This is a genomic window from Sinorhizobium chiapasense (assembly GCF_045277575.1).
Classification (GTDB): domain Bacteria; phylum Pseudomonadota; class Alphaproteobacteria; order Rhizobiales; family Rhizobiaceae; genus Ensifer; species Ensifer chiapasense_A.
On the sequence record NZ_CP144206.1, the window covers coordinates 1680001 to 1910686 of the forward strand.

Genomic DNA, 230686 nt, shown 5'->3' on the forward strand with positions numbered 1-230686 from the left:
ATCGGTCGGTGACGAAGCGTTTGGCCATGGCGCAAAGTTTCGTCGCTTCCGCGTCGCCCGCATCCAGCGCCGAAGCGGCGCGCCACAGGAAGGTGCGGGCGATTTCGAGATCGGTTGCCATGTCGGCCAGACGGAACTGCAGCGCCTGGAACTCGCCGATCGCCTTGCCGAAGGCGCGGCGCTCCTGGACGTAAGCCAGCGTTTTCTCGAAGGCGGACTGGGCGCCGCCGAGGGACGCGGCGGCGATGTTGAGACGGCCGCCATCGAGTCCACCCATCGCGATCTTGAAACCATCGCCTTCCGCACCCAGACGGTTTTCCGCCGGCACGCGCACGCCATCGAGCATGACGGCGCGGGTGGGCTGGACGTGCCAGCCCATCTTCTTCTCATTGGCGCCGAACGTCAGGCCAGGGGCATCCTTCTCGACGACGAAGGTGGAAATGCCCTTGGGGCCATCCTCGCCGGTTCTGGCCATGATCACGTAGAGGCCCGAATCACCAGCGCCGGAGATGAACTGCTTCTGGCCGGTCAGCACATAGCTGTCGCCGTCCTTCACCGCCTTGGTCTTCAGCGCTGCCGCATCGGAGCCCGAGCCGGGCTCGGTCAGGCAGTAGCTTGCAAGAACTTCCATCGTCAAAAGCTTCGGCAGCAGCCGCTGCCGCTGCTCGTCCGTGCCGTAGCGGTCGATCATGCCGGCGCACATGTTGTGGATCGAGACGAAGGAGGCGACGGCCGGGCAGCCGGTCGCGAGCGCCTCGATGATGATCGCGGCATCGAGCCGCGTCAGCCCCGTCCCGCCGACATCGTCACGGACATAGATGCCGGCCATGCCGAGGGCCGCGGCACCGCGCAGCGTGTCGACCGGAAAGTGCTTCTGCTGGTCCCAGTCAATTGCGTGAGGGGCGAGTTCGTCGCGGGCGAAATCGAGCGCCATCTGACGAATGGCCTCTTGCTCCTCCGACAAGCGAAAATCCATATGCACGTCCTCCCTGACCGCATACCTGCTGCAGGTTTCTTTTAAACCTGCAGCAACTCAGAGTCCTACTGCGACTTTTGCGCGTCTCACAAGACGTGCGGCACTGTAGGCGTGGGGGCCTAGTTACACCAAACTTCGTACCGGCACAGATGCAACTTCTCACAGGTTCTGTTCAAAAATGAACAGACGCCCCAAATCAACTCTCGCTTAGACGATACGGCAGAGCGCCGCGTAAGTCATGATCCACGATCAGCCGGCGCTTCAAAGGCGGTACGGCGCGGCTCGCGCATTTCGTCCGCTCGCAGATGCGACAGGAAATGCCGATTGGATCGAAAGCGGCGCGGTTACCGAGATCCATGTCGTCCGCATAGACGAAGGCATCGGCGTAGGAAATCTCGCAGCCGAGCGCCAGCGCATAGCGCGGCTGCGCGGCGCGGAAACCGCCACCCCCCTTGGTAATCTGGGTGGCGAGACAGAGGTAGCGAACTCCGTCAGGCGTCTCGGCCAGTTGCCGGATGATCCGGCCGGGCGTCTCGAACGCCTGGTGCACGTTCCAGAGCGGACAGGCAGCACCGAAACGGGCAAATTGCAGCTTCGCGGCACTGTGGCGCTTGGTAATGTTGCCGGCCCGGTCGATGCGGGCAAAGAAGATCGGAATACCCTTCTGCCCCGGCCGTTGCAGGGTCGAGAGACGGTGGCAGACCTGTTCCAGCGACGCGCCAAAACGGGCGGCGAGCAGCTCGATGTCGTGCCTCAAGTCACGGGCGGCCTTTAAGAAGGCCTGATAGGGCAGGATCAGGGCGCCGGCGAAGTAGTTCTGCAGGCCGATGCGGCAGATCTCATAGGCCTCTTCGGTGCGAAAGCCGGCGCTGCCGGCCACCCGGTCGATCTCCTCGCGGGCATGAAGCTGAGCGATCTGCAACGCGATCTGGAAATCACGGGTCGCCGCCGGCGCATAAGGGTTGAGGGTGAGAAGCCGGGCACGCGGATCGAAGCGACGGATCGCCTCGTCGCCGGCGGCGCCGCGAACGACCCGGACGCCGTGGCGCTGCTCCAGATAGCTTGCAAGTGCGGCGTGATTGTCACCCTCACCGAGTCCAAGTTCCCCGGCAAGTCGCTCCGCAAGCATGTCGATCTCATGAATGTAATTGTCGACGAAATGGAAGAAGTCGCGCACTTCTTCATAGGGCGTCGTTTCGACGAAGGGCCCGCCGCGGCCGATCGTGTCGTCGATGCTTGCAAGCTGTTCGCTGTTGCGGCGATAGGCCTGGTGACAGGTGATCAGTGCATGCGCCAGCCCCGGCGCGTTCTGCGCGACGAGCTTCAACTCCTGCAGGCTTGCAGAATAGGTCTCGAACAAGGGATCGCTGAGAGCCTCCGAGAGCGCCGAGAGCAGGCGATCGCCCTCGCCGGTCGAAAGCTCGGCAATATCGATCTGGAACTTTTCGGCCAGTGCCAGAAGCACGGCAGCCGAGACCGGCCGTTGGTTGTTTTCGATCTGGTTGAGATAACTGGTGGAGATGCCGATGCGCTCGGCGAACTGACCTTGCGTCGCCCTATTCGCCTCCCGCAATTCCCTGACCTTGCGGCCGATATAGAGCTTGCCGATCGCCATGTTCGCAACTTTGCAATTTACGTTTTACAAATTTCTCTATTTCACATTTGCACATGAAGGGACGTTTTTCCATCCGACCTTCGACGCTATTGCGAAGCTCGAAGCGCCTCTGCACAATCGTTGAAAAAAGCCGGGCAGTGAAAAAATCGGGAGGGCACCATGCGCGCCATACTAGAACAGGTCGAAGCCCGCAGGGCCGAAGCGAGAGCCGGCGGCGGCCAGCGGCGGATCGACGCCCAGCATGGCAAAGGCAAGCTGACGGCACGCGAACGCATTGAAGTGCTGCTCGATGAGGGCTCCTTCGAAGAATACGACATGTATGTCACGCACCGCTGCGTCGATTTCGGCATGGAGAGCCAAAAGGTAGCCGGCGATGGCGTCGTCACCGGCTGGGGCACGATCAACGGCCGTCAGGTCTATGTCTTCTCCCAGGATTTCACCGTGCTCGGCGGTTCGCTCTCCGAAACCCATGCGCAGAAGATCTGCAAGATCATGGATATGGCGGTCCGAAATGGCGCACCGGTCATCGGCCTCAATGATTCAGGCGGCGCCCGTATCCAGGAAGGCGTTGCCTCGCTTGCCGGCTATGCCGAGGTCTTCCGCCGCAATGCCGAAGCCTCCGGCGTCATTCCGCAGATTTCGGTGATCATGGGCCCCTGTGCCGGCGGCGCGGTCTATTCGCCCGCCATGACCGACTTTATCTTCATGGTCCGTGACTCGTCCTACATGTTCGTGACCGGCCCCGATGTCGTGAAGACGGTGACGAACGAGATCGTCACGGCGGAAGAACTCGGCGGCGCACGGACGCACACCTCAAAATCTTCGGTCGCCGATGGCGCCTATGAAAATGACATCGAAGCGCTCGAAGCGACGCGCCTGCTCTTCGACTTCCTGCCGCTTAACAATCGCGAGAAACCGCCGGTCCGCCCCTTCCACGACGACCCGTCGCGGCTCGAAATGCGTCTCGACAGCCTGATCCCCGATAGCGCCAGCAAGCCTTACGACATGAAGGAACTGATCCTGGCCCTTGCCGACGAGGGTGATTTCTTCGAACTTCAGCAGAGCTTCGCCAGGAACATCATCACCGGCTTCATCCGCATGGAAGGCCAGACGGTCGGCGTCGTCGCAAACCAGCCGATGGTGCTCGCCGGCTGCCTCGATATCGACAGTTCACGCAAGGCGGCCCGCTTCGTGCGCTTTTGCGACGCCTTTTCGATCCCGATCCTGACGCTCGTCGACGTGCCCGGCTTCCTGCCCGGCACGAGCCAGGAATATGGCGGCGTGATCAAGCACGGCGCCAAGCTGCTCTTCGCCTATAGCCAGGCGACCGTGCCGATGGTGACGCTGATCACCCGCAAGGCCTATGGCGGCGCCTATGACGTTATGGCCTCGAAACATATCGGCGCCGACGTCAACTATGCCTGGCCAACCGCCGAGATCGCTGTGATGGGTGCCAAGGGCGCGACCGAGATCCTCTACCGTTCGGAACTCGGCGACGCCGAGAAGATCGCCGCGCGAACGAAGGGGTATGAAGAGCGCTTCGCCAACCCGTTCGTGGCGGCCGAGCGCGGTTTCATTGACGAGGTGATCATGCCGCATTCGTCGCGCCGCCGCATCGCCCGCGCCTTCGCATCGCTACGCAACAAGCAGGTCGATGTCCGTTGGCGTAAGCACGATACGATCCCGCTCTGATGGAGGCGACGATGGAATCGGAGCCGGAGCGCGTCATGACGCCGGAAGAGGCCCGGCGCGACCATTGGCAGATGCTGCGTTACATGAGCGTCAACGCGCTGCTAGGCGTGGCGATCGGGGCGTTGACGGCCGGCGTGCTGATCTGGCTCAACATCGGCGCCGTCGGTACCCATATCGCCCGCTCCACTAGCCCGGTTCTCGCGACCCTCATGGTCGTCGTGCCCTTCGCTTTGCTCTTCGGAGGTGCTGCCGCGGCATCGTCGATCGCGCTTTTGCCCTATCGCCGCAAATTCAAACGCTGACGCGCCATGAAGGCTTTGAAAGAGAAACAAATGTTCAAGAAAATCCTCATCGCCAACCGTGGTGAAATCGCCTGCCGCGTCATCAAGACCGCGAAGAAGCTCGGCATTGCGACGGTCGCAGTCTACTCCGACGCCGACCGCGACGCGATGCATGTGCGCGTGGCGGATGAGGCCGTGCATATCGGCCCCTCACCGTCGGCTCAGTCCTATATCGTCATCGACAAGATCATCGACGCGATCCGCAAGACCGGCGCCGATGCCGTCCATCCTGGCTACGGTTTTCTATCCGAGAACGCCATCTTTGCCGAAGCCTTGGAAAAGGAAGGGGTCGCCTTCATTGGTCCGCCGGTTGGCGCGATCCAGGCAATGGGCGACAAGATCACGTCCAAGAAGCTGGCGGCGGAAGCCGGCGTCTCGACGGTTCCGGGCCATATGGGCCTCATCGAGGATGCCGATGAGGCCGTTAGGATCGCCGCGTCGATCGGCTATCCCGTGATGATCAAGGCGTCCGCCGGCGGCGGCGGCAAGGGCATGCGCATCGCCTGGAACGACCAGGAGGCGCGCGAAGGCTTCCAGTCCTCCAAGAATGAGGCAAAGAACGCCTTCGGCGACGACCGCATCTTCATTGAAAAGTTCGTGACCGAGCCGCGTCATATCGAGATCCAGGTGCTCGGCGACAAGCACGGCAACACGCTCTACCTCGGCGAGCGCGAGTGCTCGATCCAGCGGCGCAACCAGAAAGTCATCGAGGAAGCCCCCTCGCCCTTCCTCGATGCCGAGACCCGCAAGGCCATGGGCGAACAGGCTGTCGCGCTTGCCAGGGCCGTCGGCTACCACTCGGCCGGCACCGTGGAATTCATCGTTGACGGCAAGCGCAACTTCTACTTCCTGGAGATGAACACCCGCCTGCAGGTCGAGCATCCGGTGACCGAACTCATCACCGGGCTCGATCTCGTCGAGCAGATGATCCGTGTCGCCGCCGGCGAAAAGCTCGCTTTCGGCCAGGACGAAGTGAAGCTCGACGGCTGGGCGATCGAAAGCCGGCTCTATGCCGAAGACCCCTATCGAAACTTCCTGCCGTCGATCGGCCGGCTGACGCGTTACCGTCCCCCGTTCGAGGGCACGCGCGACAATGGCACAGTGACGCGCAACGACACCGGCGTCTTCGAGGGCGGCGAGATCTCGATGTTCTACGACCCGATGATCGCCAAGCTCTGCACATGGGCACCGGACCGGCCTATGGCGGTCGAGGCAATGGCCGACGCGCTCGACCAGTTCGAGGTGGAAGGCATCGGTCATAACCTGCCGTTCCTTGCGGCTGTCATGCAGCAGCAGCGTTTCCGCGACGGTCGGCTGACGACCGCCTATATCGCCGAGGAATTTGCCGAGGGCTTCCATGGCGTTACGGCCGACGAGCAGTCGCTGCGCAAGCTTGCTGCCGTCGCCGTCTCGATCAACCAGGTGCTGCAGGAACGCGCCAGCCAGATCTCCGGCACGATCGGCAATCATCGCCGCGTCGTCGGCCATGACTGGGTGGTGAGCCTCGCCGATCGCGATCTCGCCGTGACTGCCGGCGCATCCGCCGACGGATCCTATGTAAGCTTCGCCGATGGCACGTCGGTGACCATCGCCGGCGACTGGACGCCCGGTCGTACGCTTGCCACCTTCAATATCGACAATGAGCCCCTGAGCGTCAAAGTCGATCTGGTCGGAACCGCCCTCCGGCTGCGCTGGCGCGGCATTGATGTCGTCACACATGTCAGGAGCCCGCGCGTTGCGGAACTCGCGCGGCTGATGCCAAAGAAATTGCCGCCGGACACCTCGCGCATGCTGCTCTGCCCGATGCCCGGCGTCATAACCTCGGTCTCGGTCAAGGCGGGGGATACCATCGAGGCGGGGCAGGCGCTCGCGGTCGTCGAGGCAATGAAGATGGAGAACATCCTGCGCGCCGAAAAACGGGCCGTGGTCAAGCGCGTGGCGGTCGCCGCCGGCGCCAGCCTCGCCGTCGACGAACTGATCATGGAATTTGAATGATGACGCTCTGGGTGATACCCCCCTCTGCCCTACCGGGCATCTCCCCCACAAGGGGGGAGATCGGCAAGCGGCACGCTCAGCAGTTCCTAAATTCGAGAGAGTCAGACGTACCTAAACGGCTGGATAAGCGGAAACGGCCGATGGTGGAACGAGGCCTCGCCTCCTCTATCTCCCCCCTTGTGGGGGAGATGTCCGGCAGGACAGAGGGGGGTGCCGCCGCCCACCACCTGACTACGCGCTGCGAACGGAGTAACGCCCATGACTGACAAGACAATCAAGGACTGGGAAACGCTCGCCGAGCGTGAACTCAAGGCAGCGCCGGAAAGCCTCACCTGGCAGACGCCAGAGGGCATCGCCGTGAAGCCGCTCTATACGGCTGACGACCTGCAAGCGATCGACCATCTCGGATCACTGCCGGGCTTCGAGCCATTCGTGCGCGGACCGCGCGCCACCATGTATGCCGGCCGCCCCTGGACGATCCGCCAATATGCGGGCTTCTCCACGGCCGAGGCCTCGAACGCTTTCTACCGCAAGAACCTCGCGGCCGGCCAGAAGGGTCTTTCGGTCGCCTTCGATCTCGCAACCCACCGCGGCTACGACAGCGATCACCCGCGCGTCGAGGGCGATGTCGGCAAGGCGGGCGTGGCGATCGACTCGGTCGAGGACATGAAGATCCTGTTCGACGGAATCCCACTCGACGAAATGTCGGTGTCGATGACCATGAACGGCGCGGTCATCCCGATCCTCGCCTCCTTCATCGTCGCCGGCGAAGAACAGGGCGTTTCGCGCGACAAGCTTTCGGGCACGATCCAGAACGATATCCTGAAGGAGTTCATGGTCCGCAACACCTATATCTATCCACCCGAACCCTCGATGCGCATTGTCGCCGACATCATCGAGTACACGGCCAAGGAGATGCCGAAGTTCAACTCGATCTCGATTTCCGGCTACCACATGCAGGAGGCCGGCGCGACACTGGTGCAAGAGCTCGCCTTCACGCTCGCGGACGGACGTGAATATGTGCGCGCGGCGCTGGCGAAGGGTCTGAATGTCGACGACTTCGCCGGCCGGCTCTCCTTCTTCTTCGCAATCGGCATGAATTTCTTCATGGAGGCGGCGAAACTCCGGGCCGCGCGTCTGCTCTGGACACGGATCATGAAGGAGTTCGAACCGAAGAAGCCGTCCTCGCTGATGCTGCGCACCCACTGCCAGACCTCCGGCGTCTCGCTGCAGGAGCAGGATCCCTACAACAACATCATCCGCACGGCCTTCGAGGCGATGTCGGCGGCCCTCGGCGGAACGCAATCGCTGCACACCAACTCCTTCGACGAGGCGATCGCGCTGCCGACGGAGTTTTCCGCCCGCATCGCCCGCAACACGCAGCTAATCCTGCAGCACGAGACCGGTGTCACCAAGGTGGTCGATCCGCTCGCCGGCTCCTATTACGTCGAAAGCCTGACCAACGAGCTCGCGGAAAAAGCTTGGTTACTGATCGAAGAGGTCGAGGCGATGGGCGGCATGACCCGCGCCGTCAATGCGGGCCTGCCGAAGCGGCTGATCGAAGAGGCGGCGACCCGTCGCCAGGCCGCCGTCGACAAGGGCGAGGAGATCATCGTCGGCGTCAACAAGTACCGGCTCGACAACGAGGAGCCGATCGACATCCTGGAAATCGACAACAGCGCCGTGCGGGCCGCGCAGATCCGCCGCATCGAGGAGACGAAGCGGCGACGCGACAGCATCAAGGTCGAGGAGACTCTGGGCGCCCTTTCCGAGGTGGCACGTACCGGCCAAGGCAATCTGCTTGCCGCCGCCGTCGAGGCGGCTCGGGCGCGCGCGACCGTCGGCGAGATTTCCGACGCGATGCGCAGAGCTTTCGGCGACCACGCGGCAACGCCCAAGGTCGTCAGCAAGATCTACGGCAAGGCCTATGAGGGCGAGCCGGAACTCGACGTCCTCTCCGGACGACTCGACGAGGTTTCGGCAAAACTTGGCCGCAAGCCAAAGATCATGGTCGCCAAGCTCGGCCAGGACGGGCATGACCGCGGCGCCAAGGTGATCGCGTCTGCCTTCGGCGACATCGGCTTCGACGTGCTTGCGGGCCCGCTGTTCCAGACGCCGGAAGAGGCCGCAGACATGGCGCTTGCCAGCAAGGTCGATGTCATCGGCGTCTCCTCGCTTGCCGCCGGCCACAAGACCCTGATGCCGCAACTCGCGGAAGCCCTGAAGAAGCGCGGCGGCGAAGATGTCATCGTCATCTGCGGCGGTGTAATCCCGCGCCAGGACTATGACTACCTGATGGACCATGGCGTTTCGGCCGTCTTCGGTCCGGGCACCAACGTGCTCGACGCCGCCCGCGCCGTGCTCGACCTGATCGAGGGCAAGCGCCGCAATATCTGACACGGAGGCGGAGGATCTCTGCTGTCTCGCGCGGTTGTCGGCGCCAGTCGGTGCTATGTTGTGTCGATGACGTCGATCGCCGAAGTGTTCGGACCCCCTACCCTGATAGGGCGTCTCATCGCTCGTTTCTGGCCGCAGCTCCTCTGGATCGGGATGCGGCTACATCGTGCATGATCTTCTGATGCGTGCGGCCGCGATACCGATACTTGCCGACGCATTCCGCGCAGCTTCCCCCTGCATTGGCGCTTGCCTTCTTCTCGCGACGGACGACAATCGAGTGCAGCGGAAAGGGTGAAACCAGATACCGTTTCGCCCCGGTCCTCCGCTTCCTCGGGAGGCCATTGATGCGAAAACTGCAATCGCAAGGGGTTCATCACATCACGCTCGTCGGCGCCGACCGGCAGACGTCGATCGATTTCTGGGAGGGGCTTCTCGGCATGCCCTTCATCTTCGAGCAGCCGAACCTCGACCGGGCAAGCGAAAGCCATCTCTATTTCGACCCGGGCGATGGCCGCCTGATCACCATCTTCACCGACGAGAATCGCAAGCCCGACCCAGAGCGAACACCGACAGATATCGGCTGCGTGCACCACATCGCCTTCGCCGTCTCACGCGCGACGTTCAACCAGGCGGTGGAGCGGCTCGACGAGCGAAACATCCAGCATAGTGGCGTCAAGGATCGCGGCTTCATGGACTCGATCTACTTCGAGGATCCTTTGGGGCTGCTGATCGAACTCGCCTCCTATCGCTTCGAGCCGCCGCCGGGCCACAGCCATGCCGAGGTGCTGATGGAGGCACACAGGGTCAGGGTCGCACGCGGCGACTACAATATCGCCGAGGTGCACTTGGCCGATGCGATCGAGGCACTGACCGCGCGCGCCCGGCCGACGCTGTCGTCCGACCGGCAGCCGAAGGATCCGTATCGGTCGCGATAGGTTCAGTCGCGCTCACCGCCTATCGTCCAACGCGCGCAACCGGCCGGCACGGCAGCAATTGCGGTATCGCGACCAAAAGGGAGGAGTGACATGTCTGCAATCAAGCTCAACGTGATCAAGCCCAGCGTAAACAACATGACGGCGCGCGTCTTCCTGCGGGCAGCCAAACTCGATTTCAGCGAGCAGGACGTCTTTGGCCAGACTCGGACGGCTGAATATCTGGCGAAGGCTCCGTCGCATCTGACACCGATGATGGAGACTGCGGAGCTGCCCAAGGGTGCCCTGTGGGAGAGCTGCGCGATCATGCAGTATCTTTGCAACAAGCACGGGCTTGACGACTTCTATCCCAAGGATCCCGAGACCCGCGCCATGATCGACAGCGCCATGTTCTACCTGATCGGCACCTTCTATCCCTATCTCGCGCGGGCCACCTACCCGGCCCTGAACTTCCCGCTCTATCCGGGGGAAGTCGGTTGCAGCGATGCCGACGCGGAGACGAAGGAGAAGGCGCGACGGGCAGCCGCAGAGGCGCTTGCCGAACCGCTCGACGTCTTTCGGGCGTTCTATATCGGCGACAAGCCCTTCATCGGCGGATCCAAGCCGTCGATCGCCGACATCCGACTCGCAGCAACCCTCGAGTTCCTGGCGGCAATCGACTACGCGCTTCCGGACTGGGCGAAGACCTACGTCGGCAACATGGAGAAGACGCTCGGTAATGCCTACACCGAACCGGCCACCGATGTGCGCGGTTACATCAGCTATGTGAAGGCCCAAGGTTAGGCGCATCCCCGCCTCGATCGGCGGTCATAGCACGGGTTCACTGGACGAGAAGCACGATACCGGTCGCGCTCAGCGCCACTGTCCAGAGGCGGTCAAAATTGATCCAGGCTGAACGAAGTGCCGCCAGGCCAAGCCATTCGAACACGGCAATCGCAATCGCCGCGACGACGGCCAGCATTGCCGCGCCATGAACGGCAACGGCGGCAAGCGCGACCGGCAGCGAGCCTGCGACTGCAAGGTCTCCGGCTCGATCCGCCACGCAGAGGCTGAGGACCGCCGGGACCAGCATCAGGCCCGCCCCGTGGCTCGTCGCCATCAGGAAGGACCAGAGGCCAAGTCCGGCCATGCCGGCACGCATGCCGACCCTGACCCGGTGGCGGTGTCCGTAAAGCGCGCCGTACGCGGCGACGCTGAGAATGAGCAGTGCCGCGACGAGCCTGAAATGATGCGGCTCCAACACCGCGCCGAACGCGACGACCACCGCCAGCGTGAGCGCAGCGGAGACGGCATGACCGACAGCAATCGGAGCAAGCGACAACCACACGATCCGGCGGCTCTGGCGGTGAAGCCCTAGCGCGACCGCAAAGAGCCAGCCCATCGCCGGATTGATGCCGTGAAAGGCGCCGAGACCGATAATCGAAAGCCACGGCCAGGCGGTCGTCATTCGCTCTGAGAGGACCGCATGGTCGCCCCCTCCCTATGGATAGCAATAGGAATCCGACGAGCAGTCGCCGCCTTCGAGGCGAACCTGATGCGGGCGGTGGCCTTTCGGCCAGTCGACGAAAAAGTTCTCGTCGAAGGCGATGCCGCCACCGTCGGCGACATCGAGTTTGACCATCCATCCGCCGATACCATCAGGGTAGAATTGCGGATCGATGGCGCCATAGAGCGAATTGGTGAAATAGACCCGCTTGCCGTCGCGGCTGATCTCCACCATCTGTGGCCCGCCGTTCAGCGCTCCGTTCGTCGCCTTCGGATGGGAGGCGCGCGAAACGATGCCGCCGATCCGCACCCGGCCCGTTTCCTTCGGCGCCAAGGGGTCGGAAACGTCGTATTGGATCATGTCGCCGGTGCCCCAGCAGGAGACGTATAGGAAGTGGTCGTCCATCGAGAGATCGATGTCGGTAACGAGTGGCGCGACCGCGCTGAAACCTTTCAGCACCGGCGGCAACAGATCCGGGTCCGCTGGTTCTGCCGGAATCTCGATCACCTTCTTCACGGCCCATCGGTCGCCGTCGCGATACCAGGTCCAGATCGAGGCCGAGAGGTCCTTGAGGCTGATGACGCAGCCAACGAAGCCATAGGCCTTGGTCGGATCATGGGCCGGGCGCAATTCGAAGACGAGCTGGTGCTCCTCGCCGAAGTCGATCTCCTGCAGGTGCTTGCGCTTGTGCAGGTCCCAGAAATGTAAGCGGCGGCCATATTTCGAGCCGAGCAGCACCTCCGGAACCAGCCCGTTCTCGAACGTTTCCGGCGTGCCCCATTCGCTGGTGATCATCGTGTCATGGCCGAGATGCCACCAGAAATCATAGGCGAGTTTCTGCGGACCTCGATCCATTTCCCATTGCCCGAGCACGTCGAAGCTCCGATGGTCGAGCAGGAAGATGCCGCCGGGCGCCTTGCCGTCGCGATCGGCGAGCGCATTGACGTAAATCCCCTCGGGTCCGCAGTGGGTCGTGTGCAACCGCGAATAATTCGCCTTCTCGGCGATCTCCGAAGGCTCGATCACCCGGACGATCTTCGGATTGCGCGGATCCGGCTTGGTGTCGATGATGTGCAGACGCGAGGATCGCAAACCCGGCACCACCAGATACCGCCGCTCGACATGCGGATGCGGCGCATTGGGGCACAGGCACGAGGAGCAGGCATTCCAGCCGAAATGGTGCAGTTCGTCGCCGACATTCGGCATCTCAACCTGGCCGACGATCTGCGAATAGCTTGAAGACGCCGGATCGACGTCAACGACTGCAATCGCATCCGGCCTTGTTCGCTCTGGATCGAACGCCGCCACATAGGCAAGCGTTTCCTTTGGAGCCTTGGCCGCCATGCGCGGTGATGGATAGAAGGAAGGATCGGGTCGCCACGTCGCCATTTCCATTCTCCCCTGCGAGAATTCCCAATGCGTGGATCCTGATGCAAGTATCGGTGATGCGGCAAAAACACGTCGGAAATGCGACCTATCCGCCTTATTTCCTCGATCGAACGCTTGAAACTGGGTGTGGCGTCGTCGCCGTGGGCCGTTGGCGGCGCTATCCTATGTCTCGATCCGCAGCTTCATCCGGTCTGCCGCAAAGCGGCTGCGGGAAAACTCCACCGGTTTGCCGCCGAGATCGGCGTTAAGCGATTGCGCCTCGAGCACGATCGCGCCCGGCGAAAGCTTCAGCATCGAAAGTTCCTCGGCGTCGGCATGGCGGGCGACAATCTCGGTCGAAGCGCGCACATAGTCATCCAGGCCATGGGCGGCGAAGGCCTTGGTGACGGAATGCAAGCGCTCGAACTCCTCGGCCATGCGCGGAAACCGCTGCGCCGGATAGTAGCTCGACGACACCGAGAGCGGGCGGCCGTCACCGCTGCTGACGGTCCTGAGTTCGATCACCGGATCACCGGGCCTGAGGCCAAGTGCTATTGCCACTTCGCCGGTTGCTGGCACTTCGGCGTGCGCGATCAGTCTGGTTCCGATCTCCTTCACCTGTTGGCCGAGGCCCTGTGAGAACCGCGTGCGCTTCGAGATCGGATAGCTCACCCTTTCCTTGCGCTCGATCATCGTGCCGCGTCCTTGGACGGCCCGCACCAGCCCCTCTTCGGCAAGGGCTGCCAGCGCGCTTCTGACCGTGTGCCGATTGACGCCGAACTCGCCGGCGAGCGCCGTTTCGGGCGGCACCATGCCGGTCGCGTCATAGTCGCCATTGCTGATGGCCAGGCGAATTCTGTCGGCGATCTGCCGCCAGAGAGCGACACCGGTTTGGCGCTCCACCACTTTTCGCATTGCCATGTCACAAGCCTGTCATTTGCCGACGTTATGGAAAAGTATAAGATGTACAGTTGTCTAGATCAATAGACATTTGAGGTGAAAATGATGGATGCGAAGCTGAAACAGGAAAGCCCGCCGGAGCCGACGCGCAAAAAGGCCATGGGGCTGCTCGCCCGCGCAACCCTCGACGAGCTCGATGCCGCCTGGGAAGCGCTGGCCGATAAACCGGAGGTTCATCCGGTCCGCGGCCCGGAAACAGGTCTCGTCATGGTGCGCGGCCGGATCGGCGGCGGCGGAGATCCCTTCAATCTTGGCGAGGCTACGGTCTCGCGCGCGACCATCCGGCTTTCGACCGGCGAGATCGGCCACGGGCAGATGCTTGGTACCGACAGGCAGCGCGCCCGCCTGGCGGCAATCTTCGACGCCCTTTCCCAGCGCGCTGGCAACAAGGCAGATGTCGAGTCCCTGCTTCGCCGCGTGGCCGAGCGGCTCGCGCAGGAAGAACGCCGCAATGCTGAAGAGACTGCGGCAACCCGCGTCGACTTTTTCACCATGGTCCGGGGAGACGACTGATGGCCAGCCAATCGCAGATCTACGCCGGCGCTTTCGCAGATCCGGTCTTTGCCGCCCAATCCGTCTTCCGCTGCCTGATGGACGGTTTCGCTCGTCCGGGCACGATCAAGCGCCTCGAGACGACGAGCGCCCCACCCGCTTCGCTCGGCGTAGCTGCCGGCGCGGTGGCGCTCACACTTTGCGATCATGACACGCCCATCTGGCTCACTTCGGCGCTCGGAAAATCGGCCGTTCCGCAATGGATCGCCTTCCACACGGGTGCCTCCGCCACCGTCAGCAAGACGGATGCCCGCTTCGCCTTCATCGAAAAAGGCGCCGCCTTCCCCGGTTTCGACCAGTTCTCGCTCGGCAGCCAGGAATATCCGGATCGTTCGACGACGCTCGTCATCGAAGTCGAGGCGCTGACCGGCGGCCAAGTGCTCACCGCCAAGGGTCCCGGGATCAAGGGCGAGACGGAAATTGCCGTGAACGGCCTGCCCGACGTCTTCCTCGAATTCTGGACTGCCAATCGTGCGATCTTCCCGCGCGGTGTCGATCTCGTACTGACGGCCGGAGACAGGCTCATCTGCCTGCCGCGCACAACCCGTCTTGCGCTCAAGGAGGCGTGACCCATGTATGTAGCCGTCAAGGGCGGGGAAGCCGCCATTGCCAATGCGCACCGCCTTCTCGCCGACCGCCGCCGCGGCGATCGCAATCTTCCCTCGATCACTATCGACCAGGTGGTCGAGCAGCTCGGCCTTGCCGTCGACCGCGTCATGGCGGAGGCCTCGCTCTATGACCGCGCGCTTGCGGCGCTCGCCGTGCGCCAGGCGCGTGGCGACATGATCGAGGCGATATTCATCCTGCGCGCCTATCGCACGACGTTGCCGCGCTTCGGCTATTCCGAACCGGTCGATACCGCCAACATGAAGGTCGAACGCCGCGTATCTGCGACGTACAAGGATCTGCCCGGGGGCCAGTTGCTCGGGCCGACCTTCGACTACACGCACCGCCTGCTCGACCCGTCGCTGATCTCCGACGAGACCGTCGAGGAGCCGGCAGTCAAGGAGCCAGGCGAACCTGTGATGCGCGTCTCCGATATTCTCGATGGTGAAGGCTTGATCGAAGGTGACGGCCAGATGCCCGAAGGCCATGTGATGGGCGACCTCACCCGAGAGCCGATGGAGTTTCCGATGGCCCGGGACCTGCGTCTGCAGGCGCTCGCCCGCGGCGACGAGGGTTTCCTGCTGGCGCTCGCCTACTCCACACAGCGCGGCTACGGCCGCACTCATCCCTTCGTCGGCGAAGTTCGCATCGGCGAAGTGGAGGTCGAACTCGATCTGCCTGAACTCGGTTTTGCCGTCTCGCTCGGGACGATCCGCGTAACCGAATGCCAGATGGTCAACCAGTTCAAGGGTTCGGCAAAGCAGCCGCCGCAGTTCACCCGCGGCTACGGCCTCGTCTTCGGCCAGAGCGAACGCAAGGCGATGTCGATGTCGCTGGTCGACCGGGCGCTGAGGACCGACGAGTTCAGCGAGGACATCGTCGCTCCGGCGCAAGACCAGGAATTCGTCATCTCGCACGCCGACAACGTCCAGGCGACTGGCTTCGTGGAGCACTTGAAGCTGCCGCACTATGTCGACTTCCAGGCGGAACTCGACCTCGTCCGCCGGATGCGCCGTGACTATGAGACCATGAATTCCGGCGAGACGCCGAAGGAACGACAGGAGGCCGCGGAATGATCGGGCAAACCGCGGTGACGTACGGTGGCCGCTCAGTCGCCGCCACCATCTCCACCGCCGCAATCGCCGCCACTGTCGCCGCCAAAGACGACGCCGGCATCGCCGGATCCATCGTTTTTGCGCCCTTTGCCATTCGGCTGACGCTGGGCGCTGCGAGCAATCCAGAACAAAGTCGCTACCGCCGCGACGCCAATCACAACAACCCAGAAAACTATCTCGCTCAAATCCTGGCCCCATCCGCGGTCGACACACTCAAGGGTAATCAGCGATGAACGACCTTGCCACCTATAATTTCGCCTATCTGGACGAACAGACGAAGCGCATGATCCGCCGCGCGATCCTCAAGGCGATCGCCATTCCCGGTTATCAGGTGCCCTTCGCCTCGCGCGAAATGCCGATGCCTTATGGTTGGGGTACCGGCGGCGTCCAGGTCACCGCCTCGATCCTCGGTCCGGAGGACGTGTTGAAGGTCATTGACCAGGGTGCCGATGACACCACCAATGCGGTTTCGATCCGCGCCTTCTTCCAGAAGGTCGCCAATGTCGCGGTGACCACCCGCACGAAAGAGGCGACGATCATCCAGACGCGTCACCGCATTCCGGAGGAGAAGCTAACCGAAGGCCAGACCCTCGTTTACCAGGTGCCGATCCCGGAGCCTCTGCGCTTCCTCGAGCCGCGCGAGACCGAGACGCGCAAGATGCATGCACTCGAAGAATATGGGCTGATGCATGTGAAGCTCTATGAGGACATCGCTCGCAACGGCCATATCGCCACGACCTATGCCTATCCGGTCAAAGTCGAGGGCCGCTATGTGATGGACCCGTCGCCGACGCCGAAGTTCGACAATCCGAAGATGCACATGTCGGAAGCGCTGCAGCTCTTCGGCGCCGGCCGCGAGAAGCGCATCTACGCCGTACCGCCCTATACCGACGTGGTCAGCCTCGACTTCGACGACCATCCCTTCGAGATTCAGAGCTTCGATAAGCCCTGCGCGCTCTGCGGCGCTGAGGACGTCTATCTCGACGAGGTAATCCTCGACGACAAGGGCGGACGCATGTTCGTCTGCTCCGACACCGACCATTGCGAAGACCGCCGCGCCTGCGGCCATGCTGGTCACATGCTCGCCCGCCAGGAGGCCGCAGAATGAGTACCCTCCCGCTTCTGAAAGTGAACGACGTCTCGAAGTTCTACGGGAGCCGCATCGGCTGCCGCAACGTCTCCTTCGAGCTTTATCCGGGTGAAGTCCTTGCCATCGTCGGCGAGTCCGGCTCGGGCAAGACGACGCTTCTGTCGTGCCTGTCGACCCGACTGATGCCGACGTCGGGTATCGTCGAATACCACATGCGCGATGGCCAGTACCGCGACCTCGCCCGCATGGGAGAAGCCGAGCGCCGCTTCCTGATGCGGACCGATTGGGGCTTCGTGCACCAGAACCCGGCTGAAGGTCTGCGCATGACGGTTTCGGCTGGTGCCAATGTCGGCGAGCGGCTGATGGCCGTCGGTGAGCGCCACTACGGCAACATCCGCGCCACCGCCAGCGACTGGCTGGAGCGGGTGGAAATCGGCGTCGACCGTATCGACGACCAGCCACGCGCCTTTTCCGGCGGCATGCGCCAGCGCCTGCAGATCGCCCGCAATCTCGTCACCTCTCCGCGCCTCGTCTTCATGGACGAGCCGACCGGCGGCCTCGACGTCTCGGTTCAGGCGCGCCTGCTCGATCTGGTGCGTGGCCTGGTGCACGACCTTGGCTTGGCGGCGATCATCGTCACCCACGACCTCGCCGTCGCCCGCCTTCTCTCCCACCGCATGATGGTGATGAAGGACGGCGCCGTCATCGAACAGGGCCTCACCGACCGTGTGCTCGACGATCCGCGCGAGCCCTATACCCAGCTCCTCGTTTCTTCCATCTTGCAGGTCTGACGCATGATCCCGAAAAGTGAAAATCGGTTTTCGGACAAGATCATGCGCAAAGGAAAGTAATGGCCATGGCAACCCCTCTCGTTGTTTCCGAAGTCGCGAAAAGCTTCACCATGCACTTACGTGACGGCGTCCGCCGGCCCGTGGTCGCCAACGTCTCCTTCTCGGTCAAGGCGGGCGAGTGCGTCGTTCTCGGCGGCCCGTCCGGCGTCGGCAAGAGCTCGATCCTGAAAATGCTCTATGGCAATTACGGCGTCGATGAAGGCCAGATCCTGATGGATCACGACGGCAAGCTCGTGAACCTCGCGACCGCCGAGCCGCGCACCGTGCTCGAAGTCCGGCGCACGACGCTCGGCTATGTCAGCCAGTTCCTGCGCGTCGTGCCGCGCGTCTCGGCGCTGGACATCGTCGCCGAACCGCTGCAGGCCCGTGGCACGGCGATCGAAGAGGCCCGCGCGCAGGCGGGCGAACTCTTGAGCAAGCTCAACCTGCCGCGTGAACTCTGGAGCCTGCCGCCGGCCACCTTCTCCGGCGGCGAGCAGCAGCGCGTCAACATCGCCCGCGGCTTCATCACCGACCACAGGATCCTGCTGCTCGACGAGCCGACAGCTTCGCTCGACGCGAAGAACCGGGCGGTCGTCGTCGAGCTGATTGCCGAGAAGAAGGCCAAGGGCACAGCGCTGATCGGCATCTTCCATGACGAGGAAGTGCGCGACGCGGTTGCCGACCGCATCCTCGACGTCTCGATGTTCTCGCCGAGAAAGGCTGCCGCATGAGCCAGAAGCTTGGGATCGAACCTTTCATCCATCCGACCGCGAGCGTCAGCAATTCGACGCTCGGCCGTTATACCGAGATTCAGGAACGCTCGCGGCTCGATGAGGTCGAGTTCGGTGACTATTCCTACATCATGCAGGACGGCTCGATCTGGTGCGCGACGATCGGCAAGTTCGTCAACATCGCTGCTGCCGCCCGCATCAATGCCACCAATCACCCGACCTGGCGGGCGACGCTGCACCACTTCACCTATCGCGCACCGAACTATTGGGACGATACCGAGCTCGACCACGACCTCTTCGCCTGGCGCAGATCCAACCGAGTAACGATCGGCCATGACGTGTGGATCGGCCATGGCGCCACCATCCTGCCCGGCGTCACCGTCGGTAACGGCGCGGTCATCGGCGCCGGCGCCGTCGTCTCGAAGGACGTCGCGCCCTACACCATCGTCGGTGGCGTGCCGGCGAAGCTCATCCGGGCCCGCTTCAACGAGGGCATCGGCGAACGGATGGACGCGCTTGCCTGGTGGGACTGGGACCACCAGCGCCTCCGCCGCGCTCTCGACGATTTCCGCGAACTGACGGCCGAGGAGTTCCTCGTGCGTTACGCGTGAATGACTGAGCGATCATAGGGCGCCGAGCGCAGGTTCGGTGCCCTTTCGGCCAGAGGGACCAGCGATCTACGGCCCGTTCACCAACCTCAGGATGAGCTGGTGGATATTGCCGCCGTCCGTCAGTTCGACCTGATCGAAGTCGCGGCTGCGCTGGCGTTGGGCTTGCGAAAGCGCACCAAGACGCGTGGTCATTTCGCCCCTGATCTTCCGGCACTTGGGATCGTCGGGGACGGTGAGGCCTAAGGTCGCGCCTTCTATCGCATGCACCATCTCCTTGATGAAATCGCCGTGCACGCGTTCGTGCTTGCGCACGCCGTCGATGAAGATGTCCCAGTTCTCGCGCGTGCCCGCAGGTAGCGGCTTTGCCGGCGTCGGTAGCGTATAGGTGATGATCAGCTTCGGCTTGGCGGTGGTCAGCACGCAGGCGCCGGCCTGTTCCTCATATTTCCGGGTCCAGGTCAGCTTAAAATTGGTATGGGCGATCGCCCGGCCGAGGCCGGCCTTCGGACCGCGTTCGCCGATGGAGGCGTAGAGTTCGGCACCCGTCTGCCCGTTGACGGTGTAGAGCGCTTCCTTCTCGACCGCCTGCCATTCGGCAGTGGCGGTCCGCGGCGCGGTCGCGAGACAAATGGCAACGACGCCCAGGCAAAGGCTTTTGTTCAATCCGAACCCTCGACATTCGCTTTTACGGCGAGAACGCCGGTCGGCCTTCCTTAAACGGGAATCGGCGGAGTTCAAATGAAAAGGCACCGCAACTCGATTCAAGTGCGATGCCCTTTCATTTGTCCGGTCATGTCGCACCTGTTGCGGGGGTGCAATCGCCCGACGATACCGACCTTAGTTGACCGCCGTCAGCGTCATCGAGGTGCCGGTGGCCGCAAGGTTGAGGCCGATCTGGCCGGTCACGCTCACCGTCTGCAGATGGATCGAGCCGGAGGTGCCGCCAACGAGGATGTTGGCACCGATGCCGGCGCCGACCGTCGCCTCGGCGGTTGCCCCCTGATAAAGACCACCGAGCGAACCGCGGTGGTAGCCGGCGGTCGGTGCAAACACCGCCCAGATCAGGCGGCTCTGCGTCGTGAAGCCGACATCGACGCCCATCTTGCGGATGGCACCCGAGTAATGGTCGGATGCTTCGGCACCCATCGCCGAGCGGAAGACGCAATCCACTTCCTTGGCAGAACCGAGCACATAGCCGACGCCGCCGGCGATATTGCAGTCGAGATAGCCGATCTTGACGCCGTTGCTGGCATCGGGCTCAGGCTCGGGTTGAACAGTCGCGAGATCGGCTGCGTTAGCGGCCATCGCGCCAGCGAGAACCAGAGACGCTGCAGATACCTTCACGGCAAAACTCTTTTTCATTCTTGTCTCCTTCTCGGAACGTCAGAAATGATTGGCAATGACCGGCGGCACACGAACTCGAGCACATAGCGCACGCTGCAGGAAATCAAAGCCATAGCCTGGCTTCGGGCAATTCCGTGGCAGGCTGTCGTCGGCCGAGAAAATTGATTGGGTTTCCCCAACAATGACCAGAGATTGTGTTGAAAAAGCCACGCCTCACGGCGCACCCGGCCTGGTTCGCATCCGCCAGAGCGGAGGGCGGAGCGTGTCCGGGGATGAAGATTCGACCCAAAAAGGCGGCCACCACGCGCCTGAGATTGCGATCGGACGGCATTGCCGCCGCCCGATCCCGGCATTTAAAGCGTCAGGCCCTTGCGGCTTGCGCCAGGAACCCGTCGGCAACACGCGCCGTCAGCGCCAGCGACACGGCGCCCGCATCCGGATGGCCGATGCTCTTTTCGGCAAGTGGGCGTGCGCGACCAAGCTTCGGCGTCAGGCCGGAGGTTGCCTCGGCCGCTTCGGTCGCGGCCCTGGCAGCAGCCTTCCACGCCTCGGTCAGACGCTTGCCACTGGCAAATTCACGCTCCAGGGTCTCGACAAACGGCACCAGCGCATCGACGAGCGTCTTGTCGCCAACGCGCGCACGGCCGAGACGGGTGACGCCATCGAGCGCACGGCAGGCACCATCGACGATGGCTGAGTCCGAAGGCGCCGTCTCGTCGTCGAAGGCATTGCTCCACGAACGCAACAACAGACCCCAGATCGCGCCCGAGGTGCCGCCGGCGCGATCCGCCCATGCATCACCGGCCACCGCCAGGACGCTTGCCGCTCCGGCGCCGGCCGCGACTGCCGTCTTTGCCGCCTCGTCGGCCGCCGCCGAACCACGGCGCATGCCCTGGCCATGGTCGCCATCGCCGGCGAAGGCGTCGATGCGGCCGAGTTCGTCTTCAGCCTGCTTCAACGCTTCGGCGATTTCACCAATCAGCCGGGCAATGCATTTTCCGCTTTCCCGGGATGCATCCGAGGCGGGTGCAAACGCAATCGCGCCGTCTTCGTCCTTGAGCTCGTCGGTCGCGGCCTCGGCGGCGATGATCGTGCCCTTGCGCAGCACCGGCGCATCGCAAGGAGCGCGCCAGTAGGTCTCAAGCTCGTCGTTCAGCCACATGAGCGTCAGCGAGCAGCCCTGCATGTCCAGGCTGGTGACGAACTCGCCGCATTCGGGATCGACGATTTCGAGGCCGGCCGCCTTCAGTTCCTTCTCGATCGCCGCCCAGAGGAGGAAGAGTTCTTCGTACTTCGTCGCACCGAGACCGTTCAGGAGCGGTGCGACCTTGCGGGCATCGGCCGGCCGCTCGGCCAAAAGCTTGCCGACGAGAAGCTTGGCGAATTCGCTCGCCGAAACCATCTTTTCTTCGCTGATGCCCGGCTCGCCGTGAATGCCAAGGCCAAGCGCCATTTCACCCTTCGGCACGGTGAAGAGCGGCGCCTTGGCGCCCGGAAGCGTGCAGCCGCCAAAGGCGACCCCGAAGGAAACGGTGCGGTCATTGGCAAGGCGGGTGATGCGCTCGACCTCGTCGAGAGCGAGGCCCGCCTCGGCGGCCGCGCCGGCGATCTTGAAGACGACGAGGTCACCGGCGATCCCGCGGCGCTTGGCAGGTGTTTCGGCGGATGCGCTGGCGACGTCGTCCGTCACCGGCACGATGCGCACGTCGATGCCTTCGGCGCGCAGGCGTTCGGCTGCAACGCCGAAGTTCAGCACATCGCCAGCATAGTTGCCGAAGCCGAGCAGGATACCACCGCCCTGATCGGCCCGGCGGCAGACACGGGCCACGGCCGCGGTCGAGGGAGAAGCGAATACGTCGCCCGCAACGGCCGCATCCGCCATGCCCGGACCGACATAGCCCGCAAAAGCGGGATAGTGCCCGGAGCCGCCGCCGACGACGACGGCGACCTTGCCCTTCGGGACCTTGGTCGAGCGAACGACGCCACCCTTCACGAGACGGACGTTGCGCGCATAGATCGAACTGAAGCCGGCAAGCGCGGTCGTGGCGAACTCTTCCGGTGCGTCAAAGATGGTGGTCATCGCGTCTCTTCCCTTAGTCGCGAGGCAGAATGCGCCTCAGATAGTCCCGATTGGCCGCACTGACGGAGAGGCCGTCGCCGCCGTAGTGCTCGCAGAGGAACGGGCTGTTGAAGCCGTGGGCGAGCGCCATGCGGATGGCAGCGCGGTAGTTGATCACACCGAACTCCAGCGGCGCCGGATGGGTGACGACCAGCCCCGATGTCTCGTCCTCGGTGCGGTAGTAGTTCTTGACGTGCCAGTATTTTGTGAATGGAGCGACCTTGGCCATCATCTGCTGCCAGTGCTCGACCGGACGATGCAGGCGCACAAGATTGCCGAGGTCGGCATTGATGCCGACATTGGCCATCCCGACATCGGTGATGAAGTGCACGGCACTGTCGGCCGAGCCGATATAGGTATCCTCGTACATCTCGAGCGCCAGCTCGATGCCGAGTTCCTCGGCATGTCGGCCGAGCTCGCGGATGCGCTGAACGGCCTTCTGCCAGACGGCCGGATCGTCGGGGTTCTTCACACCATCGACCGTCCAGAACCAGAGCGCCTTCCTCTGCGCCTCGGTCAACGGGCCGAAAAAGCCAAAGGATACGGAGTCCGCACCGATTGCCGCCGCGGTTTCGATGACGCGGTGGCCGTAGGCGAGATATTCGTCGCCATGCTCGGGGTCGATCACGCTGCGCCGCGAGGTCGAGATCGCCGGCATGGTAAGGCCGAGGTCGCGGGTGAGTTTGACGAAGCTATCGAGCCGTTCTGGCGAGAGATCGGCTAGGCGGATCCAGCTATCGGTCGGGTCGAGTTCGGTGAAGCCGGCGTCGACCACGTCGGCCAAGGTTTCGGCCCATTGCTCGACCGATTGCTCCTGCACCGAACTGCCGTTGGCGAGCACGTTCGGATACTGGATCATCGCGGCCGCGATCGGCCAGGTTTTACGGGTCCATTTGCGCGCGTCCGGCATGGCTCTCCTCACGGTTAGCTGGACTTTCTGGGATACGGCGGCTCTGTCAAGCCGCCGCGCTGCCGTCACCATGCGATGGCTCGGCATCGGCCTTGCGCTTACGAGCCAGGCCGATCAGTCCGAAGACGAGCGGCGACAGCAAAAGCGCAAGGCCGAGCGCCATCAGAGAGGAGACCAGCGGGTTCGACCAGAAGATGTTCAGGCTGCCACCGGAGAGCAGCATCGACTGGCGGAAGGCGTCTTCCGCCTTGTCGCCGAGCACCATGGCGAGAACCAGCGGCGCCAAGGGATAGTCGAGCTTCTTGAATACGTAGCCGAGCACGCCGAAGCCGATGACGAGGAAGATGTCGGAAACCGAGTTTGCCACCTGATAGGCGCCGGAGAAGATCACCGCGACGATGATCGGTCCGATGATCGCGAAGGGCACACGCAGGATCGAGGCGTAGAACGGCACGGTGGCAATCACCAGGAACACCGCAACGACGTTACCGAGATACATCGAGGCAATCAGGCCCCAGACGAAATCCGGCCGCTCGGTAAAGAGCATCGGACCCGGGGTCAGGCCCCAGATCATCAGGCCGCCCATCATCACCGCAGCCGTCGCCGAACCCGGTACGCCGAGCGCCAGCATCGGCAGGAGCGCCGAGGTACCGGCGGAATGATCGGCAGTTTCCGGGGCCACGACGCCACGCGGATCGCCCTTGCCGAACTTAGACTTGTCGCGGGCCGAACGGCGGGCAACGCCGTAGCTCATGAAGGAGGCGGCCGTCGGGCCGGCGGGCGTGATGCCCATCCAGATGCCGATGATCGTCGAACGCAGGATCGTGAACCAGTAGCGCGGGATCTCGACCAGCGTGCGGACGATCTCGACGAGCTTGACGCGCGCCTTGATACCCTCGAAGCGCAGTCCCTCCTCGGTCGTCAGCAAGAGCTCGCCGATGCCGAAGAGGCCCATGACGGCGATCAGGAAGCTGACGCCCTTGATCAGGGTCGGGATATCGAAGGTGAGCCTGAGATCGCCGGAAATCGTGTCCATGCCGACGGAAGCAAGCGCAAAGCCGAGCATCATCGAGACGAGCGTCTTGAAGGGCGATTGCGCGCCCATGGAGATGAAGCTTGCGAAGGCGAGGAAGTAGACGGCGAAATATTCGGGCGACGAGAAGCGCAACGCGAAGTTTGCGACCCAGCCGGAGAGCAACGTGATCATGACGACGCCGGCGAGTGCGCCGATACCGGCGGATACGAAGGCAAGCGTCAGAGCCCGGCTCGCCTGACCGGCTTTCGCCATCGGATAGCCATCGAAGGTCGTCGCCACCGACGAGGGCTCACCAGGAATGTTGAAGAGGATCGATGTGGTCGATCCGCCGAAGAGTGCGCCCCAATACATGCAGGAGAGCAGGATGATGGCGGAGATCGGGTCCATCGAGAAGGTCAGCGGCAGCAAGAGCGACACGCCGTTCGGCGCGCCGAGGCCCGGCAGCACGCCGACCAGAATGCCGAGCGTGACGCCGACCATCATCAGCAGGATGTGGTTCCAGCTGAGGATGTGGCCGAAGCCATCGATCAGAAGCCCGATATTTTCCATGTCATTCCTCCCGGGGCTTAAAGCGCGATCTTTCAGATTTGCTCTTTGCGCTTTAAGTCTTTGATTTTCTGCATGTCGTTATCGCAAAACCGCTGTGCACTTTTGCGCGACATGCCTTAGGCGTCGTGATCAGTAGATCCCGAACCAGGCCTCGACCGGTCCCTTGAGCAGCGGAACCTTGAAGCCGATCTCGAATACGACGAAGAAGAACAGTGAAACGGCAACGCCTGAAGGCAACGCGATCCACCATTTGTAACGCCCCTGGAAGAGCATCGTGCCGGCGATGTAGAGCGCCGTGCCGAGATAGAGGCCGAGCCAGGCGGAAACGCCGGCAAAGGCAATCAGCGGCAGCAGGAACGACGCGACCACCTTGGCGCGCTGACCCTCGATGAAGATCTCGCCAGTGCCGCGATGCTTGAAGAAAGCGTGGATGATGTTGGCGACGCTTCCGAGAAGGATCAGCAGGCCGACATAGAAGGGAAAATAACCGGCTTCCGGCCCGAATTCGGTCCATCCCGCACCGACATCGAGGGATCCGTAGCAGACCGCCGCGCCAAAGGCGCCGGTCAGCGCAGCAACGCCAAGCTCAACCGCAAAGCGGGAGACCCCATTCGCACCGTTCTCGCTCATGATCGTGACCTTTCAAAGCGGATGACGGGCGCCTCCGCATGATTCCTGAATCGGGATCGATCTAAGGAATTATGCTGCAATTTTAAGTGCTACAGCGTCCATGGCGCGTCAGGCGTAACGCACGGCGCTGTAGAAGCACCCGTCCCGATATCGCGCCTGTTAGTTGGCGAGCCAACCCTCGCGCTTCAGCACTTCGCCGACAGCCGCGCCATCCATCTCGATGGCGGCCTTGAAGTCGTCGCCGGCAATATAGGACGGCGACTGCGAGGTGTCGGCGAGGTACTTCGCCCATTCCGGCGTTTCGGAAACCTTGCGCATCAGGTCCGCATAGAACTTGACCACATCCTGGTCAACGCCGGCCGGCAGCCAGACGGTGCGCGGCATGGAGTAGTTGTCGATGGAGATGCCCGATTCCTTGCAGGTCGGGATATCGCTCCAGGCCTTGTCTCCGGCGACTTTGGCGTCGTTCGTAAGCTTGACGCTCTTGAAGACGCAGAGCGGCTTGACCATGCCGGCTTGCCACTGGCCGAGATTTTCGCTCGGATTGTTGACGTTGGCGTCGAGGTGCTCGCCGGCAAGCTGGACGGCCGCTTCACCGCCGCTCTTGAACGGGATGTAGTTGATCGTAGCACCAGTCGCCTCGTTGATCATCGAGGTCAGGATCTGGTCGACGTCCTTCGACTGGCTGCCGCCGATTTTCAGGCCGCCTTCCTTCGCCTTGGCGGCGAAGTCTGCTGCGGTGTTGTAGGAGGACTTGCCGTTGACCCAGAGAACGAACTCGTCAGAAGCAAGCGCCGCTACCGGCGTCAGGTCTTCCGTCTTGTAGGGAACCTTGGCGCGAACCGGCAGCAGGTAGGCGTTGTTGGTGCCGAATGCCAGCTTGTAGGCGTCGCCCTTGTTGGTGGCGGTATAGACGAAGCCTTCGGCGCCGCCAGCGCTGCCCTTGTTGGTGACGACGACCGGCGCCTTCATCATCTCGTACTTGCCGATGATCGCCTGGATCGTGCGGGCAAAGATGTCGGTACCGCCGCCCGGACCGGCGGTAACGACGAATTCAACCGGGCGATCGGGCTCGAAAGCGGCGGCCGGAGCGGCAACGCCGAAAGCGGCTGCCATGATGCATGCGATGGAAACGGATTTCTTCATGTCTGGTCCTCCCGTTATTTGAGTTGCGGCGCAAGACCTCCTCCTGCGCCGTTATTGCGTGAAAGCGCGCGAAATCAGGCAGCTGCCTTGAGAGCGGCCTTTTTCTTCGCCATGCGCACGGCAAGCAGCAGCGCTTCGCGGCTGGCGCCGACGTCGGCAATCCCCTTGCCGGCGATGTCATAGGCTGTGCCGTGAGCCGGCGTGCAGAGCGCGAAGGGCAGACCGCCCATCATGGTCACGCCCTTGTCGAAGCCCATCAGCTTCATCGCGATCTGGCCCTGGTCGTGATACATGGTGAGGACGGCGTTGTAGCCTTCCTTCAGCGCCCGACCGAAAACGGTATCCGCCGGGAACGGACCCTCGACGTTGAAACCGAGCGACTTCGCCTTCTCGACCGCGGGCTCGATGATGTCGATCTCTTCCATGCCGAAGCTGCCGCCATCGCCGGCATGCGGGTTGAGACCCGCGACGGCAATCCTCGCTTCGTCGTAACCCGCCTCCTTGAGGCAGGCCTGGGTCAGCTCGAGCTCGGCGATGATACCATCGATCGAGAGATTGTCGGCCACGTCCTTGAGCGGGATGTGCGAGGTGACGCGGGCGTTCCAGACCTTTTCGAGGACGTTGAACTCGCGAACCTTGCCGGTGAAGCCGAGAACATCGGCAACGAAGCGGATTTCATCGTCATAGCCCGGATAGGCGAAGCGCATGGCCTTCTTGTTGAAGGGCGTGAAGCAGACGGCATCGGCCTTTCCCGCATGCGCCAGCTCGAGCGCCGTGCGGAAGTTGCGGGTCGCAAAGGTGCCGCCGGCAAGCGTCGCCTCGCCGCGAACGACGTCGGAAGGATCGAGGTGAGCGAGATCGACGAATACGTGACGCGACGTTCCGGCCTTGTCGAGATCTGCGAGCGACGACTGATCGAGGTCGAGCGTCACGCCGGCAGCCTTGGCACCCTCATCGAGGATCCGGCGATCGCCGATGGTGATGATGTGCGCGGCTTCGCGGATGTCCGCAAGCGTCAGCAGCTTTGCGGTCAGTTCCGGGCTGATGCCCGCCGGATCGCCCATGGCGAGCGCAATGACAGGACGCGCGCCGTTACCGGCAGCACCGTTGGTCGTCATGTGAGATGTCCTCCGCTTCATTCTTTCGGCTGCCGTCATACGTTATTCAAAATTCTGCATCAAGTCTTTTGTATTCTGTATGCAGCATTTTCTGTTGACGATAGAAGAACCGGTCTCCATGCTTTAATGAGACAGCACCGATTCAATCGGCGCGAACGGGAACAGACGGCCGGCGCCCAGCCGCCAGACGCAGAAGCAAGACCATGAACGAAATCACATCTCTTGAGAGACGGCCGGATGGCGGCCCAGGCCCGATCCGACGCACGGCACTGCACGACACGCTGGTCAGCCATCTGCGCGACATGATCATCGAGGGCGACCTATCGCCCGGTACCCGCCTGCACGAAGGCCAACTCGGCGAGCAGCTCGGGGTGTCTCGCACGCCGCTGCGCGAAGCCATAAAATATCTTGCGAGCGAGGGCCTGGTAGAGCTCGTTCCGAGCCGCGGTGCCGTCGTCAAGCGCTTCAGCGCCAAGGACGTGCACGACATGCTGACGGTTCTGCAGACGCTGGAGGAGCTTGCCGGCAAGCTCGCCTGCGAGGCTGCAAGCGATGCCGGTATTGCCGAAGTGCGCGCGCTCCATGACGAGATGGTCCGGCGCTACAAGGCCGGCGACCGGCTGCTATATTACAAGCTCAACCAACAGATCCATTCGGCCATCGTCCAGCTTGCCGCAAACGCCGCTTTGGCGGACATGCATGGCATTCTGCAGACGCGGCTGAAGCGCATCCGCTTCATCGGCCACGAGGGACCGGAGAAATGGGCAGCGGCCGTTGCCGAGCACGAGGAAATGATCGTCGCACTCGAAGCTCGCGACAAGGCAAAGCTCTCCGAGGTCCTCGGCCGCCACCTCATGAACGCCTGGGAGCGCGTGCGCGACGCGGTGTAAGCATCGCAGCAGGCCCGGCGCAAGCGAGCCCTCTCTGCGCGGGGCCCGTCCAGTACGCGCCTTCCATCAAAACTTCGATTAGGCGTTGGCCGTCGCGTTTAGCCACGCGAAGGTTCCATTTTTGGCGAGTTCGCAGTGCTAAGTGGGCAGTCGCCGAGGAAAATGCGGAAATTAGGTAGCAAGTGCCACTGAGATACCGCGTCGGCCGCGCGGTCAGACATGGAGTTCGTCAAGACTGATCCGTAGCTCCGTCACCGCCAATTCTGGGCGCTTGGGTCTGGAGCCGACCAGACAGATTATGCCCACTTCTTCTAGCATACCCAAGCTTCTGGACACATTTGGTTGCGGACGATCAGCCAGACGCGATAGGCTGGCAACGCTCTCCGGTTTGTGGCGATGAATAAGTGCAAGAAGCCGACAATTCTCCGGCGTCAAAGCGCGAAGCACTTGTTCCGGTCTAGGCTTTTCCACGACTACGATCCACCGGACGTACCGCCGCCTGAGCCGTCGCCACCGCCGTTGTCATCGGGGGCTTCTTCAAGGAGCGCTTGTTCAAGAGAACTCACAGCTTCGATGAAAGCTGGAAGAGCCACAGTCACCCTATCAAGGTTTTCGCGCACCCTTTCCGGCTTTAGATCGAAACCATACCGATGGCGAACAAGATGCCGAAAGCTCTTCAACTCGCTTAGCGACTCATAGGGTTCACTATCCAGGACGGCGGGCCGTATCCCAGCGATTTCGGTAACCATCTGGTCGAGGAGGTCTTGATGCATTGTTGCACCCCCAGGCACCGCATCGTCGACATCCCTCGCCAGGCTCAACAGGATGTCCTCGATGCCATTGTAGATGTTGTGAACTCCGAGGGATATTGCAGAGGCGCCCCCCCAGTCACCCGCAAGAAATTCGTCATAATGGCTGTTAGAGTACTTCTTAAGGTCTGATAGCTCCGCTCTTGCCCTCTCCATCTTTGGACGGCCGTGCAAAGGCTGGATGCCTAAACAAGGTCGTGCAACATCTCCTTTAGCCGCTCTTCAGTGAGGTCGGCCTCAAAAATAAGATCATAGGGAAGGCCAGTCCCGCGCAAGTGCTCGGCTACCAGACGTTCAACCATGGCGCGGCGGTGCGGAGCGGCGCTTCCATGAACAAGAAGATCTATATCCGAGTGCGCCTTGAAGGAATTCTTTGCAAGAGACCCTACGATAGATACGTCGACACCGAGCCGTTGCGCGTCTTTGACGATACGACTGGCGCTTTCTATCGCAGACAGAAGCCGGCCTGTCGCTCTCTGTTTGGTCAGCGCGTCCAATTTATTCATCGCCTGTCATCCCTCGACTTGCAAGACTGAAGCCCGTATCGGTGCCAACTACCATGTATATATATCACCAAAAGATATACTCCACACGGGCAATCGAGGTTAAGCGTCCGGAAACGTTTGGATCGCCGCCCAGCCCTTTTCGAAATTACCAGTGAGCCAAACCAGGATAGAAATGGTGATTGCGGTTTCGAGTACAGCATTCTGCCTCGCGAGGGCGGTGCCTTCCTTCCGGATCGTGTATCACAGAGCATGGAACCTTGTAGCATTTGCTACATATGCCGCGAAAATGCGCACCCTGCTGGCTTGCACCTCTCCCGAACGTTACGCGCGGCATAACACAACCTGTTTCCGGAATAAGACACATAGCTTGGAAAACAACTTCGAATATTCGAACGCTATTGACTTTGACTCACTCGAAATTCACTGAATCCACAGTGGGGTGGAGACGGGAAATAAGATGGGGCGGCAAAGACTTCGGGTACTGCTTGCGACAGCAGCGATACTCTGTCCAAGCATAGTATTCGCGGAACCGGTCAAGCGAACGCCGCCCGTCGCTGGATCGGTAATCGCCCGCAAATCCGGCGAGGAAGTTCGTTTCGTCGACGTCTCGAACTGGCGCTTCGTCGACCTCGCCCAGGACCTGCTGTCTGGCGACGTGCTGCGCACCAATGCAACCGGGGCGCTCGCAGTTCTCTTCTCCGACCACACGCAAATCCGGCTCGGCCGCAATACGGCGCTGCGCGTCAAGCGCATGGGAGCGGGCGGCGACACGAGCCTCGAACTGCAGTCGGGCACGATCTGGGCGCGCGCGGAACGCGGCGGCCAGGGTCTCGAAATCGACACGCCTGCGGCAACGGCGGCCATTCGCGGCACCGACTGGACGTTGACCGTCGCTGGCGACACGACCTCACTGACCGTTCTCGAAGGTGTCGTGGAACTTAAGAACGCCTATGGTAGCGTGACGGTAAAGCAGGGCGAAGGTGCCGTGGCCGCGATAGGCAAAGCGCCGACCAAAATCGTGATCGTCACGCCGAAGGACCGCGAGCAGATGCTGTTCCATCTGTCGCTCCGTGACGCGTTCGCCTTGATGCCGCCGACGCCGCTCAAGGTACGTGACATGCGCCGCGAGCGCGAGCGGATCGAAGCGCAGCCAGAATCCTCTCGCTCGGCCGAAGACTGGCTGACGATCGCCGAAATCTACCTGCGGTTCGACGGACGGACGAAGGCGTCAGCGGCACTGGAACAGGCCCGGCGGCTCGGCCTCAATCGATCGCAAAACGCACGCGCAGACCTCATCGAAGCGCTCATTGCCGGTTCCGAGAACCGATATAGCGATGCGGCGCGGCTCTTTGAAAAGGCGGCCCCTGGGCTCGATGCCAAGCGCCGCTCAGTCGCCGCTTACGGCGGCTATTTTGCCCGTGCCCTGGCAGATCCGGATCGTATCGAGGAGCCGCCGTCTCAGGCAGCGGGGGCCTATGGGGCTTTTGCCGCCGCCTGGACCGCGGGGTTCCGCACCGACATTCGCGCGGCGATTGAAACGATCAAGAAAGCGGAACGGCAATATCCGGATGACCCGTTCCTTCCGGCGGCGCGCGCGCAATTTGCAATGTTGCTCGACGATCGCGACGAAATCCGCGACGGCATCGAAAGGGCTCTTGCGAACGATCCCGACGATCCAACCGCGCTTGAGTCTCGCGCCAAGTATCGTTTGCTCATTGAAAATGATCGACGCGGTGCGCTGGCGGATCTTGAGCGCGCGGTCGAAATCACGCCGGGCGACCCATCCATCTGGAACTGGATAGGCCTGGCCAAGAGCGATCGGGGCGACAATCGCGGCGCCGAAAGAGCGTTCAAGAAGGCAATCGAACTTGATCCGGCAGACCCGCTCTACCACGCCAATCTCTCGATCCTCTACCTCGATGAAAACCGGATGGAGGAGGCGAAGGCTGAGATCGACGCCGCGCTCGCCGCCGACCCGTCCTTCGACATCACCCTGGTCGCCCGCGGGCGCTACCACATGCAGACCGGCGAACTGGACAAGGCCCTGAACGACCTGCTCGCCGGCTCGACCGCCAATCCCGCCTATTCCAATGCCCAATTGCTGCTGGCAGGCGCCTACTACGAAAAAGGCGACCGCATCCCCGCCGCGCAAGCGCTCGACAATGCCGATCGCCTCGATCAGAACGATCCGGTCATCATGCAGATGCGAACCGCCATTGCGATCGACGAGTACGATTCCGATGCGGCAATCCGCTATGCGCAGGAACTGATGCGGCGAACCCGGGCGCGCGGCGGCGAAAGTGCGCCGCTTGGCGCCAATCAGGACGCCGGCTCGACGCTCAACGATGCCTTCCGCCTTCAGGGACTGAATGCCTGGGGCCAATATTACGGTGATGTTGTCTTCGATCCATTCACGGGATCGAGCTATGTCGACCAGGCGGTGCGCGGCAGCGTCAATCCGCTGTTCAATGACTACGATTTCGACGGCAGCCCGGTCGTCAACACCGCCAACCCGCAAAGCTTCTCCGCCTTCTTTCAAGGCTTGCTGATCGAACCTCATATGCTGGCGAGCCGCGAGCGCACGGCGAACATCGTCCAGCGACCGTTCTTCGAGGCAGCGCTCGGCGGCGGCATCATCGCCGACGACGATCACACGGGCTGGATCGGCGAAGCGGAGGTGCGCGGGCTCACCTTCTCTCCCTTCCCGATCAGCGTCTTTGGCAACCTCCATTGGGAGGAGCCACGCGATACGGTGGACCTTGGTCAGGGCCTGGCGATCGAGCGCGAGACACGCCTGCTCGGCGGCAACGGCTACCTGACGGCCTCTCCCACGCCGGACGACAGGGTTGTGGCCTACGCCAACTATGCCGATTTTGACGATGTCCGAAGCATTTTTGACATTCCGGATCCGCGCGCGGCACCTTTTGATCTCGACGGGATCAATGACGACAGCTCGTCACGGCTGCTATCGGGCGTGGCCTGGAGCCATACGTTCGGCTACCGCAACATAGCCAACGCCGCTTTCTTCTTCTCAGACCGAAACATCGTCGAAAACGAACGAGTTCGGTTCTCGGACGTGACTTTTCCCGACCTTGCCACCAGTCGAAGCGAGGACGAACAACGGACCTATGTCGCTGCCATCAATCACCTCTATGGTGATGGTGACTTCACCTGGCGGTACGGGATCGAAGGCGGTGTGGTCAGATCGTCGAGCACGCTCGATATCTTCGATCCGCTCGGGATGAGTAGCGGCAACATCAACAATCCCCTGATCGCATCCGCCTCGACATCCGCGACGCAGACGGTCGGCAAAGCCTATCTCGACACGATCTATGAAATCACGCCGGACTTAAAGGCGGAAGGCGCGCTGTTTGCCCGCTACATCGAGGATGTCAACGACGGCGATATCCGCCTGGAGCCAAAACTCGGCATCGCCTGGGCTCCAGCAGGAGGCCATTGGTTGAGAGCCGCCGCCATGCGCGATGGCTTGAATTTCGATGTCGCTACCCTTGCCCCGATCGGCGTCGTCGCCCTGCAGCCAAACCAGCTTCGCTTCGGCGCGGAAGGCTACGCCGACACACTGGCATTCCGCTGGGACGCGGAATGGAACAACTGGCTGTTCACGGCGCTCGATTACCAGCACCAGGAAGTACGCGAGCTCTCACTCAATGTCCCGCTCTCCACAATCGACCTGGACTACGCCAAGGTGGAGCTCGATCGGGTGGCTGCGACGGCAAACTTTGCGATCGGCCACGGCTTCGGCCTTTCCTTGACGGCGGCCCATACGGAGGCCGACGTCAAGGAGCACACCGCCAACCAATTGGACGAACTTCTGTTCGTTCCGGAAAACACCGGCCAGGTGGCGCTGACCTGGGTCAACACCGCCAACGTCAAGGCGACAATCGCTGCAAACTACATCGGCTCGCGGCCGGCAGGCGGCACGACGCTCGACGACTTCTGGACGCTCGACGCATCGCTGCAATGGGAACCGTTCGACAAGCAAATCGAAGTCGACCTCGCGGCATTCAATCTGCTTGACGAAGACTTTGAGCTCAGAAGCGGCATTCCCGGCTGGGGGCCGACGTTCAAGGGCACGGTCAAGGTGCGGTTCTGATCAAGGAGCACGTCGCCGTGCAGGCATCAGGCGGCCGATACGGACAGTTGGATGCTCGTGGCTTCGCACTGCGGCGGCTGAAGCTTCTGGGGCTTGCCGCCTTCGTCAGCATCGCGCTTTCGCTTGCGACCCTGACCAATGCCTGGCTGCTCAATGAATTGCGCAGCTTCGACTATTTGTCGACCGTCGGCACGCCGCCGCTGCCCGACAACAGCCCCATCGTCGTTGCCATCGACGAGCCATCGATGGCCGAGATCGGCCGGCAGTGGCCATGGCCACGTGCCCTCCACGCCCGTCTCATCGAAGCGCTGCGCAAGGCTGGTGCCCGCGCGATCGGAATGGACGTCATTTTTGCTGAGCCGTCTGCCGATCCGGCGCATGATGACGAGCTGGAAAATGCGCTTGGTACCGACGTCGTCCTCGCCGGCGACCAGACGCTGGTGGAAGCACCGCAGGCCGATCAGTTCGTGCGCACAGAGCCGCTCGCCCGCTTCACAGCCAAGGGTGCCAGAACCGGCATTGCCTCGGTCAATCTTGGTGGCGACGGCACGCTACGATCGATCCCCGATTATCCGGATGGTTTTGCCGCCGCTCTCGCCGGGATCGCCGGCACGCGGACGCAACCTCCCCCGACGGATGCGCTCATCCAGGTCTTCGGACCGGCGCGAACCTATCCGACCGTTTCCTATTACCAGGCGCTCGATCCCGACAATTTCCTGCCCGAGGGCACCTTTCGCGATCGCGTCGTGCTCGTCGGCCTCAGCTTGCAGAACGCACCTTCGATTGCCGATGGTGGCGCGGATGCTTTCGCCACATCCGATACCGTCCATTCGAACAAACTCGTTTCCGGCGTCGAGATGCAGGCGACGATTTACGACAACCTTGCGCACGACCTCTTCATCCAGCGGGGTCCACGACCCGTTGTAATCGCTGCGATCGCATTTGCGGCAATCCTGGCCGCTTTCGCCGTGCTCAGAACAACGGGGTGGCGCACGCTGGGTTACGCCATTGTCGCGCTGAGTCTCATTGTTCTCGCAAGCTACGTAGCGATGCGCCTCGGCCATGTCTTCCTCTCGCCGCTCGGCCCGGGGCTCGCCTTCCTTGCGGTGGCCGCCGGCCAGGCTGGGCTGGACTATGCCGACGAACGTCGACGGCGCCGAGAAATCACCCGGGCGTTTCAGCAGTACCTATCCCCTGCCCTTGTCGAACGACTGGCGAAGGACCCGTCGCATCTGAAGCTCGGCGGCGAGCGACGCACACTTTCGATTCTCTTCTGCGACATCCGCGGTTTCACCACCATTGCCGAAGAAATGAAGGACGATCCGGAACGATTGACGACGCTTGTCAACCGATTGCTGACGCCGCTGTCGGATGCGGTGCTGAAGCAGGGCGGTACCATCGATAAATATATCGGCGACTGTCTCATGGCCTTCTGGAATGCGCCGCTCGACGACCCCGACCATGCGGTTCATGCGGTGCGTGCAGCGCTCGACATGCTTGCGGCGCTCGCACGGGTCAACGAGGAACTGGAGGCCGAGGCGAAGCGGGAGCGCGGACCCGCACAGACTCTCCGGATCGGCATCGGCATCAACACCGGCGAATGCGTCGTCGGCAACATGGGCTCGCATCAGCGCTTCGACTATTCCGCCCTCGGCGACGCGGTCAATCTCGCCTCACGTCTCGAAGGAGCGTCCAAGGACTACGGCATCTCTCTGCTCCTCGGCGAGGAGACCGCGCGTCTCGTGGAAAAGGCCTTCCCGATCGCGGAGCTCGACCGCATCACCGTCAAGGGACGTAGCACCGTATCGCCTGTCTTCACCGTCGCCGTCGGCGCCAAGAAGGAAGCGCTCGAGCGCCACCGGTCTTTCGTGCAGGCCAAATATGACGGTGTGCTTCAGGCGCATGACGTGGTCTTCGACCAATTGCAAAAAGCCCTGCCGCCACTTGCGCGCTACTACGAGCGTGAGCGCAGCCGTCTCGATCCGCCCCGGCACGAACCGGGTTGACCCCCAGGCTCAATGCAAGCCGCCGACTCCCAGCAGCCGCTCGACCGCGCCATGGTCCTTGGTGAGCGCGTCAGGTGTTCCTGTCCAGGCGATGCGGCCGCGCTCGAGCACGATCACGTGATCGGCAAAGTCGACTGCACTCTGGATGCGTTGTTCGACCAGCAGGATGGTCATGTCGCCGGTCTTTGCCAGTTCGGCGAAGGCCTTCATCAGTTCCTCGCAGATAACCGGCGCCAGGCCCTCCAGCGGTTCGTCGAGAAGCAGGATCGAAGGTCGCCCGAGGATCGAGCGCGCCGTCGACAGCATCTGCTGCTCGCCGCCGGATAGCTGACTGCCGAGGTTGCGTCGCCGTTCATGGAGACGCGGGAACATGTCGTAGGCTTCCTGGATTGCGCTCTTGGGACGGTTCTTGAGCCCGACGAAAAGGTTCTCCTCGACGGTCAGTGTCGGAAAGACGCAACGCGCCTGCGGCACGAAACCAAGCCCCTGCATGGCCCGCGCGGCACTCGGCAGCGCCGTCACGTCCGTGCCACCCATGCGGATGCGCCCGTCATACCGCCGCGTCTGGCCGGCAAGAGTGGCAAGCAGTGTCGTCTTGCCCATGCCGTTGCGGCCAAGAACGGCGAGGCGGGCGCCTGCCGGAACGGCGAAAGACACACCTTCGAGCACGCGCGTCGGGCCATAACCCGCAGACAGGTTTTCGACCTCAAGCGGCGTGGCTGGCATTGGCATAGCTCCCCAGGTAGGCTTCCCGTACACGCGGATCCTTCGTCACCTCCGACGGCGACCCGTCGAAGATGATCGCTCCTGCGGCCAGCACGACGACACGCCTGGCGAAGCGGAAGACGAGGTCCATGTCGTGCTCGATCATCAGCACGGCGAGATCATCGGGCAGATCGGCCAGCGCCTGCTCGATGCGGCCGGTATCACTCTGCGGCACGCCGGCGGCGGGCTCATCAAGCAGCAACACCCTCGGTTTCAGCGCCAGTGCGACGGCAATCTCCAACAGGCGCTGCTGGCCATAGGCGATCTCGCTCACCTTGCGGTGCATCAACTCCTTGAGGCCGAGCTTGGCGAGAAGCTCCTGGACCTCGGTCATGACATCGGACATGCCCAGAAAATTGCCGAAGAGGCGGCCAGCGCGACCGCTTCGTTGCAGCACGGCCAGTGCAACATGCTCGGCGGGCGTCATGTCGGCAAAGAGGCGGGTCACCTGGAACGAGCGAACGAGCCCCCGCCGCACGCGGCCGATCGCATCGACGCCGGTCACGGCTTCGCCACCGATACGCACCTCGCCGGAGTCAGGCCGGAGGTTGCCGGTGACCAGGTTGACGAAGGTGGTCTTGCCGGCGCCGTTCGGGCCGATCAGCGCCACCCGGTCTCCCGGCGCCATGCTGAGGCTGACATCGTTGGTGACCGCAAGCCCGCCAAAGGCGCGCTTCAAGTTGCGGACTTCAAAGATCGGCTGCATCACTTCGCCTCCCGGCGGCGGATAACGAAACTGGCGACAGTACCGTAGATGCCCCTCGGCGCGAACAGCACGACGGCGATCAACAGCGCCCCGACCATCGTCAGCCAATGAAAGGGGTTTGCCGCCGACACGACGTCCTCGAAGAACATGAAGACGACCGTCCCCGTCAGCGCGCCGAAAAGAGAGCCCGTACCGCCGAGTACCAGCATGACAAGGCTTTCGGCCGACATCGTGAAGGAAAGGCTGTCGAGACCGACGACCTGGGTCGTGATCGCGTTCAGCGCGCCGCCGACGCCGGCAACGGCGCCGGATATGACATACATCTTCATCAGCGCGATCTTCGGCGAGGCCCCCATGGAGCGGATGCGGATCGGATCTTCCTTGATGCCCCGGCACAGCATACCGAAAGGCGAGCGCACGATCAGCCGCAACAAAACGAAGACGATCGCGAGCAACGCAACGCCGAACACGTAAGCCGTGCGTCCCCATAGGTCGAACTCGTAGAGACCGAGGAGCGCCGTCGGGGCGATCCCGGAAAGGCCGTCGCTGCCACCGGTCCAGGACGATGCCTTGTTGGCGAACTCATGAAAGAGATGGATGAGCGCGATCGACAGCACCAGTTGTGGCAGACCGTGGGCGCGCAGGATGACGACACCGCAGACGAGCCCGGCCACCGCGCCAGCCACAATACCGAACGCCAGCATGGCGAGCGGATCGTTGATGCCGTAATGCGCCGAGGCGATGCCGGCGGCATAGGCGCCGGCGCCGAACAGGGCGGCGTGACCGAGCGTCGCAACACCGCAATAGCCGGTGACGAGATCGAGCGACAGCACCAGAAGAGCTACCCCAATGATCCGGGTCAGAAGCGCCAGATTGTTGGGAAAGAGGAAATAGCCGATCACCGCGACCAGCAGGATGATGCCCAGGCCAATGAGGTCTCCACCGCTGAAGCGCCGGCGCTCGGGCGATGCCGCAATCATGTCGTTCGTCGTCGTCATGCTCATCCCTTGGCCCTCCCGGCAAGCCCGCGCGGAAAGACGCAGATGATCGCGATCACCGCCAGGTAGAAGAAGAACTCGCCGAATTCCGGCATGAGGTAGCGGCCGGTCGTATCAATCGCGCCGAGCAGCAGGCAGGCGATCAGAGCGCCGGGGATCGAGCCGGCACCGCCGACAGAGACGACGACGAGGAAGGTCACCATGTAGCGTAGCGCATAATAGGGTTCGACCGGAAGCAACTCGGCGCCGACGACGCCACCGAAAGCGGCGAGCCCAACGGCAACCGCAAAGCTCACGGCATAGACGATCTCCGTGCGCACCCCGAGGGCAGCGGCCATCGCCGCATTGTCGACCGAGGCGCGCAGCTTCACGCCAAAGGCAGTCTTTTCGATCGCGTACCAGAGACCGGCGGCGACCGCGAGGCCGCAAAGGATCGCGAAAATGCGGTGCGTGGCGATCGCCCGGAAGCCAAGGTCGACCGATCCCTGCAATTCGCTTGGCAGCGGCACGGTCTTCAGCGTCGGCCCGAAAACGTAGTTGGCGGTACCGATGATGCAGAAGGTGATGCCGATGGTCATCAGCACCTGGGTCAATTCCGGCGCGCCGTAAATCCGCCGGTAGAGCAGCCTTTCGATCGGAACTGCGATAGCGATGGTGCCAAAGATCGCAAGGAGGATGGCGAAGCCATAGGCAAGACCGAGATCGCGCGCCGCATAGGAGGCGATGTAGCCGCCGATCATGGCGAAGGCGCCATGCGCCAGGTTGACCACGCGCATGAGGCCCATGGTAACCGAAAGGCCGATGGAGATGACGAAGAGCACCATGCCATAGGCAAGGGCATCGATCGCAATGCTGAGGACGGTTTGCATGGGGCTATCCGTTGCCCTTTCTTCCAGGTTTTGCCGTGCCGGATTCGGGACGCATCATATGCGCGCAGCGCCATTCCTGCGCCAGCGCCTGTGGCGTCGCGGTGCACGCGGCTCCGCTCACCGGCGCAGCCGATCGGCGCATCATCGGTGTCGGCGGGCGCTGGGCGCCCGCCCCAACCTGTTTACTTCAGCGCAGCGAGACCGGGGTCGCCTTGCTTCTCGAAGGTCTGGATTTCCTTGTTGTAATAGGTGCCGTCATCGGCCTTGGCGACTTCGCGCAGATAGATGTTCTGGGTGATGTGGCGCGATTCCGGATCGATTGTGACCGGGCCGCGCGGGCTCGTCCAGGAGAGGCCCTTGACCGCCTCGACCGCCTTGGCCGCGTCCTGCTCGCCACCGGTCGCCTCGATCATCTTGTAGATCACGTGCATGCCGTCATAGGCACCTACCGCCGGAAAGGAGAGCTCGGCCGGGTTGCCGATCGCCTTGCCGGCCGCTTCGACGAAGGCCTTGTTCTCCGGGGAGTCATGCGAGACCGCGTAGTGGAAGGTCGTCTGGATGCCGAGTGCTGCCTCGCCGAGGGCCGGCAGGTCGGATTCTTGCGTCAGATCGCCTGGGGCAAAGAACTTGATGCCGCCGTCCTTCAGGCCGTTCTCCTTGAAGGCCTTGACGAAGCCGAGCGTCGTCGGGCCGGACGGCAGGAAGGCGAAAACGCCCTCGGCACCGGAATCCTTGATGCGCTGCATGATCGGTGAGAAATCATTGGTCGCGAGCGGCATGCGGATCGCCTCGACCACCTGGCCGCCCGCCGCCTCAAATCCTGCCTTGAATGCGTTCTCGGCATCGACGCCCGGGCCGTAATCGCTGACGACGGAGATCACCTTGGAAACACCGGCGTCCTTGGCGACCTTGGCGATCGGCGTGGAGGTCTGCCAGGTGGTGAACGAGGTGCGCACGACGAGTGGGCTCTTGGTGACGATCGCGGAGGTCGCCGCATTCATGATGACAAGCGGCACGTTCGCCTGGGTCAGGAGCGGCGTTACCGCCATGGCATCCGGCGTGAAGTAGAAGCCGGCAAGATATTGCACGCCTTCCTTCACCACCAGTTCCTGCGCCAGCGCCTTGGACTGGGCGGGATCGGCCTGCGGCACGTCGCGATAGATGATCTCGATATCGTCGTCGCCGACCTTGCTGCCGTTCAGCGCCATATAGGCGTCGATGCCGGCCTTGAAATTCTTGCCCTGAAGCGCGAACGGACCGGAGAATGGCCCGACGACGCCGATCTTGATCGTGTCGGCATAGGCCGCGCCGCTCATTGCCAAAGCCGCGACCGCAGCCTGAATCATCCGTTTCATGTTTCCTCCCTGAGATGCCGATCGCTCCCGAACCGGCATCGTCCTCGCAAACCCCGTTGATTTGATAGGCATCAACTTGCCATGCCAAACGGTGATGTAAAAATGAAATATGGGGCCAAAATCATAATCGGGAAGTTATGCATCCGGAAGAATCGGGTCCAGCCGCCACCCGAAGCGTATTTAACGGCGATGCGCGCCACGTCAACGACAACAGAATGACGGCCGCGTCCGTCAGCGGCGGGGCGATGCGAAAGACGCCCCCCATTCCCGGAAGCTTGACGATGTTTCATGCTGAGACCGCGCCGCATTGCCTCCTCCATGACTTTGGCACCCAGCTCGAAGCCCGGAGCCTTCGTCTGCCGATCGGCGATGACTTCTAGGCCGCGTCCCCTGATATCGCCGACAACATTCGAACCTCTGTTGTAGCGACAGGAGACCGTCGCGCAGCCGCGCGCCGTGCGCGAGCGCCTGTTCGACCAGGCCATCACGTTCGACCACGTCGAGCGCCGTCACGCCGACCACCGCCGGCAGCGCAGATGCGATCGCTCGCACGGTTGACTATCGCACGTCCAACCTCTCTGAATGCTTCCCGGCAAAGTGGAAATGACTGCATCGGATCGCCAGCATGAATGAGATACGTCACCCGAATGAAACGGCCGCGACGGTGCCCGCTCTCTCGGAACCGGAGAAGAACGTCATCATCGGGGGAGTGCTGCTTGCGATGCTTCTGGCCGCGCTCGACCAGACGATCGTGGCGCCGGCGATGCCGACAATTGGCAAAGCACTTGGACACAGCGACTATCTGCCATGGGTCGTGACGGCATATCTGTTGACTGCGACGGCCATGGCTCCCCTTTACGGCAAGATCTCCGATATCCACGGGCGACGTCCGACGATCTTCGCCGCCGTGATCATCTTCCTCGCGGGGTCTCTGGTCAGCGCGCTGGCGCCGGACATGCTGACGCTGATCATCGGCCGCGCGGTCCAGGGCCTCGGCGGCGGCGGTCTCTTTGCCCTCTCGCAAACGGTGATCGGCGACCTCGTTCCGCCACGCGAGCGCGCCCGCTACGCCGCCTGGATATCCGGAACATGGGCGGTCGCAAGTATCGCCGGGCCGCTGCTGGGCGGCACTTTCGCCGAGCATCTCCACTGGTCGCTGATTTTCTGGATCAACATTCCGCTCGGCCTTGCGGCCTTGGCGATCATCAACAATCCATTGAAGAAGCTGCCGCTCATAACCCGAGCGCACCGGATCGATGGGGCTGGCGCCACATTGCTCGTCGCGGCAACGGCGCTTTTGTTGCTGGCGCTGAATTGGGGCGGCAGCCGTTACGCATGGTTGTCGCCGGCCATAGTCGGCTTGCTTGGGTGTTCGGCGCTCCTTTGGGGCGCGTTCGCCTTGCGCCTTCGGCGCGTGACCGAGCCGCTGATCTCGCTGGAAGTGCTCGGCAATCCGATCGTGCGCTACGGAACTTTGGCGATGTTTCTGGCGCAGGGCGCCAATGTCGGCGTCTCGGTCTATCTCCCGGTTTATGCGCAGTCGTTCCATGGCCTCTCCGCCGATGGCTCGGGATTGATCATGCTCGGGCTCTTGCTGGGCACCGTGTTCGGAGCAACGACCAGCGCGCGGACGATACCGCGCCTTGCCCACTACAAGAGGATGGCACTCGTCGGCAGCGCCCTCAGCTTTCTCTGCCTGGCTGCGCTCGCGGCTCTGGCCGGGCGAACATCCTTGTCGCTGCTGGTCCTGCTGACCTCGGGCGCGGGCTTCGGCTCGGGCATGACCTTTCCGGTTGCGACCATTTCCGTGCAAAACGCCGTCGATCAGGCGCATCTCGGTGTCGCGACCGGGGTCCTGACCTTCCTGCGATCGCTTGGCGGCGCTCTTGGTGTCGCGATACTTGGCGCCATCGCCCTCGGCAATGGCCTGCCGCTCGGCGGTGAGGCCATACAAACGATCAGCGCCACGGCCACCTCGGCAATGCCGTTCGGCTATATTTTCGCCGCCTGCGCCGCGGCGATGGTGATCTCGCTCGTGATGTTCCATCTCATGCCGGAGAAGCCACTGCGGGGCCGTGCCGAAGCGGAGACGCCCGCCGCCATCGACTAGTAGTGCAGCACCCATGCGGATTGCCATGGAACCTTCGCGCATCCGATGTCGGTTCGGGCCATCGCATTCAAAGTCGATGCCGCCCATCGGGGCAGGACCCGTCGCGATCAGATCGCCCCGACGACAAGCGAATACGCCGCGGAAGTATCGCGGCGTATTCGTCGCTTGATCCTTGGCCGCTCTGCTTTCAGCCAAGGCCGCTGAGGAAGAGGCTCAGCGCAGCGGGAAAGCGACAGGGCGGATCGGTGCTGCATCGGCCCCGCGGAACTTGAGCGACGCGCCGACAAAGGCAAACTCGTAGATCCGGTCCTTCGACAGTTCTTCGAGATTGATGAGCTCGATGATCGGAGCGCCCTGTTGGGCCAGCAGATAGGTGTGAACCGGAATGTAGTTGTCTTCGGTTTCGGCCGGAAACGCTTCGAAGCTCAAATTGTCGGCACCGACGACCATGGCGCCACCGTCTTCGATCAGGAACTTCGCCGCGTCGATGCTCAGCCCGGGCGGATTGCTCATATAGGCGTGCTTGTCTTCATAGTGCTGCATGCGCCCCGTGCGGATCAGCGCCACGTCGCCTTCCTGGAGCTTGACGCCCTGGCTATCAAGCGCCTCCTGCAGATCCTCGCGGGTGATGCGGTAATTCTCCGGCAGCATCTGCATGCCGTTGGCCGCCGCGACATCGATCAAGACACCACGTGCAACGATCGGCGGCAATTTCTCCGCGCCGGTGACGGTCCAGCCCTGGTCTCCGAGGTGGTCGGCCGCCGCATAACCGTTCCAGATCTTGCCGTTCAGGCCGAAGTGATTCAGCGCATCGATATGCGTACCCATATGTGCGTACATCGAAACGGCCGAACCGGAGTAGCTGACGTGCTGGTTCATCTCCTTGCCGACCTTCATCGGGTCCGAAACCGTCGTGCCGTGCGGGGTGTGGGTCATCCACATCTGGTATGGCGGATCGCCGGCCGCCTCCCAGCTCGGCATGCCGATGAAATACTCCACGGCAAGATCGTAGGACTTGGCGCCCTCGATGCGCGACAGGATCGCAGCACGCGAGGCGGGCGTGATCAGATTGAGACGTCCGATCTCGTCCTTCGGCCCCCAGGGGCTTTTGCCGACGTCCTGCGCGAAGGCCGCACTCCCCAGCAATCCGGTAACCAGAGAGACCGCCACCGTGCGGCTGAGCGTTGCGATTTCGAACATGATGAACTCCTTCTTCTGCATTGCCTGAACATCAGGAAGCTGAGCTCACCTTATTGCTGGCCGCATTGCGAATAATCAGCGATAGGAAGAATTGATATTTTACGCTGGAGAAATTATGGATCTATTGGCGGCCATGCGCGCGTTTCGGCGCGTCGTCGAGCTTCAAAGCTTCAACAGGGCGGCCGAAGAGCTCGGACAGTCGAACGCGTCGATCAGCAAGCAGGTCCGGCAACTGGAGGAACGCCTCGGCACCGTGCTCATTCTGCGCACCACCCGGCGCATGAGTCTCTCGGAGACGGGGCGTGGCTACTTCGCCGAATGCTGTAGGCTTCTCGACGAACTCGACCATCTGGAGCGTTCGACGTCGGGCGAGGCCGGTGAGATCAATGGCCGGCTACGGATCAATGCGCCCCTTTCCTTCGGACTTACGGTGCTCGCGCCGATGCTGGCCCGCTTCATGGCGCTGTATCCGCAGTTGAAGGTCGACATGACGCTCGACGATCATGTGCTCGACGTCGTCTCGGAGGGGTTCGATGTCTCGATCCGCGTGCGCGCCGCGCTTGCGGATTCATCCCTGATTGCCAAGCGGCTCGGCGAGGTCGAACAGATCATCTGCGCCGCGCCTGCCTATCTGTCGGCGAGAGGCGCGCCAACAAGCACCAGCGATCTCAAGAACCACGATTGCCTCAGCTACCGACTCGCCGATCGGCCTGGAAGCTGGATCGTGGAAGGCCCCGACGGCGCGGCGAGCATCGAACTGTCGGCCCGTTTCGTCGTCGACAACAGCCTGATGCTGAGCGAGATGATCCAGGCCGGCGTCGGTATCGGCGCCTTACCGTCCTTCATCGCCAACCCGCTGCTTTCCCAAGGCAAGCTCATACGGATCCTGCCGCAGCACAGGCTCGCTGAGCGCGGCATCTATGTCGTCTATCCAACCAATCGATTGCTGCTGCCGAAGGTGAAGGCCTTCACCGATTTCTTCGCCAGCGAGATTCGGCAGGCCGGGCTCTAGGACGGAAAGATCGCCGGTTTACACGCCCCCATCGCGTCGCCCGATTTAATACCGTCACAGTTGTTACTCCCGACATTTGATCCGCGGTGCCAAACTACCCTCGATGACGCGCGATGACCTGCATCCCGGCGCTCTCGCCGCACGACGCAGGTTTCGTCTCAAACGAGGAGATTGAAAGCCATGATCAAGACAGTCGAGAATGGGCAGGGGGCCGACCAGCCGGCCATGCAAAAGCCGGAGGTAGTCTCTGCGCACGCCTGGGAAGCGGCACGCCAGAACCTGCTCGTAAAGGAAAAGGCCCATACACGCGCTCGCGACGCGCTCGCCGCCGAGCGCCGACGCATGCCGTGGACGGCGGTTACGAAGGAATATGTCTTCGAGGGCCCGGAAGGCAAGGCGAGCCTCCTCGATCTCTTCGCCGGTCGGCACCAGTTGATCGTCTACCGCGCCTTTTATGAGCCGGGTGTCTATGGCTGGCCCGAGCACGCCTGTCGTGGTTGCTCGATGGTCGCGGATCAGGTTGCCCACCTTTCCCATCTCAACGCCCGTGACACTACCCTGGTCTTCGTTTCGCGGGCGCCGCAGGCGGATATCGCCAGGCTGAAGGCGCGCATGGGCTGGACAATGCCCTGGTACACCATCACCGACAACTTCGACCTCGATTTCGGCGTCGACGAGTGGCACGGACACAACGTGTTCTTCCGCGACGGCGACCGGCTGTTCCGGACCTATTTCATCAACAACCGCGGCGACGAACAGATGGGCGGCACCTGGAACTATCTCGACATCACGCCGCTTGGCCGACAGGAGGTCTGGGAGGACTCCCCCGAAGGCTATCCCCAGACCCCGACCTACAAGTGGTGGAACTGGAACGACAGCTACGTCGAAGGCGCCGCGCCCGATCGGCGCTGGGTCGAGGTCTCGGACGCCGGCGAGGCAGCGATGCGAAACCAGGACGCGAGCTCGGTGCGATGAGTGCCAGCCTCCCTGCCGGCGCGCGAGAACTCCACCGGACCGCAGCGCGGAGGGCGGCCGATGGGCTCGCCCTCGCGGCGTCGCCGACCTTCGCGCTCATGGCGATTTCGACCGGCGCATGGGGCGCCGACGTCGGGCAGATGTTATGCGTCGGCGAGCCGGGGCTGCAGATCGGCGGGATGACCGTGATGTACCTCTTGATGAGCGTCTTTCACCTGGCCCCATGGCTGCGGCTCCTTCGCGCCACCAAGCCCGAAGCAGCCTAAAGCTGTCCGCATATCCGCCTGGCAATACTCTATACCGGCCCTACTTGAAGGCGAAGCGGGGCCGGTATTCGCGACACCCAAAAGGTGTGGAAACGACCGGAACCATATGTCGCTGATATCGGCGAATGGGCATGCTGTTGATTCTGGGAGGACGTCATCTTCTCGGATTGAAGCAGGGAACGGTTCCACGAAGCAGATCGGGCCATCTACCGAGCAGCGTTGTCTGTAATGGCTGTTCGAAGATGCCGTGTGCGAACGGTTCCGATGGAAGATTTTGATCGAATCGGGAAAACGAACTTGAGTGTTGTCATACCCCAGCCGACGCCAACACGTTTCAAGCTGCGCCTGGCGCCATCACTGGTCGGCGCCCTCCTCTGCGCCGCCGCCCTTGCGTCGTCGCTATACTATCTCGTTGGCCCGCAAAGCGTTCCCGCGGAAATCGCCGCGATCGATCCGTCGGGGGCGCCGACAGATGCAGGCGCTTCCCCGCACAAACCGCCAAGCTTCGAGATTCTCTACAGCAACGGTGATCAGGGGCTGATGGTTTACGAAGGCTACGTCTACGTCGTGCGACTCGGCGACAAGTTGCCGAACGGCCGGCGCATGATCGGTTTCCAAAAACGGGACGGAAACTGGAACGCAGTGACGCTTTGAGGGCTTCTTCCGGCCGGGCGTTGTGGATTTTAACCGTTTGTTAACGCTCGCAGACGAGGCAGGAAGAACCCCCATTTAGCCACGGTTGCCACCCAGGGCGAACTGGCGCAACTCTTTGTTAAAGAGTCGTGAATCAGTGCTTTGGATGGTGCAGAATGATTAACAAGAAGCTACAGAATGAGCTGGTCGAACTCGACGAGAGCCCTGCGCTTGAGAGCCGCTCGGTGATGAGCGAGCGTGCGGTCCAGGGCATTCCCCTGGCGATCGAAGCTGTCATCGGGCGCGCCAGGCTGACGGTTTCCCAGATTTCAAAACTCCATCCTGAAGACACGATCCATCTCGACCGCAATTTCGGCGAACCGGTCGAACTCAAGGTCAACGGTATGATCATCGGCCGAGGCGAGATCGTCTATGACGAATCCAGTAACGCCGTCGGCATCAAGATCATCGAGACAACACCGATCGCGCGACGCTAGAGTCCGCGTCAGGATGCGCCGCTGACCGGCGAGAGAGGTGGCCGTCAGGCGGCGCACATGGCGACGCCCGTCGTCCGGGAGATCATCAGTCGAGCCGGTTCCTTCCTCGGCGCCCAGCCCCGCTTGGGACCCGAACACGAACCGCATCTGGTGGCAGACTTCTAGACACGGCTTGCGGAAGGCGGGGAACATAAACCGGGAACGGGCACATCGCCGCACCAGCCGCCCTTGGCTTCATGCCGCCGCAAGGCTATGTCCATGTCCTATCGACACGATCCGGTACGGGAGGAGCCTCAGATGCTGATCGATGGAAAAGTCTTTATCGTGACCGGCGGCGGTTCGGGCCTTGGCGCAGCCGTCGCGCGGCGGCTGCATGGCGAAGGCGCCCGTGTGGTTCTTGCCGACGTCAACGCCGAGGCCGGTCAGCAAATGGCCGAAGAGCTCGGCAGCAACGCCCTCTTCCAGAAGACGGATGTCACCAACGAGACGGATGCCGCCGCCACCGTTGCAGCGGCCTTGGACCGCTTTGGTCATCTCCATGGGCTGGTAAACTGTGCCGGGATTGCGCCCGGCGAAAAGGTGCTCGGCCGCGACGGGCCGCACCGGCTGGAGAGCTTTTCGCGCGCGGTCGCGATCAACCTGATCGGCACCTTCAACATGCTGCGGCTTGCCTCCGAGGCGATCGAGCGGCAAGAGCCCGGCGACGACGGCGAGCGGGGCGTGATCGTCAACACCGCATCGGTCGCCGCCTTCGACGGCCAGATCGGCCAAGCGGCCTATGCCGCCTCCAAGGGCGGCGTCGTCTCGATGACGTTGCCGATCGCCCGCGAACTTGCGCGCCACGGCATTCGCGTCGTCGCCATCGCTCCTGGCATCTTTGAAACGCCGATGATGGCCGGCATGCCGCAGGAGGTACAGGATTCGCTCGGCAAGAGCGTGCCCTTCCCGCAGCGCCTCGGTAAACCCGACGAGTTTGCCGCGCTCGTGCAGCATATCTGCGAGAACCGCATGCTGAACGGCGAAGTCATCCGCCTCGACGGCGCGCTGCGCATGGGCGCGCGCTAATAGGATCAGCTTCTGGCGCCTCGCCTGCATTCAGCCGGCGCGGCGCCATGCTCTTACCACGGCCGATCAGGCGGCTTGATCCGCCATTTTAACGACGTAGGCGCAGCGCCGCGCGCCGGCGAGAATGTGCTCGGCGCGCTCGACCTCGACACCGGGGCCGAGCACCGCACGGAACACGCTCAATTCCGCCCGGCAGAAGCCCTGGCAGCTCGTTGCGGCAGCGCAAATCGGACAGTGGTTCTCGACGAAGAGCAGCGTGCCGTCGCCAGGATCCTCGCAAGCCGCCATATAGCCTTCCTGCGACCGCAGCCGCACCAGTTCGTCTACCCGCTCGCGCAGGCGCTTCTTGTCCGTCATCGCTGCGCCATAGCTCTGTCGGGTTTCGTCCTCCCGCGCCGCGATCAGCCGCTCGATCGCCGCCTCGCCGAGCGTCTGGCGGATCGTCCTCAAGAGCTGGACCGTAAGCTCCGCATGGGTATCGGGAAACTCAGCATGGCCGGCGGCGGTCAGCCCCCAGAACTGCGAAGGGCGGCCGACGCCTTTCGCTTCCGACCACGATAGAACCAAACCTTCCTCGGCAAGACGGACAAGCTGCTGGCGCACGGCCTCGCCCGTAATCGTCAGACGCTTTCCGAGAGCCGCCGCCGTCTGCGGGCCATGCAGCTTGAGCGCCAGCATGATGCGCTCGCCCGGCGTGCGGCCGCTGCTCCTCTCTGGATTTAACAAGGGATCGCTTGACATATTCCTGCGCACAGATTTACAAAGAACTCTCTTGCTAAATACACTCTCATCCAACCGCAAACAAGTGACCCATCGAGAGTGCCCCGCCCGCAAAGGATTTGATCATGGCCTTCGAACTTCCCGCCCTTCCCTATGCACCCGGTGCGCTCGCTGAAAACGGCATGAGCGCCGAGACGGTCGAGATCCACCACGGCAAGCATCACCAGGCCTATGTCACGGCGCTGAACGGTTTCGTCGAGAAGGATGCATCGCTCGCCGGCCTGTCGCTCGAGGAGATCATTCGCCACAGCCACGGCAAGGCGGAACTGGCGCCGGTCTTCAACAATGCCGGCCAGCATTGGAACCACATCCTGTTCTGGAAGAGCCTTTCGCCCAAGGGCGGGCAGATCCCCGGTGCGCTCGAAAAGAAGCTCATCGAAGACTTCGGCAGCGTTCAAGGCTTCAAGGACGCCTTCAAGGCGGCCGCCACCGGCCAGTTCGGCTCTGGCTGGGCCTGGCTCGTGCTCGGCCCGGACGGTAAGCTCAAGGTGACGAAGACCGCCAACGGCTCCAACCCTGTTGCCACCAACGAAGGCAAGGCTCTGCTCGGTCTCGATGTCTGGGAACACGCCTATTACATCGACTACCGCAACCGCCGGCCGGACTATGCGTCGAACTTCCTCGACAAGCTTGCCAACTACGAGTTTGCCGAAGCGGAATTGAAGTCCGCCTGACCGGCTGAGGATCGCCCGGAGCTGGAAGCAGCTCTACTGCATGTCTCCTTTGATCGTAGCCGGCTAAAGGACAAGGACATGCGGCAATTCAAAGTGCTACGGCGACCTTTGCGCGTCTGATAAGACGCGCGGCGCTGTAGGCAGCAAGTCAGAGAATTTGCGGCAGCCCTCTCGCCCCCGCCTGAGCCTGGGCTTCTGCGAAACCCGTGGCGTCTCCCCGCCGCCACGGGCTATCCTCAGTTGGAACAAGACCCATGCGCCAGACACCTCCGTTTTCCGTCGACATCGACGCCCACGCCGATCTGGCGGTGTCGAAAGCGGAGTTCGCCGACACCCTGTCGCATCTCGCTGCCACCGTCTGCGTGGCAAGCGCCGGCAAAGGCGCCGACAGTCTTGGCCGAACCGTGACCGCCACTTTTTCACTGTCCGCAAACCCGCCATCAATCGTCGTTTCGATCAAGGCTGACAGCCCGCTCGCCATGCGGATCGCCTCAGAGCAGGGTTTCTCGCTCGCCATGCTGGCTGAGGGACAGGAACTGATCGCGGATGCCTTTGCCGGGAAGATTGAAGCGTCCAAGCGTTACCTTGTCGGCATCTGGGCTGATTGGCCGAGCGGACGGCCGAGGCTTCTCGGAGCCGCCGCAGCTCTCGACTGCGTGCTGAGCACAGCGGTCGAGGTCGGCGACCACATGCTGTTCGTCGGAACAATTGTCGCAACCGAGACTTCCACCCATGCCGGCCCCTTGATCTGGAGCCGCCGGCGGTATCAGTCTCTCGACAGGACGAGAGCGTTGCCGGCGCAGCCGAGCAACGGGCACGCGACCTTCAACCCAGGCAAGCCTGCGCCCTGAACCGGCGATCGCGTAGGAGGAATGCCAGCAATGCGGCAAGCGCTCGAAAAGCTCTTAGAAGCCGGCAAGGACGACGCCCTGCTGCGCTTCACGCTCGGCAGCATCTGCCTTCAGGAAGCGGACCTCGATACCGCGCTTGCCCATGTCGAGCGCGCTATCGCCTTCGACCCGGACTATTCTGCTGCGTGGAAACTGCGTGGTGCCATTCTGCACAGGCTCGGCCGCTTCGAAGAGGCGATTGAGGTCTGGCGCGAAGGTCGCGCCGTCGCCGAGCGGAAGGGCGATCTGCAGGCGGCAAAGGAGATCGGCGTTTTCCTCAAGCGCCTGGAACGCCAGTGCATCGCCGCCAACAGGAACGCATAGCCCTCACCCCGAAACTCGACCGAGCCCGGCATAAATGCCGAGCCCGGAAACATCGCGAACGGTCAGTTCACTTGAAGACCGACGGCAACCAGAGCGACAGCGCCGGGATGTAGGTGACGGCCATCAGCACCGCGATGCTGGCGCCGAAGAACGGCCAGATCGTGCGCATCGCCTCGCGAATGGAAATTCCGCCGACGGCGCAGCCGACGAACAGCACCGTGCCCACCGGCGGCGTGTTGAGGCCGATACCGGCATTCAGGATCATCACCACCCCGAAATGCACCGGGTCGATGCCGAAGGCCTTGACGACCGGAAGCAGCACCGGCGTGCAGATGATCACCATCGGCGCCATGTCCATGAAGGTGCCGAGGAACAAGAGGATGATGTTGATGACGAGCAGCACGATGATCGGGTTCTCCGAAATCGCACCGATCGCGCCGATCATCAGCGCCTGCACCTGCAGGAAGGCCATCAGCCAGCCGAAGGATGCCGCCATTCCGATGACGAGCAACACCATGGCGGTGGTGCGCACCGCTCCCATGACCGCTTCGACGAAGCCTGTCCAATCCAGTTCGCGATAGACCAGCATCGCGACGAGGAAGGCATAGAGCACGGCGATGCAGGAGCTTTCGGTGGCGGTGAACACGCCGGAGCGCACGCCGCCGAAGATGATGCCGATCAGTACGATGCCCGGGAATGAGGCGAGCAGGTAGTAGAAGAGCCTGGAAAAACCCGGGAACGGCTCGGCCGGATAGCCTCTGCGCCTTGCGACGACATAGGCGGTCACCATCAGCGAAAGCGCAAGCAGCAGGCCGGGAATGATACCGGCGGTGAAGAGATCGGCGACCGAGACATTGCCGCCGGCGGCGATCGAATAAAGGATCATGTTGTGCGATGGCGGGACCATCAGGGCGATGATGGCTGCGTTGACGGTAACGTTGACGGCGTAGTCACGGTCATAGCCGCGCTTTGCCATCTGCGGGATCATAAGGCCTCCGACGGCCGAAGCATCCGCGACCGCCGAGCCGGAGATGCCGCCGAAGAGCGTCGAGGCCACGATGTTGACCTGGCCGAGGCCGCCACGCAGATGCCCGACGAGGCCGGCGGCAAACTGGATCAGCCTGTTGGCGATGCCGCCGCGCACCATCAGGTCGCCGGCAAAGATGAAAAACGGGATCGCCATCATGGCGAAGATGTTCATGCCGGAATTCAACTGCTGGAACACCACCACCGGCGGCAGGCCGAGATAGAGCACGGTGGCGAAGGAAGCGATACCGAGGCAAAACGCGATCGGCGTGCCGATGAACATCAGCAGGGTGAAGACCCCGAAGAGAATAGTGTAAGCCATTCAGGCCATCTCCTGCACGACGATATCGGCGGCGACGTCGACACCCAGAACCAGATCAAAGAAGCGCTCGGCAGCGAAGAGGGCAATCATCAAGCCGCCGACGATGAGCGGAAAAAAGTCGACCCCTCCCGGCCATCCGAGGACCGGAATGGTGGCGCTCCATGTGCCGATACAAAGAAGCAGTCCGTAATAGGCCATGGATGCCCCGAAGATGACGATCAGGCCGAGGCTCGTCAGATCCATGGCAAGCTGGACCGAAGGCTTCATCACGTGGCGGATGACATCGAGGCCGAGATGCACGCTCTCGCGCACGCCGACCGCCGCGCCAAGCATGATGAACCAGGCCATCAGGTGGAGAGACAAGGGCTCCGACCAGCTTGGCGAGTCGTTCAGAACATAGCGGGCAAACACCTGCCAGCCGACGATCAGTGTCATGGCGACCATGCCGGTGCCGGCGATATAGAGCGACGCGCGGCTTAGCGCCCCGAGAAGCGGGCGTATCGCCCGCATGAAACGACGCATCATTCTTCCTCCTCCGCGAAAGCGATCCTATGGACAGTTGCGAAGGCCGGTTCCATTCCCGGACCCGGCCTTTCATCTGCCGTCACTTGACCGCCTTCACCCGCTCGAGAAGGTCCTTGAGTTTCGGGTCGCTGACGAACTGGTCGTAGACCGGCGCCATCGCGGCGGCAAACTCCTCCTTGTTGACCTTGATGACGTTTGCGCCGGCGGCACGAACCTTCTCTTCCGAGACCTTCTCGCGCGCGCTCCAGAGTTCACGCATCTTGCCAACGGAGTCCTTGGCCGCCTGACGAACCAGGGCCTGATCCTCGGGGGAAAGCTTGTCCCAGGTCATCTTGGAAATAACCAGGATTTCCGGATTGAGGGAATGTTCGGTGAGCGAATAGTTCTTGGCGACCTCGAAATGACGGGCGGATTCGTAGGACGGCCAATTGTTCTCGGCGCCATCGACGACACCGGTCTCGAGCGACGAATAGACCTCGCCCATCGGCATCGGCGTCGGGTTGGCACCGAAGGCCTGCATCATGGCGATCCAGAGATCGGATTGTTGCACGCGGATTTTCAGGCCCTTGAGGTCCGCCAGTTTCTCGATCGGCTTTTTGGTGGTGTAGAAGGAACGCGCGCCGGAATCATAGAAGGCGAGACCGATCAGGCCGTGGGGCTCGAAGGCCGCCAGCACCTCGTCGCCAATCGAGCCGTCGACCGTCTTGTGCATGTGCTCGGTCGAGCGGAACAGGAACGGCATGCCAAGCACCATCGTCTCCTTGACGAGGTTGTTGAAGGGCGCCGCGTTGACGCGGTTCATGTCGATGACACCGAAGCGCGTCTGCTCGATCGTGTCCTTCTCGCCGCCGAGCACGCCATTGTTCATGACCTCGACCTTGATCCGCCCGTTGCTACGCTCGGAAAGCAATTGCCCCATGTATTTGACGGCCTCGACCGTCGGGTAGCCGTCCGGGTGGATATCCGCCGAACGCAGGGTGATTTCCTGCGCCTGCGCCGCTGTGCCGGCAAACGCCAGCCCCATGGCGACGCAAAGCATGCCTGCAATTTTCTTCATGTTTTCTCCTCCTCTGATCGTGCTTCGGCCTCTCCCAAGGCCGGTTTTCTGCCCGTCCGGGCCGGCATGCGAAATCCTCTTGTCGTTAGGCCCGGCAGGGAGCCTCCCAGTTCCCATTGCGGACTGGAGTCACGCCACGGCGAACGCCGGCAGCTTGAACAGGTGTTCCGGGTTCTCGACGAGGGCGAGATGCCGCGCCCGGTCGTCGGCAAGCCAGCTCAGCACCAGTTCCGCGAGCCGCGCGTCATCGGGATAGTCTTGCGTTTTCCGGATCATGTTGTGCGGCCAGTTCGAGCCCCAGACGATGCGTTCCGGAGCATGTTTGGCGATCCGGCGCGAAAAGGCGGCCACGTCCTCGTACGGCCATCCCTCCCGCGAACTTTCGTAGACGCCAGCAAATTTGAACCAGACATTGCCGCGGTCGATCAACTTCAGCAGCGCCGCGATCTCCGGTCCATCCGGATCGACGCCGGCGAAGAACTTGCCGTGGTGATCGAACACCCAGCGCGACCTGATGCGCTCAAGCCGCGGCAGATGGTCGAGCAGCCTGTTGCCGTCGAATTGCACGGCAATCATCCAATCTGCCGCATATGCCCGCGCGTCCACTGCTTCCAGCGCGTCGAGGCCTACCGCGCCACCCGGCAAGTCCATGATGCGTGCGCCGACAGCGCCGGTTTCGCTCAACGTGCGCATCTGCGCATCCGAAGTGTCCTCGTCGATGACGATGACGGCGCGCGCTGCGGCGCCCATTGCCGCAACACAGGCAAGCGTGTTGGCATTGTCCCGCTGATGGGCGTTGCCCTGGGTGATGATCACCCTGTCGATGCCGAGCCAGGCCATGACCTGGCGATAGGCCGCAGCATCCGGCAACGGTTCAACAGGCAAAGGCGGACCGCCGGGAAGCGACGGAAAGCCTGGCAGATACATGTGCATCTGCGAATCGATCGCGCCCTTCGGCAGACGCGGTTCAGGCGGGCGGCCGGTCAGGGTGCGCTCGATCATTTTGCAGTCTCGGGCATCTTGAATTCGGCGAGCGCATCGCGATTGATCTCGATGCCGAGCCCCGGAGCGTCCGGTATGGCAACGACGCCGTTGACGGCCTCGATCGGCGTCGTCAACACGGCCTGGCGGAACGGATTCTCCGTCCGGTCGAACTCCAGGATCGGCTCGATCGGCTTCACCCGCACCGGATCCGGCGTCATCGCCGCCATGAATTGCAGCGCCGCGGCAATGTGAACCCCCGTGCCCCAGACATGCGGCACGATGTGAACGCCATGCAACGTCGCGAGGCTGGCGATCTTCATCATTTCGGAAAAACCGCCGCAACCGCAGAGATCCGGCTGCAGGATGTCGACGGCGCGGCTCTCGATCGGCGGCCACATGCCATAGCGCGCATGCCAGGTCTCGCCGCCCGCGACCGGGATAGGCTGCCCTGCCCTGACCTCGCGATAGGCCGAGAGCTGCTCGGGCACGACCGGCTCCTCGAACCAATCGATGTCATAGTCCGCCGCAGCCTTGCCGAGGCGGATCGCTTCGGTGACGGTGTAGCCGTGGTTGGCGTCGATCATCAGCCGCATCCCGTCGCCGATCGCCTCGCGCACCGCGCGGATGAGGGAAAGGTCTTCCTCGATGCCGAAGCCGATCTTGATCTTGCAGGCGTGAAACCCCTGCGCCCGGCGCTCCGCCATCTCCATCGCGTTGTCGGACACACGGTCGACACCGTCACGCTTGAAGCTGCCGGTCGCATAGGCGCGAACGCTCTCGCGCCAGCGACCGCCAAGCAGCATCGAGACGGAGGCGCCATAATGCTTGCCCTTGATGTCCCAGAGCGCGATGTCGATGCCGGACAGCGCCGTGATCGCCAGACCGCGCTGCCCCTGGTCGCGAAGCGCGTTATAGAGGATCGCCCAGAGCTTCTCAGTCTGGCGCGGATCCTGGCCGATCAGCCAAGGGGAATAGGCCGCGACCACGGCCGCATTTGGCCGCGCCGGCCCAAGGCACTCGCCCCAGCCGATGGTGCCATCGTCGCATTCGATCTCCACCAGCACATGGGCGCGACGATCAAAGCGCATGGACGCGCTTTCGAAGGGCACGGCCAGCCGGTGCTCGAGGAGATGGGTGCGGACGGCGGTGATTTTCATCGGTTGCCCTCGCTGCGGTTCAATTCTTGCGCTTGTTCGCACCGATCAGGGCATCGAGCATCGCAACTTCGTCATCGGTGAGGTCTGTCAGCGGGGCGCGGACCGGGCCGGCATTGAAGCCCTGCAGGCGCACACCGGCCTTGATCGCCGAAACCGCATAGCCCTTGCCCCGGTTGCGGATCGCCATGAACGGATAGAAGAAGTCCTTGAGGATGCGCTCGCAGGTGGCGCGGTCGCCGCCGCGAAGGGCGGCGTAAAATTCGTTGGCAAGGCCTGGCACGAAGTTGAAGACGGCCGAAGAATAGGTGGTGAAACCGGCGCCGAGATAGGCCTCGGCAAAGAGCTCGGCGGTCGGCATCCCGCCGAGATACATCAGGCGGTCGCCTATCTTGGCCGTGACCTGACGCACAAGGCCGATGTCGCCGGTGCCATCCTTGAAGCCGATCAGGTTCGGGCACGCGTCACAGAGCCTGGCCAGCGTGTCGGCCTGCAGCACCGAGTTGTCGCGGTTATAGACCATGACGCCGATGCCAACCGACTGGCAGACCTTCTTCACATGGGCATAGAGCCCTTCCTGCGGGGCGTCGATCAGGTAGTGCGGCAGAAGCAGGATACCATCCGCGCCAACGCGCTCGACCGACCGGGCGATATCGATGGCCATCTCCGTACCGTAACCGCAACCGGAAACGATCGCCGTGTCGCCTGCAACCTCCTTAGCGGCCCGGACGATGCCGGGAATTTCATCGGGCTTCAGCGAGAAGAATTCGCCGGTGCCGCCGGCAGCAAACAGCACCGGCGCCTTGTAGCCGGCCAGCCACTCGACATGCGCCCGATAGCTGTCCGGCGCGAAACGGCCCTCGGCATCAAAATGCGTGACCGGGAAAGAAAGCAGGCCCGATCCAAGCGCGGCCTTGATCTGCTCGGGGGTCATTTCGTGCGGGTCCTCCTCAAAATGCGATGCATTCTACTAAGCAAGTCACGGCATTCATGTCAATAGGTCATAATACAAGTGATCATACACGCCAAATATGCCACAATCCGGATTGAAAGCAGGTCTTTTCATCGGATTTCGGGGCATACCCACCCCGACGCAGAGGCAACATTGACGCAGCTCATGCATGTTGCGTCGATCACATATTATGTGTTAGCCCCTATTGTATGACGGCACATGACAATGCCGCAACACCGGCTGGCCTTCTGGAGGAAAGAGGAAATGGAACGGCTTCTGATCACCGGCGCGGCGGGGCAGCTCGGCCGCGTCATGCGCAAGAAACTTGCGCCGCTGGCGACCTTGATCCGCCTTTCCGACCGGTCGCCGCTCGATCCGCCAGGTGAAAACGAAGAGTGCATTCAATGCGATCTCGCCGATGCCGCGGCCGTCCATGACCTGGTCGCCGGTTGCGACGCGATCCTGCATCTCGGCGGCATCTCGGTCGAGCGGCCGTTCTCGGAAATCCTCGACGGCAACATCCTCGGCCTCTACAATCTCTACGAGGCGGCCCGTGCGAACGGCAGACCACGCATTCTCTTCGCCAGCACCAACCACACGATCGGCTTTTATCCGCAAAACGAGCGGCTGGGTCCGAACGCGCCCTACCGGCCCGATGGGCTCTACGGCGTCTCGAAGTGTTTCGGTGAAGCGCTTGCCCGCATGTATTTCGAGAAGTTCGGGCAGGAGACGGCACTTGTCCGCATCGGCTCCTGCATGCCTGAACCGACCAACTACCGCATGCTCTCCACCTGGCTTTCGCATGACGACTTCGCTTCGATGATCGAAGCGGTGTTCCGCGTGCCGGTCCTTGGCTGCCCGGTCATCTGGGGCGCTTCCGCAAACGACGCCGGATGGTGGGACAACGCCCATGTTTCCTGGCTCGGCTGGCGACCGAAGGATAATGCGGAGGTCTTCCGCGAGAAGATTGCCGCAAACACGCCGAAACCGAAGCCGGAGGACTCCCTGGTGCGGTTTCAGGGCGGCGCCTTCGTCGATGATCCGATTTTCAAGGACTAAGCGGATGTGCTTTACCGCCCCACGGATTGCACTGCCGATCGGCAATGGCGTATCCAGAAGCCTTCGTTAAATTACGGAATTGGCCCCATGACCAATGCAACCGCATCCGAGACCGCCGCCCCACCAGGCAAGACACTGGTGGCGAAGGTGACGGATGCACTCAGCAGCCAGATCGCCGGCGGCCATTACAAGCCGGGAGACCGCCTGCCGTCCGAGGCACAACTGACCCAGGAATTCGGCGTCAGCCGCACCGTGGTGCGTGAGGCGATTGCGGCACTCCGCTCCGGCGGACTGGTCGAGGCGAGACACGGCATCGGCGTCTTCGTGCTGGAGCCGACTCCGGTCGCTCCCTTGCCTTTCCATGGCGTCGATCTCGCGCGCGTCTCCTCGTTGATCGAAATGCTGGAGCTCAGAACCGCAGTCGAAGGCGATGCCGCCGCCCTCGCCGCCCTTCGCCGCTCGCCGGCGCAGGAGGAGAAGATCGTCGAAGCCTTCGACAGCTTCTGTGCGAGCGCCGCCGAGGGACGTCCAACCGCCGAAGCCGATTTCAATTTCCATCTCGCGATCGCCCAGGCGACCAACAATCCGCGCTTCAGCGAGTTCCTGCAGATGCTGGGTCCGGCGCTTATTCCCCGCCGCGCGGTTTCCGAAAGTGGCGAGGAGACCGTGCTGGCGTCGGCAGAACTGAGCCGATTGATCTCCGAGCACGAGGCCATCCTCATCGCAATTCAGGATGGCGACGAGGAACAGGCGCGTAGCGCCATGCGCCAGCACCTCAAGAACAGCCAGGTGCGATACCGCTCGATGTTGCGCGCGGCCCGTTGAACGGCCGAGTGGCGGCCGCGCTCAGGCACGGCCAAGCCGGCGTATGTTGCTTGCAAGCTCGGCCGCCAGGCGAAGCGCTGCCGCCGTCGCACCGGCCATCTGCGGCATGATCAGCCATTCGAGCGTCCAGGCGGCACCGGAGCGTTCCTGCTCGTGGATCAGCGCCTGGTGCATGCCGGAGAGCTGGGTCGCGTTGAAACGCGCCAAGGACACCAGAACCTCCGCCGCCACGGGGTTCTGCTTGTGCGGCATCGCCGAGGAACCACCGCCACCGGCAAGTTCGATCTCGTCGCCCTGCTGCGCCATCAGCGCGATATCCTGGCCGAACTTGCCCAGGCTGCCGGTCATCAGCGATAGTGCATTGGCAAAATCCGCCACTTCCGAGCGCTGACTGTGCCATTGCGGAAAATCGGCGAGTCCCAGTTCTTCCGCAAGCGTGGCGCGCACGTCATCTGCCCGGTCATCGAGTTTTTCGAGCGTTCCTGCAGCGCCTCCAAACTGGACGGCGAAGAGGTCGCGGTCCATCGCTTCCAGCCGATCCTTGTGGTCGAGCAGCGGCTCGATCCAGCTGCGCAGCCGGTCGGATACGGTGATCGGGATCGCCGCCTGCATCCGGGTCCGCCCCATCAGCGAGCGCTCACCCCATTCGTTGTCGCACTCCTCGAGCACCGAAACGACATTGCCGAGGCGAACGGCGAAAAGCTCGGCGATCGCCTTCATGCGCAACATCAGGCTGGTATCGATGACATCCTGGCTGGTGGCGCCGTAATGCACATAGTCCGCAACCTCGCCACCGACGGCGGCGCGCAATTGTCGGACAAGTTCCGGCACGACCACCCCATCCACACCCATGGCGCGTTTGAGCGCGATGACATCGGGCGAGAAAGCGCGGCAGGCCCCGGTGATCCGGTCGGCGGCGCTTGCCGGGATGATGCCGTGCACGGCTTCCGCCCGTGCAAGCGCCGCCTCGAAGGCGAGCATCGCATGGATATCGGCGGAGGCCGAAAACTCGGCGGCAACCGCCTCATCACCCAGGAGACCGGAAAGATAAGGATGGTCGAAGGCGGAATAGGTCATGGTTTCCCCGTTTCTGCTTGCCGAACGAAATGCCACCTGCTGCATGGGGCGCACTACTCTTCGCCCCATGTCCAGGCGTGACATTCCTGTTCAGATGTCGAGGAACACCGTTTCCTTCTCACCTTGCAGGTGAATGTCAAAAACATAATTAGGCGCCGCTCCGGTCGCGACAAGCGTCGCGACGCGATGGCGATGTTCTATTCGCGCAAGCAACGGATCGACGGCGTTGGCCTCGGCTTCTTCGGGGAAATACATGCGCGTGTGCAGCCCGACATTGATGCCGCGCGCAACGATCCAGAAGGTGACGTGCGGCGCCATCGGCCGGCCGTCCTTGAAAGGCACGGGCCCCGGCTTCACGGTCTCGAAGGTGAAGACGCCGTCGTCCGCGGCGGTCGGACAGCGTCCCCAGCCGGAAAAATTCGGATCTGCCGAACCGCGCATCTCGGTTGGCGAGTTATAGAGACCCGCCGCATCCGCCTGCCAGATCTCGACGAGCGCGTCCTTCAGCGGCGTACCCGCGCCATCGATCACGCGGCCAGTAATGGTGATACGCTCGCCAAGCGTCTGCTCGTTCACCATCCGTGCGCCGAGATCCGTTTCATAGACGCCGCCGATGCCGCAGAAGTTCGGCGTCAGGCCGATATGCACATAGGGGCCGGCCGTCTGTGACGGCGTTTCCTTGAGATAGCCGAGTTGCTGAACCATCAGTTGCCCTCCAGCCGGTTCTCGAACAGCGTCGAGCGGCGTCCGCGCAGCACGATGTCGAACTTGTAGGCACGCGCGTCGAACGGGATCGTGTTCGCCCAGTCGAGCGGCGCGATCAATTGTTCGATCGCCTGGCGATCGGGGATCGTATTGACGATCGGACACTTCCAGATCATCGGGTCGCCCTCGAAGTACATCTGAGTGATCAAGCGCTGCGCGAAGCCGTGGCCGAAGACCGAGAAATGGATGTGGGCCGGGCGCCAGTCGTTGACGCCGTTCGGCCAGGGATAGGGGCCAGGCTTGATCGTGCGGAAGGAATAGAAGCCCTCGTCGTCGGTGATCGTGCGGCCGCAGCCGCCGAAATTCGGGTCGAGCGGCGCAAGGTAGCTTTCCTTCTTGTGGCGATAACGGCCACCGGCATTGGCCTGCCAGAATTCGAGCAGCGCCCCCGGCACTGCGTACCCGCGCTCGTCGAGCACGCGCCCATGCACGATGATGCGCTCGCCGATGGCGCTTTCGCCTGGCCTGGCGAAATTGTGGATCAAGTCGTTGTCGAGCTCGCCGATCATCGAATGGCCGAAGACCGGGCCGGTGATTTCAGAGATCGTACCGTCGAGCGACAGCAGTGCCTTTTGCGGCGAGCGCAAAACCGAGGTTTTGTAGCCCGGCGTCAGCGCCGGCGCGTGCCATTGCCGGTCACGCGGGAAAAAGGCGCCCGTCTCCGGCTTCCTGTTCGTTCTGTCGGACATCATCTTCTCCGTCAGGCCGCCTTACCGGCATCGATCTCGGCAAAGACCTGCTTGGCGATCTTGATTGCGTGATTGGCCGCCGGCACGCCGGCATAGATCGCCACATGCAGCAGCGCTTCGCAGATATCCTCGCGGCTTGCGCCCGTATTACTCGTCGCCCGCACATGCATCGCCACCTCGTCATCCTGGCCGAGCGCAGCGAGCAGCGCGATCGTTACGATCGAGCGCTCGCGCTTCGTCCAAGTCGGACGCGACCAGACATGCCCCCAGGCCGCTTCGGTGATCAGTTCCTGAAAGGGGCGATCGAACTCGGTGGAAACCGACTGCGTCCGATCCACGTGATTGTCGCCGAGCACGGCCCGGCGCGTGGCCATGCCCTGGCGATAGCGATCGGAGGGCGCAGAGGCGTCATTCATGGGGTCTTGTCTCCATGCATTGCGATTTCGAAGAAGGCGCGCAACACCGCGGTCAGCGCCTCCGGGTTTTCGACGCAGGGAATATGACCTGCATCGCGAATGACTTCGTATCGCGCACCGGGAATGAGGCGGGCGGTGGCGAGCACGACATCCGGCGGTGTCGAACCGTCCTGGTCGCCGACGACGCAGAGCGTCGGCACCGCGATGCGGGCGGCGGCCTCCGTGTAGTCGGCGTCGCGGATCGCGGCACATGTGGCCAAGTATCCGGCCACCGGCTGGCGCACCAGCATGTTGCGATAGCCGGCATAGGCGGTGTTTTCGGGCCGGCGGAAGGCCGGCGTGAACCAGCGCTCGAGCACACTGTCGGCGATCCCTTCGATACCATGTTCCTCGATGGCGGCGATGCGCGCCGCCCACATCTCGGCGGTACCGATCTTGTGCGCCGTATCGCAAAGAACCAGCGCACGCACGAGATCGGGTCGGCGCTGGTAGAGCGACTGCGCAATCAGGCCGCCGACGGAGAGGCCGCAGACGATCGCCTGCTTGACCGAAAGCATGTCGAGCAGGCCGGCAAGGTCGTTGGCATGATCCTCGATCGCATAGGGCGTCGGCCCGATATCCGAAAGGCCATGGCCGCGCTTGTCATAAAGAACAATGGCGTAGTCCCCCGCGAGCCGAACGACGACGTCGCGCCAGATGCGAAAATCCGTGCCGAGCGAATTGGCAAAAACCAGCACCGGCCGGTCGCCGGTCGCGCCGATCACCTGGTAGTGGATCGTGATGTCGTTGATGCGGGCAAACTGCACGGGCTCTCTCCTCCGTCACCAAATTGGATATTTAATCTGGTTAGGTAAAATGATATTTCATGGCCTTTCATTAACTTGAGGGTTATGAATTCCATGATCGACGCCCGGGTCAAGTTTCGCCATCTGCAGACTTTTGTCGAGGTCTCCCGGCAGAAGAGCGTGATGAAGGCGGCGGAACTGCTGCATGTCAGCCAGCCGGCCGTGACCAAGACGATCCGCGAGCTCGAAGAGGTGCTTGGCGTCGCAGTTTTCGAGCGTGATGGGCGCGGCATCAAGATAACACGTTACGGCGAGGTATTCCTGCGCCACGCCGGTGCGGCACTGACGGCGCTGCGGCAAGGGCTCGATTCCGTTTCGCAGGAGCGCGCTGGCGACGGGGTGCCGGTCCGGGTCGGGGCGTTACCGACGGTCTCGACACGGATCATGCCGCACGCCATGACGCTTTTCCTCAAAGAGGATACCGGTGCGCGCATCAAGATCGTTACCGGCGAAAATGCCGTGCTTCTCGAACAATTGCGCGTCGGCGATCTCGATCTGGTCGTCGGGCGACTTGCGGCACCGGAGAAGATGACCGGCTTCTCCTTCGAGCATCTCTATTCAGAACAGGTGGTTTTTGCCGTCCGAGCCAGGCATCCGTTGCTGTCTGGCACCCACTCCACATTTGCAGGGCTCGCGGATTTCCCGGTGCTGATGCCGACGCGCGCGTCGATCATCCGCCCCTTCGTCGAGCGCTTCCTGATCACCAACGGCATCGCCAGCCTGCCGAACCAGATAGAGACCGTGTCCGACGCCTTCGGCCGTGCTTTCGTGCGGGCGAGCGATGCGATCTGGATCATCTCCGCCGGCGTCGTCGCGGCCGATGTCGATGACGGCACAATCGCGATCCTTCCGATCGATACCAGCGAGACGAAGGGGCCGGTTGGCCTGACCATGCGTGCCGACGCGGCGCCGACGCTCGCCCTCTCGCTGCTGATGCAGACCATTCGCGAAGCGGCGACGGCGGTCTCGGCCAAGCTCTAGCGGTCCGGCGGCGGCCGCTGCATCACGGAGGCGACAGCAGCGAGCCGTTTCCTGATCCAAGCGACGGGCCGACAAGCACGCTTGCCACCATCTCGCACCTGCAACCGCTCCGACATTCATTATCCGGCTGCTGCTCAGCAACCCGGCAGCCTGCACCAGCGGATAGCCGGCGGCTGCGATATCGGAGTTGGTCCGGTGGAGATCGCGCACGAGATCAAGGAAGAGGGCGTTGTCTCTGGCGCCGGCCGCCGTGTCCGCATGCTCGCCGCCAAGACGCCGGCGCACAATCTCATCTTCAAGCTCGCGGAAACGGTCCTTTTGTGCCGCCAGCCCCGATGCGGCCGCAACATCCTTGGACGAGAGTGCCGCAGGCAGCAATCTCAACGAGGCCACGATCACCTCAGAGAGATGTGATCGTTGGCCGCCGCCAGGCGGGAATTGTCGCGGCGGTTCATCCGCCCCTCCCCCGGGGGGGACCACTGAAGCCAGAAAACTTCAGCTCCCCGGACGGGACCGGACGAATACCGCCTGAAAGCCCGCAAACAGACCCGGCACGGGTCGGGTGGGCTACTCCTCGATGTCGACCTTGTCGAAGCGATGCGAACCCAGAGGCTCCATCACGTAGTTCTTCACCTTCTTCGACATCGGCAGCACGACGGTGGAATGGGCGATCGGAACCCAGGGCGCCTGCTCGCTGATGATCGCCTGCGCCTCCTCGTAAAGCTTCGTCCGCTCACTCTGATCCGCGCTCATCCGTGCCTTCTGGAAGATCTCGTCGACCGGCTTGTAGCACCAGTTGGCATTGTTGCTGCCGCCGACGCCGGCGCAGCTGAAGAAGTAGCTGAGCAGGTTGTCCGGGTCGCCGTTGTCGCTCGTGCCGCCGAGGATGATGGCGCCATCGCGCGCCTTGTCGCGTGACTTCTTGAGGTATTCACCCCACTCGTAGGAGACAATTTCGACCTTGATGCCGACCTTGGCGAGATCCGCCTGCATCAGTTCCGCCGCACGGCGTGCGTTCGGCATGTACGGACGGCTGACCGGCATCGCCCAGATCTTCATGCTCAGATCTTTGACGCCTGCCTCGTCGAGGAGCTTCTTTGCCGCCTCCGGATCATAGCTGTATCCATCGATACTGCCGTTATAGCCCCACATCGTCGGCGGCAGCACGCTCTGAGCGATCTGACCCATTCCCTGATAAACGGAATCGACGATCGCCTTGCGGTCGATCGCCATGTTGATGGCGCGGCGGACCTCCAGCTTATCGAACGGCGCGACCAGGGTGTTCATCGCCAGATAGGAAACGTTGAGACCGGGCTGCTCCAGAACGTTGAGGTCCGGATTGGCCTTCAGCCCGGCGATATCGGCCGGTGCCGGATAGGGAGCGACATGGCATTCGCCTGCCTGAAGCTTCTGCATGCGGGTGGTCGGGTCGGTGGTGATCGCAAAAATGAGATTGTCGATCGTCGGCGCGCCATCCCAATAGTCGGCGTTGGCGGCAAAGCGGATCGCCGCGTCCTGCTGGTAGTCGATAAAGCGGAACGGCCCGGTGCCGACCGGCTTGCGGTCGAGGTTCTCGCGTCGGCCTTCCGTCGCCAGCTTGTCGGCATATTCCTTCGAAACGATCGAGCCGAAGTTCAGCGCGAGCTTCGACGGCAGCGACGCATCCGGCTGGTTCAGTACGAATTTGACGGTCCGGTCATCGACCTTGACGATCTCTTTGATCGCCGCCGGCATCTCCATCGCGTTGAACATTTCCCAGTTCGCGCCGGCAAAATAGCTGTGCCACGGATCATCCTTGTCCAGCTGGCGATTGAAGGTAAAGAGCACATCATCAGCGTTGAAATCGCGCGTCGGCGTGAAATCGTCCGTCGTCTGGAACTTCACACCCTCGCGCAGTTTCAGCGTGTATTCGAGATTGTCGTCGGAAATGGTCCAGCTTTCGGCAAGGCCGGGGACGACGTTGGTGGTGCCGGGTTCGAATTCTGTGAGCCGGTCGTAGACTGTCTCGGCCGAAGCATCCCAGGTGCTGTTGGCCGAATAAAGCGCTGCATCGAACCCCTCTGGCGCACCTTCCGAGCAATAGACGAGCGTCTTGGCCATGGCTGGTGACAGGGCAACACCTGAAAGCATGGTTGCTGCAAACAGTGAAACAAGGGTCTTGCGCGTCGGCGCGAATTTCAACTTCATTGGCGTCTCCTCCCTTAGGAATGGAATGCGTAAAGCCCGGCAAACGTCTCGCCGGCTGAGGTCAATCGGCTTTGCCGGCTGTCGTGCCGAGGCCGCGACCGGGCGTCCAGACCGGATCGGGGGCGGTCCAGAGCACGTCGTTGCGGATCAGCTTCACCAGTTCGCTCGCGTGCAGGTCGAGGAAACGCTCGCCCTTTTCGGCCGTTGCGCTGCGCGGATCGCCCCAGGTCCCGGTGACCGGCGCGCGCTCGGCGAAGGAATAGAACCGCGACACGTCCGCCGGCACGTCCACGGGGTGTTTCTGGTTGCCGAAGGCCTGGCCGAACATCTCGGTCTTTACCGCGTCTGCAACAATCGCCAGCATGACCGATGCCTCGCCTTCGCAGGCATGGTGGGCGCCGGTATCGACCTCGAAGATTGTCTTCGCTTCCTCCGGCGCCAGCATCCACGGCGTCGTGGCGACGATCGGCATGGCGAACTCGACCGCCAGTTCGCGCACGGCGACCGCAAGCGGATCCATGTTGCCGCCATGGCCGTTGACGATGAACAGTCGCGAGAAGCCGAGTGTCTTCAGTGAGCGGACGATGCAGCGGATGACACGGCTGAGGGTATCGTAATCGAGCGTGATGGTGCCGCCGAACGGCAGATGGTGCTCGCTCATGCCGAGCCACAGACCCGGGAGAACCGCGACCGGGATATCATCGGCCACCAGACGGGCGGCGCGAATGGCGGCGGCCGATGCGCTTGCCGTGTCGGTAATAACCGGCAGATGCGGCCCGTGCTGCTCCAGCGAACCGATCGGCAGGATGGCAAGCGCGCCTGGTTTCCCGGCAAGGTCGCGCAGGCTCGGCGCGGTCATGCGCGCCCATTCAACTTCCTTCGTCATGTCATGCCTCTTTCGTTGCATCAAACCAAGTTCTGTTCGCGGCGGCGCCGACTGCATATGCGCCCCTACGTCTGGCGACCTCGAGCATCGACGCGAAATGCCACTGCGCGCCCATCCGATTGCCGCAGGGTGACATTGTCGAATTGCGCAACGACGGCGCAGGAATGGTTGGGAAAGATGCGGACGCGGCTGCCGACGGCGGGTGGCGCGTCTGCAAAACGGACAAAGCCGTGTTCCTCGGAAAGCCGCTCGACCTCCCAGGACGCCTGCGCGTAATCGTCGGCACAGACCGCGATACCGAAGCCGCTGCCGCCGGAGCCATGCGCGCCGAGATCCGAAGACAGCGACTTGGAACCGGCATCGACGATGAAATGGTTGTCGTTGTGCGCCACGACGGTCGCGACCACCGAAAGCGAAATGTCATCCGGCGTCGCGATGCCGAGGCGAAGCGCGGTACGGTCGAGAAAGGCGTAGTTACCCGGGCGGATCTCGGTGATGCCTTCCGGGATGGGGGCACCGAGGCAGGTCGGCGTGGCGCCGACCGAAATTCGCGGCACGTCGATCCCGGCTTGCCGCAAACGCCCGGCCAGTTCGAGAAGATCGCCCGCCTCCGCCGACGCAATGTTTGCGAGTTCCTCCGCGCTCTTGCTGCCGTAGGCGTGACCGGCATGGGAGAGCAGGCCGGCAAAGGCCAGGTGGGGATGGCGGTCGATCCCCTCCGAGAGCACAAGGGCTGCCGGATCCTGCGGCTTGACGCCGACGCGGCCGAGACCGACGTCTATCTTGAGAAAAACGCCAAGGCGCACGCCATGCGCCGCGGCTGCGGCTGCGATGGCGTCAACGCCCGTTTCATGCGCCGCGATCAGCAGCAGTTCGGTTCCACGCGCCTTGGCGCTTGCCACCAGCCGGTCGATCCTTTCGCGCCGGACGATCGGGTAGGCAAGTGTGAGCGACGGGACCCCCGCCTCGACGAAAACCAGCGCTTCCTCAGGCTTGGAAGCGGTCACGCCCACCGCACCGAGATCGAGCTGGCGGCGGGCAATCGCAAGGCTCTTGTGGGTCTTGATGTGAGGGCGCAGCGTCACACCGGAGGCATCAGCCCGCGCCTGCATGCCGCGCAGATTGGACATCAGCCTGATTTCATCGAGTTCGACATAGGGCGTCGGCAGGTCGGCCGCGCTCGGCCGACGAAAGGCGGCGATCAGCGTTGAGTCAGTCAATCTCATCTCCGGCAAGCGGCGGAGTCGCGGAGAAAGCGCCCCCGATTGGCAAGCTCCGCGCGAAGGCGGCGGTACAAATTTGCACAGTCGGAAACATCAATCAAATTATTTTTCCTATAAGAAAATTATATTTCTCAAAATGTGCGCACGACGCATCAAACGGCATAGGCGGCGATGCGGCGCTGCTCCGGTGGCTGCCGGCGGGCGGGCCAGGATGTGCCGCGGCGTCTGCGCTTTCACGTCTGCGCTTTCACGTCTGCGCCAGATGGCACCTTACTTGGCGCGTGCTGTCGGCCAGGCGCCGCAGGGCCTGCCCCGCCTCGCAGCCGCCTCTAATCCTGTCGCACCTCTGCCTGTAGAAGCAGCCGTCCGGCAGGCTGCGGTTGTTGGGCAGTTCGCCTGCCCGTACCTGGGCGATGTCCGGCAGCGGGCTTTCGAAACTCGGCGCCGCCGCCAGAAGCGTCTGGGTATAGGGATGGCGGGGATTGCGCAGGACCTCTTCGGCCGGGCCGGATTCGACGATCTGGCCGAGATACATCACCGCGACGTCGTCGCAAAAATGGCGCACCAGCGCGACGTCATGCGAGATCAGGAGATAGGTGAGCCCGCGCGCGCGCTGCAGCTTCAGGAGCAGGTTGATGATCTGCGCCTGCACCGACACGTCGAGCGCCGATGTCGGCTCGTCCAGAACCATGAGGTCCGGGTCGGTGCTGATCGCGCGGGCGATGGCGATGCGCTGACGCTGGCCACCGGAAAACTCGTGTGGCAGCCGATCGAGATGTTCTGGCCGGAGCCCGACGGCGACGGCCAGTTCCTCCGCCTTCTCATGCAGCTCGGCCCTGCTGTGGCCGCCGCGAACATGCAGCGGTTCGCTGATCAGCCGCCAGACCGGCAGGCGCCGGTCGAGCGAGGACTGCGGGTCCTGAAAGACGATCTGCATCTTTTGCCGCAAGACGCGCTTCTGCTTGCCTTGAGCCGCCTGAAAATCCTCGCCGGCGATCTTGATTTTGCCCTCTTCGTAAGGCGCAAGTCCGATGATCGCCTGGGCGAGCGTGCTCTTGCCGCAGCCGGACTCGCCGACAATGCCGAGGCTCCTCCCGGCGCGAACCGTCAAGGTCACGCCGTTGACGGCATGCACATGGGAGGTGGGGCGGCCAAGCCAGTTGCGGGACGCCGGGAACCGGACGTGGAGATCGGAGACTTCGAGCACCGGCCGCGTGAATGTATCAACGCCTTCCGTCATTGGCGGCTCCCCTGTTCTGCCAGTTCCACTGCTGCGCCGCGCTGCCAGCAGGCCACCTGCTGGTCGTCGGTTCCCGCCAACTGCGGGGTCTGGGATCGACATTGTTGGACCGCCTCCTTGCAGCGCGGCTGGAAATAGCAACCCGAGGGCGGATGCAGGAGGCTCGGCACGGCACCGAAAATCGCCTCGAGTTCCTGTTTCGGCGCCACCCGCTCCGGCAGGCAGCGCAGCAGCGCCTGGGTGTAGGGATGCTGGGGTGTTTCGAGCACGGTGCGGGTCGAGCCGTGCTCCACGATCCTCCCGGCATACATCACGTAGAGCCGGTCGCAGAGCTGCGACACGACGGCGACATTGTGCGAGATGAAGATGACGGCGGTGCCCGTCCGGCGCGCGCGGTTCTGGATGAGCCTAAGGATCACCGCCTGGACGGTGACATCGAGCGCGGTTGTCGGCTCGTCGGCGATGATCAGCCCGGGATTACAGGAAAACGCCATGGCGATCAGCACCCGTTGCCGCATGCCGCCGGAGAGCTCGAACGGATAAAGGTTCATCACCCGCTCGGGCTCGCCGATCAGCATGTCGGCGAGAATGTCGCGGGCGATGCGCCTGGCATCAGTCGGGCCAACTTCCTCGTGACGCATGATGACGTCGGTCAGTTGCCTGCCGATGCGGATCGTCGGGTTCAGTGCGTTCATCGGTTCCTGGAAAATGGTCGAGACCACCTTGCCGCGCAGGTCCTGCAACTGACTGTCGTTCATGGAAAGCGTGCTGTGGCCAAAGAGCCTGACGGATCCGGCGGTGATCCTGTAGCGCCCCTTGGGCAGCAGGCCGGTTGCGGCCATTGTCGTCACCGACTTGCCGCAGCCAGACTCGCCGACGATACCGACGATCTCGGCCTTTCCCACGTTGATCGACACATTGTCGAGCGCCTTGACGGCGCCGCTGAAGGTAGGAAACTCCAGCGACAGATTGTTGATGGCCAGCGCCTGGCCGCATGGTTCTGCTGTGCCAGTCATCATCTGCCCCTCAAGCGCGGGTCGAGCATGTCGCGAATGCCGTCACCAACGAGATTGCACCCCATGGCCGTGATCAGGATCGCCAGCCCCGGAAAGGTCGCGTACCACCATTGATCGAGCATGTAGCTGCGACCACTGCTGACGAGCGCGCCCCATTCGGCAGTCGGCGGCTGGGCACCGAGGCCGATGAAACTGAGGGCGGCCGCGATCAGCACGACGCCGCCGAGATCGAGCGTCGCCTGGACGATGATCGGCGACATCGCATTCGGCAGGAGATGCCAGCGCAGAATGTAGAAGGGGGAGGCGCCGTAGGTGCGCGCCGCCTTCACGAAGACCTGCTCGCGCAGCGAAAGCGTCTGGCCGCGGGCGAGGCGCACATAGGCGGGAATACGGACGATCGCCACCGCCAGCATGGAATTGAACAGGCTCGGGCCAAGGGCCGCGGCCAGCGCCATGGCCAGCACCAGCGCCGGCAGGGCGAGCACGACATCCATCAGCCGCATGATGGCGGTGTCCACCCGCCCGCCGACCACACCGGAAAAACAGCCGATCAACACTCCGATCGCTGTTGAAATCAGGACGATCATGAAGGCGGCGCCGCAGGACGCCCTCGCCCCGTAGATCACACGGGAGAACAGGTCACGCCCGACTTCGTCAGTGCCGAACCAGTGCACGGCACTCGGCGGCAACAGGCGCGCCGTCAGGGATACCTTGTCCGGGTTGTAGGGCGCGACGACCGGTGCCGCGACGATCATGACGAGAACGACGAGGATGATCGCGACGCCGACCAGGGTCAGCGGGCTGCGGCGGCTGAGATACCAGAGATAGCGCAGCCGCTCGGAAAGAGACTTGGTCCGGCGCATGGCTGCATTTGTTGCGGCAGGTTCTGTCGGCATGACGGCGGCCATGGTCAGACCTCCCTGATCTGCGGATCGGCAAACATGTAGGCGAGATCGACCAGGAGGTTGATCAGCACATAGCCGACAGATGCGACGATGGTGAAGCCCATGATGGCGGGGAAATCGAGCGTCTGAATGGAAGTCACGACATAGGTGCCCATGCCCGGCCAGGCAAAGATGGTTTCGGTCAGCACCGCACCATAGAGAAGATCGCCGAGCGCCAGCCCCAGCAGCGTGATCGAAGGGATGAGCGCGTTTCTGAGCGCATAATTGAAGATGATCATGCCCTTGCGCAGACCGCTGGCGCGCGCCGTTCGGATGTAATCTTCCTGCAGCACGTCGAGCATCGAGGCGCGGATCTGGCGGGTGATCACGCCCATATTGGCAAAGGCCAACACGAAGCCCGGCAAGATGATGTGGTAGAGGGCACTGCGAAAGGCATCGAAACGACCCTGCAACAGCGAGTCGATGAGCAGGAAGCCGGTGATGCGTCCGGGCGCTACGATGCCCATCGCCAGTCGTCCGCTGCCGGGCAGGATCTGGAACTTGGCGTAGAAGACGTAGATCAGGATCAGCCCGAACCAGAAGACCGGCATCGAGATGCCGCAGACGGAGACCGTGCGCGCGATCTGGTCGATCGGGCCATCCTTGTAGACGGCCGAGAGCACGCCGAGCGGTACGCCCAGACAGATCGCGATGAAGAGCGCGACCGTTCCCAGCTCCAGCGTCGCCGGCAGGAAGGTGCGGATATCGGCTGCAACCGGGCGATTGGTGCGGAGCGACGTGCCGAGATCGCCTTGGAGGAGATTGCCGATATAGATGGTGAACTGCTCGACGACCGGCCGGTCGAGACCGAGGTTGCGCCTGACGTTTTCCAGCGTTTCAGCACTTGCCCGGTCACCCGCAATCATGCGCGCGGGATCGCCGGGAATGAGGTGCGAGATCGTGAAGGTGATGACCGCGACCCCAAGCACCACGAAAAGCAGCAGGATCAGACGCGGAAGTATGATGCGGGTGATTGCCATGGATGCCAGCCCTTCCGGCAGGAAAAACCCGCCCTAGCTTGGGAAACGATGAACCGTTGTCGCCACGGTCACTCTGACCGACGGCAGGCGTTCCGTGAAATGAGGTTGGCCAAGGCGCAGCTTGGCCCTATGCCTCATTCCGTTTTCGACATCGTTCCGAAGTTGTAGACCTGGATCAGCATGGGATTGTAGACATAGCCCTTGACTGCGGCGCGGCGGGCAAAGATGTCGTTCTTCTCCATGATGTAGAGATAGGGCGCGTCATCGGTCGAAAGCTTCTGCGCTTCGATGTAAAGCGCTTTGCGCTTCTCCTCGTCGACGATGGATCCAGCTTCCTTGACGAGCGCGGTCACCTTGCTGTTGCCGTAGAAGGAACGATTGCCCGGCCCACCCATTTTGTCCGCGTCGAACCAGTAGTTCATGAACATGTAGGGGTCGGCAAAGTCAGGCGTCCACGCGCCCGGCGCCATATCGAACTTGCCGTTGGCGACCAGTTCGCGCTTGGTCGTGTCGGCGACTGCCTGCAGATCGAGCTTGATGCCGATTTCCGCAAGCGAGGCCTGCAGCGCAAGGCCGACCGGCTCCCAGGCGGGATCGGCCTGCGAGAAGGTGTAGGTCAGGCGGATGTCACTCTTGCCGGATTCGGCAAGCAGCGCCTTGGCCTTCTCGATGTCGTATGTGTACTGGAAGCCTTGCGGGTCGTGTCCCCACATGCCGCTCGGCACCGCGCCGCGCATCTGCTTGGCCTGGCCGAGCATGATGCCGTCGATGATGCCCTGATAGTCGACCGCATAGGAAATCGCCTGACGCACCTTGGCATCGTCGAGCGGCGGCTGGCGGTTGTTCATGTAGATGTAGTTCACATACATGCTGGGATTGCTCTCGACGACGACGGAGGCATCCTTCTGCAGCGCCTCGGCCTGATCGAGCGGAATCTGTTCGATGATGTCGGCATCGCCGTTGGTCAGTTGCAGGCGGCGGGCCGAGACGTCGCCGACGATGCGGATGACCACCTGCTTCAGTGCCGGCTGGCTTCCGGCGTAGTGTTCGTTGCGGTTGAGAACGATGCTCTGGTTGCGCTCCCAGGAGGCGATGCGGTAGGGGCCGCTGCCGGCCGAATGTTCGGCGAGCCAGGCCTTCGCCATGTCGCCGTCCTTCTCATGCTCCATCACCTTGGGATTGATGATCGCGGCACCGGAGACGGCAAGCGTCGAGATAAAGGGCGCAAACGGCGCCGTCAGGTGAAATCTCACGGTCTGCGGATCGACGACCTCGACCTCCTTCAGCACCGGGAACGCATCGGAGGGGCCAGCCTTCAGCTTCATCAGCCGATCGAAGCTGAACTTGACGGCCGCGGCATCGACCGGCGAGCCGTCATCGAACTTGTGACTGGCCGCAATCTTGAAGGTCCAGACGAGACCGGCATCGTCGGCAGTCCAGCTTTCGGCGAGTTCCGGCCCGACTTCAGTCGAGGCGCCCTTGTAGGCGACGAGCCTTTCATAGGCAGCATAAGTGAGCGTGTAGCCGCTGTTGCTGATCTCAATACCGGGATCGGCCGTCGGCGGATCCTCCGCACGCGCCAGCACCAGCACGTCCTGCGCGGCCATCGCGCCGGAAAGCGGCGTCGATGCCAGAAGCAATGCAATGCCGATCGATTTCCACTTGAAACCGTTCATCTCGTAGTCCTCCCCAGAACTGCGGCGTGCGATGCCCTCCCGGCACCTACCGCAGTGCTAGACTAGGAAACGATTTTCCTAAGTGCAATATTTTTTCTTATCGTATTTGTTTTTTAGTTTCGATCAGCTTTTGAGCTTGATCGTCTGCGAATTTGCCAGCGTGGACACCAGCTCGGTTTCCGGGGTCGAGCAAACGCACAGGATCTGCGCCGGCTCTTCGCTGACACTCAGATAGGCGTGCCCCATCATGGCGTCGAAGTAGCAGGAATCGCCCTTCTTGAGTCGCAGGGGGGCATAGATCTCCGTGTGAAGCTCGAGTTCGCCGTCGATAACGTAGAAGAATTCCTCGCCCTTGTGCCGGATGAGCGGGCCGAACTCCTCGAGCGTGCGTGCCCGCGCCACCGCCAGAATAGGCACCATCGACTTCTTCGAAATCTCCGTACAGACATAGAGATAATCGTAGTTCTGCGTGATGATCTCCCGCCCGTCGCCGGACTTGGTATAGGTGCGCCGCCCAAGCATGTTGGGCGCGTCTTCAACGCCCGCCATGGTCCCGAAAAGCTCGACGATGTCGACCTTCAGGCCCTGGGCAAGCTGGATCAACCGGTCGTAGGTGAGCTGCATCTGGTTGTTCTCGACCTTGGAGAGGGTCGAGACCGCAAGCCCGGTCATGGAACTGACTTCGGCCAAGGTCCAGCGATTGCGGTTGCGAATATCCTTGAGGATATCGCCGAGGCTGGATTTCGCGTCGGTCATCGTTGGCGTCTCCATTTGCCTGCAGCCATCGAAGTGCTCGCCGGTCTACACCCGCCCGCAGCACAGAATCCGATTGGCATTATAGGAAAACCATTTCCTATAATACGTGACCGAAATCAACATCGTGTCGAAGGCAGTCCCTGCCCCACATCCACTTGCAGCGTTTCGCCGTCCGCCTACTCGGCGAACGGGTTGGCGATCCTTGGCCAGTAGGGGCGCTTCAGCTTGGTGAAGGCCAGGTCCTCGAAAGTCGGCTGCAAGGCGCCGGGCGCGCTCACATAGAGAATGTCGTGCGCGATCGGTTCGAAGCCGGCGCGGAAGTGGTTGCTGGATTTCACCACGACGATCTTCTTCCGTGCGGGATCCAGGCCCAGCGCCGTCATGCATTCCGGATGGAAGGTCTGGGTGCGCACGGTGTTGAGCACGATGTCGATGCTGCCGGACGAGACCCACACGGCATCGCCGATGGCAAGCGGCGTCGGCCCGAAGCGCTGGGTGATGCCGGACGCCACGCGCCTGACGGTCACCGTTAGATCGAGCGGGTCGCCGGAGGCGGGCCCGACCTTGCCGCCGATCCTCAGCGCCAATGTAGCGCCCTCTCCCGCCTCGCGGCACATGCGCACCGCAATCGGATCCCAGTAGAGGCAGGAAGCCACATCTTCGATGCGGCGCTCGATGATGCGGCGCAGAATGAAGGTCGAGTCTCCTGGAGCCCCCCCACCCGCATTGTCCGACACATCGGCGAGCACGACGGGTCCGGCTTTCGCGGCAACCGCCCGGTCCAGAGCGGCGTCGATGCCGAGATAGTCTCCCCGCATGTTTTCACGTGCCTCGAAAATTTCCCGGCCAAAGGACCCGGCGACACGCGTCGCCTTTTCCGGATCGTTGTCAGTCACAACGAGCATCTTGGCGCCGACATCTTCGACGTCGCCCCAGGGAAAGCCATGGCCAAAGGAGACCGACAGAACACCCTCCTGGCCCTCCATCGCCTTCATGCGATCAACAATGCCGCGCAACGGCGCGCGATGGGGATGGAAGGTGTTGATCATCCGGCAGTCATGGACGCCCATCGTCGGCTTCACTTCGCCCGCGAGCGTGCGCTCCATCAGCCGGAACAATTGCTCCGCAACTTCCTCGATGTCGGTATGCGGGTATTCCTTGTAGGTGGCAATCATGGTCGCATTGGCGAGCATGCGATCGGTGATATGGCAGTGGAGATCAAGTTCGGCCGCGACGGGCACATCCGGTCCGACCACCTGCCGGACATGCGCAAGCAGATCCCCTTCGACATCGTCGTATCCGTCGGCGACGCAGGCGCCGTGCAGGGCAAGCATGACGCCGTCAACCGGCATCGCTGCCCTGAGGTCGTCGAGAATGGTGGCGCGGAAGCTTTCATAGATCGCCCGCGTCGTCCTGCCGCCGGGCTCGGCCACGGCGCACAGGCTCTCGACCACATCCCAGCGATTTTCCTCAGCGGCGTTGCGCCAGACGAACATCTGGGACGAGCAGCAGTTGAGCGGTTTGCTGGTCGCATCGCCATAGGCGATCAGGTTCTCCCGGAAGGCCTCGAGGCCTGTCTGCATCGGCGAGAAGGTGTTGGTCTCGGTGTCCAGCCCCGCGATGAAAAGTTTCATTTTCGCCCCTTGCCTATCAAGAAAGATATTTTCTAATCATAAAACTATGTTTATCGTCGGAAAGTCAAATGCATTATCCGCGCCCGCGCGCGGCTGACCGGGGAGGCAGGAATGCGCATCTATATTTCCGCTGACATCGAGGGGATCGTCGGGGTCGTCAGTCGCGACCACCTGATGCCCGAAGGTTTCGAATACGAAAACGCCCGGCGCTGGATGACCGACACAGTGGTCCATGCCTGCGAAGCTGCGCATGAGGAAGGTGTAGAGGAAATCATCCTCAGCGATTCCCACGGAAATGGCGAGAGCATCCTGATCGACCGTCTGCCCGACTATGTGCAGGTTGTGCGCAGCTGGCCGCGACCGCTCATGATGATGCAGGGCGTCGAACTCGGCTCCTTCGTCGGCGCCATGCTTCTCGGCTACCACGCTGGAGCGAGCCATTTGGGCGGCGTGCTGTCGCACACGATCGGCGGTACGGCGTTCGCCGAAGTGCGGATCAACGGCGTCGTCATGCCGGAGGCCGGCATCAACGCCGCCATTGCCGGACATTTCGGCGTCCCGGTGCTGCTCGCATCCGGCGACAACCTCGCTCTGGAGGAGATCAGGGAGCGCATCGGCGACATCGTGACGGTGCCGGTCAAGCAGGTCTACAGTACACAATCGGCGATCACGCTGACCCCCGCCGTCGCCCATCGCCGCATCCGCGAGGGCGTCAAGTCGGCGCTGGCGAAAGCCGGCTCGGCCAAACCGTTCAAGCTGGAAAACCCTGTCCTTGAGATCGTCTTCCGCAACCGCCTTCCCGCCGAGTACCTCTCCTATCTCAAGGGCGTCGAACGCACCGACGGCTACACGATCCGCTATCAGGGCGACGACATGGTCGACGTGTCGCGCTTCATCCAGTTCGTGGTCGGCTACAACTCCCGCCTGACTTTCTGACACACTCTTCTTCGGTATCTACAATGACCACCTCTATCGTCCTCGGCGCCGGCATGGTCGGCGTCTCCACCGCGCTCGCCTTAAAGGAGGCCGGGCACGAGGTGGTGCTCATCGATCGCAAGGCGCCGGGCCGGGAAACCAGCTACGGCAACGCCGGCATCATCCAGACCGAGGCCGTCGAACCCTATGCCTTCCCCCGCTCGCTTGCCGAAATCATCAGGGTCGCTCTGAAGCGCGGCAACGATACGGACTGGCGGCTCGGCGACATGCCGCACCTGGCAGGGCCGCTTTGGCGCTATTTCACGCAATCGGCACCCACGCCCTATGCGAGAACCATCGCGGCCTATTCGAAGCTGGCGCTAAGGGCGAGCGACGACCACGCGCGCTTCGTCGAGCCAGCCAAAGCCGATGACCTGATCGTTCGCCAGGGCTGGCGCGCGGTCTACCGTTCACGCGCGAAACTCGACGCAGCTGCCGCGACCGCTTCGCGCCTGAAGCGTGATTACGGCGTGCCGTCGGCCGTGCTTACGTCCGACGAACTTGCGGCAAGCGAGCCTGCCCTCAAAAGCCGGCTGGCGGGCGCGGTCCACTGGACCTCGCCGTGGACCTGCCGCGATCCCGGCGAGCTGGTCGCGCGCTATGCCGCGCTCTTCGTCGCCCGTGGCGGGAAAGTCGCCCGGGGCGACGCCATGTCCCTGCAGCAGACCGGCGTCGGCTGGCGGGTCCGGGCGGAGGACGGCGACGTCACGGCTGAAAACGCGGTCGTCGCTCTGGGGCCGTGGTCACCGGTGCTCTTGGCGCGGTTCGGCTATCGTGTCCCCATGGTGTTCAAACGCGGCTATCATTGGCACTTTGGAGGCGAGGAAGGTCCTCGCATTTCGATGCTGGACGTCGATAGCTCCGCCCTCATCGCCCCGATGAACGCGGGGTGGCGGGTCTTGACCGGCGCGCACCTGGCGCCACTCGGCACCGCGCCGGCGTCGCGGCAGATACGGCACGCCGTCAGCGCCGCCCGCGAACTCTTCACGCTGCGCGAGCCCGTTGAAGCAACCCCGTGGTCGGGCACGCGCCCCTGCATGCCCGACATGTTACCGGTCGTCGGGCCCAGTCGGCACAAGGGCCTTTGGTTCCATTTCGGCCATGGGCACCAGGGCTTCACCCTGGGACCGACAACCGCGCTTCTCCTGGCGGAGCTGATTGACGGGCATCGCACCAATCCGCTGGCGCTGCCTCTGTTACCGTCGACCCGAGACTGGGCATAGCTGAACGCTGAAGCCCGGTCATTGCCACGCCGTCGAAAACGTACGGTCGGCGAGCCGCGGCAGCATCAGCCGGAAGGCGACGCTGCGGGCGCTTTGGAACAGGATCAGCGCGATCCACAAGCCGTCATTGCCGAACACGGGCTGCAGGATCGCCCAGGCGGCAAAATAGATCGCCAGTGACGCGACCATCAGGTTTCGCATCTGTTTCGACCACGTAGCGCCGATATAGACGCCGTCCATCTGGAAGGCGACGATGCCGAAGATCGGGAGAGCGGCGACATAGGGCAGGTAGGTATGCGCAAGCGCGGACACGCTCTCCGTCGGGGCGGTGATGCCGATCACCCAGTCGCCGGCCGCAAGCAGTGATAACGCGACGATCCCGGCAAAGATGAAGCCCCACATCGTGGTCAAGCCGACAGCCCGGTCGAAGGCCGGCCGGTAGCGCGCGCCGACGGCCCGGCCGGCCAGCTGCTCCGCCGCCGTTGCCACCCCGTCGAGAAAGGCGACACCGAAGAAATAGAACCGCAGCAGGATCGTATTGGCGGCGAGGATCTCGATGCCGAGCATGCCGCTCTGGCGAGTGAAGAAGGAGAGACCGATCAGAAGCGCGAAGGACCGGATCATCATGTCGCCGTTCACCGAGAAGGCGCGGCGAAAGGCGGTAAGATCCGGCGGGTTCCAGGCGGTCCGGTCGGTCTTTGTCCAGATGAGATAGAGCCCCGCCAGCGCCGTGACAGCCTCCGCCACCAACGAAGCCGCCGCAACACCCGCCACGCCCCAGCCAAGGCCGAGGGCCCAATGGACACTCAAGCCGGCGTTCAGTGCATTGAGCAGGGTTTGCAGGATCATGCCCCAGAGCGAATCGCCGCGCCCGATGATCCAGCCGAAGACCACGAAATTGAACAGAACGAAGGGCGCCGACCACACGCGCCAGACGAAATATGTGGCGGCCGCCTCGGCCATTTTCCCCTCCGCTCCCATAACGGCAAGACCGAGCGCGCCGATCGGCTTTTGAAGCAGAAGCAACGCCAACCCCGCCACCAGCGCGATGATGAGCCCGCTTGCGAGCATGCGCTGCTCTTCGCGTCGATCACCGGCGCCGAGCGCCTGGGCGGTAAAGCCCGTGGTCGCGCCGCGCAGGAAATTGAAAGTGACGAAGATGACGTCGAAGATGACGGTGGAAAGCGCCACGCCGCCGATCAGAGTCTCGTCACGCAGCTGGCCGATAACACCGGTCGCAACGAGCCCGACCAGCGGGCTCGACAGATAGGCGACCATCATCGGCAGCGCGATGCGGAGCACGTCGCGATGCGCGATGTCGAAGGGGCGGATCGTCACCGCAGTATGGTCGCAAGGCGCGTGTTTCACTCAATCCAGCCGGTGTGGTTCGCCGAGCGTATGCATCAGGCGGTTGGCCCAGCCGAAGATCGCAACCGCATGAATGAGATCGAGGATCTGGAGGTCGTCGAGGCCTATCTCGCGCAGATGGTAGAACTGGTAGGCGCCGACATTGTCCGGGTGGGCCGTCAGGTCGACGCCGAAATTGAACAGCGCCTGCTCGAACTCCGGCAGGTTCGCGTCGAGGCCGCTGCCATAGATCTCGTCCACCACCTCCGGCCGCTTTTCGAGCTGGATGTAGCGCGCGGCGTGGACCGAAGCGCAGTAGATGCAGCGGTTGACGAAGGACGCGGCAAGCGCACCAATCTCGCGACCGCCGCGGGAGAGGCCGCCCTCGCTATACATGATGTCGTTGAAGAGCGGCGTGCGCTCCTTCAAGGTTTCCGGCTCGTTGGCAAGAACCAGCACATAGTCCGAGATTTTCTTGTTGGAAGGCGTAATCTTCAGCGCGTCGAGCTGTTCGGCTGTCGCCGTATCGACATCGACCGGCTTGACATAGGGCTTCCAGTCGAGCGCTTCGACGGTGAATTCGTGCACGGCTTGTGACATGTTAGTTATCCCTCAGCATCTTGAGGCCAGCCACCACCAGCACCTGATAGTTCACGAAGGCGATAAGCCCGGCGAGTGTGACGATGTCCCGGTCGTCGAGGCCGGCCGCAAGAAGCTTTTCGATATGGGCGCGCGTCGCCTCCTTTGGTGAAAGCGTGACCAGATCGACATGGGCGAGAATCGCCTGAAGGCGGGGATCTTCGGTGCCGTTGCCAGGATCGGCAATCGACGCCAACCCGGAGCCCTCCTCCTCGCGTTCGAGCAGCGCCCGGAAATGCGCGGCAAGTTCCTGCGACTTCCAGAGTGCCGCCATACGCGCGGCAAGTGCCGCCCTCAGCGCATAGGAGAAGTTGCGCGGCTCGGCGGGGCGAAGGGCTGCCTGATAGCTCGTCTGGCTCAAGTGTTTCAGTTTCGCCCGTTGTTCGCGCAGCGCCTGCAGGTCGGGAAAGCGATCGAGCCCGAGCACGGTGTCGATCACGTCATTCGTCGATGGTGAGGTCATTGTTTTTCCAGTCCTCTGAAATGAGGTTCATGCCGTCTTCTGTGCCGGCGCCGGCGCGTCGGCATCGACCCATTCGGTCCCGTCGAGCTCCGGCTTTTCGTAGGCGATCAGCGCTTCCCAATGGTAGTCGACGTCGCGGATGAAGAGCGAGGCGGCAACCCCGCGCGCCAGCCAGAGGGCGCCTTCGCTGATGGCGGGGATGTCGCCGCTGACCTTGCCGACGCTGACGGAGGCACCGTAGTTGAAGCAATGGATGTCCTTCAGCCAGGGCGCCGTTCCGGACTCCTTCTCGGTGAAGGAGAAATCCGCGTTCAGCCAGGGGAAGCGCCCGAGCCCAGGGTTTTCTTCGCCCGGCGGCGGCGCATAGCGATCCTCCCAGCAGGCGATCCGGTCCTGATAGGGGGCAAGCTCGCTACGGCTCATCGGATCGATCGAGAAGCCGGTGCCGAGGATGACGAAATCGGTGCGGAAGATGCGACCGTTGGTGGTGGTGATGACGACCTCGCCGCTCTCCTCCTTCATCGAGCGGATGCCGCAGCCGAAATGGAAGTAGGCGTTCGGATGCCGGCTGACACGCAGTGTCGAATTGTGCGGCGCCGGCGTCTGCTGCTTGGCCGCATAGTCCATCAGCCGCCAGCGCCATTCAGGAGAAATCTCGGCAAAGCCTGCGGTGACGCCATAGGAGCCGATGCCCATCAGCTTGTTGACGGTCGGCATTTCCTTGCGGCGGGCGAGAAGCCGCACCTCTCCTGCCCCCTGCTCCAGGGCCTCCGCCGCATTATCCACCGCCGAAGCGCCGACGCCGATGACGACGACACGTTTGCCCTTCAGACGAACGAAGTCGATGTCGTCGGCCGAATGCGCCCAGGACCTGTGCCGCTCCATTCCCTTGACGAAGTCGGGAATGGTCGGCTCGCCGAGCCCGTCGCGGCCGGTCGCCATCACCAGCTTGCGGGTGATGATCGCAGGCTTCGCGCCGCCGGCGATTTCAAGCTCCAGCAGACCGTCGGTGCGCGGCACGATGCGGGTGACATGGGTATCGTTTTCGACCGGAACATCCATGACCTCGCGATACCAGCGCAGGTAATCCATCCACATCGGCCGCGGGATACGGAACAGTTCGTCCCATTCCGCTTCGCCATTAAGTGCGGTGAACCAGGCGCGAAAGCTGAGCGAGGCAATACCCAGCGCCGGGCCGAGAAGGTTCTTCGGCGAGCGCAGCGTCTCCATGCGCGCATAGGTAACCCAGGGCCCCTCGAAACCCTTCGGCGCACGATCGACGATGCGCAGATTGGCAATGCCGGCGCGCGTGAGCGCATGCCAGGCAACGAGCCCGCACATACCGCCGCCGATCACCACCACGTCGCTCACGGCATCGCCCGCCGCCGTCGTCACAGGCTTCGACCAGTTGGCCGGCGGATAGTTGAGATAGCTCAGATCCTGCCTTACGCGCGCATTGAGCTCGGCAAGCCGCTGCCTGTTTTGACTGTCGGTCATCCCCGGTCTCCCTTTCATTTCGCCAGCAAGACGGCGTCGCTGTCGCGCCAACCCACCCAGACGTCGTCTCCTTCGACATGTGAAAGTGCCACCGGGTCGATCTGCGCCAAGAGCGTGCTCCCGTTGTCGAGCGTGACGGTCAGCGACGTGTGGGCGCCCTTGAAGACGCGCTGGTTGATACGCGCTTTGAGCGACGGGCGATCTTCGGGCTTGCGCGACAGGCAGAAAACCGCCTCCGGACGCAGCGCCAGGGTGACATGGTCTCCCGGGATCGGCGCCGTGCCGTTCACGTCCGCGTTCACGACGTTGCCGCGCCACTGGACCGCGGCGATCTCGCCCGAAACCGATACGATCGTGCCCTCGAGAAAATTGCTCTGGCCGATGAAGTTCGCGACGAAGCGGCTGCGCGGCCGGGCATAAAGCTCGTCCGGTCCGCCCATCTGCTCGATCCTGCCCCTGTTCATCACAACGATGACATCGGACATGGTGAGCGCCTCTTCCTGGTCATGGGTGACGAAGATGAAGGTCTTGCCCGTCTTCTTTTGGATCGATTTGAGCTCGATCTGCATCTGCTGGCGCAGCTTGGCGTCGAGCGCCGAAAGCGGCTCGTCGAGGAGCAGCACGTTCGGATCGGGAGCCAACGCCCGCATCAACGCCACGCGCTGGCGCTGTCCGCCGGAGAGCTGCGCCGGCATGCGCTCGGCATGGTCCTCAAGCGAGACAAGAGAGAGAAGCTCGGTGACCCGCCTGTGGATCGCGGCACTTTCCATGCCCTTCAGCTCCAGACCGAAGGCGATGTTACGGCCGACCGTCAGGTGCGGGAAGAGCGCATAATCCTGGAAGACGATGTTGACGTTGCGCTTGTTCGGCGGCAGGTGCGAAATCGGCTTGCCTTCGAGGTAGATTTCCCCCGACGTCGGGCTGTCGAAACCGCCGAGCATGCGTAGCGTCGTCGACTTGCCGCAGCCTGAAGGGCCGAGCAGCGTGACAAACTGGCCGGGCGCGATCGAAAGATCGAGATCATCGACAGCGGTAAGCGCTCCATAGGACTTGTTGACGTTCTTGAAATGGACGACAGGTTGCATTCGCGTCAGCTCCTGGAACGGCGGGTGAAATGCTCGGCGTAAAGGCCGATGGCGGTGGTGACGACGAGCACGATGGTCGCCATGGCGTTGATTTCCGGCGACATGCCGCCTTGCACCTTGGCGAAGATCAGCATGGGCAGCGTCGGCTGGTAGCCGCCGAGGAAGAAGGTGCGGACGAAGTCGTCGATGCTGGTCAGCACGCAGAAGATCATGCCGCCGAAGAGCGCCGGCATCAGATAGGGGATGGTGACGCGCAGGAAGGCGATGAAGGGGTCGGCCCCGAGATCGCGCGCCGCGTCCACCAAATTGGCCGGCATCGAACGCAGCCGCGTCAGAACCATGATGACGACGAAGGGCACGGCATGAACCGCATGCGCGAGGATGATTGCGAAGGTCCCGGTCGGGATGTCGACGGCACGGATGAAGATGCGCATCGAGATCGCGTTGATCAGCCCCGGCACGACGGCGGGCAGACAGGCAAGCGCGAAGATCACCGCCTTGCCCCAGATGTTTTCCGCCGACACGAGAAGCGCGATCCAGACGCCGATGATCGTCGCCGAGACCGTGGTGGCGAGCGCGATGCCGAGCGAATAGAGCGAGGCTTCGAGGAACTGCTTGTCCTGGACCACCTTGCCGTACCAGGAAAGCGTCCAGTTGCCGATCGGGAAGGCGATGAAGTTCGCGTCCTTGAAACTCATCGCCGTCATCAGCGCCAGCGGCAAGACCAGATAGACGGCGAAGATCCAGTAGGAGGCGCCGAGCGCGGTTTTCGGAAGGTCATTAAAATAATTTCGCATCGGTCCGCCCTCACATCAGCCGGACGGAGCGGCCGCCGACGACCCGCATGAACAGCCCGACGGTCGTCAGCGACACCACCAGCATGATCATCGAGAAGGCGGCACCTTCCGGCCATTTGTCGTTCGACCCGTGGAAGAGGGTCGCGATGACCTCGGGAAAGATCACCGCATTGGGGCCACCGAGCAGCAGCGGTGCTGCGAAGACGCCGACGGCCGTCAGGTAGACGAGGCTGCAGCCGGAGACGATGCCGTCCTTGGAAAGCGGCAGGATGACCCGGCGGAACCGCTGGAGGGGTCCGGCGCCGAGGTCGGCGGCTGCATGGATCAGCGGCGTCGGGATCTTCTCGATCGCCGAATAGAGCGGCAGGAGCATGTAGAGCGCGAGCAGATAGATGACGCCGAAGCTCAGCGAAAAGAAGGTGTAGAGCATCGGGATCGGCCGGTCGATGAAGCCGAACTCGCGCAGGACCACGTTCAGCGCCCCGCGGTTGGCAAGCAGCATGATGACGGAGAAGGTGCGGATCAGTTCACCGGCCCAGAAGGGTATGAGCAGCAACAACAGGGCCCGCATCCGGTTCTTCGGCTGCACCACCTTCGCCACGTAGTAGGCAACGGGGTAGACGATCACCAACGTCGAGATCGTCACCACAGCGGCAAAGATCAGGCTGCGGACGAAGGGCAGGAAATAGAGCCGGTCAGAAAAGAACAGCCCATAGTTCGCAAGCGTATATTCGCTGCTTTTGTCCGGCTGAGGCGGGTAGTTGGCAAGAAGGCTGATATTGGCCATCTGCAGGATCGGGCCGATATGCAGCATGGCGATCCAGACAAGTGGCACTCCGGCGAGCACGGCGAGACGCACGCGCCGGCTTTCGACGAGAAGTCCGATTGTATGGCGATAAAGCCCCGAACGCGCCGTCCTGCCGATCCAACCGGCATAGCGCGGCACCATCGACAAACCGACGGATGGCGGTTGTATTGTCGTATCCAGCATTCTCTTTGTTCCCGGCTCTGGAAGAGTCCATTTTTTAAAGGCGACCGGCCGCAGCCGATCGCCCGAATTTCAGACGTCAGGCTGCCTTGATCTCGGCGGCGGCCTTGTCGATCATCTCGTTCTTCATGTCGCGGTTGACCGAGCTGAAGAACTGGATGCGTTCGACCTGCTCGGGCGGCAGCGACAGCGCGGCGCGCTCCTTGTCGTCCAGCACCTTGTCGACGCCTTCGAAGGCCGACGAGAAGCCGGACTGGCGAGTCATCGCAGCGCCGATCTCCGGCGAAGACAGGATGGCGTCGAGGAAGGTGTAGGCCGCGTCGGCGTTCGGTGCGTTGTTGACGATGTTGAACGAATAGAGGAAGCCGAAAGTGCCTTCCTTCGGCACCGAGATCTCGATCGGATGTCCGTCCATGACGAGCTTGGCGGCCGGCCCGGACCAGGCCTGCGCCAGGTAGATGTCCTCGTTGACGAACATCTGCTGCAGCTCGGAGCCGGCATCGTAATACTTGCGAACCTTGTCCTTGTGCTGGATGAGGAAATCGCGGGCCTGGTTCGTCGCCGCCTGCGCGACATCCGGCTTGTCGCCATAGGTCACGTAGTCGCCGTCGTTGCCCTGGTAGCGCATGACGATCGAGAGGAAGTCGCTGACGATATAGGACGTCAGGTTCTTGTTCTCGTCATCGAACATGATGCTCCAGCTGTCGGAGGCCTTGGCGTATTCGGTGTTGCGTACGAGGCCCTCGAAGCCCGCAAGCAGCGGCACGCCGAAGGTCTTACCGTCGACGGTCAACTGCGGCGCGCCCTTGTAGGCGGCGGCGAGCTTGTCCCAGTTCTTCAGCCGCCCGGTGTCGAGCGTCGCCAAGAGGTTCGACTTCATGAACTGTGAGAGGCGGTGTCCGGTCACGGTCACGATGTCGGTGGAGGGTGCGGCCCCCTCCGCGGTCAGGAGGTTGTACTGCTTTCCCTGGTCGTCGGTCAGCCGAATGCGCACCTCGATACCGGTATCCTTCTGGAACTGGTCGATGAAGGACTGCGGTACGAACTTGTCATAGGTCGTGATGTTGACGACCTTGCTCTGTGCGAAAGCCGGGCGAAGGATCGAAGGCGCAGCAAGCACGCCAGCCCCAGCCGCCAGCAGCTTCATTGCCGATCGGCGGGTTACGTCAAAATTGTTCATCTCGTTCTCCTCATTTTAGCAGGCTCAATTTCCGTGTGAGCGTTTAGAGCTTTTGCTCCCCTTTATTCCGCCGCCGGGTTGTCCGGCAGCGCACCGATGCCGGCCTTCCTGCCGGCAAAGCTCCTTTCGGCGATACGCGCCATCTGCTTGGGATCGTGGACGCTAAGATCCGGTATCCGCTCCGAGGCGATCCGCGCTATCAGTTGAATGAGTTCCCGGACGCCGGCAGAGAGCGGGCGCGAACCTGCCGACAGGATTGCCCACAGGAAGGGGATCTCGACATCGAGCGGCCGAACGACGATCGGCGCCGATTGCAGGCCGTAGGCCGTCGCCGGCTCGATGATCGCCACGCCAAGGCCGAGTGATGCGATCTGCACGGCGTTGTTTGCCGCGTTCGTCGCGATGATCCGATTGGGCCGCACCCCGGCTGCATCGAGCGCTTCATCGACGCTATGGCGGAGCCGAAACGGATTGGACATCGTGACGAGCGCGCGCCCGGCAAGATCGGCGATCGAGATCACGTCCTTGGCGGCCAGCGGATCGTGCGGCGCAACTGCAGCCACGCAACGGCCTTCGAAGAACCCTTGTACCTCCAGGCCCGGCTGGTCTGCCGGCAGCGAGGTCACGCAGAAATCCGCCGTGCGGGCGAACACCGACTGAACGGCAGCCTCGGCCGGCATGCTGCGAAGATTGATCGTGTGCGGCAGCAGTTGTTCCGGCAGTTCTGCGAGCGCGATCGGAATGATGCCGCTGGCGAACGCCGGGGTCGCGGCGATCTCAATCGGCTCGGGCTCCTTGTCAGCGATTGCCTTGGCGCGGTTGCGCAGATGGCCGATGCCGCTGACGAAACGCTCCGCATCCTCATGGAAGGCAATGCCCTTGTCGGTCGGCGCGATCCTCGGGCCATTTCGCTCGAACAGCGCAAAGCCGAGCGACGTCTCAAGATCCTGGATCAGGCGCGTCACCTGCGATTGCGAGCGGTCAAGCAGCCGGGCGGCACCGGTAATGCTGCCCGTCGACATAACGGCGAGAAAGGCCTCGAGATCGCGAACTTCCATGGGCTATCATGCGCTCCTTGCATTGTAGGCATTCAATAGTGCATAAAACGCATTCTCAGTTCTAGTGACAAAAGACAATTTTTCTCGACGAGGCGATCCGAGATCGACCGGCCCGTCGAGCCTTACCAGTCCATCACCACCTTGCCGGAATTGCCGGAGCGCATGGCCTCGAAGCCGTCGCGGAACTCGTCGATCTTGATGCGGTGGGTGATGACCGGGGAAAGGTCAAGCCCGCCCTGGACGAAGGCGATCATCTTGTACCAGGTCTCGAACATCTCGCGGCCGTAGATGCCCTTGAGGTTCAGCATCTTGAAGATCACCTTGTTCCAGTCGATCTCGAAGCCGGCCGGCGCAATGCCGAGGATGGCGATCTTGCCGCCATTGTTCATCTTGTCGATCATGTCGCGGAAGGCCGGTGCGGCACCGGACATTTCCAAGCCGACGTCGAAGCCCTCGGTCATGCCGATCGCCTTCATCACGTCGGCAAGGTTTTCCTTGGAGGCGTCGACGACGTGGTCGATGCCGACGCTTTTCGCAAGCGCCAGCCGTGTCGGGTTGATGTCGGTGATGACCACCTTGCGGGCGCCGGAGCGCTTGGCGACCAGCGCCCCCATGATGCCGATCGGCCCGGCGCCGGTGACGAGCACGTCCTCGCCGACGAGATCGAAGGAAAGCGCCGTGTGCACGGCATTGCCGAACGGGTCGAAGATCGCGGCGATCTCATCGGGCACGTCGTCCGGGATCGGCACGACGTTGTATTCCGGCAGGCAGACGAACTCGCCGAACGAGCCCGGCCGGTTGACGCCGACGCCCAGCGTGTTGCGGCACAGATGCCCGCGGCCGGCACGGCAGTTGCGGCACTTGCCGCAGACGATATGCCCCTCGCCCGACACCCGTTCGCCGACATGGTACTTGGTGACGGCCGAACCGACCTCGGCAATCTCGCCCATGAACTCATGGCCGACGACCATCGGCACCGGTATCGTCTTCTGCGCCCACTGGTCCCAGTTCCAGATGTGCACGTCGGTGCCGCAGATCGCCGATTTCTTGACCTTGATCAGCACGTCGTTCGGGCCGATCTCCGGCACCGGCACACGCTCCATCCAGAGACCTTCTTCCGGCTTCGACTTGACCAGCGCCTTCATCATGTTCGTCATCAGTCCCTCCCCTCAGATCACCCCGAGCTCGCGGCCGACCTCTTCGAAGGCGGCGATCGCCCGGCGCACGTCGTTTTCGCTGTGCGCCGCCGACATCTGCGTGCGGATGCGCGCCTGCCCCTTCGGCACAACCGGGAAGGAGAAGCCGATGACATAGACGCCCTTCTTCAGCATGCGTGCCGCCATCTCCTGGGCGAGCGCCGCATCGCCGAGCATGACCGGGATGATCGGATGCCCCTCGCCGGCAAGCGTGAAGCCGAGCTTCGACATCTCGGTGCGGAACAGCGCCGCATTGGCATAGAGCCGCTCGCGCAGCGCATCGCCGTTCTCGATCAGATCGAAGACCTTGAGCGAGGCCGCAGCGATCACCGGCGCCAGCGTGTTGGAGAACAGATAGGGGCGTGAACGCTGCCGGAGCCAGTCGACGACCTCGGCCTTGGCCGAGGTATAGCCGCCGGAGGCACCGCCGAGCGCCTTGCCAAGCGTGCCGGTGATGATGTCGACCCGGCCCTCGACGCCACAGTGCTCCGCCGAGCCGCGGCCATTCGTGCCGACGAAACCGACCGCATGGCTGTCGTCGACCATGATCATGGCGCCGTATTTGTCGGCAAGGTCGCAGACCCCTCTGAGATTGGCGATGATGCCGTCCATCGAGAACACGCCGTCGGTGGCGATCAGCTTGAAACGGCTGCCCTCGGCCTTCTTCAGTTCCTCCTCCAGCGCCGCCATGTCGTTGTTGGCATAGCGGAAGCGCTTGGCCTTGGAGAGACGCACCCCGTCGATGATCGAGGCATGGTTGAGCGCGTCGGAGATGATCGCGTCCTCTTCGCTAAGCAGCGTTTCGAACAGGCCGCCATTGGCATCGAAGCAGGAGGAATAGAGGATCGTGTCTTCCATGCCGAGGAACGACGAGATGCGCGCCTCGAGCTGCTTATGCTCCTCCTGCGTGCCGCAGATGAAGCGTACCGACGCCATGCCGTAGCCGTAGCGGTCGAGCGCCTTCTTGCCGGCCTCGGCGAGCTCCTCGTTATCGGCAAGGCCGAGATAGTTGTTGGCGCAGAAATTGAGCACACGGTCGCCCGAGGCGACCGCGATTTCACCCGCCTGCTTCGAGGTGATGACACGCTCGGACTTGTAAAGCCCGGCCGTCTTCAGGCCCTCGAGTTCGGAACGGAGATGCGACAGGAAGCGTTCGTTCATTCAGGCATGTCCTTCGGCTCAACCGGCAGCGGCAATGGGCGGAAAGCCGGTGCGGCACAGGGCGTCGAGACCTTCGAGACCCAGTCGCTCGAGGCCCAGTTCGGGCAGGAGATCGTTCTCGCCTTCGAAGTCCCGGCCATACATGGCCGAGAAGATACGGATGCCTGATTCATGCAGGATCGCCGGGCAGCCGGCGAGGCGCGCCAGCTGCGCCGTGACCACCAAGCCGAAGGGGACATCTTCCGTCACGTAGCGGCTGTCCGCTGTCGCAGGGCCGGTACCGTTGTTTCCGGCCTGGTACATTTCCTGGTTCATCTGCGAGATGGTACTGACGGGCACATGGAACGACAGGTGGAAATGCTGGAAGATGTCGCGCACCTTCAGGTCCAGCTTCTCGGCTATGGCCAGGCGCTCGCGATCGAGCGTCTCCAGAAGGCGGCCGATATTGGGGGTGACGTTTTGCGCCTGCACCCAGCTTTCCCCGCGCTCCATGCGCGACATGTTGCCGAGCGCGATGCCGAGGTGATTTTGCGGGTTCAGGTTCGAAAGGGCGATCGCCAGCAGGCTGCCGCGGTCGACGAAGTGTTCGCCGAACAGCGCCGTGCAGACCGCACGCCCGCGCGCACTCTCCGATGTGGGAACGGTCGCCAGGTCGACCTGCTTGCGGATCGTATTTACGTGCACTACCGCCGGGCCGAGCTTTCGGCCGCTGACGATCGTCGTGCCCCAGGCAACGATCGGCACGGTGATACCGCGCGCCGCAAGCAGCGACGAAAGATAAAGCGCTCCGAACGAGGTATGCGAACTGAAGATCACGACCTGCCCGGCCGTCAGATGCGGCGCGATCGCGTCCAGCACGAAGCGGTGGCCGTAGGCCGGCAGCGCGATGAGGACCGCATCCGCATCGCTTACCAGATCTTCCGCGCTTTCCGCAACGGCCGGAAGGAAGGTGCCTTCGAGGGCACCTTCGGCCGTCAGGCTTTCTCCCTCGGCAAGTGCCAGGGTTCCCGTGCCAGACGGCGACCAGAGCGTTGCCTTGTGTCCGAGCTTTTCCAGAAGGGCGGCAGTGCCGAAGGCAATAGAGCCAGCACCCGCAATACCTACACGCATGTCGTTTCCATTTCATTTGATAGTCGGTGACGGGCACCGCCCGCCGTCGAGACGTCGTTTCTATGAAGCGTTGCCGGACGAAATGAGCCTGGTCGCCTCCGAGGACCAGCCAAGCCAGATGTCATCGCGGCTGAACCCTTCCACTTCGCTCGGACGAACGAGCGCGTTGAGTACATGCCCCTCGCCGATTTCGACGTTGAGCGATGTATGGTTGCCCTTGAAAAATGCGTTGGCGGATGCGCCCCTTCACCCGGTTGGCGACGCCCGGTTCGCCTGCCGAACATTGGATCGCTTCCGGCCGCAGCACGACGTAGATCGCGTCACCGGCCTTGGGCGGCAGCCTGCCGGCGGAAGCCTTAATAGTCATGCCGTTCCATCGGATTTGCGCCTTCCGCCGTCAGCAGGCTGTAGCGGCGAGCACCGCAACGCCACCTGCGCCCATTAGCGTGAGCGCGTTCCTGCGATTGATTTTCTGCCCGAATACCATTGTTCCTCCGCTCGCCTCCCAGCGTGACTTGATGGCGCCGGTGTTCGCATGCGCGCTCTTCCGGTCCTGTCGCCAATCGCGCAACCGGATCGATCCGACTGCAGCCTGCCTATAGATAGGCGCAGCAAATTTGACCCGTCTAATTGCTTTTGAGCCTGCGTCCATTCCAAAAGGTTATAGCCAGACATCTAAGCCGGAACCGCGAAGGGCTATGTTTTGCCGAGGTCTCGAGGCGCTGGATTGTCAACCTCTGCGCGCAAAGCTAGGGTGAAGGTAGGTCGGCCCTGTGAGAAGTTATGGAATGAAGCGCGCACCGAACCTGCGACAAATCGAGGCTCTCAAAGCCGTGATCGAATGCGGCACCGTCAGCCGTGCCGCGGAAGTTCTGCATATCTCGCAGCCCGCGGTGAGCAAGCTCCTGGCGCATCTCGAAGAAGATACGGAGCTTGAACTGTTCGACCGCATCAAGGGGCGGCTCATTCCTTCGGAGCATGGGATGCGGCTCTACAAGGAAATCGATCGAGTGTTTGCCGGCATCAAGCAGATCGAGCGTGCTGTCGATCTGATCCGGCGCGAGGAACTCGGGCAGATCTCGGTCGGCGTGATGCCGGCGCTTTCCGGCCTCTTCATCAGCCACACCAACAAGCGCTTTCTCGCCCGGCACAGCGATGCCTATATCTCGGTGGTGATCCGCAGTTCGCAGTTCATCGTCGAATGGCTTCTGTCCAAGCAGGTGGATATCGGCCTCATCAACCGCAATACGGACAACCCCTATATCGAGTGCGTTCCGCTCCGTGGCGGAGACCTCGTCTGCATCGCGCCGCGCGATCATCGCTTCGCTGCGAAACGGGAGATCGTGCCCGGCGACATCCACGGCGAACCCTATATCGGCTTTGCAGCGGACAACCGCATCCGGCAGAAGATAGAAAGCACACTCGATAGCTACGACACCCGCCTGAACTACATCATGGACGCGACCCTTGCGCCGGCGGTGTGTGAAATGGTCGCCAATGGACTGGGGATCGCCATCGTCGATCCGGTATTCGCTTTTGGCCAGCGCGACCGGCTGACGATCAAACCTTTCGTTCCCAGCATCGCATCGGATCTCAGCCTCTGCTGGCTGCGCGATACGAGAAACCGTCACCTGGTCGACGCCTATGTCGAGGCAACCCGCGCCACGGTCCAGGATATGCGGCTGACGATGGATGCCATCTGAGGCTGCGCGCGGCGGCCTGCCGGATTTCGCGGCTTTACAAGCTTCGGTCTGCAACCGAGATTGCGGTTCCGACAGAATTGGTGATCGATGCCGAGCGCTCCCCTCCTCGTTGACGCATTTTCCGAAGCGCACATTCCCGAGATGCTCGATTGGTTTTCGAGCCTCGAAGCCCTGGTACAGTGGGGCGGCCCCGGCCTTTCCTTTCCGCTGGAAGCAAGAGAACTCGATGCCATGCTTGCGCAGACAGCAGGCACCGAGCCCGAGCGCTTCATGTTCGCCGGCCTGGTCGACGGCAAGCTCGCCGGCCATGCACAGGTCGCGCTTGATTGGCAGAACGGTGTCGGCCGCCTCAGCCGGGTTGCCATTAACCCGGCCCTGCGCGGTCGCGGCCTCGCCCGGCCGTTTCTGCGTGAGGTGACCGAGCGGTTCTTCGCCAACCCCTCTTTCGAGCGGCTGGAACTCAACGTCTACACCTTCAACGAGGCGGCGATCCGCACGTACCGCAGCCTCGGCTTTCGCGAGGAAGGCGTCCGGCGGTCCTCGGCCAAGGTTGGGGATGCCCGTTGGGACACAGCAATCTACGGACTGCTCAGAGGCGAATGGCCCGAGCGCGCCATCTCTTCTCAGTAAGGCAATCCGACGTAGTTCTCGGCCAGCACCGTCTCGGCGGCAATCGAGTGGGTGAGGTAGTCGAGTTCGGCTTCCTGGATCCTCTGGTCGAAATCGCCGGTGTCCGGGAAACGATGCAGCATGGTGGTCATCCACCAGGAGAACCGCACCGCCTTCCAGACACGCGCGAGCGCCCGCGCCGAATAGGCATCGATCCCTGCATTCGAGTGATCCTGATAATGCTCGAGCAGGCCTTCGAAGAGATAATGAACGTCGCTGGCCGCGAGGTTCAGCCCTTTCGCCCCGGTCGGCGGCACGATATGGGCGGCATCTCCGACCAGGAACAAACGACCGAAACGCATCGGCTCGGCGACAAAGGAACGCAGCGGCGCGATCGACTTTTCGAACGAAGGACCGGTCACCATCGCCTCGGCATGGTGCTGCGGCAGCCGCCGGCGCAACTCGTCCCAGAAACGTTCGTCGGACCAGTCCTCGATCCTTTCGCTCACGGAGCATTGAATGTAGTAGCGGCTGCGCGTCTGCGAGCGCATCGAGCAGAGTGCGAAACCGCGGGGGTGGTTGGCGTAGATGAGTTCATGATCGACGGGCGGCACGTCGGCCAGAATGCCGAGCCAGCCGAAGGGATAGACCTTCTCGAAGGTGCGAAGCGCATTTTCGGGGACCGACTTGCGGCTGACACCGTGAAAGCCGTCGCAGCCGGCAATGAAGTCGCAATCGATGCGCTGCGTCGTGCCATCCTTCTCGAAAGTGACGTAGGGCCGATGGCCGTCGAAATCATGCGGTTCGACATTGCCGGCTTCATAGATCGTCGTCGCACCCGATCGCTCGCGATGTTCCATCAAGTCACGCGTCAGTTCCGTCTGGCCATAGACCATGACGCGCTTGCCACCGGTCAGATGCAACAGATCGATGCGGTGGTCGCGACCGTCGAAGGCAAGCGAGAAACCGTCGTGCGGAAGACCCTCCTTGTGCATTCGTGCGCCGGCCCTGGCGCGATCCATCAAGCCGACCGTCCCTTCCTCCAGCACGCCGGCGCGCACGCGGCCGAGGATGTAGTCCTTGCTGACGCGGTCGAGAATGACGTTGTCGATACCGGCTTCGCTCAGCAATTGCCCAAGCAAGAGCCCGGATGGGCCCGACCCGATGATGACGACCTTGGTGCGCATGCTCTCCTCCAGAATTGTCTTTTGGCAGAATTGTCTTTTGGCAAAATCTGCGCCGAGCGGACTTCGCGCTCAATGGACAAATCCGCCATGAAATTGCACAAATCGAACATGGCTTTGGGGTATGTGAGATGAAGAGGACGGTTCCGACCTATGACCTCTATGGCGAAAGGATCGGCGAGCGGCCGGATTTCTGGCTGCATTGCGAGACGATTCCGTCACGCAGCAGCCTCTATCACTGGGAGATCGGGCTGCATCGCCACGAGAGCTTCTTTCAGATCTTGTACATTGCCGCCGGTTCCGGCGACGCCGTCTTTGGCGACGCTGTGCATGCCATAGAGCCTCCGGCCGTGATCATGGTTCCACCGGCGCTCAGCCACGGCTTCCGCTTCTCACGCGACATCGACGGCTTCGTCTTCACCATCCTGGCCTCGCATCTCAAGACATCTCCCGGCGAACGCAGCCGTCTCGGTGCATGGCTGGCCAGCCCGCATCTGACCCGGCTCGACGACCGTCAGGATGCGGCCTACATCGCAGCATCCCTCACCCGCCTGGCCAGGGAATGGGAAACCAACCGCAGCAATCGCGCCGACCTTTTGGATGCCTATCTGACCTCGGCCCTGACGCTGACGGCGCGTCTCGACGAGGCAAGCGACGAGCGGGACGATACGGCCGATAGCGAAAACGAACAGCGGGTTCAGCGCTTCCAGGCGCTCCTGCAGCAGCACCACCGCTCGCACTGGCCAGCCGCGGCCTATGCCCGCGAACTTGGTCTGTCGCCAACCCATCTTAACCGCATCACGCGCGCCATCATCGGCCTCAGCGCCCACGAGATCATCTCGCGAAAGCTTGTTGGCGAGGCGAGGCGCGAGCTGGTCTTTACCCGCGCCAGCGTGCAGGAAATCAGTTTCCGCCTCGGCTTTGCCGATCCTGCCTATTTCTCCCGCTTCTTCCTGCGCCACACCGGCATGACGCCACGCGCATGGCGGCTCGCCGAGCGGGACAGGCTCGGCGCGTAGTATCGCGACGCGGTTTCGTCGGGTTACGCGTCACGGCGCCGGAACAGTCCAATCCTCGACGCGAAGGCCTGGCACCCGATCGAATTCGCGTCGGTTGTTTGTCACCAATATCAGGCCTTGCGATCGCGCGTGGCCGGCAATCAATTGATCGTAAGGACCGATCGGCGTGCCGGCGCGCGCAAGCTCGGCGCGCAACTGGCCGGTGTGGCTCGCTGCTGCCTGATCATAGTTGAGGACCTCCAGACGTGCAGAAAAGCCCTCGATCACGGACAGGTTCTGTTCAGGCATCGCCGATCTCTCCGCGCCATAGATCAATTCCATGAGCGTGATCGAACTGATGCACAGTTGGCCGTGGTGCCTGTTGAATGCCTCTCGCACCGGCTGCGGCCGGTTCTTGACCGTAAAAATGCAGATATTGGTGTCGAGCATATATTTCAGCATCAGAGAGCCTCGCGCTCCTGGGGCGCCGGCTGCTCTCTCTCTGACATGAAATCGGCCGTTACAGCCTGCCCGTCGAACCAACTGTCCCACGACTCGCCGGCAGGCGTTATGATCCGCGCTCGCCCTACCGCAACAATGTCGACACGTTTGACATCATCAGGCAGCGCGACGGCCTTGGGCAGCCGGACCGCCTGACTACGATTGCTCAGAAAAACGGCACCTTGTTCCGCCATTACCACCTCCGGGATATACCTCGTGTATATCCAATATGATTGCCGTTTCGGGATATATCAAGAGTATATACAAATTTCGCTGCCGCGCCCGCGCCGTTGCCGTAGCTGCCACGCGACCGGGCGACGGCAAAAAGACTTTTGCAACGACTCAAAACAGGAGCAGAATCAACGCTCGGGTCCGAGGGGGACCTGGAGGATATACGGAGGAAGACATGGCAGTACGCGATCCGTCGCCCTCGTTGTATAACGAGGATCTGGCACCGGCCGAGGAGCGCCGGTGGGGCGCTTTCAGCATCTTCAATGTGTGGACATCCGATGTGCATAGCCTGTGGGGCTATTATCTCGCAGCGAGCCTGTTTCTGCTCTGCGGCAGCTTCATAAACTTCGTCATCGCGATCGGCATCGGGTCGCTGGTGATCTTCTTCCTGATGAGCCTCGTCGGCAATGCCGGCGTGCGCACCGGCGTGCCCTTCCCCGTGCTCGCCCGCGCCTCCTTCGGGACGTTCGGGGCCAACGTTCCGGCACTCGTACGCGCAGTCGTCGCCTGCTTCTGGTATGGCGCGCAGACGGCCGCCGCCTCAGGCGCGATCGTCGCGCTTCTCGTCCGCAACGAAAACATGCTGGCGTTTCACCAGAACAGCCACATGCTCGGCCACTCGACGCTCGAGGTCATCTGCTATGTCGTCGTCTGGTCGCTGCAATTGCTGATCATCCAGCGCGGCATGGAGACCGTTCGAAAATTCCAGGACTGGGCCGGCCCCGCCGTCTGGATCATGATGCTGATCCTCGCTGTCTATCTGATCATCAAATCCGGCACCTTCTCCTTCGGCTCGGAAATCCCGCGCGATGTGCTCATCGAAAAAACCAAGGATGCGGGCGTACCTTGGGAACCCGGCACCTTCCCGGCGCTTGCGGCGGTCGCTGCCACCTGGATCACCTATTTCGCCGCGCTCTATCTGAATTTCTGCGACTTCTCGCGCTATGCAACGGACGTAAGTACGCTGCGCAAGGGCAATCTATGGGGCCTGCCGATCAACCTTCTGGCCTTCTGCCTGGTTGCCGGCGTGACGACGACGGCGGCTTTCGCCGTCTATGGCGAGGTGCTGCTGCATCCGGACCAGATTTCGGCGAAGTTCGACAGCTGGTTCCTGGCGTTGCTTGCGGCGCTCACCTTCGCAGTGGCGACGCTCGGAATCAACGTCGTGGCAAACTTCGTGTCACCCGCCTTCGACTTCGCCAACGTCTTTCCGCGGCAGATCACCTTCAAGCGCGGCGGCTACATCGCGGCCCTGATCGCCCTCATCCTTTATCCCTTCGCGCCGTGGGAAACAGGCGCAGCGCATTTCGTCAACTTCATCGGTTCGACAATGGGGCCGATCTTCGGGGTGATGATGGTCGACTACTATCTGATCCGCAGAGCCCAGCTCAACGTCGAAGCGCTTTACCATGAGGATGGCGAATTCCGCTTCCAGAGCGGATGGCACAGCAACGCCTTTATCGCCTTTGCGATCGGCGCACTGTTTTCGTCGATCCTGCCGACATTCACGAATGTCCTTCCGGCCTGGTGGGGAACCTATGGCTGGTTCTTCGGTGTCGCGATCGGCGGGGTGATCTACTACGTACTGAGGATCGGCGCGCGCAAGCCGGCCTTTGCCTCCTAGCTGTCCAACGCCGTACCCAGCCGAACGACTGGGTACGGCATCCATGCGATCAGGAGCCTCGGCTTGGGCGGCCGAGAATCTGGCGAACACCTTCCTCCGGCATCAACCAGCGTCGCTTGTAGGGAGATGCAGCGTTCGAGCAGAGCCGACCATCACGACAGGGATCGTACAGATGCTGTGTGGTGCGTTGCGGATCGTCCGCAATCCACAGCCCTTTGTCGTCGGCATGGCCCACACCCGCGCCGAACAGCATCATCCACATTGGCAAGACGACCAATCGCATCGACAACCGCCCCTGTTTGAAAACGTTGTTGCCGAACTTTGGGGGGGAGCGGATTACACGAGCATTGCGGAAGGCCGGAAGGATGGACCGTCCATTCAGACGGCATCGATCTCTTCTGACGCTACCAGCCCGCGGGCGTGCAGTCGCTGATGGATCGGGGAATGCCTTGGGAGGCGGCGAAGATATCAGTCGTCGGAATAGCGCTCCTCGCGCCACGGGTCGCCGCGCATGTGATAGCCGTTCTTCTCCCAGAACCCTGCCGTGTCGCTGGCGCGAAAATCGATGCGCGTCAGCCACTTGGCGCTCTTCCACAAGTAGAGATGTGGAACGATGAGCCGCATCGGCCCGCCATGGGTGCGGCTGATCGGCTGCCCCTCCCAGTCCGTCGCCAGGATCGCATCCTCGGCGGCGAAGTCTTCGAGCGGCAGGTTGGTCGTGTAGCCGTCATAGCTCGTGAGCATGACATGGCTTGCTTCGGGCTTCGGCATGACATGATCCAGCAGATCACGCGTCGCGACACCCTGCCAGCGGTTGTCATAGCGCGACCAGGTGGTGACGCAGTGCATGTCCGAGAGCCTGTCGCTCTGCGGCAACGCCTTGAAGTCGGCCCAGGCGAGCGACAAGGGATGCTCGACAAGGCCGGTGATTTCGAGCCGCCAGCTTTCCGTCCGAATGATCGGCTGCTGGCCGAGGTCGAGCACCGGCCAATCCTTGACCAGGTGCTGACCGGGCGGCAGGCGTTCGTCTTCCGGCCGGGCGATTCGTCCGGTCAGGAACTTGCCGTCCGCGGCCCAGCGCCGCTTCGTCGACGTGAGTTTGGTTTCCGGCGGATGCGTGTCGTCGGTCATGAATCTCTGCTCCCCAGCCCGGTTTCACTCGCCAAGTGAGAGTAAGAAGGGCGCAGCCGTGGAACGTCAAGCACAGGCGGGTAAAGTTGCTATCGCAGGACCACACGCAGGGCGGCCTGCGTTTCCTTGAGCAGCGGCAGATAACGCTCCACCATCTCCGCCGCCGCCACATGCGCGGCCGGTGCGCCGATGTTCAGCGCCGCGACAATCCGGCCGCGATCATTTTCAAGCGGCACGGCAATGGAACAAAGACCGAGTTCCAGTTCCTGATCGATCAGCGCGTAGCCTTGCTCGCGCACGCGGCGGAACTCGGCGATCAATTCCTCCGGATCGGTTTTCGTATAGGGCGTGTTAGCCTTGAGGTTCGAGCGCGAAAGGATCTCGCGCGCCTCTTGCTCCGGCAAGGCAGCGAGCCAAACCCGCCCCATAGAGGCGCAATAGGCAGGCAGTCGCGAACCCGTCGTCAGGTTGATCGACATCACCCGCTTCTGCGAGGCCCGGGCGATGTAGACGATTTCGGTGCCATCCAGCACCGAGGCCGAGGCGCTCTGCCCGGCGCGGTCCGAAAGCTGGTCGAGATAGGGTTGGATAATCGACGGCAGCGGTGTTGCCGAAAGATAGGCATGGCCGAGCCTCAGGATCTTTGGCGTCAGCGCGAAAAACTTGCCGTCGTAATCCGCGTAGCCGAGTTCGGAGAGGGTCAGCAGCGAACGACGCACCGTCGCCCGGTCGAGGCCGGTGATCTTCGATGCCTCGGCGATCGACAGTTTTGGCCGTGTTTCATCAAAGGCTTCGATCACCGCCAGCCCCCTGGCAAAGCCGCTGACGAAATCGGTTTCTCGCATTGTCGCCTCCCAAATCACGACACCGATCTTGTGCGATATGCGAACAAAAGTCAAATAACGCACAAAATATTTGACCGCGCTTTCCGATCGGCGCTTATTGGCATGCGGAAGAGCAAGCCGCCTCGCCATCGAAGAGTTGCCGGGGCCGCAAACGGAAAAGCAGCAGAGAGAGGAAACATGGCGAAGATCGTTTCGCTCGCCGAGGCCGTCGGCGACAATGTCAGGGATGGCGACACCGTCGCCATGGAAGGCTTCACCCATCTGATCCCCTATGCCGCGGGCCATGAGGTGATCCGCCAGGGCCGCAAAGACCTCTTTCTCGTGCGCATGACGCCCGACATTCTCTACGACCAGTTGATCGGTGTGGGCGCGGCGCGGGGCATGAAGTTTTCCTGGGGCGGTAATCCTGGCGTCGGCTCACTGCACCGGTTCCGCGATGCCGTCGAAAATCAGTGGCCACGGCCGCTCGAAATCGAGGAGCACTCCCATGCGGCGATGGCCAATGCCTATGAGGCGGGTGCCGCCAACCTGCCCTTTGCGACGCTGCGCGGTTACATCGGCGCCGACCTGCCGAAGGTGAACCCCAACATCAAGTCGGTGACGTGCCCCTTCACCGGCGAAGTGTTGGCCGCCGTGCCGGCGATCCGCCCGGATGTCACGATCATCCATGCCCAACGCGCCGACCGGAAGGGCAACGTGCTGATAGAGGGCATCGTCGGCGTGCAGAAGGAAGCGGTTCTCGCGGCCAGGCGCTCGATCGTCACGGTCGAGGAGATCGTCGACGAACTCAACCCGCCGTCGCCCAATTCGCTTGTTCTTCCGAGCTGGGCAATCACGGCTGTTGCCCATGTTCCGGGCGGCGCCTTCCCATCCTATGCGCACGGCTATTATCCGCGCTCCAACGCCTTCTACATCGGCTGGGACGAGATCGCCCGCGACCGCGACAGCTTCACCGCCTGGATCAAGGAAAATGTTTTGAACGCCAAGCCGGAAGACTTCGCCAAGCATGCCGGCAACAAACCGGCAAAGGCTGCCTAAAGGGAGGACAGGATGAGCGACTTCACCCCCACCGAAATGATGACGATCGCCGCCGCCCGGGCGCTTTCCAACGACGACGTCTGCTTCGTCGGCATCGGCGCCCCATCGGCTGCCTGCAACGTCGCGCGGCTGACGCATGCGCCGGATATCACGCTGATCTATGAAAGCGGCACGGTCGGAACCAAGCCGGATGTGCTGCCGCTTTCGATCGGCGACGGCGAACTCTGCGATACCGCACTCTTCACTGTCTCGGTGCCAGAGATGTTCCGCTACTGGCTACAGGGCGGGCGCATCACCACCGGTTTCCTCGGCGGCGCGCAGATCGACAAATTCGCCAATCTCAACACCACCGTCGTCGGCCCCTACGATCACCCGAAGGTGCGGCTTCCCGGCGGCGGCGGCGCGCCGGAAATCGCCTCCAATTGCGGCCGCATCTTCATCACCATGGCGCTGTCGAAGCGCGGCTTCGTTGAAAAACTGCCCTTCATCACCTCCATGGGCCACGGTGAAGGCGGCAATCATCGCGAACGGCTCGGCATGAAGACCAAGGGACCGACCCGGGTCATCACCGATCTCTGCATCCTGGAGCCGGATCCTGAGACCAAGGAGCTGACCGTCGTTTCGGTCCACCCTGGCGTGACGCGCGAGCAGATCGTCGAGAATTGCGGCTGGACGATCAAATTTGCCGACCAGGTGATCGAGACGCCGGCGCCGACGGAACTGGAACTTGCGACCCTTCGCGACATCAATGCTCGCACCAAGAAGGCGCATCAGGGCGACAAGGAGGCAGCCTAATGGCTGAGGCATTCATCTGTGACTACGTGCGCACCCCGATTGGCCGCTTCGGCGGATCACTGTCGTCCGTCCGGGCCGACGATCTCGGCGCGACCCCTCTGAAGGCGCTCCTCGAGCGCAATACCGATGTCGACTGGGACGCGGTCGATGACGTCATCTTCGGGTGCGCCAACCAGGCGGGCGAGGACAATCGCAACGTCGCGCGCATGTCGCTGCTTCTGGCCGGTCTACCGGTCGGCGTATCGGGCACGACAATCAACCGGCTCTGCGGTTCCGGCATGGATGCGGTGATCACCGCCGCCCGCGCCATCAAGTCGGGCGAAGCCGAGCTGATGATCGCAGGTGGGGTCGAGAGCATGTCGCGCGCGCCCTTCGTGATGCCGAAGGCCGACACCGCGTTTTCGCGCAACGCCGAGATCTACGACACCACCATCGGCTGGCGCTTCATCAATCCCCTCATGAAGAAGCAGTACGGCGTCGACTCCATGCCGGAGACCGGCGAGAACGTCGCTGAGGATTTTCACGTCAGCCGCCAGGACCAGGACGCCTTCGCCGTTCGCAGCCAGGCGAAGGCGGCGGCGGCACAGGCGAATGGACGACTGGCAAAGGAGATCGTTGCGGTGACGATCCCGCAGCGGAAGGGCGAGCCCGTCGTCGTCGATCGCGACGAACACCCGCGCGCAACCACGATGGAAGCGCTCGCCAAGCTCGGCACGCCCTTCAAGAAGGAAGGCGGCACGGTGACCGCTGGTAACGCCTCCGGCGTCAACGACGGCGCAACCGCCCTGATCATTGCCTCGGAAGCGGCGGCGAAGAGGTATGGTCTACGACCGATTGCCCGCATCCTCGGCGGCGCCACCGCCGGCGTGCCACCACGCATCATGGGCATGGGACCGGCGCCAGCATCGAAGAAGCTGATGGCCCGCCTCGGTCTCACGCAGACGCAGTTCGACGTCATCGAACTCAACGAAGCCTTCGCCTCGCAGGGGCTTGCCGTGCTGCGCGATCTCGGGATCGCCGACGATGATCCGCGCGTCAACCGCAATGGCGGCGCCATCGCGCTCGGCCATCCGCTCGGCATGTCCGGCGCCCGCATCACGGGCACGGCTGCACTCGAACTGCAGGAAACCGGCGGCCGCTACTCGCTCTCGACCATGTGCATCGGCGTCGGGCAGGGCATCGCGGTGGCGCTCGAACGCGTCTAGCGTTCCACGACACCGCGACGTAAGACCACGGTTTGGCAAAGCGCCAATCTCGCTTGGACCGGGCCGGTCTCGGCCTCTCAATGGAGGCCGAGAAACTGCTTCAGTTCCGGTGTCTGCGGACGGGCGAAAACCTCTTCCGGCGGCCCCACCTCGTGGACACGGCCCTGATGCATGAACACGACCCGCGAGCAGACGTCGCGCGCGAATTTCATCTCATGCGTCACCATCAGCAGCGTCATGCCTTCTGCGGCAAGCTCGCGTACGACGGCAAGCACCTCGGCGACCAGCTCCGGGTCAAGCGCCGAGGTGATCTCGTCGCAGAGCAGCGCGATCGGCTGCATGGCAAGCGCCCGCGCGATCGCCACGCGCTGCTGCTGCCCGCCTGAAAGCTCATCGGGATAAGCGTCGAACTTGTGTGCAAGACCGACTCGCTCCAGCATCTTGCGAGCGATCGTCTCCGCCTCCGGCTTCGGCGTCTTTTTCACGACCGTCTGCGACAGCATGACGTTGCCACCGACCGTCAGATGCGGAAAAAGATTGAACTGTTGAAAGATCATTCCGACCTTCAGTCGCAGTGCCTTCAGATGCACCTCATCGTCGAGGAGCTGCGCACCCGCAACTGAGATCGAGCCTTTGTTGATCGTCTCGAGGCCATTGATGCAACGAAGCAGCGTCGATTTGCCAGAACCGCTCTTGCCGATGATGGCGATGACTTCGCCCGGGGCAACGTCAAGATCAATCCCCTTCAAAACTTCGTTCTCGCCGTAACTCTTGCGGACTTCAGTGATTTCGATGAGCGACATTGAGCTTCCTTTCGAGGATCTGGCTGCTCTTCGACAGGGGCCAGCAGAGCGCGAAATAGATCAGGGCAACGAGGCCATAGACGGTGAAGGGCTGGAAGGTGGCGTTGGTGACGACGGAGCCTGCCTTCGACAGTTCGACAAAGCCGATGATCGAGGTCAGCGCCGTGCCTTTGATGACCTGTACGGAGAACCCGACGGTTGGCGGGACCGCAACTTTCATCGCCTGCGGCAGGATGACGTAGCGCATCTGTTGCAGCCAGCCCATGCCGAGGCTGGCGGAAGCCTCCCATTGCCCCTTGGCAACCGCTTCGACACATCCGCGCCAAATCTCCCCGAGAAAGGCTGCGGTCCAAAGGATCAGCGCCAATCCGGCGGCAAGCCAAGCCGGCACGTCGACACCGAATAGGCCCAGCCCGAAGAAGGCGATGAAGAGTTGCATCAGCAGCGGCGTGCCCTGAAACAGCTCGATGTAATAGCGGGCGAGTGATCGCAGCGATTTGCGTTTGCTGATGCGCAGGAAAAGCAAGCCAAGCCCGACGATGCCGCCGCCCAGGAACGAGACAAGCGAGAGGACGACTGTCCACCGCGTCGCGAGCAGAAGGTTGCGCAAGATATCCCAAATGGTGAACTCGATCATCGCGCGGTCCTCCGTGGGAAAATGAACCCGCCGACGATCGCCAGCGCCTGGCGAAGCAGGATCGCCAGGACGAGGTAGATGATCGTGGATACGATGTAGGCCTCGAAGGCCCGGAAAGTCCTGGATTGAATGAAGTTGGCGGCGAAGGTGAGATCTTCGGCGGCGATCTGCGACACGACGGCGGAACCGAGCATGACGATGACGACTTGCGATGACAGGGCCGGCCAGATGCGCTGGAGCGACGGAACCAGCACGACGTGCCGAAATGTCTCGAAGCGTGTCATGGCGAGACTGGCGCCTGCCTCGAACTGCCCCCTTGGGGTCGCCTGGATGCCGGCGCGGATGATCTCGCAGCTATAGGCCCCGAGATTGACGATCATGGCGATATTGGCGGCTTGCAGTTCACTAAGCTGCAGTCCCAGGGACGGGAGGCCGAAGAAGATGAAGAAGAGCTGGATCAGGAACGGTGTGTTGCGGATCAGCTCGACATAGGCTGCGACCACCGGCTTGAGCCAGGCTGGACCCAGCGCCCTCGCCCAGGCGCAGCAGATGCCGAGCGAGATGCCGGCGACGGCGCCAACCGCGATCAGTTGAACGGTGATCCCTATCCCTTTGATGATCTGCGGATAATATTCGAGCAGCCAGCCAAATTCGAACTGGTAATTCAAGGCGCACCCCTGGTTTGACGAGTATCCGCCGGCGCCGTCCCGCCTAGAGTATCCGCCGTGCGTTCAGACGACCGCACTAAGGATGCTCTGACACCGCTTTCAATATTTCCACTTGAAAGCAGGATGCTCTAGCGGCGAGACAGCGCGGCTGATTGGTCAGAGATCGGTCGGCAAGTCTGTGCCGAGCCACTTTTGCGCAATGGCGTTCAGCGAGCCGTCGGCCTTGGCGGCAGCGATGATGCCATTGACCTTTTCAAGAAGGGCGGGTTGCGCCTTGCCGAGGCCGATGTAGCAGGGCGAGTTCTTGATCAGGAACTTCAACTCCGGCCGCTTCGGCGGGTTCTTGGCGAGAATGGCAGCGGCCACCACGTTGCCGGTCGCGACAGCCTCGACCTGCCCCGACAGGAAGGCGGAGATCGTACCGTTGTTGTCTTCATAACGCTTGATGACGGCATCTACCGGCGCGATCTTGGTCAGCTCCAGGTCTTCGACCGCGCCGCGGGTGACGCCTACGACCTTGCCGGTGAGTTCCTCCGGCTTGGTGACCGCGAGTTCCGCGGGCGCGAACACGCCATTGAAGAAGGGCGCATAGGCGGCGGAGAAATCGATGACCTTCTCCCGATCCGGATTCTTGCCAAGGCTCGAAATCACCAGATCGACCTTGTTGGTCTGCAAGTAGGGAATCCGGTTCGCGCTCGTAACCGGCACGAGTTCGACCTTCACGCCGAGCTTGTCTGCGATCAGATTGGCCATGTCGACGTCATAGCCCATCGGCGCCATATCCGTACCGACACTGCCAAAAGGCGGGAAATCCTGGGGAACGGCAACGCGAAGCGTGCCGCGCGACGTGATGTCGCCAAGCGCGTCGGCATGGGAAATCGAGCCGAAGCCGATGGTCGCAGCCATCGCCGCCATGGCGATGAACAGTCGTCTTGCGAGCATTGAGTCATTCTCCTTCTTGGGTTTGCGGTGTTTCGCTGCGTGACGTCTTGGATGGCGAAGTCACGGTCGGGGGAGGAAGCGATAGGGATCGCCGAAGGTCCGCCAGAGGATCGGGATGCTTCGTCAGGTCCAGTCCGGTTTCCACCTCGTCCAGGTGCTCGACGGAGAGCGCGGCCGCCTTCGAAAAATCTCCCTGCTCCATCGCTTCGACGATGCGGCAGTGCCCGAGGTGGGATTGCAGGGCGTGGAAATCCGACTGATAAAGCATCGAAATCAGAATGGTTCTGGCCGTAAGATCGCGAAGGATCTCGATGAGAACGGCGTTATCCGCCAATTCGGCCACCCGAATGTGGAAGTCGCCCATCAGGCAGGTGAGGCGCTGGCGGTCGCCGGCTTCGATCGCCGCCTTCTCTTCGGCAAGATGGGCATGCAACCTGTCGCGGCCGCTCTGCGTCAGCGGCCGCATGCTGCGCAGCAGCCCGGCCTCGATGACGCGCCGCGCGTCATAGACCATCATCGCCTCTTCGGCGGACGGTTGCGCCACGAACCAGCCTCTGCGTGGGCTGACATGAACGATGCAGCGTGTCTCGAGGCGCATCATCGCTTCGCGCACCCGGGTCCGCGACACACCGAAGAGTGCGGCCAATTGGTTCTCGCTGAGCCGCGTTCCGGGTTTTATGCGGCCCGAGAGGATGCCGGAGACGATGGATTTCTCGATCGGATTATGGACGGTCGGTGCGGCTCTATCTTGCATACAAGACAGGAATGCAAAGCCTGTGCCAATCTCATATAACCGCATTTTCAAGGGCTTGCGGGAGATGCACCCTCAGCTTTGGTTCTTCAGGTGCATGCAGCTCGCTTTTTAGGCAACGCGTTTCGAGCTGCGGTGCGTCGCTCTTGTTCTTTCGGAATAAATGCCTCCTTCCGTGCACGCGCGCTCATAGCGCGCAGCTCGACCGATCGCGCTGTGGCAAGCGATGTCGTTTGGAAACGGGCGCGTTCCCGCTTCCGATTACTCCGACCAGATCGCGACTTCGACGGGGCCGAGCTTGCGGCCGCCGACATGGAAGGTCGCGTTGGCAGGCGCCGGCACGTCCACGGCCGTCTTACCGTAGTTGAAGGCGAAGGTGAGCTTGCCGCGGCGGGTGATGCGCAGATCGCCCAAATCCGCCAGTGCCTCGACCGAGGCCCAACCGAGAGCGTCGGCGATGACCTTCTTCAGCAGGTCACCACGTGCGCCCGTTGCGAGGTACCGCGCCTTGTCGTTGCCGACGAGGGCCGGCGCGCCGTTGCGATAGTCGCCTTCGAAGGTCGCAAGCACGGTCTCGCTCGTCCTGACGGTCTCGCGCCACACGCCGGCCGGATAGGTCTCGTTGCCATAGAGCACGCTCTCACTGTGAAACTCCGGCAGGGACTCGACCCGTGACACGCTGAGGTCGATCAGCGAGGCGAGCGGACCCGGCGGCAAGCCCTCCGGAATATGCATGTCCTCGGTCTTGCTACCGCTGCGTGGTCCGAACAGAGCCTTGGCGCCTGACGCGGCAAGCTTCTGAACGAAAGCCTGATCGGGGATGACAAGGTCGGGCGCGAGCACGAGCTGGTAGCCTTCGAGGTCCGAATGCTGGCCGATGAAATCGACATCGACGCCGAGGCGGGAAACGGTCGAGTACCAGTCGAGCGCGATCGCCGATGCCAAATAGGTGCGGCCCTGTGGCAGCGCGCGTGTCGCCCAGCGCGAATTGTAGTCGAGCAGGATCGCGACCTTGGCCTTCTGGCGGCGTTCCCCCTTGGGAAGCCGCTTCATCTCCTCGGCAACCTGCGCGACTTCGAAATAGCCCTGGTCCGCCTCGCTGTTTGGCAAGAGCAGTCCGGCATGGAATTGTTCCTGCGCAAACGGCACCTGGCGCCAGCGGAAATAGGAGACCATGTCGACGCCATGGGCATAGGCGAGCCAGGTCCACAGCCGCACCATGCCGTCGGCCGGCGACTGATTGTGCGAAGCCCAGTTCACCGGACCCGGTTGCTGCTCCATCACCCAGACGCGGCCATTGCCGACGGTGCGATAGAGATCGTGGTTGAAGGCCGGTTGGTCCGGATCGCCGACGCGGAGGTAGCGGCCCTTGTCTTCCGACGGCAGACGACCGTTCAACAGCCCGCCCATCGGATAGACGTCCCAGGACGCGATATCGATATCCTCGCCGACCTTGTAGTGGTCGAAGTCGGTATTCTGCGACATGAAGTTATGCGTCACCGGACGGCCCGGCGAATGCTTGCGGATGATGTCGACCTGCGCCTTGTTGAAGCTCCTCACTTGGTCGGAGGAGAAGCGGATGTAATCGACGATATGGGTCGGGCTCGGCTCTTCCACGAGGTTGTTCGGAAGATCGACCTCGTCGAAGCTCAGATAGTTCATCGCCCAGAAAGCCGTGCCCCAGGCGCGGTTCAGTTCCTCGGCGGTGCCGTAGCGCTCAGCCAGCCACTCGCGGAAGGCGCGCAGCGCCTCGTCGGAATAGCTGTAGATCGTGTCGTGGTCGCCATATTCGTTGTCGGTCTGCCAGGCGTGCACGAAGGCATTCTGTCCGTAGCGCTCGGCCATGGCTTCAGAGATGCGTGCCGCCTCGACGCGATAGCGGCGGCTGGAAAAGCAATAGTGACGACGGGCGCCGAACTTGCGCACCACACCCTTGGCGTCGACGGGCAGAATGTCGGGATAGCGATCGATCAGCCACTTCGGCGGCGCGGCGGTCGGCGTTCCCAGGATCACCTTGAGGCCGGCATTGCCGAGCACGTCGATGGCATCATCCAGCCACGCCCAATGGAACTCGCCCGGCCGCGGCTCGATCTTCGCCCAGGCGAATTCACCGATGCGCACCCAGGCAAGGCCGAGTTCGACCATGCGGCGCGCATCCTCTTCCCATTTCTCGCGCGGCCACTGCTCCGGATAGTAGCAGACGCCGAGTTCCAGCATGTCCGTCTGCTGCTCTTTGGCGTTGAAGCGGTTCGATCTCGTCAGGGGCATGTGCACGGGTCCGGTCCTTCGTCATTCTCTCGGCCGGTTGGATCCGGCCTGGGGTTTGTCTGGCGCTCGAATATAAACGTTTATATTCTGAAGCCTGCGTGAGGGGCCCTTCCGGACCACGGTTCCATCAACGGTTCGGGTTCAAGCGATCGTCGCAGCGCTCGATCAGATCGGGCATCAGGAGCGTTTGCAGCGCCTCCGGCGGTTCGCCTTCCATGCGCCTCAGGATATAGGCGCCGAGCAGGCTGCTCGGTTCGCTGATCGGCAGGTAGTAGGTGGTGATCGGCGGCGCGAAATACTGGCTGACATTGAGATCGTCGGTGGCATTGATCACGGCGTCACGCCCATGCACCAGTCCGCGCTCATGGAAGCCCGAGAAGGCCCCGAGCGCCGAAGCTTCGTTGGCGCAGATATAGGCGGTCGGCGCATCGCTGAGCTCCGACATTGTCAACACGTTCTCGCGGCCGAAGGCTGGCGTCAGCCGGCCGTGGGCAACGAGCGCCGGATCATAGGGAAGCCCCGCCGTCTCAAGGGCGTGTTTGTAGGCTTCCAGCCGCGTGATACCGTAGCTCAGCTCCGAGAGCGGGTTGAGCAAAGCGATGCGGCGATGGCCGCGTTCGATCAGTCGCGCCATCGACACCCGGATCATCTGCTCGTTGTCGGCATCGACATAGGCATGCGGCGCGTTGTGGATGCTGGTGCCGTAGGTGACGAAGGGGAAGTCCGCCGCCTGCATGGTGCGGATGCGCGGATCGTCGGCGCGTGTGCCCGAGATGATGATGCCGTCCGCCTTCTTCAACGACACGATCTGCTTGATGACCGCCTGGCTTTCTTCGAAATTCCGGACGGCATAGAGCGAGACGCGATAGGGGCTTTCTTCCAGCGCCCAGGAAATACCGCTCAAGAGCTGGGCGTATTCGACGCCTTCCCATTCGTTCTGCTTCGGGCCCGGCGCCGTCATGATCGCGGCGACCTGATAGGTCTTGCCGGTGCGCAGCTGTACGCCATGCATGTTCAGTTCATAGCCGACGCGTGTCGCCGCCTCGATCACGATCGCGCGCGTCTCCGGGCGAACCTGAGGCGAATGCTTCAGGGCCTTGGAAACGGTGGCGATGGAAAGCCCCGTCTCCTGCGCGATGGTCTTGATCGTCGGTCTCTGCATGGCGTCTCGACTCGTCACGGTTGGTTAGCGCTGAGCGATGCCGCCAGCACGAGATAGACTGCGGATGTCCAGGCGAATGCCCGATCGCGAAGGCCCCTCCCCGAGCGCGCATCGAAGTTTTCGGCCATACCGCTTTTGCTTGCAAGTGAACAGAACTTTTCCGCGACCTCGTGCGCAAGCTCAATCTTCCCTTGCCGCCGCAAACCATCCCAGAGAAGAAGCGTCGTCGGCGCCCAGATCGGCCCGCGCCAATAGCCGTCATCCTCGTAGTAGGAACTCTGCGGGCTCTCGGTCGCCGGTCCCCATTCGGTAATGAAGCCGCCGGCGACGAGACGAGCCACGAGCTTTTCGCGCATGTCGGGTGTCAGTCGCGCGCCCAAGAGCAGCGGCATGAACTGGATGAGATTGTCACCCGGCAGCGCTCGCTCCGGATTCTGTGCCAAGCGCGCGCCAAAGGTTTCGCCGGTCCACAGGCGCTCGAACAGCAGGGCCTGCAGACGGTCAGCCTTTTGCCGCCACATCGCCTGACGATCCGCATCGTCTTCCAGAAGATCGGTGAGTGTCTCGCAGGCGCGGATCAGGAAAACCGGCAGGTCCGGCGAGATCACCGGGCCGCCTTCGGCAAAGAAGGTCGCATTGTCCCAGCCGCTATCGTTGCCGTGGAAATAGGACGGCAGGCTCTCCGCATCCTTGCGCCCATAGGTCAGCCAGTAATCGACCTGGCGGCCAATGGCATTACGCAGATAACACTTCCGCTCCGTTGTCAGGAAGGACGGGTCGGCAGCCGCGATCAGCGACACCGCCCAGCCATGCACCGGTGGCTTGGTGAAAGCGAAGAGCACGTCGCGGTCGTTGATATAGTCCGGCAGCAGGCCGGAGGCGTCCTGATGGTCGAAGATCGCCGCGAACTGGTCGAAGGCGAGGTCCTGATCGAAAGCGGCGACGCCAAGGGCGGAGAAGGCGTTGTCCCAGCTCCAGATGTTGATCATGTGGTTCTTGGACATGTAGATTGCCGGCCGCGTCAGCGCGCCGCCCGCGGGCACGCCGTTCGCCCAGAGCAGATAGCTCGCCAGCCGATGCGCCTCGTCCTGGCCGCGAACGCCCTTTGGAACGCGGGCGTGCCATTCAGCAAACTCGGCCGTTGCGCCGGACAGCGCCTGCGCGAAACGGCCGGGTCGATCGACAGGCGGCACGGTGCGGAAGAAGTCCACATTGCCCTCGAAGACGCCGGACGCTGAAAAGGAAAAGGACACGTCTTCGGAATGATCGCGCTGCCAGGCGCCGGTGACCTTCAATTCCCCAGCAATCGCCCGTGGGATGAACTTGACGTTCTCGACCGCAGCAACGAGGAAATCCTCGCCGTTGGGCGTGCGGTAAACGTAGTCGTAGCGCGAACCCTCCAGATGGAAGCGGACGCCGGCCTGCTTGCCGGATATGTGCAGCCTTTCTCCGTCGCCGATGACGAAGCTGACCATACCCTCGCCGATGCGGGCGTCGAGCTGCTGCGGGGAAAGCAGCAGCTCGGGCGTCGCGGTCTTGCCCTCCGCATCGAGAAACTCAACGCGGCAGAGGCGACCGAGCGAGGGCCGCTCGTCGCCACCGGCAACGTGGCGCAGATAAAGCGCCCGCTCGCCATCGCGGCCCGGTATTCGCATCATCGAGAGCGTCAGAAACCGGCCCCTGCGGCTGAAGGGGACGTAGTTGATATCGAACAGCATGCCGTTATCCCTTCACCGACGAGCCGACCGCGCCATCCATGATGTAGCGCTGGGCGACGAAGAAGAGTGCCAGCGGCGGCAGGCAGAGGATGACGGTGATCGCGGCGATTGATGTCACGTCCACTTCGTGCAGGCCCTTGAACATCGAGAGGCCGAGCGTCAGCGTGTACTTCGATTGGTCGTTCAGGAAGATCAACGGGCCGAGATAGTCGTTCCAGGCGTTCATGAAGTGGAAGGTGCCGACCAGCACCAGCGCCGGCATCATCAGTGGCAGATGGATGCGCCAGTAGATGTCGAAGGCATTGGCGCCGTCCATGCGCGCGGCCTCGTCGATCTCCATCGGCACGGTCATGATGTATTGCCTGAGAAGGAAGACGAAGAAGGCGTCGGCGAAATAGGCCGGCACGATCAGCGGCTTCAGCGTGTTGATCCAGCCGAGCAGGTTGAACTCCATGTAGAGCGGGATCATCTTCACGTCCCACGGGATCATCATGGTGGCGAGCAGCAGGATGAACAGCGGGTCGCGGCCGGGAAAGCGGAACCGGGCAAAGCCATAGGCGACGAGCGACGAGGAAATGAGCTGGCCGATCGTCGACAGCACCACGACGATCACCGAGTTGGTGAGATAGGTGCCGAAGGGCTGCTTGTTCCAGGCGGCGGCAAAGTTTTCCCAGTGCCATTCCGACGGCCAGAAGACCGGCGGGAACTGGTAGAGTTCGGCGGTGCTTTTGATCGCCGTCATGAAGGTCCAGTAGAACGGCGCAATGAACAGCGCCGAGAGCAGGATGAGCGCGGAATAGAGCAGCGTCTTACGCATTGTGCTCTCCATCGTTCTGGCGGACTTCGCCTTCGTAATAGACCCAGGCGGCCGACCAGCGCATGACGCCAAGGCTGAGCAGAAGGACGATGAGGAACATCACCCATGAGCCGGCGGCGGCGTAGCCCATGTCGAAATATTTGAAGGCGTTATCGTAGATATACATGGCGAAGAAATAGGTGGAACCGAGCGGCCCGCCCTTGGTCAGAAGCAGCGCGATCGTCAGTTGCTGGAAGGCGGAGATGATCGAGGTGATGAAGGTGAAGAGCAGCATCGGCCCGAGCATCGGGAGCGTGATGAACAACATCTGCGCCCAGCCAGGAACGCCGGAAACCGTCGCCGCCTCATAGAGTTCCTTCGGGATCGCCTTGAGGCCGGTCAAGAGGATCAGCATCGTGCCGCCAAGCCCCCAGAGGCTGGCGATGATGATCGCGACGATCGCCAGGTTCGGATCGCCGAGCCAGTTCGGCCCCTCGATGCCGACGAAAGACAGCATGAAGTTCAGGAGGCCGTATTCCTTGCTGTAGATCCAGCTCCAGATCGTCACGAGGGCTACGCCGGAAATAACGCTCGGCAGGTAGAAGGCGGTGCGGAAGAAGCCGCTGGCGAAGGTGATATGGTGCAGCATCAGCGCCAGCAGGAACGACATCACGATGTTGAACGGCACGTAGATCGCCGCAAACTTCACCGTGATCCAGAGGCTCTCCCAAAACTGCGGGTCCTCGAAGAGCATGGAGCGGTAGTTGTCGAGGCCGACGAAGCTGCGCTCGCCGACGACCGGCCAGTCGTAGAAACTCATCGTCAGTGAGAAGATGAGCGGGCCGAGCGTGAAGAACAGGAACCCGAGGATCCACGGGGAGATGAACAGGTAGGGCGCCGCATAGCGCGCGATGGCGGAGCGCTTGCGCCTTGCCACCTTTGGCTCTGCACCGGCATAGGTCATATCCATCTCCCCGTACTCCCTTCGCTTACTTGATCAGACGCTTGGAGCGGTTGACCGCATCGTCGAGATGCTGCTTGGCGTTGCCCTGGTCGATCATCGTTGCCTCAATGGCGCGGGCGAGATTGTCCTGGACCTTGCCCCAGTTGGCGTTCTTCAGGAACGCATGGGTCTCGGTGTTCGAGGTAGCGAGAATGTCGAAGAAGGGCTTGTAGATCGGGTCCTTGGTCATGCCCTTCTCTTCGGCGACGCTGGTGCGCACCGGCAGGTCGTTGACGCGCATGGCGACGGCTTCGGGCGAGGAGAAGAACTTGACGAACTCCCAGGCGAGGTCCGGATGGGCCGCATCCTTGGCGATCGAGATCGCCGAGACGCCGAGCGCCGAATGGGCCGTCTTGTCGCCGAACTTCGGCAGTGGTGCCACGCCATACTTGATGCCCGACTGATCGATGCCGGACTTCGACCACATGGCGCTCTGGAACATGGCGATCTTGCCGCCCTTGAAGAGCGTGCTGCCTGATGTGTCGTCGCCGAGGTTCAGCGTGATGGCTTCCTGCTTCTTGGCCATGTCGGCGAACATGTCGATCACCTGGGCAGCCGCATCGCTGTTCATGTAGCCGTCGATCTCTTTGCCGTCGTCGGAGATGTACTTGGTGCCGTTCGACCAGAGGAACTGCTCGAAGTCGTAGGGATCAGGCTTGGCGTCGACGGCGAAGCCATAGACCTTGTTCGGCTCGTCACGGAACTTGGCCGCCTTGGCGCGCAGATCGTCCCAGGTCCAGCCGTCCTTCGGCTCCTCGACGCCAGCCTTGGCGAACATGTCCTTGTTGTAGAAGACAACTTGCGTGGTGAAGCCCGACGGCATGCCGTAGGTCTTGCCATCGACGCGCGTCGTGTTCATCAGACCCTTCGGGAAATCGTCCGGCTTGATCTCGGCGGCGTCCTTGGCGATCAGATCGTCGAGCGGCTTCAGCGACGTGTAGTATTGCGGGAAGTTCCACATATACATCACATCAGGCGGGTTGCCGGCGCCGAAGGCGGCGATCAGCTTCTGATCGTAGCCATCCGCATAGGGCTCGACCTGAACCTTCACGCCCGGGTGCTTCTCCTCGAACTTCTTGGCGATGTCCTGCTGGATCGCCAGGCTTTCGTCCGTGTCCCAGGTCGCAAAACGCAGCACTTCTTCCGCGCGGGCCGTCGCGGTTCCGGCCATTGCCAGAACCATCAGCGAGCCGATGATCGACTTCCTGTTGAGCATGCTTCTCCTCCTCATTCGGGTTACGCTACCCGCTTTGCCTTTTCCTGATTGATGAGCGCCTGCGTCTCGACATCGAGCCGCCGCGCGACCGCTTGGCCATCGCCGTCGAACAGATGGCAATGCTCGGCCGGCAGGCGCAGATGCACGCGCTCGCGCGCCGAAACCGGGTGCGTGCCGCGCACGACGGCGGTCATGTCGCCGCCGTTTTGCAGGCTGATATGAACATGGCTTTCGGTGCCGAGCCGCTCGACCAGGCGCACGTCGCCGACGAGATGTCCCGCCTCAGCCGAAACCAGCTCGATCTTGTCCGGACGAATCCCGAGCGTCACCGATTTTGCCCCGGCAATCGGCGCGGCGTTAAGCATCTCGAGCGTCAGCGGATGGGCGAGACCACCGCCGGCAAGTGTCACGGCTGTGTCGACCTGCCCGGTTACTTCTGTCGTCACGAAATTCATCCGCGGCGAACCGATGAAGTCGGCAACGAACAGGTTGGCCGGCTGGTAGAAAAGTTCGAGCGGGGTGCCGAACTGGCTGACCTTGCCCTTGTCGAGCACCACGACACGGTCGGAGAGCGTCATCGCCTCAACCTGATCATGGGTGACGTAGATCATCGTGACGCCCAGGCGCTCGTGCAGGGCCGCAAGCTCGACGCGCATGGTGACGCGGAGACCCGCATCGAGGTTCGAGAGCGGCTCGTCGAGCAGGAAGAGTTTTGGTTCGCGCACGATCGCACGACCGATCGCCACGCGCTGGCGCTGGCCGCCGGATAGCTGGCGCGGCTTGCGGGCGAGCAGTTCCTTGATGCGCAGGATGTCGGCGGCATTCTCGACGCGGCGATCGATCTCGTCGCGCTTCATGCCGTTCAGCGCCAGACCGAAAGACAGGTTCTTGCGCACGTTCATATGCGGATAGAGCGCGTAGTTCTGGAAGACCATGGCAATGTCGCGCTTGGCCGACGCCACCTCGGTGATGTCACGCTCGCCGAGGTGGATGGAGCCGCCATCCAGATCCTCGAGCCCAGCGATCGAGCGAAGCAGCGTGCTCTTGCCGCAGCCCGACGGGCCGAGGAAACAGACGAACTCGCCATCGGCGATGTCGAGGTTGATACCCTTCAGGACTTCGAGCGAACCGAAGCCTTTGCGCAAATTTTCTATGCGGATCGCTGCCAACGGGCCCTCCCTGCCGGCCAGCGCTTAGCAGAGGCCAACGGCATGAGCTATGCGCTTAGTTAAACGTTTATATGCACGATAAAAACGTTTAACTTTCTTGTAAAGGAAAAAATCGCGTTGATCAGATTTTGCAGTTGAAGGTCACGCGCAAAAGCAAAACGGCCGCCGAACGGCGACCGTCTTGGTTATTCCTGTCGGGGCGTTAGACGCCCGAGCGTCTCATCCAAAGCGTTGAGGAAGTAATCGCAGTCCTCGGCGCTGAAGGGGGCCGGCGGCTTCACCTTCAGCACATTGTGATGCGGCCCCTCGCTGCTCAAGAGAATTCGGTGTTTGTGCTTCATCTCGGCGATGACGAAATCGAGCTCGCGCGCTGCCGGCTCCAGCGTCTCGCGGTCGCGCACCAGTTCGATGCCGTTGAAGAGGCCATGGCCCCTGACATCGCCGATGATTGCGTGCTTTTCGGCGAGCGCCCGCGCGCCATCCATCAGCCGGTCACCGACGACGCGGCAATGGTGCATCAGCCGTTCGTCGCGGATGACGTCGAGCACCGCAAGGCCGATCTCGGCCGAAACCGGATTGCCGCCGAAAGTGTTGAAATACTCCATGCCATTGGCAAACGAGGCGGCGATCGCTTCGGTGGTGACGACGGCGGCCATCGGATGGCCGTTGCCGATGGGCTTGCCCATGGTGACGATGTCAGGCACGACACCCTGCAGCTCATGCGCCCACATGTGGCTGCCAACGCGGCCGAAGCCCACCTGCACCTCATCGGCGAGGCAGAGGCCGCCGGCGGCGCGCACATGCGCATAGGCTTCGCTGAGATAGCCTTCCGGTAGTGTCAGTTGCCCGCCGGTGCCGAGAATGCCTTCGCTGAAGAACAGAGCCGGGTGGCGGCCATCGGCAGCAAGCGCCGCGACCTGATTGCGCACGTCCTCGGCATATTTGCGGCCGGCATCCGCGTTGCCATAGCGGTAGCGCCCGCGGTAGAGGTCCGGCATCTCGGCGACCTTCACATGCGCCTTCTGCCCTTCCCCGCCCTTGCCGGCGAACTTGTAGGGGCTGACATCGATCAGGCTCGACAGGTGCCCATGATAGGCATGGTCGACGGTAATGATGTCGCGATTGCCCGTGTAGGCACGCGCCAGCCGGATCGCCAGGTCATTCGCCTCGCTGCCGGAATTGACGAAGAAGCAGACATTCAGTGGATCCGGGAACTGTGCCGCAAGCCTTCGGGAATATTCGACCAGAGTATCATGCAGGTAACGCGAATTGGTGTTCAGCCGCTGCATCTGCGCCTGTGCGGCTTTGACGACGCGCGGGTGACAATGGCCGACGTGGCAGACATTGTTGACCATGTCGAGCCAGCGCGTCCCCTCCTCGTCGATCAGATGCGCGCCTTCGCCGCCAACGATCTTCAACGGTGCGGCGCTATAGGCGATGCTCAGTGACCGGCCAATGCGGCGATGGCGCTCGCGCACCAGGAACGCCTTGTCGCGCGGGACGATCACCGACACCGGCACCGAGAGACCAAGCACGACACTGGGGTCCGGGCTCACCTCGCGCCACACCTGCCATTGATCGCGCACGCCGACACCATGCATGCGGCCGCCAAGGCCGAGATGGTCGGTGACGATCTGGAAATGCAGGTGCGCCGCCCAGTTGCCGTTCTCCTCGGCCGTGCCGAAGGCGGCGAAGGCCTCGCCCTTGGCGATCGATTGCCCCTCGGAGAGCTTGGCGACGCTTTCGCGCGACAGGTGACCGTAGAGCGTCCAGAAGTGCACGCCGCTGTCGATCTCATGTTCGAGCAACACGGTCGGACCGAAACCATAGGCGACGGCGTCGTCATGAATGAAGGCGACCTTGCCGGCAAAAGGTGCGGAAACCAGCTCGCCCGCTGGCGCGAAAATATCGACGCCGAGATGCACCGACCGACGTGCGCCCTTCGCTACCGTTTCGTAGGCCTCGCCCTGATAGATCCCGCGGTCCTCGCCATAGCGACCAATGCCGAAGGCGGCCTGTTCGCTGCCGATCTCAGCCGCGATCCGGGTCTCGGCCCCCGCCGCATCGAGGCTTGCCCATTGCGCAGCCTCCGGGCCGGAGGCGGAGAAATCGAACACCTTCACTTTCGACTTGCTGGCCGAAGGCCGAACGATCGATGCGAAGTCGTGGGCGTTCTTTTCCAGCCAACGGACGACAGCGGCCGCCTGCGGGATCGGCGCAAAACCACAGGCGTCACGGATGCGCGCCACGGCGATCTTAGGGTTCTCGTTCCGCAGGCGATTGAGTTCGCGCCAGACATCCTCCTGACTGACGAGCAGGTAGGTGTTCTCAGGGTTCTCGCGGATCTGCTTGGCCGCCATGCACGTGCTAACAGCGTAACGGGTCAGCACAAGATCGAAGACCAGTTCGACTTCCGCTTCGCTCAAGCGATTGACGTGATGGTAAGCGCCGGCGAGCGCTGCGATGGTCCCAACCGGATCGTCCGACCCGATCAGCGCATAGGCCGAGGCGACGGCGACTTCGATCACCCGCCAGGTCTCGACCATGTCGCCGAAATCGAGCAGGCCGCTGACCTGACCCGCCTCGTCGAGCAGCACGTTGTAGTCGTTGGCGTCGTTGTGAATGACCTGCATCGGGCAGGTCGTAAGGCGCGGCAGAACCGCCGAGGTGAAGTGATCGAGGATCGCGTCGATCGCCGCACGCTCATCAGCGCCATCGATCAGCTCGACGTGTTTGCGATGCAGGTCGGCCCGGCCGATGTCCCAGGCATGGAGCCGCTTGGCGCCGGCGTGGGAAAAGTCTTCCAGGCTGCGATCAAGGCCTGCGAGCAGGCGCCCGAGGCTTTCGGCGCTGGCTGCGCTGCGCAGCGGCGCCTTCGCCCAGATGTCGCCAGGCAGCCAGGAGAGAAGCCGCGCTGTACGCGCGCCGCGAAGTTCGATCTTGCTGGTAACGGCCCCTGAGCGGTCGCGAAAGGCCCGGGAAATCGGCAGACCCGAGGCCTGGGCAACGAGGTGTTCGAGCACCGCCACCTGCATATCGAGCTCGTCCGCGTTGCCGGCGGCGTGTAGCTTCAGCAGGAACTCTTGGCCGTCGGCAGCAGAGACCCGATAATTGAGATCGTGTTCGCCCGGCAGCGGCGACAGGCTCGCCTCGATGCCGTAGGTCTCGCTGAGCCAGCCACGGATCGTTGCCAGTTCCTGCTCGGTTCTCAAATCTCTGTCTGCCATTTTCACTGTCCTGTCACCATGAAACCCGCCGCCCGTCATAGGCGCGGAAGCTGCCGCTATCGGCCAAATCCGTCTTGTCGATGATCGCCTTCAGTCCGGCCGCACTTTCTGCGACCGAGACGACGGCGTCGCTACCGCCCATATCGGTCTGCACCCAGCCGGGATGCAGCGAGACGACGGAGATCCCGTCGCTCTTCAGGTCCTGCGCAAGCTTGATCGTCGCCATGTTCAGCGCCGCCTTCGAACAGCGATAGCCATAGTCGCCGTCGTCATCGTCGAGCGTACCTTCGGCAAGCGAGCCGGCGCGGCTGCTGATATTGGCGACGACCCGGCGCTCGCTGGCACGCAGGTTCGAAAGGAGCGCTCGTGTCAACAGCAGCGGTGCCAGCGCATTCACCCGCATCACATCGAGAAAGCCGTCCGTATCGAGTGTCGCGAGGCCACCAATATCGCCGCGCACGGCCGCATTGTTGATCAGCACGTCGATCGCGACGCCCGGCAGCGCCCGCCCGAGCGCATCAATCGATGCGGGATCGGCAACGTCGAGCGACAGCCGGTCCCTTGCATCTGGAGGGACCGGCCCGCGCTGGCAGGCGATGACACGCCAGCCATCCTCGGCGTAGAGCCGCGCGAGTTCGGCGCCGAGCCCGCGGGACGCGCCTGTGATCAGGACCGTCGGTCGCCTAGCGGTGCTTGATGTCATATTTCCGCTCGATCATGTTGACGAGGCTCGCCGCGGCCAGCGTCAGGAAGATGTAGAAGATCGCCGCCGAGTTGTAGGGCGCAAACGGCAGGAAGCTTGCCGACTGGAACTCGCGCATGCGCTGGGTGATGTCGCGGATCGACAGGATCGACAGCAGTGACGTGTCCTTGAGGATCGCGATCAACTCGTTGCCGAGAGGCGGAATGATAATGCGGAAGGCCTGCGGTAACACGACGAGCCGCGCCGTCTGCCAGCGGTTGAGACCGATGCTACGCGCCGCCTCGATCTGGCCAACCGGTATGGCGTTGATGCCCGAGCGGAAGATTTCGGCGAGATAGGCCGAATAGGCAAGCGCCATGGCGACAATGCCGCGCATCAGGTTCGGCGGGTCGAGCACGCCTTGCGTCGCATCTTTGAGTGCACCGCTCAAAGGCAGGCCGACATAGAGCACGATCACCAGCATCGGAATGCCGCGGATCGTATCGACGATGAATTCCGATCCGATCGCCAGCGGATGGCGCTGATGCAGGTAGCCGCCGAAGCTCAAGAGGCCGAGAATGATCGCAAGCACGGCGACGGTGACGCCGGCGGCGCGATCGCGATCATTCAATGCTTCGGTTTTCCAGAGGACCGGCATGTCGGTTGGTGCGGAGGCCGCCGGCAGCAGGGCCGCGGATACACCTTCGCCCTTGGCGATCGATGCGAGCGCCTCGGTCGGACCGACGAAAGTGCGCACCGGCGTCTCCGTCTGCGGGGCGCCATCATATTGGCCGAAGCGCACTGCGCTGATCAGGCCTGCCGGTGTGTTGGTGACGATGCCAACCTTGCCGTCCAGCGTGCCCGCCAGCACATAGGCGTCGCGCGGCTGCAGCAGGAACCAGCCCGACGCGAGCGCCAGCACCAGCGTCGCAACCGCGAAATAGAGGCTGGTTCTGGCCGTCGATCTGAGCTGCAGCAGCCCGACCCAGACGAGACCCATGAGCGCCGCCAGGATATAGGCGGCGATCGCGGCACGGATGGTGGTCGCGACCCCTGCCGCGAAGGCGATATGGGCGAAAAAGAGGACGAAGACGAGACCCGCGCCGTTGACGAGGCCGGTGATCCAGCGGGCAATGCGCCGCGCCTTTCCGTCGGAAGAGGCATCGGAACGACTGTTCAGGAAATGGAGACCAAGCCCGACCACAGTGACAGCGAAATAGGTCGGAAACAGCCAGGCCTCGACGCCGCGCACCATGAGGTCGGCCACTTCGGTTAGTTGCCGGGGCGTCACACCTTTGACGATCAGCGTCGACTTGAACGGATCGACGCCGTTGGCGACGACGGAGGCAACGAAGGGATGGATGTTGTGGCCAATGACGAGCACGGCGGCCGCAGCGAGATTAAGGAGCGCCGCCAGATTGGCCAGGCGCGGACGCGGCGCCTTGGCGCGCGAAAACACGAGCACGGCAATGCCCGAGCAGAATGCGATTGCCAGCGCCAGGAAACCGGGCACAAAGGCCGAGGAGCCGTTTTCCACGCCGAGGATCGCCCTGAGCGAGCGCTGGTAGTCGCCGGAGGAAATGAAGAGATAGATGATGAAGGGCAGCGCGGTCAGGATGATCAGATTGCTCGGACGCACGCTTCTCAGGAACGACATTCATTCCTCCGGGGGCATGGATAGACAGACGGAAGACCCGGAGCGCGATGCGCACTCCGGGTCCGATCGGCATTGAGAGCTTATTTCAGGCCCCAATACTTGTTGATGAGCTGGTCGAGCGTGCCGTCGTCCTTGATCATCTTCAGGCCTTCGTTGAAGGCCGCGACGTTTTCATCGCCCTTACGAAAAACGAGCCCGAGCGGGTCGGATTCGAGGTCCTTGATGGCAACGACGAGTTCACCGGCGAATTCACGTTCGTAGGCGGCAGCGTTGGCGCCGTTGATGACGACGCCGTCGACGTCCTTGTTCTTGAGCGCGATGATGGCGGCGCTGAAGGTATCATAGGCGGCGACATTCTCCTTGCCGACGACACTCTCGGCGACCTGCGCGTCCGTCGTGTTCGCCTGAGCCGAGAGCTTTCTGCCGGCGTCCTTGAAGCGGTCGAGGGTGATGCCCTGATCTTCAACCCGCATCAGCACGGCCTGGCTGTTGACGATGTAGGGATCGGAGAAGTCCATCGCCTTCTTGCGTTCCTCGGTGATCGAGACGCCCGATGCGACGAGGTCGAAATTGCCCTGGTCGAGGGCTGCGAAGATGCCGTCCCAACCGGTGGTGATGAATTCGGCCTGGCAGTTGATCTTGGCGCAGACGGCATTGACCACGTCGACATCGAAGCCGACAACCTGTCCGGTTGCCGGATCGATGCTCTCCATCGGCGGCGAGGTCGTGTCGGAGCCGACCTTCAGAAGTTTACCGCCGAGATCGGCGGCGTGGGAAACGCTCGAAGCAAGGGCCGCAACGGCCAGGGCAATCATCAGTCTTTTCATGGTTCTCCTCCTTGGATGATTAACTTTTAAGGCGGCCGCCGAGATTGTCGGGCTGGCGCGCGATCAGCGTCGGCCTGAAGACCTGCCGCAGCGCTTTGGGGTCCTCGCCCTCCATGCGCCGCAGCAGAAACTGTCCGAGCGTGCGGCCGAGCACTTCGATCGGCTGGTAGAAGGTTGTGATCGGCGGGGTGAAATAGGCGCTGACATTGATGTCGTCATAGGCGATGACGTCGACGTCGACGCCGACCTGGCGCCCGAGGCTGCCGAGCCCCGAAAGCACGCCGAGCGTGGTGGATTCGTTGATGCAGACGAAAGCGGTCGGGGCATCGTCCAGCTGCAGGAAATCGATCACCGTCTGCCGGCCGAAATGGGTCGAGAGATCGCCTTCGGCGATCAGCTCCATCGGCGCATCGAGGCCTGCCTCACGGAAGGCCCGGACGAATCCGTCGACCCTGTCGAGCGCATAGGAAAGCCGCCGCTCCGGATTGACGAGCGCGATCCGCCTGTGGCCGCCGGCAATCAGCCGTGCGGTCGCCGCATGCGCCGCCCATTCGTTGTCGATGTCGACATGGGCGTAGACGAGATCCTTGCGGCAGCGCCCCATCGAAACAAAGGGGAAGTGCTCGGAAACGAGCAGATCGATCCGCGGATCTTCCGCGAGAATGCCGGAGAAGATCAGCCCGTCAGCCAGTCCCTGATCGACGATCCGGCGCGCGGCTTCGGCGCCGTCGGCGGCATCGCGGATGACGTGCACCGACATGCGATAATCCGTACCTTCGAGCGCCTGACTGATGCCGCTCAAGGTCTGCGTATATTCGACGCCGTCCCATTCGTAGTCGCGCGCAGCGGTCACCGGCATCAGGACTGCAGCCTGGAAGCTCTTGCCGGTGCGAAGCGCCATGCCACGCGCATTGGCCTGATAGCCGACTTCACGGGCCGCCTTGAAGATGAGGTCACGGGTCGCCGGGGCGACCACGGGGGATTCACGCAGCGCCTTCGAGATCGTGGCGATGGAATAGCCGGTCATCTCGGCCAAGGTCTTGATCGTTGGCGTCGGCGCGCGCTGCGCCCTGTGCATCTCAGTCGCCATGCACCCTCCCCAGGCGTCGGCCTCTCCTGGAGATTAGAGGTAGCAGCCAATAAAAACGTTTTCAAGAAAAATAAAAACGTTTTTATTTTGATATGTGCAAAACGAGACGGCCGGCCTTCGCAGTCGCCAGCGCGGCCGGGAATTCCCAATGTTACAGAAACGAATAAGCCGCCCGGAGGCGGCTTATTCGATAGTGCGGGATAGCGGATCCGCGTAAGAGCGGGTCCAATCAATCCATATCGTCGTTGTCGGGCGCGTTCATGTGGTCGCGGTTGCCATAGATGATCTCGCGCTTGCCCACGTGGTTGGCGGGACCGACGAGGCCTTCCTTTTCCATGCGCTCGACCAGCGAGGCGGCGCGGTTGTAACCGACGCCGAGCCGGCGCTGGATATAGGAGGTCGAGCACTTCTTGTCGCGCAGGACCACCTTGACTGCCTGGTCGTAGAGTTCGTTGCCGTCCTCGGAGGCAAGCGCGCTCTTGTCGAAAACCGGCGTTTCTTCCTCGGGCTCCTCTTCCTCCTCGTCGGCCGTAACGGTCTCGAGGTATTCCGGGCGCCCCTGGGTCTTCAGATGCGCGACCACGTGTTCGACTTCCAGGTCGGAAACGAAGGGACCGTGGACGCGGGCGATGCGCCCGCCGCCTTGCATGTGCAGCATGTCGCCCTGGCCGAGCAGTTGTTCGGCACCCTGTTCGCCGAGAATCGTGCGGCTGTCGATCTTCGAGGTGACCTGGAACGAGATGCGGGTCGGGAAGTTCGCCTTGATCGTGCCGGTAATGACGTCGACCGAAGGACGCTGCGTTGCCATGATCAGGTGGATACCGGCGGCCCGCGCCATCTGCGCCAGGCGCTGGATCGCGCCTTCGATCTCCTTGCCGGCGACCATCATCAGGTCGGCCATCTCGTCGACGATGACGACGATATACGGCATCGGCGCCAGATCCATTTCCTGCTGCTCGAACAGCGGCTCGCCGGTGCCCTTCTCGAAGCCGGTCTGGACCGTGCACATTACCGGCTCGCCCTTCTCGCGAGCGGCGGCTGCGCGCTGGTTGTAGCCGTCGATGTTGCGCACACCGAGCCGCGACATCTTGCGGTACCGGTCTTCCATCTCGCGCACGGCCCATTTCAGCGCCATGACCGCCTTCTTTGGGTCGGTGACGACCGGCGTGAGCAGATGCGGGATGCCGTCATAGACGGAGAGCTCAAGCATCTTCGGATCCACCATGATCAGGCGGCACTCTTCCGGCTTCAAACGGTAGAGCAGCGACAGGATCATCGTGTTGATCGCCACCGACTTGCCCGAACCGGTGGTGCCGGCGACGAGCAGGTGCGGCATCTTCGCAAGCTCGGCGATGACAGGCTCACCGCCGATCGTCTTGCCGAGGCAGAGCGCCAGCTTGTAGCCGGTCTTGCGGAAATCGACGGATTCGATCAGCTCGCGGAAGTAGACGGTCTCGCGGGTGGCGTTCGGCAGTTCGATACCGATGACGTTGCGACCGGGGACAACCGCGACGCGAGCCGAAAGCGCCGACATGGAGCGGGCGATATCGTCGGCGAGGTTGATGACGCGTGACGACTTCACGCCGGGTGCCGGCTCGAATTCATAGAGGGTGACGACCGGGCCGGGGCGAACATGGATGATCTCGCCCTTGACGCCGAAATCTTCCAGCACGCTTTCGAGCAGACCAGCATTCTGTTCGAGCTGCTCCTGCGTCATGAAGAAGCCCTGGCCGACTGGCGCTTCCTGCAGCAGGTCCTCGGACGGGAACTCGTAGCTATCGGCGCTCGAGGCGCGATCGGTGGTGCCAATGGCCGGCAAGGCACTCGGCGCACGCGTGACCTGGGCCGGCATGGTGATCGCCGCTTTAGAGGCGACAGGCGCCGGCTGCTCGATTTCGACCGGTTCGGCGTCGATGATTTCCGGTTCGGTGGTGACGACGACCGCAGGTGTCTCGGGGATTGCAGCGGGGACCGGAGCAATAGCTGTAACGGGCTCGGCGGCGACAACGGGCTGCAACGGAGCCGCAACACCCTCTGCCTTCGCGCCGCGGACATCGACGACGCGGAACAGCGAAGTGATCGCCGTCGGCGGCATGCGGCGGATTTCGACCGGACGCACCGGTGCCGACGGAACAGCAGCGACGGGAGGGGTCAACGGCGCAATCTGCACGGGCGCAGGCGTCTCGACGAAGGGCTTCGGGTGCGTGGCTTCCTCGCCGGCGATTTCGACATCATCGGCCGGGCCGAATTCGAAGAAAGCGAAGTCGGACAGGAAGCTCGAACGCGCGGCGCTATGATCGGCGGCCGGGCTGGTCGGTTCTGGCGCTGGCGCGGGCTGAACTTCCGCGACAGGTTCGGAAACGGCGATCGGCGTCGTGAGAACCGGCGCAAGCGAGACGCTATCATCGGCCGGAGGCTCGGCGCGCTCGAGCATCGCCGGCTCGATCGTGTTCTGTGCCGCGGTCCAGGTCGGGAGCTGGTTAGTCAGCATGCGCAACAGTTCGGACGGGCTATAGGACGGCAGTGTGACTTCGGCCTGCGGCGCGGCGTCAAAGGCAGGAGCGGAGGCTTCCGTCTGCACCGGTTCAACCGGAGCCGTCACAGCGGGCTCGATCACTTCTGCAGAAACCGGCATAGGCTCCACCGTCATCTCGACGGTTGCCGCTTCGACTTCCGCCGCCGATGCTTCGTCGGTGCCGGTTTCGCTCTCCTCGACCTGCGGTGCGCGCCGCTTCATGAACTCGCGCTCCGGCGTACGGGTAAAGCGGACGTTCGGCGCCAGGAAGAAATGACTCTCCCAGGTCGAATCACCATAGTGACCAGCAATCTCCGACAACGTCGGCAGCGGCTCGCTGGTCGTCGCGGTCACCTGCGCCGGCGCATAGGCCGAGCCCTGACCATAAAGGCGCGTCGCGCGGCTAAATGTTTCGGTCTGCTGGTTGGCGGGACGGCGGGGTGCCGCCGGTGCCTCGTACAACTGATAGGGGTCGGCGGTTTCCGCCTCATGGGTGGGCATACCGCTCAACGCATCGTCATGCGGACCATCGAAATAATCCGCCTGGTTTGCATCATGCAAAGCAGCCTGTGAGAAGTTTGTCCTGGGAATACGCATGGGTCCTGGAAGAGCTAGAGACATCGCCGCGGGGCCTTCTAAGCGATAGGAAATGAAGGTTAACAAGTCCCTTCCAACGCCCCGTTTCGAGCCGACTGCCGGGGTCTACAGCCGCCTTCTCCGCGGCGAGAAACGTCCTCAACGCCCGGCGCCTCAATGGGCCTCGCGGCATTCCGTCGCCGCGGTCACTGGGCAGAAAATATTTCTGGAGGAAAGTCAAATTGGCGCATGGGGCCAGCGCCTGTGGTGGCGCGCTATCAGTGCCACCGGGAAAACGAATCGGGCCGGCGCGCAGTTGAATGGCGGATTGCAGGCTCCCACCCGCCTGCCTCCTTGCGCCGCTGAATTTCCCGAAACCGATCGCGGTTGCCGATGGAAGTAGCTTATCCTGAAGAGAAGATCGTCGGGAGTGACGATGCCTTGCATCATCGTGTAGACGCTGTCGAACCATCGACCCGACCATCGATGCCGACCAAGACGAGGGCTCAGGTGGCGTCCGCTGCCCGAGCCAGTTCGCTCAGCCGCTCCTGACAGATCGTCTCGACGAGACTGAGGAGATGCTCCGTCCGCTCGAGAAGCCAGGCAAGCGCTTCCTCGGTGATTTCAAAGTGCTTGGAGTAGCGTGCCTTCACATAGGCTTCGTTAAGGACGTTATACCAGGCGCTGAAGCGGTGCTGATCGCGCGGCCAGGCTTCGACGAGCCGCTGGTCGCGATCCTCGGCGAGACCGCGAAGAAATTTAAGATTATGCGACGGCGGACTGTAGTTGGTCAGTGTCAGAAGCAGGCAGGAATAGGCTGTCTCTACTGCTTGGTGCAAATTGAACGCTGCGTGATTTCGTTGCTTGTCAGAGATGGCGTATCGAGCCAACTGACAAAAGTAATTCGCGCTCGCACATTGTCTTTCGAAATGCTCCTTGGCCACCCTGAGCGCGTCGGCAGGCGAAAGCCGTTTCGGCTCGGCCAGAGGCCGGTCGTCGAGTTCGTAGAGCACGATGCCCTCGCGCAGAATATCGACGAAGAAATATTGTCCGTCCGCAAGGAAGTTGTTCACCTCCCGGGCGCCATGGGCGATCAGCCCCACCGGCGTCGAGATCCCCTTGTCCCACATCAGACGGTCGGTCGCCTTGTCCCAGTATTGCGGTTCTGCGAGCTTCTTCGAATTGACGATGACGAGGATGTCGTAATCGGAGCGATAGCCCTTCATCGTATGCGGTTCGTCAACAAAGGTGCCGCGGGCGTAGGAACCGAAGAGGATAATCTTCAGGATCCGCCCGCGCTTCTTGAAGTCGGCCGAGCCCCCCTCGAGCGCATCGGCAAACTCCTCGTGGATGATCTCCACGACGCGGGCAAGCTCGCGCTGCTTCTTTTCCGGAAGATGTTCGAGGCTCGTTTTCATGTGCAACCGATAGGATAAAGACGACTCCTCGTCTACTACTGGAATTATGAGTAAGACACGCCTCCGATCGGTGGCGCAGGTCCGCTTCTCTTAAGCCCCCTCGACCGCGCGCAATTCAACTTAAGCCAGCCGGAACATCGTGACCAAGCAAGCAGAACGTCAGGGTGCCGTAACGCCGCGGGTGCAAAATCGCGCCGCGCGTCCAGCTCGGTGCAATCCCAAAAGTAAAATGAACCTCCTGGAAGCGCCCACGCTGCGGCACAGCTGATCCGCTCATAGATGTCACCGCCAGTGGTGGTGGTCTCGATAGCCTTTGCCTTAGCCATTTCCTTGCCCTTTCCTTGATCTCGCGAAGCGGGAGCCCCTCGCTCCTGCTTCCGAGCTCGTGCGGAACAGCGGGGGATTGGGGTGCAAGCAACTGCGCGGTGACCCGGCTGCACGGAGCGGAACGTCAGTGGCGTGGAGGAAGGTGGGCGGCAGGTGCTTGAAGGGGCGAAGGGGACGGCGCCCCTCGGCCCCTCCCCTTGAAACCGGACGTCGCGGGTTCAGCCGCGTCACAAAACACACCATGCTCCCAGGAATGTTCGCGGCGACGCACTCGCGCCGTAGGCGGCTGTTCCACGCTTGCCCAGATGCGCCCGCGCCCCAGGTTGCAGATTGCCGAGGAAAGCAAGAACTCGTGTCGAGGGCGACGGGTTGGGCGGGCCAGCAAACTCGGCTGTATACGCAGTTGCGGGAGGGTAACTCATTGAACAAGCTCGATGGTATTGTGAAGCCTGCTCAGCTGACGAGGACGTCTATGGCAATTGGTACCGTGAAGTTTTTCAACCAGGACAAGGGCTACGGCTTCATCGCTCCTGAGAACGGCGGAACAGACGTGTTCGTCCAAGTATCAGCGATCGACGGGGGAAGCCTTCTTCGAGACGGTCAAAGGGTCAGCTACGAGATTGGCCAGGAACTAGGCGCGATATGCGCACGCTGACAGCGTCAGGACGCCAGGCACTCTTCACAGATCCCACAACCGTCAGAGTCCATGCTCGTCGCTGGGCGCTTCTTTTGACAACAGAGGCAGGTGACGGTGTCGCGCGCGCTCCTGTTGTCGCGCTTCGGCGGTATGATTTCGATGGGATGGTCGGAGACCGCTTGTCTACCTTGTTGATCCATCTCGGCGCTCCGTGTCGAGGCTGCTATTTCAGATAGGAAGCCTTGAGACGGCAACAAGATGGGTAAGCGGCAACAGTATGCTTCCGGCGTCACTCGGTCGGGCGGATAGGAGCGAGATGCGCAACCCCGACTGTGAGAACGTATGGCGCACGAACGGAGACGGTATTTGGGCTGAAATCGCGCTTAAGCGGAGACCGGAGCTCATTCCTCACCGTCTTGCATGATCCGCAGCGCCCGGATGAGGTCAGCCGCATCGAGAAGAGTATCTCTCGCGTCCTCTGGTGACAAATCTCGGGCGCGCGACGACGCAACCTGCAAATCGATCAGAACGTCCCTCGCCCGCCGACGACCAACCCTTCCGGTCTGCTCGCGCATATCGCGGATCGTGTCGACAGACCGGTCAAGAAGACGGCTCATCTCGTGCGGTGTCAGCTTCTCGATCTCATTGGCGGCTCTGATCAATTCGGCGATAAAGGCGGGAATGGAAGACATGGCGGGAAACTGTGGATGCTATGCCACTTCAATGTTGCGTTCGTCGTGCTCGGGTCAAACGATCGTCGAAAAGCGCGCTCAGATTACGATGCGTCAAACCGCTTCAGCAATCCTGCAAGCTGCTCGTTCTGCAGCCGCAGCTTTTCTGTGAGCTGCCGTCTCAGCTGCCGGACCTCTTCATCCAGAGCAGCAACTTCGTCGAACGACGTCGGCGGCGGTCGCCCGACGACGGGCGCTTCCTTCGGCTGAATCGCTTTAACAGCAACTGGCCTAGCGCTTGGCTTCGTGACGCGCCGCTGCACTTTTCTCGGTTTCGCCGATTGTCCGCGTTCTGACGCGTGTTCGGCGGCGCGCGGCGAATCGACCGTAATGGCCGCGGACACCTGCTCGACTATCTCGGCCGGGATAACGAGGTTACCGGTTGGGTCAGCCGACGTGTCCGGCCCGTCAACCGTCGCGCCTGCACCGTCGTCGCTCCGATCCAAGGGTGCCGGAATGCCCTCTTCCGGAGCGAACGATGGTTCGTCCGGCTTCGACGTTTCGGCTTCCGGCGGGCTCGCAGGCTCCTTGATCGTCCGGCCAAAAGGCGTCAAACCGGCCAGGTATTTCCAGGGTGACTTCATCGTGCGCCCTCATCTCACGCGATGGCGTCGGCACCCATTGCTAGGACCGTAAGCCACCAAAATGTAGGAGGAGGCCGATCGCGCAGACCGATCGGCCATCACCGAAAACGATCAGGAAAGACCGAGCCGCTTGCGCAGGTCCGCGTTCTCGGCCCGCAGCTTTTCGGCCAGCGCCTTACGGAGTCGTGCATTCTCTTCTTCGAGCTGAAGCAGGTCCGCGATGTCGTCAAGGACCGGAGCTGCCGCTGCGGTGGTTTGCTTCGGCGCTCGGGTCTTTCCGGCGCCCTTGGCGCTGTTCTTTGCCGAGGTCTTGCCGCCGGCCACGACAGTGGTCACGCCTTCGGCCGACGTCGCGGAATTCTTCCGGCGTCCCCTTCCCGTCTTGACACCATCTTCCTTTGGGGCTTCGGCGGTCGCTCCCGCAGCGACGTTCTTCGGCTTCGGGCCCCGGCGCTTTTTCGGCGGCGCAATTTCCGCCGGGGTGGTCGTCGTCTCGACGGTCTCGATATTGTTGTCGTCTGCCATGGCTGTTCCCTCTGCAACTATCAGGCTTATTTCCAACGCGGAAAGGGCAGAGTCAATGAGACTCTCCGGTCCGCAACAACCCGGCTGTCAAAAGACGGCGCCGCTTTTCGGCAGCTTGAGACTTTCGCAGAGGCGTGAACTCAGCGAATGGGTTTTGTACGGGAGCCCCTCTCCATCCAAAAACGCTGTACAGGCGTTGGCGGGCTCCACTGATCAGAGCCCTTGCTCGGTCTACCACTACGACTGTGCCAGAGCTCCGTAACCCGGTCTCTTGTAGAGCATGCTCTCGTTGGCCGCGATTTCAGGATCGTAAACTCTTGCATCCCACACCGCCGGTCCCACTTCGGAGATGGAAACGGAAAGGGAAGCATCGCTTGAACCTAAGATGGTTTTCGCGGCTTCGACTACTTTCGCGGCGAATTCCTGCTTCTGCTCCTCGGTGCGGCCAGGGAACATCTTTACGGCTATGTGCGGCATTTCCATTCCATTCGTTGGTAGCGAGTGCACTGATGCGGACAGAAACGACCTTGAGTATGACGCGGGTCGCGTCTCTGATCGATATCCCACCCGCTCACCGGGCGATAGCCCGTTGTGGCGATCAAAACGCTAGGTGCGGCAAGCAGGATCAGCCCATCACGGCTGATGCCTGTGCGGTCGCGCTTCGCCCGGTCATTCGCAAATCGATGCTGCTTCCCATTGCTCCACTCCGGCGCGCAATCGACTGGGAGCTGGACGCAGATTTTTTTGGCGCCGGAATAAACTTCAAAAACATAGGCATAGCTGATCCGCAGGAAGAACGCAGCTCTATTAGCTGATTAGAAAATTTAAATGCCAAGCAAGCGATTAACCAGTATAGCTAAATTGGTATGCACCTATTCGCTCGGCGCGCGGTCCGGGATAGGAGCCTGAGGTACGCGCGCTCAGGAGGTATTTCTGCCGGCAGATTGCGCAGCTTAGAGGGGAGTCAGCTTGCATAGAAAAGATTGGAGCACAGACGGACGAGGCAATATTCGAACATCTGCCGTCATCGATTGGAAAGCTGAGGCCGTCACTGCAGATGCGAGTGGCGACGTCTTCTTGAGGATCGAATTCAGCGTCGATCCGAATCGAACCGACGTGTCGTCACTGCAGTTCAGATTAACCGAGCAGCAAGCGAAACACCTTGGTGCAAAGTTGGCTTCCATCTCAAACCAGTCACCGCAATCATCGGGGCTTTTCAGCACAGCCCGACAGTGCGTTTCGACATAAAATAGCCAGCAACCCAGAACGACGAAGGCACCAAATGCCCGCATGCGAAGTACGGTCCCGTGCCGATTGGCGGCCGTGTTCCAGACCGTTCGAACCGTGGATCGCCTGCGAAGCGCGCATCGCGCAGACCCAAGCACTATTCTAGGAGGCACTGCATGACAGCTGAAGAAATGTCGCCAAAGTTTCTCACGCTCCAGCTTGGCGGCGCCATTGGAGAATTTGCATTGAACCAGGAAATCGCCGCAGCGCTCACGAGGCTTCCGGATGACCCTTCGCTTTACTTCGATCTTTGCGAAGAACACCTGCTCATTCCGCTCGAGCAGTTGGTCAACGCGCGTGCGCGCGAAAGAGGGATCGTCAATGCAAACCGCCATATGCTGGCGGCGGCCAATGGCCGTCAGGAGAGAAGGAAACCGCTCACCGTTCGCGCGCTGGGTAAGGAGCTATGGCTCGTGGTCGATGGGAATTCGACACTGCTCAACGCCCGACATTCGAATTGGCGGGCGCTCCCCTGCAGCGCCGGATGACCAGAGCGCCTTATCCAACAGGTATGGACCCAAGGGCCCAATGGAACGGCTTTCGACGAAAGGCTACAATTGCGCTGTGGAAATCGTCGGCATTTGGGCCGTGCACGCTGGAACGCCAGATGACAAAAGGGATCCCGTCGGATGAGAATTCCCGCGTCATCAAGAGGGGAAAAAAATGACAACAACCAATGAGATTGCAGAAAAGATCGCGACCGAACATGGCTTGACTAAAGTCCAGAGCAAGGCGGTTGTCGAAGCGGTCTTCGCTGCCGTGACTGCCGCCGCCACAGCTGGCGCCGAAACATCGATCCCGGGCTTCGGAAAGTTCAAATTGAAGGACACGCCAGAGCGCGAGGCTCGCAACCCGGCAACCGGTGCGACCATCAAGGTTGCTGCTGCGAAGAAGCTGACCTTCGCGCCGGCCAAAGCTCTCAAGGACGCGTTGAACGGCTGACGCAAGCGGAGCGGCTTCACGCCCGCCGACGGCCTGAGGCGTCGCTCATCATCCGGCGCTTATCGAACGCTTACACCTGGCGAGTGACGATCACCGCACCGATCCTCCCTGGAGGGGGTCGGCTTGGCCCCGAAGGGACGAGATATGCGTCGATCGTTCCGGTGCAGCATCGAGGATGCGACTGCAGCACAACCCTAGTGGTGCTCCGGCCCCAGAGCTTCTGCCGCGAGCAGAGGCTCACGCCGACGTCCAGTGCCGCGGCCGGAAAGGCTCATTTGCTCCTCGATTGCGACCCGCAGGTTTACTGGCGGCGGCGCAAACCTGCCCCAGTTCCGGACGATACATTATGCGATGCCAACGCCCAAAATGGGAAGAAGCGCTTCACAATGCTCGTGATGGTCTCACCACGTGGAGTGAGCAGCCGCACCAGGCAACATCCGAGGTCGGCCTCGAATGCGGCCTCACCTGGTTGCCCACGGCGTGACCCAAAGACTGATCCGCAGGCTGTGCGATTTTTTTCGAAAGCGTACCCAAATTGGGGATTCAGACCTTCCCTCCCCTGAGATTTGCCTCCAACGTACATCAACAACGCCTGTTGGATTGTAATCCTGCGCCGGACAGGCGAGATCGCCTGTCCGGATCCGAAACGGCTGTCGAGTGCTCCCGCATCGACCCGCGGTAGCCGACGGCTTCGTTTGGCGAAGTCGTGTTATTCCTTCAACTGCAGGGTCGAATTTGAAAGTCAGTAAATCTGTGTCGTCGGTTTCATGAAACCTAGCAGCCTGAACGTACTGGTCATCGATGAAAACCGCATTCGCGCATCAGTCATTGAAGACGGATTGCGGGATGCAGGATACGTTCAGGTGACAATCATTGCCGACATGAATGGACTTGCCAGGAAGATCACCGAGATCGATCCTGATGTCATCGTCATTGATCTCGAGAACCCCAACCGGGACATGCTGGAAAGCATGTTCCAGATATCGCGTGCAGTAAAACGACCAATCGCGATGTTCGTCGACAAGTCCGACGAAGCATCGATCGAAGCGGCTGTGGACGCCGGCGTCTCGGCATACATTGTCGACGGTCTGAAGCAGGAACGCGTACGCCCCATCCTCAAAATGGCAATTAGCCGTTTCAATGCGTTTTCGCGACTGAGCCGGGAGCTCGAAGAAGCTCGTGGCGAGTTGGAAAACCGCAAGTTGATCGACCGGGCCAAAGCGGTGCTGATGCGCACCCGGGGGCTATCAGAGGAAGAGGCCTATGCTCTATTGCGGCGAACGGCCATGGGCCAGAATCGGAAAATCGTCGAGATCGCTCAAAGTCTTATCACTGCGGCTAGCCTGCTCGATCCCGGAGCTGAGGTATGAAGAAATACAGGCACGAAATCACAGCGGGCTTCCTGCCACTTCTGGACAGTGCCCTCCTGATCGTCGCCAAAGAGAAGGGCTTTGCGGAAGTCGAGCAGATCGACCTTACGCTCATGCGTGAGCGATCCTGGGCAACGGTCCGAGACAGACTGGCGGTCGGACATTTCGAGGTAGCCCACATTCTTGCGCCAATGCCAATTGCCTGCAATCTCGGTCTGACCGCGCCTGCACCGCGAATGATCGTTCCCATGGCGCTCGGGCTCGGCGGCAATGCCGTTACTGTATCGGGCGGTCTTTGGTGGCAGATGGTTGACAACGGGGCAGCTGGCGACCTCGATGCGCGCTCCAGTGGCGCCGCATTACGGCAAGTGATTGCACAGCGAACGGGAGACCCGCTTCGTTTCGGTGTCGTTCATCCCTATTCCGCACATAATTACGAACTGCGGTACTGGCTTTCAGCGAGTGGCATTGATCCCGACCGTGAAGTCGAGATCGTGACTTTGCCTCCCGCGGATATGGGCGACGCCCTGAAGGCTGGTTCCATCGACGGTTATTGCGCCGGCGAACCCTGGAATACGTTCGGCGTTCTGAAGCGCGGAGCACATCTGGCGACAACCAAGGCGGCGATCTGGAAATCCAGTCCCGAAAAGGTACTCGGAGTGAACGCACGTTGGGCTGATAGTCATCCCGAAGCGCTCGCCGCATTGCTGAGAGCGCTTTACCACGCGTCCGCCTGGTGCGCCGAGCCGGCCAACCACGAGGAACTCGCAGGCTTGCTCTCGGGGGCCGCCTACATAAACAAGTCCGCGGAATGGCTGCGACCCGCGCTGACGGGCGAGCTCAGAATTGGCCTGCGCTACACGCAAACAGTGAAGGATTTTTTTGTCCCGAACGCTAAAGCGGCGACGTTTCCGTGGAAGAGCCACGCGCTCTGGTTCTATACGCAGATGGTTCGCTGGGGTCAGGTCGAGCATACCGATGCTCATCAGCGGGTCGCCGGCAACACCTATAGGCCGGATATTTACCGCGGCGCCCTTAAGACACTGGGTCTCGCGATGCCCGCCGCCAGCTCCAAGGTTGAGGGTGCGCTGCGCATGGAAACGCCGGTCGGCTCAAGTGGCGCCCTGACGCTCGGTCCGGACGGCTTTTTCGACGGCAACCTTTTTGACCCCGATCGCATCGAAGACTATCTCGCCGCTCAAAAACAGCCGTGACCTGCGCCTATTTTATATGCAGCGCATAATATTTGGCGGCTTGTGCAAATCTTTTAGTCACCGCCTCCGGCAGTTAGAAGCAAAGATTCGCCCAAAAGGCGCGAAACCATACCAATTCTGAAACTGGCATGGCCTTTGCATAGTAATTTCTGAGCTGAAAGGCCGCACAGCGTCCAACGAAGGGCGCACCTCAAGCAAAGCTGTTGAGCAGGATAGCCCGGGTACTTTTCGTACACGCGCCCTGACGTGCTGGTTTTCGCATTTCTGACCCTCAACGTTTGATTGGCACGACCTTGTCGGGCCACGGAGAAGTCATGTCTAGTTCTGAGAAAAGCTGTTCGATGTATGCCGGCGAACCAGCGAAAGCACTGTGGATCTCCACCACTGCCTTCACCATCTGTTTCGCGGTCTGGACGATCTTTGCGATCATCGGTGTTCGCATCAAGCAGGACCTCGGCCTCTCCGAGGCGCAGTTTGGTTTGTTGGTTGGCACGCCCATCCTGACCGGATCCGTCGTCCGTCTCGTCCTTGGAATCTGGACTGGGCGTTATGGTGGTCGTTTGGTCTATACGCTCACCATGCTGGCTTCGGCACTGGCGACCTTCCTGCTGAGCTATGCCACGACTTATACGGAAATGCTCATTGCAGGCCTGGGTGTCGGTCTCGCCGGAGGATCCTTTGCGGTCGGGGTCGCCTACGTTTCACCGTTCTTTCCGCCGGAAAGACAGGGGACAGCGCTCGGCATCTTCGGCGCAGGCAATGTCGGCGCCGCCGTTACGAAGTTCGCAGCACCGTTCGTGTTGATCGCATGGGGTTGGCAGACAGTTGCCGAGATCTGGGCCCTCGTGCTCGCGGCAACAGCAATCATCTTCTGGTTTTCGACCACCGACGATCCTGCATTCCGCGAGCGCCGCAATCGCGGCGTCGCATCCAAGAGCCTTTTGCAGGAATTCGCTCCGCTAAAGAACGTTCAGGTGTGGCGCTTTTCGCTCTACTACTTCTTCGCTTTCGGCGGCTTCGTCGCGCTTTCGCTCTGGCTGCCGCGCTATCTCGTCGGCGTCTACGGCTTCGATATTGCCGTGGCAGGCATGGTTGCCGCCGCCTATTCCATCCCCGGCAGCATCTTCCGCGCCTTCGGCGGCATGCTTTCTGACCGCAAGGGCGCGCGCACCGTCATGTACTGTATGCTCGGCGTCTCTGCCGTGGCGACACTGATCCTATCGCTGCCGGCAGCGAGCGAGGGGCATTCCTTCGGCATCACGCCCGCCGCATTCATCGTCACGGTTTTCGTTCTGGGTTTCGTCATGAGCCTCGGCAAGGCCGCCGTCTACAAGCACATCCCGGCCTATTATCCGGAGAATGTCGGCGCCGTCGGCGGCATCGTCGGCATGATGGGTGGCCTCGGGGGCTTCTTGCTCCCAATCGCCTTCGGCCTTCTCAAGGACCTGACCGGCCTGTGGTCCAGTTGCTTTCTGCTGCTGTTTGCGATCGTCGCGATCTCTCTCATCTGGATGCACGTGTCCGTAAAGCGGATGCAACGTCGGGCGCATTCCGCGACCGCCACGGCAACTGCCTAACCTAGGAATTGGAATTATGACTCAAAAGCTCGTCATCATCGGCAACGGCATGGCGCCCGGACGCATGCTGGAGCACCTTTTCGAACAGGCCCCCGAGCAGTACCAGGTCACGATCTTCAACGCCGAACCGCGCGTCAATTACGACCGCATCATGCTGTCGCCAGTGCTGTCGGGCGAGAAGGACTACGAAGAAATCATCATCCACGGCGATGGGTGGTACATCAAACACGGCATTACGCTCTACAAGGGTCACAAGATCGTTGCCATCGATCGAAACGCCAAGACCGTCACCTCCGACCATGGCGTCACCGAGAGCTACGACAAGCTGGTCATCGCCACCGGTTCGGTGCCCTTCATCATTCCGGTCCCGGGCAAGGATCTGCGCGGCGTCATCACCTATCGCGATCTCGACGACGTGCAGGCAATGCTGCTTGCGGCGCAGTCGCGCGAAAAAGCGGTCGTCATCGGTGGCGGCCTGCTCGGACTTGAAGCGGCAGCCGGCCTTGCCTCGCGCGGCATGGACGTCACCGTGCTGCACGTCATGCCGACGCTGATGGAGCGCCAGCTCGATCCGGCCGCCGGTTACCTGCTGCAGAAAGCTGTCGAAGATCGCGGCATCAAGGTCATCTGTAAGGCCAACACGAAGGCCATCATTGGCGACGGGAAGGTCGAGGGCATCGAGCTCGACGACGGCCGCATCATCTCGGCAACGCTGGTGGTGATGGCGGTCGGTATCCGACCCAACGCCGGTCTTGCCAAGGACGCCGGCCTGGCGGTCAACCGCGGCATCGTCGTCGACGACGGCATGATGACCTCCGATGGGGACATCATGGCGCTCGGCGAATGCGCCGAGGTCGGCGGCATGGTCTATGGCCTGGTGGCGCCACTCTACGAGATGGCGCGGGTTGCCGCCCGCCACCTGGCCGGCGATCGCAGCGCGGCCTTTGTCCACTCCGATACGCCGACGAAGCTGAAGGTCACCGGCATCAACCTGTTCTCGCTTGGCGATTTCGCCGACGGTGATGACCGCGAGGAGATTGTGCTGCGCGATGCAGCGGGCGGCATCTACAAGCGGGTCGTTTTGAAGGACAACCGTATCATCGGCACGGTGCTCTATGGAGAGACCGGCGACGGCGCCTGGTTCAACGATCTGAAGAAGAAGCAGACCGATATTTCCGAAATGCGGGAAACGCTGATCTTCGGCCAGGCCTACCAGGGAGGGTCGCCGCTGGACCCTATGGCGGCCGTTGCAGCCTTGCCGGATGATGCGGAGATCTGCGGCTGCAACGGCGTCTGCAAGGGCAAGATCGTCGAGACCATTGGGGCCAAGGGCCTGAGCTCGCTCGACGACGTGCGGGCTCACACCAAGGCGTCTGCCTCCTGCGGCTCCTGCACCGGCCTTGTCGAGCAACTGATGTCGCTGACGCTTGGCGACAGCTACAATCCGGCTGCCGTCCAGCCGATGTGCACCTGCACCGAGCTCGGCCATGACGACGTGCGCCGTCTGATCAAGGCGAAGGGCCTGAAGACCATTCCCGCCGTCATGCAGGAACTGGAGTGGAAGACCTCCTGCGGCTGCGCCAAGTGCCGACCGGCGCTCAACTACTACCTCGTCTGCGACTGGCCGGACGAATATGCCGACGATTACCAGTCGCGTTTCATCAATGAGCGCGTCCACGCCAATATCCAGAAGGACGGCACCTATTCGGTGGTGCCGCGCATGTGGGGCGGCGTCACCAATGCGCAGGAATTGCGCGCCATTGCCGACGTCGTCGACAAGTTCGAGATCCCGCTGGTCAAGGTGACCGGCGGCCAGCGCATCGACCTGCTCGGCATCGAGAAGGAAGACCTGCCGGCGGTATGGGCCGATCTCGGCAAGGCGGGCTTCGTCTCCGGCCAGGCCTATGCCAAGGGCCTGCGCACGGTGAAGACCTGCGTCGGCTCCGACTGGTGCCGCTTCGGCACCCAGGATTCGACCGGCCTCGGCATCCGCATCGAGAAGTTCATGTGGGGTTCCTGGACGCCGGCCAAGCTGAAGATGGCGGTCTCCGGCTGTCCACGCAACTGTGCGGAAGCCACCTGCAAGGACATCGGCGTCATCTGCGTCGACTCGGGCTTCGAGATCCATTTCGCTGGGGCGGCCGGGCTCGACATCAAGGGCACGGAGGTGCTCGGACTGGTCAAGACCGAGGACGAGGCGCTGGAGCATATCGTGGCGCTGACGCAGATGTATCGCGAACAGGCGCGTTACCTCGAGCGTATCTACAAATGGGCGAAGCGCGTCGGCCTCGACGAAATCCGCCGCCAGATCATCGGCGATGCCGAGAAGCGCAAAGCCTATTTCGACCGCTTCGTCTTCAGCCAGAAATTCGCCCAGGTCGACCCCTGGTCGGAGCGCGTCTCCGGCAAGGACAAACACGAATTCCGGCCGATGGCGACGGTCGGTTTTTCTGAAGCTGCAGAGTGAGGTGATGGACATGAACTGGCATCCGATCGGCGACATCTCCGACATTCCGCTGAGGGGCGCGCGCTGCGTGAAGACGCCCCAAGGCAAGATCGCCGTGTTCCGCACCGCCGAAAACGAGGTCTTCGCCATCGAGGACCATTGCCCGCACAAGGGCGGGCCGCTGTCGCAGGGCATCGTCCACGGCGCGGCAGTGACCTGCCCCTTGCACAATTGGGTGATCTCGCTCGAAACCGGCAAGGCGCTCGGGGCGGACGAAGGCGCGGTGCGCACCATCCCGGTGCGCATCGACGGCGGCGCGCTCTACATCGCGCTCGAAAGCCTGCTGATTGCGGCGGAATAGCCATGGAGCGGGAGGCCAAGACCACCTGTCCCTATTGCGGTGTCGGCTGCGGCGTGATTGCAACGGTCACCGAGGATGGCGCCGTCTCTGTTCGCGGTGACACCGATCATCCCGCCAACTTCGGCAGGCTCTGCTCCAAGGGCTCGGCGCTGGCCGAGACCCTCGACCTCGACGGCCGGCTGCTGCATCCGGAGATCGGCGGCAAGCAGGCCGGCTGGGACGAGGCGCTCGATCTCGTCGCCGCGCGCTTCGCGCAGACGATCGCCGAGCACGGGCCGGACTCGGTCGCCTTCTATGTCTCCGGGCAGTTGCTGACCGAAGACTATTACGTCGCCAACAAGCTGATGAAGGGCTTCATCGGCTCGGCCAACATCGACACCAATTCCCGGCTCTGCATGGCCTCGTCCGTCGCCGGCCATCGGCGCGCCTTCGGTTCGGACACGGTTCCCGGCTGCTATGAGGATCTGGAACTCGCTGACCTGATCGTTCTTGTTGGTTCGAACCTCGCCTGGTGCCATCCCGTCCTCAACCAGCGCATTCAGGCGGCAAGACAAAGCCGACCAGACCTGAAGATCGTCACTATCGATCCTCGCCGCTCCGTCAGTGCCGATCTCGCGGACATGCACCTGATGATCAAGAGCGACGGCGACGTTGCCCTCTTCAACGGGTTGCTCGCGCATCTCGCCGGATCCTCGATATTCGACCGCGACTATGTATCGGCCCATACGATTGGCTTCCAGGATGCGCTTGAAGCAGCGCAAATCCGGAGCCTGTCGGATATCTCGGCGGAAACAGGTCTATCGATCGCCGAATTGCTGGCCTTTTACCGTCTGTTTGAAACGACAGAAAAGGTCGTCACCTGCTACAGCCAGGGCGTCAACCAGTCTTCGATCGGCAGCGACAAGGTCAATGCGATCATCAACTGTCATCTGGCAACCGGACGCATCGGCCGGCCGGGCATGGGGCCCTTTTCGCTGACCGGTCAGCCCAATGCGATGGGCGGCCGCGAGGTCGGCGGTCTCGCCAACATGCTCGCCGCCCACATGAACATAGAAGACGATGCCGCGCGCGATCGCGTGCAGCGTTTCTGGGGATCCCCGACGATCGCGGCAAGGCCCGGACTCAAGGCTGTCGAGATGTTCGAGGCCGTTGCCGATGGGCGCATCAAGGCGCTCTGGATCATGGCCACCAATCCGGTCGTTTCGATGCCGGACGCCGACCGGGTGCGAGAAGCCATCCGCAACTGCCCCTTCGTCGTCGTTTCCGACATCCAAAAGAACACCGATACTGCTGCCCTCGCCCATGTGCTGCTCCCTGCAGCCGGTTGGGGTGAGAAGGACGGAACCGTCACCAACTCCGAGCGGCGAATTTCCCGCCAGCGCAATTTCCTCGATCTGCCCGGCGAAGTAAGACCGGACTGGTGGCAGATGGCGGAGGTCGCCAAGCGCATGGGCTTTGACGGCTTCGATTATACAAGTCCCGCCGAAATTTTCGTCGAGCATGCTGAACTTTCAGCCTTCGAAAACGACGGCACCCGCGACTTCGACATAGGCGCGAAAGCCGGGATTTCATCTGATGCCTTCGAGGTTATGACACCGTTCCAATGGCCCCATCGCGCCGGCACGCTCGAGAGCGCCACGCGCTTCTTCGCCGGTGGTCAGTTCTACACACCCGACCGCAAGGCGAGATTCATTGCCGTAAGGTCCGAGCGCGAAGAGCGTACCAGCAAGGACATGCCCTTCGTTCTCAATACCGGGCGCATCCGCGACCAGTGGCACACCATGACCCGCACCGGTAAGGCAGCGCGCCTCTCGTCGCATCTCGCCGAACCATTCGTCGAAATCAACCCGGCCGACGCCGCCGAACTCCAGATTCCCAAGGCTGGTTTGGTGAAGCTGGAGAACGCCTTCGGTTCCGTTGTGCTGCGCGGACTGATCACGGAGCGACAGCCGCGTGGCAGTGTCTTCGTGCCGATGCATTGGAATGACGAGTATGCGGCCAACGCGCGCGTGGATGCCTTGCTCGCACCACGCACAGACCCCGTTTCCGGCCAGCCTGCGCTGAAGAATATTGGCGTCAAGGTCAGACCGGCCGAAATCCCATACTACGGTTTTGCCGTTGTTGCCTCACGACCCGAGAGACTGAATGCGCCGTATTGGGCAATTGCCAAGGCGGAAGCCGGCTGGCGCGTGGAATTCGGCTTCGACACGCCGCTTGACGATATCGAGACGTGGTGCCGCGATACCTTTGGTCTTTGGGATCGCGGTGAACATCTCGCCTATGCCGACAACCCCACGCAACAGCAGCGCCACGGCTTCTTCGACGGCGAACAGCTGCTGCTGGCGTTCTATGCCGCGCCGGAACCTGTCGGCGTCTCGCGCGACTGGGCCGTGAAACAACTCAGCGTCCCATTAGAGACGATGCGGGCACGCGTAGCGGTTCTTGCTGGTCGGCCGGGAGCAAATCAGATGGACCCCGGAGCAACGGTTTGCTCCTGCTTTTCGGTCGGCGTCAATCAGATCGTGGGCGCGGTCGCCAGCGGCTGCCATACGGTCGAAGCGGTCGGCAAGCAACTCAATGCCGGAACCAATTGCGGCTCCTGCCGCGTCGAAATCAAAGGGATTATCGATGGTTGCCTCCGTCAAGCTGCAGAGTGATCGAAAGGAGCGTATCGCTACGCTCGCTTCGCTACCGGTGTTCTTCGATCTCAAGGGAAAATCCGTTCTGGTCGCCGGCGGCAGCGATGGAGCAGCGTGGAAAGCTGAACTCCTGGCAGCAGCCGGCGCAGAGGTCCATGTCTTTTGCGCAGCCAGCGAGCTTGCCGAGGTCTTCCAGGAGAAGCTTGACCAGTTTGTCTACCACGATGCGCCGTGGCAGACGGCATATTTCAAGAGCTTTGCTTTGGCCGTGGGCGACTGCGAGACCGAAGAGGAGGCGCGTGCCTTCCACGATCGCGCAGTAGCCGCCGGAATTCCCGTCAACGTTATCGACAAGCCCGCGTTCTGCCAGTTCAAGTTCGGCTCGATTGTCAACCGTTCGCCCGTTGTGATCGGCATCTCGACCGATGGTGCTGCTCCGATCCTTGGTCAGGCTATCCGCCGGCGGATCGAAACCCTCCTACCGCAGTCCCTCAAGTCCTGGGCTGAACTCGCGCAGTCCGTTCGAACTTATGTGACGGAAACCCTCACCTCGGTTCAGCGCCGAAACTTCTGGGAGCGTTTTGTTGATCGAGCCTTCGGCACTGGCGAGCCGAATGCGGACACAATGCCTGGTCTATTAGCAGACGCAGATCGGATCCGCAGCACTGCCGGCGCCGTCGGCCGCGTCACACTCGTGGGCGCCGGTCCGGGCGACGCCGAGTTGCTAACACTAAAAGCCGTCCGCGCCCTTCAAGCGGCCGACGTGATCCTGTTTGATGATCTTGTCTCCGGAGAGGCTCTGGAACTTGCTCGCCGCGAGGCCAAACGCATGCTGGTGGGCAAACGCGGTGGTCGTGAGAGCTGCAAACAGGAAGACATCAACGCGACAATGTTGGCGTTTGCCAAGGCTGGCAAGCGCGTCGTCCGCCTCAAGTCCGGCGACCCGATGATTTTCGGGCGCGCTGGCGAAGAGATCGCCCATCTTGATCGAGAGAACATTCCAGTCGACGTTATCCCCGGTATCACGGCTGCAAGCGCCATGGCCTCGTGCCTCGGGATATCGCTCACTCACCGAGACCACGCCCAATCGGTACGCTTCATCACCGGCCATTCCCGTCACGGCGGACGGCCGGCCGACATCGATTGGACGACCGTCGCCGATCCCCGTACGACAACAGTGTTCTACATGGGCGGCAGGACAGCACCGCTCATTTCCGAGCGGCTGATCAGCGAGGGCCTGCAGCCTTCTACTAGGGTGATCGTCGTAAGCGACGTCAGCCGGGCCACTCAGCGGGAATGGCATGGCAACCTCGCGGACCTTGCCAGCGGCATGGAGAAGATCGGCTACGAAAGCCCCGTCCTCATCGCCGTGGGCGAGGCTTTGGCAGCTCGCGGAAATGAGGTCATCGATGCCAGCGATATCGCCCAGGTTCCGGTCCGGGCAGTAGGATTTCACTGATGGAACTGGACGTGAATTCGCCGGCATTCCTCGTTCTCGCGATCAGCCTCAGTTGGAACCGGTTCGCGTGCATTTTTCGCGCGGAGTCAAGCGCCGCGCTTGCGGCCACGCCACTGACCACGGCCGCCACCGCCATCAGTCTGTCGGCCTTAGGGCTAGCGTTCGCTGACAACACCCTATGGCTGGGATTCCTGATCGTGGCGGCCGGCGTGCTCATCGGCTCGACCCTGAAGAGACAGCCCGCCGGGGTAACCGTAGCTCTATCTGCGATCAGCCTCGCTGCGTATCTGCCGTTTCTCCCCGCACCTTAAGCCGCGCGTTAGTCAAAGAGTTTGCCGGTCAAGGAGAATGCACTCCTTTTCGACCTTCGCCCTGAACCTCGGACGTGCCGGAGTATCATGGCATGAGACTGTCGAGCTACCAGTCGTCACGTTGAGGGGGAAGAAAATCAAAGCGATCGTGGCTCCTCCTTGGGTTGCCGTTTTGCAGAACGGGCTCCGGCACTCCCTTTCTCCTGCTGGGGCGGCGAGCACAGCACACGCTGCATTTGGCCCCATTTGTCGCCTTTCGGGGCCATTTTTTGCCCGTCGAGGTCATGTGCGCCGCCGCTGGCAGCGGGGTTGGTAAGGCTCGGTCATGGGTATACGCCTTGAAAGCTGAAAGTGGTTCCCGCCCGCCGAGTTTTCCTTCGAGTGCTGTATAAACTATGTCGGCTCCGACAATTGCGCCCATATGTTGCGGATACCGGGGCTTCACAGGCTGTTCGCTCATCCCGAGAAGGGACATGCTTGGTACATGCTCACTGTTGGCGCCTGGTCCCTTCAGGGGCCATTTTTCCGGATCCCAGGTATCGGAACCTTTTCCCCCTGAGCACGTTTCGTACTCTCGATCCCCTGCTCTCGCTCGGGGGTCAAACGCTGGCAGGCTTTACCACCCCTGAGTGAAGCCAGAAGCGGCCTCGTCGTACCCCCGGCGGGGCCATTTCTTTTATAACCTTCAGAACACACGCGCTGCTAAGCTTCCCATGGTCCCACCGACGTCGGGTGGAGTTTGGGCTCCTTTGTCGTGGCGCGCGCGGAACACCTTGTGCCCTCGTTGGTTTGCTTACTGTCGAAGATCTATAATCTCGACGGGGATCAAAAGCCGGACTCCTTTCCTCCATATGGTGCGGAGTTCGGCCGACTTGCGGACTTACCAGCCGACACCGTTAGTTGCGCTGCGCACATGTCAGAAATCGCTTTCACTGCCCATTACAATCGTGCATTGTACGCACCCGAGAGAAGGAACATCATGTCCTACGATTGGGAAGGCGCCCGACGTCGACGGTATAAGCACGCCCGGCTCTGGCTTTTGATTGCCTTGGCAGCTTGGCTTGTCGCCCTCGCGTTGACGTCATAACCGCGCGTCTGAGTGTTAAACCGGGATCTCGCACGAGTTCAGATTCCCTGGTGGACGGCGCATCCACGCCTTGGGCACCTCTTGAAAATTCTGGGGGCCTCATTTCAAACCCAGCCACCACGCTGTTGGAGCGCAAACTGAATCGGACAGCCCCCGTCACTGGCGCCAAGTGACCGCGGAGCGCGACCCGGCCCCTAGCGACCCAGCGCTCTCGGGTATGCCTCATCAACAAGACCGAGAGCCAAGGACGCCGCAGAGGTTCTCGGGTGTGCTGTGGCTACGAGCAGGGGTGAAGGCCGCTAAGCATCCTGGTTGCTTCCTGCTTGGATAACAGTTACCGCTACCCCGGTATCAGCTAAGGCCACGAACGCGGGTACAATTGGGCGCGACCGTTCTAGAAGAGGCTGGCATTGGCGGCGATATTCCTTTCAAAATTACTCGACTTTTTGTTGTGGTCGTCACGATTGGAACTACGGCATGGTTGCGCCTTCGTTCTGGTCCCGGCTACTTTTGTTCCCCCTACTTTTAGGGGTTGCTTATTCTACACAACGCAACGGATCGAAATTCACCCGTTTGCATGATTGCGGCAAGCCAAGAGGGTGAATAGGCCCCGCACGCATGCAAAAGCCCCACAGTGAACGAGGATGATGATGGCAATTGGTACCGTTAAGTTTTTCAATCAGGACAAGGGTTACGGCTTCATCTCACCTGAGAACGGCGGAACGGACGTGTTTGTCCATGTGTCCGCGGTTGAAGGCGGCAGTCCGCTTCGAGACGGTCAAAAGGTCAGCTACGACCTTGGCCAGGACCGTAAGACGGGAAAATCGCGAGCCGAAAATGTCAGGTCGGCCTGAGCTGCGACGACTGTCGCGGGCCCTTATCCAACGAAGAACGCGCTGACCTTCGAAGCGGAGGTCAGCAAACCACGCTCAGCTTGTTTTGAAGCGTTCAAGTTTGGAGCAGGAGGTTTCCGGCCGACGGCCCGATCAATATGGCGCATCCCGGCGTTTGGCGATGATGCCTTCGGGGCCGAGCTCACACGCGGCGCGGGAGAACTCGGCGCCGTCGGCGTGCGCCTCCGCCGAGAAGCGAAACGCGCCAGTCCTGCCGGCGACAATCGGCTCGAGCCTGCGCCGACGCTCCGCCAACGGCCGCGATCGCAAACCGTCGCCGCCGAGTTAGAGGAGGTCGAAGGCATAGAAAATTATCTCACTCGGCTCGTGCAAGCTCGGTTTCTTGCCGACCGCGCGCTGCAGCAACCTGAAATCTGACCGGCCCCTGCTAATCGAGAACGACCGCTTCACCATTGATGATCATGGAAGCAACTCCGGAGCCTCTGCTTTATCCCTCATCGAGCCTGATCGGCTTATCTGATCTGACCACACTTTTGCCGCGAGGAGCGGCAATTGCCGAGCCATGTGAGCAAAGTAATCTTTAAAATACAGAGCGCAAAGACCAACTGGACCAAACCCTGGTGGAAGCCGGTCCTGATCGGTACCTGCATCGTCCTTGGACTCGCGCAGGTTTTCGGCAGCATTGTTGTGTATTTAACTTATCGATGACTCGGGCGGCGATCGTGCTCATGACGTCGAAAGAGCGGTAGCGAATATGGATCGGACGGCGATCAACGGAATCGAGCGCAGCTAATACGCTCTCCGGACTTCTGTACGCATCCGAGGTGGGCCGCCTTGTAGGAATTGTCGGATTTGGCAACGACTGTCCTTATTGACGTCAATAAGGACAGTGCAGCTATGGATCGAGTTGAGATTGTCGATACGGGTCGGCGTCGTCGTTTTAGCAAAGAGATGAAGCTCCAGATTGTCGCGGAGAGTTATTCGGAACCTGGTTTGTGTGCGACGACGGCGCGGCGACATGGAATATCGCGTTCGCAGTTATATGAATGGCGCCGGCTCGCGCGAGCGTGGCAACTGGATGCTGCGTCGCCTGTCGGCGGCTTTGTCCCGGCGCTGCTTGCTCCAGAGGTAAAGCCGGCAGCAGGGTCGTTGCCGACCGCCGGCCGTATGGAGGTTGTCAGCGCCAATGGTCGCCGTGTGATCGTGGACCGCGATGTCGACGTTGAAGCGCTGCTTCGGGTCTTGCGTGGACTGGAGGCGCTGCGATGAATCCGTTTCCGATGGGAACAGGGGTCAAGGTTTGGCTTTCGACGGGCTATACGGACATGCGCTGTGGCTTTCCCTCCCTGGCGCTTCGGGTGCAGGAGGTTCTGCAGCATGATCCGTTGTCAGGGCATCTCTTCGTCTTCAGGGGGCGCAGATCGGATATTTTGAAGATCATCTGGCATGATGGTCTGGGCGCCTGCCTTTTTACCCGGCGACTGGAGAAGGGCCGGTTTATCTGGCCGAATATGGAGGGCGGGGCGGTCGCGATCTCACCGGCGCAATTGTCGTATTTGTTGTCCGGGATCGACTGGCGCAATCCGCAGGAAACCTGGCGTCCGACACGGGTCGGATAGCATTATTACATTGAAAATATTGAGTGAATCTGATCGAATGGCTTCATGACCTCGAAGCCTGTGGATCTTCCTGCGGACCTTGCGAGCGCCTATCTGGCGCTGCTTTCCGAGCGTGAGATGTTGCAGGCTGAACGTGATGTCGTTGTTGCCGAGCGCGATACCGTCGTCGCCGAGCGCGATACCGTCGTCGCCGAACGGGACATTGCGGTGGCGCAAGCCGCCAATGCGCAGGCCATGCTGTCGGACAGTGAGGCCTTGATTGCCAGTCTGGAACTGGCGATCGAAAAGCTGAAGCGCGAACTGCGCGGTCGGCGATCCGAGCGCACGGCGCGCCTGATCGACCAGATGGAATTGCAGCTCGAAGAACTGGTGATGGCGGCGACGGAGGATGAAGCCGCAGCGCAGGCGGCTGCCGCCAAGACCGCGAGCGTACGTTCGTTCACGCGCAAACGGCCGCTCCGAAAGCCGTGGCCGGAGGATATCGAGCGCGAGCGCGTGGTGATCGATCCCCCCGTCACCTGTGCCTGCTGCGGTGGGTCGCGCCTGTCGAAACTGGGCGAGGACGTCACCGAGACGCTCGAGGAGGTTCCGCGCCGGTTCAAGGTGATCGAGACGGTGCGGGAGAAATTTACCTGCCGCGACTGCGAGGCGATCAGCCAGTCGCCGGCGCCGTTCCATGCGACGCCGCGCGGCTTCATCGGTCCTCATCTGCTGGCGACGATCCTGTTCGATAAGTTTGGCATGCATAGCCCGCTCAACCGTCAGAGCACCCGGTTCAAATGCGAGGGCATCGAGCTTTCGACCTCGACGCTGGCCGACCAGGTCGGGTATGGAACGGCCGCGCTGCTGCCGATCTTTGAACTGATCGAGGCGCATGTCTTCGCGGCCGAGCGGCTTTTTGGCGACGACACCACCATTCCCATCCAGGCCAAAGACAAATGCACGACCGGGCGAATATGGACCTACGTGCGCGATGACCGGTCCTACGGCGGCGCGGCAGCGCCGGCGGCGGTATACTATGCTTCGAGCGATCGCCGCGGCGAGCACCCGCAGAAGCACCTGGCCGAGTATGGCGGCATTCTGCAGAGTGATTGTTACAATGGCTTCGAGCCGCTCAGTGTCGCCGAAAAGAAAGCGGTACCGATCACCTTCGCCTTTTGTCATGCGCACGCGCGGCGCAAATTCTTTGAACTGGCCGACATCCAGAAAAATGCCCGCGACCACAACCGCAAGGGCAAGCCGATCTCGCCGATCGCCCTGGAGGCCGTCCAACGGTACGACGCGCTGTTTGAGATCGAGCGCGACATCAATGGATTGAGCGCCGCGGAACGGTTGGCCGCGCGGCAGGAAAAGAGCAAGCCGCTGTTCGACGACATGCACGCGTGGCTGAAAGGGGAGCGCGCCACGCTCAGCAAATCGTCCGAGGTGATCGAGCCGATCGATTACATGCTGAAGCGCTGGGATGGTTTTGCCCGTTTCCTCGAAGATGGCCGGATTTGTCTCACGAACAATGCGGCCGAGCGCGCGCTGAGAGGAATTGCACTCGGGCGCCGCAACTGGACCTTCGCCGGTTCCCAGCGTGGGGCCGATCGAGCCGCCATCATGCTCTCCGTCATCACGACCTGCCGCCTCAACGACGTCGACCCAAAGGCGTGGCTCGCCGATGTGTTCGCCCGCATCGCCGATCTTCCCGCCTCCCGCCTGCACGAACTGTTGCCTTGGCAATGGAAGACACACCAAGGGACGGCTATTGCGGCGGCCGCGTAAACAGCTCCCGGAACAACGCTTGCGAACGCTCCAGGCCTTCATCGGTCAGGATCAATGACTTCGACTTGTTGACTGGGTCGGCGATCAAGCCCTTCTTGTGAAGCCTATCCGTCGTTGCCCAGTCGAAGCCCTTCCAGGCGCAACGCTCGTTGTGCAGCGTCAGCCATAACAGCGCCAAAACCGCATCGTCGATCTTGTCCTCATCGATCTCCATGAGCCGACATTACCACGCGCGGCGCTCAAAATCCTGCGGCCCTGCTCGGATGGATACGGACTTCTCGATCGCCAGGTCGTTGTGTCAGATGTCCTTTTAAAGACCAAATGGCACGCCTCGGGAACCTTCAACCACAGCCAACGTTGAATTGGGAGGTGATGCGATTGACCGCAGATTGCCTGTTGGTTGATGACGCAGGTCTCGGAGCGGGGTCGACTTTCGATCGGAGAAGACCATGTCCTTTCAAGATATCGTTGTATATCTGGATGCGGGGCCAAATACCGCCGGACGCGTCCGTACTGGGGCCGATCTCGCTACAAGATACAATGCGAGGCTCATCGGCGTCGACATAAGCACGAAGGCGGCTTTTGACGGAGAGAGCCACAATGCTGCACTCGCCATTCAACAGCAATTTGTGACAGCACTGCGGGGAATGAAAGTCGATTTCAAATATCGAAAGGCCCCGCCGGATGCGCGGACGTCGGAGGAACTGTTTTCCCATTGCGCCGACCTCCTGGTCGCCACGCAAACCAACCCCGACGACAGCCGCCTCTCCAATTCGGCCGTCCCGGAGGACGTGCTGCTGAGCGCAGGGGTTCCGATGTTGGTGCTCCCCGCTGGATGGACAGGTGAAAAACCAATCGGGACTAACATTGTTGTCGCCTGGAATTTCAGTCGCGAGGCAACCCGCGCCGTTCACGATGCCCTGCCACTCTTGAAAGCGGCGCAGAGGGTCTATCTGTTCATGTTCGCTCCCAACTACAGTGATGACAACGAAGACGTTCAGGATATGAAAGCGCACTTGGAACGCCACGGCGCCAACGTCACTTTGGCAGGTTGGCGCGACCGCGGCGAAACGGATATGACCAGCGCTTTGTTTGCTAACCTTGATCGGGAAGATGCCGACCTTATTGTGTGTGGGGCCTACAGTCACTCGCCCTTTTCTGAAGCCGTGTTCGGCGGGGTGACCAAAATTCTGCTGAGCAACATTTCCATGCCGGTACTGATGTCCCACTGAGCCGCGGTTGATCGGCCAGAATGCGACGCAGAGACTAACGATATGAGCTTATCGGTGACCATGACGCGTGGCCTAGCGCGTTGGCGATTGCGCGGCTTGCGCATCAGCCGACGAACTATCTTCTTCTCCAGCTGTCCTGCACCGTCAAGAGGTCGTTCCAAAACGTAGTGCGGGTCGCCAGTCCATCGTAGGGCGACCGTACGGAGGAGAGAGGGCATGAACCAACAACGGCGGCTTGATCCGTCTGAAACTGCGTCAATTCCTGTTGTAGGCGCCGCTGGATCTCCTTGGCTTCTTCGAGGGAGAGGTCAAAATCGTTGAGACTGGCCCCTCGAGAGACCGGCCGACCTTGGCAATTTCGCAACGCTGCGACACGCCGTCAATGCCAACAAGCTCGACCGAGATGATCATCTTTAATTGCGACGCCAACGAGTGCCGTTTCAGAAAAGGCACCTGCTTACCCGAAATTTCTTACCCCCAACCTTTTTCCCACTCCCGCTGGCGTTCCACTCGATCGCTGGCTGGACTGCGCGTTCCTGTGCTCGGTCACATCTTGCGCTGAAGTCAGTCGCGAGGATGATGTGGCTTGGATTCGATCGGTCCACGGTAGGTTCTGCATTTCTGGATATCAACCTGGTTCATTCGGCCTCCCTCATCCTTAGGCAGCATCCGGACTGCGATCCCAACAGATCCTTGGCGACAACAGCGTCGAGGTGATCACTATTGGGGTGCCTGGAAGCGCAAGGGCTTGAAAGGCAATCGTGATTGCGTTGATCTTCTGTAAGCCGCCCGTTTCCGTTTCCACGGCAATTGCCCGACCTGCTCTCAAGCCGAGCAGCCCCAGCCCCAAAAGCGACCCTACAGAAACGGTATAATTGGGAAAGTCCTGGCTCTCATTGCGGACCAGATTGGCTGTTCTCGGCACACCTGCATCGACGCAGAAGGTTACGCGACTGTTTATCGTCACGACATCATTGGGGACGCTTTGGGGGGAGCAGATTTCAGCTTGCGCTAGCTTTCTTCTGAGCAATCGGCCGTAAGCGCTGTCCCGCGGACGCTGATCAAGTATTTCTCTGAGGACCGCATGGTCGTTTACTGTTAGATAACACTGAAGCCGATCGCTCATGGCAAGCTCCTCGGAGCAGATTTGCTCCGGAAAAACAACTGGATCTCGGTTCGATTTCCCCGACTGCTGGGTCGTACTGGCGCCAGGGCTCACGGTCCTGATGTGGAGCTACCGCCTTGAGCCCCGAGACGCGGGAATCGTTGAGAAAACAGGACGAAATCCGCGTCCGTTGCAGCTGGTAGACGATAGACAGTCGATGTCAGCGCTGCGTTGCCACACTCAACGCAGCCTTTCGGGAAGTGGCGCGACCACTCGGGCCACTTCACTACAACGCGCTCAATTTGCGTCATCACCAATCCTCTCCGCTTCGCTCGAAGACGAGCCAAGCGGTTCCCTTTTGCGCGATGCGCGTCCTACGGGCCTCCTGAACCCGCTCCGCTCGTCGTTTGGTAAATGGCCCCATCGGCTGGGTCTTCCGTTGGCCGCAACGGACCTGACAGTACCATTTGTTGCCATCGTGCGAGAAGATATCGACCGAGGTGGACGTGCCAGGAGGCTCTTGCCTGGCGATCTCGTCGATAAAAATGATTGGCCGTGAATAACGCATAGGGGGCGCATTCTTACGCACGCCAGGAGCCGGATTGCGGTCGGCCGATGTTGACATCGTTGAGCTCCTTTCTTCGCTGCGGTGGTGGATTTGGCGCACCTAGATCGTCAGCAGGAAACCATTTCATGCTCCATTGCCACCTCGATCATCAGATTTTCGATGTCACGGGAAATCGAAGCGGCAGCCAATACGCGGCCGTCGCGCTTGAAGCGAAGCAGACAGTCCCGGCCGGTTATGTCGCCTTCGACCATGACTTCGTCCCACCGTTCCGCATGACCGACATAATTGATTCTGACGTCGTAGTGCTGGCTCCAGAAGAACGGCACGGCATCAAACTTCTCGCGCCGGCCGAGCATATTGACCGCCGCGGTCTGCCCTTGCCTCTCGGCGACCACCCAATGTTCGACGCGAACGCTCTCTCCGCTATGAGGATCGGGCCAGCGCGCGATGTCACCGGCCGCGAAGATTTCCGGTTCGCTGGTTTCCAGAAAACCATTCACGACGACGCCGCGCTCCGTTGCCAGCCCTGCCGTTTCAGCAAGTCTTGTCCGCGGCTGCACACCGATGCCGGCGACCACGAGGTCAGCGACCAGGATATCGCCGCCGCGCAGTTTTACCTCGCTCTCGCTGATGCTGCTTGCAGTCTCCTCCAGGTGGAAAATGACTCCGTTCTTCTCGTGAAGGGTCCGAATGAAATCGCCCAACTGCGGACCCAAGACCCGCCCCATTGGGTGCTTGTCGGGTGCAACGACATGGACTTCGATGCCGCGAGCGCGCAGGGCTGCGGCGACTTCGAGGCCGATGAAACTCGCTCCAAGCACGACCACCCGACGAGCCATCGCGGCCTTCTCTATTATGGCTCGGCAGTCGACGAGCGAGCGCAGCGTGTGAACATGGGGCTGGTCGGCACCCGGAATCGTCAGGCGAACCGGCTCTGCACCGGTCGCGAGCAGCAACCTGTCATAAGGGACGGAGACTCCGCCAGTGAGGACGACCTCGCGGGTCTGCGGCTCGATGCGAACCGCTTGCGTCCGAAGGCGCAGGTCGATCTGGTTCTTGGAATAGTAGCTCTCCCCCCGTAGCGGGACCCAGCTCTCCGGCGCCTTACCGGCAAGATAATCCTTTGAAAGGTTCGGCCGATCGACAGGCGCCGCCTCGTCGTCGCTGAGCATGACAATGCTGCCGCGATACTGCTCTCGCCGCAACATTTCCGCGGCAGCAAAGGCGGCCGCGCCGCCGCCGACGATTACGATCTTCTCGGGCGTTGCCTCGACAGGACGCTCGCTTGTTGTCGGCTCAGCTCGCTTGCGCTTGCCCAACACGAAGATATAGCCGTCACGCTCCTCCACCCGCCAGCATGCCAGCGGCGTGAAGGCGGGTGCGCGCAAGGCCTCCCCGGTTCGCAAACTGAAACACGCGTGATGCCATGGACAGCGGACGGTGTCGCCGGCCACCAGTCCTTCGCCGAGCGGACCGTTGTAGTGCGTACAATGCGCGTCAACCGCGAAAATCTCAGCCCCGCGGCGCACAAGCAGCACCTGCGCATCGCCGCAATGGCCGACCAGCTTGCTGCCGTCAGGAAGATCGGCAAGTCTGATGCCCTCTGCCAGATCAGGTCCAACCATGCTTGTAGGCTCAGCAGCCATTGGTTTCTCCTCCTTGGCGATCGTGATAGCAGCCGTTGCGAGGGCTGAAAGCGACCTCTGCGGGTCGTGGCCTTTGATCTCACCGACCAGTTTGTGGCCGCCGCGTCTGTTAAGCAAACGAATTTAATCATCCGTTGAGTGCAGATTTTCTGCTGGATAGCTCATTGGTTCGGCAACAGGACATCTAAAGGATGGCCTGCCCCGTCCTGCTCCAGTCGGCGAGGAAGGCCGCCAGTCCCTTCTCGGTGAGCGGATGTTTGGCCAGGATCATAAGCACTCCCGGTGGCACGGTCGCAATATCGGCGCCTGCCATTGCGGCTCGTGTGACATGCAGCGGCGTGCGGATTGATGACGCCAGAATCTCCGTCGTGAAGGATTTGTCGTTGTTGTAGATCGCCCGGATTTCCCGGACGACCTCCATGCCATCCAGGCCGAGATCGTCCAGCCTGCCGACGAATGGCGAGATATAGGCCGCACCGGCTTTTGCCGCGAGCAGCGCCTGGTTCGCTGAAAAGCAGAGCGTGACATTGACCTTCAGCCCGCGTTCGCTGAGAGCCCGGCAAGCCCTGAACCCATCCCACGTCGAGGGCACCTTGACGGCCACATTGGCGGCTATGCTGGCCAGCCGCTCCCCTTCGGCGACCATCCCGTCGAACTCAGTTGCGGCGACCTCCGCTGAGACCGGACCCTCGATCGCCTCGCAGATCTCCTTGATAACCTCCCGGATCGGTCGGCCGGTCTCTGCAATCAACGAGGGATTGGTCGTCACTCCGTCGACGACGCCTGCGGCGGTAAGCTCGCGGATTTCGGCAATGTCGGCTGTATCGACAAAGAACTTCATCGTTTTTCTCCCGGCGTAGTCGCGTGATGCAGTGGCGGCGCCATTCCCGAAGTGATTTGGGCGTAGCAGATGTGCTCGCGTGCCCTACCTCTGTGAAGGTAGGGCAGCAGGGAGCGACGTGCGTGAGCGCCAAAATCTCCGGAAAGGACGTCAAGCTGAAGCGTGCCTATGAGAGTCCTACGGACAGTGACGGCACGCGTGTCTTGGTTGATCGGCTGTGGCCGCGCGGAGTGAGGAAGGCCGACGCAGCAATCGATTATTGGGCGAAGGAACTGGCGCCAAGCACCGAGCTGCGAAAATGGTTCGCTCACGATCCCTCCCGGTGGGCGGAATTCCGCCGGCGGTATGTCGAGGAGATCGAGGAGCATCGCGAGGAATTTGATCGGTTGCGCAACCTGGCGCTTAAAGGTCCGGTCATACTCGTCTATGCGGCGCACGACGAGATGCACAACGATGCCGTCGTTCTCAGGGAGCTCTTGGGACGCCCACCAGTTGACGTGAGGGTCGCCCGCGGCGCGTCCATGACCAGCCAACCGCACCGCGTCGGCCCGCTGTCTTCGCAGTATGCAGCGCTAGGACTGCTGGATTCCACCCAAGCTTATGGCTCGGCTAGTATTTAGCAAACGAATTTGATTGACAATTAAGCGCAACTTTCATGCTATACTAAAATGGACATTGAGCTCGCCCGTACTTTCTTGGAAATAGTTTCAACAGGAAGTTTTATTCGAGCCGCCGAGCGCCTGAATGTTGGTCAGACGACGGTCAGCGCGCGGATTCGTCACCTCGAACAACTGCTTGGCCGGCCGCTATTCATTCGGAACAAAGGTGGCGCGTCGCTGACGCCGGCAGGCGAGCAGTTCCTGCGCCACGCCCCGACCTTCGTCCAGTTATGGCAGCGCACCCGTCAACAGGTCAAAGTGCCGGCAGGCCGCCGAGCGGTGCTGACGGTTGGCAGTGAAGTCACCCTTGCGCAACCGCTGCTGCTCCACTGGGTTAGTTGGATTCGTCGGTTTCTTCCCGATATCGCGCTTCGAGTCCATGTCGACGTGCCCCAGGATCTCATCGATCAGGTCGCCTCGGGAATGGTCGATGTAGCGATCATGTACGCTCCCCAGCATCGCCCCGGCCTGAGAATCGACCTGCTGATGGAAGAAAAGCTCGTGCTTGTGACGACCGATCCTGAAGCGAAGCGCCTTGACGAGGTGAATTACGTCTACATGGATTGGGGGCCGGATTTTGGGCGGCAACACGACCTGAATTTCCCGGAGGTCGCACCGGACCTCTCTTTCGATCTCGGTCCCCTGGCGCTCAGCTATGTTCTCGCGAGCGGCGGCTCGGGCTATTTCAGGATGAGCGCGGTGGAACCGCATCTGGCTGCCGGTGAGCTCCACCTCGTACCCGACATGCCGCAATACTCCTATCCGGTTTACTCGGTGAGGTCCGCAAACACCGATGAGAGTGTCGTGGGACCTGCCCTTGCGGGTTTGCGCGCGATCTCCGAAGGCAACCTCGAGGCCTAAGTGGCAGCCTCGGGCAATGGAAACAGCAGATCGACTGTGGTTCCGATCCCGCGCTCGCTGGAAATGCGCAGACGGCCCCCGACCATCCGCATGAACGCGTTCACCTGCGCCAATCCCATGCCGGTGCCGTTCTCGCCCTTGGTCGTAAAGAACGGGTCCAGCACCTTTTGCAAAACGTCCGGCGACATGCCGCAGCCGTGGTCCCTGACGCGGAGGCGGGCGTAGGTTCCCGGCTGGCCGGCTGCACAATCCGCGTCCACGAGCCGCTCCGTTCCAATCCAAATCTCGCCGCCGCCTGGCATAGCATCCCGAGCGTTGAGGACAAGATTAAGAACGGCAGTATCGAACAACGTCGGATCGACTAGACACTTGGGGACATCGGAACCAAGCTCGAGCCTGATGCGGATGTTTGGTCCCGCCCCATATTTGAGGAATGGCTCGGAAGAGTTGACAAGCTCATTCAAGTCACGTGCCTGGATACCGGGCTCCTTATTGTCTGCAAAGTCCAGCAACTGGGAGGTCAATTCGACGCCCCGATCGATGCCTTCGCGCGCCGCCGCGATATAGGCGCGCACGCTCTCCGGCCGGTCGGCTTTTCGTTCGGCGAGTCTCAGTCCGGAGTCAATAACGGCTAGGATGTTTCTGAGATCATGGGCAATGCCGCCGGTCATCTCGCCCAAGGAAGCAAGCCGGCGGATTGCCCGTTCGTTCTGTTTGGCAGTCTGTGTGCCGCCGCTGCTCTCCGCCTGCTGGTGCACCAATAACTCTTCTCGGAACGCCATGTCTGTCATGATAGACCCTCATGCTTTCCGACGTCGTCCGGAAATTCCGGTTCTCCAACGTATTCATTATTCGCCCGTGTTACCGCCGCAACGCGCGGCGCGCTATCTAAACTCGGCGGACAGTCCGCTTTGCCATTATTTCTTCGACGGTCGGAAACGCCTTGAGGGCCTCATCCGGTAGGCCGCTTCTACCAGCGACCGCATCCATCCAGCCGCCATGCGCTTGCGGTTCGCCGACTATGATGCGGCCGACCATTCCAGACTGCTCGTGGGGAACGCAATAATAGTCATAAACCCCTTGCTCGGTGAAGGTTACCGAAAAGCTCTCATCCGGCAGGAGATAGCCTGAATCCCAGGATTTTGCCGATACTGGAATGCGCAGCGGCCTCCCGAAGTTTGCTGGATGATAGGCGGTCGTCGTATGTGAATTGCCAGGATTGAAGTTGGTCCAGCGGGCCATCTGACCCGGCTTGATCAGAACACCGATCGGGTCGAACCAGACATGCGAGCCATCGGCGCGCCCCTGCATCCTGATCTCCACGACCTCTTCGGCCCACACATCCCGCTGGGACAGGGAAAGGACGGCGGCGAGCCCGCCCCATAGGCCCAACACTTCACGGCGCGCGACCCTCATTTGGCGACGCTCGCTTCGTCGGCCGCTGCAACATGCCACAGGACGACGTGGAAATGTGGCTCTTCCACGCCTGGATGGCCGGCATTGTAGTAAACGTCGACATGGTCGACGTTGCCGCCGGGCGCTGCGAGGTTGTCGAATGACTTGTCCGGATTGAGATCCTTGGTCGGCAGCATATAGATCGTGCTGACAAGCTTTCCGTCATGATCATATGCGAGGAACGGACCGGCCGGCAATGTCGCCGGGTCAACGAAGAGCTGTCCCATGCCTGGGAGGAAATCGGGCAACTTCACCAGCTTGCTGACCTGCTGATAGGGCGCGGCTGGCGGCGCTTTTGTGACTTCATCCGCCGCAATCGCACAAACGGAGCTGGCCAGTGTCAGAACAGGTACGAGGAAGAGTTTTTTCATCGGAGGAGATCCTTTTTCAAAGCGAGGTCGCGGCAATTCCGCGGTCAACGGCTGTTCGTACGACCTGTCGCGCGCAGCCATTGAAGAACTTGGCGGCAATATTAGTCCAATGAAATAAACTGGCACTTCAATGCAGTATTTCTGCATTCTTCCTAGTTTCCGGCTTCACCGCCTGTGGTTGCGGGAAGTACTGAACGGGAGGTGTCCACGGATGTATCTCGGTCAACGTTCGTGGCAGTGCGCTTGATTTCAAGAATTCCGCCCCCATGTTTGAGTTATTATGAATATTCCCGTGACCCAGAGAGAGCCCCAACGCCTCAAAGCAGGCCTCTAGCCCGGACGCGAACCTTACTGGGCTTTGCGTCCGGGGCAGCCAGTTCTTCAACTCAACGCGAGACCGCCACAGACGGAGTGCCGAACGCACTTCGCTCACGGTCGCGCGCATTCGGCTGAGAGGCGACCGTGATGATCTTCAGAAATCTGTCGAAAGACGACGTGACTCTTGATCTTGCGACAAAGGGAAAGCACTCGGCGCTCTCCAAGATCGCTGTAAGAATCGCGCGGCGAACCGGTGTCGATGATCGGGTGGTTCTCCGGGGCATTTGGCGGCGGGAAAGACTCGGATCGACCGCCATTGGTCGCGGCATCGCCGTCCCGCACGCGTTGCTGCGCACGATTTCGTCGCCCGTAGCATCGTTTACGCGACTGGCTCCTCCGATCGATTTCAAGAGTCCCGACCTCGATCCCGTCGATCTAGTCTTTACTCTGCTTTGGCCGCGCTCTGAGGCCTGCACCTTCTTGCCCGCACTATCGCAACTATTTCGGCTGGTGCGGACGCCGCTGATCCGGGAGGGGCTCCGGCGGGCCCGGTCACCCGAGGAGGTAATGGCGATCCTGCAGAGCGAGGCATGGTCGATCAACGACATTCCGTCGCGCGCCGGTGCCTCATTGAGGTCGATCAAAAGCTGCGCTTCACCGATGCCTCTACGGATCTCCGCACGGGGATTGCCTGCGGCGATCGGATCGGCGTCATGACCGTTCTGCTCGCCGATGGCGTCAACCTGGATCTCAGGAAGATGGCCGACGCCTGCGACGCCCACACTTTCTGGGAGTTGCTGCGGATCGGCAAATGGCACGTCAGGGAGGAGACGACGGCACGCGCCCTTGCGATGATCGTCGAGGCGCAGTCGCAATTGCCGATGGCCGGCTTCTGGGGCGGCGGAACGACATCGTCCTCGGATGGCCAGCACTTTCCGGCAGGTTCGACCGGTGAAGCATTGAGTGTCGTCAATGCCCGGTAAGGCAACGAGCCGGGTCATTCGGCGTACAGCCATCTCTCTGATCAATACGCTCCCTATTCGACCCAGATCATTCCCGCGACCGCTCACGAAGCGCCTTACATGGTCTGCTGCAGAACGATACTGGAAGGCAAATCCGCGAGCATTATGCTGATACCGGCGGCTTCACGGATCATGTTCTTGCCATCTGCTCCGTTCTCGGCTTCCGGTTTGCGCCGAGAATCCGCGATCTGCCGGACGTTCCCGCTCTTGATCAGGTGCCTCACGCGCCTCAGCCGCTGATCGGCGGCCGCATCAACATTCGGCTGATCCGCGAAAATTGGCCCGATATCCTGCGGCTCGCCGCCAGCATGGCCGCCTGGACCGTCGTGCCAAGTCAGATTCTTCGGAAACTCGCCGCCTATCCGCGTCAAAACAGCCTGGCGCTGGCGCTCAGGGAAGTCGGCCGCCTGGAGCGTTCGATCTTCATGCTCGACTGGCTGAGCGACATTGATTTGCAGCGTCGAGCGCAGATCGGGTTGAACAAGGGCGAGGCCCACCATGCCCTCAAGCGCGCGGTCAACTTCAACAGGCGCGGCGAAATCCGAGACCGGTCGTCCGAGGGACAGCAACACCGAATTGCCGGTCTCAACCTCCTCACCGCCATCATCATCTATTGGAACACATGGAAGCTCGGCGAAATCGTCGCCGAGCAAATCGCCAGCGGCGAACAGATCGACCTCGGGCTCCTGCCTCACGTGTCGCCGCTCGGATGGGAGCATATAACGCTCACCGGAGAATATCGGTGGCCGCCCTTAAGGTAGCATATCGCCCCTCCCGCAAACACCCCCACCTTCTGCAAGCAACCAGGGTACAAGCGCCTGGTCAGACACTAATCAACGCCGCTATCGCATCCTACCAAGGTATGGTCGCCGTTCCAGTTCAGCGGATTTGTGGGATTGCCTGAGGCGGAGCAGATCCTTGCGGGCGACGAGGCCGACGAGCTTTCCAGAGACGGGATCGGTAATCGGGATCCGCGCCGAGTCGGTCATAATCATGATGTCCGCGATGTGACCAACGGTGTCGTCCGGATGCCCGATCGGGATCGAGGCGTCCGATACCCTGTCTGCCAGCAGATCGGGGCCAATGTCAGGACCTCGCTGCCACCGAAGCGCGTCTGCACGCGAAACCATGCCGACAAGCGCCCCAGCCGCGTCAACCACCGGATAGGTCCGGTGAGCATCGTCCGCCACGGCAAAATATGCACATACCTCCGCCACCGACATGGTCGCCGGCAAGGTATCGACGGTGCTGACCATGATATCGCGAGCCCGTGCGAACTCGAAGGGGTCGACCCCGTATTCCCGGCTGATGTGCTGTCCCCTGCGGGCAATTTTCTCCGTCAGGATCGAACGCCGCAGCAGAAGGACTGTCACCCCGTAAGCGGCAATCGTGGTGGCCAGCAGGGGAATGAGCGCGCTGAGATCACCGGTAATCTCGATGGCGAAAAACGTTCCCGTCAGCGGCGCGCGCATCGTGCCGCCCATCATCGCCGCCATGCCCAGAAGCGCCCAGAACCCCGGGTCTCCCGGAAGCATCAAGCCCGTCAGCCATCCGAGTGCGCCTCCAAGGATCAGCAAGGGCGCCAGCACACCGCCTGATGTACCGGACGAGAGAGCGATCAGCCAGATCGTGGCCTTCACCAAGAGGATGGCGACCACGGTCGAGGTTGGCAGGCTGTTTTTAAGCAAACCTTCAATGACATCGTAACCGACACCGAGAGCATGGGGTTCGATCAGGCCACCAAGGCCAACTGCAAGACCGCCCAGCGCCGGCCACCACATCCAGTGGATCGGGAGGCGCTCGAACAGATCCTCGATCTTGTAGAGTAGGGTCGTCAGCAAGCCGGATTGGAGACCGGCAACCATCCCCACCCCGGCACAAAGCAGGATCCCCCACCAGGGAAGGTCGGCCCGGAAGTGCGTCGGGAACAGCGGTCCAGCGCCGAACAATAGCGGGCGCCAGGAGATGGCAACACAAGTTGAGGCCGCGACGGGAATGAAGCTACGCGGCTTCCATTCAAATAGAAGAAGTTCGACCGCAAGCATGACGGCTGCGACAGGCGAGCCGAAAATTGTCGTCATGCCGGCCGCCGCCCCTGCCACCAATAAGGTCTTTCGCTCTGCTGCGCTCATGTGGAAGAACTGGGCAAACAGCGAACCGATGGCGCCACCGGTCATGATGATCGGCCCCTCCGCCCCGAAAGGTCCTCCCGTGCCGATCGAAGTGGCTGACGACAGCGGCTTCAATACGGCGACCTTTGCCGACATACGGCTGCCGCCGATAAGGATGGCCTCTATCGCTTCCGGTATACCGTGCCCGCGGATCTTCTCCGAGCCGAAGCGCGCCATCAGGCCGATGACGAGCCCACCCACCACCGGGATCAACACCATCAAGGGTGAGAAGATTACGTCGGCTATCCGCGCCTCCTGCGTGCTCACCCGACCAAACCAGACGATGTTGGTGACGAGGGATATTAGATTGACTAGGAACCAGGCCGCGAAGGCGCCCCCGGTTCCGACGATGAGCGCCATTCCGATCAACAGGAGCACGCGCCTGTCGGTGGTGAAATCGCCGGCTTCACGGCGCGCAAGACCTCCCATGAAATCATGCTGGTGCGGACGGGAGAGTTTCGGGAACATCAAGCTACCTGCTGTGCCGGTGGAACAGTGGGCGCGATCGCCCGCAGCGCACATATATCGTAGTACGATATAAATCAAGTCGGTGTTGGCAGCTTGTCCCGCGAGCGCTATGCACATAGCCCGTGAAACACTCCTGGTGCCAAAGTCTGTGACCAAGAAACAAGACGCACTCACCGATGCCGATTACGAGGCGCTTGCCAACTTGCGCTACATCCTGCGCCGCTTTACGGAATTTTCGACGTCGGCAGCGCAGCACGAGGGGCTGCCAAGTCAGCAGCATCAAGCGCTGCTAGCCATCAAAGGCCATCGCGGCGAAACCCTCATGACGGTCGGGGACTTGTCCGAGCGCCTCGTCGTTGCGCGGCACACCGCTTCCGAACTTGTCGAGCGGCTCGTGGGGGGAGGCTATGTTACGCGCGAGCCCGATTCGCACGACAAGCGACGTCAAACGCTCGCGCTTACTGGTAAGGCGGAAGACGTCCTTACGCGATTGAGCGCCATTCATCTGACCGAGATCCGTGAAATGGCTCCGCGCTTGATAGAGTTACTTGGCGATCTCCAGACAAAGGGCCCTTCTTCGGAGCCTTGACCACTCAGGCGCCTGCGGCCTGCTCATCCCAACCTACGTGCTAAGTTGACCGTTTCCCCAAAGGAGCCGCTCCGCTTTATTTATATCGTATTACGATATATATTACACCGAGCGGGATCGACGTTGTGCCTTTCCAGTCGGTTGTTTTCCGCCAAATGAGGAGCAGTTCAGTATGTTCTCGAATAAAGACACGTCACCACGGAAACGCGACCCTGGCTCCGTTTCCGTATCATCGCGATACATTCCCTTCGACTTCTGTTCGCCGACGGCAAAAATGGATCTGCTTCGTGCGCAACTTGCCGCACGTGGTCATGCGACTGGCGGCATGAGCTTGAGACTGCTCATCCTGGAGTGGAGATACGACCTTTTTGTTCTCTCGTTCCACCTCGGCAATTGGATGACGGAGGTCGATCGACGCTTTAGCCGGTTGCGTAATTGACGTGCCAGGCTGGGCGTGGCTCGTGTGCCGGGAGCAGGTCGACATAAACACGTCACCATTGCGATCTTCGAACAGACACTGACTGGCCGAAAAGACCGCCGTCCCATCGATTCCCTTGACGCCGTCGCCGTAGATGTCATCACCTTCGACTATGACGTCGCCGAGGTTGATGCCGACGCGGAACTGAATTCGCTGTGCCGCGGTGATGCCCTGGCCCTGGCGGGCCATTTTCCGCTGGATCCGGCGGCGCACTGAACAGCGTCCACGACGCTCGCGAACTCGACGAGCGCGCCATCACCCATCAACTTGATGATGCGACCATGGAACTCCTCGATGACAGGATCGATTAACTCCCGGCGACAAGCCTTCAGCCGCTCCAGAGTGCCAACCTCATCCGCTCCCATGAGACGGCTATAGCCGACCACATCGGCAGAAAGTATCGCGGTGAGCCGCCTCTCCATTTTCTGCCCGCCCTTCCGATGGCCAGCTTTATCCTACCACTTCGAGGGCGCGCAGGCACCGCAAGTCCCGAATGCGTCTTGGTCAAAAGTCGCGAGATCGAGCGACCGTTGCAAAATGCGACCCACTAGCGAGGCTCTAATTTAGCAATCCAAGCTATTGGGATAGAATGACGACGGAAATGACCTCGACCATTCGGAACGACAATGGATCGCAGGCTCGCCGCCGTCATGATTGCCGACGTCTCCGGTTATGGCCTGCTTAGCCAAGCCGACGAGGAAGGCGCTCGCGCGTGCTTCCAGGCCGATCTGCACAGTGTATTTGAACCAAGGATCACCGCGCACGGTGGACGCTTGGTCAAAACAATGGGCGACGGCCTGCTCGTCGAGTTCCACAGTGTCGTCGAGGCGGTTCGCTGTGCGGTGGAGGTGCAGCGAGCGAAGTCCGAGAGCCGCGGCGTCGAGGAGCACAGGCTAGAATTCCGTATCGGCATCAATCTCGGCGACGTTATCGTCGAGGATGACGACATCCAGGGTGATGGCGTTATCATCGCCGAGCGCCTACAGAGCCTGGCCAAGCCGGGTGGGATCGTCATCTCGGGCACGGCTTACGATCACCTTGGAAAGCACCTCGAGGTCGCTTTTGAATTTTTCGGCGAACAGCATCTGAAGCACGTCGAGAAGCCGGTGCGGACCTATCGCCTCTTGCTGGATGACGGTCGTCCCGAGAACGCAACCTCTGAACGATACCGGAGGAAACGCTGGGTCGCGCTCGCGGCGGCCGCCGTGGCGCTCGTGGTGGTCGCTGTCGGTGTGATTTGGTGGCGGCCTTGGGAACGGGCCGTGGAAGCCGCCTTGATCCAACCCTCGGACCTTACCCCGCCGGACAAGCCGTCGATCGCAGTGCTTCCGTTTGCCAACGTGAGCGACGATCCCAAGCAGGAATATTTCGCCGACGGCATGACCGACGGCCTTGTCACCGAACTGGCCCAGATATCCGGTTTGTTCGTCATCGCCCGCAACTCGACCTTCGCCTACAAGGGCAAGGCGGTGACGGCCGAGCAAGTGTCCAAGGAACTTGGGGTCAGATATATCCTGGAGGGCAGCGTGCAACGCGCAGGGGAGCAACTCCGGATCAATGCCCAACTCGTCGACTCGCAAAGTGGAGGACACGCCTGGGCCGGAAAATTCGACGGAACGCTCGCCGATGTCTTTGCATTGCAGGACGAGGTGACAGGCGGCATTGCCGATGCCCTGGCGCTGCGGTTGCAGCCCGACGAGGAAATCGCCTTAGGTCGTAAGGAAACGACGGCTCCTGCGGCTTTCGATGCGTTCCTGCGCGGCTGGGAACACTACCGGCGCATGACACCCGAGGATTCCGTCAGGGCCGTGCCGTATTTCGAAGAGGCGATTGCGCTCGATCCTGCCTATGGACGCGCTCATGCTGCGGCGGCCATGGTCTACGCGCGCCTTTACGCCTGGCGTTGGCATTACCATCTGGGCATCTCGCGCTTTGAAGCGAGGGCCAAGGCATCGAAGTACCTGCGCACCGCGCAGGGGCACAACACGGCCTTGGCGCATCAGGTTGCTGGTCTCCTGTCCGAAGCCGACTGGCAGCACGCAGAGGCGCTCGTCGAATTCAAGGAAGCCATCGCGCTCGCCCCCGGAGACTCCTGGAGCTACGCGATGATGGCGCTCACTCTCACCTCCGCTGGGCGGCCGGATGAGGCGATGCCCCATATTCGCACCGCCATCCGGCTCGATCCTCATTATCCTTCGTTCTTCATGTTCGTCCTCGGCCTGACGGAGTTCAACCTCAGGAATTATGAGGCGGCAGCGGAGGCAGCGGAGAAGAGCACGAGGCTCAGTCCCGAGGATGATAATTCGTTTCTTCTCCTCGCCGCCGCCTCGGGGCTCCTTGGCCGCCGTGCGGAAGCCGAGGCTGCAATCGCCCGCTACAATGCGCTCAGCGTCGGGCGAGGTGGAACCGTCGTCACCATCTCAACCGCCCCGCCGTTGGACCTCGCGAGGCAAGAGGACCGAGAAGCGTGCCTACAGGGGCTACGGCTCGCCGGCGTGCCGGCGAGCATGCGGAGCGGCGAATTCAGCAGCAAGAACAAGCTGACAGCCGACGAGATCCGCTCGCTGTTTCTCGGACATCGCCTGCGCGGACGCGTGCTGGACTATGGCGAGGTGCACGAGGCAGCCTTTTCGACCGACGGTAAAGGCACGCTGTCGGGGGGCTGGGCTTCGATCGGCGGTGGCCGCATGGCCGACTTGGAAATGCGATTTCAGGGGGACGAGGTTTGTTTTCTGTGGCGCAAGACCGCCAACCTCTGCGGCATGGTGCTGCGGAACCCCGGAGGGCTCAACGCCAAGGAGAACGAGTTCGTCTGGTACCACGGGGACATGGCCTTCACCTTCTCGCAGGTTCAGTGAATTCAGCTGGACGGATTTCGGCTTTGGTGAGGCCGGCGGCCGCAGCTTATGGGAGTCCCAGTCCTCGATCGCTTTACGTTCTCCGGAAGAGCCGACGGCCGCCATTCCAGTACAGAGTTCCACCTCACCCGCGACCAGCGGCAGGCGAAAGAGCGGCTGCACGACGCCATGCGGGAGTTTAATGCTGCCGTGAAGTTTGCGGCGAAGACCGGACTTGAAGTCGACGTCTCTCAGGTGACCTGCTACGCACCTACAGCGCCGAACCGCTCATGCTGGTGGACGTGGCTGCCAACCCCCCAGGGAAACGCCCGAATATCGACGTCGGGGAGTTCTGAAGGAACGTTACGTGCCAATGCCGGTTTATTAGATGTCGGTGACCATGATGCGGGGTCATCGGCGGGCTCTGATCTCCCCTTCCCACTGGAGCCCGGATTACGCACTCTTGGCCCGGTTGTCCCCTTTCGGGGCCATTTTCTTGCAACCGAGCACCCTCAAATGAGAACAACGTCCGCATAAACGAGTTGGAACTCCGTAAGGAGTTCTAGCGATGATCCTGGTCCCACCTGAATTTGACTGCCGAGGCGGCGAGGGTTCGGAGGCCTCGGGTCTGATCGCCTCCATTAAGTACGCTCTGGCGACGGAAGCACCGGCGACGAGTTCATCCGGCGAATTGCGGAGGATATAGCCGGAGCGGACCGTTAGCGCCTCCTCAAAGACGCATCTGCGTTCGAACCAGTTCATTGGACTTCGTCCCAAGGCGCAAATATCATCAGATTGTCGCCGCACCCGGGTAAGTCCCAATGGCCGAAGAACACGTCAAGCGCCGTCTCGCAGCCATCGTCGTCGCGGACGTCGTTGGTTACTCGCGATTGATGGAGAAGGACGAAGTTGCGACGCTGGCAGCGCTGAAGGAGCGCCGGGCGACAATTCTTCAGCCTATCGTGCGCGCGCATGGCGGCCGCATCGTCAAAGTGATGGGAGACGGGGTTCTCCTGGAGTTTCCAAGCGCGGTCAACGCCCTGTCGGGCGCGATCGAGTTGCAGCGGAAGATGCAGGATGCAAACGCGGCCCTCCCGGAGGCGCGCCGTATCGTCTTGCGCATCGGGATCAATCTCGGCGATGTCGTCATTGACGGCGGCGACGTCTATGGCGACGGCGTCAACATCGCCGCAAGGATACAAAGCCTCGCCGAGCCGGGTGCCATCTACGTATCGGCGGGCATCCGCGATCAAGTCAAGCGGAAGCTCGCGCTTGGCTTCGATGATCTCGGGCCGAAATCCCTGAAAAACATCGCCGAAGAGGTGCATGTCTATCGGGTACTTTACGAGCCCGGAGCCACGAAGGATCACGCAGAAAAAGCGGAGCTGCCGCTGCCTGCCAGGCCGTCCATCGCCGTGTTGCCCTTCACCAATCTGAGCGGGGAAGCCGAATACGACGTTTTCACAGACGGATTGACCGAAGACCTTATTACCGACCTTTCAAGAAATGCCGGCCTGTTTGTCATCGCGCGCCATTCAAGCTTCGCCTACAAGGGGCAGTCGGCCGACGTTCGATTGATCGCGCGCGAGTTGGGCGTCCGCTACCTCGTGGAGGGTAGTGCACGCCGCGCCGCCGGTCGCGTGCGCATCAACGTTCAACTCGTCGATGCCGTTGGCGGAGATCATCTCTGGGCCGAACGCTTCGACCGAAATCTCGAAGACATTTTCGGCGTACAGGACGAAGTCACAGACAAGATCGTCGAGGCCCTTGTTGGACGCTTGGCGAACTCACCGTCACGCAGCCGTCCGAAGAGCCTGGAAGCGTATGACCTTTGTGTCCGCGGGCGAAGTCTGATCTCAGCATTCAACAGTTCCCCAGAAGCGCTTCGCGAGGCCGAGATACTCTTGAACCAGGCAGTCTCCATCGATTCCGAATATGCGGAGGCATTTCGCTGGCTGGCTTTTGTTTACTGGCAATTGTGGGCGCAGGGCATTGAACCCACGGGGGAGAACATATCACGAGTCCTTCAACTGGCCCGCAAAGCTGTAGCATTGGACGAGAACGACGCTGCCAATCATTGGTTTTTGGGATATTTGTTGGCCTATGAAAAACATTGGCCCGAGTCCGATAAGGAGTTTGCAGTCGCCTTCGCGCTGGAACCAAACAATGCGGATGCCCTAGCCATCTGCTCCGAGATTGCGGCGTTGGCCGGTCGCACATCGGAAGCAATCGAAATGATCCAAAGGGCGCTTCGCCTAAACCCGCACCCGGCCGGGTGGTATTATTGGCAGCTTGGATTCGCCCATTACGCGGCCTGCCAATATGAAGACGCCGTCAAGATTCTGCGCATGGAGGCGATCTACCGCAGCCCCTCACGCCGCATACTGGCGGCGAGCCTTGCCCAACTCGGACGCATAGACGAGGCGACGCGTGAGGCAGCTCTATTCATGGCGATGGCCCCGAAGTTCACGATTACCCACTGGGCCGCTGCACAACCCACCCGCGATCCGGAGACACTCCAGCGCTTCGTCGAAGGCTATCGCATGGCCGGATTACCGGACTGAATGTGTTCGGGCTCGTAGGACGCCGGCAATTTCAACTCGTACAGCTTTGCGGACTGTGATCTTCGTCGTCGATGAACATGTTGCTCAGCACCGTCAAGTGCCGAAAGAAGGGCTTGGCGCTGGTTGGGCGGCGAATGGACTCCGGCATGTTGGTCGCAGCGGCGTTACGCCTAAGGTAAGTGAACCACACAAAGTGAGGAAGACCACATATTTTCAGAGTATCCTGTGGTTTACAGAACTTTGTGACCTGGATTGCGGTCACTTGGTTTCGCTCCGCTGGGAGGGGCTCCGATGACGATGGTGCGCTTTCTCCGCCTTGTCCTTCTGGCGTCGGTCTTGGGAAGTCTAGCCGCCGCGTGGTGCGCGCCATTCGCACCTTCAACCTGACGCACATGAACCGCGGGCGGAACGCCTATCAGGCGAGCCATTGCTACAGCGTGGCGGATTACATGCAGGCAGATTGAGAGGTTCTTTAACGCACGTCATCCTGGTAACCTCAACGTCGCCGGTGGCTGCCGCATCTCGCGAGGTCGAAACGACAGCTGAGGCACACTCGCGCTTGACCAGCTCGGCCAACCGCGAGCACCGACCTCGGCCGGTGTGCGCCCTCCTGCTGTTGCGGCCTGTGCCGCTGCTTCGGGACGCGCGCTTCCAGGCTCATTGTACTGCAAGCTGAGATGACGTCCCAGGGAGTGGTGTAGCAGGAAGGCGGCCATCAGTGTTTTTCCGGTAGGGTCGGGTTGTTCAAGCTCAACCTGATGGAAAGATCACCGATGACCGACGAGATGATGAACCTGCGCTCGCTTGTTGAGAAGAGCGCGGACGCGGATTTGCTGCGGGAGATGATTGGCTTTGCCGCCGAGAAGCTGATGGAGCTGGAGGTCGGGGCGAAGACGGGCGCAGCCTATGGCGAGAAGAGCGCCTTTCGGCTTGCCCAACGTAACGGCTACCGCGAGCGCGACTGGGAAACACGGGCCGGGACCGTGGAACTGCGCATCCCGAAGCTGCGTACCGGCACCTATTTCCCGAGCTTTCTCGAGCCGCGCCGCATGGCCGAGAAGGCTCTGACGGCCGTGATACAGGAAGCCTACATCCAGGGCGTTTCGACCCGCTCCGTCGACGACCTGGTCAAGGCGATGGGCATGAGCGGCATCTCCAAGAGCCAGGTCTCGAGGTTGTGCGAGGAGATCGACGACAAGGTGAAGGCGTTCCTCAGCCGCCCCATTGAAGGCGACTGGCCATATCTGTGGATCGACGCCACCTATCTGAAGGTTCGTCGCGGTGGCCGCATCGTCTCGGTCGCCGTCATCATCGCCGTCGGCGTCAACACCGACGGACGGCGCGAGGTCTTGGGCATGGAGATTGGCACGTCCGAGGCCGAGCCGATCTGGACGGATTTTCTGCGCAAACTGACGCGAAGGGGTCTCAGAGGCGTCAAGCTCGTCGTCTCCGATGCCCATGAAGGGATCAAGGCCGCCGTCTCCAAGGTTCTATCGGCCACCTGGCAGAGGTGCAGGGTTCACTTCATGAGAAACGCGCTGGCCCATGCCGGAAAGAGCGGGCGACGAGTGGTCTCCGCCTTCATCGCCACAGCCTTCGCCCAAGATACGCCGGAGACCGCAAGCACTCAGTGGCGTAACGTCGCCGACCAGATCAGGCCGAAAGTGCCGAAGCTCGCCCAACTCATGGACACCGCTGAAGAAGACGTGCTCGCCTATATGACCTTTCCCAGGCAGCACTGGGCCAAGCTTCACAGCACCAACCCCATCGAGCGCCTCAATGGGGAGATCAAGCGGCGCACCGAGGTTGTCGGCATCTTCCCCAACGATGACGCCATCGTCCGCCTCGTCGGCGCATTGCTGCTCGAACAGAACGACGAGTGGGCCGTCCAGCGCTCCAGATACCTGACCCTTGAGACCATCGCCGCAATGAGCGATGATCCGCTCATCAGCCTGCCCGCTGCGGCAAGCTGACCCATTCCCGGCTCCGTCCGGAAAGCACGGCGATCGCCGAAGCTACACCACTCCCTGGGACGTCATCCAAGCTGATGCTTCTCACGATCGAGCATGAGCTTTTGGAGGTGAACCGAAGGCGGACCTGAAAGCATGGCCGAATGCACTCTGCGACGTATAGCCAACCTTGCGTGAGACACTGGCGACAGTCTCATCACTCCGAGTCAGCGCCGCACGCGCGATGGTGAGACGCCACGCCCGCACATAGGCGAGTGGCGGCTGTCCCACACGGCGCGTGAACTCAGCAGAAAAGGCAGCCCGCGACATACCGGCCACACTGGCAAGCTGGGCCACCGTCCACGGCTGCGCGACGTCCCCATGAATGAGGCGAAGTACCCGACCGAGCCGGGGATCCGTCAGAGCGCCAAGCCATCCGATCTCGACCGCATCGATACTCCCCGCATAGGCGCGGATCGCCTCCACCAACAACACATCGGCGAGCCGCGCATTGACGATCTCGCTGCCGATGATATCGCGCTCGATCTCGTCATTCATCAGCCCCAGGATCGTCGCCATCGCTCCAGATGCAGGCGAGGATCGAGGGACGAACAGGAAATCCGGCAGCATGTCGAGCAAAAAGTCCACATTTCCGGGGTCGAACGTGACGGTTCCCCCGATCGCAACTGTCTCGTCACCCCCAAGACGCGCAACATCACCGATGCCGTAGAAGGTTTGGCCGTCGAGGGGCGGCACCTCCGGATCGCTGGCTATAGCATATGCCGTGCGCCCTAACAGGCAGACGTCCCCCGTGCTCATGAGCTGGGGCGCCCGCGCCGGTAGCATTATCCAGCCGGTTCCCCGCAACAGTGCCACAAACTTGAGCCGGTCGAGCGCTGGAAATGTGAGAGCCCATCGTCCTGCTGCCTCCAGCCGGGTGCGGCGGCTCACCCTCGCGCCAAGAACGTTGAGGACATCCGATAGGGGGTCAGTTACAGCTTTAGACGATCGCGATAAATCCATAGACATCCTAGCATAGCTCATCTTGAACCACGTGCCTATCTTCTCCGATGACATCAATGAAGGAGAATTGTTTTGGGTATCGAAGGCAAGGTTGTCGCCATCACAGGCGCAAGTAGCGGGATCGGACGCGCGACGGCGAAACTGCTCGCAGAACGAGGGGCTTTTGTCGTTCTAGGCGCGCGCCGCGAGGAGGCACTCGCAGCGATCGTAGATGAAATCATCGCTGCAGGCGGCAAGGCCGTGCACAAGGCGACCGACGTTCGCCAGCGGAGCGATCTTGAAGCACTTGTAGCATTGGCAATTGAGCATGGCGGTAGGCTCGACGTCATTGTGAACAATGCCGGGATTGGCCCCATATCCCGTTTCGATGCGCTCCGCGTCGAGGACTGGGACGCCATGATCGACGTCAATTTGCGTGGCACGCTCTACGGCATCGCTGCGGCATTGCCGGTCTTCCAGCGTCAACAGTCGGGCCACGTCATCAACATCGTCTCGACCGCAGGCATCAAAATCCTGCCCACCATGGGTGTGTATGCCGCGACCAAGAACGCAGTGCGGACCATCAGCGAAGCCTTGAGGCAGGAAGCAGGACCGCATCTGAGGGTCACCGAGATTTCGCCGGGGATGATCTCGACTGACTTTGCAAGCTCGATAACCGATCCCGCCGTGAAGTCGGCAATTGGAGAACGCGCATCTAGTGTCGCTATCTCACCGACTTCGATCGCTCGGGGCATTGCCTATGCGATCGAGCAGCCGGCCGATGTGGACATTGGCAGTATTGTAATTCGACCAACAGCCCAGGATTGAACGTCTGATTTCGGGTGAATCTCCGGCCTTGGCCAATAGTCGTCTCTGGTCGGAAGCCGCTTGGCCGATGTGCTGCTGAACGGCAGCTATCTCAGATCGGGGCCTCGAAGCAGCCCGTCAGCTTCCGCAATTGAGACTCTCGGATTCATACACAACAAAGAAACCGTTCCTCCCGCTTCTCGGGCGTTCAGATCAAAGGCAGCAACGCGAACTCTCCCTCCGCCCGAGCCGACTGGAAGCCGGCAACATGCCGCTCAGTCCGGATGTCTCCGATCCTTCGCCTTGAAGAGATACGAACCCAAAACCCACGATTTAAGGAAGGGCGGCATAAGGCTCGACTATGGACTTCGAGTTAGTCTCCGGCCTGCCGACGCACTGACCAGCCGGATGCTCGTTGAATTTGGGAGAGCAGCGCCACACATACCGTATGAAACGGCTTCATCGATGGCGAGCACTCCGACTGTGGTGCGAACAAGCGCGTTCCGAGGCGTAGTTACCCGTCTTACGTCGCCGCCTCGAAAAGCTTTATTCTTGTGCGAAAGTTTCGCATAAGCTTTCGTTACCAAATTCCGATATGTACGAATTGGCATATTTCCGCAGGCTCCGCAGCACATGACCGACGCAATGATCAATGAGAAGGTTCTGGCTTGGGCGGTTGACCGCGCCGAGATCCCGCTCGATGTCGTCGCGAAAAAGGTCAACGTGAAGCCGGAGCGTATTGCGACCTGGATCGAGGGCGACGAGCGCCCGACCTTCCGCCAGGCCCAAAGCCTGTCTAGCGCGCTGCATATTCCCTTCGGATACCTATTCCTGAAGGAACCTCCCGAGGAAAAGCTCGCGATTCCTGATCTTCGAACTGTTGGCGGCGACCCAGCCGGTAAGCTCGATTTGAACTTCCGTGACCTCCTAAATGACGTTCTCTTCAAACGCGATTGGTTCCGAGACTTCATCCAGGATCATGCCGGCCTCGAACTGGAATTCGTCGGAAAATTCACCGTCAACGATAGCGCCGAGACTGTCGCCGCCGACATGCGAAAGTCCCTCTACGGTGAGGAAGGGCCGCCGCAGACCGGCAATTGGGAAGAGCACCTACGCATGCTCATCGACAGAGCCGAGGCGGCCGGAATATGGGTCATGCGCAATGGTATCGTCGGCAGCAACACCCACCGCCCACTTTCCGTCAGCCAGTTCCGTGGCTTTGCCATCAGCGACAAGGTCGTTCCGCTGATTTTCATCAACGGAAAGGATGCCAAGGCGGCGCAGATCTTCACCTTTGCGCACGAACTCGCGCATATTTGGCTTGGCGAAAGCGGCGTTTCCAACGTCCAACTGGGCGACGCGAACTATGGCGTCCACCAGAAGGTCGAACGCAAGTGCAACGAGATCGCCGCGGAGTTCCTGATCCCGGCGGCCGGTTTCGCAGCACAATGGCGCGCAGCGGATAGCCTGTCGGACAATGCCGACCGGCTGAGCCGCGTCTACAAGGTCAGCCGCATCGTAATCGTGCGGCGCGCGCTCGATCTCGGCTTGATAGATCAGGCGAGCTATTCGCGTTTTTACGCAACCGAGGTCGCGCGGTGGAGCGATACGCCAGCAAGCGAAGGCGGGAGCTTCCACAATAACCTGCCCTTGCGCAACGGGCTGCGCTTTACGCGCGCGGTCGTCAATCAGGCGGTCGGCGGCGGGTTGCTTCTGCGCCATGCTGCATCCTTGTTGAACGCTCAGCCGACGGCGATCCTCAGCTATCATAAGAACGGTCGCCCGACGCAATGAAATTTCTGCTCGACACGAACGTCTTCATCGAGGCTAAGAACCGATATTACGCCTTCGACATCTGCCCGGGTTTCTGGGACTGGATGGATGCGGTCTGCGACGGCGACGTCGCGTCAATCGTCAGTGTTCGCGACGAAATGACCGGCGGGAATGATGAACTCGCGGACTGGGCCAAGGACCGGAAGGATGCCGCGTGGTTCCTGGCCGTCGATGACGTCGACACGCAAGGCAATTTCGCCGAGATCGTCCAGCACGTGGCAACGGCCCATTATAGTGAGCCGGCAGTTGCAAAGTTCCTCGACAGCGCCGATTCACTGCTGATCGCCAAGGCCCGTTCGATCGGCGCCACCGTCGTCACCCATGAACTGCCGAACCCGGAATCGAAGAAGCGCGTCCTGATCCCGGATGTCTGCCTGGTCTTCGACGTTCCCTTCATGAACACATTCGAAGCGCTCCGCCAGTTCTCCGCAAAGTTCGTTTGGTCGGCATAACAATCAAAGACCGGCGGCATGCCATGCTCGAACCGATACGGAAATCCGGGTTCCCGACGATACATGGCCTTTATCAACCAAAGACAGCGGTAGCCTTGATACACAAGGGCTACCATGCGATTCTTCGGGCATGATCCGAAGGAGATGAGAATGTCGGAGATGCTTGCAGCGCTTACCAACATTCGGACCGCGGAAGATATGGTCGTGGCCTTTCGCGATGAGGAACAGTGTCGGCGATTGCTGGAAAGCATGGTGTGGCCGGCCGGAAGAGTTTGCCCCGCCTGTGGTTACAAGCGCTCGATCGCGATCGCCGGGCGCGATATGGGCAAGCGGCGTGCGCGTCCGGGTCTCTATCAATGCTCCAGCGGCGAGTGTCGGTTCCAGTTTACGGTGACGACCCACACGCCGCTGCATTCCACAAAACTTCCTTTGAGTGTCTGGCTGAAGGGCATGTGGCTCATGCTGCAGTCGGATAAAGGTTTGTCCTCGGTGCGTCTGGCCGAGGCTCTGGGGGTGAGCCAACCCACGGCCTGGCGGATGGGACACGCGCTGCGTCTGATGGCGGCGCGCGAGCACATGCTCGATGGCACGGTGGAGATCGACCATTTTTATCTCGGTGGGCGCGCAAGAATAAATCCGGACGATCCACCGCCTGGACGAGGCCGAAAAGGCCTACCGAATACCCAGAAGACGCCTGTCATGGTGATCGTTCAACGGCCAGATGACATCACACCCGGCACTCCGGCCGGTGACGCGCGTGCTGCGGTAGTGACTGGTCTTTCGCTCCGGGCAGCGGCGCGCGCCGCCGAAGCGCAGATCGACCCCGACGCCTGCTTGATGAGCGATGAGGCGACAGCGTTCATGGCCCTTGGCGAGAGCTATGCCAGACATGACACTGTGAAGCATTCCAGCCGCGAATACGTTCGTGACGCCGTTCATGTCAATTCGGTCGAAGGTTTCAATGCCCGCGTCCGCCGCACAATTGCCGGCGTCTTTCATCACATCAGCCCGCAGCACGCCGACCTGTATTTCCACGAGATCGGTTTCCGCTGGTCACAGCGCATTGTGACGGGCCAGGCTGTGCGGAAAAGCCGAAATGGCAGGGAACGCATGAAAACCCTTTGGTCACGCGTGCCACCGGCGCTGCAATTGCTGCAAATCTTTCGCGCCGCGACCGGCCGTCAACTGCGCAGAAGTCGGGATGGTGGCATCATCGTCAAATCAGCAGTCGCTGTCTTTGGTTGATAAAGGCCCGATACATTATGCGATCTGCATGGCCTAGACCGTGAACATCCCGGGAACAGCTCCAGACGTGAAGCGATGAACGCCTGGAGCTCCTCGAGTCAGTCCAATGCTTCGGTAGCCGCGCTGCTCACCCGTCGCGACCGTCGTCCGGCAGCGCTCATACTCGGTTATGCTGGAGTCCATCCGAATGTATGAAACCCTACCTGGAAGGCTCGCCCAGGCACTATACTAATCATGCGGCGCATGCGACGCGCCGCCTATCTGAGGCGCCGGCGACCAGCATTCACGGTGCACGCTAGATTTATTGAAAGACGAGTACCTGCGGGCTCGCCCTGTCATTGGGTTAGTCTTTCGGTTTGGAGAAGCGAACGCCGGCGCCGCCACGATCCATGACCTCAAGCACGATCTTGGCGAGCGGGCCCGAATGGCGGTGGATGCAGGTCTTGTCCTGCGCAAGCGTACGGTGGCATATTTGGTAGCTCTCTCCGCAAACAAAGAGTATGCGTGACCAGGTATGTTCCCGACCTCACGCCCGCGCTCTGGCAGGTGAACCGCGTTGGAGCGACGCTCGATGAGTTCTCGAGGAAGGTGCGAAATCTACTACGGGACCGTATTAAGGGCGGTCAAGTTCTCGATTGACCAAACGGCATATGTCGATAAAATCCGATTCCATCGACACGTTTATGCAACATGTCGCCGCCAGCGACATATCCGGACACAGTTTCGACCGGAGCAAGGAAACTAGAATGCCGTTTCGGCCTGACCGCCCCTACAACGATCTGCCAACACTACCACCCAACCAGGACCTTGAGACGAAGGCAGTTCTCAAAGCGTGCATTACAGCGCGCGCAGCGCTGGCAGAACTCAAAGTATCCGGAGAGCTCATTCCAAATCAGTCTGTGCTGATCAACTCCATCCCTTTGTTGGAAGCACAGGCGAGCTCAGAGATCGAAAACATCGTTACGACGACCGACCGAATGTTCCGCTTTGCTGGAGATGTGGGGCATTCGCCGGACCCTGCAACAAAGGAAGCTCTACGCTACCGCACCGCGCTGCACCAAGGCTTCCAACTGCTCAAAGAGCGACCAGTTTCAACAACAATGGCGATCGAAATCTGCCGGACAATAAAGGGTATTGACCTCGACATACGCGCCACCCCGGGGACCGCGCTCTACAACGAGGCGACGGGAAAGGTCATCTACACGCCTCCTGAAGGTCGCGATCTATTAAGGGGCAAGCTGTCAAATTGGGAACGCTACATCCATGAGGCCGAAGACATCGATCCGCTGATCCGGCTTGCAGTCATGCACTACCAGTTTGAAGCGATCCACCCCTTCACCGATGGCAATGGAAGAACAGGCCGCGTTCTCAATCTCCTCTATCTCGTTGACAAGGGGTTGCTCAACATTCCCGTGCTTTATCTGAGCCGGTATATTATCGGTAACAAGCGAGCTTACTACGACCATCTCCAGCGGGTGACGACGGAAGGTGCCTGGGAGGACTGGATCCTCTACATGCTCGCCGGCATCCGCGAAACTGCGGAATGGTCAAACAGAAAAATCCATGCGATCCGCGATCTTCTCGACGATACGGGCGCTCGGATGCGTCGCGAATTGCCAAAAATCTATTCCCGCGAGCTCGCGGAAGTCATTTTCGTCAACCCTTATTGCCGGATCTCAGACGTTGTATCGGCAGGCATCGCAAAACGGCAAGCCGCCGCAGTCTACCTAAAAGCGCTGGTCGATGCCGATATTCTCGCAGAGGTCAAATCTGGTCGTGAAAACCTCTACATCAATCCTCGGCTGCTCGAGCTGCTTACCGGAAACGGTCTCAATGACGTTTGATCCTAGTCCCAGAAGGTGGACACCATGCGCCTTCAGGTCTCGTTATCGTGGTACTCGCTGGCGTAAAGCTCCGCCTGCAGCTGCGCGGTCGACGCAACTGGATGCGACGAGACGTAAGAGAGCGGTTTGATCTGCCCATGCGCTCCAGTCGATACATTGTGCGATCTTATCGGCCCGGGCCCACCATACTCTTAAGATCGAAGTCCGCCGTCCATGCTATGATGGTCTCGCCCGAGTGATCTCTCTTGGGCGTCAATCCGAAGTGCGGCAGAGCAGCCGCTTTGGGCCGAAAGAAGCACCCCGCTATTGGCCGCTGATTCCGACCAGTTTCGGGTGCTGATAAATAGTAGGACGGCCAGCGTGATCTCGCGGCAGCAACGTGACGTCAATCGGTCGCCCGACCCCGTTCTAAAGATAACGGCGATCGCGTCCTCGGGACTTTTGACAGGCCGGGGACCTTTAGTCCACCCAGGCTCTACTCGACTAGCAAGACTCTTTTGTTCGCCGGGTTTTGACCTCGGGACCTTGTCGCCAAACCACTTATTCAGGATGGCGTGCAGTGCGACTGATGCGCTGAAGCGTCGGTCGTAGAGGAATTGCAGGACCAAGCTTAAAATATGGATGGACTGCCAACGGTCGGAGCCCTCGGATTCCGGATCCCAGGGCAAAGATCCGCTTCCAGTCGATACATTATGCGATCTGCTTGGCCCGACCGTGAACATACGCGCAACAACCCTCTGCACAGGGTTGATCTGCCGTTCGGCTTGACCGTTGCTCCACGGGAGTCGGCATCAATATCCCAGATCAAGACGCTGGCGAACCGATGATTGCCGGGATGCGTACCCGTCATTTCTGGAACGCCTAGGGGGGCGCCAATTTGCACAGCGAAAGAAAGCAACGCGGTCGGCGCTCCTTTCCCTGGGCTGTCCAGCGCCAGCGCTTTGTCTCGGCTTTCGTTCAAAGTCGAGTATTTCGAGCCTGCGAACGACGAGCATGCAGGCGTTTCCGATTTCCATCTGCCCCATCCTGTAGAGACTTCCGAACGATTTGTTGGAAACAGAAAACGGCCGTCCACCGCTTTGATCGGTGGACGGCCGCCGGGATGGGCTGTGGAGGAGCCCAGCCTATCGCGAGGCGTATTCGGCCTCGTTCGTCTTGGTCACGAGTTCGAACGGCACCCAGTAGACGGGCTCGACCGGCTCGCCCTTGACCATTTTGGTCACCGCCTCGACGGCCTTAACCCCTTGTCCCTTCGCGTTGTGGAACACCGTAATGTCGAGGTTGCCTTCAGCCATCTGCTGGAGCGCCTCGCCGGTGCCATCGATGCCGGCGGACACGATCGGCTTCGGATCGGCGCCTGCAGCCTTCATCGCTAGGATCGCACCAATCAAGGCCTGTGACATCGATGACGTCGACGAGGAGGACGTCATCCGGTTCGACCACGCGGGGCGCACGTTCGCGATCTACCGCAGCCCTGGCGACAAGTTCTATGCCACCGACGGCCTGTGCACCCACGAAAAGGTGCACCTCGCGGACGGCTTGGTCATGGACAACATCATCGAGTGTCCGAAGCACAATGGCCGGTTCGACTACAGAACCGGCGAAGCCAAGGGTGCACCGGTCTGCGTCAATCTCAGGACTTATCCGGTCAAGGTTGATGACGACGGCGTGCATGTTCAGGTGGAGTGATGCTGAAGGTTCCGAGAATTGCCGTCGTCGGCGCCGGCGAATGTGGCGCTCGCGCCGCATTCGCCCTTCGCTCCCGGGGCTTCGAAGGATTGCTGACGCTAATCGGCGGCGAACGACATCTGCCCTACGAGCGGCCTCCGCTTTCGAAATCCGTTTGCGGTGAGGTGGAGCTCTACAGACCGGTCGCACGCGGCGAGGAATACGCGGCGGCTGCCATCGATCTGCGCCTTGGCATCGATGTCGTCGGCATCGATCGGTCAAGCAAGCGGTTGATCCTTTCCGATGACAGCACGATTTCCTATGACAAGCTGCTTCTTGCGACTGGCGCCCGGGCTCGGCGGCTCCCCGGCGTTCCAGTGAGCGGCCGAATCCACACGCTTCGCACGTTCGAAGACGCTCTCGCCATTCGCGAGGCCCTACGAGCCGGCGCCTCGCTCGCCATTATCGGAGGCGGATTCATCGGGCTGGAACTTGCGGCCGCCGCCCGCAGCGCCGGTTGTCGCGTGACTGTCATCGAAACCCAGGACCGGCTCCTCAAGCGCGCGGTGCCAGAGGATATCGCGTGCATCGTGGCGAACCGCCACCGACAGGAGGGCGTCGAGATCGTATGCGGCGCCGAGCAGGTCAGGCTGGCCGTCGAGAACGGCATGCCCTTGATCGCAATGGCCAACCGGGACTCGATTACCCCGGACCACGTCGTGGTGGGGATCGGTGCAATCCCAAACAACGAGCTCGCGCTCAATGCCGGTCTCGAAATCGACAATGGGATTGCCGTCGACGAGTATCTGCAAACGTCCGATCCAGACATCTACGCTGCCGGCGACTGCTGCTCGTTTCCGCTGCCGACCCATGGCAACAAACGCATTCGGCTGGAGGCCTGGCGCAATGCCCAGGAACAGTCCCAAATCGTTTCCGCCAATCTGCTGGGCGAACGCTGCGCCGTGAACAACATTCCGTGGTTCTGGTCGGACCAGTATGAGATGAGCCTTCAGATCGCGGGACTTCCCAGTGATGCGGTTCGCCAGGTCAGACGGGACTTGCCCGGCGGTGGCCTTCTTCTCTTCCACCTTGACCAAAACAACCGGATCGTTGGGGCGAGCGGCATCGGCCAGGGCAATTCCGTCGCCAAGCACATCCGGCTTTCCGAAATGCTGATTGCTGCCGGTCAGCCGCAAGATCTCGACGAATTGTCCTCACCGAACCTGCAACTGAAATCGCTGCTGAAAAGATAGGGTTGGAACAATGATCTTTGACGAAGGCGTCCGCTGGGAAATGCTGAAACCCGCTGAATTCCTGGAACGTCGAGCGGTTAAGCCAGTGGTTTACCTGCCGATGGGATTGTGCGAACCGCACGGACATATCGCGCCGTTCGGACTCGACACCATCGAGGCCGACTGGCTCTGCGACCAAGCCGCCCGGCGGTTCGGGGGCATCGTTGCGCCGACCATGGCCTACCACATCCACGAGGCTGGATATCACGGGCCTTGGCTCGAGGAGGTGATGGGCACCGTCAATCCGCTGCTGGCAGCCCTTCCTCCACATCTGCTGCTGGAGACCCTGCTCTATCAATTCCGAGCGTTCAGGAATGCAGGTTTCCGGGCGGTCGTCGTCGTCAGCGGTCATCATGGCAGCCAGAAGGACCTCCGGATGGTGGCGGACGCATTCGCGGACAAATTCCCGATACAACATTTCGTCCGAACGGACCCGGAATTGGTCGCAGGCCAGTTCACCGGCGATCATGCCGGGCGGTACGAACTCTCCCAACTCCTCGCGATCCGGCCCGATCTTGTCGACATGACGAGAGCCGCCCGCGTCGACACCGATCCTCTCGGCCGCTTCGCTCAAAACCCCGACGTCACCATGGCGACGGCGGAAGAGGGCGCCGCCATTCTCGGCGCCTCTCTCGTGGCGATCGGCAACGCGGTTTCGGCGTTTACCTTCAACGACGACGAGTTCTCTCATATATGTTTCGATGCGATAGAGCCGCTCGCAGCGGAACTGAACGCGCGCAAAAAGCACTGGGCGACGCTCAACGTGGCATGATCCGCCAAAGGTGTGTTCCTGTATTTCAGCTCGAAACGTTCGCGGTAGTCCTCAGCGGATGTGCCAAGCGCAGAGAGATCTGAGACATTGTGAAGTGCCAATGCACTTTCATTCGCCCAGACGATTCCGGTTTCCGGATCGATCAAAATGATGCCTTCGCCGAGTCCCGCGATGATCATCTGCAGCTGACGACGGTTGACTTGGCACTGCAGCGCGACTTGGTCCGGCACTATTTGACTCATCCAAAGATTTTCCCTTCGCCCCACATTCGAAACCCCATCCCACCATTCCACCCTCTCAGAGGCAGCGGACGTGCACTCACCATGCCAATCGGCGCGCCAACACCCCAGACCGAGCTTTCACTATTCTGCACGATTTGTCTTTTTATGCGCAGAGCGTCCTTCTCAGCCATCCGCATGCGGCCCTCGGCAGGGAGGTGCCGAGCGCCGGCGGTTCATGCCGGGTGGCGAAACAGCGCAAGCTGAAGGGCAACGCCGAGGCGATTGCGGTCTTCCCGCCGCAGCCGGACTTGGTCGATGTCGTTCGGTTCATGCGGCGCGGCTCGAGAAAGATCGGGAAATAGGTGCCGGTGCGAAGCTTCGGGATGCGCAGTTCCACGGTCCCGGCCCGCATAATAGCCCGCGGCAGCGCATCCTCAGTCTTCCTCGAGCACGCTGGTTCGTTCGGATGGACTGACTGTTGAACTCGGACGCCTTGAAAAGAATCGAACCCGCCGCCAGTTCTTTCCGGGCGTGCGACTCGCAAACGACTATGCCAAAAGCCACGAGCGCACGGATCTTCGCAGCGTCAAGGGTGCACGGGCGCGCAAGTAGAGATCGGACTCAAAACACGGATCGTATTTGCATGAGAAATAATGCTTGCAGAAATAGCAAGCGCCACTATATATGCTAGCATGAACAGCAAGCAGAAAAAGACGCTCATTGCGGTCTTCAAAGATCCGGTCTCGGGAACCATCGAGTGGGCCGCTATAGAAAACCTGCTTGTCGCTGCCGGCGCGAACGTCATCGAAGGAAACGGCTCTCGCGTTAAGTTCGAAAAGGACGGCATAATCGCGAGCTTCCATCGTCCTCATCCCGACAAGGAGGCAAAGCGTTATCAGGTTCGCGATGCTCGCGAGTTCCTGACGCAAATTGGAGTAGAACCATGAACACCATGACTTACAACGGTTATCACGCTCGCATAGAATTCGACGCGGAGGACGAACTGTTCTTCGGTAAGATTGCAGGCATTTCTGACGTAGTCGGGTTTCACGGGGACAGCGTTGGTGAACTGAAAAAGGCATTCCACGAGGCGGTCGATGATTACCTTGAGGCCTGCAAGAGCATCGGCAAAGAGCCTCAAAGGCCCTATTCAGGCAAGATGATGTTTCGTGTTGCTCCTGAAGTGCACCGCCGGGCTGCTCTGGCGGCCGAACTTTCGGGAAAAAGCCTCAATCAGTGGGCAGAGGAGGCTCTGGAAGAAGCCGCCGCGCACTTCCCTGAAGCTCGTCTTTCAGCGTAGCGCGTCCATTGGGTGCAGGATGGCCGCAGACTCCATTCGGCCATTCTCTTCCTCACAAGACTGGCATTCCAGTCGATACATTATGCGATCTTCTTGGCCCAAAACGTGAACGATCTCGCAACATGCTGTGCACCGGGCTCCGGCAAGAAGTGTTCACTTAATCAATGCCGCCCGCAGCTTTTTCTGTCCCGCGGCCGGCCGCTTGTCACATTTTATGCACTCCTACCATCGCATGCGCGCACGGATCGTTGGTTTCGGTGAGCCGGAATATTATCTGGCCGAAGAAATCGAGGAGTTTGCACGACAGTTTGTATACTTAGACGATGCGCTGGAAGAGGTCGCAGTTGCGCTCTGAGCCAATCACTGAACAGCAGCAATACAGAAGTCGTTGGTTTAACACCCGAATTGAAGACACGATACCGCAGGCTAACGGCCACGACGGAGACCGCAACCGACCTCACCGAACAAAGCCAAATTTCTTGACGTCTCGGAAGTGGCAGGTGCGGCTGATGGTGGAACTCCGCCTCAGTCGTGGGCCCGGCGCCGTACCTAGGTGGCTATGAACGGCAGGGCCTGATCATATCGAAGCGAATTCCCCCCAATTGCGCTCAACGAACGGATGCATTTAGTCTTTTTCAAAAGGCCAACTTGGCGGTTAAAGGGCAATGGTCCGAAATCGCAAGCAAGGGATCGGGATGAAGTCCGCTCGCAGGTTTTGTTCCCCCAAAGGCGCCTACCGCGACGTGCTCCGCACCTTCGATGTTCACGAGTCCGCGCCCAATCAAAATGTGGTCGAGACCAAGCGGATTGCGGCAACCGAGGTTCTGTGACTGGCTGAGCTGGCGGCGTTCATCGGCCGTCAAAAGTCCTGTTTCACCCTTCTCGCAAAGTATCGTCGTTGTTGAATTGAGCGGGCAGCGCTCGCCAAGGAGTGTGACAGTTGTCAACGCCGGCGTATCGTCGAACACCTCGCCAAACAGATCCTGGACCAAGACGCCGGGGGGAAGCAGCATATGCGGTGAACTTCCGTCCGTGCGAACGGGTCCGGTTTCGTGCACTTCGTGCCAAAAATTGCGGTTGAAGTCTCCAAGCACGATGAACTTGTCTGTGCTTGCCAGGTCTTCCACCCACGTTTCGAGCGGCGCGATTTGTTGCTGCAGCAGCCGACAATCTCGATCCTGATCGTCACTCAGGTTCCCGCTTGCCTCAAGCGGGGAGACACACGACGATTTCAGATGGACGGCCAGGATTCGCACCAGTTCGCCATCGATGGTTAAGTCGACCGACAAACCTGGCCGCGGCCGATCCGCGTCGGGGTTGCCGGGAAGGCTCAAGCTGGGCTCGACGTCGCAGTTCGCGGCGGTTCCCAGTTCCTTCTTCCACGCGATCGCAAGTCGCTGAACCTTAAAATCCTTGAAGGTACAAACATCGTATGCGGCACCGCTGTCAGGAAGTGCGTCACGAACGGCCTGCTCACCACTCACCTCCTCAAACGCATAGATGTCGGCCGGAACCGTGTTGCGGAGAAAGTCGTTGAGCTGCTGCAACCGCTTGCCGTAGGCAACCTCAGTAACCGGCACCGTATCGAAATTGCGGTCCTTGTAGACGTCACAAACCGGGAACCGCTCCCAGTCCCACTCGACTTCCTCCCGAAAATTGACTTGCCAGCCGGGAATACCGGTATTGTCGACGGAAGGCTTCCAGACATTTGTTGCTTCATCCTTCAGGAAGAGCCCACTGCATGCCGCGATCCACTCGCCAGCGGTGGCTTTGTCCATGTGCCACCCCAGGTTCCAGGTGGCGACCGACAATTCTCGCGCGCTGGCGTTCCCGCACAGAAACCATGACAACAACAGGATTGAGGTCAGACTGCGCATCATCGTTCTCCAAAGAACCTTCAGGGTGAAGGTGCGAGGCCAAACAAAGGCTCGAGGGATGCTTTCAGGCGATCCGATAAATTTGCGATCAACGACTGTACGGCAATAGCTCGATCGTATCGGCGTTCAGCTGCATCTGTTCGAAGTGTCTTTCAACGTCGTCTTCATCAAAGGGGTCGCTCACGTCTTCGATGTACGCACCTTCTGTAATCTGACCAAGAGGTCTGACTGAAATTTCCTCAAGGTCGGCTTCATTTGAAATAACCGCAAAACCATCCGGGAAAATCGCGCCTTCGGAGCGAGACGCCTCTGCAATGAGACGAGCATCTATTTCAGGAAGTTCGATCAGCGGGTTTGGTCCCGTGCCGAATGGTAGGAGTGACCTGAGAAAACGGCGTGCTATCGCCCAATCGAGCGCGAACCCGTTGAAAGAGCGCGAAGATGCCGGTCGGTCGAGCAAAGTGACGGCAACACCATCATATTCGTACAGGCGATTTGGAGCAGCAAACCCCAAAAGCCACTCGCGCCCAAGCCAGCGCCCAGTAACAAAATGAGCATCGACGGGTGTCCAACGCCCTGAACGTGCTGCTGCTGCGACGTCGCTGCCGAAAAGCAGCGACATCGCGTTGAGATAATTTCCCCGTCTTACCGAAGTCGGATCGCTCGATCCTTCACCAGAAGAGCCGGCAGATCCCGACGAGGACGCGGTGTGGTGAACAAAAATCTCTGCGCTGGTCGACGATGTCATCCACGATCCTATAGCAAATCCGTGCGAAGCAACGGCAGTCCCGACCGCCATTCCAAGATATGGAGAGACTTGCTCGAGATAACCACGTCTTACTGTGCCATCGAATTGCGGCCTGGAACTGCCGCGCGTTGATTTCGATTCCGTCAGAGCGACGGTTTCATCTTCGCGGCGACTGAACACGAAGTCAGGCGATTTCTTCGTCGGTTGGCTGCCGCCCAAGGCGAGGTTTTCGAAGTGGTCACACCAGACATAGCCGTCGCGGATCATTTGCAGATAGGCGATACCTGCACCAACAACACCGGCCAAGTGGGTTCGTGAGAAATCCTTCAGTCGATCCGCCGTCTTGAGGATTGCAAAGTGCTTCTGCCTCTCGTCGACATACTGGCTCAAGAGGTACCGACATGTTTCACTTTCCGCAGTGACGGCGTCGGCGTTGACCATATGCAAATGCGAGCATCGCGCCATCGCACCATAGAGCTCGACCGGCGTGAAGTTGATCCTTTCTACCGCCGGCGCCCGGCCTCTAACGGGCGATGGGCGACGATCAAGGTGACCCGTCACTTTCGAAACGGCAAGCTCTTTGCCCGTTGTTGTCCAGGTCACCTCATCCCCCATGCAAAAGCGATACCAAGGTTTTCGCCGGCATTGTGCGAAACCAGCGCGCTCGCCCCTCGTCCCTCCGGCCAAGCTTTCCATTGTGGGCCACTGCCAGCCCAAGCCGGCCGTTCATACGTCGATCGCGCAGTTATCCAATCACGCCGGCGACAAATTGCGTTGCGCTCACTATGCACTTCACGATAGAATTATTCAATTCTAATTTAGTGAGCACATGCAGCACAACCTTTCGAGAGGCGCGCACGCGGTGCGGGCCGACCTCCGATGCCATCGAAGGAAGGAGAAGCGTTGCCGTGATGAACGATGATGACGTAGATGGTCCGGGCCGCGAAGGCATCGCTCTGTGCCTATCGGGCGGCGGCTACCGCGCCATGGTGTTCCATGTTGGAGCGATCATACGCTTGAATGAGATCGGGCTTCTTCCGAAACTCGCGCGCGTGTCCAGCGTTTCCGGGGGCTCGATCACGGCTGCCTATCTGGGTCTTCGGTGGAAGGATCTTGATTTCGACGATGCCGGGTGCGCCCGAAACCTATCGATCGTTATCGACAACATACGCGAGATGGCAGGCACAAGCGTCGATGCCGGAGCTATTCTCGGCGGCATCCTCCTGCCGGGCACCATCAGTGATCGAGTGGCAAAGGCTTACGATGAGGTACTCTTTGGCGGCAGGACAACGGATGACCTTCCGACAGACGGTGAAGGACCGCGTTTTGTAATCAATGCGACTAACATTCAGTCTGGTGCACTCTGGCGCTTTTCGAGACCCTACATGGGCGACTACAGGGTCGGGCTCGTGCGCGATCCTGGGGTGAAGCTCTCGGTCGCCGTCGCTGCTTCGTCAGCGTTTCCACCGATACTTTCACCTTTAAGCCTGACCGTTCCACGATCAACGACTTGGTTCAACGGCGCAGATCTTGCGTTGCCGGAGTATCGCCGAAAGGTGCTCCTGAGCGACGGCGGTGTCTACGACAATCTGGGACTGGAGACCGCATTTAAACGCTGCCGGACGCTGTTGGTCAGTGACGGCGGCCAGAAGATTGCAGCAGAGGAAACACCCGCCGAGGATTGGGCGCGTCATTCGGTTCGAATTCTCGACGTGGTGGACAATCAGGTTCGAAGTCTCCGGAAGCGCTCTTTGATCGATAGCTACCTGCGCGGCGCGCACGACGGATGTTACTGGGGCATCCGCTCGTCATTCAAAGACTATGGCTCGACCTCCGATCCACTCGGATGTGCCGATCTCGATCCGACGCCGATTGCAGCCACTCCGACCCGTCTGGAGGCCATGCCAGAAGTTACTCAGAAAAAGCTGATCAACTGGGGCTATGCGATAGCAGACACGGCTCTTCGCCGGCACTGTCGCGATACTTTGAAACAATCGTACGGGATCGAGGTCGGTGTCCCGGTACGTTTTCCTTACCCTGGAAAATATTAGCCGTTAGCGGCAAGCCCGGAGCGCTCGATGGAAAACCTCTCCTTTTCGATATCTGGTCCGCGGGCTGGCCAAAAGCCGCGCAATCCGGAACTGAAACCGCCATTCAGACGGCTTAGGATTTACGCGTTCGATCCAGCCGCATCGCTCGACATGCAAACCGCCGTTATCAACACCGCAACGATCAGTCTGAGGTGGGAGGAGCTTGAACCGGGACCGGTCGGCGAATACGTCGAAGTCATCGATGTGGACCCAGCAAGCGGCGGCTTCTATCCGCCTGTCGATCTCAACGAAACCGCCCTGCTTGTCCAGGACGGATATCCGCCGTCTGATGGAAATCCGAGATTTCATCAGCAGATGGTATACGCCGTCGCGATGATGACGATCCGCAATTTCGAACGAGCGCTCGGCCGGCCTGTGCTTTGGGCACCCCGCCCTTGGGACTGGAAGACAGGCGAAAAGATTGACCGGTACGTCCAACGACTGAGGATCTATCCGCATGCCCTGCGTGAGGCAAACGCCTACTACAGCCCGCGTAAGGTGGCCCTGCTCTTCGGGTATTTTCAAGCCTCCAGGCGAAACGCCGGACGAAACCTGCCAGGCGGCACGATCTTCACCTGTCTTTCGCACGACATCGTGGCACACGAGACGACGCACGCGATTTTGGACGGCATGCATCGCCGCTTCATTGAACCAAGCAATCCGGATACGCTAGCTTTCCATGAAGCGTTTGCCGATATCGTCGCACTTTTTCAGCATTTCACTCTCCCAGAAGCGGTGCGCCAACAGATTGCCCAGCTGCGGGGCGACCTCAGCCAGCGATCGCTGCTAAGCGGGCTCGCCGTCCAGTTCGGACATGCCATCGGCCATTACGGCGCGTTGCGCGATGCCATCGATGCAGTAGACCCAGACACCGGGATGCCCGACGCCTCAGCGATAGATCGGGCAACCGAATCCCATGAGCGCGGGGCCATTCTGGTTGCAGCCGTGTTCGATGCGTTTGTGTCGATCTATCGCTCGCGCGTTGCAGATTTGCTGCGTCTGACAACCGGCGACGGAAGGCGGTTTCCCGATCGTGATTTGCATCCCGATCTCGTTGCGCGCCTGACAAGAGAGGCTACGAAGTCTGCCAGTCACGTTCTGCGCATGTGCATCCGCGCTGTAGACTATCTCCCTCCGGTCGACATGACGTTCGGTGACTACCTTCGAGCCCTGATCACGGCCGATTACGATCTGGTCACCGAAGATGACCGCGGCTACCGCCTCGCCATCATAGAGGCATTTCGGCGGCGCGGCATATTTCCGCGCGATTGCCGATCGCTGTCGGTGGACAGTCTGCTTTGGTCGGTCCCCGAAAATCCGATCGAGATCGATTGGATAACAGACATAAATTTCAGCCAGACCTTGGCTCGAAAGGAGATTTACGAGCGGTCCGCTGAACGCTGCCAGAGCCTTGCCCATTGGATGCGGAACAATGCCGATATATCCCATGAGACGCTCCGGGAAATGGGCCTGTGGCTTCGCGACGACGCGCCCAAAACGATACGCAGGGCCCGCGCTACGGAGACCACGGGACCGGGACCAGCTTTCGAAGTCCATTCCGTTAGACTTGCAAACCGCATTGGTCCAGACGGCGAACAAGAGCGCCAGCTCGTCATAGAAATTACGCAGGAGAGACGCGGCTACCGATCTGCTGCCCTCCAAAGGGAGGTAGAAGAGAGGGGGCGCGTAAAGGGCGCCCGTGCAGATTTTATCTTTCGGGGTGGGGCAACACTTATCGTTGATCTGAGGACCCGAGCACTGCGGTATTGCGTCAAGAAGGACATCGCCAGCGACGAGCGCCTTGACGAGCAGCGTTCCTACCGCTTCGAGGCCGACAGCGAAACCTTAGGCTCGACGTATTTCGGCGACACCAATGAAGCCGAACCCTTCGCGTTTGTGCATCGCATGGGAGGCTGCTGAGATGGCAAGACGAACGACGGTGACCCGGCGGCCAGCAGGACAAGGCCCAAAGGATCAGCCCAGGAGCGTCAGCGTCCGCATGTATTGCGATATACTGGGAGACTGTTTTCTTCTGGGCGTGCCCGAGGGGGATCGAACGCGCCACATACTGATCGATTGCGGCATTCTTCAGGGTATGCCGGGTGCCACCGAACAGGCGAATCGGATCATGGCCGATATCAAGTCGGTGACGACAATTCTGGATGTGCTGGTCGTCACCCACGAGCACGTTGATCACCTGTCCGGATTTGAGCAGGCGAAGTCCATCTTCTCTGATGTTACGGTGAGCGAGCTGTGGCTCGCATGGACGGAAGATCCCCGCGACGAGCAGGCTATGCGGCTGCGAGCAGGTCGAGAAAAGGTCAAGACCCTGTTGGCTAAAAGCTACACTGCCTTTGCCAATTACAAATCCTTTATGTCTCATCCAGGTTACTCCGACGACGAAGACCCGAGCGAAGCCGAGGGAGAGCCGCTGGAACCCGGTCCCTTGGACGAGCTGAGCAATGTCCTGGCGTTTGCTGGAATCGGTCCAGATGGCCCCGGCGTGAAGAGTGCCGCCTCGACAACGGCCATTCTTGAACGACTGAAACTGAAAGCCGAGCGAGTGCGCTACCTGACGCCTGGCACAAAGCCCGAGCTTGGATTTGCTGCCGACATAGGCGTTTATGTTCTCGGTCCTCCTCGGGACGAAAAGCTGCTAAGGCGTAGCAATCCGCGAAAGAACCATGCTGAAGTCTATCAGCTGAGCGGCGATGTCGGCGAAGATTACCTTTTAGCGGCGTCTGTGATGCTGGAAGGTGAAGAGAGTTCACTCGACGCGGACGATTTGCAAAGGCTTCAGATGAGTTTGCCTTTCGGCCTGCGAGCGATGATACCGCTGGACAACAGGCTGGCTGAGATTGGTCTACGGACGGACGATGCCGCACGAGCCACAGCGCTGTCGTCCTACGACGATCTGGCAAACGACTGGCGAAAGGTAGATATCGACTGGCTCGGAGCAACTGAAGCCCTGGCGCTCAAGCTTGACTCAGACACGAACAACACGAGCCTCGTGCTCGCATTCGAGCTCGGCGAAGGTCCTCATGGCCGCGTACTGCTCTTTCCAGGTGACGCTCAGATCGGCAGCTGGCTGTCGTGGCACGATCTGATATGGCCACCGGGTGCACAGAAAGGAGACATCGGTTCGGTGAACGCCGCCGATCTGCTGGCTAAAACTGTGCTCTACAAGGTCGGGCACCATGCCAGCCACAACGCCACCCCAAGGGAATTCGGCCTCGAGCTCATGACCCATCCGGATCTGGTCGCTATGATCCCCGTGGAGGAAGCATTCGCCAACAACTCTAAGCATTGGAAAATGCCCTTTCGGGCGCTCCTGGACCGCCTTATGGAAAAAACGGGCGGCCGTGTGATTAGAGCCGATCGCGCAAAGGCGGATATCAAAGCCTATGCTGACGACACTCTTTCATCCGAACTGCAGCTCGATGCGCGACGATGGCAGTGCTTTTTCGACAATCTCGACGAGATTTCCGACCGTCAAGGGCTTCTTGCCCTGGAATATTATATTCCTTACGCCACATCCTAAGCTATCTTGCCGGCCATTCGTCGCTATCAACTGGCAAGCGACACGCACTTTTCGCTTTGTGGAATCGCGGACGTCCATATGGTCCGCGGCGACTACGCCGAAGCCATCTCGTGGGCCGCCCGCGCGCTCGCCAGCAATCCCTTCGACCCAAGTCGCCGGCATTCAATGCCCGTTAGGTTTATCGCAGCCAGTTTTTAGCCCGCCTATCGGTGGCGGATCGTTTGCCAGCATCGTTCCCCTTGATACATTATGCGATCTTCGTGGCCCAAAAGGAACATCACCGCAACACACCGTGCAAGGTTCGTGGGAGCACGATTCCGTCCGTCCCAAAAGCGTCATCCACGCTTAGGTCTGTGGACGGCAGCATTGCGCCTATAGCGCGACGATCAGGATGAGACGGTGGCGACAATCTGGATGAGACTCTTATGTCGCGGTCGGCATGAAAGTATCATGCTGATTGTCGCTGGCAAGAGTCTCGTCGTGTTCTGATTGCCGCTCCGCGACAAACTGGGAAGAGCTTTTGATTGTCGCGGAGGCGGCAGGTCTGCCGCGCTGGCGTTTGGCTTCCATGGCGGAACGTCGCCGGTAGCTTTCGACGTTCATTTCGAAGATCGTTGCGTGGTGAACAAGTCGGTCAACCGCCGCAAGCGTCATGGCCGGGTCCGGAAAGACGCGGTTCCATTCTCCGAAGGGCTGATTGGCGGTGATCATGATGGAACGCCGCTCATATCTTGCGGAGATGAGTTCGAACAGCACGCTGGTCTCGGCCTGGTCCTTGGTGACGTAGGCCAGATCGTCGAGGATGAGTAGATCGAACTTGTCGAGCTTTGCGATGGCGGATTCGAGCTGGAGTTCGCGCCGTGCGACCTGAAGCTTCTGGACGAGGTCGGTCGTGCGCGTGAACAGCACCCGCCAACCGTTCTCGATCAACGCGAGGCCGATTGCTGCAGCGAGGTGGCTCTTTCCGCCGCCGGGCGGACCGAACAACAGGATGTTGGCCCCCTTGGCGAGCCAGCTATCGCCCGCGGCAATGGCCATGACCTGGGCCTTGGAGATCATCGGCACTGCGTCGAAAGCGAAGCGCTCGAGCGTCTTTCCGGCCGGCAGATGGGCCTCGGCGAGGTGACGTTCGATCCTGCGATGCGCCCGTTCAGCCAGCTCGTGTTCGGCGATGGCGGAGAGGAAGCGAGCCGCGGGCCACCCTTCACGATCGGCTTGTTCGGCAAATTGCGGCCACAGCGTTTTGATTGTCGGCAGCCTCAGTTCATTGAGCATGATGCCGAGGCGGGCTTCGTCGATGGGGTTGTGGTCATTCTTCATGCGGCCTCTCCCGCATAGGCAGACCCCATCAGGGCTTCATAGCTGTTGAGCGATGCGAGCTGCACATGAACGGTCGGCAACTGATCCGGGTCTGGGCCGAAGATCGCTCTCAAGGCGACCAGGTCGGGCAGTTTGCGGGCGTCGAGCGTTCTGGCAAGCTCCTCGGCCAGTTCACGCTCGCAACCGCGATCATGAGCGAGCGCCAGCAATTCGACGGTGATCTTGCAAGCCTGCCGGTCGGGCAGTTGCTCGATGAGAGTGTCGAAAGCCCTGCGATATTCCGGCCACGCACCTCACGGACAAAATTATTCATTAACCTAAACTGTAAAAGCTATATTATACTTAAAACAACTAATTTATACTTGCCAAAAGCACGTCTGTTACCACAGAGCCCTCGCCGAAGCTCTGAAGCGCGAACATCCCCGGTGATTAGACGGAGGATGGCGGTGGATTTAAGCTGAAATTGGTTGCGAGGCACGACTGCGACCCTAAGCGAGGTCCCGCCGCCAGCCCTCGCGGCCGGATGCAAAGGCGGCATGGTGCTTGGCGAGGAGCGCGGCCACCTCGTCGATGAAAGCCGGATCGACATCCGCCGCAATTCGATTCGGGCGTTCTTGCCGTCGCGCTTGATCCTGGCGAGGGCCCGTCCGCCGGCGTCGACCAACGTCTCCGGTCTCAGCATTTCCGACTTCGGCTTGCGCGACAGGTGAACAGAATCTGGAAGTGATGATCGCTTTCCGCTTCAAGGAAGCGGCGGGAGCGGCTTTGTGCCGGTGGTGATCGCGAGCGCCCATCCGCATCTCCAGGGCATCTGCTTCGCCCTGCCCGCCGTGCAGCCGATATTCGACGAGTTCGTCGCCCGGCAGGGCCTCGCTGACCGCATCCGCTTCCAAAGCGGCAACTTCTTCGACGACCCGATGCTGGATGCGGATGTGATCGGGATGGGGCATATCCTGCACGACTGGATTGCCGAGAAGCTGCTGGAAAAAGCCTTCGCCGCGCTGCCGAACGGAGGGGGCCTGAACGTCTACGACGCCGTCATCGAGGACCAGCGCCGCAGCAACGCCTTCGGCCTACTGTTGAGCCTGAACATGCTGATCGAGACCCGCGGAGATTTCGACTACACCGGCGCCGACTGCCAGGCGTCGATGCGCGACGCTGATTTCGTGTCCACACGCGTCGAGCCGTTGCTGGGCCGGATTCGATGGTAATCGGCTTCAAGCCGGACTGAGCAGAAGCCGCAACCGGGCCGGTCATTCGCTGCGCGCCGGCCTGGCCTCCTCGGCCGAGGTCGACGAGGGTCATGTGAAAAGCAACTTGGGCAGGCGAGTGCCGAAATGACTCGCAAATATCAGCCGCCGGCGCGAGCGCTTCCGGGGCAATCTGACCAAGGCATCCGGGCTTTGAAAAGCTTTGAAAAGCCGTCCCTTTCTGCCAGTGGCTCGCTCAGGCCTTGGAACCGTGCCGGGAGCGCTCTGCGATGCTCGAAAGATCGACCTTCTTGCCCGCGACATCCGCGACGATCTTCAACGTGCCGCCGAGGGATTCGACATAATCGCGAAGCGTCGACAGCTTCATGTCGGCGCGCTTCTCCAGTCTTGAGACGTTGGTTTGCTTGAAACCGGTCGCAGCAGAAACGTCTTCCTGCGTCCGTCCGGCAAGCGCCTGCAATTCTCGCAGATTGTGCGCCGCGACGAGCTGGTTGGTACGCTTCGCAACGGCGCGCTGTTCATCCTCAGGCAGCGTCTGTATCAGCTTATCGAGGTCATCCATGTCTCTTCTCCAACTCGCTCAAATGCTCGTCGTACCGCTTGTCCGCCAGATCGATCAGCCGCTTATAGGAGAGTTTCTGGCTCACGCCGCTCTTCGCACCGCCGCAGAGAACCACAACCTTTCGCTCCGGATTGAGGGCAAACGCGAACCGCCATTGCACCTTCAACACCTTGACGCGCAGTTCTTTCATGTTCGCGTGTCTGGAGCCTTCGGGCGTTCGCCGTCAGCCCTCACGGCCGGATGCAAAGGCGGCATGGTGTTTAGCGAGGAGCGCTGCCACCTCGTCGATGAAAGCCGGATCGACGTCCGCCGCAAATTCGATTCGGGCGTGCTTGCCGTCACGCTTGAGCTTGGCGAAGGCCCGTCCGCCGGCGTCGACCAGCGTCTCCGGTTTCACCGTTTCCGACTTCGGCTTGCGCGACAGCCGGGTGAAGAGAATCTGGAAGCGATGATCGCTTTCGGCTTCGAGGAAGCGGCGTGAGCGGCTTTCCTCCTGCGCGACCTGCACCGCAGCCTCGTCTTCGAGCAGCGCGCCAAACGCCATCCAGCGCTCGCGGCCAACCTTGGGCGCCGGCCCGATGGCCCGCGCGATCACCGGCGGCACGTTTTCGGCCACCTGGATCAGACGCGATAGCTCGCTCTTCTGCACGGCAAGCGCCTCACCGATCACCTTGCGGTCAAAGCCGCGGTCGGCAAGCGCGGAAGCAAACATCGCCCGCTCGATGAAGGAGAGGTTGCGACGCTCGGCGTTTTCCTTGCCCTGGGCGAGCACCAGTTCGTCATCGGTCAGCGGCCGGACAATCGCCTTGACCTTGATGCCGAGGCTACGGACGGCATTAAGGCGCCGGTGGCCATAGGCCGTCTGGTAGCGGCCCTGCTTCTCCGGATGCGGTCGCACCAGGATCGGCGATTGCTGGCCGCTGTCGCGAATGCTGTCGGCGAGCGCCAGGAAGTCCGGATCATCGGTCTCACCGTCGGTCAGCCGGTCCTCGATGAAGGAGGCATCGATCAGGTCCGGATCGAGTTCGACCACGCGCTCGCCCTGGTGCAAGGCTTCACGGAGCGCGCGCGCCTCTTCCGCCTCGCGGGTGATGGTGCCGAGCGAAAGGCCCATGGCCTTGATCGCGCCAGAGGCTGCCCGCGGCACTTCAGCGAGCGGCGCCTTGGCCAATGGCTTGGCTGGCTGGGAGTTCGTTACGGCGGCAGGCTGGGTTTCATCAGCCGGCGGGACCGGTGCCGGCACGTTGCCGGAGAAAAGGGCGCGCAGTTCGTTCTTGCGGTTACCAGCCATGTCGATCAGCGCCCCCATGCCGCATGAATGAGTGCTTCTATCTCGCCGTTGACGGCGTTCAGCGATTCGACCGCGCGGTCATAGGTGGCGCGCGTGAAATTCTCCCGCCCGACCTCGTAGAGCGTCTGCTTCGTCAGGCCGGCATCGGAGACCGCGGTGGATTTCACCATGGCCGATGTCAAAACACGGTCGCCGAAGAGCGAGCGCATGAAGCCGACGATCTGCGCCTGCGGCCCGTCATTCGGTTCGAAGCGGGTGACGAGATAACGCAGGAAATCGAAATTCAGCTCGCCGCCGGCCTCGCGCACGACGCTGAGGAGATCCGACGTCATATAGAGGAACTGGTTCATCGAGGCGACGTCGAGCATCTGCGGGTGCACCGTGACGATGACGGATGTCGAAGCGCAGAGCGCCGACAGCGTTAGGTAGCCGAGCTGCGGCGGGCAGTCGATGATGACGACATCGTAATCGTCGGCGACGCTGGCGAGTGCGGTCTGCACGCGGGCGAAAAACAGCGGGCCGGCATCGCTGCCATTGTGGCGGGCGCTGAGTGCCTGCGGCGTCGTGTGTTCGAATTCCTGAAGCTCGAGATTGCCGGGCACGAGATCGAGACCATCGAAATAGGTCTTGCGGATGATGTCCTTGAGCGGGCGGGCTTCGGCGTCGTAGCGGATCGCGCCGTAGAGCGTGTCGTTGCCGGTGAGGTCGAGTTCCGGCTGATAGCCGAAGAGTGCCGAGAGCGAGGCCTGCGGGTCGAGGTCGACGGCCAGCACCCGGTGGCCGGTCATGGCGAGATACTGAGCGATGTGCACCGACGAGGTGGTCTTGCCGGAGCCGCCCTTGAAGTTGGTTACCGAGATGACCTGAAGATGCTCGCCCGCCTCTGCGTCGCGCCATTTCAGATAGCTGCGAGCCTTGGCAGCATTGCCCTTGGCCAGCGCCTGTTCGGCCAGATGACGGCGCAGCGCGTTGATGTCGGTGAGCGTATAGGAACGGCGACCGCCGAGCCCGGTGTCCGGCTGTGGCCCTTCTCCGGCGAGCGAGAGCTGGCGCAGATAGCCGTCGGAGACGCCGATCAGCTTGGCCGCCTCGCCGGAGGTGAAGCTTCGTAGCGTCTTCATCGCGGTCGGAGGGAAGAGCCGTTCACGCATGGCCTTCAACTGTTCGGAAAGAGCGCGCGCATCCGCGGCGATCGCTTCGTCGGCCGGACGGCGAGCCTGGGAGTGATCCGCGTCCTGCCTTGCCTGGGTTGCCGTCATATTCATTCCGCCATACTCCTTGCATGCACCTGACGGCCCGACGCGGCCGGAGAGCATTAACAGAGACTCCATTCAAATACGGCCAAGCAGCACTTATTCGAAAAAATCCGTAACAGAGATGCCCGAGCTTCTGATTCGCGTCAAGACGTGGACCACGATCGGAGGCAATGGCGAACGGCGTGCTGAAGGTGCCAATATCGCAAAGAAAAACGCCCGCGACGGCGGCGCGGGCGTTCGATAAAGCCGTCAAATCGGCCTTCAGAGCTTGGGGCCGATGTGAGGCGGGATCGGGCACTGATAGGGTTTATCCTCGGTTTTTTCACGCCACTCCGCCTTTGCGCGCGCCAGCAGATCGGCATCAAGGATCAGATCGAGACCCGTCGCCGCCAATGATTTCGCCGCATGGGCTAAGGCCTTGTGCGCGGCCGGGCTCTTGCCCTGTGCGACGACCTGCCAGGTGTGCGGCGCGGTTCCGATCGCCCAGGCGGGCGCCCAGCACTGTGCGGTCGGGGTGATCCAACTCACATCGCCGACATCGGTCGAGCCGGCGCGGAAATGCGACTGCCCCTCGAAATCCCGGAGACCGAGATGCAGGCCCGTCGAGCCGTCGAGACGACTGTTGGCGAAGACGTCACCCTTGATCTGGTAAAGCCGGATGCTGCTTGAGATCGCCTCTGGCGTCAGCGTCTTCTGGATTTCCTTGGCAAAGGCGATGTCGGCTTCGTCGAAGGGAACCGGGCCGAGCGCCACCATGTTCTGGTGGATCGCCGTTTCCAAGGCAAGGTTGGGCAGGAGGTTCGTCGCCGCCCGGTCGAAGACGATCTCGACCTCGGTCTCCGTCATCATTGCCGCTCCCTTGGCGATCTTGTCGATGCGAGCCGCGAGCGCCAGCGCTTCCGGCATCTGCGGCGCGCGAACGAGATAGAGCGCCTCGGCGCGCGCCTGGACGACGTTTGCCGCCTTGCCGCCGGCATCGGTGATCGCATAGTGCACGCGGCAATCCTGCGGCATGTGCTCGCGCAGGAAATTGACGCCGACATTCATCAGTTCCAGCGCGTCGAGCGCGCTGCGGCCGAGATGCGCGCCGTTCGACGCATGCGCCGAGACACCCTTGAAGCGGTAGTAGATTTCGAGAACGGCGAGATTGTTGGTCGAGCGGACACCGTTGAAGGGCGCCGGGTGCCAGGTCAACGCCGTATCGACATCGGCAAAGACGCCGGCGCGCGCCATGAAGGTCTTGCCGGAACCACCCTCCTCGCCGGGGCAGCCGTAATAGCGTATCGTGCCCGGCAGCCTGTTCTCTTTGAGGTAGCGGGCAAGCGCGACTGCGGCGAGCATCGAGCCGGTGCCGAGCAGATTGTGGCCGCAGCCATGGCCCGTACCACCCTCGACCGCCGCCTGCGGTTCGGCGACGCCGGCCACCTGGCTCAAGCCGGCCAGCGCATCGAACTCACCAAGGAAGGCGATTACCGGGCCACCCTCGCCGATCTCGCCGACAAAGGCGGTGGCTATTTCGGCGAGCCCGCGCGCCACGCGAAACCCGTGCTTCTCCAGCATGGCGATCTGGGCGGCAGCCGACTTCTCTTCATGAAAGCTCAGTTCCGCGTGGCCCCAGATCGCATCGCTCATCGTGGCGAATTCGGGCTTCAACGCTTCGACGGTTTCGGCAAGGGCGGTCAGTACGGCTGGCTTTGGCATAAATCTTCCTCTTGCGACGGCACGGGGTGCGGTCGCATCGGTATCTCTGTCGATGGGTCAAAGATGGCGGCAGGGCCGCCGCCATCCCTATGGTCAGATCAGGCTACGGCCGATCAATCGTCGAGGGTCACTTCCCAGAGGCGGGTGTTGGACTGCCAGACCGGCTGGCCATGCAGCTTCTTCGTGGCGCCCCAGATGTCGACCATGTCGTACATGAAGATGCCCGGGACCTCGTCGAGCATCAGCTTGTGGAATTCGTCGAAGATCGCCTGGCGCTTGGCCTGGTCGGCCTCGACGTACGCCGCCTTCATCAGTTCGACCGCCTTCGGGTTGTCCCACATCAGCGAGGCGTTCTTGTCCTTGTTGCCGACATAGAAACTGTACATCAGTGCCGGATCGAGGCGTGGCGCGACCGATTGCGAGATCACCTGGTAGTTGCCGGAGCGGCGGCGATCGACCTGGGTGGCGTAGTCGAGTACTTCGATCTGCACGTTGAGACCGACCTGCTGCATCATGGCCTGGGCGATGACGGCCGCCGGGAAGCTCGGCACGTTGCCGCGCTTGTTGGCGATGATGGTGATCTGTTCACCCTTGTAGCCGGCGTCAGCCAGGTTCTTCTTTGCCTTTTCGAGATCCATCGGGATCTTCGTCTTCTGGACGTCGGAGTAGAAGATCGAGTCCGCCGAGACCATCGATGCGTTAGCTTCGCCGGTGCCGTTGGAGACGGCGGCAACGAGCTGGTCGAGATCCAGCGCCTCGGCCATGGCGCGGCGGACGGCCACGTTGCTCAGCACCTTGTCGCGGGTCTGGAAGTAAAGCAGGTTCTTGCCGTTGTTGCGCTGAACGATGAGTTGCATCGTGTCGCTGTCCTTGAACTCGGCGATGAGATCGGCTGAGACCTCGGCGGTATCAAGCGCACCGGAGAGAAGGCCCGTCTTCACCGTCGAGGCGTCCGGGATCACCATGAACTTAATGCCGTCGACGAGCGGCCGCTTCGAGCCGACCATACCATCCGGCTTGCCGTCATTAGCAGGCGAGACGTAGTCGGCGTATTTTTCGAGCCGGACATATTCGCCCTTCTTCCACTCGGCCCACTTAAAGGGCCCGGTCCCTATAGGCGCGACATAGGCGCCGTCGGCGCCAACGGAATCCTTCGAGACGATGCCGGTGTAACCGCATTCCGGCCGTGCCATCAGGCCGAGGAAGACGGCGGACGGCTTCTCGATGCTCATGGTGACGGTGGAAGCGTCGGCGGCAGCAACGTTCGTCACCTTGATCGACTTGCTGCCATCGAAGTCGGCCGCACAGGTCCACTTGGTCTCCGGCTTCATGTAGCGGTTCCAGTTCCAGACCACGTCCTCGGCTGTCAGCGCCTTGCCATTGTGGAACTTCACGTCGTCGCGCAGCTTGAACGTATAGGTCAGGCCATCGGAAGAAACCTCGAAGCTCTTGGCGAGTAGCGGCTTCACTTCGCCGTTCTCGGCATAGCCGACGAGACCTTCGACGATGTGGAAGATCACCGAATCCGTGTTGCCGTCACGGTTGACGCCGGGTTCGTTACTGCGGATGTCGGAGCTTTGGGCGACCGTCAGGTCGCGTGCATGGCCGAGCGCGAAGGCGCTCATCAGCATGGTTCCGGCAAGAAGTATGGTCTTCATGGTTCCTCTCTCTTTTCTGCTTGTTGGTTGTCGGTTCAAAAGGCGCGCCAGCAGGCCTGTGACAGCTTGCCGATCGTTTCGAGGGCGATGGTGTAGCCGGGCGTGCCGTCCGGCATCAGCGCCGGCACCTCATCGGTGAAGGCGGCAATGGCGTAGAGCGGCTTGCCGTCGCGATAGACGACGCCGGCATCCATGCGGCCGCGTTTGCCGCGGCCACCCTTGCAGGCGACCACCGTGTCGAACGGCAGCCGCGAGCGGATGCCATAGCGCAGCACCTGGTTCTTGAGCGTCTGCACGGCGAAGGCGGCAAGCTCGACCGTGATGCCGAGCCTGGTTGCTGCCGCGGCGTCGTGCTCAGCCGCCAGGATCAGTTCCAGGAGCATCACCTGGTCGGCCGCCGTCGTGGTCGTGACGTCGACAAGCGAGTGATCGGGTTTCAGCGCCAGCGGCGGGATGAGGAAGCGATGGTGCGTGCCCAGCATGCCGAGCGCCTTGCAGTAGCGATGGACCTCTTCGAGCGTCAGGCGCTCGAACACCATCTTGGTGCAGACGTTGTCGCTCAACACCATCATGCCGACGATCGCGTCACGGAGCGAAATGACGATGCCGGGCGTCAGGTAGCGGAACATGCCGCTCGCCACTTCCTGGGCGAGGCGCGCTTCGTAAGTGATACGCTCGTCGAGATGAAGCCGCCCCTCGGCCACCGCTTTCAGCGCCGCCATCATGATCGAGGTCTTGCGGGTGCTGGCGGACGGTGTCTCTTCGCGCTCGCCGCGGCCGACGGTTTCACCGGTCTGAAGGTTGCGTACCAGGAAGCGCGTGACGAAGGGCTCGGCGTCAGCGATCGCGTTGAGTTCGGCGGCGATCGCGCTCGCCTTGAGTTCGTTGCCCATCTCAGGCCTCCAGGCGCCATTTGAGGGTGACGCCGCCGGTCTGGTTGAGATCGAGCGCCGGGATCGCGGACAGCAGCTTGCGGGTGTAGGCCTCCTGTGGCGCGTCGAAGATCCGGTCGCGATCGCCCTCCTCGATGATGCGCCCGTCCTGCATGACGATGACGCGGTCGGCCACCTGTTCGACGACGCCGAGATCGTGGCTGATGAACAGGCACGAGAAGCCGTAGCGCTTCTGCAGGCTGGAGAAGAGCTCCAGCACCTGTGCGCGGACCGTGACGTCGAGCGCGGAAACCGGCTCGTCGGCGATCAGGAACTTCGGCCGCCGCGCGATCGCCCGGGCGATTGCCACGCGCTGGCGCTGGCCGCCGGAAAGCTCGTGCGGATAGCGGTTGGCGAAATCGGCGCTGAGCCCGACTTCCTCAAGCGTTTCAAGCGCACGGCGGCGCTTGGCTGGCGTGTCAAGATCGGGCACAAGCCGCAGCGCCTCCTCGACAAGTGCCTGGATGGTCATGCGCGGATCGAGCGAGGAATAGGGATCCTGAAACACCATCTGGCAGTTCAGGCGGTAGTCGCGCCAGTCGGCGCTGCGCTCCCGCCCCTGGAACAGGATCTCGCCTTCCGTCTGCTGTACCAGACCGGCGATGGTCCGGCCGAGCGTCGTCTTGCCGGAGCCGGAGCCACCGACAAGCGCCACGACCTCGCCGACATGGATATCGACGCTGACGCCATGCAGTGCGCGCTTTGGCTCGTGCTTGCGGAACAGCCCCTTGCGGCCCGGATATTCCACCACGATGTTGCGTGCCGAAACCATCGGCGTGCGGGTCATGTCAAGCTCGCGCGCCGTGCCGCGGTACGGCAGCGATGAGAGCAGCTTTCGGGTATAGGGATGCCGCGGCGCCTGCAGGATCTCTTCGGTCAGGCCCTGCTCGACGACGACGCCCTTTTCCATCACGACGAAACGGTTCGTGTAGCGGGCGACCATTGGCAGGTCATGGCTGATCAACAGCACTGCCGTGCCTTCGGCCTGGGTCAGCTCGACCATCAACTCCATGACGTCGCGCTGGACGACGGCATCGAGCGCCGTCGTAGGCTCGTCGGCAATCAAGAGGGCCGGCTTCAACAGCATCACCGAGGCGAGCATGATGCGTTGGCGCATGCCGCCGGAGAACTCGTGCGGATAGGCGATCAATGCCCGTTCGGGTTCGCGGATGCCGACGCGCTTCAGCATCGAGAGGATCGCGGTGCGGCGCTCCTCGACCGACTTCCTCGTGTGCAGGACCAGCCCTTCTTCGAGCTGGCGGCCGATGGTCATCGACGGGTTCAGAGACGTCATCGGTTCCTGGAAGACGACGCCGACCTCGCCGCCGCGCAGTTCACGCAGGTCACGGTCCTTCATGGCGAGCACATCGCTGCCCCGGTAGCGGATCGTGCCGCCGGCATGGCGGACAGCCGGCGGGATGAGACCGATGATCGCTCGTGTCGCGAGCGTCTTGCCGGAGCCGCTTTCGCCGACGATGCCGACGATCTCGCCGGGAGCTACGTCGAAGCTGACGTTCCTGACCACCTGGTTACCGCTATGGGTGACGGCGAGCGAGAGGCCCTGCACGCTCAGAAGCGGTGCACTGAGAGAGGTTTTACCGGTCATTTCAGGCCTCGCATGCGGGGGTCGAGCTTGTCGCGCAGTGCATCGCCCAGGAGGTTGATGCCGAGCAGGGTGAGAGCGATGCAGAGACCGGGAAAGAAACCGAGCCAGACGGCCTGTTCGATGAACGGGCGGCCAGCGGCCAGCATGTTGCCCCAGGTCGGCGCCGGTGGCGGTACACCAAGGCCGAGGAAGGAGAGCGCGCTTTCCGACAGGATCGCCCAGCCGAACATCGAGGTCGCCAGCACCGTGATCGGCGCCACGCAGTTCGGCAGGATATGGCGCAGCATCGTGTAGATCTCGCCATTGCCCATGACCCGCGACGCTTCGATGAATTCGCGTTCGCGCAGCGGCAGAACCGCGCCGCGCACCACGCGCGCCATCGACGGCGTATAGGCGATGCCGAGCGCGAAGATGATGCCATACTGGTTGGCGCCGAAGACCGCGAGCAGGCCGAGCGCCAAGAGGATACCGGGGAAGGCCAAAAGCGCATTGTTGATGGCCATGATCACGCCGTCGACCCAGCCGCGAGCATATCCGCTGACGAGGCCGATGAAGGTGCCGCAGACGACGGCAAAGGCGACGGTGAGGCAACCGATCCAGACGCTGGCGCGGGCGCCGACCATCAGCCGGCTTGCGACGTCGCGACCGAACTCGTCGGTGCCGAGCCAATGAGCCGCACCGGGTGCGGCAAGCCGCGAAGTGAAGCCGAGCGCCATCGGATCGTAAGGCGTCCAGACCAGGCCGACGAGCGCGGTGACAACCAGCAGCCCAATCAGGCCACCACCGATGACACCGTTGAAAGTGAGCTTTCTCATTCTGCCACCACCCGCGGATCGAAGAGAGGATAGAGAAGGTCCACCACGAGGTTGACGACGACATAGGAGAAGGCGACGAGCAGCAGACAGCCCTGGATGACCGGGTAGTCGCGCTGGAAGATGCCGTCGACCATCAGGCGCCCGAGCCCCGGGATGGTGAAGACCGTCTCGATCACGGCGATGCCGCCAAGCAGGTTGCCGAGGATCAGGCCGATCATCGTCCAGGTCGGACCGAAGGCATTCTTGAAGGCGTGGCGCCAGAGGACGGCGCTTTCGGAGAGGCCCTTGGCGCGGGCATGGGTGATGTAGTCGAGCCTGAGCACTTCGAGCGTCGATGCACGCGCCATGCGGATGATCACGCCCATCTCGTGAATGACGAGAGTCATGACCGGCAGCACCAGATAGAGCAGGCCGGCCTTCCAGTTCTCCGAAATCGGCACGTAGCCCAGCACCGGCAGCCAGCTGAGCTTGAGGCCAAAGGCGAGCAGCAACAGAAGGCCGAGCCAGAAGGTCGGGATCGACAGAAGCACTGTTGCCGTGCCGACGAGCGCGAGGTCGGTCAGGCTGTTCTGCCGCCAGGCGGCAATGACGCCGGCTGGCACCGCGATCAAGCTCGCCAGGAACACGGCGATGACGACGATTTCGGCGCTCACCAGGAAGCGGCTGACGATGAGATGCAGCACCGGCTCGCTGGTGACGATCGAAGTACCGAAGTCACCGGAAAGAATGTTGCCGGCCCAGATGATGAATTGCTCCGGGATGCTGCGGTCGAGGCCGAGCTCCGCCCGCATCGCGGCAATCTGCTGCGGCTCGGCCATGTCGCCGAGCATCAACGCTGCCGGATCACCGGGAATGAGACGGATGAGCGTGAAGACGGCCACCGAGACGATAACGATCGTCGGTATCGCCAATACAAGGCGATTGAGAATGAACTTGATCATGGGTTCCCCGTACTGAGGCTGGCCACCCCGCGTTACCGCGATTCTCCAGCCCGCCGGCTTTTGTTACGGAAACTATGATCGAATGAAAAAAATGACGCAATATTATGAGTAAACGTCATACGTCTATGACAACAGCATGGCACGCCAATGGACGTACAGATCTACGATAATCTTCTCCAATACTTTGCACGGTGATTCAAAGGCAGGGAGCGTTCCACCTGAGATTACTTTCGCCCGCGCAGTCGGAGCTTTGCCGCTGCTTTTGTGGGGTCTGCTGAGGACCGGTTGGCCAATCTTTTAGAGGCGCAGTCCCATCGTGCTGCTCGTCGCATAGCGGCCTAACCCATCCACCATCGTCCCGGCGAAGGGACTTGCTGCGGAGGGCTGATGGCTGTGCCCGTCCGAAAGCCTGTCTATTCTTCGGCGGCCGTTGCCCGAGTGGAATGCGTACGGGCGGCATACCCAACTGGCGCGGCACTCACACCTCAGGGTGCCATCCAGCAAATGTTAGCCTGTGTATTCGCCGACGAAGTTGGCGGGACCGCACTCCCCGCAGCTTGATACAGATGAAAGGAGGCAGTGTAGTACCTCAGCCCCCCTTCCGTCGGCTTACGCGCCAGATGACGTTGCCGACGTCGTCTGCCACGAGCAGTGCACCGGTCTTATCTATCGCCACGCCGACCGGACGGCCCCTCGCCTTGTTGTCGCTACCGATAAAGCCTGTGAGGAAATCTTGCGGCCGTCCACTCGGCTTGCCATTGCGGAACGGAACGAAAACGACCTTGTATCCGTTGAAGGCGCTCCGGTTCCAGGAGCCGTGCTGGCCGACGAAGGCGCCGTTGCGATAAAGCGGGCCGAGTGAAGCGTCCTTCGAGAACGTCAGCCCGAGCGAGGCGGTGTGCGAACCCAGCGCATAGTCCGGCTTGATGGCCCTGGCAACAAGATCGGGCCGCTGAGGCTTGACCCGGGTGTCGACGTTTCCGCCGAAATAACTGTAGGGCCAGCCGTAAAAGCCCCCATCACGGACCGAGGTCATGTAGTCGGGGACGAGATCGTCACCGATCTCGTCCCGTTCATTGACGGCGACCCACAGTGCGCCGCTCTGCGGGTTCCAGGAGAGTCCGTTCGGATTGCGCAGGCCCGAGGCGAAGACGCGTGTATGGCGGCTCGCGCGATCGACTTCGAGAACAGCGGCTCTATTCGTTTCCGCCGCCATACCGTTTTCGCCGACATTGCTGTTCGAGCCGACCGTCACGTAGAGCTTGCGCCCGTCAGGGCTGGCAGTGACGTCCTTGGTCCAATGGTGGTTGATATCGCCCGCGGGCAGATCGACGATCTTCTGCGCCGGAGCGGTTATTCGAGTGCGACCACTCCTATACGGGAAGGCAACGAGGGCGTCGGTATTGGCGACATAGAGCTCCCCGTTCGAAAGCGTCATGCCGAAGGGCGAATTGAGTCCTTCCAGAAATGTCCGCCGCATATCGGCGACGCCATCTCCATCGGTATCCCGCAGGAGCGTGATGCGATTGGCGCTCTTGGTTGCCGCACCGGCGCGCTTCATTGCGGCGCCCATCACAAGCTTGCGAAGGCTGAAGCCACCGTCCTTCTTTTCCGGCGCATTGCTTTCGGCAACCAGCACATCGCCGTTGGGCAGGACGTGCAGCCAACGCGGGTGGTCGAGACCACCGGCGAAAGCATTGACCCTCAGCCCCTTCGCCGGCGTCGGCGCCGTGCGGCCCTGCCAGCCTTTCGCCTCGGCGATGCGGATCGTGGGGATCAGCGTCGATCGCGGCTTTGGTAGCGTCGGGTTCGGACCGTAGCCGTCATTCGTCGCGATTGCCCCTGTCTTCTCAGAGGAAATGGCGACACAGCCTGTGGCAACGGCGCCTATGAAGGTGACGATGATCGAGAGTCGCGGGATACCGGTATTCATCGGATGTCCTCCGAACGGAGTGGATCATCGCCGGTTCGGATGTCGGCTTTTCTCCGCTTCCGTGGCCGCATCGTGTCTCCCGACCAAGAGTCGTCTGGGACCGTCGCTAGTCGATCGAGCGTCATCTAGGAGAACGCGCCTCACTCGCCTTCGTTGTCTCGTCCAGAACTCCTTTGGCGCCTTCGATTGCCCCTTCTGCTGCGGCGTCGGCCGTGGCCGCGAGGTGATCGCGAACTCTGTCCGACACCTCGCCGGCGGCCTCATCCTCTAGCGCTGTCGCAGGCAACGCAGCGCCAATCGCCGCACCAATCGCAAACGCCAACGCACCTCCCACCAGCGGCTGGTCGCGAAAGTTCTTGAGAATGGTCGCATTTAGCTGTGCTCCTTGAGTTTGAGCGGTCTGACGGACACCTCGTGCACTATCTGCTGCGGACCGGCCGGCGTCCGTAATGGTGTCGGAAATGCCGCCCGCCGCACCCTTTATCTCTCGCCACGTTGCTGACGCCCAGCCGGAGGCTTCATCGAACAACTTGCCTGTTTCATCACGGATATCCTCGATCGGCCGTCCGGCAACATCGGCGAAGCCACGGTAGACGGTGCCACTGGGATCGACGAAATGACCAGCCCTGCGGCCAGCGGCATCGGTACGGGCTCGAAAGCGACTGCCACTTTCGTCTTCGAAGTGGCTGTACCGCTCGCCAAAATTCGCCTCAACCGGGCCAACACGCCGCAAGTTGCCTTTCACGGACGCGAGTGGATAGTTGTCGAAACCATTATCAGGGGCTGAAGCATGAGGTGCGCGGGAGGCGGGATCCGCGAGTAGCCAGGCGAGGCCAATGCCCGTCAGAGCTACCGGGATAGGATTTGCCTTCATTGCGCCACCGAGATTGGTGAGAAATTCAGCTCCTCCGCTCCGCCTCGCATAGGTGAAAAGTTCATCCATCAATTCGCCAGGGGACATCCGCTCCTGGATGGTGTGAAGCTTCTCTTCGATCCTGTGTCGATCGGCTTCGATCTCCCGCTGTAACTCGGCGGGCGAATGCGTGTCAGCGGTCATCGTACTGCCTCCTTAGCCACATCGAGGTCACGTTGGAGGGACGCCGTCGTCTTGTCGAAGCGTACGCTGCGGTTTCCGAGCCTGGCGAGGCTGCGCGAAATCATCGCCCAGGCGAGGAGACCGACGAGGACGCCGACGGTAACCGCTGACAAGGCATGGGCATTTGCTTCCTGTATTCCTTGCGTCATGAGGACGGCGCCGAGACCCTGCACGACGGCGCTCAAGAGTACGCCAATGGCCGCAATTGCAAAGATAAGCCCGACAAGAAGCGTCTCGATACTGCCGATCGCCCGATCAAAACTTTCGCTCGCCTCGGCCTTGGCAAGATCGATTTCCTTCCGGAAAAGCCCGGATATGTCTGTCACCAATCCTGTCACGAGGTCGGATAGGGAGCGGTCGTCACCAGGGTTAAGCATCACGCAATTCCTTCTCAAAGTCCCAATCACCTTCCTTGTCAAAGTCCAAATCGCCTTCCTTCTCGTATGTCGGAGAGGAATTCGATCGAACATCATCTGACGTGTTCTGGGATCGCTGGGCCGAGGCAGACAGGAAGCGACTTGCCGCCAATCCCGCAATTGCCGCCATGCCGAGGAAGGCGAGCGGTTGCTTTCGCCCGAAATCTTCTGCCATTGCGGCTATTTCGCCGAGCTTTCGGTCCTCACAGTCGCGCGCCAGCCGCCGGATGGAGGTTCCAATCTGCTGCGTGTAGCGCCCGAGGGCCGGTTGCTCCGACTGGCGAAGTTCAGTTCCGACCTTCTCCATGGCGCCTGCAAGACCGCGCAAATGGCGGGCCAGTGCGCTCTTTTCGTGATCGATGGCCTGGGCTGCGGCTACCTTCGCTTGGCTGCCTTGATCATCACCGCGTGAATTTGCGTCAGCCCGAGTTTCATCCGGCCTCTCGGGGAAACCATTCCCGGAGCTCGTCGCGTACCGGCCGTTCTCCTCGGACGACGACAACCTTTGCTGTTGCTGGGGTCTGCGGTCCTTTGGGTCGTCGATCATTTGCGCCTCCTCTTCGGGCGGAGGCCCGATTCATTGCGCATCAAACCAACGAATTTGATCCTTGTTCCCCGGGTAGGCGCAGCCTGGATCGCTTGACCAACATGCCTAGAGGAGCTGCTCGGAATCGCGACCGCTCTTGAAGCGCGAGCCCAATTGGGTCCGGGCTTTCCGGCGACCGAAGCCCGTATGAAGCGCCAAGACCGTTAACGCCGTCGTGGCGACGAGAACCTGTGTGCGTTCCATCAGCTTGCCCTCCTGAGGCTGTCATACCGTGCGCAGTCGGCGACCGGCTCATGGATCAACCGCAGCGCATCGGGGGTCTGAAGAGTGATTGCCGGAGCCGGATCACGACTGCGGGCCAGAATGTTGATGATCACCGAGGCCGAGCAGACGCCATGATCCAGCGCCTCCTGACAGGCAGCATCGACGGCCGCCAGACCGTCGGTGGGAACGCAGCCGAGGATGGTGACCATTTGCCGATCACCGTCATGGGCGCTCTTCAGCCGCCGGCGCACTTTCTCCATCGCTGCGGGCAAGACCCATTCCCGGAACGGCGCTCCGTTGCGCAAAGCTCCGGGTTTGCGAGCCAGCACAGGGACATAATGCCAGAGATCGTAGACCGTCTCGCCACGGCCAAAGCAACGCGGATGTTCACCGACGTTCACGCCATCCTGCCGGATCACGATCTTCTCGGCGTAGGCATGAACCTCGACAGGGCGGCCGACCGCCGTCGAGAGGACGGAGTATTTGTTGTTGTCAAAGCGGACCGTGCAGGTCTTCGACACCGAGGCCGGAACGCAGTGGAAACCGTCGAACGGCCCGACATAGTGCACCAGGCTGGCGCGCTCCGCCTCGAACATCTGCCAGATCATCCGCTCGGTCTGCTCGGGATGGCGGTGAGCCTTGGCGTAGGCGATGCACTTATCGAGCAGCCAGACGTTCAGCTCTTCCAGGCTTTTGACCCGCAGTCGCGGGGTGAAGAAGCGTTCACGCACGAGACCAACCTGGTTCTCGACCTGTCCCTTCTCCCACCCAGATGCGGGCGTGCAGGCGACCGGGTGAACCAGATAATGGCTGCACATCTGCAGAAAACGGCGATTGTATTGTCGTTCCTTTCCAACGAACACGGCTTCGACCGCCGTCTTCATGTTGTCGTAGATGCCGCGCGTGCAGGTGCCATGGAAGAAGGCCAATGCCTTGTCGTGTGCGTCGAACACCATCTCCTGGCTCTCGCGCATGTAGGCCCGGACGAACATCATCCGGCTGTGGCAGAGCCGGACATGCGCCACCTTCACGGTCGTCGTCACGCCGTTGATCAGAATGATCTCATGGCTCCAGTCGAACTGGTAAGCCTCACCTGGCGCGTAGTAGAGCGGTACATAGGCTTCCGCCGTCACGGCTCCGCGGTTCTTCGCCCAGGTCTTGGCATATCGCCGGATCGCGTCATAACTGCCATCGTAGCCGAGTGCCCTGACCTCCTCATAAATCCGGATCAGCGTCAGCCGCTCGCGCGACGGCCTGCCCTCATTGGCTGTCAGAAACCGCTCGATCTCGGCCTTCCAGGCTCCGATCCGCGGTAACGGTTGCCGTTCTCGTGCATAGGTAAAATCTGTCTCGTCGGAACGCAGTATCTTGCGTACCGTGTTGCGCGACACGTGGAGTTCCCGGACGATCTTCTCATCGACCAGCCCTGCACATGGAAGGCCCGTCGAACACGCGCAATCGTATCCACTCGCTTCAATTCCCGCTCCATCCGCCGCAAAAAGCCGGATGGTCAGATGAAATCTGAGGGGGGTCAAAATTGGACGCCGAAACACACTTAAGTAAGCGGTCGAAGAGTTGAACTACAACAATTCTCGCTAGGCCCCATCTAGCAGGGATTATTGATGGGCAGGGTGGGGATTAGAGGGCCCTCGATTGCGGGTGAGCGTCGAGGGCGGCTTCAAATCTAGGGCGTCAGAAAAGGTTCCTGGAGTTGCCCCCAAAAGACCGGACATGCTCAGGCTTGAGATTGCGAGCTGATGAACTCGCGCGGGGATTGATATCCTAAAGCACTGTGCGGGTGAAGATTGTTGTAATGCTCGAACCAGAACGGCAGTTGCGCCATGACGGTTTCGGCATCCGGGGTGGGGTTCACCGCGACGTAATCGCGTTTGAAGGTTTTCACGAAGGCCTCGGCCATGCCGTTCTTTCAAGTCCCGGACTGCAGTTCGTACTGACACTCAAGCGCGCATAGAGTTCGAGGTCACGCACCCGTTCCATCCGTGGCGCGGCCAGCGCTTCGTGCTGTCGACACGCAAACAGAACTGGGGCGAAGACCGCGTCATGTTCTACGACGCTCAGGGACGGTTGCGTTCGCTGCCGGCTTCGTGGACCGATGTCAATGAGGCTGACCTGTTCAGTCAGGTTGCTGCGGGTCGGTCCTTCTCCCGCCCAGACGATCTGTCGGCGCTGGCGTCATTGATTGATCGCATTAAGAGCCGTCAGGAAGAGTGAAGAGGCGTCAAGTAAATTACGCCGCGAATGTAAGGCTAATTATGCCGCGCGCGCGATGCGAACGGCCATCAATCAAGGGCATTTCGCCTGTGATGGCTGGGATATCAATGATAATAGAGATAGAATTTAATTGACGTGTGATCTGTATGCGGCATAATTTAGATTACACAAGGAGGCTCCCGTGACCAAAGAAAGCAAGCCCGATCGCCTGCGCCAGATGGGCGCTCTGAACCCCAAGCCCGAGGGCGTCCGCGCCCCCTGGTTCCGGGAAGCAGGTTTCTTTGATCCGCTCGATCTCGTGCAAGTGAAGTATGAGATGCTTCGGCACGCCCGCGAAGACGGCACCAACAAAGCCGATGCGGCCGCGCTTTTCGGGCTGTCTCGGCAGACCTACTATCAAGCGGAGGCCGCGTTCGAGCGCGATGGCATGTCCGGCCTCTTGCCGCGCACCCGCGGGCCAAAGTCAGCCCACAAGCTTACTGGCGAGGTCATGCGTCTCGTCGAGGAGCACCTCGATGCGAACGGCCAACTGCAGGCCCGTTCTCTGGCGGACCTGGTGCATGCGAGACTGGGCATCAGCGTCCATCCGCGCAGCATCGAACGCGCGGTGGCGCGTAAAAAAAAACGATGAAGAGCCGACGCACGCAATCGCCATGTCGGAGAGCGGCAAGGATGTTTACGAAGCGCTCCGCGCCGATGTTATTTGCGGCACGGCTTGCGCGAGGCGCATGGGCGCCATCGTCTTTCACGGACTGTGGCGCGGCCTGGCAGTGCTGATCGCACCCCATCAATCCGCGATAGCGCGACAGCAGTCGACGCCTCGGCTCAAGACAACTTCGCTGGTCGCGCACGATCGCCAGCTCGTGCACATGCTCGCCAATATGGTGCTGGCAGCAGAGACAGGAGGAAGCCATGTCTACTGATAATGCCATGAAGATTAGCGCCGATCACCTGCGGCGCGATGCCTTTCTCTACGTTCGCCAATCCTCCCTTCGTCAGGTGTTCGAGAACACCGAGAGCACGAAGCGACAATATGCATTACGGGACCGCGCGGTGGCTCTGGGTTGGCCGATTGAGCGCGTCCACGTCATCGACAACGACCTCGGCCTTTCCGGCGCACAGTCGCAGGACCGCGATGGATTTCAGCGCTTGGTGAGCGAGGTCGCAATGGGACACGCAGGCATCGTGCTGGGGTTGGAAGTATCTCGCCTGGCTCGCAACAATGCGGATTGGCATCGCCTTCTGGAACTGGCCGCCATGTCGCGCACGCTCATCATGGACGAAGATGGCGTTTACGACGCCGCGTCGTTCAACGATCGTATGCTGCTCGGCCTGAAGGGCACGATGAGTGAGGCCGAACTCCACATCCTGAAGTCTCGACTGCAAGGCGGCATTCTCAACAAGGCGCGTCGTGGCGAGCTCGAGTTGCCGTTGCCGATCGGACTGGTCTACACGCCCGATATGCGCGTGGTGCTTGATCCGGATCGACAGATCCAGGACACGGTGCGCATGCTGTTCGATACCTTCCGGGAGGTGGGCTCAGCCTGTGCGGTCGTGCGCCGCCTGCGCAGCGAGAAGATCCTGTTTCCCCGTCGTATCCGTCGCGGCATCGGCAAGGGCGACGTGCTGTGGAGCCAGATCGACCATTCTCGCGTGATCCAGATTTTGCACAATCCACGATACGCTGGTGCTTTCGCATACGGACGCACACGCACGGTCTACAATGCCAAGCTTAAGTCCGCACAGCAGAAGATGCCGAGGTCCGACTGGCAGGTGCTCATCCCGCAGGCCCATGAAGGCTACATCTCGTGGGACGAGTTCGAACGCAATCAAACAAGTCTCCAACAAAATGCAGTCGGTTTTTCTCCTGGCCTGCGGGGTCGTATGCCTCGCCAGGGCAACGGCTTATTGCAAGGAAGAGTTTTGTGTGGTCGCTGCGGCGCCCGCATGCGGGTCCATTACGAACAGTTCGAAGGCAATCTTCGTCCCTATTACATCTGCAACGAGGCCGTCGTGCGCCACGCGGGCAAGGCTTGCCAATGGGCAAGAGGACCAGCGATCGATGAAGCGGTCAGCGCGTTGCTGCTCGAAGCAATGGCACCGACGGCGATAGAGGTCGCGCTTGCGGTGCAGGAGGAGATCTCACAACGTGTCGAACAAGCTGCCTCGCTGCGCGACAAGCAGTTACAGCGCGCCCGGTATGAGGCTGAACTCGCACGCCGCCGCTATCTGAAGGTCGATCCCGACAACCGCTTGGTTGCCGACGCACTCGAAGCGGACTGGAATGGCAAGCTTCGCGACCTCGATACGCTTCAGCGCGAACACGAGCGGCAGAACGAGACAGACCAGTCATTGCTGGGCGGCGCTATGCAGGAACGGATCCGAGCGCTGGCCGCAGATTTTCCGCGCATCTGGAACAACGAGCGCACGAGCCCGGTCGAGCGTAAACGCATGCTTGGTCTCCTCATCGAAGACGTGACACTGCTGGTCGACGAGAAGATCAACATGCACATACGCTGGCGCGGAGGTCGCACGCAAAGCCTGGCAGTCGCTCGTCCCCAACCCATGGCCGTGATCCGCAAGACCCCGGAAGCGGTTGTGGCACTGATCAACGAACTGCTGGAGACCGACAATGACCAGCAGATTGCCAGTCGTCTCAACGCACTCGGGCATCGTAACTGGCGCGGTGAGGCTTTTACCTTGAAGAAAGTCATGCTCGTTCGTCGAGCCTATGGGCTGAAGACCCGGTTCGAACGGTTGCGCGAGAGCGGCATGCTAACTGGCGAGGAAGTGGCTCGTCGATTTGGCGTAAGCGCCACAACCGTACACCAACTCGGACGCGATGGTGTTCTCAAGCGCCATCGCTACGCTACCAACCACCGCTACCTGTATGAGCCACCGGGCAATGTCAGACTCGCAAAAGGCGTCGGCGGCCGCTATGGTAGCCGCCAACCCCGGTTAATTGACGCTCAACAAATCCAACAAGGTGCATCGTGATGTCTGCTCCTTCGATTGGGGGCTGCGCACCGGCGTCGTGCACGGTTCCATGCCGATGTCGCGGAGCAAGGACGCGGTGTCCCTGGCGATGAAGCAGGAGCCGTTGTCGGTGAGCCATTCGATGGGCTCGGACAGCATGTTGATGCGGCCGAAGCGGTTCTCCACGGCGGTGATCACGAGGTCCTGCACGTCCTGGCTCTTGATGCCCTCGGTGGTGGCGACATGGGCGATTGCCTCACGGTCGCAGCAGTCGAGAGCGAAGGCGACCCGGACCTTCTCCTTGTTGTCGCAGCCGATCTCGAAGCCGTCGGAGCACCATCTGATGTTCGAACGTTCGACAGCGACCTGACCGTCATGGAGGCGATCATCGACCGCTCCGGTGTGGCGCACCAACAGCAGATTGTGCAGCTTCATGACCCGGTAAACGCGCTTTGCATTGGGCCACGAACGCCCGTCTTTCCGGGCGTTGCGGCGCAGGATGGCATGGACACGCCGATAGCCGTAGGTGGGCATGTCGGCGATGATGGCCTTGATATCCGCCACCAGTTCCCGATCCGGGAGTGGTGGGCGTCCTCTGGCTCTGGAAAGGGAGGCTGTGGCACGCGCAGCGATATTCGACCGGGCGACACCAAGAGTTTCGCAGACGGCCTTCATTCCAAAATTCCCCTCGGAAGAGAGATTGAGCGCAACATCCGTTTTTTTGGGCCGCCGGCGATTTCGAGGGCTTCCTTGAGGATTTCGCTCTCCATCGTCTTCTTGCCCAGCAGGCGCTGCAACTCCTTCACCTGGGCCTGAAGCGCCCGATATTCGGATGCCGGAACAACCTCCTCTTCGGCGGCCGTCGCCGTCAACGCGCCTTGAGACGCCAGCCTGCGCCAGGCGAACAACTGGTTCGGCTGAATGCCATGACGACGGGCGACGATGCTCACCGTCGCGTCCGCCTCGTAGGTTTCCTGGATGATGGCCAGCTTCTCCGCCGTGCTCCAGCGCCGCCGTCGCTCAGGCCCGGAGAGGACCTCTACCTTATGCTTGATGCTAGTCATAATGCCGACATTACTCCTACACACTTAACTAAGTGGGGGAGCATGTCCGGGCCTTTCGGGGGCTAATTCAGTCAGAAAAGGTTCCTCCGTGGGCCTTCAGTCCCATACGCCGGTCGCAAAGGTCTTACGTTCGTTGTCGCGCGAAAGCGTCGCGTTAATTTGGTCTAAGCCCAGGGCAATTCGGCCCTTAGCTGCCTTGGGCGCAACGGCGTCGGAACATCCCGTTTCAGTCCGCATTGGACCAGTTCTGGCGCCGTTGCCTGCAGGAGGATTGAGGATTGCCTAGCTACCAACAACACAACTACGGAGCATCCGAGCGGAAATTTACGACCGGGCTTTCGATTGTTGTGTTGCTTATTTCGATGTCGGTGATTGCTGCTTACCTACTGATCGGTGGCGCCTTATCGAACGACACCGACCATCCGGCCACCATCGTCCTTCCGAAGCCTGCCGTGGCCAACTCGCGATAAAAGGACGGCAGGCAAACCGTATAAGTGTGGCTCCTCCGTCCATTTCACATTTCAAGAGAGATAAAAGAAGCAAGTGGCAGCAAGGGGGAGCAGCATGGGATTGATGCACTTAGGTCGGGCTCACTTGGCGATGGCTCTGCCACGACATCGCAGCAACTCCGCGAAACCAGAGACCAGCGCCTCTTTGATCAATTTACCGACGGAACCGTTCGCAACGAATGGAGCTGGTGAAGACGACAAGCCGGCTTTGCTCGGAGCTGGTGGTGAACTCGTCGATAAGGCAAAACCTCGCGCGTTCTTTTTGAGGTCCACGAAAACTTCGATACTAAACGCCACGCGAAGTTTCGACGGGATCTATACCGCAAGCTCGACGAACTTGGATATGCATACGATGTCATCCCGCTGAACGCTAAAGATTACAGCGTGCCTCAAGACCGGAAACATTATTTCCTCGTGGGCATAAGGAGTTCTGGGCGAAGTTCGCGGCCCCCACGTCCACCAGAACACTTAATCTCCGGGAGGCCCTTGCCGACATCGCGTTCCCCGAGCGCAGTTCGTATGCATTGATCCCAAAGAACGGAAATGCCGTTCTTCCCTGCGATCGCCAGGCTACCTTGGCGTCCCAGCGATAGGGGTGTTGTCGAGCCACATCCGATGCAGAATAACCGCCAGGCGTCGGGCGACGGCCACGATGGCCTTTGGCATCCCCCGACGCCGCGCAACCGACAATCCCCACAGCTTGAGCGGCGAGCTCCTTTTCGAGATCCGCAAGAGCGCGCCTGCGGCTTCGACCAGCACCCATCGGATGGCCCGGATCGCCGCACTTGGAGATGCCTCGCTCTCGGTCGATCTCCCCGGACTGATAGCGCGATGGCGTCAGGCCAAAGTGAGCAGGCACGGATCGCGATCGTCCGAACCGAGCCGGCCGTCGTTTACTGCCTACTGCCGTTCGACGACGGCTGTTCTGTCCGGATGGAGGTTCTCTCGTGTCATCCTAAGGTGATCGATCAGAAGTCGATCTCCCGGCGGAATCTGAGCTATTTTGCTCGGATGTGCCTCTACCAGTTCCAAAAGCATAAGGCCCAGCTTTCGCCAGGCCTTCATGAAGTGTCCATTACCGTGGTGTACGAGACCAAGGCCGTTGGGCTTTGGTTGACATGACAGCGACCTTTAAGTCAGCCTGCCTAAACAAATAGATAAGTGTGGGACTGCCTAACTCAAGGGCTTCGAACTCACCTGTTATCCCAGCAGGGAGTGAGGAGTAGCATATAGATAGGCTCTGTATCAGGGCGTTACAAGCGAATGCCACCGCATTCTACCGAATGCACAGTCGGAACTCCAACTACGCCCGCCTCTTCAAATGCCTCACGGGCAGCGGGCGGGTCGATCCGTCCAACCACTCACAGCTCGTGAACGGTGGCGACCTGTCGCTTGAGGCAGTCGATGAGCGCCTGAGCCGCGAGCGACAAGGGAACACCGGACGCAGTCGCAACGCCGAAATCCTGGGTCAGGTGCGGCGAGAATGGCCGGATCTCGATCGGCAGATGGCGATGCAGGTTGGCAAAGAAGCTGCTGATGATGGCAACGCCGAGGCCATAGGCCGCATAGGCGCATGCCGAACTGTTGCTGTGGGTCTCGATCTTGACCTTCTGCGGCACGCCCGCCTTGCGGAAGATCTCGTCGAGCATGACCCGTGTCGGCCGGCGGCGGCCAATCAGGATCAATGGCACGCCGCGCAGTTCCTTGGGCGTGAGGGTCTCGTGTGCCGACAGGGCATGTCCCTTTTCCATCACGCAGACGCTGACCCCGGTTGCGACCGGCTGCATCTCGATGCCAGCGCTCAGTTGCCCCTCGTAGCGCAGGAAGCCGAAGTCGATGATGCGCTGTTCAACCAGACGGGCGATGGCCACGGTCGTATCGAAGAAGGTCTCGATCCGCACGCCGGGAAAATCCTTGGCGTAGTCGGAAAGCATCGCCGGAGCAAAGGTTTCGGACATGCTGTTCGGCAGACCGATGCGCACGACCTCGGGACCGACGGCGCCGCTGCGCAGATCTTGCGCCAGGTTGGTGAAGCGGTCGATACCCAAGAGGATGTGCTCGGCATCCTCGGCAAGTTTCATCGCCTCGGGTGTCGGTATCAACCGGCCCTTGTCGCGAGCAAACAGCGTCAGAGACAGGTCTTCCTCGAGCTGCTGCAGGAGCCGGCTGACGCCGGACTGGCTGAGCCCCATGGTCTTGGCGGCCGCGATCGTCGATCCGGTCGCCAGGAGCGTGCGCAACACTTCCAACTGTCGAAAATTCACGCCGCTTCGCCCCTCGAGCTACAACCTTTTCCCGTGTTTACGGGAAGGCGCTCCGTCAAGGAAGAGGGTGGATTGAATGCGGTAAAATCGAATGGAGGCTTCAACGTGAGGAGCGCGCGAACGCGCTCCTCGAAAAGCGTTTCGTCAGGCGTTGGCACGTACCGGATGATTGAAACGCTCGGCAAAGACCTCGATCGATCCGCTGCCGAAGTTGCGCAACTGGCGTCTGGTCAAGACAGACATGACCCTCGCCGCGGTCGACACCGTCATTTCATCGAGCGGACCTTCACCGCTCCAGGGTTTGTTCAGCCGATCCGTGACAATGCCGATGAGGTTTGCCGGCATGATGTCGGTGCAAGGTTTCATCCATTCGAAGACCTCGCTGATCGGAAGCAGCTTACCTTCGAACGCAACGAGCGGCTCGGGCATGCCTGCGCCCCAGTCGTCATAGGCCTCCAGAGCATCGCGAAACAGGTTCTGCAGCGTGATGGGGGCGTGCCCTTCGTGTAGAGCAGGCAGGAAATTCGTCATTTGTGTCTCCTTCAGTGTTCAAGGCCGGGAAACGCGAATGGCCAATTCTGTCAGCATGTATTTGTGTTCGTGTCAGGTGGCCGATATTCTGTGGCCACGCGACTGGTCAAACTGCGGGCGATGACGCAATGCGCAAATCGGGCGATGGTTCCCTGTGCCGCAGACATTTTTGGCGGAAAGCCGGCACGCATGAACGCCGCGTGCCTCGACCTAGATATCGTCTCATGGTCTCCCCCCGACTCGATATTAACGATCCAGCCCCGAAGGTAAACACCGGTCGCCATCGCGGCAGAAACGAAAATCTCAAATCGATAATTTCTATAGAATATACTATCTTACTCGGTCTTGCCAGATAATTCACTGATATGCACCTCAATCGATAGGGAGCAGTCACATGGGAACGATCTCGCGGCTTTCAGAGAAAACACGAGCCCCGGCGCACCGGATCGAGAGCGAGGAGGAAGCGCTGTCGATCGCCCGGGACTTGGCTGCGGAATTCGCCAAGAGCGCCAACGAGCGGGATACGGATCGCATCCTGCCCTTCGACGAACTCGATGCGCTGGCTCAATCCGGCCTGCTCGCGATCACCGTGCCGCCGGAATATGACGGCATCGACGTTTCCAATGCGGTTCTGGCGGAGATCACCGCCATCCTCTCGCAAGCCGATTCCTCGATCGGTCAGATTCCGCAGAACCATTTCTACATTCTGGAAGCGTTGCGCACCGACGGGACGGAGGAACAAAAGGCCTTCTTCTTCGGCCGGGCGCTTGCCGGCGACCGCTTCGGCAACGCCCTTTCCGAGCGCGGCACGAAAACCGTCGCCGACTATGCAACACGGCTGACGCCCGATGGCCTCGGTTTCCGTCTGAACGGCCGCAAGTATTATTCGACCGGCGTGCTGTTTGCCGAATGGATCGTCGTCTTCGCACTCGATCCGAATGAAAAGCTGACCATGGCCTTCGTGCCGCGCGGTGCGGAAGGCTTGCAGATCATCGACGACTGGGATGGCTTCGGACAACGCACGACCGGCAGCGGCACGACCGTGCTACAAAATGTCCATGTCACCGCCGATGCGGTGGTGCGCCACCACCGCGGCTTCGAGCGACCGACGACGATCGGCTCCGTCGGCCAGATCATCCACGCCGGCATCGACCTTGGCATCGCCCGGGCGGCCTTTGCCGAAACGCTCGAGTTCGTACGCAACCATGCACGGCCCTGGATGGACAGCGGCGTCGAGCGCGCAGCCGATGATCCCCTCACGATCGCCCGCATCGGCCAGCTCGCCATCCGCCTGGAGGCGGCGACGGCCACCGTCGAACGGGCGGGCAAGAAGGTCGATGTCGCGCAGATCAATGGCACCGAGGAAAGCGTCGTCGAGGCAACGCTTGCCGTTGCCGCGGCGAAGGTTCTGACCACCGAGATCGCTTTGGAAGCGAGCAACACGCTCTTCGAACTGTCGGGAACCGCCTCGACGAAGATCGGGCTCAACCTCGACCGGCATTGGCGCAACGCCCGCACCCACACGCTGCACGACCCCGTGCGCTGGAAGCATCACGTCGTCGGCAACTACCACCTGAACGGCGTCAAGCCGCCGAAGAACGGCGCGCTTTGATCCCATCGACAGCGCACTGGCGGCCCGAGGCATGACCGGCGCTTCGGGCAATGCCCAACCTTGCCCGAAGGAGAGCTCAATGAGTCGCGAAATCCGGCTGAATGCCTTTGACATGAACTGCGTCGGCCATCAGTCGCCGGGGTTGTGGACCCACCCGCGAGACCAGTCCTGGCGCTACAAGGATCTCGACTATTGGGTCCATCTGGCGAAGACGCTCGAGCGCGGCAAATTCGACGGGCTGTTCATCGCCGACGTGCTCGGCGTCTATGATGTGCTGAACGGCAATGCCGAGGCGGCGCTTCGGCATTCGGCCCAAATCCCGGTCAACGACCCCTTACAGCTGGTGCCGACGATGGCCTATGAGACGGAACATCTGGGCTTCGGCCTGACGGCGTCGCTCTCCTTCGAACACCCCTACACCTTCGCCCGCCGCATCTCGACGCTCGACCATCTGACCAAGGGGCGCGTCGGCTGGAACATCGTCACCTCCTACCTGAACAGCGGCGCACTCAACATTGGCCAGGCGCAGCAGACGCGCCATGACGACCGGTATGATCTGGCCGAGGAATATCTTGAAGTCTGCTACAAGCTCTGGGAGGGGAGCTGGCAAGACGGAGCGGTGGTGCGCGACCGCGCAACCGGCATCTTCACCCATCCCGACAAGGTGCACCCGATCAACCACCGCGGCCGTCATTTCACGGTCCCGGGCATCCATTTGAGCGAGCCATCGCCGCAGCGCACGCCGGTGCTCTATCAGGCGGGCTCTTCGAGCAGAGGCAAGGACTTCGCCGGGGCGCACGCCGAATGCATTTTCGTCGCGGCACCGTCAAAGGCGGTGCTGAAACGCTATGTCGCCAATGTCCGGGAGGCTGCATTGCGCGCCGGCCGAAACCCGCGCGAAATCCTCGCCTTCAATCTGCAGACTGTGATCCTCGGCGAAACCGATGCCGAGGCGAAGAAGAAGTTCGACGAGTACCGCAAGCACGTTTCCTACGAAGGCGCTTTGGCGCTTATCTCCGGCTGGACGGGCATCGATTTCGGCCAGTTCGCTCCGGACGAACCCTTGCGCCATCGCTACACCAATGCGGTGCAATCCGCCGTCGAGACCTTCACGACTATCGATCCGGACCGGGTCTGGACCGTTCGTGAAATGGCCGACTGGGTGGGCATCGGCGGCTTCGGCCCCGTCTTCGTCGGCTCACCCTCGACGGTTGCCGACCTCATGCAGGAATGGGTCGAAGACACCGATGTCGACGGCTTCAACCTCGCCTATGCGGTGACGCCCGAAACCTTCGAGGATACGGTCGATCTACTCGTGCCGGAACTGCAGAAGCGCGGCGTCTACAAGACCGATTATCGCCAGGGCACACTCAGGGAAAAGCTCTTCGGTGGCGGGCCAAGGCTGGTGGCGCCACATCCGGGCGCCGGCTATCGGGATCTTGGCGGACAACAGCAAACGATCGCTGTTTCGGCTTAAGGGCAAGGCTATCGTAGAAGCGCCGCCGGGACTTGGTCCAGGCGGCGTTTTTCTTGCTGGCAGAGCCGATCGTGCCGGTGGGTAGGTTCAGCTATAGAGACTGACCGGCGGTATCCGCCCGTTCAGCGCGAAGTCGCCCACCTCGCGCGCTTTGTATGCGACCGGGTCATGCAGCGTGTGGGTGCGGACGTTGCGCCAATAGCGATCGAAGCGATAGTGCCCCGCCGTGGCCCGCGCGCCCATCAACTCGAAGACCTTCGTCGTCACGTCGAGCGCAACGTGGGTCGAGTGAACCTTGGCCGCATAGGCCTCGATCGCGGCTTGGCCACGCGCCTCGGCCGTCACCGAGCGGCCCTGCGACAGCGCCGCTTCGACGACGGCGGCCGCCGCATCGGCCAAGGCGATCGACGCCTTCAGCTTTGCCTGCAATTCGCCAATCCGTTCGAGGATATAGGGATCATCGCTGGCGCGTTCGACGCCAGATGTGATCCAGGGGCGCGTGGTGCTACGCACATAGTCGAGGGCCGCGGCAAGCGCGCCTTCGGCCGTGCCGAGGTAGAAATTCACGAAGACGAGCTGGATCAGCGGCGTGTTGAATGTCGCTTGCACCGGAGGCGGATCGGAGGGATCGGCCAGCGGCAAGATGAAATCGCGCTCGTAGACCGGAAAATCACGGAACTCGACACTGCCGCTGTCCGACAGGCGCTGGCCGATATTGTCCCAATCATCGTTGGCGACATAGCCCGGCCGATCGGTCGGCACCACAAAGTTGGCGATCTTGCCGTCGATCGCAGCGTTAACGTTGATGCGGTCGGAGACATGGGCCCCGGTCGAAAAGGTCTTGCGGCCGTTCAGCACATAATGGCCACCACGCCGCTCCAATGTCAGGCCCGGATCGCGCGGGTTGACCGCGGCTCCCCAATAGAGCTGCCGCTCGACGGTCTCCGCCCCAAGCACCCAGGCCTGTTTGGGATCGGCAGCGGCCCAGTAGACATATTGGCTGTTGACGTAGTGATAGCCAAGCAATTGGCCGATCGAGCTTTCGCCACGCGCGATGATGCGCACCAGCCGAAGCCCGTCTACCCAGCTCAAGCCCGCACCGCCAACCTCCGGCGAATGCAGCGCGGTCAAAAGGCCGGACTGGCGGAGTGCGTCGATCTCTTCAAGCGGCGGTGCGCCGACGCGATCGAGCTCGGCGCCTCGGCGAGCGAAATCCTGCGATAGTGCCTCGGCGCGGACAAACAGCTCCAGCCGCTTTTCATCTTGTTCGGCGCTGCTGGCCGGTGCTTGTTCCCTGAGGAAATGTACGTTGCTCATCCGCCTCTCCTTGGTTGAGGCAAAATAATGCACTTATTCTATAGACAATAACAGCAACGTGATTCCACACGGAGGCGGCCACTGGAAATGTCCTACCGGCCACTGACCGCTTCAGCTGGCCTCCGCATCGCGCAGCGCCACGATCTCAGAGGCATTGTCGTTGGCTGCAAACTGCTCCAGCGTCATGTTGTCGAGGATCGAGGCGATCGCGTCGCGGACATCGCTCATTGACTTGCGCACATGACAGTTCACCGGATCGGCGCAATCGTCGCAGGCTTCGAAGGCGGTGCGGCTGGCACAGCGGATCGGCGCCAGCGGCCCGTCCAGCGTGCGGATCACCTGGCCGATGCGAATCTCGGAGGCGGGTCGGGAGAGCGAGTAGCCCCCGCCTGGGCCCTTCTTCGAACGAAGGATGCCGGCATTGCGCAATTCGAGCAGGATCGCGTCCAAGAACTTCTTCGGAATATTGTTCCGCGTTGCGATCTCGGTGATGAAGGCGGTCTCTCCGGGCTCCAGTTGAGCCAGGTCGACAAGGGCCTTGAGCCCGTATTTTCCTTTTTTGGTCAACATGTCACTTCGCTTTCGTGAACAAGAAGGCCGCCACAAGTCCGTTCCTCGGGCATCCACCGGAGGCAACGGGTTGTGACGGCCGCACTCTTTCGCTTAGGATGTCCTACACCCAAACCGCACCATTCTCAAGAAATTACGCAAGTTACTGCATAGATTTAGTGCGCTTTGTTGGCGCTTTCATGGCAAAACGAGAATTTGACCGGGAAGACCGCTAGCGTGCAAGCTTGTTCCGGAGGCAAGCAATCGCCAGAAGGCGAAATCAGCAGCCTCTATCGGAGCGAAAAGGGGAACGGGTAGCGCCGCACCGAACCGCGGGCGCGTCGAGACCGCCGTCACCAATATCAACGCAAGTTATTACACCGTGAGATGACGCCGCGCCTCTGCCGTATCCAGCGTCTCGGGCGGCCCCTCGTGAACCACGGCGCCGCGGTCCATGATATAAACGTGATCGGCAAGTTCCCGGCAAAAATCGAGATATTGTTCGACAAGCAGGATTGCCATGCCGGTCGAGTCCCGGAGGTAGCGGATTGCCCGGCCGATATCCTTGATGATCGAAGGCTGGATGCCCTCGGTCGGCTCGTCGAGCACCAGTATCTTCGGGCGCGTGACCAGCGCCCGGCCGATCGCCAGTTGTTGTTGCTGGCCACCGGAAAGATCCCCGCCGCGACGCCCGAGCATCGAGCGAAGTACCGGGAAGAGATTGAAGACGTCCTCCGGTATGGAGCGATCTGCGCGCTTCAACGGCGCGTAACCTGTTTCGAGGTTTTCCTTGACCGTCAGCAAGGGAAAGATCTCGCGGCCCTGCGGCACGTAGCCGATGCCTTCCTTGGCGCGACGGTAAGCTGCCATGCCCGCGAGTGCCACGCCGTTGAAGCCGATCGCACCGGCGCTGACCGGATGCTGGCCGGTGACGGCCCGAAGCAGACTCGACTTGCCGACGCCGTTGCGCCCGAGCACGCAGGTGATCCTGCCCATCTCGGCGGTGATCGACACGTTGCGCAGCGCCTGTGCGGCACCGTAGTGAAGATTGATGTTTTCGACGCTCAGCATGACGCGCCCTCCTCAAACAATTCCGGCATCGAAAGTCAGCGCCCGAGATAGTTCTCGATCACCTTCGGATCACTGCTGACGAAGTCGATCGAGCCTTCCGCCAGCACCATACCTTCGGCAAGGCAGGTAACCTTGACCCCAAGTTCGCGGATAAAACCCATGTCGTGCTCGACGACGACGACGGATCGGGTCTTGGCGATCTCCTTGAGCAGAACGGCCGTCTCGGCCGTCTCCGCATCGGTCATGCCAGCGACCGGTTCGTCGACCAGCAGCAGTTCCGGCTCCTGAGCGAGCAGCATGCCGATCTCCAACCATTGCTTCTGGCCGTGCGAAAGGTTGGCTGCGAGATCGTCGCGACGGGTCGCGAGCCGGATGGTCGCAAGGATTTCCTCGATGCGGATCTTGTCCTCGGCCGTCAGACGATAGAAGAGCGTTGGAAACACCCCCCGTTTCCGGTTGAGAGCAAGTTCGAGATTGTCCCACACCGTATGGCTTTCGAAGACGGTCGGCTTCTGGAACTTGCGGCCGATGCCGAGCGATGCAATCTCCGCCTCGTCCTTCTTCGTCAGGTCGATCTCGCCCTTGAAGAAGACCTGCCCCTCGTCAGGCCGGGTCTTGCCGGTGATGATGTCCATCATCGTCGTCTTGCCGGCACCGTTCGGACCGATGATCGCCCGAAGTTCGCCGGGCTCGATGACGAAGGAGAGCGCGTTCAGCGCCTTGAAACCGTCGAAGGAGACGGAGACGCCGTCGAGATAGAGAATGCTCGTCGGCTTGCTCTGGCCGATGGTCTGGTTCATGTCGCTTACTCCGCCGCCATGGGTTCAACCGCCAGATTGTCCGGCGCTTCGTTCGCGCGCGCCTTTCGTTCAGCGCGACGGCGGGCGAAATAGGCGCCGGCCGTCCCGACGACACCCTTCGGCAGGAACAGGGTGACGAGCACGAAGAGACCGCCGAGCGCAAAGAGCCAGAACTCCGGAAACGCGGCGGTGAAGATACTCTTTCCGCCGTTGACGAGGATGGCGCCGACGATCGGGCCGACCAGCGTGCCGCGCCCGCCAACCGCCGTCCAGATCACCACCTCGATCGAATTGCCGGGCTCGAACTCGCCGGGATTGATGATACCGACCTGCGGCACGTAAAGCGCGCCGGCGATGCCGGCCATCATCGCCGAGACGGTAAAGGCGAAGAGCTTGATGTGTTCCACCCGATAGCCGAGGAAGCGGGTTCGGCTCTCGGCGTCGCGCACCGCCACGAGCACCTTGCCGTATTTCGAGCGCACGATCGCAGCGGTGAGAATGAGGCAGAGCGCCAGCATCAGTGCAGAGGCGGCAAAGAGCACGGCGCGCGTGCCATCCGCCTGGATGTTGAAGCCGAGAATGTCCTTGAAGTCGGTCAGCCCGTTGTTGCCGCCGAAGCCCATGTCGTTGCGGAAGAAGGCGAGCAACAGCGCATAGGTCATCGCCTGGGTGATGATCGAGAGATAGACGCCGTTGACGCGCGAGCGGAAGGCGAACCAGCCGAAGACAAAAGCAAGCACACCCGGCACCAGCACGACCATCAGTGCGGCGAACCAGAACATGTCGAAGCCGTACCAGAACCAGGGCAGTTCCTTCCAGTTGAGGAACACCATGAAATCCGGCAGGAGCGGATTGCCGTAAGAGCCGCGCGCACCGATCTGGCGCATGAGATACATACCCATGGCATAGCCGCCGAGCGCGAAGAAGGCAGCATGCCCCAGCGAAAGGATGCCGCAGAAACCCCAGACGAGATCCAGCGCCAGTGCCAGCAGCGCATAGGTGAGATACTTGCCGAACAGCGACACCAGGTAGGTCGGCACGTGCAACGGATGGCTGGGCGCGGTCAAAAGGTTGAGCGCTGGAACGAGGAGCGCAAGGCCGAGGAGGATCGCCACGACAATGAGGATGCTGCGATCGAGCGATTTCATCAGAAACGAGGTGATCATGCTTCGACCGCCCTTCCCTTGAGCGCGAAGAGGCCGCGCGGTTTCTTCTGGATGAAGAGGATGATCAGAACCAGGACGAGGATCTTTCCAAGCACGGCGCCGGCATAGGGTTCCAGGAACTTGTTGAGGATGCCGAGCGAGAAGGCGCCGACGAGCGTGCCCCAGAGATTGCCGACGCCGCCGAAGACGACGACCATGAAGCTGTCGATGATGTAGCCCTGGCCGAGATTGGGCGAGACATTGTCGATCTGCGAAAGCGCCACTCCCGCCATGCCGGCGATGCCGGAACCAAGCGCGAAGGTGAGTGCATCGACGAAGGGCGTGCGGATGCCCATGGAGGACGCCATGCGCCGGTTCTGTGTGACGGCTCGCATGCGCAGGCCCACCGGCGTTTTCTTGAGCAGGAACAGAAGTGCCGCGAAAACCGTCAGCGCGAAGACGATGATCCACAGCCGGTTCCAGGTGATCGTCAGCCCGCCGAGATCGAAGGCACCAGCCATCCAGGATGGGTTGCCGACCTCGCGGTTCGTCGGCCCGAAGATCGAGCGCACCGCCTGCTGCAGGATCAGCGAAATACCCCAGGTGGCAAGCAAGGTCTCGAGCGGGCGACCGTAGAGAAAGCGGATGACGCCGCGTTCGATGGCAAGGCCGACGGCGCCGGTCACCAGAAAGGCGAGCGGCAGCGCGATCGCCAGCGACCAGTCGAAAAGGCCGGGATAAGAGTTGCGTATGACCTCCTGCACGAGGAAGGTCGTATAGGCGCCGAGCATGACCATCTCGCCATGGGCCATGTTGATGATGCCCATGACGCCGAAAGTGATCGCAAGCCCAATCGCCGCCAGCAAAAGGACCGAGCCGAGCGACAGGCCGTACCAGACGTTCTGGCCCGCGTTCCAGAACGCCTGGGTCTGTTCGATGCGGGCAATCGCCGCTTCGATGTCGGGTTTAAGCGAAGCATCGGCATTTGCGAGTGCGGATGTTAAAACAGCAAGCCCAGTGCGCCCATTGCCCTTGGCGAGGAGTGTTATCGCCTGGCGCTTTTCCTCGTCGCTTCGCCCCGACAGAAGGAGCGTCACGGCGCGCGCCTCGTCGAGAGCCTTGCGAACAGTTCCATCCTTTTCGGTCGCAATCGCGGCCTCGATCGCCTCGAGCGCATCGGCGTTCGGCGCCTGCAGCATGGATTGTGCCGCCTTCAGCCGCGCGCTCGTGTCATCGCTGAAAAGGGTCAGGCCGCCGAGCGCGCTGCGCACGGCGCGACGCACGGCATTGTTGACTTTGACCTTCTGCATGGCCGCCTTCGGCGCTTGACCAGCTTCTATTCCCGTCACGGGATCAATCAGCAGCAGATCCGCGCCTTGCGCTTTGACCAGGAAGACCTTGCCGTCGGACTTGCGCTGGTAGAGTTCGCCCCCGCCCAGCGCCTCAAGCACGGGAATAACCTTGGCGTCACCGGTCTTGGCGAGCGCCGAGATGTGCTCGTCCATATCAGAGAGTTTCGCGACGCCGAGTTGGTCGACCAGCGCGCCGAGGTCGTCCGCCGCACGGGAGCCGACCACATGGGTCGAAATCAACAGGCAGAGCGCAACAAACAGGATCTGCAGAATTCGGTACATTGCCCTCTCGCTCGGGTCTTACGCGTCGCGTGGGCGACGGGCGCTTCGGTCGAGGCTTTTTTGCGTTGAGATCCCTCCGCCCGGCCGCATCACCGGACGGAGGGATGCTCGCCCCCGGATTTCGTCATGCAAGGATTGCCCGGGCGGACTGCCCGCCCGGTCTATGACTACGTGATGAAATCAGGAGCCTTTGCCGCCGCATTTGCCGGTGGCGACGTTGAAGTTGCCGCAGGACATCGGCGCGCGCCAATCGGAGATCAGGTCCTTCGAGTCGGGCAGATAGTCGGACCATTCGTCGCCGACGACGAGGCCGGGGGTTTCCCAGACGGTTTCGAACTGGCCATCGCCCTGGATCTCGCCGATCAGCACCGGCTTGGTGATGTGGTGGTTCGGCATCATCGTCGAATAGCCACCGGAAAGGTTCGGCACCGAGATGCCAATCATCGCGTCGAGAACGGCATCCGTATCGGTCGTGCCGGCCTTCTCGACGGCCTTCAGCCACATGTTGAAGCCGATATAGTGCGCTTCCATCGGGTCGTTGGTCACGCGCTTGTCGTTCTTGGTATAGGCCTTCCAGGTCTTGATGAACTCGGCATTGGCCGGCGTATCAACCGACTGGAAGTAGTTCCAGGCCGCGAGATGCCCGACGAGCGGGCCTGTATCGAGGCCGGCGAGTTCCTCTTCGCCGACCGAGAAGGCGACGACGGGGATATCCTCGGCCTTGACGCCCTGGTTCGCCAGTTCCTTGTAGAAGGGCACGTTGGCGTCGCCGTTGATGGTCGATACGACCGCCGTCTTCTTGCCGGCCGAACCGAACTTCTTGATGTCGGAAACGATCGTCTGCCAGTCCGAATGGCCGAAAGGCGTGTAGTTGATCATGATGTCTTCAGGCTTCACGCCCTTGGAAATCAGATAGGCCTCGAGGATCTTGTTGGTCGTGCGCGGATAGACGTAGTCGGTACCGGCAAGCACCCAGCGCTCGACACTTTCGTTTTCCATCAGATAGTCGACGGCCGGGATTGCCTGCTGGTTCGGCGCGGCCCCCGTGTAGAAGACGTTTCGCTGGCTTTCCTCGCCTTCGTACTGGACGGGATAGAAGAGGATCGAGTTGAGCTCCTCGAAGACCGGCAGAACCGACTTGCGCGACACCGAGGTCCAGCAACCGAAGACCGCCGAAACCTTGTCGACCGAGATCAGCTCGCGCGCCTTTTCAGCAAAGAGCGGCCAGTCGGACGCCGGGTCGACGACGACGGCTTCGAGCTTCTTGCCGAGCAGGCCGCCTTTCTTGTTCTGCTCGTCGATCAGCATCAGCATGGCATCTTTCAGCGTCGTCTCGGAGATCGCCATGGTACCGGAGAGCGAATGCAGGATGCCGACCTTGATCGTGTCATCGGCGGCAAAGGCGCCGTTGAATGCCGTCGTCGACAGGACGGCTGCGAGGAATGCGCCGGTGACGCTTGCCCTGATAGTCATCTGATGGAACCCCTCTCGTTCTGAAGCAGCGCGGCTTTCGAGTTTTTTAGCCGTTGCTTGAGGGATCATCGGACAGTCACGCTGCACTGCACATACGTCATTCTACGTAGATGCGGGGGGCAAAGAGGAAGCGGCGGCACGGTGGAAGCCCGGCCACGGGGCCAGCACTTGCGCTTGATTGCCGGAGCGACCACATCAGGCCTCTGCTCACCTCCTGCTGCGCGCTCATCAGGAGCATTGCAATGGGATCGATAGGGAACTCCCCGCGCCACCGACGCCGTTTTGATCGACGCCTACTCGCAGACAGTTGCCCAAGCCGTTGATCTGATCGGCCCCTCCGTCAGCCGGATCGAAAAGACCGACAGCCGGCCGGGACATGGGTCCGGCTTTACGAACT

Annotated in this window: 206 protein-coding genes and 15 pseudogenes (1 of these 221 cut by a window edge); 88 read left to right on the forward strand and 133 right to left on the reverse strand. The window is 61.5% G+C overall.

Going from position 1 to position 230686, the window contains the following annotated elements; all coding sequences use genetic code 11:
• Positions 1-976: the 5' portion of an isobutyryl-CoA dehydrogenase gene (locus QM996_RS26565; RefSeq protein WP_334196884.1), read on the reverse strand. Its footprint begins 167 nt before the window's first position; the window shows 976 of its 1143 coding nt (coding positions 1-976); the start codon lies at positions 974-976; the stop codon falls past the left edge of the window.
• A 196-nt stretch (positions 977-1172) separates the two neighbouring features.
• Positions 1173-2591, reverse strand: coding sequence for a helix-turn-helix domain-containing protein (locus tag QM996_RS26570; RefSeq protein ID WP_334196885.1), 1419 nt, complete (start codon positions 2589-2591; stop codon positions 1173-1175).
• A 159-nt stretch (positions 2592-2750) separates the two neighbouring features.
• Here QM996_RS26570 and QM996_RS26575 point away from each other — a divergent pair, with 159 nt between their 5' ends.
• The 6 genes from QM996_RS26575 (at position 2751) to QM996_RS26600 (ending at position 10731) form a co-directional block, all read left to right on the forward strand.
• Positions 2751-4283, forward strand: coding sequence for an acyl-CoA carboxylase subunit beta (locus QM996_RS26575; protein ID WP_334196886.1), 1533 nt, complete (start codon positions 2751-2753; stop codon positions 4281-4283).
• An 11-nt stretch (positions 4284-4294) separates the two neighbouring features.
• Positions 4295-4585: a hypothetical protein gene (locus QM996_RS26580; RefSeq protein ID WP_334196887.1), complete on the forward strand. Its 291-nt coding sequence runs from the start codon at positions 4295-4297 to the stop codon at positions 4583-4585.
• Between the two features lie 30 nt (positions 4586-4615).
• Positions 4616-6619 carry an acetyl-CoA carboxylase biotin carboxylase subunit gene (locus QM996_RS26585; protein ID WP_334196888.1) on the forward strand — a complete coding sequence of 668 codons (2004 nt, stop codon included), beginning with the start codon at positions 4616-4618 and terminating at the stop codon, positions 6617-6619.
• Between the two features lie 258 nt (positions 6620-6877).
• A complete protein-coding gene (gene scpA / locus QM996_RS26590; RefSeq protein WP_334196889.1) occupies positions 6878-9016 on the forward strand; it encodes a methylmalonyl-CoA mutase in 2139 nt (712 codons plus the stop codon).
• A gap of 344 nt (positions 9017-9360) precedes the next feature.
• Complete coding sequence (locus QM996_RS26595; protein WP_334196890.1) at positions 9361-9951, forward strand: VOC family protein; 591 nt, start codon at positions 9361-9363, stop codon at positions 9949-9951.
• 90 nt (positions 9952-10041) lie between these two features.
• Positions 10042-10731 (forward strand): glutathione S-transferase family protein, encoded by a 690-nt coding sequence (locus QM996_RS26600; protein ID WP_334196891.1) that lies wholly within the window; start codon positions 10042-10044, stop codon positions 10729-10731.
• A 37-nt stretch (positions 10732-10768) separates the two neighbouring features.
• Here the strand turns inward: QM996_RS26600 and QM996_RS26605 are convergent, their stop codons facing one another.
• The 3 genes from QM996_RS26605 to phnF form a co-directional block, all read right to left on the reverse strand.
• On the reverse strand, positions 10769-11395 hold the full coding sequence (locus QM996_RS26605; protein WP_334196892.1) for a hypothetical protein: 627 nt from the start codon (positions 11393-11395) through the stop codon (positions 10769-10771).
• A 33-nt stretch (positions 11396-11428) separates the two neighbouring features.
• Positions 11429-12823, reverse strand: coding sequence for a selenium-binding family protein (locus QM996_RS26610; protein WP_334196893.1), 1395 nt, complete (start codon positions 12821-12823; stop codon positions 11429-11431).
• A 162-nt stretch (positions 12824-12985) separates the two neighbouring features.
• Complete coding sequence (gene phnF, locus QM996_RS26615; protein WP_334198682.1) at positions 12986-13717, reverse strand: phosphonate metabolism transcriptional regulator PhnF; 732 nt, start codon at positions 13715-13717, stop codon at positions 12986-12988.
• A gap of 90 nt (positions 13718-13807) precedes the next feature.
• Between phnF and phnG the strand changes: the two genes are divergently transcribed.
• From phnG to QM996_RS26655, 8 genes are all read left to right on the forward strand, one after another.
• Positions 13808-14275 carry a phosphonate C-P lyase system protein PhnG gene (gene phnG, locus QM996_RS26620; protein ID WP_334198683.1) on the forward strand — a complete coding sequence of 156 codons (468 nt, stop codon included), beginning with the start codon at positions 13808-13810 and terminating at the stop codon, positions 14273-14275.
• Positions 14275-14883 carry a phosphonate C-P lyase system protein PhnH gene (gene phnH / locus QM996_RS26625; protein WP_334196894.1) on the forward strand — a complete coding sequence of 203 codons (609 nt, stop codon included), beginning with the start codon at positions 14275-14277 and terminating at the stop codon, positions 14881-14883. Before phnG ends, phnH begins: the two co-directional genes overlap by 1 nt.
• A 3-nt stretch (positions 14884-14886) precedes the next feature.
• A complete protein-coding gene (locus tag QM996_RS26630; RefSeq protein ID WP_334196895.1) occupies positions 14887-15996 on the forward strand; it encodes a carbon-phosphorus lyase complex subunit in 1110 nt (369 codons plus the stop codon).
• The gene (locus tag QM996_RS26635; RefSeq protein WP_334196896.1) at positions 15993-16268 is read left to right on the forward strand and encodes a hypothetical protein; all 276 of its coding nucleotides are present in this window, start codon (positions 15993-15995) and stop codon (positions 16266-16268) included. Before QM996_RS26630 ends, QM996_RS26635 begins: the two co-directional genes overlap by 4 nt.
• Positions 16265-17143: an alpha-D-ribose 1-methylphosphonate 5-phosphate C-P-lyase PhnJ gene (locus tag QM996_RS26640; protein WP_334196897.1), complete on the forward strand. Its 879-nt coding sequence runs from the start codon at positions 16265-16267 to the stop codon at positions 17141-17143. The genes QM996_RS26635 and QM996_RS26640 overlap by 4 nt, the downstream gene beginning before the upstream one ends.
• Positions 17140-17916: a phosphonate C-P lyase system protein PhnK gene (phnK, locus tag QM996_RS26645; protein ID WP_334196898.1), complete on the forward strand. Its 777-nt coding sequence runs from the start codon at positions 17140-17142 to the stop codon at positions 17914-17916. Before QM996_RS26640 ends, phnK begins: the two co-directional genes overlap by 4 nt.
• 65 nt (positions 17917-17981) lie before the next feature.
• Positions 17982-18689, forward strand: coding sequence for a phosphonate C-P lyase system protein PhnL (gene phnL, locus QM996_RS26650; protein ID WP_334196899.1), 708 nt, complete (start codon positions 17982-17984; stop codon positions 18687-18689).
• On the forward strand, positions 18686-19300 hold the full coding sequence (locus tag QM996_RS26655; RefSeq protein WP_334196900.1) for a DapH/DapD/GlmU-related protein: 615 nt from the start codon (positions 18686-18688) through the stop codon (positions 19298-19300). The genes phnL and QM996_RS26655 overlap by 4 nt, the downstream gene beginning before the upstream one ends.
• A gap of 66 nt (positions 19301-19366) precedes the next feature.
• Here QM996_RS26655 and QM996_RS26660 read toward each other — a convergent pair whose 3' ends face one another.
• The 8 genes from QM996_RS26660 to QM996_RS26695 form a co-directional block, all read right to left on the reverse strand.
• Entirely contained in the window at positions 19367-19963 is a 597-nt protein-coding gene (locus tag QM996_RS26660) for a DUF922 domain-containing Zn-dependent protease (RefSeq protein ID WP_334196901.1), read from the reverse strand.
• 174 nt (positions 19964-20137) lie between these two features.
• Positions 20138-20662, reverse strand: a complete 525-nt coding sequence (locus QM996_RS26665; RefSeq protein WP_334196902.1) for a DUF992 domain-containing protein — start codon at positions 20660-20662, stop codon at positions 20138-20140.
• A gap of 343 nt (positions 20663-21005) precedes the next feature.
• A complete protein-coding gene (locus QM996_RS26670; RefSeq protein ID WP_334196903.1) occupies positions 21006-22724 on the reverse strand; it encodes a dihydroxyacetone kinase family protein in 1719 nt (572 codons plus the stop codon).
• Positions 22725-22737: 13 nt separating this feature from the next.
• Positions 22738-23673 carry a sugar phosphate isomerase/epimerase family protein gene (locus QM996_RS26675; RefSeq protein ID WP_334196904.1) on the reverse strand — a complete coding sequence of 312 codons (936 nt, stop codon included), beginning with the start codon at positions 23671-23673 and terminating at the stop codon, positions 22738-22740.
• Between the two features lie 46 nt (positions 23674-23719).
• Complete coding sequence (locus QM996_RS26680) at positions 23720-25258, reverse strand: tripartite tricarboxylate transporter permease (protein ID WP_334196905.1); 1539 nt, start codon at positions 25256-25258, stop codon at positions 23720-23722.
• A 129-nt stretch (positions 25259-25387) separates the two neighbouring features.
• Positions 25388-25888: a tripartite tricarboxylate transporter TctB family protein gene (locus QM996_RS26685; protein WP_334196906.1), complete on the reverse strand. Its 501-nt coding sequence runs from the start codon at positions 25886-25888 to the stop codon at positions 25388-25390.
• 159 nt (positions 25889-26047) lie between these two features.
• Positions 26048-27034 (reverse strand): tripartite tricarboxylate transporter substrate binding protein, encoded by a 987-nt coding sequence (locus tag QM996_RS26690; protein ID WP_334196907.1) that lies wholly within the window; start codon positions 27032-27034, stop codon positions 26048-26050.
• 74 nt (positions 27035-27108) lie between these two features.
• Positions 27109-28152: a 4-hydroxythreonine-4-phosphate dehydrogenase PdxA gene (locus QM996_RS26695; RefSeq protein ID WP_334196908.1), complete on the reverse strand. Its 1044-nt coding sequence runs from the start codon at positions 28150-28152 to the stop codon at positions 27109-27111.
• Positions 28153-28355: 203 nt separating this feature from the next.
• Here QM996_RS26695 and QM996_RS26700 point away from each other — a divergent pair, with 203 nt between their 5' ends.
• Positions 28356-29042, forward strand: coding sequence for a GntR family transcriptional regulator (locus QM996_RS26700; RefSeq protein WP_334196909.1), 687 nt, complete (start codon positions 28356-28358; stop codon positions 29040-29042).
• A 213-nt stretch (positions 29043-29255) separates the two neighbouring features.
• Here QM996_RS26700 and QM996_RS26705 read toward each other — a convergent pair whose 3' ends face one another.
• Genes QM996_RS26705 through QM996_RS26715 form a run of 3 tightly spaced genes read right to left on the reverse strand, consistent with a single transcriptional unit; the run spans position 29256 to position 30357 of the window.
• Positions 29256-29513 carry an HVO_A0114 family putative DNA-binding protein gene (locus QM996_RS26705; RefSeq protein WP_334196910.1) on the reverse strand — a complete coding sequence of 86 codons (258 nt, stop codon included), beginning with the start codon at positions 29511-29513 and terminating at the stop codon, positions 29256-29258.
• 2 nt (positions 29514-29515) lie between these two features.
• On the reverse strand, positions 29516-30007 hold the full coding sequence (locus tag QM996_RS26710; RefSeq protein WP_334196911.1) for a ribonuclease toxin HepT-like protein: 492 nt from the start codon (positions 30005-30007) through the stop codon (positions 29516-29518).
• 29 nt (positions 30008-30036) lie between these two features.
• On the reverse strand, positions 30037-30357 hold the full coding sequence (locus QM996_RS26715; RefSeq protein WP_334196912.1) for a nucleotidyltransferase domain-containing protein: 321 nt from the start codon (positions 30355-30357) through the stop codon (positions 30037-30039).
• Between the two features lie 457 nt (positions 30358-30814).
• Here QM996_RS26715 and QM996_RS26720 point away from each other — a divergent pair, with 457 nt between their 5' ends.
• Positions 30815-34471: a FecR domain-containing protein gene (locus QM996_RS26720; RefSeq protein WP_334196913.1), complete on the forward strand. Its 3657-nt coding sequence runs from the start codon at positions 30815-30817 to the stop codon at positions 34469-34471.
• A 17-nt stretch (positions 34472-34488) separates the two neighbouring features.
• Complete coding sequence (locus tag QM996_RS26725; RefSeq protein WP_334196914.1) at positions 34489-36477, forward strand: CHASE2 domain-containing protein; 1989 nt, start codon at positions 34489-34491, stop codon at positions 36475-36477.
• Between the two features lie 9 nt (positions 36478-36486).
• Here the strand turns inward: QM996_RS26725 and QM996_RS26730 are convergent, their stop codons facing one another.
• The 6 genes and pseudogenes from QM996_RS26730 to QM996_RS26755 form a co-directional block, all read right to left on the reverse strand.
• Positions 36487-37203 (reverse strand): ABC transporter ATP-binding protein, encoded by a 717-nt coding sequence (locus QM996_RS26730; RefSeq protein WP_334196915.1) that lies wholly within the window; start codon positions 37201-37203, stop codon positions 36487-36489.
• Entirely contained in the window at positions 37184-37948 is a 765-nt protein-coding gene (locus QM996_RS26735; RefSeq protein WP_334196916.1) for an ABC transporter ATP-binding protein, read from the reverse strand. The genes QM996_RS26730 and QM996_RS26735 overlap by 20 nt, the downstream gene beginning before the upstream one ends.
• On the reverse strand, positions 37948-38952 hold the full coding sequence (locus tag QM996_RS26740; RefSeq protein WP_334196917.1) for a branched-chain amino acid ABC transporter permease: 1005 nt from the start codon (positions 38950-38952) through the stop codon (positions 37948-37950). The genes QM996_RS26735 and QM996_RS26740 overlap by 1 nt, the downstream gene beginning before the upstream one ends.
• Positions 38949-39815 (reverse strand): branched-chain amino acid ABC transporter permease, encoded by an 867-nt coding sequence (locus QM996_RS26745; RefSeq protein ID WP_334196918.1) that lies wholly within the window; start codon positions 39813-39815, stop codon positions 38949-38951. The genes QM996_RS26740 and QM996_RS26745 overlap by 4 nt, the downstream gene beginning before the upstream one ends.
• A 182-nt stretch (positions 39816-39997) precedes the next feature.
• Positions 39998-41170 carry an ABC transporter substrate-binding protein gene (locus QM996_RS26750; RefSeq protein ID WP_334196919.1) on the reverse strand — a complete coding sequence of 391 codons (1173 nt, stop codon included), beginning with the start codon at positions 41168-41170 and terminating at the stop codon, positions 39998-40000.
• Positions 41171-41291: 121 nt separating this feature from the next.
• Positions 41292-41713 (reverse strand): annotated as a pseudogene (locus QM996_RS26755) (aminotransferase class III-fold pyridoxal phosphate-dependent enzyme); the annotation flags it as partial.
• A gap of 82 nt (positions 41714-41795) precedes the next feature.
• Here QM996_RS26755 and QM996_RS26760 point away from each other — a divergent pair.
• Positions 41796-43280: an MFS transporter gene (locus QM996_RS26760; protein WP_334196920.1), complete on the forward strand. Its 1485-nt coding sequence runs from the start codon at positions 41796-41798 to the stop codon at positions 43278-43280.
• 213 nt (positions 43281-43493) lie between these two features.
• Here the strand turns inward: QM996_RS26760 and QM996_RS26765 are convergent, their stop codons facing one another.
• Positions 43494-44480 (reverse strand): cyclase family protein, encoded by a 987-nt coding sequence (locus tag QM996_RS26765; protein ID WP_334196921.1) that lies wholly within the window; start codon positions 44478-44480, stop codon positions 43494-43496.
• A gap of 115 nt (positions 44481-44595) precedes the next feature.
• Here QM996_RS26765 and QM996_RS26770 point away from each other — a divergent pair, with 115 nt between their 5' ends.
• The 6 genes from QM996_RS26770 to QM996_RS26795 all read left to right on the forward strand — a co-directional run bounded on the left by QM996_RS26770 (position 44596) and on the right by QM996_RS26795 (position 48928).
• The gene (locus QM996_RS26770) at positions 44596-45492 is read left to right on the forward strand and encodes a LysR family transcriptional regulator (protein ID WP_334196922.1); all 897 of its coding nucleotides are present in this window, start codon (positions 44596-44598) and stop codon (positions 45490-45492) included.
• A 180-nt stretch (positions 45493-45672) separates the two neighbouring features.
• Complete coding sequence (locus QM996_RS26775; protein WP_334196923.1) at positions 45673-46467, forward strand: DUF899 domain-containing protein; 795 nt, start codon at positions 45673-45675, stop codon at positions 46465-46467.
• Entirely contained in the window at positions 46464-46733 is a 270-nt protein-coding gene (locus QM996_RS26780; RefSeq protein WP_334196924.1) for a hypothetical protein, read from the forward strand. Before QM996_RS26775 ends, QM996_RS26780 begins: the two co-directional genes overlap by 4 nt.
• 264 nt (positions 46734-46997) lie before the next feature.
• Positions 46998-47387, forward strand: coding sequence for a hypothetical protein (locus QM996_RS26785; RefSeq protein ID WP_500270401.1), 390 nt, complete (start codon positions 46998-47000; stop codon positions 47385-47387).
• Between the two features lie 155 nt (positions 47388-47542).
• Positions 47543-47863 carry a FliM/FliN family flagellar motor switch protein gene (locus QM996_RS26790; protein ID WP_334196926.1) on the forward strand — a complete coding sequence of 107 codons (321 nt, stop codon included), beginning with the start codon at positions 47543-47545 and terminating at the stop codon, positions 47861-47863.
• Positions 47864-48160: 297 nt separating this feature from the next.
• Positions 48161-48928: a 3-hydroxyacyl-CoA dehydrogenase gene (locus tag QM996_RS26795; RefSeq protein WP_334196927.1), complete on the forward strand. Its 768-nt coding sequence runs from the start codon at positions 48161-48163 to the stop codon at positions 48926-48928.
• A 66-nt stretch (positions 48929-48994) separates the two neighbouring features.
• Here QM996_RS26795 and QM996_RS26800 read toward each other — a convergent pair whose 3' ends face one another.
• Positions 48995-49606, reverse strand: a complete 612-nt coding sequence (locus QM996_RS26800; protein ID WP_334196928.1) for a helix-turn-helix transcriptional regulator — start codon at positions 49604-49606, stop codon at positions 48995-48997.
• 167 nt (positions 49607-49773) lie between these two features.
• Here QM996_RS26800 and QM996_RS26805 point away from each other — a divergent pair, with 167 nt between their 5' ends.
• The 3 genes from QM996_RS26805 to QM996_RS26815 all read left to right on the forward strand — a co-directional run bounded on the left by QM996_RS26805 (position 49774) and on the right by QM996_RS26815 (position 51596).
• Positions 49774-50382: a superoxide dismutase gene (locus QM996_RS26805; RefSeq protein WP_334196929.1), complete on the forward strand. Its 609-nt coding sequence runs from the start codon at positions 49774-49776 to the stop codon at positions 50380-50382.
• Between the two features lie 254 nt (positions 50383-50636).
• Positions 50637-51233, forward strand: a complete 597-nt coding sequence (locus QM996_RS26810; RefSeq protein WP_334196930.1) for a flavin reductase family protein — start codon at positions 50637-50639, stop codon at positions 51231-51233.
• Positions 51234-51263: 30 nt separating this feature from the next.
• Complete coding sequence (locus QM996_RS26815; protein ID WP_334196931.1) at positions 51264-51596, forward strand: tetratricopeptide repeat protein; 333 nt, start codon at positions 51264-51266, stop codon at positions 51594-51596.
• Between the two features lie 67 nt (positions 51597-51663).
• Here QM996_RS26815 and QM996_RS26820 read toward each other — a convergent pair whose 3' ends face one another.
• The 6 genes from QM996_RS26820 to kdgD form a co-directional block, all read right to left on the reverse strand.
• The gene (locus QM996_RS26820) at positions 51664-52944 is read right to left on the reverse strand and encodes a TRAP transporter large permease (protein ID WP_334196932.1); all 1281 of its coding nucleotides are present in this window, start codon (positions 52942-52944) and stop codon (positions 51664-51666) included.
• Positions 52945-53466, reverse strand: coding sequence for a TRAP transporter small permease (locus QM996_RS26825; RefSeq protein ID WP_334196933.1), 522 nt, complete (start codon positions 53464-53466; stop codon positions 52945-52947).
• Between the two features lie 82 nt (positions 53467-53548).
• Positions 53549-54526 (reverse strand): TRAP transporter substrate-binding protein, encoded by a 978-nt coding sequence (locus QM996_RS26830; RefSeq protein WP_334196934.1) that lies wholly within the window; start codon positions 54524-54526, stop codon positions 53549-53551.
• 129 nt (positions 54527-54655) lie between these two features.
• Positions 54656-55528 (reverse strand): amidohydrolase family protein, encoded by an 873-nt coding sequence (locus QM996_RS26835; RefSeq protein WP_334196935.1) that lies wholly within the window; start codon positions 55526-55528, stop codon positions 54656-54658.
• A complete protein-coding gene (locus tag QM996_RS26840; protein ID WP_334196936.1) occupies positions 55525-56667 on the reverse strand; it encodes a mandelate racemase/muconate lactonizing enzyme family protein in 1143 nt (380 codons plus the stop codon). The genes QM996_RS26835 and QM996_RS26840 overlap by 4 nt, the downstream gene beginning before the upstream one ends.
• A gap of 19 nt (positions 56668-56686) precedes the next feature.
• A complete protein-coding gene (gene kdgD, locus QM996_RS26845; protein WP_334196937.1) occupies positions 56687-57598 on the reverse strand; it encodes a 5-dehydro-4-deoxyglucarate dehydratase in 912 nt (303 codons plus the stop codon).
• A 282-nt stretch (positions 57599-57880) separates the two neighbouring features.
• On the opposite strand from kdgD, the gene QM996_RS26850 reads away from it, so the two are divergent.
• Positions 57881-58675, forward strand: a complete 795-nt coding sequence (locus QM996_RS26850) for an NAD-dependent epimerase/dehydratase family protein (protein ID WP_334196938.1) — start codon at positions 57881-57883, stop codon at positions 58673-58675.
• An 87-nt stretch (positions 58676-58762) separates the two neighbouring features.
• Positions 58763-59500, forward strand: a complete 738-nt coding sequence (locus QM996_RS26855) for a FadR/GntR family transcriptional regulator (RefSeq protein ID WP_334196939.1) — start codon at positions 58763-58765, stop codon at positions 59498-59500.
• Between the two features lie 21 nt (positions 59501-59521).
• On the opposite strand, the gene QM996_RS26860 is transcribed toward QM996_RS26855, so the two are convergent.
• From QM996_RS26860 to pcaD, 5 genes are all read right to left on the reverse strand, one after another.
• Positions 59522-60577, reverse strand: a complete 1056-nt coding sequence (locus tag QM996_RS26860) for a 3-carboxy-cis,cis-muconate cycloisomerase (RefSeq protein ID WP_334196940.1) — start codon at positions 60575-60577, stop codon at positions 59522-59524.
• A 90-nt stretch (positions 60578-60667) separates the two neighbouring features.
• Complete coding sequence (pcaG, locus tag QM996_RS26865; protein WP_334196941.1) at positions 60668-61282, reverse strand: protocatechuate 3,4-dioxygenase subunit alpha; 615 nt, start codon at positions 61280-61282, stop codon at positions 60668-60670.
• Positions 61282-62031: a protocatechuate 3,4-dioxygenase subunit beta gene (gene pcaH / locus QM996_RS26870; protein ID WP_334196942.1), complete on the reverse strand. Its 750-nt coding sequence runs from the start codon at positions 62029-62031 to the stop codon at positions 61282-61284. The genes pcaG and pcaH overlap by 1 nt, the downstream gene beginning before the upstream one ends.
• 11 nt (positions 62032-62042) lie before the next feature.
• Positions 62043-62447, reverse strand: coding sequence for a 4-carboxymuconolactone decarboxylase (pcaC, locus tag QM996_RS26875; RefSeq protein ID WP_334196943.1), 405 nt, complete (start codon positions 62445-62447; stop codon positions 62043-62045).
• Positions 62444-63253: a 3-oxoadipate enol-lactonase gene (gene pcaD, locus QM996_RS26880; RefSeq protein WP_334196944.1), complete on the reverse strand. Its 810-nt coding sequence runs from the start codon at positions 63251-63253 to the stop codon at positions 62444-62446. Before pcaD ends, pcaC begins: the two co-directional genes overlap by 4 nt.
• A gap of 93 nt (positions 63254-63346) precedes the next feature.
• On the opposite strand from pcaD, the gene pcaQ reads away from it, so the two are divergent.
• Together pcaQ and QM996_RS26890 are read left to right on the forward strand one after the other, a co-directional pair.
• Positions 63347-64273: a pca operon transcription factor PcaQ gene (gene pcaQ / locus QM996_RS26885; protein ID WP_334196945.1), complete on the forward strand. Its 927-nt coding sequence runs from the start codon at positions 63347-63349 to the stop codon at positions 64271-64273.
• An 81-nt stretch (positions 64274-64354) separates the two neighbouring features.
• Complete coding sequence (locus tag QM996_RS26890) at positions 64355-64687, forward strand: hypothetical protein (protein WP_500270402.1); 333 nt, start codon at positions 64355-64357, stop codon at positions 64685-64687.
• Positions 64688-64840: 153 nt separating this feature from the next.
• On the opposite strand, the gene QM996_RS26895 is transcribed toward QM996_RS26890, so the two are convergent.
• From QM996_RS26895 to QM996_RS26940, 10 genes are all read right to left on the reverse strand, one after another.
• Positions 64841-66460, reverse strand: a complete 1620-nt coding sequence (locus QM996_RS26895; RefSeq protein WP_500270403.1) for an ABC transporter substrate-binding protein — start codon at positions 66458-66460, stop codon at positions 64841-64843.
• A 61-nt stretch (positions 66461-66521) separates the two neighbouring features.
• A complete protein-coding gene (locus QM996_RS26900) occupies positions 66522-67346 on the reverse strand; it encodes a creatininase family protein (RefSeq protein ID WP_334196947.1) in 825 nt (274 codons plus the stop codon).
• Positions 67347-67411: 65 nt separating this feature from the next.
• Positions 67412-68572, reverse strand: coding sequence for an alanine racemase (locus QM996_RS26905; protein WP_500270404.1), 1161 nt, complete (start codon positions 68570-68572; stop codon positions 67412-67414).
• A 244-nt stretch (positions 68573-68816) separates the two neighbouring features.
• Positions 68817-69809, reverse strand: a complete 993-nt coding sequence (locus tag QM996_RS26910) for an oligopeptide/dipeptide ABC transporter ATP-binding protein (RefSeq protein WP_334196949.1) — start codon at positions 69807-69809, stop codon at positions 68817-68819.
• Positions 69806-70828: an ABC transporter ATP-binding protein gene (locus QM996_RS26915; RefSeq protein ID WP_500270405.1), complete on the reverse strand. Its 1023-nt coding sequence runs from the start codon at positions 70826-70828 to the stop codon at positions 69806-69808. Before QM996_RS26915 ends, QM996_RS26910 begins: the two co-directional genes overlap by 4 nt.
• A complete protein-coding gene (ddpC, locus tag QM996_RS26920; protein WP_334198685.1) occupies positions 70825-71688 on the reverse strand; it encodes a D,D-dipeptide ABC transporter permease in 864 nt (287 codons plus the stop codon). The genes QM996_RS26915 and ddpC overlap by 4 nt, the downstream gene beginning before the upstream one ends.
• 47 nt (positions 71689-71735) lie before the next feature.
• Positions 71736-72749: an ABC transporter permease gene (locus QM996_RS26925; protein WP_334196951.1), complete on the reverse strand. Its 1014-nt coding sequence runs from the start codon at positions 72747-72749 to the stop codon at positions 71736-71738.
• Positions 72750-72883: 134 nt separating this feature from the next.
• Positions 72884-74425 carry an ABC transporter substrate-binding protein gene (locus QM996_RS26930; RefSeq protein WP_334196952.1) on the reverse strand — a complete coding sequence of 514 codons (1542 nt, stop codon included), beginning with the start codon at positions 74423-74425 and terminating at the stop codon, positions 72884-72886.
• A 123-nt stretch (positions 74426-74548) separates the two neighbouring features.
• The gene (locus tag QM996_RS26935) at positions 74549-75181 is read right to left on the reverse strand and encodes a helix-turn-helix domain-containing protein (RefSeq protein ID WP_334196953.1); all 633 of its coding nucleotides are present in this window, start codon (positions 75179-75181) and stop codon (positions 74549-74551) included.
• 176 nt (positions 75182-75357) lie between these two features.
• Positions 75358-76815, reverse strand: coding sequence for a M81 family metallopeptidase (locus QM996_RS26940; protein ID WP_334196954.1), 1458 nt, complete (start codon positions 76813-76815; stop codon positions 75358-75360).
• Between the two features lie 111 nt (positions 76816-76926).
• On the opposite strand from QM996_RS26940, the gene QM996_RS26945 reads away from it, so the two are divergent.
• Both QM996_RS26945 and QM996_RS26950 read left to right on the forward strand, forming a co-directional pair.
• Positions 76927-77751 (forward strand): M55 family metallopeptidase, encoded by an 825-nt coding sequence (locus QM996_RS26945; RefSeq protein ID WP_334196955.1) that lies wholly within the window; start codon positions 76927-76929, stop codon positions 77749-77751.
• A 23-nt stretch (positions 77752-77774) separates the two neighbouring features.
• Positions 77775-79013, forward strand: a complete 1239-nt coding sequence (locus QM996_RS26950; protein WP_334196956.1) for an NAD(P)/FAD-dependent oxidoreductase — start codon at positions 77775-77777, stop codon at positions 79011-79013.
• A gap of 18 nt (positions 79014-79031) precedes the next feature.
• Here QM996_RS26950 and QM996_RS26955 read toward each other — a convergent pair whose 3' ends face one another.
• The 13 genes from QM996_RS26955 to QM996_RS27015 form a co-directional block, all read right to left on the reverse strand.
• Positions 79032-80381 (reverse strand): MATE family efflux transporter, encoded by a 1350-nt coding sequence (locus QM996_RS26955; RefSeq protein WP_334196957.1) that lies wholly within the window; start codon positions 80379-80381, stop codon positions 79032-79034.
• Complete coding sequence (locus QM996_RS26960; protein WP_173519816.1) at positions 80382-80960, reverse strand: peroxidase-related enzyme; 579 nt, start codon at positions 80958-80960, stop codon at positions 80382-80384.
• A 1-nt stretch (position 80961) separates the two neighbouring features.
• A complete protein-coding gene (locus QM996_RS26965) occupies positions 80962-81462 on the reverse strand; it encodes a CMD domain-containing protein (protein ID WP_173519815.1) in 501 nt (166 codons plus the stop codon).
• Between the two features lie 27 nt (positions 81463-81489).
• Complete coding sequence (locus QM996_RS26970; RefSeq protein ID WP_334196958.1) at positions 81490-82959, reverse strand: NAD(P)-binding domain-containing protein; 1470 nt, start codon at positions 82957-82959, stop codon at positions 81490-81492.
• 14 nt (positions 82960-82973) lie between these two features.
• The gene (locus QM996_RS26975; RefSeq protein ID WP_334196959.1) at positions 82974-84044 is read right to left on the reverse strand and encodes an ABC transporter ATP-binding protein; all 1071 of its coding nucleotides are present in this window, start codon (positions 84042-84044) and stop codon (positions 82974-82976) included.
• Positions 84045-84049: 5 nt separating this feature from the next.
• Positions 84050-84841, reverse strand: a complete 792-nt coding sequence (locus tag QM996_RS26980) for an ABC transporter permease (RefSeq protein ID WP_334196960.1) — start codon at positions 84839-84841, stop codon at positions 84050-84052.
• Positions 84842-84851: 10 nt separating this feature from the next.
• Positions 84852-85832 carry an ABC transporter permease gene (locus tag QM996_RS26985; RefSeq protein ID WP_334196961.1) on the reverse strand — a complete coding sequence of 327 codons (981 nt, stop codon included), beginning with the start codon at positions 85830-85832 and terminating at the stop codon, positions 84852-84854.
• Positions 85833-85908: 76 nt separating this feature from the next.
• Entirely contained in the window at positions 85909-87009 is a 1101-nt protein-coding gene (locus QM996_RS26990) for an extracellular solute-binding protein (protein ID WP_334196962.1), read from the reverse strand.
• Positions 87010-87071: 62 nt separating this feature from the next.
• Positions 87072-88067, reverse strand: a complete 996-nt coding sequence (locus QM996_RS26995; RefSeq protein WP_334196963.1) for a LysR family transcriptional regulator — start codon at positions 88065-88067, stop codon at positions 87072-87074.
• A gap of 122 nt (positions 88068-88189) precedes the next feature.
• Entirely contained in the window at positions 88190-89224 is a 1035-nt protein-coding gene (gene tdh / locus QM996_RS27000) for an L-threonine 3-dehydrogenase (protein WP_334196964.1), read from the reverse strand.
• Between the two features lie 12 nt (positions 89225-89236).
• Complete coding sequence (locus QM996_RS27005) at positions 89237-90424, reverse strand: glycine C-acetyltransferase (RefSeq protein ID WP_334196965.1); 1188 nt, start codon at positions 90422-90424, stop codon at positions 89237-89239.
• A gap of 18 nt (positions 90425-90442) precedes the next feature.
• A complete protein-coding gene (locus tag QM996_RS27010) occupies positions 90443-91534 on the reverse strand; it encodes an NAD/NADP octopine/nopaline dehydrogenase family protein (RefSeq protein WP_334196966.1) in 1092 nt (363 codons plus the stop codon).
• Positions 91535-91655: 121 nt separating this feature from the next.
• Complete coding sequence (locus QM996_RS27015) at positions 91656-91901, reverse strand: TOBE domain-containing protein (RefSeq protein ID WP_500270406.1); 246 nt, start codon at positions 91899-91901, stop codon at positions 91656-91658.
• 421 nt (positions 91902-92322) lie between these two features.
• Here QM996_RS27015 and QM996_RS27020 point away from each other — a divergent pair, with 421 nt between their 5' ends.
• A complete protein-coding gene (locus QM996_RS27020; protein WP_334196967.1) occupies positions 92323-93237 on the forward strand; it encodes a LysR substrate-binding domain-containing protein in 915 nt (304 codons plus the stop codon).
• Positions 93238-93324: 87 nt separating this feature from the next.
• Positions 93325-93867 carry a GNAT family N-acetyltransferase gene (locus tag QM996_RS27025; protein ID WP_334196968.1) on the forward strand — a complete coding sequence of 181 codons (543 nt, stop codon included), beginning with the start codon at positions 93325-93327 and terminating at the stop codon, positions 93865-93867.
• Here the strand turns inward: QM996_RS27025 and pobA are convergent.
• Positions 93861-95033: a 4-hydroxybenzoate 3-monooxygenase gene (gene pobA, locus QM996_RS27030; protein WP_334196969.1), complete on the reverse strand. Its 1173-nt coding sequence runs from the start codon at positions 95031-95033 to the stop codon at positions 93861-93863. The two genes, QM996_RS27025 and pobA, sit on opposite strands and share 7 nt — an antisense overlap.
• A gap of 128 nt (positions 95034-95161) precedes the next feature.
• Here pobA and QM996_RS27035 point away from each other — a divergent pair, with 128 nt between their 5' ends.
• A complete protein-coding gene (locus tag QM996_RS27035) occupies positions 95162-96049 on the forward strand; it encodes a helix-turn-helix domain-containing protein (protein WP_334196970.1) in 888 nt (295 codons plus the stop codon).
• A gap of 30 nt (positions 96050-96079) precedes the next feature.
• On the opposite strand, the gene vapC is transcribed toward QM996_RS27035, so the two are convergent.
• Together vapC and vapB are read right to left on the reverse strand one after the other, a co-directional pair.
• The gene (gene vapC, locus QM996_RS27040; protein ID WP_334196971.1) at positions 96080-96490 is read right to left on the reverse strand and encodes a type II toxin-antitoxin system tRNA(fMet)-specific endonuclease VapC; all 411 of its coding nucleotides are present in this window, start codon (positions 96488-96490) and stop codon (positions 96080-96082) included.
• Positions 96490-96723, reverse strand: coding sequence for a type II toxin-antitoxin system VapB family antitoxin (vapB, locus tag QM996_RS27045; RefSeq protein ID WP_334196972.1), 234 nt, complete (start codon positions 96721-96723; stop codon positions 96490-96492). Before vapB ends, vapC begins: the two co-directional genes overlap by 1 nt.
• A gap of 212 nt (positions 96724-96935) precedes the next feature.
• On the opposite strand from vapB, the gene QM996_RS27050 reads away from it, so the two are divergent.
• Complete coding sequence (locus tag QM996_RS27050) at positions 96936-98384, forward strand: NCS1 family nucleobase:cation symporter-1 (protein WP_334196973.1); 1449 nt, start codon at positions 96936-96938, stop codon at positions 98382-98384.
• Positions 98385-98433: 49 nt separating this feature from the next.
• Here the strand turns inward: QM996_RS27050 and QM996_RS27055 are convergent, their stop codons facing one another.
• The 3 genes from QM996_RS27055 to QM996_RS27065 all read right to left on the reverse strand — a co-directional run bounded on the left by QM996_RS27055 (position 98434) and on the right by QM996_RS27065 (position 100360).
• Positions 98434-98667, reverse strand: a complete 234-nt coding sequence (locus tag QM996_RS27055; protein ID WP_334196974.1) for a hypothetical protein — start codon at positions 98665-98667, stop codon at positions 98434-98436.
• A 185-nt stretch (positions 98668-98852) separates the two neighbouring features.
• Positions 98853-99515 (reverse strand): sulfite oxidase-like oxidoreductase, encoded by a 663-nt coding sequence (locus tag QM996_RS27060; protein ID WP_334196975.1) that lies wholly within the window; start codon positions 99513-99515, stop codon positions 98853-98855.
• Between the two features lie 89 nt (positions 99516-99604).
• On the reverse strand, positions 99605-100360 hold the full coding sequence (locus QM996_RS27065; protein ID WP_334196976.1) for an IclR family transcriptional regulator: 756 nt from the start codon (positions 100358-100360) through the stop codon (positions 99605-99607).
• 177 nt (positions 100361-100537) lie between these two features.
• On the opposite strand from QM996_RS27065, the gene QM996_RS27070 reads away from it, so the two are divergent.
• The 3 genes from QM996_RS27070 to pcaF are packed head-to-tail and all read left to right on the forward strand — an operon-like array spanning position 100538 to position 103398.
• On the forward strand, positions 100538-101398 hold the full coding sequence (locus tag QM996_RS27070) for a CoA transferase subunit A (protein WP_247960656.1): 861 nt from the start codon (positions 100538-100540) through the stop codon (positions 101396-101398).
• Between the two features lie 12 nt (positions 101399-101410).
• Complete coding sequence (locus QM996_RS27075) at positions 101411-102193, forward strand: CoA-transferase subunit beta (RefSeq protein ID WP_334196977.1); 783 nt, start codon at positions 101411-101413, stop codon at positions 102191-102193.
• Entirely contained in the window at positions 102193-103398 is a 1206-nt protein-coding gene (gene pcaF, locus QM996_RS27080; RefSeq protein ID WP_334196978.1) for a 3-oxoadipyl-CoA thiolase, read from the forward strand. Before QM996_RS27075 ends, pcaF begins: the two co-directional genes overlap by 1 nt.
• A gap of 77 nt (positions 103399-103475) precedes the next feature.
• Here pcaF and QM996_RS27085 read toward each other — a convergent pair whose 3' ends face one another.
• From QM996_RS27085 to QM996_RS27175, 19 genes are all read right to left on the reverse strand, one after another.
• Positions 103476-104201, reverse strand: coding sequence for an amino acid ABC transporter ATP-binding protein (locus QM996_RS27085; RefSeq protein ID WP_247960658.1), 726 nt, complete (start codon positions 104199-104201; stop codon positions 103476-103478).
• A complete protein-coding gene (locus QM996_RS27090) occupies positions 104179-104838 on the reverse strand; it encodes an amino acid ABC transporter permease (protein WP_334196979.1) in 660 nt (219 codons plus the stop codon). The genes QM996_RS27085 and QM996_RS27090 overlap by 23 nt, the downstream gene beginning before the upstream one ends.
• On the reverse strand, positions 104835-105506 hold the full coding sequence (locus QM996_RS27095; protein WP_334196980.1) for an amino acid ABC transporter permease: 672 nt from the start codon (positions 105504-105506) through the stop codon (positions 104835-104837). Before QM996_RS27095 ends, QM996_RS27090 begins: the two co-directional genes overlap by 4 nt.
• Before the next feature lie 156 nt (positions 105507-105662).
• Positions 105663-106448, reverse strand: a complete 786-nt coding sequence (locus QM996_RS27100; protein WP_334196981.1) for a transporter substrate-binding domain-containing protein — start codon at positions 106446-106448, stop codon at positions 105663-105665.
• A gap of 4 nt (positions 106449-106452) precedes the next feature.
• Complete coding sequence (locus tag QM996_RS27105; protein ID WP_334196982.1) at positions 106453-107202, reverse strand: GntR family transcriptional regulator; 750 nt, start codon at positions 107200-107202, stop codon at positions 106453-106455.
• 258 nt (positions 107203-107460) lie between these two features.
• On the reverse strand, positions 107461-109473 hold the full coding sequence (locus QM996_RS27110; protein ID WP_334196983.1) for a beta-galactosidase: 2013 nt from the start codon (positions 109471-109473) through the stop codon (positions 107461-107463).
• A 121-nt stretch (positions 109474-109594) separates the two neighbouring features.
• Positions 109595-110629, reverse strand: coding sequence for a LacI family DNA-binding transcriptional regulator (locus QM996_RS27115; RefSeq protein WP_334196984.1), 1035 nt, complete (start codon positions 110627-110629; stop codon positions 109595-109597).
• Positions 110630-110643: 14 nt separating this feature from the next.
• The gene (locus QM996_RS27120) at positions 110644-112347 is read right to left on the reverse strand and encodes an amylo-alpha-1,6-glucosidase (RefSeq protein WP_334196985.1); all 1704 of its coding nucleotides are present in this window, start codon (positions 112345-112347) and stop codon (positions 110644-110646) included.
• Positions 112348-112351: 4 nt separating this feature from the next.
• Positions 112352-113164 carry a carbohydrate ABC transporter permease gene (locus QM996_RS27125; protein WP_334196986.1) on the reverse strand — a complete coding sequence of 271 codons (813 nt, stop codon included), beginning with the start codon at positions 113162-113164 and terminating at the stop codon, positions 112352-112354.
• Positions 113157-114113, reverse strand: coding sequence for a carbohydrate ABC transporter permease (locus QM996_RS27130; RefSeq protein ID WP_334196987.1), 957 nt, complete (start codon positions 114111-114113; stop codon positions 113157-113159). The genes QM996_RS27125 and QM996_RS27130 overlap by 8 nt, the downstream gene beginning before the upstream one ends.
• Positions 114114-114132: 19 nt before the next feature.
• The gene (locus QM996_RS27135; protein WP_334196988.1) at positions 114133-115362 is read right to left on the reverse strand and encodes an ABC transporter substrate-binding protein; all 1230 of its coding nucleotides are present in this window, start codon (positions 115360-115362) and stop codon (positions 114133-114135) included.
• A 20-nt stretch (positions 115363-115382) separates the two neighbouring features.
• Positions 115383-116531 carry an ABC transporter ATP-binding protein gene (locus tag QM996_RS27140; protein ID WP_334196989.1) on the reverse strand — a complete coding sequence of 383 codons (1149 nt, stop codon included), beginning with the start codon at positions 116529-116531 and terminating at the stop codon, positions 115383-115385.
• 185 nt (positions 116532-116716) lie between these two features.
• A complete protein-coding gene (locus tag QM996_RS27145; protein ID WP_334196990.1) occupies positions 116717-119758 on the reverse strand; it encodes an aminotransferase class III-fold pyridoxal phosphate-dependent enzyme in 3042 nt (1013 codons plus the stop codon).
• A gap of 13 nt (positions 119759-119771) precedes the next feature.
• Positions 119772-120461 (reverse strand): SDR family oxidoreductase, encoded by a 690-nt coding sequence (locus tag QM996_RS27150; RefSeq protein WP_334196991.1) that lies wholly within the window; start codon positions 120459-120461, stop codon positions 119772-119774.
• The gene (locus QM996_RS27155) at positions 120442-122097 is read right to left on the reverse strand and encodes an amino acid ABC transporter permease (protein WP_334196992.1); all 1656 of its coding nucleotides are present in this window, start codon (positions 122095-122097) and stop codon (positions 120442-120444) included. Before QM996_RS27155 ends, QM996_RS27150 begins: the two co-directional genes overlap by 20 nt.
• Positions 122098-122177: 80 nt before the next feature.
• Complete coding sequence (locus QM996_RS27160; protein ID WP_334196993.1) at positions 122178-122924, reverse strand: transporter substrate-binding domain-containing protein; 747 nt, start codon at positions 122922-122924, stop codon at positions 122178-122180.
• Between the two features lie 19 nt (positions 122925-122943).
• Positions 122944-124014 carry a LacI family DNA-binding transcriptional regulator gene (locus QM996_RS27165; RefSeq protein ID WP_334196994.1) on the reverse strand — a complete coding sequence of 357 codons (1071 nt, stop codon included), beginning with the start codon at positions 124012-124014 and terminating at the stop codon, positions 122944-122946.
• A gap of 229 nt (positions 124015-124243) precedes the next feature.
• Complete coding sequence (locus tag QM996_RS27170; RefSeq protein ID WP_334196995.1) at positions 124244-127126, reverse strand: DNA translocase FtsK; 2883 nt, start codon at positions 127124-127126, stop codon at positions 124244-124246.
• A gap of 485 nt (positions 127127-127611) precedes the next feature.
• Positions 127612-128523, reverse strand: a complete 912-nt coding sequence (locus QM996_RS27175) for a nucleotidyltransferase and HEPN domain-containing protein (protein ID WP_334196996.1) — start codon at positions 128521-128523, stop codon at positions 127612-127614.
• A 799-nt stretch (positions 128524-129322) separates the two neighbouring features.
• Here QM996_RS27175 and QM996_RS27180 point away from each other — a divergent pair.
• Positions 129323-129505, forward strand: a complete 183-nt coding sequence (locus tag QM996_RS27180; RefSeq protein WP_334198686.1) for a cold-shock protein — start codon at positions 129323-129325, stop codon at positions 129503-129505.
• A 383-nt stretch (positions 129506-129888) separates the two neighbouring features.
• Here the strand turns inward: QM996_RS27180 and QM996_RS27185 are convergent, their stop codons facing one another.
• The 4 genes from QM996_RS27185 to QM996_RS27200 form a co-directional block, all read right to left on the reverse strand.
• Positions 129889-130179: a hypothetical protein gene (locus QM996_RS27185; RefSeq protein WP_334196997.1), complete on the reverse strand. Its 291-nt coding sequence runs from the start codon at positions 130177-130179 to the stop codon at positions 129889-129891.
• A gap of 83 nt (positions 130180-130262) precedes the next feature.
• Complete coding sequence (locus QM996_RS27190; RefSeq protein ID WP_334196998.1) at positions 130263-130802, reverse strand: hypothetical protein; 540 nt, start codon at positions 130800-130802, stop codon at positions 130263-130265.
• A gap of 111 nt (positions 130803-130913) precedes the next feature.
• Positions 130914-131327: a SyrB-like regulator gene (locus QM996_RS27195; protein WP_334196999.1), complete on the reverse strand. Its 414-nt coding sequence runs from the start codon at positions 131325-131327 to the stop codon at positions 130914-130916.
• Positions 131328-131564: 237 nt separating this feature from the next.
• Complete coding sequence (locus tag QM996_RS27200; RefSeq protein ID WP_334197000.1) at positions 131565-131804, reverse strand: tautomerase family protein; 240 nt, start codon at positions 131802-131804, stop codon at positions 131565-131567.
• A gap of 926 nt (positions 131805-132730) precedes the next feature.
• Between QM996_RS27200 and QM996_RS27205 the strand changes: the two genes are divergently transcribed.
• The 14 genes from QM996_RS27205 (at position 132731) to tnpC (ending at position 150260) form a co-directional block, all read left to right on the forward strand.
• The gene (locus QM996_RS27205) at positions 132731-133102 is read left to right on the forward strand and encodes a hypothetical protein (protein WP_334197001.1); all 372 of its coding nucleotides are present in this window, start codon (positions 132731-132733) and stop codon (positions 133100-133102) included.
• A gap of 175 nt (positions 133103-133277) precedes the next feature.
• The gene (locus QM996_RS27210; protein WP_058321208.1) at positions 133278-133556 is read left to right on the forward strand and encodes an HU family DNA-binding protein; all 279 of its coding nucleotides are present in this window, start codon (positions 133278-133280) and stop codon (positions 133554-133556) included.
• Between the two features lie 767 nt (positions 133557-134323).
• Positions 134324-134926: an ANTAR domain-containing response regulator gene (locus QM996_RS27215; protein WP_334197002.1), complete on the forward strand. Its 603-nt coding sequence runs from the start codon at positions 134324-134326 to the stop codon at positions 134924-134926.
• Positions 134923-136140, forward strand: a complete 1218-nt coding sequence (locus QM996_RS27220; protein ID WP_334197003.1) for a CmpA/NrtA family ABC transporter substrate-binding protein — start codon at positions 134923-134925, stop codon at positions 136138-136140. The genes QM996_RS27215 and QM996_RS27220 overlap by 4 nt, the downstream gene beginning before the upstream one ends.
• A 314-nt stretch (positions 136141-136454) precedes the next feature.
• Positions 136455-137717 carry an MFS transporter gene (locus QM996_RS27225; RefSeq protein ID WP_334197004.1) on the forward strand — a complete coding sequence of 421 codons (1263 nt, stop codon included), beginning with the start codon at positions 136455-136457 and terminating at the stop codon, positions 137715-137717.
• 16 nt (positions 137718-137733) lie between these two features.
• Complete coding sequence (gene nirB / locus QM996_RS27230) at positions 137734-140184, forward strand: nitrite reductase large subunit NirB (RefSeq protein ID WP_334197005.1); 2451 nt, start codon at positions 137734-137736, stop codon at positions 140182-140184.
• A 4-nt stretch (positions 140185-140188) separates the two neighbouring features.
• Positions 140189-140524, forward strand: a complete 336-nt coding sequence (nirD, locus tag QM996_RS27235) for a nitrite reductase small subunit NirD (RefSeq protein WP_334197006.1) — start codon at positions 140189-140191, stop codon at positions 140522-140524.
• A gap of 2 nt (positions 140525-140526) precedes the next feature.
• On the forward strand, positions 140527-143181 hold the full coding sequence (locus QM996_RS27240) for a nitrate reductase (RefSeq protein ID WP_334197007.1): 2655 nt from the start codon (positions 140527-140529) through the stop codon (positions 143179-143181).
• Positions 143153-144622 (forward strand): siroheme synthase CysG, encoded by a 1470-nt coding sequence (gene cysG, locus QM996_RS27245; RefSeq protein WP_334197008.1) that lies wholly within the window; start codon positions 143153-143155, stop codon positions 144620-144622. Before QM996_RS27240 ends, cysG begins: the two co-directional genes overlap by 29 nt.
• Positions 144622-144933, forward strand: coding sequence for a hypothetical protein (locus QM996_RS27250; protein WP_334197009.1), 312 nt, complete (start codon positions 144622-144624; stop codon positions 144931-144933). The genes cysG and QM996_RS27250 overlap by 1 nt, the downstream gene beginning before the upstream one ends.
• A gap of 1737 nt (positions 144934-146670) precedes the next feature.
• Positions 146671-146874 (forward strand): cold-shock protein, encoded by a 204-nt coding sequence (locus tag QM996_RS27255; RefSeq protein ID WP_334197010.1) that lies wholly within the window; start codon positions 146671-146673, stop codon positions 146872-146874.
• An 897-nt stretch (positions 146875-147771) separates the two neighbouring features.
• Positions 147772-148143 (forward strand): IS66-like element accessory protein TnpA, encoded by a 372-nt coding sequence (gene tnpA / locus QM996_RS27260; protein WP_291165244.1) that lies wholly within the window; start codon positions 147772-147774, stop codon positions 148141-148143.
• Positions 148140-148493, forward strand: a complete 354-nt coding sequence (gene tnpB / locus QM996_RS27265; protein ID WP_042779359.1) for an IS66 family insertion sequence element accessory protein TnpB — start codon at positions 148140-148142, stop codon at positions 148491-148493. Before tnpA ends, tnpB begins: the two co-directional genes overlap by 4 nt.
• Before the next feature lie 45 nt (positions 148494-148538).
• Positions 148539-150260 (forward strand): IS66 family transposase, encoded by a 1722-nt coding sequence (tnpC, locus tag QM996_RS27270; protein WP_334197011.1) that lies wholly within the window; start codon positions 148539-148541, stop codon positions 150258-150260.
• On the opposite strand, the gene QM996_RS27275 is transcribed toward tnpC, so the two are convergent.
• Entirely contained in the window at positions 150241-150474 is a 234-nt protein-coding gene (locus QM996_RS27275) for a DUF6429 family protein (protein WP_334197012.1), read from the reverse strand. The genes tnpC and QM996_RS27275 overlap by 20 nt on opposite strands.
• Positions 150475-150709: 235 nt before the next feature.
• On the opposite strand from QM996_RS27275, the gene QM996_RS27280 reads away from it, so the two are divergent.
• Complete coding sequence (locus tag QM996_RS27280; RefSeq protein ID WP_334197013.1) at positions 150710-151492, forward strand: universal stress protein; 783 nt, start codon at positions 150710-150712, stop codon at positions 151490-151492.
• A gap of 229 nt (positions 151493-151721) precedes the next feature.
• Here QM996_RS27280 and QM996_RS27285 read toward each other — a convergent pair.
• The 4 genes and pseudogenes from QM996_RS27285 to fsa all read right to left on the reverse strand — a co-directional run.
• Positions 151722-151921 (reverse strand): annotated as a pseudogene (locus QM996_RS27285) (hypothetical protein); the annotation flags it as partial.
• A gap of 229 nt (positions 151922-152150) precedes the next feature.
• Positions 152151-152618, reverse strand: coding sequence for a GreA/GreB family elongation factor (locus QM996_RS27290; protein ID WP_334197014.1), 468 nt, complete (start codon positions 152616-152618; stop codon positions 152151-152153).
• A 654-nt stretch (positions 152619-153272) separates the two neighbouring features.
• Positions 153273-154811: an FAD-dependent oxidoreductase gene (locus QM996_RS27295; protein WP_334197015.1), complete on the reverse strand. Its 1539-nt coding sequence runs from the start codon at positions 154809-154811 to the stop codon at positions 153273-153275.
• A 184-nt stretch (positions 154812-154995) separates the two neighbouring features.
• Positions 154996-155652, reverse strand: a complete 657-nt coding sequence (gene fsa / locus QM996_RS27300) for a fructose-6-phosphate aldolase (RefSeq protein WP_334197016.1) — start codon at positions 155650-155652, stop codon at positions 154996-154998.
• 122 nt (positions 155653-155774) lie between these two features.
• On the opposite strand from fsa, the pseudogene QM996_RS27305 reads away from it, so the two are divergent.
• Both QM996_RS27305 and QM996_RS27310 read left to right on the forward strand, forming a co-directional pair.
• Positions 155775-156131 (forward strand): annotated as a pseudogene (locus tag QM996_RS27305) (DUF488 domain-containing protein); the annotation flags it as partial.
• Between the two features lie 189 nt (positions 156132-156320).
• The gene (locus tag QM996_RS27310; RefSeq protein ID WP_334197018.1) at positions 156321-157172 is read left to right on the forward strand and encodes a LysR family transcriptional regulator; all 852 of its coding nucleotides are present in this window, start codon (positions 156321-156323) and stop codon (positions 157170-157172) included.
• Here QM996_RS27310 and QM996_RS27315 read toward each other — a convergent pair.
• The 3 genes from QM996_RS27315 to QM996_RS27325 form a co-directional block, all read right to left on the reverse strand.
• Positions 157169-157963, reverse strand: a complete 795-nt coding sequence (locus QM996_RS27315; RefSeq protein WP_334197019.1) for a two-component system sensor histidine kinase NtrB — start codon at positions 157961-157963, stop codon at positions 157169-157171. The genes QM996_RS27310 and QM996_RS27315 overlap by 4 nt on opposite strands.
• A gap of 97 nt (positions 157964-158060) precedes the next feature.
• Complete coding sequence (locus QM996_RS27320) at positions 158061-158483, reverse strand: cupredoxin domain-containing protein (RefSeq protein WP_500270407.1); 423 nt, start codon at positions 158481-158483, stop codon at positions 158061-158063.
• A 101-nt stretch (positions 158484-158584) separates the two neighbouring features.
• On the reverse strand, positions 158585-158998 hold the full coding sequence (locus QM996_RS27325) for a DUF5602 domain-containing protein (RefSeq protein ID WP_334198687.1): 414 nt from the start codon (positions 158996-158998) through the stop codon (positions 158585-158587).
• A 465-nt stretch (positions 158999-159463) separates the two neighbouring features.
• Here QM996_RS27325 and QM996_RS27330 point away from each other — a divergent pair, with 465 nt between their 5' ends.
• A complete protein-coding gene (locus QM996_RS27330) occupies positions 159464-160033 on the forward strand; it encodes a PTS sugar transporter subunit IIA (RefSeq protein WP_334197021.1) in 570 nt (189 codons plus the stop codon).
• Positions 159943-161099: pseudogene (locus tag QM996_RS27335) on the forward strand (Tn3 family transposase); the annotation flags it as partial. The gene QM996_RS27330 and the pseudogene QM996_RS27335, both read left to right, overlap by 91 nt.
• An 81-nt stretch (positions 161100-161180) precedes the next feature.
• Here the strand turns inward: QM996_RS27335 and QM996_RS27340 are convergent.
• Positions 161181-162977, reverse strand: a complete 1797-nt coding sequence (locus QM996_RS27340) for a chloride channel protein (RefSeq protein ID WP_334197022.1) — start codon at positions 162975-162977, stop codon at positions 161181-161183.
• A 148-nt stretch (positions 162978-163125) separates the two neighbouring features.
• On the opposite strand from QM996_RS27340, the gene QM996_RS27345 reads away from it, so the two are divergent.
• Positions 163126-163566, forward strand: coding sequence for a MarR family winged helix-turn-helix transcriptional regulator (locus tag QM996_RS27345; protein WP_334197023.1), 441 nt, complete (start codon positions 163126-163128; stop codon positions 163564-163566).
• Between the two features lie 556 nt (positions 163567-164122).
• Here QM996_RS27345 and QM996_RS27350 read toward each other — a convergent pair.
• Positions 164123-164466 (reverse strand): annotated as a pseudogene (locus tag QM996_RS27350) (adenylate/guanylate cyclase domain-containing protein); the annotation flags it as partial.
• Positions 164467-164670: 204 nt separating this feature from the next.
• Here QM996_RS27350 and QM996_RS27355 point away from each other — a divergent pair.
• The 3 genes from QM996_RS27355 to QM996_RS27365 all read left to right on the forward strand — a co-directional run bounded on the left by QM996_RS27355 (position 164671) and on the right by QM996_RS27365 (position 171418).
• Positions 164671-166902, forward strand: a complete 2232-nt coding sequence (locus QM996_RS27355) for an adenylate/guanylate cyclase domain-containing protein (RefSeq protein ID WP_334197024.1) — start codon at positions 164671-164673, stop codon at positions 166900-166902.
• 800 nt (positions 166903-167702) lie between these two features.
• Positions 167703-169445, forward strand: a complete 1743-nt coding sequence (locus QM996_RS27360; protein ID WP_334197025.1) for an adenylate/guanylate cyclase domain-containing protein — start codon at positions 167703-167705, stop codon at positions 169443-169445.
• A 773-nt stretch (positions 169446-170218) separates the two neighbouring features.
• Positions 170219-171418 (forward strand): IS256 family transposase, encoded by a 1200-nt coding sequence (locus QM996_RS27365; protein ID WP_334141816.1) that lies wholly within the window; start codon positions 170219-170221, stop codon positions 171416-171418.
• A gap of 81 nt (positions 171419-171499) precedes the next feature.
• Here QM996_RS27365 and QM996_RS27370 read toward each other — a convergent pair whose 3' ends face one another.
• Positions 171500-172345: an AraC family transcriptional regulator gene (locus QM996_RS27370; RefSeq protein WP_334197026.1), complete on the reverse strand. Its 846-nt coding sequence runs from the start codon at positions 172343-172345 to the stop codon at positions 171500-171502.
• A gap of 144 nt (positions 172346-172489) precedes the next feature.
• On the opposite strand from QM996_RS27370, the gene QM996_RS27375 reads away from it, so the two are divergent.
• From QM996_RS27375 to fic, 5 genes are all read left to right on the forward strand, one after another.
• The gene (locus tag QM996_RS27375) at positions 172490-173224 is read left to right on the forward strand and encodes an SDR family oxidoreductase (RefSeq protein WP_334197027.1); all 735 of its coding nucleotides are present in this window, start codon (positions 172490-172492) and stop codon (positions 173222-173224) included.
• 612 nt (positions 173225-173836) lie between these two features.
• The gene (locus QM996_RS27380) at positions 173837-174997 is read left to right on the forward strand and encodes an ImmA/IrrE family metallo-endopeptidase (RefSeq protein ID WP_334197028.1); all 1161 of its coding nucleotides are present in this window, start codon (positions 173837-173839) and stop codon (positions 174995-174997) included.
• Positions 174994-175488 carry a DUF4411 family protein gene (locus QM996_RS27385; protein WP_334197029.1) on the forward strand — a complete coding sequence of 165 codons (495 nt, stop codon included), beginning with the start codon at positions 174994-174996 and terminating at the stop codon, positions 175486-175488. Before QM996_RS27380 ends, QM996_RS27385 begins: the two co-directional genes overlap by 4 nt.
• Before the next feature lie 150 nt (positions 175489-175638).
• Positions 175639-176733, forward strand: a complete 1095-nt coding sequence (locus QM996_RS27390; protein WP_334197030.1) for an IS1595 family transposase — start codon at positions 175639-175641, stop codon at positions 176731-176733.
• 746 nt (positions 176734-177479) lie between these two features.
• Positions 177480-178577 carry a protein adenylyltransferase Fic gene (gene fic, locus QM996_RS27395; protein ID WP_334197031.1) on the forward strand — a complete coding sequence of 366 codons (1098 nt, stop codon included), beginning with the start codon at positions 177480-177482 and terminating at the stop codon, positions 178575-178577.
• Between the two features lie 1124 nt (positions 178578-179701).
• Here the strand turns inward: fic and QM996_RS27400 are convergent.
• Positions 179702-179914 carry a type 1 periplasmic-binding domain-containing protein gene (locus QM996_RS27400; RefSeq protein WP_334197032.1) on the reverse strand — a complete coding sequence of 71 codons (213 nt, stop codon included), beginning with the start codon at positions 179912-179914 and terminating at the stop codon, positions 179702-179704.
• Between QM996_RS27400 and QM996_RS27405 the strand changes: the two genes are divergently transcribed.
• The 3 genes from QM996_RS27405 to QM996_RS27415 are packed head-to-tail and all read left to right on the forward strand — an operon-like array spanning position 179901 to position 182309.
• Complete coding sequence (locus QM996_RS27405; protein WP_334197033.1) at positions 179901-180266, forward strand: MocE family 2Fe-2S type ferredoxin; 366 nt, start codon at positions 179901-179903, stop codon at positions 180264-180266. The genes QM996_RS27400 and QM996_RS27405 overlap by 14 nt on opposite strands.
• Positions 180266-181498 (forward strand): NAD(P)/FAD-dependent oxidoreductase, encoded by a 1233-nt coding sequence (locus QM996_RS27410; RefSeq protein ID WP_334197034.1) that lies wholly within the window; start codon positions 180266-180268, stop codon positions 181496-181498. The genes QM996_RS27405 and QM996_RS27410 overlap by 1 nt, the downstream gene beginning before the upstream one ends.
• Positions 181499-181508: 10 nt before the next feature.
• Positions 181509-182309 carry a creatininase family protein gene (locus tag QM996_RS27415; RefSeq protein ID WP_334197035.1) on the forward strand — a complete coding sequence of 267 codons (801 nt, stop codon included), beginning with the start codon at positions 181509-181511 and terminating at the stop codon, positions 182307-182309.
• Positions 182310-182323: 14 nt separating this feature from the next.
• Here QM996_RS27415 and QM996_RS27420 read toward each other — a convergent pair.
• Positions 182324-182551, reverse strand: a pseudogene (locus QM996_RS27420) (PAS domain-containing protein); the annotation flags it as partial.
• A 307-nt stretch (positions 182552-182858) separates the two neighbouring features.
• A pseudogene (locus QM996_RS27425) lies at positions 182859-182939 on the reverse strand (transposase); the annotation flags it as partial.
• Between the two features lie 283 nt (positions 182940-183222).
• Between QM996_RS27425 and QM996_RS27430 the strand changes: the two are divergent.
• Together QM996_RS27430 and QM996_RS27435 are read left to right on the forward strand one after the other, a co-directional pair.
• On the forward strand, positions 183223-183477 hold the full coding sequence (locus QM996_RS27430) for a type II toxin-antitoxin system HicA family toxin (RefSeq protein ID WP_334198688.1): 255 nt from the start codon (positions 183223-183225) through the stop codon (positions 183475-183477).
• A complete protein-coding gene (locus tag QM996_RS27435; RefSeq protein WP_173519205.1) occupies positions 183474-183830 on the forward strand; it encodes a type II toxin-antitoxin system HicB family antitoxin in 357 nt (118 codons plus the stop codon). The genes QM996_RS27430 and QM996_RS27435 overlap by 4 nt, the downstream gene beginning before the upstream one ends.
• Before the next feature lie 635 nt (positions 183831-184465).
• Here the strand turns inward: QM996_RS27435 and QM996_RS27440 are convergent.
• A complete protein-coding gene (locus QM996_RS27440) occupies positions 184466-185710 on the reverse strand; it encodes an endonuclease/exonuclease/phosphatase family protein (protein WP_500270408.1) in 1245 nt (414 codons plus the stop codon).
• 85 nt (positions 185711-185795) lie between these two features.
• A complete protein-coding gene (locus QM996_RS27445) occupies positions 185796-187058 on the reverse strand; it encodes a hypothetical protein (protein ID WP_334197039.1) in 1263 nt (420 codons plus the stop codon).
• A 308-nt stretch (positions 187059-187366) separates the two neighbouring features.
• Between QM996_RS27445 and QM996_RS27450 the strand changes: the two genes are divergently transcribed.
• The 3 genes from QM996_RS27450 (at position 187367) to QM996_RS27460 (ending at position 192086) form a co-directional block, all read left to right on the forward strand.
• Entirely contained in the window at positions 187367-188506 is a 1140-nt protein-coding gene (locus QM996_RS27450; RefSeq protein ID WP_334198689.1) for a patatin-like phospholipase family protein, read from the forward strand.
• 27 nt (positions 188507-188533) lie between these two features.
• Positions 188534-190465: a gluzincin family metallopeptidase gene (locus QM996_RS27455; RefSeq protein ID WP_334197040.1), complete on the forward strand. Its 1932-nt coding sequence runs from the start codon at positions 188534-188536 to the stop codon at positions 190463-190465.
• Between the two features lie 79 nt (positions 190466-190544).
• Positions 190545-192086, forward strand: coding sequence for an MBL fold metallo-hydrolase (locus QM996_RS27460; protein ID WP_500270409.1), 1542 nt, complete (start codon positions 190545-190547; stop codon positions 192084-192086).
• 423 nt (positions 192087-192509) lie between these two features.
• Here the strand turns inward: QM996_RS27460 and istB are convergent, their stop codons facing one another.
• Both istB and QM996_RS27470 read right to left on the reverse strand, forming a co-directional pair.
• Positions 192510-193406, reverse strand: a complete 897-nt coding sequence (gene istB, locus QM996_RS27465; RefSeq protein ID WP_334197042.1) for an IS21-like element helper ATPase IstB — start codon at positions 193404-193406, stop codon at positions 192510-192512.
• A pseudogene (locus tag QM996_RS27470) lies at positions 193403-193687 on the reverse strand (IS21 family transposase); the annotation flags it as partial. The pseudogene QM996_RS27470 and the gene istB, both read right to left, overlap by 4 nt.
• A 255-nt stretch (positions 193688-193942) precedes the next feature.
• Here QM996_RS27470 and QM996_RS27475 point away from each other — a divergent pair.
• The 3 genes and pseudogenes from QM996_RS27475 to QM996_RS27485 form a co-directional block, all read left to right on the forward strand.
• Positions 193943-194116, forward strand: a complete 174-nt coding sequence (locus QM996_RS27475; protein ID WP_334197043.1) for a hypothetical protein — start codon at positions 193943-193945, stop codon at positions 194114-194116.
• A gap of 51 nt (positions 194117-194167) precedes the next feature.
• Positions 194168-194637, forward strand: a pseudogene (locus tag QM996_RS27480) (methyltransferase); the annotation flags it as partial.
• A 17-nt stretch (positions 194638-194654) separates the two neighbouring features.
• Positions 194655-194813 (forward strand): annotated as a pseudogene (locus QM996_RS27485) (integrase); the annotation flags it as partial.
• A gap of 39 nt (positions 194814-194852) precedes the next feature.
• On the opposite strand, the gene QM996_RS27490 reads toward QM996_RS27485, so the two are convergent.
• The 17 genes and pseudogenes from QM996_RS27490 to QM996_RS27570 form a co-directional block, all read right to left on the reverse strand.
• Positions 194853-195179: a helix-turn-helix domain-containing protein gene (locus tag QM996_RS27490; RefSeq protein ID WP_334197044.1), complete on the reverse strand. Its 327-nt coding sequence runs from the start codon at positions 195177-195179 to the stop codon at positions 194853-194855.
• Complete coding sequence (locus QM996_RS27495) at positions 195172-195369, reverse strand: type II toxin-antitoxin system RelE/ParE family toxin (RefSeq protein ID WP_334197045.1); 198 nt, start codon at positions 195367-195369, stop codon at positions 195172-195174. The genes QM996_RS27490 and QM996_RS27495 overlap by 8 nt, the downstream gene beginning before the upstream one ends.
• A 33-nt stretch (positions 195370-195402) precedes the next feature.
• Complete coding sequence (gene repB / locus QM996_RS27500) at positions 195403-196470, reverse strand: plasmid partitioning protein RepB (protein WP_334197046.1); 1068 nt, start codon at positions 196468-196470, stop codon at positions 195403-195405.
• A gap of 5 nt (positions 196471-196475) precedes the next feature.
• The gene (gene repA / locus QM996_RS27505; protein WP_334198690.1) at positions 196476-197729 is read right to left on the reverse strand and encodes a plasmid partitioning protein RepA; all 1254 of its coding nucleotides are present in this window, start codon (positions 197727-197729) and stop codon (positions 196476-196478) included.
• 258 nt (positions 197730-197987) lie between these two features.
• A complete protein-coding gene (locus QM996_RS27510; RefSeq protein WP_334197047.1) occupies positions 197988-199427 on the reverse strand; it encodes a M20 family metallopeptidase in 1440 nt (479 codons plus the stop codon).
• Positions 199428-199540: 113 nt separating this feature from the next.
• Positions 199541-201085: an ABC transporter substrate-binding protein gene (locus tag QM996_RS27515; protein ID WP_334197048.1), complete on the reverse strand. Its 1545-nt coding sequence runs from the start codon at positions 201083-201085 to the stop codon at positions 199541-199543.
• Positions 201086-201120: 35 nt separating this feature from the next.
• Positions 201121-201978 (reverse strand): serine hydrolase, encoded by an 858-nt coding sequence (locus QM996_RS27520; RefSeq protein ID WP_334197049.1) that lies wholly within the window; start codon positions 201976-201978, stop codon positions 201121-201123.
• Between the two features lies 1 nt (position 201979).
• Positions 201980-203623: an ABC transporter ATP-binding protein gene (locus QM996_RS27525; RefSeq protein ID WP_334197050.1), complete on the reverse strand. Its 1644-nt coding sequence runs from the start codon at positions 203621-203623 to the stop codon at positions 201980-201982.
• The gene (locus QM996_RS27530) at positions 203620-204438 is read right to left on the reverse strand and encodes an ABC transporter permease (RefSeq protein WP_334197051.1); all 819 of its coding nucleotides are present in this window, start codon (positions 204436-204438) and stop codon (positions 203620-203622) included. The genes QM996_RS27525 and QM996_RS27530 overlap by 4 nt, the downstream gene beginning before the upstream one ends.
• Positions 204435-205379: an ABC transporter permease gene (locus tag QM996_RS27535; protein WP_334197052.1), complete on the reverse strand. Its 945-nt coding sequence runs from the start codon at positions 205377-205379 to the stop codon at positions 204435-204437. Before QM996_RS27535 ends, QM996_RS27530 begins: the two co-directional genes overlap by 4 nt.
• Before the next feature lie 589 nt (positions 205380-205968).
• On the reverse strand, positions 205969-207312 hold the full coding sequence (locus QM996_RS27540; RefSeq protein ID WP_334197053.1) for a PQQ-dependent sugar dehydrogenase: 1344 nt from the start codon (positions 207310-207312) through the stop codon (positions 205969-205971).
• 121 nt (positions 207313-207433) lie between these two features.
• Entirely contained in the window at positions 207434-208369 is a 936-nt protein-coding gene (locus QM996_RS27545) for a DUF3618 domain-containing protein (protein WP_334197054.1), read from the reverse strand.
• The gene (locus tag QM996_RS27550) at positions 208366-208785 is read right to left on the reverse strand and encodes a phage holin family protein (RefSeq protein ID WP_334197055.1); all 420 of its coding nucleotides are present in this window, start codon (positions 208783-208785) and stop codon (positions 208366-208368) included. Before QM996_RS27550 ends, QM996_RS27545 begins: the two co-directional genes overlap by 4 nt.
• On the reverse strand, positions 208778-209371 hold the full coding sequence (locus tag QM996_RS27555; RefSeq protein WP_334197056.1) for a nutrient deprivation-induced protein: 594 nt from the start codon (positions 209369-209371) through the stop codon (positions 208778-208780). The genes QM996_RS27550 and QM996_RS27555 overlap by 8 nt, the downstream gene beginning before the upstream one ends.
• A 105-nt stretch (positions 209372-209476) precedes the next feature.
• On the reverse strand, positions 209477-209614 hold the full coding sequence (locus tag QM996_RS27560; protein WP_334197057.1) for a hypothetical protein: 138 nt from the start codon (positions 209612-209614) through the stop codon (positions 209477-209479).
• Between the two features lie 5 nt (positions 209615-209619).
• Positions 209620-211112 (reverse strand): annotated as a pseudogene (istA, locus tag QM996_RS27565) (IS21 family transposase); the annotation flags it as partial.
• 258 nt (positions 211113-211370) lie between these two features.
• Positions 211371-211559: pseudogene (locus QM996_RS27570) on the reverse strand (integrase core domain-containing protein); the annotation flags it as partial.
• Positions 211560-211654: 95 nt separating this feature from the next.
• Here QM996_RS27570 and QM996_RS27575 point away from each other — a divergent pair.
• The 4 genes from QM996_RS27575 to QM996_RS27590 all read left to right on the forward strand — a co-directional run bounded on the left by QM996_RS27575 (position 211655) and on the right by QM996_RS27590 (position 214864).
• Positions 211655-211867, forward strand: a complete 213-nt coding sequence (locus tag QM996_RS27575; RefSeq protein ID WP_013845646.1) for a DUF5372 family protein — start codon at positions 211655-211657, stop codon at positions 211865-211867.
• A gap of 181 nt (positions 211868-212048) precedes the next feature.
• Positions 212049-212498: a helix-turn-helix domain-containing protein gene (locus QM996_RS27580; RefSeq protein ID WP_018210163.1), complete on the forward strand. Its 450-nt coding sequence runs from the start codon at positions 212049-212051 to the stop codon at positions 212496-212498.
• A 22-nt stretch (positions 212499-212520) separates the two neighbouring features.
• Positions 212521-212790, forward strand: a complete 270-nt coding sequence (locus QM996_RS27585; protein ID WP_101792481.1) for a hypothetical protein — start codon at positions 212521-212523, stop codon at positions 212788-212790.
• Positions 212780-214864, forward strand: coding sequence for a recombinase family protein (locus QM996_RS27590; protein WP_334197058.1), 2085 nt, complete (start codon positions 212780-212782; stop codon positions 214862-214864). Before QM996_RS27585 ends, QM996_RS27590 begins: the two co-directional genes overlap by 11 nt.
• On the opposite strand, the pseudogene QM996_RS27595 reads toward QM996_RS27590, so the two are convergent.
• A pseudogene (locus QM996_RS27595) lies at positions 214829-215907 on the reverse strand (IS3 family transposase); the annotation flags it as partial. The gene QM996_RS27590 and the pseudogene QM996_RS27595 overlap by 36 nt on opposite strands.
• Positions 215908-216185: 278 nt before the next feature.
• On the opposite strand from QM996_RS27595, the gene QM996_RS27600 reads away from it, so the two are divergent.
• Together QM996_RS27600 and QM996_RS27605 are read left to right on the forward strand one after the other, a co-directional pair.
• Positions 216186-216377, forward strand: coding sequence for a hypothetical protein (locus tag QM996_RS27600; RefSeq protein ID WP_334197059.1), 192 nt, complete (start codon positions 216186-216188; stop codon positions 216375-216377).
• 357 nt (positions 216378-216734) lie between these two features.
• A pseudogene (locus tag QM996_RS27605) lies at positions 216735-216944 on the forward strand (DNA cytosine methyltransferase); the annotation flags it as partial.
• Between the two features lie 66 nt (positions 216945-217010).
• Here the strand turns inward: QM996_RS27605 and QM996_RS27610 are convergent.
• The 3 genes and pseudogenes from QM996_RS27610 to QM996_RS27620 form a co-directional block, all read right to left on the reverse strand.
• Positions 217011-217305: pseudogene (locus QM996_RS27610) on the reverse strand (transposase); the annotation flags it as partial.
• A 472-nt stretch (positions 217306-217777) separates the two neighbouring features.
• Positions 217778-218680 carry a LysR family transcriptional regulator gene (locus tag QM996_RS27615; protein WP_334197060.1) on the reverse strand — a complete coding sequence of 301 codons (903 nt, stop codon included), beginning with the start codon at positions 218678-218680 and terminating at the stop codon, positions 217778-217780.
• 144 nt (positions 218681-218824) lie between these two features.
• The gene (locus tag QM996_RS27620; protein WP_173519712.1) at positions 218825-219211 is read right to left on the reverse strand and encodes a BRA0787 family protein; all 387 of its coding nucleotides are present in this window, start codon (positions 219209-219211) and stop codon (positions 218825-218827) included.
• A gap of 394 nt (positions 219212-219605) precedes the next feature.
• Between QM996_RS27620 and QM996_RS27625 the strand changes: the two genes are divergently transcribed.
• Positions 219606-220823, forward strand: coding sequence for an SfnB family sulfur acquisition oxidoreductase (locus QM996_RS27625; RefSeq protein WP_334197061.1), 1218 nt, complete (start codon positions 219606-219608; stop codon positions 220821-220823).
• A 79-nt stretch (positions 220824-220902) separates the two neighbouring features.
• Positions 220903-222300, forward strand: a complete 1398-nt coding sequence (locus QM996_RS27630) for an LLM class flavin-dependent oxidoreductase (protein WP_334197062.1) — start codon at positions 220903-220905, stop codon at positions 222298-222300.
• 87 nt (positions 222301-222387) lie between these two features.
• Here QM996_RS27630 and QM996_RS27635 read toward each other — a convergent pair whose 3' ends face one another.
• From QM996_RS27635 to urtA, 7 genes are all read right to left on the reverse strand, one after another.
• Positions 222388-223617 (reverse strand): acyl-CoA dehydrogenase family protein, encoded by a 1230-nt coding sequence (locus tag QM996_RS27635; RefSeq protein ID WP_334197063.1) that lies wholly within the window; start codon positions 223615-223617, stop codon positions 222388-222390.
• Between the two features lie 111 nt (positions 223618-223728).
• Entirely contained in the window at positions 223729-224187 is a 459-nt protein-coding gene (locus QM996_RS27640) for an RrF2 family transcriptional regulator (protein WP_334197064.1), read from the reverse strand.
• A gap of 354 nt (positions 224188-224541) precedes the next feature.
• Positions 224542-225237 (reverse strand): urea ABC transporter ATP-binding subunit UrtE, encoded by a 696-nt coding sequence (gene urtE / locus QM996_RS27645; protein WP_334197065.1) that lies wholly within the window; start codon positions 225235-225237, stop codon positions 224542-224544.
• A gap of 35 nt (positions 225238-225272) precedes the next feature.
• Entirely contained in the window at positions 225273-226037 is a 765-nt protein-coding gene (gene urtD / locus QM996_RS27650; RefSeq protein WP_334197066.1) for an urea ABC transporter ATP-binding protein UrtD, read from the reverse strand.
• Between the two features lie 5 nt (positions 226038-226042).
• On the reverse strand, positions 226043-227203 hold the full coding sequence (gene urtC / locus QM996_RS27655) for an urea ABC transporter permease subunit UrtC (RefSeq protein ID WP_334197067.1): 1161 nt from the start codon (positions 227201-227203) through the stop codon (positions 226043-226045).
• Positions 227200-228816 carry an urea ABC transporter permease subunit UrtB gene (urtB, locus tag QM996_RS27660; RefSeq protein WP_334197068.1) on the reverse strand — a complete coding sequence of 539 codons (1617 nt, stop codon included), beginning with the start codon at positions 228814-228816 and terminating at the stop codon, positions 227200-227202. Before urtB ends, urtC begins: the two co-directional genes overlap by 4 nt.
• A 180-nt stretch (positions 228817-228996) precedes the next feature.
• The gene (urtA, locus tag QM996_RS27665; protein ID WP_334197069.1) at positions 228997-230289 is read right to left on the reverse strand and encodes an urea ABC transporter substrate-binding protein; all 1293 of its coding nucleotides are present in this window, start codon (positions 230287-230289) and stop codon (positions 228997-228999) included.
• Positions 230290-230686: the final 397 nt, after the last annotated feature.

Excerpts from the sequence above, each read along its gene's own strand:
- pcaC (WP_334196943.1), bottom strand. The coding sequence starts at position 62,447 with ATGAATGACGCCTCTGCGCCCTCCGATCGCTATCGCCAGGGCATGGCC.
- QM996_RS27060 (WP_334196975.1), bottom strand. The coding sequence starts at position 99,515 with ATGACCGACGACACGCATCCGCCGGAAACCAAACTCACGTCGACGAAG.
- QM996_RS27125 (WP_334196986.1), bottom strand. The coding sequence starts at position 113,164 with ATGCGTAAGACGCTGCTCTATTCCGCGCTCATCCTGCTCTCGGCGCTG.
- QM996_RS26710 (WP_334196911.1), bottom strand. The coding sequence starts at position 30,007 with ATGGAGAGGGCAAGAGCGGAGCTATCAGACCTTAAGAAGTACTCTAAC.
- QM996_RS26630 (WP_334196895.1), top strand. The coding sequence starts at position 14,887 with ATGTATGTAGCCGTCAAGGGCGGGGAAGCCGCCATTGCCAATGCGCAC.
- QM996_RS27120 (WP_334196985.1), bottom strand. The coding sequence starts at position 112,347 with ATGCTGTTCGATATCAACTACGTCCCCTTCAGCCGCAGGGGCCGGTTT.
- QM996_RS27115 (WP_334196984.1), bottom strand. The coding sequence starts at position 110,629 with ATGCAGAGACCGACGATCAAGACCATCGCGCAGGAGACGGGGCTTTCC.
- QM996_RS26985 (WP_334196961.1), bottom strand. The coding sequence starts at position 85,832 with ATGCTGGATACGACAATACAACCGCCATCCGTCGGTTTGTCGATGGTG.
- QM996_RS27020 (WP_334196967.1), top strand. The coding sequence starts at position 92,323 with ATGAAGCGCGCACCGAACCTGCGACAAATCGAGGCTCTCAAAGCCGTG.
- QM996_RS26770 (WP_334196922.1), top strand. The coding sequence starts at position 44,596 with ATGGATCTATTGGCGGCCATGCGCGCGTTTCGGCGCGTCGTCGAGCTT.
- QM996_RS27220 (WP_334197003.1), top strand. The coding sequence starts at position 134,923 with ATGAAGAAATACAGGCACGAAATCACAGCGGGCTTCCTGCCACTTCTG.
- QM996_RS27640 (WP_334197064.1), bottom strand. The coding sequence starts at position 224,187 with ATGTTGACCAAAAAAGGAAAATACGGGCTCAAGGCCCTTGTCGACCTG.
- QM996_RS27135 (WP_334196988.1), bottom strand. The coding sequence starts at position 115,362 with ATGCTCAACAGGAAGTCGATCATCGGCTCGCTGATGGTTCTGGCAATG.
- phnH (WP_334196894.1), top strand. The coding sequence starts at position 14,275 with ATGGCCAGCCAATCGCAGATCTACGCCGGCGCTTTCGCAGATCCGGTC.
- QM996_RS26785 (WP_500270401.1), top strand. The coding sequence starts at position 46,998 with ATGGAAGATTTTGATCGAATCGGGAAAACGAACTTGAGTGTTGTCATA.
- QM996_RS26640 (WP_334196897.1), top strand. The coding sequence starts at position 16,265 with ATGAACGACCTTGCCACCTATAATTTCGCCTATCTGGACGAACAGACG.
- QM996_RS27365 (WP_334141816.1), top strand. The coding sequence starts at position 170,219 with ATGACCGACGAGATGATGAACCTGCGCTCGCTTGTTGAGAAGAGCGCG.
- QM996_RS26760 (WP_334196920.1), top strand. The coding sequence starts at position 41,796 with ATGAATGAGATACGTCACCCGAATGAAACGGCCGCGACGGTGCCCGCT.
- QM996_RS27430 (WP_334198688.1), top strand. The coding sequence starts at position 183,223 with ATGAACAGCAAGCAGAAAAAGACGCTCATTGCGGTCTTCAAAGATCCG.
- scpA (WP_334196889.1), top strand. The coding sequence starts at position 6,878 with ATGACTGACAAGACAATCAAGGACTGGGAAACGCTCGCCGAGCGTGAA.
- QM996_RS27590 (WP_334197058.1), top strand. The coding sequence starts at position 212,780 with ATGTCTACTGATAATGCCATGAAGATTAGCGCCGATCACCTGCGGCGC.
- QM996_RS26600 (WP_334196891.1), top strand. The coding sequence starts at position 10,042 with ATGTCTGCAATCAAGCTCAACGTGATCAAGCCCAGCGTAAACAACATG.
- QM996_RS26765 (WP_334196921.1), bottom strand. The coding sequence starts at position 44,480 with ATGTTCGAAATCGCAACGCTCAGCCGCACGGTGGCGGTCTCTCTGGTT.
- QM996_RS26570 (WP_334196885.1), bottom strand. The coding sequence starts at position 2,591 with ATGGCGATCGGCAAGCTCTATATCGGCCGCAAGGTCAGGGAATTGCGG.
- QM996_RS27275 (WP_334197012.1), bottom strand. The coding sequence starts at position 150,474 with ATGGAGATCGATGAGGACAAGATCGACGATGCGGTTTTGGCGCTGTTA.
- QM996_RS27255 (WP_334197010.1), top strand. The coding sequence starts at position 146,671 with ATGGCAATTGGTACCGTTAAGTTTTTCAATCAGGACAAGGGTTACGGC.
- QM996_RS26935 (WP_334196953.1), bottom strand. The coding sequence starts at position 75,181 with ATGACCGACGCGAAATCCAGCCTCGGCGATATCCTCAAGGATATTCGC.
- QM996_RS27475 (WP_334197043.1), top strand. The coding sequence starts at position 193,943 with ATGGTGCTTGGCGAGGAGCGCGGCCACCTCGTCGATGAAAGCCGGATC.
- QM996_RS26855 (WP_334196939.1), top strand. The coding sequence starts at position 58,763 with ATGACCAATGCAACCGCATCCGAGACCGCCGCCCCACCAGGCAAGACA.
- QM996_RS26995 (WP_334196963.1), bottom strand. The coding sequence starts at position 88,067 with ATGGAAGTTCGCGATCTCGAGGCCTTTCTCGCCGTTATGTCGACGGGC.
- QM996_RS27325 (WP_334198687.1), bottom strand. The coding sequence starts at position 158,998 with ATGAAAAAACTCTTCCTCGTACCTGTTCTGACACTGGCCAGCTCCGTT.
- QM996_RS27100 (WP_334196981.1), bottom strand. The coding sequence starts at position 106,448 with ATGCTCGCAAGACGACTGTTCATCGCCATGGCGGCGATGGCTGCGACC.
- QM996_RS26665 (WP_334196902.1), bottom strand. The coding sequence starts at position 20,662 with ATGAAAAAGAGTTTTGCCGTGAAGGTATCTGCAGCGTCTCTGGTTCTC.
- QM996_RS27560 (WP_334197057.1), bottom strand. The coding sequence starts at position 209,614 with ATGGAACGCACACAGGTTCTCGTCGCCACGACGGCGTTAACGGTCTTG.
- QM996_RS26825 (WP_334196933.1), bottom strand. The coding sequence starts at position 53,466 with ATGCGTCGTTTCATGCGGGCGATACGCCCGCTTCTCGGGGCGCTAAGC.
- fic (WP_334197031.1), top strand. The coding sequence starts at position 177,480 with ATGCCGTTTCGGCCTGACCGCCCCTACAACGATCTGCCAACACTACCA.
- QM996_RS26675 (WP_334196904.1), bottom strand. The coding sequence starts at position 23,673 with ATGCCGGACGCGCGCAAATGGACCCGTAAAACCTGGCCGATCGCGGCC.
- QM996_RS27005 (WP_334196965.1), bottom strand. The coding sequence starts at position 90,424 with ATGAACGAACGCTTCCTGTCGCATCTCCGTTCCGAACTCGAGGGCCTG.
- QM996_RS27075 (WP_334196977.1), top strand. The coding sequence starts at position 101,411 with ATGAGCGACTTCACCCCCACCGAAATGATGACGATCGCCGCCGCCCGG.
- QM996_RS27190 (WP_334196998.1), bottom strand. The coding sequence starts at position 130,802 with ATGAAGTCACCCTGGAAATACCTGGCCGGTTTGACGCCTTTTGGCCGG.
- QM996_RS26850 (WP_334196938.1), top strand. The coding sequence starts at position 57,881 with ATGGAACGGCTTCTGATCACCGGCGCGGCGGGGCAGCTCGGCCGCGTC.
- tdh (WP_334196964.1), bottom strand. The coding sequence starts at position 89,224 with ATGACGAACATGATGAAGGCGCTGGTCAAGTCGAAGCCGGAAGAAGGT.
- phnG (WP_334198683.1), top strand. The coding sequence starts at position 13,808 with ATGGATGCGAAGCTGAAACAGGAAAGCCCGCCGGAGCCGACGCGCAAA.
- QM996_RS26605 (WP_334196892.1), bottom strand. The coding sequence starts at position 11,395 with ATGACGACCGCCTGGCCGTGGCTTTCGATTATCGGTCTCGGCGCCTTT.
- QM996_RS26720 (WP_334196913.1), top strand. The coding sequence starts at position 30,815 with ATGGGGCGGCAAAGACTTCGGGTACTGCTTGCGACAGCAGCGATACTC.
- QM996_RS27070 (WP_247960656.1), top strand. The coding sequence starts at position 100,538 with ATGGCGAAGATCGTTTCGCTCGCCGAGGCCGTCGGCGACAATGTCAGG.
- QM996_RS26575 (WP_334196886.1), top strand. The coding sequence starts at position 2,751 with ATGCGCGCCATACTAGAACAGGTCGAAGCCCGCAGGGCCGAAGCGAGA.
- cysG (WP_334197008.1), top strand. The coding sequence starts at position 143,153 with ATGGTTGCCTCCGTCAAGCTGCAGAGTGATCGAAAGGAGCGTATCGCT.
- QM996_RS27545 (WP_334197054.1), bottom strand. The coding sequence starts at position 208,369 with ATGACCGCTGACACGCATTCGCCCGCCGAGTTACAGCGGGAGATCGAA.
- urtE (WP_334197065.1), bottom strand. The coding sequence starts at position 225,237 with ATGCTGAGCGTCGAAAACATCAATCTTCACTACGGTGCCGCACAGGCG.
- QM996_RS26940 (WP_334196954.1), bottom strand. The coding sequence starts at position 76,815 with ATGAAACTTTTCATCGCGGGGCTGGACACCGAGACCAACACCTTCTCG.
- QM996_RS26830 (WP_334196934.1), bottom strand. The coding sequence starts at position 54,526 with ATGAAGAAAATTGCAGGCATGCTTTGCGTCGCCATGGGGCTGGCGTTT.
- QM996_RS26980 (WP_334196960.1), bottom strand. The coding sequence starts at position 84,841 with ATGCGAAATTATTTTAATGACCTTCCGAAAACCGCGCTCGGCGCCTCC.
- tnpA (WP_291165244.1), top strand. The coding sequence starts at position 147,772 with ATGGATCGAGTTGAGATTGTCGATACGGGTCGGCGTCGTCGTTTTAGC.
- QM996_RS27320 (WP_500270407.1), bottom strand. The coding sequence starts at position 158,483 with ATGCAGGGGCGCGCCGATGGCTCGCATGTCTGGTTCGACCCGATCGGT.
- vapC (WP_334196971.1), bottom strand. The coding sequence starts at position 96,490 with ATGCTGAAATATATGCTCGACACCAATATCTGCATTTTTACGGTCAAG.
- istB (WP_334197042.1), bottom strand. The coding sequence starts at position 193,406 with ATGAAGAATGACCACAACCCCATCGACGAAGCCCGCCTCGGCATCATG.
- QM996_RS27010 (WP_334196966.1), bottom strand. The coding sequence starts at position 91,534 with ATGCGTGTAGGTATTGCGGGTGCTGGCTCTATTGCCTTCGGCACTGCC.
- QM996_RS26915 (WP_500270405.1), bottom strand. The coding sequence starts at position 70,828 with ATGATGACTGGCACAGCAGAACCATGCGGCCAGGCGCTGGCCATCAAC.
- QM996_RS27105 (WP_334196982.1), bottom strand. The coding sequence starts at position 107,202 with ATGCAAGATAGAGCCGCACCGACCGTCCATAATCCGATCGAGAAATCC.
- QM996_RS27460 (WP_500270409.1), top strand. The coding sequence starts at position 190,545 with ATGTATTGCGATATACTGGGAGACTGTTTTCTTCTGGGCGTGCCCGAG.
- QM996_RS26815 (WP_334196931.1), top strand. The coding sequence starts at position 51,264 with ATGCGGCAAGCGCTCGAAAAGCTCTTAGAAGCCGGCAAGGACGACGCC.
- QM996_RS27385 (WP_334197029.1), top strand. The coding sequence starts at position 174,994 with ATGAAATTTCTGCTCGACACGAACGTCTTCATCGAGGCTAAGAACCGA.
- QM996_RS27390 (WP_334197030.1), top strand. The coding sequence starts at position 175,639 with ATGTCGGAGATGCTTGCAGCGCTTACCAACATTCGGACCGCGGAAGAT.
- QM996_RS27175 (WP_334196996.1), bottom strand. The coding sequence starts at position 128,523 with ATGAAAACGAGCCTCGAACATCTTCCGGAAAAGAAGCAGCGCGAGCTT.
- QM996_RS26900 (WP_334196947.1), bottom strand. The coding sequence starts at position 67,346 with ATGACGAAGGAAGTTGAATGGGCGCGCATGACCGCGCCGAGCCTGCGC.
- QM996_RS26635 (WP_334196896.1), top strand. The coding sequence starts at position 15,993 with ATGATCGGGCAAACCGCGGTGACGTACGGTGGCCGCTCAGTCGCCGCC.
- repA (WP_334198690.1), bottom strand. The coding sequence starts at position 197,729 with ATGACGGCAACCCAGGCAAGGCAGGACGCGGATCACTCCCAGGCTCGC.
- nirD (WP_334197006.1), top strand. The coding sequence starts at position 140,189 with ATGGACATGAACTGGCATCCGATCGGCGACATCTCCGACATTCCGCTG.
- QM996_RS26910 (WP_334196949.1), bottom strand. The coding sequence starts at position 69,809 with ATGACGGAAGGCGTTGATACATTCACGCGGCCGGTGCTCGAAGTCTCC.
- QM996_RS27530 (WP_334197051.1), bottom strand. The coding sequence starts at position 204,438 with ATGAGAAAGCTCACTTTCAACGGTGTCATCGGTGGTGGCCTGATTGGG.
- QM996_RS27035 (WP_334196970.1), top strand. The coding sequence starts at position 95,162 with ATGAAGAGGACGGTTCCGACCTATGACCTCTATGGCGAAAGGATCGGC.
- QM996_RS27145 (WP_334196990.1), bottom strand. The coding sequence starts at position 119,758 with ATGGCAGACAGAGATTTGAGAACCGAGCAGGAACTGGCAACGATCCGT.
- QM996_RS27450 (WP_334198689.1), top strand. The coding sequence starts at position 187,367 with ATGAACGATGATGACGTAGATGGTCCGGGCCGCGAAGGCATCGCTCTG.
- QM996_RS27315 (WP_334197019.1), bottom strand. The coding sequence starts at position 157,963 with ATGACAGACATGGCGTTCCGAGAAGAGTTATTGGTGCACCAGCAGGCG.
- QM996_RS27295 (WP_334197015.1), bottom strand. The coding sequence starts at position 154,811 with ATGGCTGCTGAGCCTACAAGCATGGTTGGACCTGATCTGGCAGAGGGC.
- QM996_RS26730 (WP_334196915.1), bottom strand. The coding sequence starts at position 37,203 with ATGCCAGCCACGCCGCTTGAGGTCGAAAACCTGTCTGCGGGTTATGGC.
- QM996_RS27340 (WP_334197022.1), bottom strand. The coding sequence starts at position 162,977 with ATGTTCCCGAAACTCTCCCGTCCGCACCAGCATGATTTCATGGGAGGT.
- QM996_RS27490 (WP_334197044.1), bottom strand. The coding sequence starts at position 195,179 with ATGGATGACCTCGATAAGCTGATACAGACGCTGCCTGAGGATGAACAG.
- repB (WP_334197046.1), bottom strand. The coding sequence starts at position 196,470 with ATGGCTGGTAACCGCAAGAACGAACTGCGCGCCCTTTTCTCCGGCAAC.
- pcaG (WP_334196941.1), bottom strand. The coding sequence starts at position 61,282 with ATGGTTCAGCAACTCGGCTATCTCAAGGAAACGCCGTCACAGACGGCC.
- QM996_RS27550 (WP_334197055.1), bottom strand. The coding sequence starts at position 208,785 with ATGCTTAACCCTGGTGACGACCGCTCCCTATCCGACCTCGTGACAGGA.
- QM996_RS27290 (WP_334197014.1), bottom strand. The coding sequence starts at position 152,618 with ATGAGCGATCGGCTTCAGTGTTATCTAACAGTAAACGACCATGCGGTC.
- QM996_RS26715 (WP_334196912.1), bottom strand. The coding sequence starts at position 30,357 with ATGAATAAATTGGACGCGCTGACCAAACAGAGAGCGACAGGCCGGCTT.
- QM996_RS27510 (WP_334197047.1), bottom strand. The coding sequence starts at position 199,427 with ATGCCAAAGCCAGCCGTACTGACCGCCCTTGCCGAAACCGTCGAAGCG.
- QM996_RS27165 (WP_334196994.1), bottom strand. The coding sequence starts at position 124,014 with ATGGCGACTGAGATGCACAGGGCGCAGCGCGCGCCGACGCCAACGATC.
- QM996_RS27195 (WP_334196999.1), bottom strand. The coding sequence starts at position 131,327 with ATGGCAGACGACAACAATATCGAGACCGTCGAGACGACGACCACCCCG.
- QM996_RS26790 (WP_334196926.1), top strand. The coding sequence starts at position 47,543 with ATGATTAACAAGAAGCTACAGAATGAGCTGGTCGAACTCGACGAGAGC.
- QM996_RS26810 (WP_334196930.1), top strand. The coding sequence starts at position 50,637 with ATGCGCCAGACACCTCCGTTTTCCGTCGACATCGACGCCCACGCCGAT.
- QM996_RS27330 (WP_334197021.1), top strand. The coding sequence starts at position 159,464 with ATGATCTTCAGAAATCTGTCGAAAGACGACGTGACTCTTGATCTTGCG.
- urtD (WP_334197066.1), bottom strand. The coding sequence starts at position 226,037 with ATGAACCAGACCATCGGCCAGAGCAAGCCGACGAGCATTCTCTATCTC.
- QM996_RS26930 (WP_334196952.1), bottom strand. The coding sequence starts at position 74,425 with ATGAACGGTTTCAAGTGGAAATCGATCGGCATTGCATTGCTTCTGGCA.
- QM996_RS27515 (WP_334197048.1), bottom strand. The coding sequence starts at position 201,085 with ATGAAGACCATACTTCTTGCCGGAACCATGCTGATGAGCGCCTTCGCG.
- QM996_RS27250 (WP_334197009.1), top strand. The coding sequence starts at position 144,622 with ATGGAACTGGACGTGAATTCGCCGGCATTCCTCGTTCTCGCGATCAGC.
- QM996_RS27415 (WP_334197035.1), top strand. The coding sequence starts at position 181,509 with ATGATCTTTGACGAAGGCGTCCGCTGGGAAATGCTGAAACCCGCTGAA.
- QM996_RS26835 (WP_334196935.1), bottom strand. The coding sequence starts at position 55,528 with ATGATCGAGCGCACCCTGACCGGCCGCCCGCCTGAACCGCGTCTGCCG.
- QM996_RS26965 (WP_173519815.1), bottom strand. The coding sequence starts at position 81,462 with ATGACCTCACCATCGACGAATGACGTGATCGACACCGTGCTCGGGCTC.
- pcaH (WP_334196942.1), bottom strand. The coding sequence starts at position 62,031 with ATGTCCGACAGAACGAACAGGAAGCCGGAGACGGGCGCCTTTTTCCCG.
- kdgD (WP_334196937.1), bottom strand. The coding sequence starts at position 57,598 with ATGACCCCCGAGCAGATCAAGGCCGCGCTTGGATCGGGCCTGCTTTCT.
- QM996_RS26655 (WP_334196900.1), top strand. The coding sequence starts at position 18,686 with ATGAGCCAGAAGCTTGGGATCGAACCTTTCATCCATCCGACCGCGAGC.
- QM996_RS27630 (WP_334197062.1), top strand. The coding sequence starts at position 220,903 with ATGAGTCGCGAAATCCGGCTGAATGCCTTTGACATGAACTGCGTCGGC.
- QM996_RS27210 (WP_058321208.1), top strand. The coding sequence starts at position 133,278 with ATGACAACAACCAATGAGATTGCAGAAAAGATCGCGACCGAACATGGC.
- QM996_RS27170 (WP_334196995.1), bottom strand. The coding sequence starts at position 127,126 with ATGCGTATTCCCAGGACAAACTTCTCACAGGCTGCTTTGCATGATGCA.
- pcaQ (WP_334196945.1), top strand. The coding sequence starts at position 63,347 with ATGATCGACGCCCGGGTCAAGTTTCGCCATCTGCAGACTTTTGTCGAG.
- QM996_RS27050 (WP_334196973.1), top strand. The coding sequence starts at position 96,936 with ATGGCAGTACGCGATCCGTCGCCCTCGTTGTATAACGAGGATCTGGCA.
- QM996_RS27025 (WP_334196968.1), top strand. The coding sequence starts at position 93,325 with ATGCCGAGCGCTCCCCTCCTCGTTGACGCATTTTCCGAAGCGCACATT.
- QM996_RS26820 (WP_334196932.1), bottom strand. The coding sequence starts at position 52,944 with ATGGCTTACACTATTCTCTTCGGGGTCTTCACCCTGCTGATGTTCATC.
- QM996_RS26895 (WP_500270403.1), bottom strand. The coding sequence starts at position 66,460 with ATGAAGTTGAAATTCGCGCCGACGCGCAAGACCCTTGTTTCACTGTTT.
- QM996_RS26990 (WP_334196962.1), bottom strand. The coding sequence starts at position 87,009 with ATGAACAATTTTGACGTAACCCGCCGATCGGCAATGAAGCTGCTGGCG.
- QM996_RS27535 (WP_334197052.1), bottom strand. The coding sequence starts at position 205,379 with ATGATCAAGTTCATTCTCAATCGCCTTGTATTGGCGATACCGACGATC.
- QM996_RS27410 (WP_334197034.1), top strand. The coding sequence starts at position 180,266 with ATGCTGAAGGTTCCGAGAATTGCCGTCGTCGGCGCCGGCGAATGTGGC.
- QM996_RS26775 (WP_334196923.1), top strand. The coding sequence starts at position 45,673 with ATGATCAAGACAGTCGAGAATGGGCAGGGGGCCGACCAGCCGGCCATG.
- QM996_RS26860 (WP_334196940.1), bottom strand. The coding sequence starts at position 60,577 with ATGACCTATTCCGCCTTCGACCATCCTTATCTTTCCGGTCTCCTGGGT.
- QM996_RS26580 (WP_334196887.1), top strand. The coding sequence starts at position 4,295 with ATGGAATCGGAGCCGGAGCGCGTCATGACGCCGGAAGAGGCCCGGCGC.
- phnL (WP_334196899.1), top strand. The coding sequence starts at position 17,982 with ATGGCAACCCCTCTCGTTGTTTCCGAAGTCGCGAAAAGCTTCACCATG.
- QM996_RS27155 (WP_334196992.1), bottom strand. The coding sequence starts at position 122,097 with ATGTCGTTCCTGAGAAGCGTGCGTCCGAGCAATCTGATCATCCTGACC.
- QM996_RS26905 (WP_500270404.1), bottom strand. The coding sequence starts at position 68,572 with ATGAGATTGACTGACTCAACGCTGATCGCCGCCTTTCGTCGGCCGAGC.
- QM996_RS27240 (WP_334197007.1), top strand. The coding sequence starts at position 140,527 with ATGGAGCGGGAGGCCAAGACCACCTGTCCCTATTGCGGTGTCGGCTGC.
- QM996_RS26975 (WP_334196959.1), bottom strand. The coding sequence starts at position 84,044 with ATGCAACCTGTCGTCCATTTCAAGAACGTCAACAAGTCCTATGGAGCG.
- QM996_RS26585 (WP_334196888.1), top strand. The coding sequence starts at position 4,616 with ATGTTCAAGAAAATCCTCATCGCCAACCGTGGTGAAATCGCCTGCCGC.
- QM996_RS27620 (WP_173519712.1), bottom strand. The coding sequence starts at position 219,211 with ATGACGAATTTCCTGCCTGCTCTACACGAAGGGCACGCCCCCATCACG.
- QM996_RS26700 (WP_334196909.1), top strand. The coding sequence starts at position 28,356 with ATGAACGAAATCACATCTCTTGAGAGACGGCCGGATGGCGGCCCAGGC.
- QM996_RS27495 (WP_334197045.1), bottom strand. The coding sequence starts at position 195,369 with ATGAAAGAACTGCGCGTCAAGGTGTTGAAGGTGCAATGGCGGTTCGCG.
- QM996_RS26690 (WP_334196907.1), bottom strand. The coding sequence starts at position 27,034 with ATGAAGAAATCCGTTTCCATCGCATGCATCATGGCAGCCGCTTTCGGC.
- QM996_RS27215 (WP_334197002.1), top strand. The coding sequence starts at position 134,324 with ATGAAACCTAGCAGCCTGAACGTACTGGTCATCGATGAAAACCGCATT.
- QM996_RS27555 (WP_334197056.1), bottom strand. The coding sequence starts at position 209,371 with ATGATCGACGACCCAAAGGACCGCAGACCCCAGCAACAGCAAAGGTTG.
- fsa (WP_334197016.1), bottom strand. The coding sequence starts at position 155,652 with ATGAAGTTCTTTGTCGATACAGCCGACATTGCCGAAATCCGCGAGCTT.
- ddpC (WP_334198685.1), bottom strand. The coding sequence starts at position 71,688 with ATGCGCCGGACCAAGTCTCTTTCCGAGCGGCTGCGCTATCTCTGGTAT.
- QM996_RS27160 (WP_334196993.1), bottom strand. The coding sequence starts at position 122,924 with ATGAAAAGACTGATGATTGCCCTGGCCGTTGCGGCCCTTGCTTCGAGC.
- QM996_RS27205 (WP_334197001.1), top strand. The coding sequence starts at position 132,731 with ATGACAGCTGAAGAAATGTCGCCAAAGTTTCTCACGCTCCAGCTTGGC.
- QM996_RS26685 (WP_334196906.1), bottom strand. The coding sequence starts at position 25,888 with ATGAGCGAGAACGGTGCGAATGGGGTCTCCCGCTTTGCGGTTGAGCTT.
- QM996_RS27150 (WP_334196991.1), bottom strand. The coding sequence starts at position 120,461 with ATGACATCAAGCACCGCTAGGCGACCGACGGTCCTGATCACAGGCGCG.
- QM996_RS26740 (WP_334196917.1), bottom strand. The coding sequence starts at position 38,952 with ATGAGCATGACGACGACGAACGACATGATTGCGGCATCGCCCGAGCGC.
- QM996_RS27540 (WP_334197053.1), bottom strand. The coding sequence starts at position 207,312 with ATGAATACCGGTATCCCGCGACTCTCGATCATCGTCACCTTCATAGGC.
- pcaF (WP_334196978.1), top strand. The coding sequence starts at position 102,193 with ATGGCTGAGGCATTCATCTGTGACTACGTGCGCACCCCGATTGGCCGC.
- QM996_RS27015 (WP_500270406.1), bottom strand. The coding sequence starts at position 91,901 with ATGACTATTAAGGCTTCCGCCGGCAGGCTGCCGCCCAAGGCCGGTGAC.
- QM996_RS27585 (WP_101792481.1), top strand. The coding sequence starts at position 212,521 with ATGTCGGAGAGCGGCAAGGATGTTTACGAAGCGCTCCGCGCCGATGTT.
- QM996_RS27635 (WP_334197063.1), bottom strand. The coding sequence starts at position 223,617 with ATGAGCAACGTACATTTCCTCAGGGAACAAGCACCGGCCAGCAGCGCC.
- QM996_RS27225 (WP_334197004.1), top strand. The coding sequence starts at position 136,455 with ATGTCTAGTTCTGAGAAAAGCTGTTCGATGTATGCCGGCGAACCAGCG.
- QM996_RS27435 (WP_173519205.1), top strand. The coding sequence starts at position 183,474 with ATGAACACCATGACTTACAACGGTTATCACGCTCGCATAGAATTCGAC.
- QM996_RS26780 (WP_334196924.1), top strand. The coding sequence starts at position 46,464 with ATGAGTGCCAGCCTCCCTGCCGGCGCGCGAGAACTCCACCGGACCGCA.
- urtA (WP_334197069.1), bottom strand. The coding sequence starts at position 230,289 with ATGACTATCAGGGCAAGCGTCACCGGCGCATTCCTCGCAGCCGTCCTG.
- QM996_RS27440 (WP_500270408.1), bottom strand. The coding sequence starts at position 185,710 with ATGATGCGCAGTCTGACCTCAATCCTGTTGTTGTCATGGTTTCTGTGC.
- QM996_RS27405 (WP_334197033.1), top strand. The coding sequence starts at position 179,901 with ATGCCGGCGGACACGATCGGCTTCGGATCGGCGCCTGCAGCCTTCATC.
- tnpC (WP_334197011.1), top strand. The coding sequence starts at position 148,539 with ATGACCTCGAAGCCTGTGGATCTTCCTGCGGACCTTGCGAGCGCCTAT.
- QM996_RS27525 (WP_334197050.1), bottom strand. The coding sequence starts at position 203,623 with ATGACCGGTAAAACCTCTCTCAGTGCACCGCTTCTGAGCGTGCAGGGC.
- QM996_RS26960 (WP_173519816.1), bottom strand. The coding sequence starts at position 80,960 with ATGTCACAAGCCGTGCACGAATTCACCGTCGAAGCGCTCGACTGGAAG.
- QM996_RS26750 (WP_334196919.1), bottom strand. The coding sequence starts at position 41,170 with ATGAAACGGATGATTCAGGCTGCGGTCGCGGCTTTGGCAATGAGCGGC.
- QM996_RS26970 (WP_334196958.1), bottom strand. The coding sequence starts at position 82,959 with ATGACCGACAGTCAAAACAGGCAGCGGCTTGCCGAGCTCAATGCGCGC.
- QM996_RS26610 (WP_334196893.1), bottom strand. The coding sequence starts at position 12,823 with ATGGCGACGTGGCGACCCGATCCTTCCTTCTATCCATCACCGCGCATG.
- QM996_RS27180 (WP_334198686.1), top strand. The coding sequence starts at position 129,323 with ATGGCAATTGGTACCGTGAAGTTTTTCAACCAGGACAAGGGCTACGGC.
- pobA (WP_334196969.1), bottom strand. The coding sequence starts at position 95,033 with ATGCGCACCAAGGTCGTCATCATCGGGTCGGGCCCATCCGGGCTCTTG.
- QM996_RS27625 (WP_334197061.1), top strand. The coding sequence starts at position 219,606 with ATGGGAACGATCTCGCGGCTTTCAGAGAAAACACGAGCCCCGGCGCAC.
- tnpB (WP_042779359.1), top strand. The coding sequence starts at position 148,140 with ATGAATCCGTTTCCGATGGGAACAGGGGTCAAGGTTTGGCTTTCGACG.
- QM996_RS27055 (WP_334196974.1), bottom strand. The coding sequence starts at position 98,667 with ATGCGATTGGTCGTCTTGCCAATGTGGATGATGCTGTTCGGCGCGGGT.
- QM996_RS26745 (WP_334196918.1), bottom strand. The coding sequence starts at position 39,815 with ATGCAAACCGTCCTCAGCATTGCGATCGATGCCCTTGCCTATGGCATG.
- QM996_RS26950 (WP_334196956.1), top strand. The coding sequence starts at position 77,775 with ATGACCACCTCTATCGTCCTCGGCGCCGGCATGGTCGGCGTCTCCACC.
- QM996_RS27065 (WP_334196976.1), bottom strand. The coding sequence starts at position 100,360 with ATGCGAGAAACCGATTTCGTCAGCGGCTTTGCCAGGGGGCTGGCGGTG.
- urtC (WP_334197067.1), bottom strand. The coding sequence starts at position 227,203 with ATGATCACCTCGTTTCTGATGAAATCGCTCGATCGCAGCATCCTCATT.
- QM996_RS26805 (WP_334196929.1), top strand. The coding sequence starts at position 49,774 with ATGGCCTTCGAACTTCCCGCCCTTCCCTATGCACCCGGTGCGCTCGCT.
- QM996_RS27380 (WP_334197028.1), top strand. The coding sequence starts at position 173,837 with ATGACCGACGCAATGATCAATGAGAAGGTTCTGGCTTGGGCGGTTGAC.
- QM996_RS26695 (WP_334196908.1), bottom strand. The coding sequence starts at position 28,152 with ATGACGACCAACGGTGCTGCCGGTAACGGCGCGCGTCCTGTCATTGCG.
- QM996_RS27200 (WP_334197000.1), bottom strand. The coding sequence starts at position 131,804 with ATGCCGCACATAGCCGTAAAGATGTTCCCTGGCCGCACCGAGGAGCAG.
- QM996_RS27355 (WP_334197024.1), top strand. The coding sequence starts at position 164,671 with ATGGATCGCAGGCTCGCCGCCGTCATGATTGCCGACGTCTCCGGTTAT.
- QM996_RS26735 (WP_334196916.1), bottom strand. The coding sequence starts at position 37,948 with ATGCAGCCGATCTTTGAAGTCCGCAACTTGAAGCGCGCCTTTGGCGGG.
- QM996_RS26595 (WP_334196890.1), top strand. The coding sequence starts at position 9,361 with ATGCGAAAACTGCAATCGCAAGGGGTTCATCACATCACGCTCGTCGGC.
- QM996_RS27280 (WP_334197013.1), top strand. The coding sequence starts at position 150,710 with ATGTCCTTTCAAGATATCGTTGTATATCTGGATGCGGGGCCAAATACC.
- QM996_RS27090 (WP_334196979.1), bottom strand. The coding sequence starts at position 104,838 with ATGATCGAGTTCACCATTTGGGATATCTTGCGCAACCTTCTGCTCGCG.
- QM996_RS27185 (WP_334196997.1), bottom strand. The coding sequence starts at position 130,179 with ATGTCTTCCATTCCCGCCTTTATCGCCGAATTGATCAGAGCCGCCAAT.
- QM996_RS26925 (WP_334196951.1), bottom strand. The coding sequence starts at position 72,749 with ATGGCAATCACCCGCATCATACTTCCGCGTCTGATCCTGCTGCTTTTC.
- QM996_RS26840 (WP_334196936.1), bottom strand. The coding sequence starts at position 56,667 with ATGAAAATCACCGCCGTCCGCACCCATCTCCTCGAGCACCGGCTGGCC.
- QM996_RS26795 (WP_334196927.1), top strand. The coding sequence starts at position 48,161 with ATGCTGATCGATGGAAAAGTCTTTATCGTGACCGGCGGCGGTTCGGGC.
- vapB (WP_334196972.1), bottom strand. The coding sequence starts at position 96,723 with ATGGCGGAACAAGGTGCCGTTTTTCTGAGCAATCGTAGTCAGGCGGTC.
- QM996_RS26670 (WP_334196903.1), bottom strand. The coding sequence starts at position 22,724 with ATGACCACCATCTTTGACGCACCGGAAGAGTTCGCCACGACCGCGCTT.
- QM996_RS27360 (WP_334197025.1), top strand. The coding sequence starts at position 167,703 with ATGGCCGAAGAACACGTCAAGCGCCGTCTCGCAGCCATCGTCGTCGCG.
- nirB (WP_334197005.1), top strand. The coding sequence starts at position 137,734 with ATGACTCAAAAGCTCGTCATCATCGGCAACGGCATGGCGCCCGGACGC.
- QM996_RS27085 (WP_247960658.1), bottom strand. The coding sequence starts at position 104,201 with ATGTCGCTCATCGAAATCACTGAAGTCCGCAAGAGTTACGGCGAGAAC.
- QM996_RS27520 (WP_334197049.1), bottom strand. The coding sequence starts at position 201,978 with ATGGGCAACGAACTCAAGGCGAGCGCGATCGCCGCCGAACTCAACGCG.
- QM996_RS26680 (WP_334196905.1), bottom strand. The coding sequence starts at position 25,258 with ATGGAAAATATCGGGCTTCTGATCGATGGCTTCGGCCACATCCTCAGC.
- phnK (WP_334196898.1), top strand. The coding sequence starts at position 17,140 with ATGAGTACCCTCCCGCTTCTGAAAGTGAACGACGTCTCGAAGTTCTAC.
- QM996_RS27130 (WP_334196987.1), bottom strand. The coding sequence starts at position 114,113 with ATGGATATGACCTATGCCGGTGCAGAGCCAAAGGTGGCAAGGCGCAAG.
- urtB (WP_334197068.1), bottom strand. The coding sequence starts at position 228,816 with ATGTACCGAATTCTGCAGATCCTGTTTGTTGCGCTCTGCCTGTTGATT.
- phnF (WP_334198682.1), bottom strand. The coding sequence starts at position 13,717 with ATGCGAAAAGTGGTGGAGCGCCAAACCGGTGTCGCTCTCTGGCGGCAG.
- QM996_RS27310 (WP_334197018.1), top strand. The coding sequence starts at position 156,321 with ATGGACATTGAGCTCGCCCGTACTTTCTTGGAAATAGTTTCAACAGGA.
- QM996_RS26945 (WP_334196955.1), top strand. The coding sequence starts at position 76,927 with ATGCGCATCTATATTTCCGCTGACATCGAGGGGATCGTCGGGGTCGTC.
- QM996_RS26800 (WP_334196928.1), bottom strand. The coding sequence starts at position 49,606 with ATGCTGGCGCTCAAGCTGCATGGCCCGCAGACGGCGGCGGCTCTCGGA.
- QM996_RS27455 (WP_334197040.1), top strand. The coding sequence starts at position 188,534 with ATGGAAAACCTCTCCTTTTCGATATCTGGTCCGCGGGCTGGCCAAAAG.